This window comes from Rhodococcus sp. Z13_19A, from assembly GCF_058133575.1.
The window spans coordinates 56,275-282,712 of sequence record NZ_JBYUNN010000003.1 but is presented as its reverse complement, the minus strand read 5'-3'; the positions used below and the strand labels follow the sequence as shown (position 1 = coordinate 282,712).

The window sequence follows — 226,438 nt, the reverse complement described above, 5'->3', positions numbered from 1 at the left end:
GTCACCAGCGCGGCCAGGGTGCCCGGCCGGTCCACCAGCTGGGCCCGCAGGCGCCACGTCTGACCGGCCGCGTGCAGCTCATCCCATTCCATGCGGCCAGTGTCGGCGGCAGAGGTTGCCCCTGCGTCACCCTGATATTTCGGGCAGGTTAGAGGGCGCGCAGACAGCGACGAGACCAGTGGAGGGAGCCGGCATGGCCGCACCGGAGGAGCGCCCGCCCCGGTCGGGGGTGCAGACCGTGGAGCTGCTCCTCGACGCGGGCCTGGACGACGGGGTGCGCCAGCTCTGGGACCGGCTGATCGCCGCCGGGCAGCACAGCCAGGGGGTGCGCACGGACAGCTCCAACCGCCCGCACGTCACCCTGGCCGTCGCCCGCCACCTCGACTCCGCGCTGGAGCCGGCGATCACCGCGGCAGTGGCCGCCGCGCTGCCGCTGCCGCTGACGCTGGGCGGGCTGCTGGTGTTTCCGGCGGGGCGGGCGACGACCCTGGCGTGTGCGGTGGTGCCCTCGGCGGCGCTGCTGGCCCTGCACGCCGCGGTGAGCGCGGTGGTGGGGGTGCACCTGCCGCACACCGCTCCCGGCGCGTGGTCCCCGCACGTCACGCTGGCTCGGCGGGTGCGCCCCGAGCAGCTGGGGCCAGCGGTGCAGGTGCTCGGCCGGGCCGAGCTGGCTGGTACCGCCGCGGCGGCCCGCCGCTGGGACGGCACCGCGCGCCGCGAGTGGCTGCTGCAGGAGCCGTGCCGCCCGCCCGCCTGAGGCGCGAGCGATCAAGGCGCACGCCAGGCACACTGGGGCCACATGAGCTGTCGCGGGCGACGCCCCGGACCGCCGGCGGGTCGGACCGCGAGGTCACGGACGTGCGGTGGGTCCTCCCAGCGCGGTGACCAGCTCGACCAGCAGTGCTCGCAGGGCCTCGTGGTCGGAGACCGCGCCGGCCAGCACGGCGTCGGCGTGCTGCGCGGCCACCACCTGCTCGTGCACGGCACGACCAGCGTCGGTGAGACGCACCAGCTGACGCCGCTCGTCGGCGGGATCGAGGGTGCGGGTGAGCAGCTGGGCGCGCTCGAGGCGCTCCACCGTGCGGCTGATGGTCTGGTCGGTCACCCGGCAGGCCCGCGCCAGCTCGCGCTGGGACAACGGGCCGGAGCGCAGGCTGTGCAGCGCGATCATGCCGGCGTGGGTGAGCCCGTGCCGGGCCAGCTGGGCCTCCCACGAGTGCTCCACCAGCCGGGCCGCGGTGGAGAGCAGCCGTCCGGTGGGCCAGCCCCGCACGTCCTCAGCCACCTCCGCAGGCACGTCGTCCGGCATCGCCGCTCCCCCTTCCGATTGCGATGTTCAGCAGGCTGAACAATAATCCCGAGCACGACGACACCCGCACGAGGCGCCGCCCGCGACCGACCCTGGGAGCACACATGCACAGCAAGCCGGCCCGCTCGAGGCGGACCCTACGATGGCTGATCCCCGCACTGCTCCTGCTGGTGTGGATCGTGATCGGCGGCATCGGCGGTCCCTTCGCCGGCAAGCTGGGCGAGGTGCAGCAGAACGACAACACGTCGTTCCTGCCCGCCGAGGCCGAGTCCACCCAGGTGGCGGAGGCCCAGCGGGCCTTCAGCGACAACCAGCTGATCCCCGCGGTGGTCATCGCGGAGAACAACGCGGGCATCACCCCCGAGGACACCGCATACCTCACCCGGGTCACCGCCTCCCTGAGTGGCACCGAGGGCATCGTGCAGCCGCCGTCCCCGCCGATCCTCTCCCCCGACGGCAAGGCCGTCGAGGTGATCGTCGGAGTCGACTCCACCAAGGACCCGGCCGAGACGGTCACCTCCATCCGGGACGCCCTGGCCGTGGACACCCCACCCGGGCTGTCGGTGTACGTCACTGGTCCCGCCGGCCAGGCCGCCGACCTCACCGAGGCCTTCAGCGGCATCGACGGCACCCTGCTGATGGTCGCCGGGGCGGTGGTCATCGTGATCCTGCTGGTGGTCTACCGCAGCCCGCTGCTGCCGCTGATCGTGGTGGTCTCCGCGGTGCTCGCCCTCGCCCTGGCCAGCGCGCTGGTGTACCTGCTCGCCAAGAACGACGTCATCACCCTCAACGGCCAGAGCCAGGGCATCTTGTTCATCCTGGTCTTCGGCGCCGCGACCGACTACGCCCTGCTCCTGGTCGCGCGCTACCGCGAGGAGCTGCAGGGCGAGGGCAACCGGTTCGAGGCGATGGGCCGCGCCATGCGCGGGGTGATCGAGCCGATCCTGGCCTCCGGCGGCACCGTGATCCTCGGTGTGCTGTGCCTGCTGTTCTCCGAGCTCAACTCCAACCGCGGGCTGGGCCCGGTGGCCGCCATCGGCATCGCCACCTCGCTGCTGGCCTCGCTGACCTTCCTGCCCGCCGCCCTGGTGCTCGTCGGGCGCAGCGTCTTCTGGCCGGCCCGACCCAAGCAGGGGCCGCGCCAGGAGTCCGGCGCCTGGTGGCGCCTGGCCGACTACGTCAGCGCCCACCGCGTCACCGTCTCGGTGGCCACCGGGCTGCTCCTGCTGGTCTTCGCCGCGTTCCTGCCCCAGCTGAAGTCCAGCGGGGTGGCGCAGTCCGACGTCTTCCTGAACCAGGCGGAGTCGGTGGAGGGCGAGGACGTGCTCAGCGCCCACTTCCCGGCCGGGTCGGGCTCACCCACCATCATCATCGCCAAGGCCGACCGGGCCGCCGCCGTGATCGACGCGGTGCGCACCGTGCCGGGGGTGAGCCAGCAGGTCGCCGAGGTCGGCGAGTCCGGCCAGCCCGGTGGTCCGGCCAAGGTGGTGGACGGCACCGTGCAGATCCAGGTGACCCTGGCCGACGCGCCCGACTCCGAGGCGGCCACCGCGACGGTGGAGCGCATCCGGGCGGCCGTGCACCCGATCCCGGGCGCCGACGCGCTGGTCGGGGGCACCACCGCCACCCAGCTGGACACCCAGACCACCTCCGAGCGCGACCGCACGGTGATCATCCCGATCGTGCTGCTGGTGGTGTTCCTGGTGCTGGCCGTGCTGCTTCGGGCCATCGTGGCGCCGCTGCTGCTCATCGGCACGGTGGTGCTGTCCTTCGCCGCCACCCTGGGTGTCTCGGCCCTGCTGTTCAACCAAGTCTTCGACTTCCCCGGCTCCGACCCGGTGGTGCCGCTGTTCGGATTCGTCTTCCTGGTGGCGCTGGGGGTGGACTACAACATCTTCCTGATGACGCGGGTGCGGGAGGAGTCGCTGCGGGTGGGCACCCGGGACGGCATCCGCCGGGGGCTGGCGGTCACCGGCGGCGTGATCACCTCCGCCGGGATCGTGCTGGCGGCCACCTTCGGCTCGCTGGCGGTGCTGCCCATCCTGTTCCTGGCCCAGCTCGCCTTCATCGTGGCCTTCGGCGTGCTGCTGGACACCCTGATCGTCCGCTCGCTGCTGGTTCCCGCGCTGGCGGAGATCATCGGCCCCAAGGTGTGGTGGCCGTCCAAGCTGGCCAGCTCCCAGCCGCCGGCCGAGCCGGAGCCGGCGCTGGCCGAGCGGTCCCGCGGCTGAGCGAACCCGGGAGCGGCCCAGGTCGCCGAGGTGGCCGCAGGTACGGTCTGCGGCGTGCGCAGCAGCGGTTCCCCAGGTCCCGGCTCCCCCGCCGGGTGGTCCCGCGGCGCACTGCTGAGGCTCGCGCTGCTGGCGGTGCTGCTGCTGGTCGCGGTGGTGGTGGCGCTGACCATCTCCCTGCCCACCACCGACCAGGCCCGCCAGTGGGCGCACGACCTGGGCCCGTCGTTCCCGCTGCTGTTCGTGGTGGTCCACGCGCTCGTCACCGTCACCCCGGTTCCGCGCACGGTGTTCACCCTGGCCGCAGGTGTGCTGTTCGGGCCGTTCTCCGGGGTGGTGGTAGCCGTGCTGGCCACCACCGTCAGCGCGGCGCTGGCCCTGGTGCTGGTGCGCCACCTCGGCCGGGAAGCAGTGGCCGAGCGGCTGCGCCACGGCCGGCTGCACGCGGTGGACCAGCGGCTGGAGCAGCGGGGATGGCTGGCGGTGGCGTCGTTGCGGCTCATTCCGGTGGTGCCGTTCTCGGTGCTGAACTACTGCTGCGGGGTCTCCTCGGTGCGGATGCGCCCGTTCCTGCTGGCCACCCTGGTGGGCGTGGTGCCCGGGACCGTGGCGGCGGTGCTGCTCGGCGACGCCATGACCGGGCGCACCTCCCCGGCGCTGCTGGGGATCTCCGTGGCCTGCGGCGCGATCGGGGTGCTGGGGCTGCTGCTGGACCGGCGGACGCCCCTCGCGGCCGCCTCACCGGATTCGACAAGCCCGCATCCTTGATCTAGCTCGTTCCAGGTTGACGGCTTGACCCGCCGGCGTACTCGTCCTGGACGACAAGCCTGGGGACTGGAACTCTCATAATCAAGGCTGTACGCTTGCCCCCTGCGAGAGGGGCATCCATGTTCGTGCTGACCGTCGACCAGCGGCGCAGCCGCCGCGACGTCGACCGTGTGCCGGAGCTGTTGCGCGATCTCTCCGCCGCGCGCGTGGTGCGCCCCTTCGACCGCACCGCCGGCGACGAGGTGCAGGCCGTGCTGGACGACCCGGAGCAGGTGGTGACCCTGGCGCTGGACCTGGTGCGCCGCGAGCACTGGAGCGTGGGCATCGGCACCGGACCTGTCGAGCTGCCCCTGCCGGCCGCCACCCGCGCTGGCCGTGGGCCCGCCTTCGAGCACGCGCGCACCGCGGTGGAGCGGGCGAAGTCCGCCGTCACCCACCTTGCCGTGGACGGACCGGACGCGTCCGCCGCGGAGGCCGCCGCCACCGTCCTCGACCTGGTGGCCCTGCTGGTGCAGCGCCGCTCCCTCGAGGGCTGGGCCGCCGTGGAGCTGATCAGCACCGGCCACACCCAGAGCAGCGCCGCGGCGGTGCTCGGCGTGAGCAAGCAGGCCGTGTCGCAGCGCCTGCGGGCCACCGCCTGGCAGCAGGAGGAGGCCGGTCGCACCCTGGCGGCGTCGCTGCTGGCCGAGGCCGACCGATGAGCGTGGCGGTGCTCGTCCTGCTCGGCGTGCTGGCGCTGCTGCCCACCGCCGTGACACGGATGCCCGACCAGAGCTGGCTCCCACCGGCGCTGCAGCTGGCCGCGCTGACCGCCGCGGGCGTGCTGGCCCCCCTGGGCAGCACCCTCACCGGTGCGCCCCGTGCCTGCGCGCTGGTGCTGGGAGTCGCTGCCGCCGCGGGCGGCGCGAGCCCGGTGGTGCGCGCCGCCTTCCGCGTCGCTGGTCGCACGGACGAGGTCCCCGCACCGGACCCCGCGCCCGATCCCAACCCGGCACCGGTGCCGCAGCCCGACCCGGAGCCGGCGCCCACCCACGTGCTCCGCGGTGGCGGCATGATCGGCGTCCTGGAGCGCACCAGCGTGGCCGCCGCGGTGCTCACCGGCTGGCCCGCAGGCATCCCCATCGTGCTGGCGGTCAAGGGACTGGCCCGCTACCCCGAGCTGCGCGACCCCCGCGCCTCCGAGCTGTTCATCATCGGGACGTTCACCAGCGTGCTGTGGGCACTGGCGTGCAGCGGCGTGACGCACCTCTTGGTCACCTGACCGCTACTCCGGCGAACGAGGTCCCGGGGCAACCGGTTCCCCCGCCCTCCGGACAACCTCTAGCATTTGAGCCATGGCTGAAGACACGAAGCACGATGTAGTGATTGTCGGAGCGGGCTTCGCTGGGATCGCGGCCGCCGAGCGCCTCTCCCGCGCCGGGGTGCGGGTGCTGCTGCTCGACAAGAACAACTACCACCAGTTCCAGCCGCTGCTGTACCAGGTGGCGACGGCCCAGATCTCCGTCGCCGACGTGGCCCGACCGCTGCGCGGGATCTTCCGGGGCAACAAGCTGGTCGACGTCAAGACCGCCGAGGTCGCCAGCGTCAACCCCGCTGACCGCAGCGTCACCACCGTCGACGGGATGACCTACCGCGGCACCATCCTCGTGCTCGCCGCCGGTGCGGAGGCCAACTTCTTCAACACTCCTGGCGCCAAGGAGCACACCTTCCCGCTGTACTCCGTGGACGACGCCGCTCGGCTGGCGTCCCGGATGCTCGGTGCCCTCGACAGCGCCGACAGCCTGCCCCACATGGTCGACGAGGGCGGCCTCAACGTGGTGGTCGTCGGCGGCGGACCCACCGGGGTGGAGACCGCGGGAGCCATCGCCGAGAGCATCAAGTACGTGGTGTCGGAGTACTTCACCCCGGAGTTCGCCGACATCTGCTCCGTCTACCTGGTGGACATGATCCCCACGGTGCTCGCCCCGTTCACCGACAAGTCGCAGAAGTACACCAAGAAGAAGCTGGCCGAGATCGGCGTGAAGCTCCGGCTGGGCGTGGGGGTGGCCGAGGTGGCCCCCGACCGCGTCACCCTCGCCGACGGCACCGTCATCCCCTGCCGAGTGGTGGTGTGGGCCGGCGGGCTCAAGGCCGGCGAGCTGCTGACCAGCTCCGGGCTGCCGCAGGGCAAGGGCGGGCGCATCGACGTCAACCCCGACCTCACCGCGCCTGGGTTCGACGGTGTCTACGTGCTCGGCGACGCCGCGAACATCACCGACGCCAAGGGCAACCACCTCCCCCAGCTCGGGTCGGTGGCACAGCAGGCCGGCAAGTGGGCCGCCAAGAACATCCTCGCCGACCTCGCCGGCCGTCCGCGCGAGCCGTTCCACTACCTGGACAAGGGCATCATGGCGATGGTCGGCCGGGGCGCGGCCGTGGCCGAGGTCGGGGTCAAGCGGCGCCAGCTGCAGGGCCCCATCGCCTTCGCCGCCTGGCTCGGGGTGCACGCGGTGCTGCTCTCCGGCGCCCGCGAGCGGCTCGGCGCCTTCCTCTCCTGGGGCTGGGACTACTTCACCCACAGCCGCCCGCAGATCGTCGTCTACCGCCCGGACGCTTACGCCAGTGGCTGGAACGAGACCGTGCAGCGCCCTGCGCCGCGCGGTCCCGGCGGCGGCGACGCCGCCACCAGCGACGCCCCGTCCGGGGACACCCCCAGCAAGGCCGCGGCCAGCGGCGGGGACAGCCGCAGCGCCCAGGCCTAGCGGCCGCGGCCTGGTGCGCTACTGCACCGGGCCGCCAGGCAGCGGGCGTGGCTCGTCAGGGTCGTCCTCGCCGGCAGCGCCCAGCGAGGCCTGCTCCTGCCGGGTGGCGCGGTGCAGCCCCTCGGCGGCCTTCTCCGCCGCTGCGGCGCCGGTGCGTCGGGCCACCTCGTGCGGCGGCTCCACGTCGGTGCGCGCCACTGCCTCGGCCGCAGCCACGGCAGCCGCGATCTTGGGGTCGGTGGAGGTGTCGAACCAGTCCTTGACCTCCTCGGAGTCATCCTCCGGGCGGGTGCTCACCTCGTCGGCTGGGGCGGGCTCGTAGCGCAGCACCCCCTCGGCGTCGGGAGCACCCAGCATCTTGGCGAAGCCCTGCAGGGAAGAACCGAACTCGCTGGGCACCAACCACACCTTGTTGGCGTCGCCCTGGGCCATCTCCGGCAGCGTCTGCAGGTACTGGTAAGCCAACAGCTCGGGGGTGGGACGCCCGGCCTTGATGGCGGCGAACTCCTTCTCGATGGCCTTCGCCTTGCCCTGGGCGCGCAGGTACTGCGCCGCCCGCTCACCCTGGGCGCGCAGGATGCTGGACTGTCGCTCCGCCTCGGCGGAGAGGATGGCGGACTGCTTGGCACCCTCGGCCATGAGGATCTGGCTCTGCTTCTGGCCCTCGGCGGTCTTGATGGCCGACTCCCGCTGGCCCTCCGCGGTGAGGATGGTCGCCCGCTTCTCCCGGTCGGCCTTCATCTGCTTCTCCATCGACTCCTGGATGGACGGCGGCGGGTCGATGCTCTTGAGCTCGACCCGGGCCACCCGCAGGCCCCAGCGGCCGGTGGCGTCGTCCAGCACGCCGCGCAGCTGACCGTTGATGGAGTCCCGGGAGGTCAGCGTCTCCTCCAGCGTCATGCCGCCGACCACGTTGCGCAGGGTGGTGGTGGTCAGCTGCTCCACGCCGACGATGTAGTTGTTGATCTCGTACACCGCGGCCTGCGGGTTGGTGACCTGGAAGTACACGACCGTGTCGATGGAGACCGTGAGGTTGTCCTGGGTGATCACCGGCTGCGGCGGGAAGCTGACCACCCGCTCGCGCAGGTCGACCTTGGCGCGCACCCGGTCGACGAAGGGCACCAGGAAGGCCAGCTCCCCGCTGATGGTCTTGTGGTAGCGGCCCAGCCGCTCGACCACCGCCGCCTCGGCCTGCGGAATCAGCGCGATCGCCTTGGCGACCACGACCACCACCAGCACCACGATCACGGCGAGGACGATCAGTACTGCGTTCATCCTGTGCTCCTCCTGTGCGACCGAGGGCCGGCCACTCCTAGCTGCTTGCGAGACGGCTCTGGCAGTGCTGCGCCGGGACGACGCCGCGCGGGTCCGCGGAGCCGACGGGCTCGACGCTGGTCACCTCCGCCTGGTTGACGTGCAGACCCCACCGGCAGGCGGTCTGGCCGAGCACCACCCGCAGCTGCCCGTTGATGGAGTCGCGGGACGTCAGCGCCTCCTCCAGGGTGAGCCGACCAATCACGCTGCGCAGCGCGGTGATGAGGACGTGCTGCACGGAGGCCCGGTAGTCCGGGGTCTCGTAGACGGCGGCCTGGGGGTTGGCGACCTGCAGGTGCACCACCACGACCACCTCGACCACCGCGTGGTCCCGGGTGGTCACCGGCTGGGGCGCGGTGGTGACCACCTCCTCGTCCAGCCCCACCACCCCGCGCAGGCGGTCCACGCCCGGCACCAGCAGCGTCCACCGGTCGCGCACCGTGCGGTGGTGCTGACCGAGCCGCTGCACCACCGCGGCCTGGCGGGGCCCCACGTGCACCAGCGACCGGACCGCCAGCACCGCCACGAGTGCCACCAGCACCGACACCACCACAACCATGCTCATCAGGGTTCCTCCGCCACCACAGCCGTCGCTCCGTCAATCTCCAGCACCAGCACCGTCTGGCCCGGCTCCAGCACCTGGGAGCCGTCGGAGGTGCGCGCCGTCCAGGTGTCACCCGCCAGCTTGACCAACCCGCCGTGGGGGTCCACGCGCTCGAGCACCGTAGCGCGACTGCCCACCAGCGCATCCACGTTGGTGGTCAGCGCGGGCCCGCGGCGCACCCGGCGCAGCAGGGAGGGTCGCACCCCGGCCACCAGGCCGACCGACACCACGGCGAAGACGATGCCGTCCACCCACAGCGGGGCGTCGGTGACGGCCGTGACACCCGCCGCGGCCAAGGCGCCGCCGGCGAGCATGAGCAGGAAGAAGTCGCCCGTCGCCACCTCCGCGGCGGCGAGCGCGATCCCGGCGATCAACCAGATCACTGCTGCCACAGAACCATCGTCTCAGACATCGGTTTCGCTCGGTGTGAGGCGGGCCGCGCTCGCGGTCGAGCCACCATCAGCTCAGCGTCCCTCTGGAGCGCTCGGTCCCCGCCCGCACCGCTCAGCCCTGGGGGGCCTCGGTGACGAAGTCGACCAGGCGCTCCACCGCGCCGATCATCGGGGCCTCCAGGTCCCGGAAGGTGGAGACGGCGGCGTACACCCGCTGCCACCCCTCCCGTGGCGTCCCCCACCCCAGCCGCTCGCAGATGCCCGTCTTCCAGTCCTCGCCGCGCGGGACGGTGGGCCAGGCGGCTATCCCCACCGACGCGGGCTTCACCGCCTCCCACACGTCGATGTAGGGGTGACCGGTGACCAGCACGTGCGGGCCCAGCGAGCTGGTCAGCCGCGACTCCTTGGACCCGGTGACGAGGTGGTCCACCAGCACGCCGACTCGGCGGCCAGGCCCGGGCTGGAACTCCTGCAGCCGGTCGGCCAGGTTGTCGAGCCCCTCGAGGTGCTCCACGACCACCCCTTCCACCCGCAGGTCGTGGCCCCACACCCGCTCCACCAGGGCTGCGTCGTGCACACCCTCCACCCAGATCCGGCTGGGCAGCGCCGTCCTGGCGCGCAGGCCGGTCACCTCGGTGGAGCCGGACGCGCTGCGCCGGGGCTTGGCTGCGGCGGCCACCGGGCGCACCAGCGTGACCGGGCTGCCGTCGACGAGGAAGGCCGCCGGCCGCAGGCCGAACAGCCGGGTACGGCCCTTGGCGTCCTCCAGCCGGACGAAGTCGCCGTCGTAGGTCTTCTCGATGCCCACCACGGCGCCACAGAAGCCGGTGCCGGCGTCCTCCACCACCAGTCCCCGGTCGGCGGCGAGCTGGGGCACAGCGGGCTTGTGGCGGCGCTGGTGGCCGGCGTAGATGTCCCCGGCGTAGGGGTCGCGAGCGTGGGGTTCGCGCGGGCCGGCGGCACGAGAGGATCGGGTCACGGGCCATCAGGCTAGGTGGTCGTGGGCCGGCGGCGCCCGGCGCCACGCCGACCTATGCTGGGCGACTGTGTCGAACGCAAGTGCCACCCTCACCGTCTGGGCCTCTGCCTGGCTGGCGGGCGCTGCCGCCCCGGACGACGCCCTCGACGCGCTGACCGCGTGGGCACCCGTGCAGCGCGTGCACGCCGCCGATCCGGAGACCGCCGCGCAGACCGGGCTGCCCGGGCCGGGCGCCGGAACCGTGGGCGCTGCAGCGCTGTTCACCACCCTGCGGCGCAGCACCGCAGGCGGCCGGGCGGGGTCCGGCGCCGAGGTGCGGCTGGTGCTGCCGGTGGCCGGGGACGTGCGCGGCCTGCCTGCCGGGACCAGCTTCGCCCGCGCCGCGCTGGCCGCTGGGGAGGGGGTGCTGGTGCCCGACGCCGGGCTCGGCCTGGTGCCGGCCGCGGAGGGCGAGGAGGCGCTGCGCTGGGTGGTGCACTCCCTGCCCATGGACGTCCCCCCGGCCGAGCACGTCGGGCTGGCCGAGGCCGAGCACGCGCTGCGCAGCGCAGTCCGCGACAGCGCGCGGGCCCTGGACGAGCTGCAGGTCGCCCGGGAGGACGCCACCGTGCGCCAGCGCATCGCCGCAGCGCTGCGCGCGACCCCCCAGCCGGAGTGGCCCCGTGGCGTCCCGCCCCGAGCGCTGCGGGTGCTCGACCAGGCTGAGCACGTGGCCGCGATCCTCGAGGCGGCTGCGCAGGACACGCCCGGCGGCGCGTGGTCGGCCTCGGCCGCCGACGCCCGCGAGCAGCTGTTGCGTCCACTGTTGACCGACGTGCGCACCGCCCAGCTGGCTGCCGTGGCCGAGTCGGTGCGGGTGCTGGCCGCCCACCCCTCCCAGCACTAGCCGCCCTGGGGGCGCTGGCTCTCCTGGCGCGCTAGCTGGCCACCCGCTTGGCCGGTTCACAGCACCGCACCGCACACGGTGCGCCGTTGCGGGTGCAGCCGGCCGCACCCACGTCGCTGAGCCGCTGCGGGGACACCCCGTCGGTGTGCTCGCGCACCAGCTCCACCACCATCCGCGCGAAGCGGGGGTCCTCGCCCACGGTGGCCGCCCGCTCCAGCGCCATGCCCAGCTCGGCAGCCAGGTCCACCGCCTCGGTGTCCAGGTCCCAGACCACCTCCAGGTGGTCGGCGACGAAGCCGATGGGGCTGACCACCACCGCGGGCACCCCACGGGTGTGCAGGTCACGCAGGTGGTCGAGGATGTCGGGCTCCAGCCACGGCACCTGGGGCGGGCCGGACCGGGACTGCCACACCACGTCGTGCTCGGCCACCCCGGCCTCGGCCGCAGCCAGCCGAGCCGCCTCGACCACCTGGCGGGAGTAGCGGCGGCCACCCTCCTCGGGCGGGCCCGAGGCCAGGTCGGCCGAGTCGGGCACCGAGTGCGCGGTGAAGACCACGCGAGCCTGCGCGCGGTGCTCGGCGGGCAGTCGCTGCACGGCCGCGCGCACCGCGTCGGCCTCGGCGGCGACGAACAGCGGGTGGTCGAAGAACTGCCGGAGCCGGGTGAGCTGGGGGGCGCCGGCGCCCACCGCGTCGCGGGCGCGGGCGATGTCCTCCTGGTACTGGCGGCACCCGGAGTACCCGCCCCAGGCCGAGGTGGCGAGCACCAGCGCGTTGCGCACCCCGGCGGCTGCCATCTCCGCGACGGTGTCCTCGGCCATGGGGTGCCAGTTGCGGTTGCCGAAGTACACCGGCAGGTTCAGGCCCTGCTCGGCCAGCTCGGCCTCCACCTCACCGATCAGCTTGCGGTTGAGCGCGTTGATGGGCGAGACCCCGCCGAAGTGCCGGTAGTGCTCGGCCACCTCCGCCAGCCGCTCCGGCGGGATCCCCCTGCCTCGAGTGACGTTCTCCAGGAACGGGATGACGTCCTCGGGGCCCTCCGGACCGCCGAAGGACAGCACCAACAGCGCGTCGTAGCTCTGGGATTCGCTCACGCTGCCATTGTGGCCGCCCGGTGCGGAGCGCGCTCAGACACCCATCGCGTGGAAGCCGCCGTCGGCCATGATCATCGAGCCGGTGGTGGTGGGGAACCAGTCCGAGAGCACGCCGCACACGGTCTTGGCCACCGGGAGCACGTCGTTCTTGTCCCATCCCAGCGGGGCGCGCTCCTCCCACGGCTGCTGGAACTGCTCGAAGCCGGGGATGGAGCGAGCCGCCATCGTGGCCAGCGGACCGGCCGCCACCAGGTTCACCCGGATGCCCTTGGGGCCGAGCTCGCGGGCCAGGTAGCGGCTGGTGGACTCCAGCGCCGCCTTGGCCACACCCATCCAGTCGTAGCCGGGCCAGGCCTGCCGGGCGTCGAAGTCCATGCCCACCACGGAGCCACCCGGGCCCATCAGCGGCAGGCAGGCCACCGCCAGGGACTTCAGCGAGTAGGCGGAGATCTGCACGGCGGTGGCCACGTCCTCCCACGGCGCGTCCAGGAACCCCCCGCCCAGGCAGGACGGCGGTGCGAAGCCCACCGAGTGCACCACGCCGTCCAGGCCGTCCACGTGCTCCCCGACGCGGGCAGCCAGGGAGCCCAGCTGCTCGGTGTTGGCCACGTCCAGCTCCACCACCGGCGCCGGCTCGGGCAGGCGCTTGGCGATGCGCTCCACCAGGCTCATCCGGCCGAACCCGGTGAGCACCACGGTCGCGCCCTGCTCCTGCGCCACCCGGGCGGTGTGGAACGCGATGGATGCATCGGTGATCACTCCGGTGATCAGCAGCCGCTTGCCCTCGAGCAGTCCGCTCACGTCGGTTTCCTCCTGTGCTTGGTGAAGCTTGGGGTGTCTGGGGAAGTGCTCTAGTGGCCCATGCCGATGCCGCCGTCGACCGGGATGACCGCGCCGGTGACGTAGCCGGCCTCGTCGGAGGCGAGCCACCGCACGGCGCTGGCCACCTCCTCGGGGCGGGCCTGCCGGCCCAGCGGGATGGCGTCGGTGATGGCCTTGCGGCGTGCCTCGGTGAGGTCAGCGGTCATGTCGGTGTCCACGTAGCCCGGTGCCACCACGTTGGCGGTGATCGACCGGGAGCCCAGCTCGCGGGCGATGGACCGGGACAGGCCCACCAGGCCGGACTTGGAGGCGGCGTAGTTCACCTGGCCGGGGGCACCAGACAGACCCACTACCGAGGAGATGAAGATCATCCGGCCCCAGCGCGCCTTGAGCATGCCCCGCGCGGCCCGCTTGGCCACCCGGTAGGCAGCGGTGAGGTTGGCGTCCACCACGGAGGTGAACTGGTCCTCGGTCATCCGCAGCAGCAGCGTGTCCTCGGTGATGCCGGCGTTGGAGACCAGCACCTCGACCGGCCCCTGGGCGGCCTCCACCTCGGCGAAGGCTGCGTCCACCGCCTCGGCGTCGGTGACGTCGCAGCGCACGCCCAGCAGCCCCTCGGGAGCGCCGGAGCCGCGGTGGGTGACGGCCACGCGGTGGCCCTCGGCGGCCAGGGTGCGGGCGATGGCGAGGCCGATGCCCCGGTTGCCGCCGGTGACGAGCACGGAGCGGGAGGGGGTCGGGGAGTCCGGTGCGGGCATGCCGGGAATCTATCGGCTACTCACGGGTAGACCGGCATTCCGCAGGGTGTGGCGGCTCCCGACCGGTCAGGCCAGCGCGAGCAGGCCCACCGCGAACGCCCCGTAGAAGGCCGCGGCACCGGCCAGCCGTCCGGCGGTGAGCCGACCGGTGCGGGTGAGCACCAGCAGGTAGCCCACCGACGCCATGGTGCACACCCCGGCCAGGACGAGCGGGGCGTCGAGCTGCCAGGAGGTGAACAGCAGACCCAGCCCGGACGGGACGGTCACCTGGATCATCATCGAGCCGGACAGGTTGGCCAGCGCCAGCTGGGGCTTGCCCTGGCGGCACCAGACGACCGCGTTCATGATCTCGGGCAGCTCGGTGGCCAGGGGCGCCAGCAGCAGGGCGCTGACGGTGGCCGGCACACCCAGGGCGGGCCCGGCCCACTCCAGCTCGTGCACGAAGAGCTGGGAGGCGCCGAAGACCAGGGCCAGCGTCACCACCGTCTGGGTGAGCACGGCGGCCGTGCTCGGGCTGGCCCGGCGCGGCTGCAGCTTGAGCGGGGCGAGGTCGGCGGTGCTGGCCGCGGCGCCCCGGCTGCTGCGCACCTCGCGGGAGACGTACACCGCGTAGGCGGCGAAGAACAGCAGGCCCAGCCAGGGCTTGTAGGCGAAGACCACCAGCCCCAGCCCCAGCTTGACCGCGTAGATGGCCAGGAACCAGCCCTGGTCGCGGGCCAGGCGCGGAGTGGTCGCGGCCAGGTCGGTAGCGGGAGCCCGGTCGTCGCGCGCCGCCAGCCGGGCGGGGCCGGGCCCGGCGCCCACCAGCACCGGCAGCCGGGCACCGCGGGCCCGGGCCAGCAGCACCACCCCGGCGACTGCGTAGGCCACGGTGCCCACCACCAGGGGCCCGCCGATGGCCGCCCCCATCCCGATGTCGGCGCCGTGCTCGTCGCTGCCCAGCAGCACCGCCACCAGCGTGACCACGCTCTCCGGAAGGGCGGTGCCCACGGCCGCCAGCACGGTGCCGACGGCGAGCCCACCCATCCGCAGGCGCGCGCCGAGCCACTCCACGGCGTTCACGAACCACTCGGAGGCGAGGTAGATCACCAGGATGCAGCCCACCAGCGACAGCACGTGCGTCATCGCTGTCCCTTCGCCGCCGGTGGGAGCGCGGCCGTCAGCGGCCGTCGTCCCGGTTACCGCAGCGAAGTTAGCCGTGTTCGGGCCCAGGAAAAACGCGACCACGAGAACAACCGAGTGGGGCGCGGCCAAGTCCGGAGTAAGGCGCGCCTAACTCTGCTGGCTGGAGCCGGAGACGGAGTGCTCGGCACGGATGGTGTCCAGGTGCTGGCAACCGACGTAGGGGCACCCGGCGCCGGGCTCCTCCGCACCGGTCGGGTGCGGCCGGTGCTGGGCCACGCACAGCGCCAGCACCGCCTGCATCCCCAGCTCCACCCGCCGCGGCTCACCGCCGGTGTGCACCGCCACCACCAGCGGTCCGCCGAAGGGCTTCTGCTCGACCACCTCGACCTCGGTGTCCAGGCCGACGCCCAGCCCGGCGAACCACCGCAGCAGCTCCGGGTCGTGGTCGATGAACCGCGCCACGAAGCCGCGGGAGCCCGGGGACAGCGTCGCCACCGGGCTGGTGGGCGGCTGGTGCAGCACGCCGTCGGGGGTGGGGATGGGATCGCCGTGCGGGTCCCGCCACGGTCGGCCCAGCGCGTGGTCCATCCGCTCCACCATCCGGGGCGACACCGCGTGCTCGAGCACCTCGGCCTCGTCGTGCACCTCGTCCCAGGAGTAGCCCAGCCGCTCCACCAGGTAGGTCTCCACCAGCCGGTGCCTGCGCACCATCTCCACCGCACGGGTGCGCCCGGCCGCGGTGAGCTCGATGCCGCCGTAGGGCTCGTGGCTGACCAGGCCCTGCGCGGTGAGCTTGCGGATCATCTCCGACACCGACGACGTGGAGACGCCCAGCCGGGCCGCGAGGTTGGCGTTGGAGCGCTCGTCGGGGTCCCACTCCCCCAGGTTGAACAGAACCTTGAGGTAGTCCTCGATCACCGTTCGGCTCCGGGAGTCCACCACGCGTCCGAGGATACCGGGCCGCGGCTAGGGCAGCCGCTGGGTGAGCACCAGGCCGGTGCCCGCCGAGAGCAGCGCCAGCACCGTGCCCAGGATCAGCCACGGCCGGCTGGCGTCACCCAGCAGCGTCTCGTAGCCGATCTGCTTCTCCAGGGTGTCGTAGACGGCGTTGAGGTCGGCCAGGCTGGAGGCGGTGTAGAAGTCCCCGCCAGCCAGCCGGGCGATCTGGCGCATCGAGGCGTCGTCCACCGGCACCGGCTGGCGGCGACCCTCGATGTCCACGGTGCCGTAGCGGGTGCCGAAGGAGATGGTGGACACCGGGATCTTCTTCTTCGCCGCCTCCCCCGCCGCGGTGAACGAGCCACGGGGATCGTCGGTGAACTCCGGGACGGTCTGCGCGCCGTCGGAGAGCAGCACGATGCGGGCCGGGGGCGGCTCGGCGCCCGGAACCACCGCAGCCATGGTGTCGATGGCCTGCAACGAGGTGAAGATCGCCTCGCCGGTGGCGGTCCGCTCGGCCAGCTTCAGGTTGTCGATGGCCGCCTTGGGCGCCGATCGGTCGACGGTGGGCGAGACCAGCACGGTGGCGGTGCCGGCGAACGCGACCACACCCAGGTTCACCCCGGGGGTGAGGCCGTCCACGAACTGCTTGGCCGCGGTCTGCGCCGCCTTCAGCCGGGAGGGCTCGACGTCGGTGGACTCCATGGACAGCGACACGTCCACGGCCAGGATGACGGTGGCCCGGTTGCGGGGCACCTTCTGCTCGGAGGTGGGCCCGGCCAGGGCGATGGTGAGGCAGGTCAGCGCCACCAGGAACAGGGCCGTGGGGACGTGCCTGGCCAGGCCCTGCCGACGGGGCGCCACCTTCTCCAGCAGGGCCAGGTTGGTGAAGCGCATGGTGTTGCGCCGACGCATCCGCTGCACCACCAGGTAGCCGGCGAGCAGCACCACCACCGCGAGCAGCAGCAGGAACCACAGCGGGGAGGTGAAGCCGGTGAGGCTCATCGCAGCCCACCCGACCAGCCGCGCTTGCGGCCGATGACGAAGCGCACGATGTCGGCGATCCAGTCGGAGTCGGTGCGCAGCGTCAGCCGCGGTGCGCCACACCGACGCAGCGTGCGCGCCACCTCCTGGCGGTGGGCCTCGGCGGCGGCGGCGAAGTCCGTGCGCAGCCGGGGCGTGGTGCTCACCTCGCGGACGCGCCCGGACTCCGGGTCGCTGAGCACCACCCGGCCCACGTCGGGCAGCTCCAGGTCGCGGGGATCGAGCACCTCCACGGCCAGCAGGTCGTGCCGGGCGGCCAGCCCGCGCAGCGAGCGCTCCCAGGTGACGTCACCGAGGAAGTCGCTGACCACCACCGCCAGGCCGCGGCGCTTGGGTGGGCGGCGCAGCAGTTCCAGCGCCGCCCCCAGGTCGCCGCGGGTGCCGTCCGGGGCGCGCGGGGTGGTGGCGAGGGAGCGCAGCATGCTCTGCGCCGCCGCCGAGCCACCGCGGGGCGGGATGCGGGTGGTGTGTGCACCGGTGGCCACGATCGCCCCGATGCGGTTGCCGCCGCCGCTGGTGAGGTGGGCGATCGCGGACACCGCCGCCACCGCCAGGTCGCGCTTCTCGCAGGCGGCGGTGCCGAAGTCCAGGCTGGGCGACAGGTCGCACACCACCCAGGTCTCCAGCTCGCGGTCGGCCACGGTCTGGCGGATGTGCGGCTCGGTGGTGCGGGCGGTCACCGACCAGTCCATCCGCCGCACGTCGTCGCCAGGCTGGTAGGTGCGGGCCTCGCCGGGCTCGCTGCCGGGACCGGGCACCAGCCCCAGGTGGTTGCCCTGCAGCAGCCCGTCCAGCCGGTGGCGCACCGTCAGCTCCAGGGTGCGCAACGCCGCCGCCAGCTTGGGGTCCTCCAGGTGGCCGGACTCCAGCGAGGGTGGTGCCCAGGCAGGCCGGTCGGCGGGGCGGGGGGCCACCGGGGCAGCAGCGCCGTCCCCGGACAGGGACGCTGCGCGGCGCAGGACGCTCACCGCTGCTGGGGGCCGATCGGCTGGAAGGGCTGCGGCACCGGTCCCTGCGGGCCACCAGGGGGCGGGCCGCCCGGCGTGACCAGCGGCACCGGCTGCGAGCTCACCTGCGGCAGGCTCACCGACTGCAGCACCCGGTTGATGACGTGCTCCACCGGGATCTCGTCGGCCAGCGCGTCGTAGGACAGCACCAGACGGTGGCGGAGCACGTCGGGCAGCACGTCCACCACGTCCTGGGGCAGCACGTAGTCGCGGCCGCGCACCAGGGCCAGCGCACGGGCAGCCGCAATGGCGCCCAGCGTGGCACGGGGTGATGCGCCGTAGCCGATCCAGCCCGCGACGTCGGTCAGCCCGAGGTCGGCCGGGGTGCGCGTGGCGGCCACGACGCGGACCACGTAGTCGACCAGGGCGTGGTGCACGAACACCTGGGCAGCGACGTCCTGCAGCCGCACCAGCTCGTCCGGGGTGAGCACCTGCTGCGGCTCGGGGGCACGCACGCCCATCCGGTAGACGACCTCGCGCTCCTCCTCGATGGAGGGGTACTCCACCAGGATCTTGAACAGGAACCGGTCGCGCTGGGCCTCCGGGAGCGGGTAGACACCCTCGTTCTCGATCGGGTTCTGGGTGGCCAGCACCAGGAAGGGCTTGGGCATGGGGAAGGTCTTGCCGCCGATGGTGACCTGGTGCTCGGCCATCACCTCCAGCAGTGCCGACTGCACCTTGGCGGGGGCCCGGTTGATCTCGTCGGCGAGCACGAAGTTGGCCACCACCGGCCCGGGCTCCACGTCGAACTCCTCGCGGCCCTGGCGGTAGATGCGCGTGCCGATGAGGTCAGCGGGCACCAGGTCGGGGGTGAACTGGATGCGGGAGAAGTGGCCGCCCACCACCGTGCAGAGGGTCTCCACCGCGAGGGTCTTGGCCACCCCGGGCACACCCTCCAGCAGCAGGTGGCCCTTGGCGAGCAGGCCCACCAGCATCCGCTCGACCATCCGGTCCTGGCCGACGATGACTCGCTTGACCTCGAAGACGGTGCGCTCCAGCAGCTGGGCGTCACGCTGCATGCTGCTCGCCGTCGGCACGCCGCCCTGCGGCACCGCACCGCGGGGCCCGGCGTTGCCTGCCGGGGCTTGCTGTCCGTGATCCTGAGCCCCTGAGCTCACCGCTGCTCCTCCGTCTTCGGCGCACACCTGTGTGGTGCACAGCAAACAGTCTGCACCGTGTGGGGACTGTGAGCACCCGACCCGCCCGTGCGTCCGGGCCGCCCGTGCATCCGAACGGCTCAGAGCATCCGAACGGCGTAGGGCATGATGCCGCCGTAGCGCACCGGGGAGATCTTCACGTACGACCCGGACTGCGGGGCCTCGATCATCTTGCCGTCGCCCAGGTACAGCGCGACGTGGTGGATGTCGTAGGGGCCCCAGAAGATCATGTCGCCCGGCCGCATCTGCGAGATCGGGACCTTGGTGCCTGACTCGTACTGGTAGCCGGTGTAGTGCCGCAGCGAGATGCCCACCCCGGCGAAGGCGTAGACCATCAGGCCGGAGCAGTCGAAGCCCACCTTGGCGTAGTCGCCGAAGCTGTCGGCGACGCCGCCGTCCCGGATGCCGACCGTGGCGCCGTAGGCGTTGCCACCACCCCAGGAGTAGGGCACGCCCAGCTGCGACATCGCCCGGTTGATCACCGTCTGCACCGATCCGGTGCTGGAGCCACCGTTGCCGCGCGGCGGCGTGCGCACGGGCGCCGGCGCCGGCTTGGGCGGCGCCACGTAGACGGGTGCGGCCACCGGTGCCGGCGCGACGTACACCGGAGCGGCGACCGGGGCGGCGACCGGCGCTGGAGCGGGCACGGCCTGCGGGGCGCTGGGGCGGGGGGCGCTGGGACGGGGGGCGGCGGCCTGGACGGTGGCCGTCTGGGCTGCGGCCGCCTGGGCTGCTGCCCGCTGCCGGGCCGCAGAGGCGTCCGCCGCCTGCTGCGCGTTCACGGCGTCGGCGGCGGCCTGGGCCTGCGCGGCGGCCTCGGCGGCGGCCCGCTGGCGCGCGGCCTCCTCGGCCGCACGCTGGGCGGCGGCGGCCTCCTCGGCGCGGCGCTGGGTGTCCCACTGCTCGAAGGCCTGGCGCTGGCCCTGCAGGCCGGACACCGCGGTGCGGGCCTGGTCCAGCGCGTACTGGGCCTGGTCGCGGTTGGCCTGCAGCTGGGCGGTCTGCGCGGCCTGGGCCTGCTGCGCGCTCATCGCGTTCTGGGTGGCCTGGTCGGCCGCGCCCTTGGCCGCGTCGGCCTGGGCCCGGGCGCTGTCCGCCTGGGTCTTGGCGGCGCGGGCCGCCGACTCGGCGTTGGCGCTCTGCGCTCGAGCGCGCTGCAGGGTCTCCATGACGCCGAGCTGGCTGGTGGTCACGGCGTTGAGCAGCTGTGCCCTGGCCAGCACGTCCTCCGGGCTCTCCGAGCCCAGGTAGGCGCTGAAGGAGCCGACCGTGCTCCCCTGCTGGTAGCTGCCGGCGGCGAGCTGGTCGACCTGGCGGCGTGCGCTCTCGATGGAGTCCTGGGAGAGCAGCACCTGGTGCTGGGCGTTGACCACCGCCTGGTCGGCGGCGTCGGCGCCGGCGCGGGCCTCCTCGAGGTCCACCCTCGCCTTGTTCGCCAGCTCGCGCTGGACCCCCACGTTGACGGCGAGCTGGTCCAGCTCGGCCTGTGCGGTGGTCAGGTTCTTGATCAGCTGGCCGACCTGGGCGGCCTGGCCGTCGGCGGCACTGGTGGCCTCGGTGAGCTGGGTGTCGCTGGGGTTGGGTGGGGGCGGTGGCACGGCCATCGCGGCCGGCGGGAGCGAGGCCGTCAGCACGGTGACCACGGCGGCGCCGAGCACCACCCGGATCATGCGTCTCGGCGCGGGTCCCCGCGCGTGACTGTCTAGGCCAGACACCAAACTTCTCCCTCATGCCACACATGCGCACTGCTGAGCACCCTGGACGCCCGAACGCTGCCGTCGCCGATCAAAATCACTGCGCGTCACAGAATTCAGTGAACATGTGACAAGTCGTCACACTGTGACACTTTTTCCCCAGCAGCGCCAGGGGTTACTCAGTTCACATCCTCAACAATCGTCACACCAACCACAGACCTGAGCCACTCAGGCCCACACGCACGGCTGCGCCGCCCCCGGAGAGGGGCGGCGCAGCTGTGCGTGCGTCGGGCGGGCCGGCGCGGGCTAGTTCACCTGGCGATCACCGTCGGCCCAGAACTGCTTGCGCAGCTTGAACTTCTGGATCTTGCCGGTGGCGGTGCGCGGGATCTCCTCGCGGAACTCGATCGAGGTGGGCGCCTTGTAGCCGGCCAGCTTTGACTTGCAGTGCGCGATGAGGTCGGCCTCGGTGACCTGCGCTCCGTCGACGAGCACCACCAGGGCCTTGATGGTCTCGCCCCACTTCTCGCTGGGCACCCCGATGACCGCAGCCTCGGCCACCGACGGGTGGCTGAACAGCGTGTCCTCCACCTCGATGGAGGACACGTTCTCCCCGCCGGTGATGATCACGTCCTTCTTGCGGTCGGAGATGATCACCTCGCCGCCGTCCGGGTCGATCGTCCCGCCGTCTCCGGTGTGGAACCACCCGTCGGCCAGTGCCTTGGCCGACTCCTCCGGGTTCTCCCAGTACCCGGCCAGCACGGTGTTGGAGCGCACCAGCACCTCGCCGGAGTCGGAGATGCTGAACCGGGTGCCCAGCGTGGGCGAGCCGGCTCGGCTGAGCCGCTTGGCCCGGTCGGCCACCGGCAGGTGCAGGTCCTCCGGCCGGGTGCGGTTGAAGGTGGTCAGCGGCGAGGTCTCGGTGAGGCCGTAGATCTGCAGGAACTCCCAGCCCAGCTCGTCGATGATCCGCTCGATGGTGCGGCTGGGCGGCGGGGCGCCGGCGCAGACCACGCGGACGCGGTCGCGACCGGGGATCTCGCCGTCCCAGTCCGCCGCGGCGTCGAGCACCGCGCTGTAGACGGCGGGGGCGGCGCACATCAGGGTGACGCCGTGCTCCTGCACGCGGCGCAGGATCTCCCCGCCGTCGATCTTGCGGATCACCACCTGCGGCACTCCCATGCCGGCCATGGTGAAGGGCATCCCCCAGCCGTTGCAGTGGAACATCGGCAGCGTGTGCAGGAAGGTGTCGCGCTCCCAGGTGCGGGTGTGCAGGCCGAACGTCGTGGAGTTCACCCAGATGTTGCGGTGGGTGATCTGCACGCCCTTGGGGCGCGCCGTGGTGCCGGAGGTGTAGTTGATGGTGGCGGTGGCGTCCTCGTCGGGCGCCGACCACGGCCGCGGCTGCACGTCGAAGCGCATCAGCTCGTGCTCGGTCTGCGCGCCCAGGACGAAGGTGTGGCGCACCGGCAGGTCCATCAGCGGCTCGGCGATCTCCGGGTCCAGCAGCAGCACGTCCGCCCCGCTGTTGTCCACGATGTAGGCGATCTCGTCGCGGCTGAGCCGAAAGTTGATGGGCACGCAGACGCGGCCGCTGGCGGTGACGGCGTACAGCAGCTCGAGCAGGCGGGCGGAGTTGTGGCTCACCACCGCCACCCGGTCGCCCTCGGCCACGCCGAGGGCGTCCAGACCGGCCTGCCAGGCGCGAACCCGCCGAGCCAGCTCGCCGTAGGTGGTGGTGGGCACCGGGTCGGCCGGCTGGTTGGGCTCGTCGATGACGGCCGTGCGGTTGGCCCAGACCACCTCGGCACGCTCGAGAAAGTCCTGTGTGGTCAAGGGAACGCGCATGGGGGCGACCTCCAGGTCGGGGAATGAGGAACCGGCCTCATCGTAGTGACCTGCACCACCGGGGACCGCTCGGTCCCCACCGCGCTGACGGCACGTTGGCGAGGCCGTTGCCGGTAACCCGGGCCGACCAGGCACGATCACCTCCCATGAGCAGATTGCGACGTCGGGTGCTGGGCACCGCCAGCCAGCTGGCCACCGCGGACCACGCCCTGATCGGTCGCAGCGCCCGGCTGCGTCCCTCGCCGATGGACCGCACCCTGCTCGGGCTGAGCCGCTCGGCCAACCACAGCGTGCTGTGGTGCGGCCTTGCCGCGGGCATGCTCGTCGTCGGCGGTCGCCCCCGCCGCGGGGCGGTGCGGGGGCTGCTGGCGGTGGCCGGCGCCAGCGCCGTGGCCAACGGGATGCTCAAGCCGGTGTTCCCCCGCCGGCGACCGCCCGCCCAGACCGTGCCCGCGCTGCGCCGGTTGGTGCACCCCCCGACGTCCTCGTCGTTCCCCTCCGGCCACTCCGCCTCCGCCGCAGCCTTCGTCACCGCGGTGGCCCTGGAGTCGCCGGCGTCCGGTGCGCTGCTGGCGCCGCTGGCCGGTGCGGTCGCCTACTCCCGGGTGCACGTCGGTGTGCACTGGCCCTCGGACGTGCTGGTGGGTGCTGGCGTCGGTGCAGCGGTGGCGCTGGCGACCCGACGCTGGTGGGCGGTGCGGCCGGAGGAGCCGGCGGTGCTGGGCGCCCGGGTGCAGGCCCCCGCCCTGGCCGACGGCGAGGGGCTGCTGGTGCTGACCAACCCCGCCTCCGGCAACGGCCACGACCCGGCCACCGAGCTGGTCGAGCTGCTGCCCCGGGTGCGGCTGCTGGAGACCGACCCCGACCGCGACGCCGGTGAGCAGCTGCAGGAGGCGGTGGACGCCGGCGGGGTGCGCGCGCTGGCGGTCTCCGGCGGGGACGGCACCGTGCAGGCGGTGGCCGGCGTGGCGGTGGCCAACGGCCTGCCCATGGCGGTGCTGCCCGGTGGCACCCTCAACCACTTCGCCCGCGACGTCGACGCGGTGGACGTGGCGGCGACGGCCTCGGCGATCGCTGCGGGCCGTGCGGAGCGGGTGGACAGCGCCGAGGTGTGCGTGGACGCCGGCCCCGGTCGGCTCTTCGTGAACACCGCCAGCATCGGCGGCTACCCGGACGCGGTGCAGCTGCGCGAGCAGCTCGAGCACCGGATCGGCAAGTGGCCGGCCGCGGCGGTGGCCATGGTGCGGGTGCTGCAGCGGGCCGCGCCGCTGGAGGTGGAGCTGGACGGGCGGCGTGCCGCGCTGTGGATGCTCTTCGTGGGCAACGGCCGCTACGCCCCCACCGACCAGGTGCCCATGTCGCGGCCCACCCTCAGCTCCGCCACCCTGGACGTGCGCTACCTGCGGGCCGACACCTACGCCTCCCGGACCCGGCTGCTGCTGGCGGCGGCCACCGGGACGCTGGCGGGCAGCCCCACCTACGTCCACAGCAACGTCGAGCAGCTCCGCGTCCAGGTGCTGGGCCCGCCGACGTCGCTGGCCACCGACGGCGAGGTGGCCGGGCACGGACGCACGTTCACCTTCCGCAGCCGGCCGCAGTCGCTGGTGCTCTACCGCGCCTGAGCGGGCTCGCCCGGGTGCAGCCCGGCGCGCAGCGCGGCCAGGCACTCGTCCACGGCGGCGGTGGTGGACGGGGTGACACCGTCCAGCGACGCGAAGCCGTGCACCAGCGGCTCGAAGCGCCGCACCGTCACCGGCACTCCGTCGCGACGCAGCAGCTCGCCGTAGGCCTCGCCGTCGTCGCGCAACGGGTCGTGCCCGGCGGTGGCCACGAAGGCCGGCGGCAGCCCGGCGAAGCTCTCCGCAGTGGCCGGCGCCGAGCGCACCGAGACCTCGCCCGCCGCCCCGGCGTACTGGGCAGCGAAGTACGCGATGGCCTTGCGGTTGAGCAGCGGCGCCTCGGCGTTCTCGATCATGCTGGGCCAGTCCTGGTGCCCGCTGGTGACCGGGTAGAGCAGCAGCTGGAACGCCAGCGCGGGCCCGCCGCTGTCACGGGCCAGGTGGGTGAGCACCGCCGCCAGGTTGCCGCCGGCGCTGTCCCCGGCCACGGCCAGCCGCTCGGGGTCCCCGCCGAGCTCGGCGGCGTGCGCGGCCGCCCACTGCAGGGCCGTCCAGCAGTCCTCCACCGCGGCGGGGAAGGGGTGCTCAGGGGCCAGGCGGTAGTCCACCGACACCACCACGGCCCCGCAGTCGCGCACGATCCGGCGGGCCAGCGCGTCGTGGGTGCGCACGCTGCCCAGCACGAAGCCCCCGCCGTGCAGGAACAGCACCACCGGCAGCGGGTGCTCCGCCGCTGGCCGGTAGACCCGCACCGGCACGCCGTCGGCGTCGGTGTCCTCGACGTGGTCCACCTCGATGCTCACCGGCACCATGGCGCTGACCTGCTCCATCATCTCCCGCAGGCGCCTCGGGTCGGCGCCGTCGCCACCGATCTCGGGCAGGGTCAGGGCGGCGAAGATCTCGGCCAGCTGGGGGTCCATCGACATGCCGGGCGACGTTACCCCGCAACAAACAGGACGCGCGTACTGTGAAGGTTGACGCCGGGCGGAAGGGCGCCAAGTAGGCCAGAATCCGGGTGGGCAACAATCAGGGCAGGACTGTCGCGGCGCAGATCGACGCGCCCAGCGGCAGCGAGGAAGAACTCATCGACGAGTGGAGCAGAACGTGAGCAGCAGCAAGGACTCCTTTGGGGCGCGAGGAACACTGGAGGTCGGTGACGACTCCTACGAGATCTACCGGCTCTCCGCGGTGCCCGGCACGGAGAAGCTGCCCTACAGCCTGAAGATCCTGGCCGAGAACCTCCTGCGCACGGAGGACGGCAGCAACATCACCGAGGACCACGTCACGGCGCTCGCCGAGTGGGACCCGTCGGCGGAGCCGAACACCGAGATCCAGTTCACCCCGGCCCGCGTGATCATGCAGGACTTCACCGGCGTGCCGTGCATCGTCGACCTGGCCACCATGCGCGAGGCCTTCACCGACCTGGGCGGCGACCCGGACAAGGTGAACCCGCTGGCGCCGGCCGAGCTGGTCATCGACCACTCCGTCATCACCGACGTCTTCGGCACCCCCGACGCCTTCGAGCGCAACGTGGACTTCGAGTACCAGCGCAACGGCGAGCGCTACCAGTTCCTGCGCTGGGGCCAGGGTGCGTTCAACGACTTCAAGGTGGTCCCCCCGGGCACCGGCATCGTGCACCAGGTCAACATCGAGCACCTCGCCCGCGTGGTGTTCGACCGTGACGGCGTCGCCTACCCCGACACCTGCGTGGGCACCGACTCCCACACCACCATGGTCAACGGCCTCGGCGTGCTCGGCTGGGGCGTCGGCGGCATCGAGGCCGAGGCGGCCATGCTCGGCCAGCCCGTCTCCATGCTCATCCCCCGCGTCGTCGGCTTCAAGCTCACCGGCGAGATCCCGGCCGGCGCCACCGCCACCGACGTGGTGCTCACCATCACCCAGCAGCTGCGCAAGCACGGCGTGGTCGGCAAGTTCGTGGAGTTCTACGGCGAGGGCGTCGGCGCGGTGCCGCTGGCCAACCGCGCCACCATCGGCAACATGAGCCCGGAGTTCGGCTCCACGGCCGCGATCTTCCCGATCGACGACGAGACCATCCGCTACCTCAAGCTCACCGGCCGCAGCGCCAAGCAGCTGGCCCTGGTGGAGGCCTACGCCAAGGAGCAGGGCCTCTGGCACGACCCGTCCCGCGAGCCGACCTTCTCCGAGTACCTCGAGCTGGACCTGTCCACCGTGGTGCCCTCCATCGCCGGCCCGAAGCGTCCGCAGGACCGCATCGCGCTGTCGGAGAGCAAGGAGAGCTTCCGCGGCACCATCACCGACTACGTCATCCCGGACAACTGCGAGGACGAGCTGGAGTCCTTCCCGGGCAGCGACGCCCCTGGCTCGCGCGTCGGCGACGCCCAGCCCAACGGCCAGGAGCCGGTCGACGCCCCGGAGTCTGACGAGCGTCCGCACAAGCGGGTGCCGGTCACCATGTCCAACGGCACCGAGACCGAGCTGGACCACGGCGCCGTGGTGATCGCCTCGATCACCTCCTGCACCAACACCTCCAACCCCTCGGTGATGCTGGGCGCGGCGCTGCTGGCCCGCAACGCGGTGGACAAGGGCCTGCGCACCAAGCCGTGGGTCAAGACCTCCATGGCCCCCGGTTCCAAGGTCGTCACCGACTACTACGAGAAGGCCGAGCTCTGGCCCTACCTCAACGAGCTGGGCTACAACCTGGTCGGCTACGGCTGCACCACCTGCATCGGCAACTCGGGCCCGCTGCCCGAGGAGGTCTCCAAGGCGGTCAACGACCACGACCTCTCCGTGGTGAGCGTGCTGTCGGGCAACCGCAACTTCGAGGGTCGCATCAACCCCGACGTGAAGATGAACTACCTGGCCTCCCCGCCGCTGGTCATCGCCTACGCCCTGGCCGGCACCATGGACTTCGACTTCGACGCCGAGCCGCTGGGCCAGGACAGCCAGGGCAACGACGTCTTCCTCAAGGACATCTGGCCCTCCTCGCAGGAGATCCAGGAGGTCATGGACGCCTCCATCACCGAGGAGATGTTCACCAAGGACTACGCCGACGTCTTCGCCGGTGACCACCGCTGGACGTCGCTGCCCACCCCGGAGGGCCAGACCTTCGAGTGGGACGCCGAGTCCACCTACGTCCGCAAGCCCCCATACTTCGACGGCATGCAGATGGACCCGGAGCCGGTCAGCGACATCACCGGCGCGCGTGTGCTGGCCCTGCTGGGCGACTCGGTCACCACCGACCACATCTCCCCCGCCGGTGCCATCAAGCCGGGCACCCCGGCGGCGCAGTACCTGGACGAGCACGGCATCGAGCGCAAGGACTACAACTCCTTCGGCTCCCGCCGCGGCAACCACGAGGTGATGATTCGCGGCACCTTCGCCAACATCCGGCTGCGCAACCAGCTGCTGGACGACGTCAGCGGCGGCTACACCCGCGACTTCACCGCCGACGGCGAGCAGGCGTTCATCTACGACGCCGCGCAGCACTACGCCGAGCAGGGCACTCCCCTGGTGGTGCTGGCGGGCAAGGAGTACGGCTCCGGCTCCTCCCGCGACTGGGCGGCCAAGGGCACCGCGCTGCTGGGCGTCAAGGCCGTCATCGTGGAGAGCTTCGAGCGCATCCACCGCTCCAACCTGATTGGCATGGGCGTCGTCCCGCTGCAGTTCCCCGAGGGCGAGAACGCCGAGTCGCTGGGCCTGGACGGCACGGAGACCTTCGACATCAGCGGCATCACTGAGCTGAACGAGGGTCGCACCCCGCGCACCGTCAAGGTGACCGCCACCAAGACCGACGGCGGCACCGTGGAGTTCGACGCGGTCGTGCGCATCGACACCCCGGGCGAGGCCGAGTACTACCGCAACGGCGGCATCCTGCAGTACGTGCTGCGGTCCATGGCCCGCAGCTGAGCACCACCCGGGCTGCCACCAGCTGAGCCCGACCCCCGCACCACCAGCACCGCCCGCCGGGTCCACGCCCGGCGGGCGGTGCTGTGCGTCGGGGGGGCTGCCGCCCCGGCGGACTCCGCACCCTGGCCTACGCTTTCCGTTGTCCGCCAAGCAGTTGCGTGCGGGCACCCGTCTGTCTTCCGTACTCGAAGGAGCGCCCGTGACCTACCCCCAGCAGCACGCACCCCAGCCCGGTGGCACGCCCTACCCCGCCCCCGGGACGCCCCAGGCGCCCCGTCGGCGCACCGGCCTGCTCGCGGGCATCGCTGCGGCAGTGGTGGTGGTGATCGCGCTGGTGGTCGTGCTGGTGGTCACCCTCGGTGGCGACGACGAGAGCTCCGCCAGCGCGGCTGCCGCACCGAGCGCCACGGCGAGCCCCTCCGCGAGCCCCCGTGCCGTCGGCGACGCCTTCATGGACGGGGTGGCCACCCAGGACATCCCCAAGGTCCGCAGCGTGGCGTGCGAGAAGAACCGCGACGAGCTGGCCGGCGAGCAGGGCGCCAAGCTGCCCGCCGAGTACAAGATCGACAAGTTCGCGACCAGCTTCGTCAGCGAGAAGGAGACCAGCGCGACCGAGCACGAGCTGAGCTACACGGCGGAGATCGCGCTGACCTACCAGGGTGAGCAGCGCTCCAGCACCGTGCCCTTCACGCTCTCCGTGGTCAAGGAAGCCGACGCCTGGAAGGTGTGCGCCCTGAAGTCCTGACCCCGGGGCTCACAGGACGCGCCCAGGCACCTGCCCTAGCCTGGCTGCGGACGTGCCGCCCCCGGCCGTCCGTTCGCCCACCAGGAGAGGACTCCATGAGCCACCCACAGGACCGCGGAGACAGCGGCCCCGGAGCAGTTCCCCACCAGGCCCCGCCGGGGCCCGCCGGTCCGCGCAAGGGGGTGGTGGCCGGGATCCTCGGCGGCGTCGTGGTGCTCATCGCGGTGGCTGCGCTGCTGTTCGTCACCCTCACCAGCTCCGACGGAGCCGAGGCCTCACCGCGGGAGGTGGCCGACACCTTCATGCGGGGCGTGCAGACGCAGAACCTCGACCTGGTTCGGGACATGTCCTGCGCGGAGAACGCCGACACCCTCGCCGGTGAGGACGGCGCCAAGCTGCCCGAGGACTACACGCTGGACAAGTTCGACGCGAAGTTCGTCGACGACGTGGAGAAGAGCGACACCGAGCGCGAGATCGGCTACTCCGCCGACGTGTCGATGAGCCACCAGGGCGAGCAGCGGTCGGACACCATGACCTTCTCGCTCACCGTGGTCAAGCAGGGCGACGCCTGGAAGGTCTGCGGCCTGCAGTCCTGACCCCCTGTTTCCTGGCAGCGGCCGGTGCACCCGCCACGGGTGCACCGGCCGGGTCGGTCTCCTGGTCGCGCCGGCTGCCAGGTCGCGCCGGTTCTCAGGTCGCGCGGGCCAGCAGCAGGGCGAAGCGCTGGTCAGGGTCGGTCCACGTGCCCGCCGCCTCCAGACCCACCGCCGCCAGCTCGGCCTGGACGCCCTCGAGGCGGAACTTGGCCGAGACCTCGGTGCGCAGCTGCTCCCCCGCGGCGAAGCTCACGTCCAGGTCCAGCTCGGCCACGTGCACCCGCATGGCGCGGGTGGCCTGCAGCCGCATCTCGATCCACTCCTGCTCGGCGTCCCACACCGCCACGTGCTCGAAGGCGTCCACGTCGAAGTTCGCACCGAGCTCGCGGTTGAGCACGTGCAGCACGTTGCGGTTGAACTCCGCCGTCACCCCCGCCGCGTCGTCGTAGGCCGGCACCAGCACCTGGGGGTCGGTCACCAGCCCCACCCCGAGCAGCAGGTGCTCCCCGTCGACCAGGGCGGCACGCACCGCGGCCAGGAAGGCGGTGCGCTCGGCCGGCACCAGGTTGCCCAGCGTCCCGCCGAGGAAGGCGATCATCCGCCGGTTGCCGCGCGGCAGCGCCTCCAGGTCGGCGGTGAAGTCCCCCACCACCCCCTGCACCTGCACGCCGGGGTACTCCGCGGCCACCTCGGCCGCCGCGGCCGCCAGCGCCGAGCGAGAGACGTCCTGGGGCACGTAGCGGCGCAGCGTGCCCTGCTCCTGCATGGCGTCCAGCAGCAGCCGGGTCTTCTCCGACGAGCCCGACCCCAGCTCCACCAGCGTGTCGGCCCCGGTGGCGGCGGCGACCGCCCCGGCGTGCTCGGCGAGCAGGGCGCGCTCGGTGCGGGTGGGGTAGTACTCCGGCAGCGCGGTGATCTCCTCGAACAGCTCGCTGCCGCGGTCGTCGTAGAACCACTTGGGCGGCAGCCACTTGGGCTCCGCGGTGAGCCCCACGAGGGCGTCGCGGCGCAGGGCCTGCTCCGCGGCGTCGGGTGAGAGGTGCACGTCCAGGTGCGGAGCCGTCATGGGTCCTCCAGGGTGGTCACGTTGCGGGCATCAGGGGTGTCACGGTGACCGAGCCGGCCTTGGCACGCACCAGGGAGCGGTCCGGAACCGACTGCCACGCCGGGTCGTCGTCCCAGGGCTCGGAGGCCAGCACCACGGCGTCGTCGGCCACCCGGTAGGACAGCGCGTGCTCCCAGGTGGTGGCCACCAGCTGCTCGCCGTCACCCAGCAGCAGGTTCAGCCGGGAGCCCGGCGCTGCCGCGGCCACCTCCAGCACCAGCCCGGCCACCGCGTCGGCGGCGTCGGCGTGCGCCAGCCGGTGGCGCAGCGCCGCCCACAGCAGCGCCGAGTCGGTGGGGGCGTCCAGGGTGAGCAGGTCGGTGACCGGCAGCGTCTGCGCCAGCGGGGCCATGCTGCGCGGCCAGCCCCGCACCACACCGTTGTGGCTGAACGCCCAGTGCCCGTCGGTGAACGGGGCGGCCGCGGTGGCCACCACCGGCATGCCCACGGTGGCGGAGCGGACGGCGGCGAGCACCGCCGTGGAGCGCACGGCGGACAGCGTCTGCAGGCCGGCGCTGTCGGTCCACATCGGGGCGGCGCTGCGGTAGCGGGCCGCACCTGCCTCTGCCCACCAGGCGGCGCCGTAGCCGTCGGCGTTGAGGGTGCCGCCGCCGCGCATGTCCCGCGGGGCGAAGGACTGCGTCTGCAGGGAGTGCGGTCCGTGGGTGAGCAGCTCTCCCACCGCGCAGGCCGGTCCCAGGTACCCGAGGTGTCGGCACATCGCCGGGGTCAGCCGAGCTCGTCGGCGGTGAGGTCGCGCGCGCAGCGGAAGCCGGCGAAGATCTGCCGGCGGATCGGGTGGTCCCAGTTGCGGAACGTGCTGCGGGCCACCACCTCGTCGGTCCCGAAGGAGCCACCGCGCAGGATGCGGTAGTCACCGCCGAAGAACACCTGCGAGTACTCGGCGTAGGGGAACACGGCGAAGCCCGGGTAGGGGTCGAAGCCGGAGCTGCACCACTCCCACACGTCGCCGATGAGCTGCTGCACGCCCAGCGGGGAGGCGCCCGCCGGGTAGGCGCCGACCGGGGCCGGCTGCAGGTGCCGCTGACCGAGGTTGGCGTGCTCGGCGGTGGGCGCGGCGTCGCCCCAGGGGTAGCGGCGGGTGCGCCCGGTGGCCGGGTCGAAGCGGGCCGCCTTCTCCCACTCCGCCTCCGTGGGCAGCCGCTTGCCCGCCCAGCTGGCGTAGGCCTGTGCCTCGAAGAAGCACACGTGCACCACCGGCTCCTGGATCGGGACCGGCTCGTGCACGCCGAAGCGCCGGCGCCACCAGCTGCCGTCGGCACCGCGCTCCCAGAACTGCGGGGCGGTGAGCCCGGCCTGCACCCGGTGCTCCCAGCCGCGTGCGCTCCACAGCTCGGGGCGGTCGTAGCCGCCGTCGGCGAGGAACTGCTGGTACTGGCCGTTGGTGACCGGGGTGGTGTCGATGGCGAAGGCGGGCAGGTGCACCGGGTGCGGGGTGCGCTCGTTGTCCAGCGCCCACGGCTCGGTGGCAGTGCCCATGGTGAAGGTGCCGGCGGGCACCACCGCCTCCCCGGGGGGCAGGACAGCGGCGGCAGCAGGCGGAGGTGGGGCGCTGAGCACCGGGGCACCCAGGCGCAGCTGGTGGGTGGCCAGCATGGTCTCGGCGTGCTGCTGCTCGTGCTGGGCGACCATCCCGAAGGCGAAGCCGCCCTCGCGCAGCGGGTGCCCGCCGAACGTGGTGCGGTCGAGCACGTCGAGCACCTTGGCGCGCACCGTGCCCACGTAGCCGCGGGCCTCGGCCGGGGTGAGCAGCGGCAGCGACGGGCGGCTGGCCCGGGAGTGCTTGAACGCGTCGTAGAGCTCGTCGATGTCCTGGCGCACCGGCTCGCGCCCACCGACGTCGCGCACCAGCCAGAGCTCCTCCTGGTTGCCGATGTGCGCCAGGTCCCACACCAGCGGGCTCATCAGCGGGGAGTGCTGGGCGGTGAGGTCGCCCTCGTCCCCCGCCGTGAGGCCGGTTGTGCGGTCACGGCTGCGCTGCAGGGTGCTGGCCACGTGGGCACGCAGCGCCTCGTCGGACAAGGCGCTCGTGGGGTGTGCGGTGGTCATCGTCGGACCTGCTCCAGACAGTCGGCGGGTGCTCGCTCGGTCGCCGCGGCGACCCGGCGGGCCAGGGACGGGTCGGAGACGTGCTGTGCGCCCAGCTCCAGCAGCGCGGTCGCCGCCCGGCGCAGCTCGGTGTCGGACCGGCCGTGCTGGGCCGCGTCGCGCCAGCGACCGGCGGTGGCCGCGGCCAGGTCGCGCGCGGTGTCCACGGTGGCGGCGTCGCCGAGCAGACCGTCGATCAGCGCCACCGGAACCTGCCAGGCGTCACCCGGCTGCGCGTCGAGGTAGCGCACCTCGAAGTGGCCCTTGGCCCGCACCGGGGGAAACAGCGTGCTCAGGTGCAGGTCGAGGTCGACGGTGGTGGGCGCCCGCCCGATGCTGGTCCGACCGTCCACCCAGTCGGCGAAGGTGACCCCCGGAGGCGCTGTCCAGCGCTGCTGGGTCGCGTCCTGCACGCACAGCAGCGGCACGTCCAGGGCCCACCGGACGTAGGCCGACACCGGGTCGGTGGTGTCGGTGGGCGGGCCCACCGTGCGCTGGGGGTCCAGCTCCAGCCAGGTGCGCATCCGCTGAGAGGCCCAGTCGCCGTCCGGGGCCCCGCACAGCCGCGGCGAGCAGGCGAACGCGGCCACCAGGGCTGGGCCCACCTCGTGCAGCATGGCCCAGCGCGCGGCCATCTCCGCGCCCTCGCCGGCGTCCACGCTGACCTGCACCGCCGCGGTGCTGCACATCATCAGCCGCCCGAACGGCCCGACGCGGTCGAAGAGCTCCTCCATGGCGCAGTAGCGCGGGGAGAACAGCTGGCGCTCCGGGAGGCGGTGCTCCTGCGCTGCGCCGGGCTGCAGCACGATCGCTGCCGAGCCGAGCAGGCCGCGGAGGTGCTCGACGTCGGAGCGGAGGGCTGAGCAGAGGGACTGAGCGTCGGGATAGGGAGCTGAGGAGAGCTCGACCTGTCCCCCGGGCTCGACGGTGACGATGCTGCCGCCGGGCAGTGGCCGGGCGGGTGAACCGGGGCGGAGGCTGCTCGGCGCGTGGTCACCGAGCGCAGTGGCGACGGTGGCGACCGCGGGGGCCGCCTCCGGATGGTCGGCGTGGGCGAGCAGCCACTCGAGCTCGGCGCCGAGCAACGTGGGCGGGCCCTGCTTGAAGCAGACCACGCCGACGTGTGCCTCAGCGTCGGTGCGTCCGCGCAGCACGGGCGCGGACTCGGTCGCCACCTCAGTCACGAGCACACCTCCTGCGTCGGTACCGACGCACACCGACGCTACACAGCCCGTCCGACAGTCGCGAGGCTGTGTGCCCCTGGCGGGGCCGTGCAACGAGCAGTACGTACGGCTTGGGTGCCTATGCTCAGTGTCGTGCCCAAGGTCAGCTCCGATCACCTCCAGGCCCGCCGGCGCCAGATCCTGGACGGCGCGCGGCTGTGCTTCGCCCGCTACGGCTACGAGGGAGCGACCGTGCGGCGGATGGAGGACGCGACGGGGCTGTCCCGCGGCGCGATCTTCCACCACTTCCGCGACAAGGACGCGCTCTTCCTGGCCCTGGCGCTGGAGGAGGCCGAGCGGATGGCCGACGTGGTGGCCGAGCAGGGCCTGGTGCAGGTGATGCGGGACCTGCTGGCCCACCCCGAGCAGCGGGACTGGCTGGGCACCCGGCTGGAGGTGGCCCGCCGGATGCGCACCGACGCGGAGTTCCGCGCGGGGTGGGCCGAGCGCTCGGCGGAGATCACCGCCGCCACCCGGGCCCGCCTGGACCGCCAGCGGGCCACCGGCAAGGTGCGCGGCGACGTGGACTCCACGGTGCTGGTGGCCTACCTCGAGCTGGTGCTGGACGGGTTGGTGGCGCACCTGGCCATGGGCCTGCCCGCGGAGAACCTGGAGCCGGTGCTGGACCTGGTCGAGGAGTCGGTGCGCCGGGCGCAGTGAGCTACCCGCCGATCTCGGTGCCGCTGGTGGTGGAGAACTTTCCCTCGTACAGCGCGGCGTAGCGCCCGCCCCTGGCCAGCAGCACGTCGTGGCTGCCGTGCTCCACGATCCGCCCGTCCTCCACCACCGCGATGGTGTCGGCGTTGCGGATGGTGCTCAGCCGGTGGGCGATGACGATGGCGGTGCGCCCGTGCAGCGCCTCGGTGAGAGCCGCCTGCACGGCGTGCTCGGACTCGGAGTCCAGGTGTGCGGTGGCCTCGTCCAGCACCACCACCCGCGGCTGGGCCAGCAGCAGCCGGGCGATGGTCAGCCGCTGGCGCTCGCCGCCGGAGAACCGGTACCCGCGCTCGCCCACCACGGTGCCCAGCCCGTCGGGCAGCGCGCGCACCAGCGGCTCCAGCCGGGCCCGGCGCACGGCGTGCCACAGCTGCTCGTCGGTGGCCTCGGGGTCGGCGTAGCGCAGGTTGGCGGCCAGCGTGTCGTGGAACAGGTGGCCGTCCTGGGTGACCACGCCGATGGCGCCGCGCAGGGAGGCGAAGGTGGTGTCGCGGACGTCCTGGTCGCCGATGAGCACCGCGCCGGAGTCCACGTCGTAGAGCCGGGCGATGAGCGAGGCAATGGTGGACTTGCCGGCACCGGAGGAGCCCACCAGGGCCACCAGCTGCCCGGCCTCGGCGCGGAGGGAGATGCCGTGCAGCACCTCCTGGCCCCCGCGGGCGTCGAGCACCGCCACGTCCTCCAGCGAGGCCAGCGACACCGCGCTGGCCGGGGGGTAGGAGAAGCGCACGTCGCGCAGCTCCACCGACAGCGGTCCGCTGGGCAGCGCGCGGGCGTTCGGCGACTCGGTGATGGTCAGCGGCAGGTCCAGCACCTCGAAGACCCGCTCGAAGCTGACCAGCGCCGACATCACGTCCACCTGGGCGTTGGCCAGCGCGGTGAGCGGCCCGTAGAGGCGGGTGAGCAGCAGGGCCAGGCTGACCACCGCACCGGCGTTGATCGCGCCGGTGTAGGCCAGGTAGCCGCCGAGGCCGTAGACCAGCGCCTGCGCCAGCGCGGAGACCAGCGTGAGCGAGGTGAGGAAGACCCGGCTGACCATGGCCGTGCGCACCCCGATGTCGCGCACGCGCGCGGCCCGGTCGCCGAACTCGGCGGCCTCGCGGTCCGGGCGGCCGAAGAGCTTGACCAAGGTGGCGCCGGGAGCGGAGAAGCGCTCCGTCATCTGGTTGGTCATGCCGGCGTTGAGGTCGGCTGCCTCCCGCTGCAGCCCAGCCATCTTCGACCCCATCCGCCGGGCGGGGACGACGAACACCGGCAGCAGCAGCAGGGCCAGCAGCGTCACCTGCCAGGACAGGGTGAGCATGACGGCCACCGTGAGCACCAGCTGCACCACGTTGGTGACCAGGCCGGACAGGGTGGAGGTGAAGGCCCGCTGGGCGCCGATCACGTCGTTGTTCAGCCGGGAGACCAGCGCCCCGGTGCGAGTGCGGGTGAAGAACGCCACCGGCATCCGCTGCACGTGGGTGAACACCGCTCGGCGCAGGTCCAGGATGAGGCCCTCACCGATGCGGGAGGCCTGCCAGCGCTCGGCCAGGCTCAGCCCCGCGTCGACCACGGCCAGCACCGCGATCACGATGGCGATCACCACGATGGTGGTCAGGCCCTCGCGCCCGACGATGACGTTGACCACCCGCCCGGCCAGCAGCGGCGTGAGCACGGCGATGATCGCCGAGGCCACCGTCACCACCAGCAGCCAGGACATGGCCCGCCGGTGCGGCTTGGCGAAGTCCCACACCCGCCGGACCGTGGCCCGCTCCACCTTCTTGCGGGGTTCGGCGGCCTGCATCGCGCCACGCATCAAGCTCCAGCTGTTCTCCACAACCAGCCAGTGTGCCCGCTCGGGCCGACAGGTCTCCTCGCGCCTGCGCGGGCCGTGCCCGCCGGTCTCAGGTGGTCACGCGGCGCGCGGCGCGCCCTCGCCCGCGCAGTGCGACCTCAGCCTCGTTGAGCACCTGGTGCACAAAGCCGTAGGAGCGGCCCGAGCTCTCCGCGATGGTACGGATGCTGGCGCCCTCCTCGTAGCGGCTCTTGAAGTCGCTCGCCAGCTGAGCCCGGTGCTCGCCCGCGATCCGCACACCCTTGGCCATCTCCATCACGTGCCTCCGTCTGGTGCTGTGTCACCTCTGTGTGGGCCGCTCTCGGCGGCTCTGGAGGTTGTTCGCACCACATCTCGGCACCGGTTCGATCTTCTTCCCGGCGGGACAAGTTCGAGCCGCGACAGCGCAAGCAGGCCAGAGTCGTGCCCGACGGGCGGTGCAGGCCGAGACGCGCGTCAGGCGAGCTGCACGAGCTCCAGGTACTCCTGTGACCAGTGGTCCTCGGAGCCGTCCGGCAGCAGGATGACCCGCTCCGGCTCCAGCGCCTCCACGGCACCCGGGTCGTGGGTGACCAGCACCACGGCACCGGTGTAGCTGCGCAGGGCGTCGAGCACCTGCTCGCGGGAGATCGGGTCGAGGTTGTTGGTGGGCTCGTCCAGCAGCAGCACGTTGGCCGCCGAGGACACCAGCCCGGCCAGCGCCAGGCGGGTCTTCTCACCACCGGAGAGCGTGCCGGCCGGCTGCTCCAGCTGGTCGCCGCTGAACAGGAAGGCGCCGAGCAGGCTGCGCAGCGAGGTCGCGTCGGTGTCCGGCGCGGCGTGGCGGATGTTCTCCCACACCGTGGCTTCGTGGTCGAGCGTCTCGTGCTCCTGGGCGAAGTAGCCCAGCTTGAGGCCGTGGCCCGGCTCGATCTCGCCGGCGTCGGGAGTCTCCGTGCCGGCCAGCATGCGCAGCAGGGTGGTCTTGCCTGCGCCGTTGAAGCCCAGCACCACCACTCGGCTGCCCTTGTCGATGGCCAGGTCCACGCCGGTGAAGATCTCCAGCGAGCCGTAGACCTTGGTCAGGTTCTTGGCCATCAGGGGCGTCTTGCCGCACGGGGCGGGCTCGGGGAAGCGGATCTTGGCCACCTTGTCGCTCACCCGCACGTCGTCCAGACCCGCGAGGAGCTTGTCGGCGCGCTTGGCCATGTTCTGCGCGGCGACGGCCTTGGTGGCCTTGGCCCCCATCTTGGCGGCCTGCACGCGCAGCGCGCCGGCCTTCTTCTCGGCGTTGGCGCGCTCGCGGCGGCGGCGCTGCTCGTCGGTGGCGCGCGCGTCGAGGTAGCGCTTCCACGTCATGTTGTAGATGTCGACCTCGCTGCGCACCGCGTCCAGGAACCAGACCCGGTTGACGACGTCGGCGAGCAGCTCCACGTCGTGGCTGATCACCACGAGCCCACCCTCGTGCTGCTGCAGGAAGCCGCGCAGCCAGGTGATGGAGTCGGCGTCGAGGTGGTTGGTGGGCTCGTCCAGCAGCAGCGTGGTGCCCGAGCGCCCGCCGCTGCCGTCGGAGGCGGCGAAGAGGATGCGGGCCAGCTCGACCCGGCGGCGCTGACCACCGGAGAGGGTGCTCAGCGGCTGGACCAGGATGCGGTCGGCCAGGCCGAGGTTGGCGCAGATCCGCGCGGCCTCGCTCTCCGCGGCATAGCCCCCGCGGGAGGAGAAGCTGTCCTCCAGCACGCCGTAGCGACGCACGGCAGCGTCGAGCTGCTTGCCGTCCACCAGCTCGGCCATGGTGGCCTGCTGCTTCTCCAGGTCGCGCAGCAGCTGGTCCAGCCCGCGGGCGGAGAGCACCCGGTCCTTGGCGGTGATCGACAGGTCACCCTCGCGGGGGTCCTGGGGCAGGTAGCCCATCTCCCCGGACCGGACCACGGTGCCCGCGTAGGGCTCGCCCTCGCCGGCCAGCACCCGCATGGTGGTGGTCTTGCCCGCACCGTTGCGGCCGACCAGGCCGATGCGGTCGCCGGGCTGGATGCGCAACCCCGAACCAGGCACGGACAGCAGTGTCCGCGCACCAGCGCGAATCTCAAGATCGGTTGCGGTGATCAACTAAGGCTCCCAGTGAACAGACGACAGCCTTCAAGTCTACGGGCGCGACGGCTCCTCCCCCGCCTACGCAGCGTCGTTGTGGTGGTTCCCACTGCAATCGGTAGCGTCAGGCAGCATGACCACTGCCTCTCTCCCGCCCCAGGACCTCGCCGGGCGCACCGCGCTCATCACCGGGGCCAGCCGCGGCATCGGCCTCGGCATCGCCGCCGAGCTGCTCTCCCGTGGCGCCAACGTCACCATCACCGCGCGCAAGGCCGACCAGCTCGAGGTGGCCGGCAAGCAGCTGGTGGAGGGCGGCAGCCCCGCGGTGGACCTGGGCCCGCGCGTGCTCACCGTGGCCGGCAACGCCGGCAGCGCCGACTCCCGTGCGGAGGCGGTGGCCCGCACCGTGGAGACCTTCGGGTCGCTGGACATCCTGGTGAACAACACTGGCATCAACCCCGTGTTCGGCGCGCTGATGGACGCCGACCTCGACGGCGTCCGCAAGATCTTCGACGTCAACGTGGTGGCCGCGCTCGGCTTCGTGCAGGAGGCCTACAAGGCGTGGATGGGTGAGCACGGCGGCAACGTGGTCAACATCGCCAGCGTCGCCGGTATTCGCTCCTCTGGGGTGATCTCCGCCTACGGCGCCTCCAAGGCGGCCCTGATCCGCCTCACCGAGGAGCTGGCCTGGCAGCTGGGCCCGTCGATCCGCGTCAACGCCGTTGCCCCGGCCGTGGTCAAGACCAAGTTCGCCGAGGCGCTCTACGCCGCCGGCGAGGAGGAAGCAGCGTCCGGCTACCCGATGAAGCGACTGGGTGAGCCCGAGGACGTGGCCAAGCTGGTCGGCTTCCTGGTCTCCGACGCTGCGTCCTGGATCACCGGCGACACCATCCGCGTGGACGGCGGCTCGCTGGCCACCGGCTGATCGTGACGCCCCCCACCGAGGCTGGCACCGCGGCGATCACTGCTGACGTGCTGGTGCTCGGCCTCGGTCCGGCGGGGCGGGCGGTGGCCAGCGCGTGTGCCGCGGCCGGCCTGGATGTCGCCGCGGTGGACCCGCACCCGGACGCACCCTGGTCCAGCACCTACGGCGCGTGGGCCGACGAGCTGGTCTCCCCGGTGCCCCGGGTGGCGACCATCGCCCGGCCCACCGCGTGGAGCACCCGGGCGCACCACCTGCACCGGGCGTACACGGTGCTCGACAGCCCCGGCCTGCAGCAGTCGTTGCACCTGACCGGCGTCCGGGTGCACCAGGGAGCCGCACGCCCGGACGCGCGGGCGCTCACCGACGGCACCGCCCTGCACGCCCGGGTGGTGCTGGACGCCCGTGGCGCTCCGGCAGCCGGACGCACGCAGCAGACCGCTTACGGGGTGGTGGTGGACGCCGCCGTTGCCGAGGCCGCCACCGGCGGGCTGGACGCGCTGTTCATGGACTGGCGCACCGACCACGGCGCGGACCCCGGCACGCACCCCACCTTCCTGTACGCGGTGCCGGTCGGCGGCGGGCGGGTGCTGCTGGAGGAGACCTCGCTGGCGGCGCGGCCCGGCCTGGGCATGGACGAGCTGGCCCGGCGCCTGCGGGCGCGGCTGGCCGCCCGCGGGGTGCGGCTGACCGGCGCCGAGCCGGTCGAGCGGGTGCGCTTCGCGCTGGACACCCCGCTGCCCGCCCGCGAGTGGGCCGGGCGTCCGCCGGGCGTGGTGCGCCTGGGTGCCGCCGCTCCCCTGGTGCACCCGGCCAGCGGCTACAGCGTGGCTGCCGCGCTGCGGCTGGGCACGGTGCTGGCCCAGGCCCTGGCCGCGGGGGCAGAGGCACCCCAGCTGCAGCAGCTGGTGTGGCCGGCGCGGGCCCGGGCCGTGCACGCGCTGCGGCTGCGGGGGCTGCGCACGCTGCTGTCGCTGGCACCGCCGCAGGTGCCGGAGTTCTTCGCGGCCTTCCTGGACCTGCCGCCTCACCACCAGCAGGCGTACCTGTCGGGGCGAGAGGACCTGGCGGGCACCGCCGCCGCCATGCGGGCCACCCTTGCTGCCCTGTCCCCGCCCATGCGCAAGGCCCTGCTGCGCGGGGCGCTCCTCGGATGAGGGCGCCCCGCAGCAACAGGGCCTTGCCGGTGAGACGGTACCGAGGCTGCTAGACGGTGAAGCCCAGGGCGCGCAGCTGCTCGCGGCCGTCCTCGTTGATCTTGTCCGGGCCCCACGGCGGCATCCAGACCCAGTTGATCTTCAGGTCGGAGCACATGCCGCCCTCGGTGAGCGCGGTGCGGGCCTGCGCCTCGATCACGTCGGTCAGCGGGCAGGCCGCCGAGGTCAGCGTCATGTCCACGGTGGCCACCCGGTCGGCGTCGACACGAATGTCGTACACCAGCCCGAGGTCCACCACGTTGATGCCGAGCTCGGGGTCGACCACGTCGCGCATGGCCTCCTCCAGGTCCTCCAGGGAGGGCAGGTCGGCACTGGACTCGGCCGCACTGGACTCCGCTGCGGCCGGAGCGGCCGCAGCATCCAGGTCGGCCGCGGTGCGGCCGGCCCGGGGGTCGGTCGCGCCGGCCGTCTCTGCCACGGTGTTGGTCTCCACCGCGGTGTCGGTCTCGCTCATCGGGTCACTCCTTCGTTCGAGCTCGCGTCCTCGGGCGCGGACTTGGCGTCCACCACCTGGGACACGGCGTCCTTGAAAGCCATCCAGCCCAGCAGCGCGCACTTCACCCGCGCCGGGTACTTCGACACTCCGGCGAAGGCCACGCCGTCGCCCAGCACGTCCTCGTCACCTGCCACGGTGCCACGGCTGCCCACCATCTCGCTGAACGCGCGGAGGGTGGACATGGCCTCGTCCACCCGCGTGCCGGTCACCAGGTCGGTGAGCACGGAGGTGGAGGCCTGGCTGATGGAGCAGCCCTCGCCGTCGTAGGAGATGTCCGCCACCACCTGCCCGTCCTCCGACAACGCCACCCGCAGGGTGATCTCGTCCCCGCAGGTGGGGTTCACGTGGTGAACCTCGGCGCCGTAGGGCTCCCGCAGACCGCGGCCGTGCGGGTGCTTGTAGTGGTCCAGGATGACCTGCTGGTACATCTGCTCCATCTGCACCGGGCTCAGCTCCCCACGCCGAAGAACGACTGCGCGCGGCGCACGGCGGCCACCAACGCGTCCACCTCGGCCTCGGTGTTGTACAGCGCGAACGACGCTCGCACGGTGGCGGTGACGCCGAGGTGCTTGTGCAGCGGCCACGCGCAGTGGTGTCCCACCCGCACGGCGACGCCCTCGTCGTCCAGGATCTGGCCGACGTCGTGGGCGTGCACGCCGTCCACCACGAACGACACCGCCCCGCCCCGCTGGTCGGTGGTGGTGGGCCCGACGACGCGGACTCCCGCCAGCTCACCCAGCCCGGCCAGCGCCGCCTCGGTGAGCCGGCGCTCGTGGGCGGCCACGGCGTCCATGCCCAGGGCGCTGAGGTAGTCCACCGCTGCCCCCAGCCCGATGGCCTGCGAGGTCATCGGCACCCCGGCCTCGAACCGCTGCGGGGCAGGCGCGTAGGTGGAGCCGGTCATCTCCACGGTCTCGATCATCGAGCCCCCGGTGATGAACGGGGGCATCTGCTCCAGCAGCGACGCCCGGCCGTAGAGCACGCCGACGCCGGAGGGGCCGAGCATCTTGTGGCCGGAGAACGCGGCGTAGTCCACGTCCAGGGCGTGCAGGTCCACCGGGCCGTGCGGCACCGACTGGCAGGCGTCGAGCACGGTGAGCGCACCCACCGCGCGAGCGCGGGCGACCAGCTCGGCCACCGGCGGCACCGTGCCCAGCACGTTGGACTGGTGGGTGAAGGCGACGACCTTGGTGCGCTCGGTGAGCTGCAGCGAGTCCAGGTCCAGGCGGCCCTCCGGCGTCACCTCGTACCAGCGCAGGGTGGCGCCGGTGCGTCGGCACAGCTCCTGCCAGGGCACCAGGTTGGCGTGGTGCTCCATCCGGGTGACGACCACCTCGTCGCCCGGACCCACGGTGCGACCGGTGAACCGGTCGTCGCCGAGGGTGTGGGCGACCAGGTTGAGCGACTCGGTGGCGTTCTTGGTGAACACCAGCTCGCCCGGGCCCGCCCCGACGAAGTCGGCGAGGCGGGCCCGGGCGGACTCGTAGGCGTCAGTGGCCTCCTCGGCCAGCTGGTGCGCACCGCGGTGCACCGCCGAGTTGCAGGTGAGCAGGAACTCCCGCTCGGCGTCGAGCACCTGCAGCGGGCGGTGCGCGGTGGCCCCGGAGTCCAGGTACACCAGCGGCTTACCGTCCCGGACGGTGCGGGCCAGGATCGGGAAGTCCTCCCGGATCCGGGCCACGTCGAGCGCGGGCGCGGCGTCGTTGCCGTGCGCCGCGACCGCCGTCATGCTCAGACCGTCACATCCTGCTGGTTCGCCGTCAGCACCGCAGCCGCCTCGGCCTTGTCGGCGTTGGTGAACCGCACGTAGCCGTTGGTCTCCAGCTCGTCGGCCAGCTCGGGACCGCCGGACTCCACCACGCGGCCACCGGAGAACACGTGCACGTAGTCGGGCGTGATGTGCTTGAGGATCCGGGTGTAGTGCGTGATGAGCAGCACGCCACCGTCGTTGTCGGCCTTGTAGCGGTTGACGCCGTCGCTGACGATGCGCAGCGCGTCCACGTCGAGGCCGGAGTCGGTCTCGTCCAGGATGGCGATCTTCGGCTTGAGCAGCGCCAGCTGCAGGATCTCGTGGCGCTTCTTCTCACCACCGGAGAAGCCCTCGTTGACGGAGCGCTCGGCGAACTCGGGCTGGATGTCCAGGTCGGCCATCGCGCTCTTGACCTCCTTGACCCAGTGGCGCAGCTTGGGGGCCTCGCCGCGGGTGGAGGTGACCGAGGTGCGCAGGAAGTTGGACATGGACACGCCGGGCACCTCGACGGGGTACTGCATGGCCAGGAACAGCCCGGCGCGGGCGCGCTCGTCCACGCTCATCGCCAGCACGTCCTCACCGTCGAGGGTGATGGAGCCGGAGGTCACCTCGTACTTGGGGTGGCCGGCGATGGCGTAGGACAGGGTCGACTTGCCGGAGCCGTTGGGCCCCATGATCGCGTGCGTCTCGCCGGAGCGGACGGTGAGGTTGACCCCGCGCAGGATCTGCTTGGTCGGCTCTGCGGCGTCACCGGTGTTCACGCTGACGTGCAGGTCGCGGATCTCCAGGGTGGACATCAGGTTGTGGTCTCCAGTTCAGGAAGGTCGGTGCGAGTGGGAGGGACGGACGCGCCGCCGGGGGCTGAGCGGGAGGCTCAGATGCCCACGGCGGAGAGCTCCGTCTCGATGGCGGCCTCGAGGCGCTCGCGCACCTCGGCGACGGTGATCTTGGCCAGCACCTCGTGGAAGAACCCACGAACCACGAGCCGACGCGCCTGCTCCTCGGTGATGCCCCGCGAGCGCAGGTAGAACAGCTGCTCGTCGTCGAAGCGGCCGGTGGCGCTGGCGTGCCCGGCGCTGACGATCTCGCCGGTCTCGATCTCCAGGTTGGGCACCGAGTCGGCGCGCGCGCCGTCGGTGAGCAGCAGGTTGCGGTTGAGCTCGAAGGTCTCGGTGCCCTCGGCAGCGGCGCGGATGAGCACGTCGCCGATCCAGACGGTGTGCGCGTCGCCGGCACCGCCGCTGTCCACGCCCTGCAGGGCGCCCTTGTACATCACGTCGGAGCGGCAGTGCGGCTGCGAGTGGTCCACGAAGAGCCGCTGCTCCAGGTGCTGGCCGGCGTCGGCGAAGTACACGCCGAGCATCTGCGCGTCACCGCCGGGCGCGGAGTACAGCACCGTGGGGGTGAGCCGGACCACGGAGCCGCCCAGGCTGATGGCGGTGTGCCGCAGCACCGAGTCGCGACCGAGCTTGGCGTGGTGCGACGCCACGTGCACGGCGTCGTCGGCCCAGTCCTGGACGGTGACCACGGTCAGGTGGGCGGAGTCGCCGACCACCAGCTCGAGGTTCTCCGCCAGGGTGCCGGAGCCGCGCTGGTCGACGACCACCACGGCGCGGGCGAAGGGCTCCAGCCGGATCTGGGTGTGCTCGTAGGCCACCTGGTCGACGCCGGGGCCGGTCACGGTGACCATGACGGGCTCGGCGACCTCGGTCTCCTTGGCCACGGTGACGACGGTGGCCTCGGTGAAGGAGCTCCACGCCTGGGCCGCGACGCGGTCGGCGGGAGTGCCGGCCGCGCCGATGCGCGGGTCGCTGCGGTCGGCCTTCTCCACGGTCACGCCGTCCGGGGCGGTGATCTCCACGGTGGTGCGACCGGTGGCCGGGGCCGACCCGTCGTGCAGTCCGCGCAGGCGCTTGAGCGGAGTGAACCGCCACGCCTCGTCACGGTGGGTGGGGACCTCGAATGCCTCGACGTCGTAGGACGTGAAGGCGGCGCCACGGCTGACCGCCGGGACGACCGGGGTCTGGGTGGGACGCTCTGGTGCTGTGTTGGGCGCGCTCATGCTCAGCCCACGGCCCCTTCCATCTGTAGCTCGATCAGTCGGTTCAGCTCGAGGGCGTACTCCATGGGCAGCTCCCGGGCGATCGGCTCGACGAAGCCGCGCACGATCATCGCCATCGCCTCGTCCTCGGTGAGCCCACGGCTCATCAGGTAGAAGAGCTGGTCGTCGCTGACCTTGGAGACGGTGGCCTCGTGGCCCATGGACACGTCGTCCTCACGGATGTCCACGTACGGGTAGGTGTCGCTGCGGCTGATCTGGTCGACCAGCAGCGCGTCACACTTCACCGTGGACTTGGAGCCGTGCGCTCCCTTGTTGATCTGCACCAGCCCGCGGTAGGAGCTGCGGCCACCGCCCCGGGCCACCGACTTGCTGACGATGGTGGAGGTGGTGTTGGGCGCCAGGTGCAGCATCTTGGCCCCGGCGTCGGTGTGCTGGCCCTCGCCGGCGAACGCCACGGAGAGCACCTCACCGTGGGCGTGCTCGCCCATCATCCACACGGCCGGGTACTTCATGGTGACCTTGGAGCCGATGTTGCCGTCGATCCACTCCATGGTGGCGCCGGCCTCGGCCTTGGCGCGCTTGGTCACCAGGTTGTAGACGTTGTTCGACCAGTTCTGGATGGTCGTGTAGCGGCAGCGGCCGCCCTTCTTCACGATGATCTCCACGACCGCGGAGTGCAGGGAGTCCGAGCTGTAGATCGGCGCGGTGCAGCCCTCGACGTAGTGCACGTAGGCGTCCTCGTCGACGATGATCAGCGTCCGCTCGAACTGGCCCATGTTCTCGGTGTTGATCCGGAAGTAGGCCTGCAGCGGGATCTCCACGTGCACGCCCTTGGGCACGTAGATGAACGACCCGCCGGACCACACCGCGGCGTTCAGCGCGGAGAACTTGTTGTCCCCGGCCGGGATCACCGAGCCGAAGTACTCCTCGAACAGCTCCGGGTGCTCGCGCAGCCCGGTGTCGGTGTCCATGAAGATGACACCCTGCTCCTCCAGGTCCTCGCGGATGGAGTGGTAGACGACCTCGGACTCGTACTGCGCGGCCACGCCGGAGACCAGGCGCTGCTTCTCCGCCTCGGGGATGCCGAGCTTGTCGTAGGTCGCCTTGATGTCGGCGGGCAGGTCGTCCCAGGTGGCCGCCTGCTTCTCGCTGGAGCGCACGAAGTACTTGATGTTGTCGAAGTCGATGCCCGACAGGTCCGCACCCCAGCTGGGCATGGGCTTGCGGTTGAAGATGTCGAGGGCCTTGAGGCGCTTCTCGAGCATCCAGCTGGTCTCGCTCTTCTTCTCCGAGATGTCGCGCACGACGGCCTCGGACAGGCCGCGCTTGGCGACGGAGCCCGCTTCGTCGGAGTCCGCCCAGCCGAACGCGTAGTGGCCCAGGGAGGCGATCGTCTCGTCCTGGGTCATGGTCGGCGCGGCGACGGGCGTGGCGGCCGTCGGGTCGACCTCGTTCTGGGTGACTGTCATGCGTGCTCCTTTCGGAGAGCGGTGCGGTTCGGCGCGGGCTGCGCGCCGGTTGGTACGTGGGTGGTGCACACCGGGTCGCCGTTGGCGATGGTGGCCAGGCGCTGCACGTGGGTGCCGAGCAGGTCCGCGAACACGGAACGCTCGGCCTCGCACAGCTCTGGGAACTCGGCAGCGACCTCTGCCACCGGGCAGTGGTGCTGGCACAGCTGGACGCCGTTGCCGACCTCGCGGGTCGATGCGGCGTAGCCCGCGTCAGTCAGTGCCTGGGCCAGGCTATCGGCCGTGGCTGCGGCACTCTGGTTCGGCTGGACCCGACTGGTGATGGCGGCGACGCGGCGGCGGGCGAACTCCCGGACCGCTGAGTCTCCCCCGAGCTCGCGCAGCTGGCGCAGCGCGGACGCCGCCAGCTCCGACAAGCCCTCCGAGCGGCCGAAGCGCGCCCGGCCGGTCGCGGTGAGCAGGTACTGCCGGGCGGGCCTGCCCCGACCCCGGCGCACCAGGGCGGGTGCACTGATGCTGGTGGCCTCGTCGCTGGCCACCAGCGCGTCCAGGTGTCGCCGGATCCCCGCGGGGCTCACCCCGAGGGTCTGCGCCACGTCGGACGCCGTGACCGGACCCTTCTCCAGCAGCTCGCGGGCCACGCACTCCCGGGTCTGCTGCTCCTGGGCACGGTGGGGCGCACCCAGGGACTTGGCCTGCTCGGTCCGTCCAGGCAGCGCCGCGGCGGCCCGCGGACGGGTCACCGGACTCTCCTGCGCAGATAGGACCTTTTTCACAACACTAGTGTGACGCAATTGCCGTGGCGCTGTCCACTCGTGGGCCGTGGCGGTGTGCCGTGTCACCACGCGTGACCCGACTAGGGTGTCGCTGTGACACCGGCGGGACGAACACGGCGTGGTGACGGTCCCAGGGTGGCGTCGTCCGCCTCCGCAGCGGCACCGCCCGCGGAGGCGGGACGTCCACCGGAGCACCGGCGCTCGGTGCTGAGCACCGGCATCGCCCGCCTGCACGACGTGGAGCCACCGGCCGCCGCGCTCTCCCGGGCCGAGCTGGCCCAGCTGCGCGCCGCCCGCCGCCTCGGCGCCACCGGCACCGTCCTGATGGCCCTGGGCTCGCTGGGCGCCGGGGCCAACCCGGTGCTGCAGAACCCGCTGCAGGGGGTGCGGCTGCTGGGCCTGCCCGCCCGGATGCCCGCCACCGCGCTGGCCATCACCATCACCGGGATGATCCTGGTGGTGCTGGCGTGGCTGGTGATCGGCCGCTTCGCCAGGGGCGGCGCCCCGCGGCGGATGTCCCGCTCCCAGCTCGACCGCACGCTGCTGCTGTGGGCGCTGCCGCTCACCGTGGCGCCGCCGATGTTCAGCAAGGACGTCTACTCCTACCTGGCGCAGAGCGAGATCGCCGCCCGCGGGCTGGACCCGTACGTGCTCGGGCCGGCGCAGGCCCTGGGGGTGAGCAACGTCCTCACCCGCACGGTCCCCACCATCTGGCGGGACACCCCCGCCCCCTACGGGCCGTTCTTCCTGTGGATCGGGCGCGGCATCTCCTCGATCTCCCGGGACTCCATCCTCACCGGCATCTTCCTGCACCGGTTGCTGGCCCTGGCCGGGGTCGCGCTGATCGTGTGGGCCCTGCCCCGGCTGGCCCGGCGCTGCGGGGTGGCCCCGGTGTCCGCGCTGTGGCTGGGTGCGCTCAACCCGCTGGTGCTGTTCCACCTGGTCTCCGGCATCCACAACGAGGCGCTCATGATCGGCCTGATGCTGGCCGGGGTCGAGCTGGCGCTGCGCGGGGTGGAGACGGCCGGGCCGCTGCGCGGGCGGGCCCTGCTGCTCCTGCTCGCCGGCTCCGCCCTGGTGGTGCTCTCCGCCGCGGTCAAGGTGCCCTCGTTGCTGGCGCTGGGGTTCGTGGGGATGGCGCTGGCCCGGCGGTGGGGGGCGAGCCTGCGTGCGGTGGTGGCGGCCGGGGCCCTGCTGCTCGGGGTGACCGCGGCGGTGTTCCTGCTCATCGGCGGGCTCAGCGGGCTGGGCTTCGGCTGGACCAAGACGCTGGGCACCGCCAACGCCGTGCGCTCCTGGATGTCGATGTCCACGCTGTCGGGCATGCTCACCGGCCTGGTCGGCAAGCTGCTGGGCCTGGGCGACCACACGTCGGCGATCCTCACCTACACCCGGCTCATCGGCTCGGCGCTGGCGACCTACGTGGGGGCCCGGATGCTCTTCGCGGTGCTGCGCGGGCGCCTGCACGCCGTGGGCGGGCTGGGCATCACCCTGGGAGCAGTGGTGCTGCTGTTCCCGGTGGTGCACCCCTGGTACCTGCTCTGGGCGGCGATCCCGCTCGCGGCGTGGGCGTCGGCGCCGGCCTACCGCCGGGTGGCGGTGGCGGTGTCCGCGGCCGTGGCGGTGCTGCTGATGCCCAACGGCGCGGAGTACCCGCCGTTCGTCATCGCGGAGGCCGCGGCGGCTGCCGTGGTCGTCGCCCTGGTCGCGATGTTCCTCACCCGCAAGGTGCTGCCGTGGCGGGAGTTCCTTCGGCCTGCCGCTCTGCCCGGTCGACCGGCCGCATACGCTGGCACCCCGTGACCTCTGCTTCCTCCGCGCCACCCGCTGCCGCCGTGCAGCTGCGCGACGTGGTCAAGTCCTTCGGTCCCACCACCGCGGTAGCCGGGCTCAGCCTCGAGGTGCAGCCCGCCCAGGTGCTGGCGCTGCTCGGCCCCAACGGCGCCGGCAAGACCACCACCGTCGAGATGTGCGAGGGCTTCTCCGCCCCCGACTCCGGCACCGTGCGCGTGCTCGGCCTCGACCCGGTGGGCCAGAGCGACGAGCTGCGTCCGCGGATCGGGGTGATGCTGCAGGGCGGTGGCGCCTACCCGGGTGCGAAGGCCGGGGAGATGCTCCGCCTCATCGCGGCCTACTCCGACCGCCCGCACGACCCGGACTGGCTGCTGCGCACGCTCGGGCTCACCGACGCGGTGCGCACGCCCTACCGGCGGCTCTCCGGCGGGCAGCAGCAGCGCCTGGCGCTGGCCTGCGCGCTGGTCAACCGCCCGGAGCTGGTGTTCCTGGACGAGCCGACTGCCGGTCTGGACGCCCAGGCCCGGCTGCTGGTCTGGGACCTGGTGGACGGGCTGCGCCGCGACGGGGTGAGCGTGGTGCTCACCACCCACCTCATCGACGAGGCCGAGGAGCTGGCCGACCACGTGGCGATCGTGGACGCCGGACGGATGGTCGCCGAGGGCACGCCCGCCGAGCTGACCACCGTCGGGGCCGAGCAGCAGCTGCGCTTCTCCGCGCCCAGCCGCCTGGACGTCGAGCTGTTGGCGCTGGCGCTGCCGGAGGGCTACATCACCTCGGAGCCACAGCCGGGGCGCTACCTGGTGGAGGGCGAGATCACCCCGCAGGTGCTGGCCACGGTCACCTCCTGGTGCGCGCGGATGGACGTGCTCGCCACCGACCTGCAGGTGGCACGACGCAGCCTGGAGGACGTGTTCCTCGAGCTGACCGGACGGGAGCTCAGACGATGACAGCGCAAGCCGATGCCCGCGGGCAGGCCGAGCCGCGCTTCCCCGCCGGGACCTTCGCACCGGACCCGCGCCCGGCCACCCCGGGGCGGATGCTGCTGGCCCAGGGCCGGCTGGAGCTGCTGCTGCTGCTGCGCAACGGCGAGCAGCTCCTGCTCACGATGCTCATCCCGATCACGCTGCTGGTGGGTCTGAGCCTGCTGCCGATCGTGGACCTGCCCGAGCCCCGGGTGGACTCGGTGGTGCCGGGTGTGATGGCTCTCGCCGTGATGTCCACCGCGTTCACCGGGCAGGCCATCGCGGTCGGCTTCGACCGCCGCTACGGCGCCCTCAAGCGGCTGGGCGCCACCCCGCTGCCGCGCTGGGGGATCCTCGGCGGCAAGGTGGCCGCGGTGCTCGTGGTGGTGGCGCTGCAGGCCTTGCTCCTCGGGGTGATCGGCCTGGCCATCGGCTGGCGGCCCAGCGTCGCTGGACTTGCCCTCGGCGTGATCGCCCTGGCAGTGGGCACTTTCGCCTTCGGCGCGCTGGGCCTGCTGATCGGCGGCTGGCTCAAGGCCGAGATCGTGCTGGCGCTGGCCAACATCATCTGGTTCGTGCTGCTGGGCCTCGGCGGCATCGTGGTTCCGCTGGACCGGCTGCCCGACGCCCTCGCCGAGATCGCCCGGCTGCTGCCCTCCGGGGCGCTCACCGAGGTGCTGCGCGAGGCGACCATGCACACGTCGGTGAACCTGACCGGGCTACTGGCGCTGCTCGTGTGGGGTGTGGTGGGAGCGCTCGCCGCGACCCGCACCTTCCGCTTCACCTGACTCCCCCTACCATCGTTCACGTGCACCTCCCCGGCCTCTCGGCACTCCCCCAGCTGTCCGTTCCCGCCCAGCGCAGGTTCACCTTCGTGGCCGCGCTGACCCAGGCCGGGATCGCGGTCACCGGGGCGGTCGTGCGGGTCACCGGGTCGGGCCTGGGCTGCCCCACCTGGCCGCAGTGCTTCCCCGGCAGCATGGTGCCGACCGGCGCCCACGACGTCCCCGCCTACGAGCAGGCCATCGAGTTCGGCAACCGCCTGCTCACCTACGTGGTGACCGCGGCGGCGGTGGCGGCGCTGCTGGTGGTGCTGCGCGCAGGACGGCGCACGTCGCTCAAGCGCTACGCGTGGTCGCTGCCCCTGGGCACCGTGGTGCAGGCCGTGCTCGGCGGCATCACCGTGCTCACCGGGCTGGAGTGGTGGACCGTCGCCCTGCACCTGCTGGTGTCCACCGTGCTGGTCTGGCTGGCGGTGCAGCTGCACGTCGGGGTGGGCCAGCCGGACACCGGGCAGCCGCACCTGACGGTGCCGCCGCCGCTGCGGACGCTGCTCGCCGTGGCCACCGCCGTGCTCGCCGCCCTGATGGTCGCCGGGACCATGGTCACCGGCGCAGGACCGCACGCCGGCAACTCCGAGACCCCCCGCCTGGACCTCGACATCCCGGCACTGGCCCAGCTGCACGCCGAGCTGCTGGTCGGCTACCTGGGCCTGCTCGTCGGTGCCTACTTCGCCTTCAAGGCGGTGGCCGCACCCCGCGCTGTCCTGCGGCAGTGGTGGATCCTCGCCGCGGTGGTGCTCGCTCAGGGCGGGATCGGGGTGGTGCAGTACTTCACCGGCGTCCCCGAGGCGCTGGTGGCCGCCCACGTCGCTGGTGCGTGTGCCACCACCTGGGCCATGGCCGCGCTCTGGGCCAGGACCCGCGTGCGGACGTCACTCACCGAGGACCTGACCGACCGCTCGCTCCGGCTGAGCCCGGCCGCTGCCCACTAGGCCGCAGCGGCGGCCGGGGCGGCCTGCTCGCTAGCAGCCACCGCCACCCCCGTCGCCGCCTCCACCGCCACCGCCGTCACCGCCTCCGCCGTCGAAGGACGAACCGCCGTGGGAGAAGGAACCGCCACCGTCGAAGCCGGACGTGGGGGACTCGCTGGTGGTCCGGCCCTGCGGGCCCGGTCGGTGCCGTCGCGCGACCAGGGTGGCGATGGCAACCACGACGAGCATGAGGCCCATGAAGACGAACGGGTTGTTCAGCGGCAGGTGGATCGCCCTGCGCACACCGTCGGGGACGAAGGCGAAGCGCACGTGCTCGTCGATCACCACGAGCGCAGGGATGCTCAGCAGCACGGCCAGCTGCAGGCCGGGGCCGGGACGACGACGACGCGCAGGCACGGGGGGCACAGCAGGACCCTAGTGCGGAGAAGGTGCGCGCGTGCGCCTTTCACGCACGCGCGCCGGGTGGGCTAGGCCAGGCGGGCCGAGCGCCGCACCCAGTCCGCCGGATCCCGGTCGACCACGCAGTACTCCCGACCGGCCGGGTCGCGCAGCACCGTCCAGTCCTCGGTGCGCCGCACCACCTCGGCGCCCAGACCCTCGTGCCTGCGCACCTCGGCGTCCCGGTCGGCCGCAGCGACGTCCAGGTGGGCCCGGGTGGGACCGCTCTCCTCGTCCAGCCGCTGCAGGAGCAGGTGCATCGGCAGCTCGTCGGGCGAGACGAGCCGCTCGAACACCATCGAGGTGATCCTCGGTTGCACCGGCCAGCCGGTCAGCTCGCGCCAGAACGCCGCCTCGGCGTCGTAGCGGTCCCGGGCGACGTCGATGCAGATCTGGTCGACCGCGGACGCGCCCTCCGGCCAGGATGCCGTTGCCGCGCGGCGCGACTCCCCGGCGTGCGCCACCAGGCAGAACGGCAGGCCGCCGGGCGAGGTGAGCACCACCAGCCCGTCCCTGGGTCGGCTGGTGACCGTCGCCCCCAGCGCGGTGGCCTCGGCCACCGCCTGGTCGAGGCCGGCGACGTAGAGGTCGACGTGCACCCGGGGCACGTCGTCGACCTCCTGCAGCCACAAGTGCGGATCTGCGTCCACCGGCTCCAGCGGCACCAGCTCGCCGTGCTCTCCCCGGGGCGTGGCGGACACCGCGTGCCCGCTCACCGAGCTCCAGAACCGCGCGAGCTGCTCGCCCTGGGACGCTGGGGTGTCCAGGAAGGCGTTGATCCACCGCACCGGCACGTTCATCGCGTCGAGGCGGAGCTACTTGTCGCGGGCCAGGTACCCGGCCATCCTCTTGGCCAGGCCCTTGGGGGTCTTCACCGCGCCGGCGAGCTCACGGTCCCACTCGGCCTGCGTGGCGGTGGAGCGGGCCACCAGCTGCTCGGCGGTCTCCATGTCCGGAACCACCACGTCGCCCAGCGTGCCGTCGGCACCGACCAGCGTCACCCGCACGGCGCTGCGGCCGACGTACTGCACCACCGCGGTGGCACCGTCGCCGTGCTCGGCGGCGAACTTGTCCACCGTGCTCACCGCGCCCTTGGGGGCGTCGGGGTCGACTGGTTTCAGCTCGTTCGGCTCGCTGTCGCTCATGCGAGCACCTTAACGGGTCAGCCGGGGAGCCCATCGGGTAGGACTTACCCCGTGCGCGCCATCCAGATCACCGCCACCGGCGGACCCGAGGTCCTCGTCCCCACCACCGTCGCCGAGCCCGTGCCGGGGCCGGGCGAGCTGCTGGTCAGCGTGGCCGCGGCGGGGGTCAACTACATCGACACCTACTACCGGACCGGCCAGTACCCGGTGGAGCTGCCGTCCGTGCCCGGCCTGGAGGGCGCCGGCGTGGTGCAGGCCCTCGGCGCGGACGTCACCGACTTCGCGGTGGGTGACCGGGTGGCCTGGTGCTCCGCACCGGGCAGCTACGCCGAGCAGGTTGTGGTGCCCGCCAGCGCCGCCGTGGCGGTACCGGCCGGCGTGCCGGACGACCAGGCGGCCTCGGCGCTGCTGCAGGGCATGACGGCGCACTACCTGCTCACCTCCACCTACCCGGCCCAGCCCGGCGACACGGTCCTGCTGCACGCCGGCGCGGGCGGGGTGGGGCTGATGCTGACCCAGCTGGCGGTGGCCGCGGGCGTCACCGTCATCACCACGGTGTCCACCGACGCCAAGGCCGAGCTCTCCCGCACGGCCGGCGCCGCGCACGTGCTGCGCTACGGCGACGACCTGGCTGCGCAGGTGCGCGAGCTGACGGCGGGCGAGGGGGTGGCGGCGGTCTACGACGGCGTGGGCGCGGCCACCTTCGACGCCAGCCTGGCCGCGCTGCGGGTGCGCGGGACCTTGGCGCTGTTCGGGGCCGCCAGCGGGCCGGTGCCACCGGTGGACCCCCAGCGGCTCAACGCGGCGGGGTCGCTCTACCTCACCCGCCCCACGCTGGCGCACTACACGCGCAACCGCCCGGAGCTCACCTGGCGGGCCGACGCCGTCTTCGGGGCCGTCGTTGACGGCACCCTGCGGGTGCGCGTGGGTGCCACCTACCCGCTGTCCGAGGCCGCCCAGGCGCACCGCGACCTGCAGGCGCGGTCCACCACGGGTTCGCTCGTGCTGCTGCCGGAGCCGAGCGGGAGGAACAGCTAGAGCAGGGTGGGCAGGTTCAGCACGGAGTCGACCGCGATGCCGATGAACAGCAGCGACAGGTACGTGTTGGACAGGTGGAAGAGCTTCATCGGGTTGGTCTGCCGACCGGCCTTGGTGGCCGCGTACAACCGGTGGGCCATCACCAGGAACCAGGCGCCGGTGAGCACGGCCACGGCGGCGTAGAGCCATCCGGTGGCCGGCAGCAGCAACAGGCTGACCGCCACCATCACCCAGCTGAAGAGCACGATCTTGCGCGTGACCTCCTGCGCGGTGGCCACCACCGGCAGCATCGGCACGCCGGCCGCGCGGTAGTCCTCCTTGTAGCGCATCGCCAGCGCCCAGGTGTGCGGCGGCGTCCAGAAGAAGATGATTCCGAACATGACCGCTGCCGGCCACTCCACCGTGCCGGTCACCGCGGCCCACCCGATGACCACCGGCATGCACCCGGCGGCACCGCCCCACACCACGTTCTGGGTGGTGCGGCGCTTGAGCACCAGGGTGTAGACGAGGACGTAGAAGAGGATGGTCGCCACGGCGAGGACGCCGGCGAACAAGTTGGTGGTGGCCCACAGCCAGAAGAAGGACAGCACGCCCAGCGCGAGCCCGAAGACCAGCGCGTGCCGGGTGGGCACGGTCTCTCGGGCGAGGGCGCGTCGAGCTGTGCGCTTCATCACCTTGTCGATGTCGGCGTCAGCCACGCAGTTGAGCGTGTTGGCGCTGGCCGCGGCGAGCATCCCACCGAACAGGGTGGTGAGCACCAGCAGCGGCAGGGGCAGCGGCAGCGGGTCGACACCGCGCTGCGCCAGCAGCATCGCCGGGATGGTGGTGACCAGCAGCAGCTCGATCACGCGGGGCTTGGTCAGCCCGACGTAGGCGCCCACCTTGGCGCGAAGGCGCTGACCAGCACCGTGGCCCGGCCCCGGCGTCGCCTGCGCTCGGCTGGTCCGTTCCGCTGTCCGCACCGCTTCTCCTCAAATAAGATTCGGCCGTCAGTACAGAACTGTGACCCTCTACCGCGAGCAATGGTAGACGGCCTGCGGGCCACCACCCGCCCCGCACCGAGGAGTGTGGCGAGAACGTCAGCCCCGGGGTGACGGGGGCATCGGCAGCCGGTGGCGCCCAAGATCATCGCCGACATCGTCATTGTGGTGCAGCCGCACTAGGCTTGGCCGCAGACAACGGGCAACCGGAGGCAGGACCCCGACGCCACCTTGTGCGCCGCACGGCGTTGACGTCGGGTCTCACCGCTGGTCCCACCCAGCAACAGTGTCAGGAGCCCCACGACGTGCCGGTGACCGCCGAGATCAGTGCCCTCACTCGACCCAACTACCCCGACGGCTGGTCGGAGCTGGACACCCGCGCCGTGGACACCGCGCGGGTGCTGGCCGCCGACGCCGTGCAGCACAAGGGCAACGGCCACCCCGGCACCGCGATGAGCCTGGCGCCGCTGGCCTACACCCTCTTCCAGCGGGTGATGCGCCACGACCCCACGGACGCGGACTGGATCGGTCGCGACCGCTTCGTGCTCTCCGCCGGGCACTCCAGCCTGACGCTGTACATCCAGCTGTACCTGGCCGGCTACGGGTTGGAGCTGCAGGACCTCAAGGAGCTGCGCACCTGGGGCTCGGCCACCCCCGGCCACCCCGAGCACCGGCACACCCCGGGCATCGAGATCACCACCGGCCCGCTGGGCCAGGGGCTGGCCTCGGCCGTGGGCATGGCGATGGCGGCCCGCCGTGAGCGCGGCCTGTTCGACCCGGAGCCGGAGCTGGGCGAGAGCCCGTTCGACCACCACGTCTACGTGATCGCCTCCGACGGTGACATCGAGGAGGGCATCACCTCCGAGGCGTCCTCGCTCGCCGGCACCCAACAGCTCGGCAACCTCGTGGTGATCTACGACGACAACAAGATCTCCATCGAGGACAACACCGACATCGCGCTGAGCGAGGACACCGCCAAGCGCTACGAGGCCTACGGCTGGCACGTGCAGGTGGTGGAGGGCGGCGAGGACGTCGTGGCCATCGAGCGGGCGCTGCTGGCAGCCCGGGACGAGACGAGCCGTCCCTCGATCATCGTGCTGCGCACCATCATCGGCTACCCCGCCCCGAAGAAGATGAACACCGGTGCCGCGCACGGTGCCGCCCTCGGCGACGAGGAGGTCGCCGCCGTCAAGAAGGAGCTGGGCTTCGACCCGGAGAAGTCCTTCGAGGTGAGCGACGAGGTCATCAAGCACACCCGGCAGGCCAAGGACCGCGGCACCACGGCGCACGAGGACTGGGAGCCCACCTTCCAGGCCTGGGCCGAGCGCGAGCCCGAGCGCAAGCAGCTGCTGGACCGGCTCCTGGGCCGCACGCTGCCCGACGGCTACGCCGAGAATCTCCCCACCTGGTCCACCGACGACAAGGCCGTGGCCACCCGCAAGGCGTCGGAGGCCGTGCTCAACGCCCTCGGCCCGGTGCTGCCCGAGCTGTGGGGCGGCTCGGCCGACCTGGCCGGCAGCAACAACACCACCATCAAGGGCTCGGACTCCTTCGGCCCCACGTCGATCTCCACCGACACCTGGACCGCCCAGCCCTACGGACGCACCCTGCACTTCGGGGTCCGCGAGCACGCCATGGCGGCGGCGCTCAACGGCATCGCGCTGCACGGGCCCACCCGCCCCTACGGCGGCACCTTCCTGGTGTTCAGCGACTACGAGCGTCCCGCGCTACGGCTGGCCGCGCTGATGAAGTCGGCCGTGATCCACGTCTGGACGCACGACTCCATCGGCCTCGGCGAGGACGGCCCCACCCACCAGCCGATCGAGCACCTGGCCACGCTGCGGGCCATCCCCGGCTTCAGCGTGGTGCGCCCTGGCGACGCCAACGAGACCGCCGCCGCCTGGAAGGCCGTGCTGGAGCGCCCCGAGGGCCCCGCTGGTCTGGCGCTCACCCGGCAGAACATCCCGATCCTGGCGGGCACCAGCACCGAGGGCGTCGCCCGCGGCGGCTACGTGCTGCAGGACGCCGAGGCGGGTCCGCTGCAGGTGATCCTCATCGGCACCGGCTCCGAGCTGCAGATCGCGGTGGCCACCCGGGAGACCCTGGAGGCACAGGGGATCGGTGCGCGCGTGGTCTCCATGCCCTGCGTGGAGTGGTTCGAGGAGCAGGACGCCGACTACCGGGAGTCCGTGCTCCCCGCCGCGGTCAAGGCCCGCGTGGCGGTGGAGGCGGCGTCGCCGCTGACCTGGTACCGCTACGTCGGGGACGCCGGCGAGATCGTCGGCCTCGACCACTTCGGTGCGTCCGCCGACTACGAGACGCTCTACCGAGAGTTCGGCATCACCGATGAGGCGGTGACGGCTGCCGCGCAGCGGTCCCTCGCCCGAGTGGAGGCATGACAACCATGACAGACGTGAACACCGCAGGCACCGGCCCTGCGACCGAGCAGAACCCGAACCTGGCCGCGCTGTCGGCGGCCGGGGTGAGCGTGTGGCTGGACGACCTCTCCCGGGAGCGGCTGCGCACCGGGAACCTGGCGCAGCTGGTGCAGACCCGCAGCGTCGTGGGCGTCACCACCAACCCGACGATCTTCGCCGGGGCGCTGTCCAAGGGCGACGCCTACGACGCCCAGCTGCGTGAGCTGGCCGCCCAGGGCGCTGACCTCGACACCACCGTGCGGGTGCTGACCACCGACGACGTCCGGGAGGCCTGCGACGTCCTGCGCCCGGCGTGGGAGGCCAGCAGCGGCCGCGACGGCCGGGTCTCCATCGAGGTCGACCCACGCCTGGCGCACGAGACCGACAAGACCGTCGAGCAGGCGGTCGAGCTGTGGAAGATCGTCGACCGGCCGAACGCGATGATCAAGATCCCCGCCACCGAGGAGGGGCTGTCGGCCATCACCCAGACCCTGGCCCAGGGAATCAGCGTCAACGTGACCCTGATCTTCTCCGTCGAGCGGCACCGTGCGGTGATCGACGCCTTCCTCGACGGGCTGGAGCAGGCCAGGACGGCCGGGCACGACCTCGCCACCATCGAGAGCGTGGCGTCGTTCTTCGTCTCCCGCGTGGACAGCGAGGTGGACAAGCGCCTGGAGGCCATCGGCACCCCGGAGGCGATGGAGCTGCGCGGCAAGGCTGCCCTGGCCAACGCCCGCCTGGCCTACGGCGCCTTCGAGGAGGTCTTCCAGGTCGGCTCCCGCTGGGCCGAGCTGGCCAAGGAGGGCGCCCGCCCGCAGCGCCCGCTGTGGGCCTCCACCGGAGTGAAGAACCCCGACTACTCCGACACCATGTACGTCAGCGAGCTCGTGGCGCCGAACACGGTGAACACCATGCCGGAGAAGACCCTGGAGGCCTTCGCCGACCACGGCGTGGTCACCGGCGACACCGTCAGCGACACCTCGGTGGCCGCCCAGGAGGTGTTCGACAGCCTGGAGCGCGTGGGCATCGACATCACCGAGGTCTTCCTCGCGCTGGAGAACGAGGGCGTGGAGAAGTTCATGGGCTCCTGGTCCGAGCTGTCCGAGACCGTGCAGGGCCAGCTGGACAGCGCCGCGAAGGCCTGAGCACGGCCGGCCCACCCGCCCCGAGCAACGAACGTCGAGCGACACCGAGGAGTACCTAGTGGCCCCTTCCGCCGGGTGGACCAACCCGCTGGCCGAGGGCTGGGTCAACCCGCTGCGTGACAGCAGGGACAAGCGGCTGCCGAGGATCGCCGGGCCTTGTGGCCTGGTGATCTTCGGCGTCACCGGTGACCTGGCCCGCAAGAAGCTGATGCCGGCCGTGTACGACCTGGCCAACCGAGGCCTGCTGCCGCCCGGCTTCGCGCTCGTCGGGTTCGCCCGGCGGGAGTGGGCCGACGAGGACTTCGGCAAGGTGGTGCACGACGCGGTGCGCGAGTACGCCCGCACGCCGTTCCGCGAGGACGTCTGGAACGCCCTCGCCGAGGGGTTCCGCTTCGTGCAGGGCAGCTTCGACGACGACGCGGCGTTCGACAGCCTGGCCGCCACCCTCGCCGAGCTCGACCGGGTGCGGGGCACCGGCGGCAACCACGCCTTCTACCTGTCGGTGCCGCCGGCGGCGTTCCCCACCGTCTGCGAGCAGCTGTCCCGCTCGGGCCTGGCCAAGCAGACCGACGGGGAGTGGCGGCGGGTGGTGATCGAGAAGCCCTTCGGCCACGACCTGCAGAGCGCCCGCGAGCTCAACGCGGTGGTCAACGAGGTGTTCCCCGAGGACTCGGTGTTCCGCATCGACCACTACCTCGGCAAGGAGACGGTGCAGAACATCCTGGCGCTGCGCTTCGCCAACCAGCTGTTCGACCCGATCTGGAACGCCCACTACGTCGACCACGTGCAGATCACCATGGCCGAGGACATCGGGCTCGGTGGCCGGGCCGGCTACTACGACGGCATCGGCGCCGCCCGCGACGTCATCCAGAACCACCTGCTGCAGCTGCTGGCGTTCATCGCCATGGAGGAGCCGATCAGCTTCGACCCGCACGAGCTGCAGGCCGAGAAGATCAAGGTGCTCTCCGCCACCCGGCTGGTGCAGCCGCTGGACGACACCACCGCCCGCGGGCAGTACACCGGCGGCTGGCAGGGCGGCCAGCAGGTGGTGGGGCTGCTGGAGGAGGAGGGCTTCGCCAAGGACTCCACCACCGAGACGTTCGCGGCGATCACCGTGGACGTGGACACCCGCCGCTGGGCGGGGGTGCCGTTCTACCTGCGCACCGGCAAGCGGCTGGGCCGGCGGGTCACCGAGATCGCGGTGGTGTTCAAGCGGGCGCCACACCTGCCCTTCGACAGCACCATGACCGAGGAGCTGGGCCAGAACGCACTGGTCATCCGGGTGCAGCCCGACGAGGGCATCACCATGCGCTTCGGCTCCAAGGTCCCCGGCAGCGGGATGGAGGTGCGCGACGTGAGCATGGACTTCAGCTACGGCCAGGCCTTCACCGAGTCCTCCCCCGAGGCCTACGAGCGGCTCATCCTGGACGTGCTGCTGGGCGAGCCGTCGCTGTTCCCGGTGAACGCCGAGGTGGAGCTGTCCTGGAAGATCCTCGACCCGGTCATCCGGCACTGGGCCGCGGAGGGGCGCCCCGAGCCCTACGTCTCGGGCACCTGGGGACCGGAGTCGGCGCACGAGATGATGGCCCGCAGCGGCCGCAGCTGGAGACGACCATGATCATCGACCTCCCGGCCACCACCACCGGCAAGGTGAACCGGCAGATCGTCGACCTCCGCAAGAGCGGCGGCGCGGTCACCCTCGGGCGGGTGCTCACCCTGGTGATCTCCACCGACGACAACGTGCAGACCGAGGCCATCATCGACGCGGCCAACGACGCCAGCCGGGAGCACCCCTGCCGGGTGATCGTGCTGGCTCGCGGTGCCCGCAAGGCCGCCACCCGCCTGGACGCACAGATCCGGGTGGGCGGTGACGCCGGCGCCTCGGAGGTGGTGGTGCTGCGGCTGTACGGCCCGCTCGCTGACCACGCCGCCAGCGCCGCGGTGCCCTTCCTCCTGCCGGACACCCCGGTGATGGCCTGGTGGCCCGGCGAGCCGCCGGCCAACCCCGCCGCCGACCCGGTGGGCCAGCTCGCCACCCGGCGGATCACCGACGCGTCCTCGTCCAAGAACCCCGGTCGTGCCCTGCTGCAGCGCGCGGCGAGCTACGCCCCCGGCGACACCGACCTGTCGTGGAGCCGGCTGACCACCTGGCGGGCCCTGCTGGCCAGCGCGCTGGACCAGCCGCCCTACGACCCGGTGCGCTCGGCGACGGTCACCGGTGGACCCGACTCCCCCTCCTCGGACCTGCTGGCCGGGTGGCTCGCGGCGTTCCTGGACGTGCCGGTCAAACGGGTGCGCAAGGGCGAGGGCCTGGGCTCGGTGGTGCTGGACCGGGTGTCCGGCCCGGTGGCGCTGGTGCGCCCGGCCGGCACCGCGGGGGTGCTCACCCAGCCCGGCCAGCCCGACCGGGCGGTGGCGCTGGGGCGCCGCCAGATCAAGGAGTGCCTGTCCGAGGAGATGCGGCGGCTGGACTCCGACGAGATCTACGCCCGCGCGCTGCAGGGGCTGACCATGGTGAAGCGATCCCGGTCGGCGACCTCCCGGTTCGCGGCGGACGACGGCTCGGCCAGCCACGAGGAGATGGTGTGAGCACGCCGCAGGTGGTGGTGCACAGCAACGCGGACGTGCTGGCTGCGGCCCTGGCGGCTCGGCTGGTGACCACGCTGGTGGACGCGCAGACGGCCAAGGGCAGCGCCTCGGTGGTGCTCACCGGCGGTGGGGTGGGCATCGCCCTGCTGGAGCAGCTGCGCAGCTCCCCCGCCTGCTACGCGGTGGACTGGTCCAGGGTGGACGTGTACTTCGGCGACGAGCGCTTCCTGCCCGCCGGCGACCCGGAGCGCAACGAGACGCAGGCGCGGCTCGCCCTGCTGGACCACGTCGGGGTCGATCCCGAGCGGGTGTTCGCCATGCCGGCCTCGGACGGACCCGACGGCGACGACCCGGAGGCGGCCGCCCGGCGGTACGCAGCGGTGCTCGCCGGGCAGGCCCAGCCGGAGGACCACGGCGCGGTACCTCGCTTCGACGTGCTGATGCTGGGCATGGGCGGCGAGGGCCACGTGGCGTCGATCTTTCCCGAGTCACCAGCGGTGCACGAGACCGAGCGCAGCGTTGTGGGGGTGCGCGGCTGCCCCAAGCCGCCGCCCACCCGCATCTCCCTGACCCTGCCCGCCATCCGGCAGGCCGCCCAGGTGTGGCTGTGCGTGGCCGGGGAGGCCAAGGCAGCCGCGGTGCAGCTGGCGCTGGAGGGCGCGGGCGAGGTGGCTCTGCCCGCCGCGGGGGCCACCGGCCAGCGACGCACCCTGTGGGCGCTGGACCGCTCCGCCGCGGCGCGCCTGCCCCGGGAGCTGCTGCCGCCGCTGAGCTAGCCGCGGACCGACACGACGCCGCCCGGCGGTCCCTCGCGGGACGGCCGGGCGGCGTCGTGAGATCAGCTGTGCTGGTCGATCAGTGGGCGGCGCTCAGACGTCGAGCTTGATCGCCAGGCCGATGCCGACGATGCAGACCACCCAGATCAGGCCGATGAAGATGGTGATCCGGTCGAGGTTCTTCTCCACCACGTTCGAGCCGGACAGGTTCGACTGCACGCCACCACCGAAGAGGGTGGACAGTCCGCCGCCCTTGCCGCGGTGCAGCAGGATGAGCAGGATCAGCGCCATGCTGGCGATGATGAGCACAATCTGCAGGAACAGCTTCATGTAAGTCCTAGCTCTTTGGTCGCTCGGTGGTCGGTCTCGGTCGTGCGCGCGCCCAGCCTAACGCCCTGGTCGCCGCCCCCTCTCGGGTGGCGGCGACCAGGACGTGTCCGGCTCAGGGCAGCGGTCCCCCAGCGGCGATCGCGCACAGGGTGGCGAACTCCTCGCCCTTGAGGCTCGCGCCGCCGACGAGGGCACCGTCGACGTCGTTCTCGGCGACGATCTCGCCGACGTTCTTGGAGGTCACCGAGCCGCCGTAGAGCACGCGGACCGCAGCCCCGGCGGCGGCGCCGCCGAGCTCCACGAGCTCCTTGCGCAGCGCACCGCACACCTCCTGGGCGTCGGCCGGAGTGGCCACCCGCCCGGTGCCGATGGCCCACACCGGCTCGTAGGCGACCACCACGGACGCCACCTGCTCCGGGGTGCAGCCCGCGAGCGAACCACGCAGCTGGTTGACCGAGTAGCTCACCTGGTCACCAGCCTCGCGGACCTCCAGGCCCTCCCCCACGCACACGATGGGCGTGAGGCCGTGCCGGAAGGCCGCAGCGACCTTGGCCGAGACCACGGCGTCGGTCTCCGCGTGCATGCTGCGGCGCTCGGAGTGTCCGACCACCACGTAGGTGCAGCCCAGCTTGGCCAGCATGGAGCCGCTGATCTCACCGGTGTAGGCACCCGAGTCGTGCGCCGAGACGTCCTGGGCCCCGTAGGTCAGCCGCAGCTTGTCCCCGTCGATCAGGGTCTGCACGCTGCGGATGTCGGTGAAGGGCGGCACGACCGCCACGTCCACCTTGTCGAAGTACTTGTCCGGCAGGGCGAACGCGATCTTCTGCACCAGGGCGATGGCCTCGAGGTGGTTGAGGTTCATCTTCCAGTTGCCCGCGATCAGCGGGGTGCGAGAGCTCTTTGCCGTCGTCATCACGCCTCCAGCACTGCGAGGCCGGGGAGCTCTTTGCCCTCGAGGTACTCCAGCGACGCCCCACCACCGGTGGAGATGTGCGAGAAGCCGTCCTCGGGCAGGTCCAGCAGGCGCACCGCCGCGGCGGAGTCACCGCCACCGACCACGCTGAACGCACCGTCGCGGGTGGCGGAGATGATGGCCTCGGCCACGCCTCGGGTACCACCGGCGAAGTTGGACATCTCGAACACGCCCATCGGGCCGTTCCAGAAGATCGTCCTCGCCTGCAGCAGACCACCGGTGAAGCGCTCCACCGTGGCCGGGCCGATGTCCAGACCCATGTGGCCCACCGGGATCTCGGTGGCGGGCACGGTCTGCACCGGCACGGTGCCGGAGAAGGCCTCCGCGACGACCAGGTCGACGGGCAGGTGGATCTTCTCGCCGAACCGCTCGAGCAGGTCGCGGCAGGTCTCGATCATCTCCGGCTGCAGCAGCGAGTCGCCGACCATGTGTCCCTGGGCGGCCAGGAAGGTGAAGCACATCCCGCCGCCGATGAACAGCGCGTCGACCTTCGGTGCGAGGGCCTCGATGACCGACAGCTTGTCGCTCACCTTGGACCCACCCAGCACCACCGCGTACGGCTTGGGCGAGTCGCCGGTGAGGGTGGCGAGCACCTTCACCTCCGCCTCGACCAGCAGCCCGGCGTGGTGCGGCAGGCGCTGGGCCACGTCGTATACCGACGCCTGCTTGCGGTGCACCACACCGAACCCGTCGGAGACGAACGCGCCGTTGGTGCCGGTGAGCGACACCAGCGCGTCCGCCAGCTCGCCGCGCTCCTCGTCGGACTTGGACGTCTCGCGCGGGTCGAACCGGATGTTCTCCAGCAGCAGCACGTCGCCGTCGGCCAGGTCGGCCGCGAGGCGCCGGGCCGAGGGGCCCACCACGTCGTCGGCCAGGGCCACCTGGCGGCCGAGCGCGTCGCCGAGCCGAGCCGCGACCGGGCCCAGCGACAGCGCGGGGTCGGGCTCGCCCTTGGGGCGACCCAGGTGCGCGGTGACGATCACCCGGGCGCCGGCCTCAGCCAGCGTGGTCAGCGTCGGGGCCGAGGCCTCGATGCGGCCGGCATCGGTGATGGTGCCGTCCTCGAGCGGGACGTTGAGGTCCGAGCGCACCAGGACGGTGCGTCCTGCGACGCCCGCGTCCAGGAGGTCCTGCAGAGTCTGCACAGCCCGGCTCAGAGCTTGGAGCCGACGAGACCGGTGAGGTCAACCAGGCGGTTGGAGTAGCCCCACTCGTTGTCGTACCAGCCGACGATCTTGACCTGGTTGTCGATCACCTTGGTGAGGCCGGAGTCGAAGATGCACGACGCCGGGTCGGTGACGATGTCGGAGGACACGATGGGCGCCTCGGTGTAGACCAGGATGCCCTTGAGCTCGCCGTCGGCGGCCGCGCGGAACGCCTCGTTGACCTGCTCCACCGTGACCGGCTTGGAGACGGTGACGGTGAGGTCGGTGGCGGAGCCGGTCGGCACGGGCACGCGCAGCGCGTAGCCGTCGAGCTTGCCCTTCAGCTGGGGCAGCACCAGGCTGATCGCCTTGGCGGCACCGGTGGAGGTGGGCACCACGTTGAGGGCGGCGGCGCGGGCGCGGCGCGGGTCCTTGTGCGGGCCGTCCTGCAGGTTCTGGTCGGCGGTGTAGGCGTGGATGGTGGTCATCAGGCCACGCTCGATGCCGAACGCCTCGTCCAGGACCTTGGCCATCGGGCCGAGGCAGTTGGTGGTGCAGGAGGCGTTGGAGATGATGTCCTGGCTGCCGTCGTAGTCGCCGTCGTTGACGCCCATGACCACGGTCAGGTCCTCACCCTTGGCGGGCGCGGAGACGATGACCTTCTTGGCGCCGGCGTCGAGGTGGCCGCGGGCCTTGTCGGCGTCGGTGAAGATGCCGGTGGACTCGATGACCACGTCGACGTTCAGCTCGCCCCAGGGCAGGGCCGAGGGGCCCTCCTTGATGGCGAGGGCCTTGATGCGCTGCTCGCCCACGACGATGTAGTCACCGTCGACGGAGACCTCCTGCGGCAGGCGGCCCAGGATGGAGTCGTACTTGAGCAGGTGCGCGAGGCTCTCCGGCGGAGTCAGGTCGTTCACCGCCACGATCTCGATGTCGGTGGAGCCGGCCGCGCGCTGCGCCTCCACCGCCCGGAAGAAGTTCCGACCAATACGACCGAAGCCGTTCACGCCTACCCGGACCGTCACAGTGCACTCCTCATCATCGGATGTCGCTGGAAACTCGGTGTTGCCAAAGCTCAGTACCGCGAGAAACTCGGTGCCACCAAGAGCAGCGGCGGTGAATCGTTGCTGGTCGCAAGTCCATTCCCACGAGCGGTGAAAATGGCCGTCTGACGGCGTCGATCACCCGTGCGGACCTGCTTGCGGCCTACCTTACCGGCCTGTGCGCGTGGGTTCTAACCCTCGTCCAGCATGTCTGCGGTGACCACGGACTCGGTGTCAGGAACACCGGTCTCCCTGGCTCGGCGGTCGGCCATGGACAGCAGCCGGCGAATACGTCCGGCCACCGCGTCCTTGGTCATCGGCGGGTCGGCCAGCTGCCCCAGCTCCTCCAGCGAGGCCTGCCGGTGCTGCACCCGCAGCGTGCCCGCCGCCGCGAGGTGCTCGGGCACGTCGTCACCCAGGATCTGCAGCGCGCGGTCCACCCGGGCCGCCGCCGCCACCGCCGCGCGGGCGGAGCGGCGCAGGTTCGCGTCGTCGAAGTTGGCCAGCCGGTTGGCGGTGGCCCGGACCTCGCGCCGCATCCGGCGCTCCTCCCAGGTCAGCCGCACGTCCTGGGCACCCATCTTGGTGAGCAGCGCACCGATGGCCTCCCCGTCGCGCACCACCACCCGGTCGGCACCGCGGACCTCACGCGCCTTGGCGGTGATGCCCAGCCGGCGGGCGGCCCCCACCAGCGCCATGGCCGCCTCAGGTCCCGGGCAGCCCACCTCCATGGCGGAGGAGCGGCCGGGCTCGGTGAGCGAGCCGTGGGCGAGGAACGCGCCCCGCCACGCGGCCTCGGCGTCGCAGAGCCCGCCGGCCACCACGGGCGCGGGCAGGCCGCGCACCGGACGGCCGCGGGGGTCGAGCAGCCCGGTCTGGCGGGCCAGGGCCTCACCGTCCTTGACCACCCGCACCATGTACCGGGTGCCCTTGCGCAGCCCGCCCGGGCTGAGCACGTGCACGTCGGAGGGGTAGCCGTACACCTCGTGGATGGCCTTGCGCAGCCGCCGGGCCACCGAGCCCGCGTCCACCTCGGCCTCCACCACGACCCGCCCGGCCACGATGTGCAGACCGCCCGAGAAGCGCAGGAGCGAAGCCACCTCGGCTCGGCGACAGCAGGTCTTGGTCGTCTCCAACCTGCTCAGCTCGTCCTTTACCGCTGCGGTCATCGCCACGCTGGCGCATCCTCTCCATCGATGGGGTCTGGGGTGACCGGGTGTGGGCTGCTCGGCCCTGGGGTGACCCGGTCTGCGGCGACGGTTCCCGCCGCCTCCGCCTCGGCGGAGCCGCCCTGGGCGAGGATGTCGGCCAGCACCTGGCCGAGCAGCGCCGGGTCGTGCGTCTCGGTGTCCTCCTTGGCCACGTCCGCGACCACCAGCCGTGCACCCAGCCGCTGGGCAACCCGGCTGACCTGCTCGGTCTCCTTGCCCGGGTGCACCGAGCGGCGGTCCACGACCACCGCGTCGAGGCGAAGCCCGGGAGCGTGCTGCGAGAGTACGTGCAGGTGTCGCTCGGTGCTGAACCCCGCCGTCTCCCCGGGCTGGGGGGCGAGGTTCAGCACCGCCACCCGCAGCGCCCTGGTGTTCAGCATCGCGGCCAGCAGCTCGGGCACCAGCACGTGCGGGATCACGCTGGAGAACCAGGAACCGGGGCCGAGCACCACCAGGTCGGCGGCGAGCACCGCGGCCACCGCCTCCGAGCACGCCGTCGGCTTGGGCGGCAGCAGCCGCACCCGGCGGACCTGCCCGGCGGTGGTGGCCACCGCGACCTGGCCGCGGATGGCGGTGGAGACGCGGGGGTCGTCCTGCAGCCCCGCCACGTCGGCCTCGATCTCCAGCGGGACCCGGCTCATCGGCAGCACCCGGCCCTGTATGCCGAGCAGCGAGCCCACCGTGTCCAGCGCGGCCACCGGGTCGCCCAGCACCTCGGCCAGGCCGGTGATGAGCAGGTTGCCCACCGGGTGCCCGGCGAGCGCGCCGTGCCCGCCGAAGCGGTGCTGCACCGCGGTCGACCACAGCCGGCCGTGCTCGCTGTCCGCCGCCAGGGCGGCCAGCGCCATCCGCAGGTCGCCGGGCGGCAGGGCACCGAGCTCGCGGCGCAGCCGCCCCGAGGAGCCGCCGTCGTCGGCCACGGTGACCACCGCGGTGACGTTCTCGCCCAGGTGGCGCGCGGCGCGGAGGGTGGCGTGCAGACCGTGTCCTCCGCCCAGCGCCACCACCGTCGGCGCGGGGGTGCTCACTCCCGTCCCAGGTCTCGGTGCACGACCTGCACGGTCAGGTTGTCGATCTCGCTGAGCCGCTGGGCCAGCTGCTCGCTGATGGCCACGCTGCGGTGCTTGCCGCCGGTGCAGCCCACGGCGAGGGTGAGGTAGCGCTTGCCCTCGCGCCGGTAGCCGGCGCTCATCAGCCGCAGCAGGTCGTGGTAGCGGTCCAGGAACTCCGCCGCACCCTCCTGGCCCAGCACGTAGTCGCGCACCGACGGGTCCTGCCCGGTGTTGTTGCGCAGCTCCGGCAGCCAGTGCGGGTTGGGCAGGAACCGCACGTCCACCACCAGGTCGGCGTCCATCGGCAGCCCGTACTTGTAGCCGAAGGACAGCACCATCACCTTGGTCTGCGTGGTCGCCTCGGTGCCGAAGGCGTCGTCGATCTTCTGGCGCAGGTCGTGCACCGACAGCGAGGTGGTGTCGATGACCAGGTCGGCCTCGGCGCGCAGCGGCGCGAGCAGCTCGCGCTCCTTGGCGATGCCGTCGGCCAGGCGGCCGTCGCCCTGCAGCGGGTGGCTGCGGCGGACCTGCTCGAAGCGCCGGATGAGCAGCGCGTCGGAGGCCTCCAGGAACAGCACCCGTGGGCGCAGCGTCTTGGCGTCGAGCTGGCGGATCACGTCGGCCAGGTCGGTGGTGAACCCACGGCTGCGCACGTCCATCACCACAGCGATCTTGGTGAGCCCCGCCCGGGACTGGGCCCCGAGGTCGACGACGGTGGAGATGAGCTCGGGTGGCAGGTTGTCCACCACGAACCAGCCCAGGTCCTCCAGCACCTTGGCCGCGGTGCTGCGCCCCGCCCCGGACAGGCCGGTGACGATGGCCACCTCGACACCGGTGGGTTCTGCACCCCCTGGGTCTGGGCTGGCCGGGTCTGGGCTGGCCGTCTCGGTCGCGACCTCCGGCTCGGTGCTCACGCGCGGTCCCCCTGCTCTGCAGTCACTGGTGCATCATCCTCTCCGCGCAGCGCGGTGAGAACCGCACGTGCCGTGGTCGCCCCCACACCGGGGACCTCGACGATCTGCTCGAGGCTGGCCTTGCGCAGGCGCGCAACGGATCCGAAGTGCGAGACCAGGGCGTTGCGACGACTTTCCCCCAGACCCGGCACCGAGTCCAGTGCCGAGGCCGTCATCCGCTTGCTGCGCTTGCTGCGGTGGAAGGTGATGGCGAAGCGGTGCGCCTCGTCGCGGATGCGCTGCAGCAGGTACAGCTCCTCGCTGCTGCGCGGCAGGATCACCGGGTCCTCCTCCCCCGGCACCCACACCTCCTCCAGGCGCTTGGCCAGCCCGACCACCGCCACGTCGCGCACCCCGAGCTCGTCGAGCACCGCGGCCGCGGCCGCCACCTGGGGCGCACCGCCGTCCACCACGTAGAGGTTGGGCGGGTAGGCGAAGCGCCGCGGACGGCCGGTGCTGGAGTCCAGCGGGGCCGCCTCCACCGGGGCAGCTGCGGGCTCGGTGCTGGCCGGGGCGGCGGCGTCGGTGGGCAGCGCCGGCTCGGGCGAGGCCCCCGACTCCGGTGGGGTGGTGCTGGTGTGGTGGCGCAGGAACCGGCGCCGGGTGACCTCGGCGATGCTGGCCACGTCGTCGGAGTGCCCGCCGCCGGCGGCCTCCTTGATGGCGTAGTGCCGGTAGTCGGACTTGCGGGGCAGGCCGTCCTCGAACACCACCAGCGACGCCACCACGTCGGTGCCCTGCACGTGGCTGACGTCCACGCACTCGATGCGCAGCGGCGCGGAGTCCAGCCCGAGGGAGCGCTGCAGCCCCTGCAGCGCCGCCGAGCGGGAGGTGAGGTCACCGGCGCGGCGCAGCTTGTGCTGGGCGAACGCCTCCTGGGCGTTGCGCGCCACCGTGGCGGCCAGGTCGCGCTTGTCTCCGCGCTGCGGCACCCGCAGGCGCACCTTGGAGCCGCGCAGCCCGCTGAGCCACTGCTCCAGCGCCTCGGAGTCCTCGGGCAGCTGGGGCAGCAGCACCTCGCGGGGCACCTGCTCGGCCGGGCTCGCGGTGCCGTCGGCCAGCGCGGCCTGCTCGCCGTAGAACTGGGTGAGGAACTGCTCCACCAGGTACGCGGTGGCGGCGGCGCTCAGCCCGTCACCCGCCGGGTTGTGGTCGGCGGAGTCGTCGTCGCCCGCCAGGTCGCCGGTGAGCTCCACCACCCAGCCGCGCTGGCCCCGCACCCGGCCGCCGCGCACGTGGAACACCTGCACCGCAGCCTCGAGGTCGTCCCCGGCGAAGGCCACCACGTCGGCGTCCGTGCCGTCGCCCAGCACCACCGCCTGCTTCTCCATGGCCCGCCGCAGCGCCCCCACGTCGTCGCGCAGCCGGGCCGCGCGCTCGAAGTCGAGCTCGTCCGACGCCGCCTGCATCTGCTTCTCCAGCTGGCGCACCAGCTTGTCGGTGCGCCCGGCGAGGAAGTCGCAGAAGTCCTCCACGATCTCCCGGTGCTCCTCGGCGCTGACCGCGCCGGTGCACGGGGCGGAGCACTTGTCGATGTAGCCCAGCAGACAGGGCCGGTCGATCTGCTTGTGGCGGTTGAACACCCCGGTGGAGCAGGTGCGAGCCGGGAACACCCGCAGCAGCAGGTCCAGGGTCTCGCGGATGGCCCAGGCGTGGGCGTACGGCCCGAAGTAGCGCACCCCCTTCTTCTTGGGGCCGCGGTAGACGAACAGCCGCGGGTACTTCTCGTTCAGCGTCACCGCGAGCACCGGGTAGGTCTTGTCGTCGCGGTAGCGGACGTTGAACCGCGGGTCGAACTCCTTGATCCAGTTGTACTCCAGCTGCAGCGCCTCGACCTCGGTGCCGACCACGGTCCACTCCACGCTGGCGGCGGTGGTGACCATCTGCCGGGTGCGCGGGTGCAGGCCGGACAGGTCGGCGAAGTAGGAGCTGAGCCGGCTGCGCAGGCTCTTGGCCTTGCCGACGTAGATGACGCGGCCGTGTGGGTCGCGGAACTTGTAGACCCCCGGCTGGTCCGGGATGGTGCCCGGAGCTGGACGGTAGGTGGACGGGTCAGGCACGGCTCAAGGCTAGGCCAGCACCACGTCAGGTCCGCTGACGGTCACCGCGACCGGCACCAGCGGCGTGCGGGCCGGGCCCTGCCGCACCGCGCCGTCGGCGGCGCTGAAGCGGCTGCCGTGCGCCGGGCACACCACCACCCCGTCCGATGGCGGGCTGACGATGCTGCCGGCGTGCGGGCACGCGGCCTGGTAGGCCTTGACGGTGCCGGCGGTGGGCTGGGTGAGCAGCACCTTGCCGTCCGGGCCGTTGACCACCGCGCCGCCGCCCACGGGGACCTCGGCCAGGGCGGCCAGCACCGTGCCTGGCTCCGAGCTGACCGGCGGGGTGCCGCCGCCCACCTTCCCGGCGGAGCAGGCAGCCAGCGCGCCGGGGGCGAGCAGGCCCAGGCCCAGGCCGCACAGCACGGTGCGGCGGGTGGTGCGCGGGGTCGAGCGGGTGTTCTGGTGGTCGGTGTCCTGGTGGTGCACGCTCATCGGTCTCGCTGGCTCCGGGTGGTGTCGCCGTAGGTGCGGTACATCTCGCGCAGCCGGTCCATCGCCGTCACCGCACGGTCCCCGTCGGTGGACTGCAGCGCCAGGATGGTGGCGTACTCGTCGTCGGGCAGCTCGATGCGGGCGAAGGACGAGCCCGGCGGGAAGCTGACGTCCTCCACCACCTCCCACGGGTACAGCTTCTCGCCGAGCACGTTGCGCACGGCGATGCCCGCGGCGCCCGCGCGCAGCCGGGGCCGGGCCAGCAGCAGCACGGCGCCGGCCATCAGCAGGCCGAACACCGCCATGGCCACCTGGTCGGCGGGACGGAAGTACACGCCGGTCCGGTCGCCGTGCAGCAGCAGGGCGATGGTCACCCAGAAGATGGCGATGGCCGCGGCGGCCACCACGGCCACCCGGCTGGTGCGTCGGGGGCGGGCCACCAGCACGACGAGCTCGTCGGGGGCAGGGGCGGCGCTGCGGTCGGCGGAGGGGGTGTCGGTCATGGCACTCATGCTTCTGTCTGGGTGCGTGCTTCTGCTTGCGTGCGCAGCTGGCGCAGGGTGAGCGCGGCGTCCAGGGCCGCCGCGGTGGCCTGTCCGCCCTTGTCCTCGGCGGAGTCGGGGAAGCCGGCCCGGTCGGTCGCCTGGTCCATGGTCTCGGTGGTGAGGACGCCGTTGCCGACCGGCGTGCCCTCGTCCAGGGCCACCCGGGTGAGCCCGGAGGTCACCGCGTCGCAGACGTACTCGAAGTGCGGGGTGCCGCCCCGCACCACCAGCCCGAGCGCCACCACCGCGTCGTGGGTGCGGGCCAGCTGCTGGGCGACGACGGGCAGCTCCACCGCACCGGCCACGCGGACGGTGGTGGGGCTGCGAACGCCGGCCTGCTCGGCCACCCGCAGCGCGCAGCCGACCAGCTGGTCGGTGATCTCGGCGTGCCAGCGGGTGGCCACCACGGCCAGGGTGAGCCCAGCCGCGTCGGCCGGGACCAGCTCCGGGTTTCCCTCGCCGCTCACGAGCGCCCGCTCGCCGGGACGTGCGGCAGGTCGAGACCGGCGGGCACGGTGTCACCGAGCTCGCCGTCGGGCACGTCGTCCAGGCCCTCCAGGTCGTGGCCCATCCGGTCGCGCTTGGTGCGCAGGTAGCGCAGGTTCTCCGGGTTGGCCCGCACCGGCATGGCCACCCGCTCGGTGATGCGCAGCCCGTAGCCGTCCAGCCCCACCCGCTTGGCGGGGTTGTTGGTGAGCAGCCGCATGGACTGCACGCCCAGGTTCACCAGGATCTGGGCGCCGATGCCGTAGTCACGGGCGTCGGCGGGCAGACCCAGCAGCAGGTTCGCGTCCACGGTGTCGGAGCCGGCGTCCTGCAGCTCGTAGGCCTGCAGCTTGTGCATCAGACCGATGCCGCGGCCCTCGTGGCCACGCATGTAGAGCACCACGCCGCGGTTCTCCGCAGCCACCGCGGCGAGCGCGGCGTCCAGCTGGGTGCCGCAGTCGCAGCGCAGCGAGCCGAACACGTCGCCGGTGAGGCACTCCGAGTGCACCCGCACCAGCAGGTCCTCGCCGTCGCCGATGGAGCCCCGGACCAGGGCCACGTGCTCCACGCCGTCGTAGAGGCTGCGAAAGCCCACCGCGACGAAGTCGCCGTAGACGGTGGGGATGCGGGCCTCGGCCACCCGCTCCACCTGCTGCTCGTTGCGGCGGCGCCAGGTGATCAGGTCGGCGATGGAGATCAGGGCCAGGTCGTGGGCGTCGGCGAACTCGCGCAGCTCGTCGGTGCGCGCCATCTCGCCGGGCTCCCGCTTGCTGACCACCTCGCAGATGACACCCGCGGGCTGCAGCCCCGCCAGCCGGGCCAGGTCGACCGCGGCCTCGGTGTGCCCGGGGCGGCGCAGCACGCCGCCCTCCTTGGCCCGCAGCGGCACCACGTGCCCGGGCCGGGTGAGCGAGTGGGCTCCCGCCGCCGGGTCGGCCAGCGTGCGGATGGTGGTGGAGCGGTCGGTGGCGGAGATGCCCGTGCCGATGCCCTCGCGGGCGTCCACGGTGACCGTGTAGGCGGTGCCGTGCTTGTCCTGGTTGGTGGAGTACATCGGCGGCAGCCCGAGGCGGTCGCAGTCCTCACCGAGCAGCGGCACGCACACGTAACCCGAGGTGTGCTCGACCATGAAGGCCACCAGCTCGGGGGTGGACTTCTCCGCGGCGAAGATCAGGTCGCCCTCGTTCTCGCGGTCCTCGTCGTCCACGACGACGACCGCCTTGCCCGCCGCGATGTCCGCGACGGCGCGCTCGATGCTGTCGAACCTGCTCACGTGCCTGCCTCCGTCTGTGTCACCGCATGATCCCACGCCTGGCCACCGGCACCGCCGGCCAGGTGCAGTCGCTCGACGTACTTGGCGATGACGTCAACCTCCAGGTTGACCACGGTGCCGGGCTGAGCCCGGCCCAGCGTGGTCAGCTCCAGCGTGGTGGGGATGAGCGAGACGGTGAACGAGCTGTCGTCCAGCGCGGCCACGGTGAGCGAGACTCCGTCGACGGTGATCGAGCCCTTCTCCACCACGTAGCGGGCGATGCTCTGCGGCAGGGAGATCCGCACCAGCTCCCAGTGCTCGGAGGGGGTGCGCTGCAGCACCTCGCCGGTGCCGTCCACGTGGCCCTGCACCAGGTGCCCGCCCAGGCGGCTGCTCAGCGAGGCGGCCCGCTCCAGGTTGACCACGCTGTCGGCGGTCAGCCCGCCCAGGCTGCTGCGCTGCAGGGTCTCGTGCATCACGTCCGCGGTGAAGGCGCCCTCGCCGAGCACGTCCACCACGGTCAGGCACACGCCGTTGACCGCGATGGAGTCGCCGTGCTTGGCGTCGGAGGTGACCACCGGTCCCTGCACGGTGAACCGGGCGGCGTCCGCGAGGTCCTCCTTGGCCACCACGTGGCCGAGCTCCTCGACAATTCCGGTGAACACGTCAGTCCGCCTCTCCTCGGCCACCCATCGGCCCCGCACTCACTCGTGGGACCGCACTCACTCGCACGTCGTTGCCCAGCAGCTGGACGTCTTCGGTCACCATCTGCAACGCATCGGTCATGGTGCGTACTCCAGCATCCCCCAGGGCCGCCACCCCGGACCCCAGCAGGGTGGGCGCGATGTAAGCAACGACACGGTCGACCAGCCCCGCGGCGACGAACGCCCCGGCCAGGGTGGCGCCGCCCTCGAGCAGCACGTCGTCGAGCCCGTCCAGCGCGGCCAGCACCTCGCGGGGGTCGTGGGTGCGCACCAGCAGGGTCTCCGCGGTGCCGTCGAGCACCTTGGCGTCGCGGGGCAGCTCCCGGGTGCCGACCACCACCCGCAGCGGCTGGTGCGCAGCCAGGCTGCCGTCCGGGCGCCGAGCGGTGAGCCACGGGTCGTCGGCCAGCACGGTGCCGGTGCCCACCACGATGGCGTCCAGGTGGGCCCGCTCGGCGTGCACCTGGGCGCGGGCCTGCTCGCCGGTCACCCAGCGGCTGGTGCCGTCGGCGGCGGCGGTGCGCCCGTCCAGGGTGGCGGCCAGCTTGTAGGTGACGTGCGGGCGTCCGGTGCGCTGCCGGTGCAGCCAGGCCCGCAGAGCACCGCGGGTGACCACCTGGTGCGGCGCGTGCACCGCGGTGACGCCGTGCTCGGCCAGGTGCGCAGCTCCCCCGGCGGCCGCGGGGTTGGGGTCGGCGACGGCGTAGTGCACGGCGGCGATGCCGGCCTCGACCAGCGCGGCGGTGCACGGCGGGGTGCGGCCGTGGTGGTTGCACGGCTCCAGGGTGACCACGGCGGTGCCGCCCCTGGCCGCCGCGCCGGCCTGGCGCAGCGCCTGCACCTCCGCGTGCGGACCGCCGGCGGGGGCGGTGCCGCCCGCTCCCACCACGATGCCGCCGGCGTTGAGGATGACGCAGCCCACCGGCGGGTTGGGGGCGGTGGTGCCGCGGACGCGCTCCCCCTGCGCGGCGGCCAGCTCCATGGCGGCGTCCACCGACACCGGGTGGGTGCCGCGGGGGTCCTGCTCCTCGCGCTGGTCCTCGTGCTTGCTCACCGGCGGCGCTCAGCCCAGCAGGTGGGCGGAGGACCCTGCCGCGCTCGCGCGCAGCGCCGCCACGGCCGCGGCGGGGTCCTCGGCGCCGTAGACCGCGGAGCCGGCCACGAAGCAGTCCACGCCGGCCTCCGCGGCAGCGTGCACGGTGTCGGCGTTGATACCGCCGTCGATCTCCACCAGCAGGGTGAGGTGCCCGGTGTCCACCAGGTTGCGCACCGTGCGGGCCTTGCCGAGCACCTCGGGCATGAACGACTGGCCGCCGAAGCCGGGCTCCACGCTCATCACCAGCAGGGTGTCGAACTCGCGCAGCACCTCGAGGTAGTCCTCGATGGGCGTGCCGGGCTTGACGCTCAGCCCGGCCTTGGCACCAGCGGCGCGGATGTCCCGGGCCACCGCCACCGGGTCGTCGGTGGCCTCGGCGTGGATGGTGACGTTGTGCGCACCGGCCTCGGCGTACCCGGGTGCCCAGCGACCGGGGTCGTCGATCATCAGGTGACAGTCCAGCGGGATGTCGGTGGCCTTGAGCAGGCTCTCCACCACCGGCAGGCCCAGGGTGAGGTTGGGCACGAAGTGCGCGTCCATCACGTCCACGTGCAGCCAGTCGGCCCCGTGCACGGCCGCGGCCTCCTCGGCGAGACGGGCGAAGTCGGCGGACAGGATGGACGGGGCGATCATCGGCGCAGCCACGGTGCAGCAGTCTAGGCGCCGCGCCGGGGTCACCCGTGTCCCCGTGCGCCTGTCCCCGTGCGCCCCTGCGCCTGTGTCCCGTGCCGCCTGTGCCCCTGGGTCCCGGGCCCGCGGCGGCCCGCCCGGCTCAGCTGCGGGTGAGTGCGGCCAGGAACATGGCGTCGGTGCCCTGGCGGTGCGGCCACAGCTGCGCGTGCGGGCCGTCCCCGAGGCGGTCCACGCCGGGCAGCAGCTCGCGGACGTCCAGCTGGGTGGCACCGCTGCGGCGCACCGCGTCGGCCACCACCGAGGTGGTCTCGGACAGGTGCGGCGAGCAGGTGGCGTAGAGCACCACGCCGCCCGGGCGGACCAGGCGCAGCGCTGAGGCCAGCAGCTGGCGCTGCAGCGCGGCCAGCTCGGGCACGTCGCTGGACTGGCGGCGCCAGCGCGCCTCGGGACGGCGGCGCAGGGCACCCAGGCCGGTACAGGGGGCGTCCACCAGGACGCGGTCGTAGCCGGGCGTCAGGCCGGGGTCGCGGCCGTCCACCACGTGCACGTCCACCGGCAGGTCGCGGGTGGTCTTGCGCACCAGCTCGGCGCGGTGCGGGGTGGGCTCCACCGCGTCCACCCGAGCGCCGTCGATGGCCGCGATGGACGCCAGCAGCGCGGCCTTGCCGCCGGGGCCGGCGCACAGGTCCAGCCAGCGCCCGCCGTCCGGGCCGTCCAGCGGGGCCAGGGTGAGCGCACGGGCCACCAGCTGGCTGCCCTCGTCCTGCACCCCGGCCAGGCCCTCGCGCACCGCCTCGAGGTCGCCGGGGTCGCCACCGGCGTCGAGGTACACCGCGTAGGGCGAGTAGCGGCCCGGCTCGCCGCCGGTGACCGCGGCCAGCTCCTCGGCGCTCATCTCCCCCGGCCGCGCCACCAGGTGGACGGTGGGACGGGTGTCGTCGGCGGCCAGCGCCTCGGGCAGCTCGGCGGCCTCGGCGCCCAGGGAGTCGGCGAAGGCCTGGGCGATCCAGCGCGGGTGGGCGTGGGTGAACGCCAGCCGGCCCACCGGGTCCTCGGCGGCGTCCGGCGCCAGCTGCGCCACCCAGCCCGCCTCGTCCTGCTTGCTCACCTTGCGCAGCACCGCGTTGACGAAGCCGGCCCGGGCAGTGCCCTTCTCGGCGCGGGCCAGGTCCACGGCGGTGGACACCGCGGCGTGCATGGGCACCCGGGTGCGCAGCAGCTGGTAGGCGCCCAGTCGGAGGATGTCCAGCAGCACGCCGTCCACCTCCTCCAACGGGCGGTCCACGCACTCGCCGAGGACCGCGTCCAGCAGCCCCTGCGCGCGGCAGGTGCCGTAGGCCAGCTCGGTGGCCAGCGCGGCGTCGCGGCCGCTGATCTTGCGGTCGCGCAGCATCTTCGGCAGCACCAGGTTGGCGTAGGCGTCGCGCTCGCGCACCGCGGTGAGCACCTCGCGCACGGCGCCGCGCACGGGATCGACGTCCACCGGTCCCGCGGCGGGCCTGGGCCGGCGGCTGCCGCCGGTGCGCTTGGCCGGGCGGCGTGACTCAGTCATCGTGCGGTGGTCCTGTCCGTGGGGGTGTGCTGGGTGGTCTCGTGCTGGGTGGTCTCGGGCTGGGTGGTCTCGTGGTGCGGGCTGTCGAGGCGGGCGGTGTCGTCCAGGCGGGCGCCGCGGGCCCAGTCGCCGGCGCTCATCATCTTCTTGCCCGGCGGCTGCACCTGGCTGAGCCGGACCGGCTGCGTGGCGGTTCCCACGAGCACACCGTCCTTGCCCACCTGCAGCTGCCCGGGCGGCAGGGCCGGCTCGTCCACCGGGAGCACCGGACCGAGCTTCAGCCGGACCTCGCCCATGGTGGTCCACGCGCCGGGCGCCGGGGTCACCGAGCGCACCACGCGGTCCACCGCCAGCGCGGGCAGCGTCCAGTCCACCCGCGCGTCGGCCGCAGTCACCTTGGGCGCCAGGGACACCCCGTCGGTGGGCTGCTCCACCGCCGTCAGGATGCCGTCCTCGATCCCGTCCATGGTGGAGCTCATCAGGGCCGCGCCGGAGTCGGCCAGCCGCGCCAGCAGCGCTCCCGCGGTGTCGTTGGGGCGGATGGTCTCGGTGACGATGCCGAACACCGGGCCGGTGTCCAGGCCCTCCTCGATGCGGAAGGTGCTGGCGCCGGTGACCGCGTCACCCGCACGGATCGCCGACTGCACGGGCGCGGCCCCGCGCCAGGCGGGCAGCAGCGAGAAGTGCAGGTTCACCCAGCCGTGCCGCGGGATGGCCAGGGCCGCCGGGCGCAGCAGGGCGCCGTAGGCGACCACCGGGCAGCAGTCCGGCTCCAACGCCCGCAGCTGGTCCAGGAAGTCCGGGTCCGAGGGCGACGTCGGGGTGAGCACCGGGACACCGTGGGCGTCGGCGAGCTGGCCGATCGGCGAGCGCACCACCTTGCGGCCGCGCCCGGCGGCGGCGTCGGGCCGGGTGATCACCGCGACCACCTCGTGGCGGGCGGAGTCGAGCAGGCGCTGCAGGGTGGGCACGGCGGGCTCGGGGGTGCCGGCAAAGACCAGCCGCACGTCAGCGCACCCCGCCGTGCAGGCCGAGCGGATTGAGCTTGACGGTGGGCTGCTGCTCGCCGAACCACGGGGCGCTGCGGATCTCCCGCATGGCGGCCTTGCGGGCCTCGGCGTCCAGCCGGTCCAGGAAGAGCACGCCGTCGAGGTGGTCCACCTCGTGCTGGATGGCCCGGGCGAGCAGGCCGCTGCCCTCGATCTCCACCGGGTCGCCGTGCATGTTCCACCCGCGGGCCACCACCTGCAGGGCGCGGCGGCAGTCGTAGCGCAGGCCGGGGATGGACAGGCAACCTTCGGGGCCGTCCTGCTCCTCCTCCCCCACCACGTCGAAGGTGGGGTTGACCAGGTGGCCGGCGAAGCCGTCACAGTCGTAGGTGAACACGCGCAGCCCCACGCCCAGCTGCGGAGCGGCGATGCCCGCGCCGCCGTGCTCGGTCATGGTGTCGGTGAGGTCCTGCACCAGGGCGCGCAGCTCGGCGTCGAAGTCCACCACCTCGTCCGCGCGGGTGCGCAGCACCGGGTCACCGAAGAGTCGGACAGGCACGACGGACACGCAGGAGCTCCTCAGCGACGGGGTTGGTAGGTCAATTCTAGGGGGCGGTGGCGGCCCGGCTCAGCCGATGCGGTGCGGGTCCACCTGCACCCGCACCGACTCGGCGTCCTTGCGGGCGCTGCGTGCGGCCTGCGCCGCCGACAGCGCCGCGGACAGCGCCTTGCCCTGCTCGCGGGGCACCCGCAGCAGCATCCGCTCCCCGCCGTCGTCGATGTCCACCGGGCCGAGCAGCTGGGTTCCCTCGGGCTGCTCCACCGCCTCCACCAGGGCGGCCACCGCCTTCGGGGGCCCCTCCACCGCGGCCAGGTGCACCGCCGGTGGGAAGCCCACCTCCGCGCGGGAGTGCAGCTCGGTGGCGGCGTGGCCGACCGGGTCCCAGCGGACCAGGGCCTGCACGGTGGGCAGCTCCGACTCCGCGCCCACCACCACCTGCCCGCCCTGGCCGATCGGGCGCACCAGGGCGGCGGCGGCCATCCAGCGGCGCAGGGTCTCCTCCGCGGCGCGCAGGTCGGCCCGGCCCAGCAGCGCCCAGCCGTCCAGCAGCAGGGCGGCGCCGTAGCCACCCGGCACCACCGGCTCCGCGCCCGGCGTGGCCACCACGACCGCGGGGCCACGGGGCACCTCGGTGAGCACCGACGACCCGCCGGAGGTGCGCACCGGCACCCCGGGGAACGCCCGACCGAGCTCCTCGGCGGTGCGCCCGGCGCCCACCACCCGCGCCCGCAGCGCCCGCGACCCGCAGGCCGCGCAGCGGAACGCGGCGTCAGCCACCCCGCACCAGCGGCACACCGGGGTGGCCGCGCCGTCCGGGCCGGCGGCGGCCGGCAGCGACAGCGGTCCTGCGCAGCGCCGGCACCGGGCGGGCTCCCGGCAGCGGGCACAGCCCAGCGAGGGCACGTAGCCGCGGCGGGGCACCTGCACCAGCACCGGGGCGTCGGCGGCCAGGGCGGCGCGGGCGGCGGCGAAGGCCACCGCGGGCAGCCGGGAGGCGCGGGCGCCGGGGTCGCGCTCGAGCTGGACGTCGGTGTCGGCCACGGCGGTGATGCGGGGGCTGCGCTCGCGGAGCACCTCGCGGGGGGCGAGCAGGTCGTGCGCCCAGCCGGTCTCCACCAGCAGCTGCCCCTCGGCGGTGCGGGAGAAGCCACCCAGCAGCACCCCGGCGTGGTCGGCGTGGGCCCGCAGCAGCGCCACCTCGCGGGCGTGCGGGTACGGCGCGCGCAGCTCGGCGTGAGTGTCGTCGCCGTCGTCCCACACCACCACCAGCCCGAGGTTGCGCAGCGGGGCGAACACCGCCGCGCGGGTGCCCACCACCACCCGTGCGGTGCCCCGCAGGGCGGCGAGCCAGCGCCGGTAGCGCGCCGACGGCCCCAGCGCGGCGGTCAGCTCCACCACGGTGTCGGCATCCAGGGCGCCCACGCACGCGGCGTGCACCCGGTCCACGTCGCCCTGGTCGGGCACGATCACCAGCGCCGTGCGGCCGGCGCTCACCGCCCAGGCCACCGCCTCGGCGATGCGGGCGGGCCAGTCCTCGCCGGGCAGCGCCTGCCACACCGCACGCGGGGAGCGCTCCTGGCCCAGCGCCACCAGGTAGCGCTCGCCGTGGGTGTAGGCGGCCCACGCGGGCGCCTCCGGCGGCGCCGGAGGGCAGCCCTGCACGGGCGGGGCGGCGTCGGTCTCCACCCGGGCGTGGCGGGCCGGGACGGCCAGGCGCAGCACGTCGGAGCGGGTGCCGGCGTAGCGGCCGGCCACGGTGCGGGCCAGCGCGGCGATCTCGGGGGTGAGCACCTGCTCCGGGGAGACCACCTTCTCCAGCCAGCCCAGCTTGCCGGTGTGCGCCGACGACGCGGCGCGCTCCAGGACGAAGCCGTCCACCAGGCGGCCGGCGAAGCGGACGCGCACGCGCACCCCGGGCTGGGCGTCGTCGGACTGGGCTGCGTCGACGAGGTAGTCGAAGTCACGGTCGAGGTGAGCCAGCGGCACCATCAGCGCCACGCGGGCGACGGGCAGCTCGGGGGCGGCCGTGTGCTCGCTCTTCACCCGCACAGGTCTACCCACCATGTCCGACAGTGCACCCGGCGGGGCAGCTCACGTCAGGGCCGGGGCGGCCTGCTTGGTAGCGGGTGCAGACGCCGGTGGCGGCTCTGGGTGGTACTTGCAGACCACCCAAGAGCCGCCACGGGAGCGTCGGTAGGAGCGTGTCGGTCAGAATCCCGCCAGTGCGCGCAGGGCGTCGGCGCGGTCGGTGCGCTCCCAGGGCAGGTCCACGTCGGTGCGGCCGAAGTGCCCGTAGGCCGCGGTGGGCGCGTAGATGGGACGCATCAGGTCCAGGTCACGGATGATCGCGCCCGGGCGCAGGTCGAACACCTCGGAGATGGCCTGCTGGATCTTGGCCGGGTCGCCGTTCTCGGTGCCGAAGGTCTCCACGAACAGGCCCACCGGCTTCGCCTTGCCGATGGCGTAAGCCACCTGCACCTCGATGCGCTGGGCCAGCCCGGCGGCGATGGCGTTCTTGGCCACCCAGCGCATGGCGTAGGCCGCCGAGCGGTCCACCTTGGACGGGTCCTTGCCGGAGAAGGCACCACCACCGTGGCGGGCCATGCCGCCGTAGGTGTCCACGATGATCTTGCGGCCGGTCAGGCCGGCGTCACCCATGGGGCCACCGAGCACGAAGCGACCGGTGGGGTTGACCAGCAGCCGGTAGGAGGAGGTGTCCAGGCCGGGCAGGTCCATCTCGGCCACCACGGCCTCGACCACCTTCTCCTGCACGTCCGGGGTGAGCAGTCCCTCGATGCTCACGTCCGCGGCGTGCTGGGTGGACAGCACCACGGTGTCCAGGCGGACGGGCTGGTCACCGGCGTACTCGATGGTCACCTGGGTCTTGCCGTCCGGGCGCAGGTAGGGCAGCAGGCCCTCCTTGCGCACCTCGGTGAGCCGACGTGCCAGCCGGTGCGCCATGGCGATCGGCAGCGGCATCAGCTCGGGGGTGTCCTGGCAGGCGTAGCCGAACATCAGGCCCTGGTCGCCGGCGCCCTGGCGGTCGATCTCGTCCTCGGCGTCGCCCTCCACCCGCGCCTCGTAGGCGGTGTCCACGCCCTGGGCGATCTCCGGGCTCTGCTGGCCGATGGAGATGCTCACCCCGCAGGACTCGCCGTCGAAGCCCTTGGTGGAGGAGTCGTAGCCGATGTCCAGGATGCGGTTGCGCACGATGTCGGCGATCGGCACGTAGGAGTTGGTGGTCACCTCGCCGGCGACGTGCACCTGACCGGTGGTCACCATCGTCTCCACGGCCACCCGGCTGCGGGGGTCCTCAGCCAGCATCGCGTCCAGGATCGAGTCACTGATGGCGTCACAGATCTTGTCTGGGTGCCCCTCGGTGACTGACTCGCTGGTGAACAGACGGCGGCCGGACTGGGTCACGAGGTGTCCTCTCGGGGGTTGGTCAGCAACTCGGGGGGCGAGCCTAGCCGGGGTGGGTCAGGCCGGCTTGAGCAAGTCGGCCACGACGTCGAGGACTCGGCTGGCCAGCAACGCCTTCGACCCCGGCTCCAGCACCCGCTCGGTGCCGTCGGAGGCCAGCAGCCACCCGTCGTTGCTGTCCACCTCGAACGCCTTGCCGTCGCCGACGGCGTTGACCACGAGCAGGTCACAGCCCTTGCGCCCGAGCTTGGCCCTGGCGTGGTGCAGCACGTCGCCGTGCGCGTCACCGGTCTCCGCGGCGAAGCCGACGATGACCTGCTCGCGCGGCACCCGGCCCTCCTCACGGGCCTGCACCAGCTCGCGCAGGATGTCGGCGTTGCGGGTCAGCGCGATGGTGTCGGGCTCGTCGGCGCCCTTCTTGATCTTGCTGGTGGCCACGGTGGTGGGCCGGAAGTCGGCGACGGCCGCAGCCATCACCACCACGTCGGCGTCGGCGGAGCTGGCGTGCATCGCCGCGCGCATCTGCTCGGCGGTCACCACGTCCACCACCTGCACCGCGGCGGGAGCGACCAGCCCGGCGGTGTTGCCGGCCACCAGGGTGACGCGGGCCCCGCGCTGCACGGCGAGCCGGGCGAGGGCGTAGCCCTGCTTGCCCGAGCTGCGGTTGCCGAGGAAGCGCACAGGGTCCAGCGGCTCGCGGGTGCCCCCGGCGGAGACCACCACGTGGCGGCCGGTGAGGTCACGGGGCAGGGCGTCGCCGCGCTCCAGCAGCAGCGCGGCCACCGCGGCGATCTCGGCGGCCTCGGGCATCCGGCCGGCACCGGTGTCGGCACCGGTCAGGCGACCGGAGGCGGGCTCCAGCACCACCACGCCGCGGGAGCGCAGCAGCGCCACGTTGTGCACGGTGGCGGGGTGCTCCCACATCTCGGTGTGCATGGCCGGGGCCAGCAGGACCGGACAGCGCGCGGTGAGCAGGGTCGCGGTCAGCAGGTCGTCCGCCCGGCCGTGGGCCAGCCGCGCCATCAGGTCGGCGGTGGCGGGCGCGACCACCACCAGCTCGGCCTCCTGGCCCAGCCGCACGTGCGGCACCTCCGGGACGTCGGTGAACACCCCGGTGCGCACCGGCTGGCCGGACAGCGCCTCGAAGGTGGCCGCACCGACGAACTGCAGCGCGGCCTCGGTCGGGATCACCCGGACCCGGTTGCCGCTCTCGGTGAGCCGACGCAGCAGCTCGCAGGCCTTGTAGGCCGCAATACCCCCGCCGACGCCGAGCACCACTGCTGGGCGGTCGGCGGGCGTGCGGCTGTCGCTCACTCGCCTTCGGTGTGCTCGAGCAGGTCGGCGTGGATCTCGCGCATGGCGATGGAGAGCGGCTTCTCCTGCGCGCCGGGCTCCACCAGCGGGCCGACGTACTCCAGCATCCCGTCACCGAGCTGGGAGTAGTAGTCGTTGATCTGGCGAGCCCGCTTGGCCGCGTAGATCACCAGCGCGTACTTCGACGAGGTGCGGGCGAGCAGCTCGTCGATGGGCGGGTTGGTGATTCCCAGGGGCGTGTCGTACGCCGGTGCGGGGCTGGACTCGGTCTGGGGGTTGCTCACTCAATGGCTCCTGGGCTTGTGTCGTGGGGTGGAGCTGGTCGGACCTGTTCGGGCCGGTCCGGGTGCTGGTCGAGGTCGTTCTCGGCTCGCGCGTCATCCTGACCGGAAGGGCCGACCAACAAGGATACCAACTCCGCCGCAGCGTGCTGGACGTTGTCGTTGACGACGACGTGATCGAACTCGCCCTGGGCGGCCAGCTCCTCGCGGGCGGTCTCCAGGCGGCGGGCGATCACGTCCTCGGGCTCGGTGCCGCGGCCGGTGAGCCGGCCCACCAGCACCTCCCAGCTGGGGGGCGCCAGGAAGACCAGGACGGCCTCGGGCATGGACTCCCGGATGGCGCGGGCGCCGGCGAGGTCCACCTCCACCAGCGCGGGCCTGCCGTGCTCCAGGGCCTCGCGAACCGGTGCTGCCGGGGTGCCGGAGCGGTGCAGGCCGCGGTGGATCTCCGCCCACTCGAGCAGGTCGCCGTCGGCCACCATGCGGTCGAACTCCGCCGGCGACACGAAGCGGTAGTCGCGCCCGTCAACCTCGCCAGGGCGGGGAGCCCGGGTGGTCGCCGAGACGCTGAAGAAGAGGTCAGGGACGTCGGCACGCAGCAGCCGGACGACGCTGGTCTTGCCCACGGCAGAGGGGCCGGCCAGTACCACCAGCCGGCCCCTCGCCGAGTCAGCCACGATCGCGCTCAGGCCTGGTCGAACTTCGCGAGCAGCGCCTTGCGCTGCCGGTCACCCAGACCGCGCAGGCGGCGGGTGGGGGCGATGTCCAGCTCGGTCATGAGCTCGGCAGCCTTGACCTTGCCCACCTTGGGCAGGGCCTCCAGCAGTGCGGAGACCTTCATCTTGCCCAGGATCTCGTTCTCGTCGGCGTCCTGGAGGACCTGCTTGAGGTCGGTGCCACCTCGCTTGAGGCGCTCCTTGAGCTCAGCCCGGACGCGGCGGGCCACAGCTGCCTTCTCCAAAGCAGCCGCTCGCTGCTCATCCGTCAGCTGGGGAAGGGCCACGGGTTCCTCCGTCTTGTGTTTGTTCTCGGGAAGCTGCTGGTGTGCCAGCAGCAGCGACGACCGTACCGACGTCGCCACACTTGTTCTTACCCGCCCCCGCGACAAGGACTCCCCGGTCACGCTGTAGAGGCGGTTACGCAGCGTGTCTTTCTGCCACCACTCTCGGTAGTGGCAGCCGCGTCAGGAAGGCAGCGCGGCGGCTACCTCGTCGCGGGTCCTGGCGGCGGCGCCGCGCAGGGCTGCGACGTCCGGCCCGCGCCCCAGGACGTCCCGAGAAGTGCTGGGCAGCACCAGCTCTGCGACGCCGGCGAAGATCGCCGCCAGGTCTGCCGCAGTGGCCCCCTGGGCACCCAGGCCCGGCGCCAGCACCGGCCCGTTCAGCCCGCCCAGCGCCAGCCCGTGGTCCCGGGTGGCCCCCACGACCACCCCCACCGAGCCCGGTGCGCTCCCCGCGTTGCGTGCCGCCGCGGCGTCCACCACGTGCTGCGCCACGGTGCCACCGTCGGGTGCGGTGGCCAGCTGCACCGGCGCACCCTCCGGGTTGGAGGTCCGCGCGAGCACGAACACGCCCCGTCCGGTGGCCTCGGCCAGCTGCAGGGCCGGCTCCAGCGAGCCGGTGCCCAGGTAGGGCGAGAGCGTCACCGCGTCGGCCGCCAGCGACGAGCCCTCCCCCAGGTAGGCCCGGGCGTAGGCGGCCATGGTGGAGCCGATGTCACCCCGCTTGACGTCGAGCAGCACCAGTGCCCCGGCGGCGTGGGCGGCCGCGATGGTGTCCTCCAGCACCCGCACCCCCGCGGAGCCGTGCGCCTCGAAGAAGGCCACCTGTGGCTTGAGCACGGCCACCTCGCCCGCCAGCGCCCGCACGCAGGTGTCGGCGAAGCGGGCCAGGCCCAGGGCGTTGTCGTCCAGCCCCCAGGCCTGCAGCAGGGCCGGGTGCGGGTCGATGCCCACGCAGAGCCGGCCCCGCTGGGCCACGGCCTCAGCCAGCCGGTGGCCGAACGGGAGCCGGACTGCGCTCACCGGCCGGCCCGCAGCGCCTTGTGCAGGTCCTGCAGAGGTCGCACCCCGATGTCGCCGCGGATGACGGCCTCCACGCCCTGCACGGCGGCCGCAGCGCCCTGCACGGTGGTGATGCACGGGATGCCCATCTTCACCGCGGCGCTGCGAATCTCGTAGCCGTCCACCCGGGGCCCGGAGTTGCCGTAGGGGGTGTTGACCACCATGTCCACCTCGCCGGCCAGGATCCGGGTGACGATGGTCGGCCCGTCCAGCTGCTTGCCGTTCTCGGTGTGCTTGCGCACCTCGGTGCAGAGGATGCCATTGCGACGCAGCATCTCGGCGGTGCCCTCGGTGGCCAGCACCTCGAAGCCCAGGTCGGCCAGGCGCTTGACCGGGAACACCATGGACCGCTTGTCCCGGTTGGCCACCGAGACGAACACGGTGCCCGCGACCGGCAGCGAGCCGTAGGCGGCGGCCTGGCTCTTGGCGAACGCGCGACCGAAGTCGACGTCGATGCCCATCACCTCGCCGGTGGACTTCATCTCCGGGCTGAGCAGGTTGTCGATGCCGCTGCCGTCGGGGTTGCGGAACCGGTTGAACGGCAGCACCGCCTCCTTCACCGACACCGGGGCGTCCATCGGCACCGAGCCGCCGTCGCCGGTCTGCGGCAGCATGCCCTCGTCGCGAAGCTCGGCGATGGTGGCGCCCATCATGATCCGCGCCGCGGCCTTGGCCAGCTGCACCGCAGTCGCCTTGGAGACGAAGGGCACGGTGCGGCTGGCCCGCGGGTTGGCCTCCAGCACGTAGAGCGTGTCGTCCTTGAGCGCGTACTGCACGTTCATCAGCCCGCGCACCCCGATGCCGTGGGCCAGCGCCTCGGTGGAGCGCCGCACGGCATCCACGTCGGTGCGGCCCAGGGTGATCGGCGGCAGCGCACAGGCGGAGTCACCGGAGTGGATGCCGGCCTCCTCGATGTGCTCCATCACGCCGGCGAGGTACACCTCGGTGCCGTCGCACAGCGCGTCCACGTCGATCTCGATGGCGTCGTCCAGGAAGCGGTCGACCAGCACCGGGTGCTCCGGGGTGATCTCGGTGGCGCGGGAGATGTAGTCCGACAGCGCCGCCTCGTCGTAGACGATCTCCATGCCGCGCCCACCGAGCACGTAGGAGGGGCGCACCAGCACCGGGTAGCCGATCTCGTCGGCGATCTTCTTGGCCTGCACGAAGCTGGTGGCGGTGCCGTACTTGGGCGCGGGCAGCCCGGCCCGGGTCAGCACCTCGCCGAACTCACCGCGGTCCTCGGCCAGGTCGATGGCGGCGGCGCTGGTGCCCACCACCGGGACGCCGGCCTGGGTGAGCCGCTCGGCCAGGCTCAGCGGCGTCTGGCCACCGAGCTGGACGATGACGCCGGCGACCGTGCCGGAGAGCTGCTCGGCGTGGAACACCTCCATGACGTCCTCGAAGGTGAGCGGCTCGAAGTACAGCCGGTCGGCGGTGTCGTAGTCGGTGGAGACGGTCTCCGGGTTGCAGTTGACCATCACCGTCTCGTACCCGGCGGCCGACAGCGCCTGTGCGGCGTGCACGCAGGAGTAGTCGAACTCGATGCCCTGGCCGATGCGGTTGGGCCCGGAGCCCAGGATGAGCACCTTCTCCCGCTCGGTCTGCGGCTCCACCTCGCTCTCCGCGAAGGGGTCGGACTCGTAGGCGCTGTAGTGGTACGGCGTGGAGGCGCGGAACTCGGCGGCGCAGGTGTCCACCGTCTTGTACACCGGCCGGATGCCCATCCGGTGGCGCAGGGTGCGCACGCCGTCCTCGCCGGCCAGCTCCGGGCGCAGGGCGGCGAGCTGGCGGTCGGAGAGCCCGGACCGCTTGGCCTTGCGCAGCAGGGTGGCGTCCAGCACCTCCGCCTCCAGCAGCTCCGCGCGCAGCTCGACCAGGCCCAGCACCTCGTCCACGAACCACGGGTCGATGCCGGAGGCCGCGGCGACCTCGGCCACCGTGCCGCCCTGGCGCAGCGCCAGCTCCACGTCGTAGATGCGCCCCTCGGTGGGGGTGCGCAGCCGGGTGAGGGTGCTCTCCAGGTCGGCCTCGGCCGGGTCCGGCCCGGTCCAGAAGCTGTGCCGCTTGGTCTCCAGCGAGCGCAGCACCTTGCCCAGCGCCTCGGAGAAGTTGCGGCCGATGCTCATGGCCTCGCCCACGGACTTCATGGTCGTGGTCAGCGTGGGGTCGGCGCCGGGGAACTTCTCGAACGCGAACCGCGGCGCCTTGACCACCACGTAGTCCAGGGTGGGCTCGAAGCTCGCCGGGGTCTCGCCGGTGATGTCGTTGACGATCTCGTCCAGGGTGTAGCCGATGGCCAGCTTGGCGGCGATCTTGGCGATGGGGAAGCCGGTGGCCTTGGACGCCAGGGCGCTGGAGCGCGAGACCCGTGGGTTCATCTCGATGACCACGAGGCGGCCGTCGGCGGGGTCGACGGCGAACTGGATGTTGCAGCCGCCGGTGTCCACGCCGACCTCGCGCAGGATGGCGATGCCCAGGTCGCGCATCTTCTGGTACTCGCGGTCGGTGAGGGTCATCGCCGGCGCCACGGTGACGGAGTCACCGGTGTGCACGCCCATCGGGTCGACGTTCTCGATGGAGCAGACGATCACCACGTTGTCGCGGCTGTCGCGCATCAGCTCCAGCTCGAACTCCTTCCACCCGAGGATGGACTCCTCGATGAGGACGTTGGCCGTGGGCGAGGCGGCGAGCCCGCCGCCGGCGATGCGCTCGAGGTCCTCGGTGGTGTAGGCCATGCCGGAGCCGAGCCCACCCATGGTGAAGCTGGGGCGCACGACCACCGGCAGACCGAGCTCGGCGACGGTCTCGTGGACCTCCGCCATGGTGTGGCACACCGCGGAGCGGGCCGACTCGCCGCCCACCTTGGCCACGATGTCCTTGAACTTCTGCCGGTCCTCACCCCGCTGGATGGCCTCGATGTCGGCGCCGATGAGCTCCACGTCGTACTTCTCCAGCACGCCGGCGAAGTGCAGGTCCATCGCGCAGTTCAGCGCGGTCTGCCCACCCAGGGTGGCCAGCACGGCGTCGATCGGCGTGCCCTTGGCCTGCTCCGCCGCGATCACCTTCTCCACGAACTCCGCGGTGATCGGCTCGACGTAGGTGGCGTCGGCGTACTCCGGGTCGGTCATGATCGTCGCGGGGTTGGAGTTGACCAGGCTGACCCGGATGCCCTCCTCGCGCAGCACGCGGCAGGCCTGGGTGCCGGAGTAGTCGAACTCGCAGGCCTGCCCGATGACGATGGGGCCGGAGCCGATGACGAGAACGTGGTCGAGATCTGTGCGCCGCGGCATCAGTGCGCGCCTTCCATGAGGTCGGTGAAGCGGTCGAAGAGGTAGGCGGCGTCGTGTGGGCCGGCGGCCGCCTCGGGGTGGTACTGCACCGAGAAGGCGGGGCCGTCGAGCAGAGCGACGCCCTCCACGGTGTCGTCGTTGGGGCAGGTGTGGCTGATCACGGCGCGGCCGTAGGGAGTGTCGAACTCCTCCCCCGCCTCCCCCGCCAGGGCGAAGCCGTGGTTCTGCGCGGTGATGGCCACCCGGCCGGTGGCGTGCTCCACGACCGGGATGTTCATCCCGCGGTGGCCGTAGCGCATCTTGTAGGTGTCCCGGCCCAGCGCGCGGCCGAGGATCTGGTTGCCGAAGCAGATGCCGAACAGCGGCACCTCGCGCTCCAGGACCTTCTGCGTCAGGGCCACCACGTCGTCGGCGGTGGCCGGGTCGCCGGGCCCGTTGGAGAGGAACACCCCGTCCGGGCTGACGGCGAGGATGTCCTCCAGCGTCGCGGTGCTGGGCAGCACGTGCACCTCCACGCCGCGCGCAGCGAGCATCCGCGGGGTGTTGGACTTGATGCCCAGGTCGAGCGCGGCGACGGTGAAGCGCTTGTCGCCCTGTGCGGAGACCACGTAGGGCTCGGCGGTGGTCACCTCGCCGGCGAGGTCAGCTCCCACCATGCTGGGCTGCTCGCGCACCTGGTCGACCAGCGCGTCGTGATCGGCCAGCGCGTCGCCGGAGAAGATCCCGGCCCGCATGGCACCGCGCTCGCGCAGGTGGCGCACCACCGCGCGGGTGTCGATGCCGGCGATGCCCACCACGCCCTGCTTGACCAGCTCCTCGGGCAGGGTGCGGTTGGCGCGCCAGCTGGACGAGGTGCGGGAGGGGTCGCGCACCGCGTAGCCGGCCACCCAGATGCGCGTGGCCTCGTCGTCCTCGTCGTTCCAGCCGGTGTTGCCGATCTGCGGCGCGGTGGCCACCACGATCTGGCGGTGGTAGCTGGGGTCGGTGAGCGTCTCCTGGTAGCCGGTCATCCCGGTGGAGAAGACCGCTTCACCAAAAGTGGCGCCCGTGGCGCCGAACGCCTCGCCCCGGAAGGTCCGGCCGTCCTCGAGCACCAGCACTGCCTCGCTCACGCGATGTCTCCATTCTTGTCCTTATCCGAACCCGAGCTGGCCTCGTGGGCCAGGGCGTGCAGCCACTCGGGGTAAGTCGTCTTGTCGTCGGCGCGAAACCCGCTGTCGACCTCTTCTGACGCCACCCACCAGCGCAGCACCAGCAGGCCGTCCCTGGTCATCACCTTGCCGGCGAGCTTGTTGTCCGTGCGCACCTCGACCAGGGCGTTGCGGGGCACCCACAGGTCGCTGCAGCCCTGGCGGGCGAGCAGCACGCCGGCCTCGTGCAGGCTCAGCTCGGCGGTGGCGCGGTGGCCGATGTCGCCCACCGTCACCCGGTCCTGCCAGTTCCCCGCCATGGTGGTGCCGATGTAGAAGCCGGTGGTGGGGCCCAGCAGGGCCGGACCCACCTCCGCCGGCGGCGCCGGCCAGCCACGCAGCCCCTCGGCCTGGCGCTGGGCACGCCTGGTCCAGCCTCGGTACATGGCCCACACCGCCAGCACCAGCACGGCGATGGTCAGCAGGGTCAGCAGAATTCTCACGCGGCACGGACCTTTCCCTCGTGCGCGGTGACCCGTCCGCGCAGCACTGTGGTAACGATCTTCCCAGGCAGGGTCATTCCCTCGTACGGGGTGTTCCCCGCGATGCTGGCCAGCTCAGCGCCGCGCACCGTCCACTCCGCCTCGGGATCGACCAGCACCAAGGTGGCGGGCTCACCCACCTCCAGCGGCCGGCCCTGGTCGCCCAGCCCGGCGATCTCGGCGGGACGCTCGCTCATCACCCGGGCGACGCCGCGCCAGTCCAGCAGGCCGGTGCGCACCATGGTGAGCACCACCACCGACAGCGCGGTCTGCAGACCCAGCATGCCCGGGCGGGCGGCGGAGAACTCGCAGTCCTTGTCCTGCGGGGCGTGCGGGGCGTGGTCGGTGGCCACGCAGTCGATAGTGCCGTCGGCCAGCGCGTGCCGCAGCGCCGCGAGGTCGGCCGGCTCGCGCAGCGGCGGGTTCACCTTGTTCACCGGGTCGTAGGTCGCCAGCCGGGAGTCGTCCAGCAGCAGGTGGTGCGGGGTGACCTCGGCGCTGACCCGGATGCCGGAGTCCTTGGCCCAGCGCAGGATGCTGGCCGTGCCCTCGGTGGAGACGTGGCACACGTGCAGCCGGGCACCGGCGTCCCGGGCCAGCAGGCAGTCCCGGGCCACGATGGACTCCTCCGCGGCGCGGGGCCAGCCGGCCAGGCCCAGCCGAGCGGCGGTGGGGCCCTCGTGGGCCTGCGCGCCGCCTGGCGTGCCGAAGCCGGTCAGCCGCGGCTCCTCGGCGTGCTGGGCCACGAGCACGTCCAGCGAGCTGGAGTACTCCAGGGCGCGACGCATCACCAGCGGGTCGGACACGCAGTGGCCGTCGTCGGAGAACACCAGCACCCCCGCGGCGGCCATGGTGCCCAGCTCGGCGAGCTGCTCCCCGCGCAGGCCCGCGGTGACCGCACCCACCGGGTGCACGTCCACCAGCCCGGCGCGGCGGCCGAGGGTGCGGACGTGCTCGGTGACCACCACCGAGTCGGCGACCGGGTCGGTGTTGGCCATCGCGAACACTGCGGTGAACCCCCCGAGGGCGGCCGCCGCGGAGCCGGTGGCGATGGTCTCGGTGTCCTCCCGGCCGGGCTCGCGCAGGTGCGTGTGCAGGTCCACCAGCCCGGGCAGCACCACCAGGCCGGCGCCGTCGATCACCTCGACGTCGTCGGCCTCGGTGAGCGTCGCGGCCAGGCCGCTGCCCATCTCGGCGATGACGCCGTCGCGCAGCAGCAGGTCGGTGGGCGCACCCTCCGCGTAGGGCCGCGCTCCCGTGATGAGCACGCTCATTCGTTGACTCCCTGGTCTGATCCGGTGCGGCTGTCGCCGGCGAGCAGCTGGTAGAGCACCGCCATGCGCACGTGGACGCCGTTGCGCACCTGGTTCAGCACGGCGGCACGCGGTGAGTCGGCCACCGACGAGGGGATCTCCATGCCGCGGTTCATCGGGCCGGGGTGCAGCACCACGGCGTGCTCGGCCAGCAGCGCCGCCCGGCGCTCGGAGAGGCCGTAGCGCACCGCGTACTCCCGGGTAGAGGGCAGGTACCCGCCCTGCATGCGCTCGGCCTGCACCCGCAGCATGAGGACCGCGTCGGCCGCGGGCAGCTCGGCATCGAGGTGGTGCGACACCGTCACCGCGGCGTCGGGCCCGCCCCAGTGCGCCACCCCGGGGGGCAGCAGCGTCGGCGGAGCGACCACCACCACCTCCGCGCCCAGCGTGCTGAGCAGGCTGACGTTGCTGCGAGCCACCCGGCTGTGCAGCACGTCGCCGACGATGGCGACGCGCCGCCCGGCCAGCCCGCCGAGGCGCTGGCGCAGGGTGAGGGCGTCCAGCAGCGCCTGGGTGGGGTGCTCGTGGGTGCCGTCGCCGGCGTTGACCACGGCGGGGCCCGCGGCGTCGGGCCCGGCACCGTCGGCGGTCCAGGCCGCGATGCGGTGCGCGGCGCCGGAGGCGGAGTGGCGCACCACCAGGCAGTCGGCACCGGCCGCGCGCAGGGTGAGCGCGGTGTCGCGCAGCGACTCACCCTTGGAGGCCGAGGAGCCCTTGGCGCTGACGTTGACCACGTCCGCGCTCATCCACTTGCCGGCCACCTCGAAGGACACCCGGGTGCGGGTGGAGTCCTCGAAGAAGACCGTCATCACGGTGCGCCCGCGCAGGGTGGGCAGCTTGCGGACCTCCCGACCCAGCAGCGCCTGCTCGAAGGCCTCGGCGTCGTCGAGGAGGGCAGTGGCGGCATCGGCGGAGAGGTCGGCTGCGGAGAGCAGGTGCCTCATGCGCCGGCCACCGCGCCTCCGCCTGGCGTGCGCAGCAGCACGGCGTCCCGGCCGTCGTGCTCGGTGAGCAGCACCGCCACTCCCTCGCTGCGGGAGGTGGGCACGTTCTTGCCCACGTAGTCCGCCCGCACGGGCAGCTCCCGGTGGCCGCGGTCCACCAGGACCGCCAGCTGGACGGCCCGGGGACGACCCAGGTCACGCAGCGCGTCCAGGGCGGCGCGCACGGTGCGGCCGGAGAACAGCACGTCGTCCACCAGGACCACCAGCGCGTCGTCCACGCCGCCGGGCGGGACGGAGGTCTCCCCCAGTGCACGGGAGGGCTGACGACGCAGGTCGTCGCGGTAGAGGGTGGTGTCCAGGGTCCCCAGGTCGGGGCGGATCCCGGAGAACTCGGCCACCCGGTCGGCGAGGCGCGCGGCGAGGGTGCCGCCACGGGTGGGGATGCCGAGGAGCACGACGCGTGGTGCGTCCGGTGCATCCAGAGCAGTCTTCTCGATCAGCTGGTGGGCGATGCGGGCCACGGTGCGCGCGACGTCGGCGGAGCTGAGCAGCTCACGCTCGATGACGTCGGTACGCCCCTGCGATCCGTTCGCCCCGGGTGCCTGTGGCATCCAGGACCTCCTTGCCTGCCTCACTGGACAGGTTGTTAAAGGATGTCGAACATTTCTCCGTAGGTTACCAGTCGCCTCCAATCAGTTAGATTGATGCCAGCCGCATCGAGTGACGTCGCGCTGACGGCCCGTGCGGGGACTCATGCTAGGAGGGGGAGAGATGGCCGAGTACGCGAAAGCCCTGGGGGCGCGTCTTCGTGATGTTCGCCAGCGGGAGGGCTTGTCCCTCCAGCGGGTGGAGGAGAAGTCGCGGGGCCGCTGGAAGGCGGTCGTCGTCGGCTCCTACGAGCGCGGTGACCGTGCGGTCACCGTGAACAAGCTGGCCGAGCTGGCCCGCTTCTACGGCGTGCCGATGAGCGAGCTGCTCCCGCCGGACGACTTCGGTGCCGCTGACGGCGTCGCGGCGCCCATCGTGCTCAACCTCGAGCGCCTGCACGAGGTTCCGGAGAGCGACACCGAGGTGCTCTCCCGCTACATCGCCGACATCGCCCAGCGTCGGGGGGCGCACGAGACGTTGTTGCAGATCCGTTCGGCCGACCTCGACGCGCTCGCCGAGCTGTACACGATCCCCACCGACGAGCTGGTCGGCCGGCTCGTCTCGTGGGGCGTGCTGGCACCAGGCGTCGCCTGACCTGCTGATCGGTCCGAGGCGGGCTCCCAGCGCTGCTGGGAGCCCGGCCCTCGGAGCACACCGCAGCAGGTCAGTCCCGCGGTGAGTCGTCCCGCTCCGAGCTGAGCTCTGCGCTCGCCGGCTCGGTACCTTCTGTCGCCGCCGGCTCGGTAGCTTCTGCGCTCGCCGGCTCGGTGGCTTCTGTCGCCACCGGCTCCGTGGCTTCTGCGCTCGCTGGCTCGGTGGCTTCTGTCGCCGCCGGCTCCGTGGCCCGGCTGGAGACCGCCGCCGCGGCAGCCCGCACCTGCGGCGCCACCAGCACCACCTGGCCGAGCACCCCGTTGATGAACGTCGGCGAGTCGTCGGTGGAGAGCTGCTTGGCCAGCTCCACCGCCTCGTCCACCGCCACCACGGGCGGGACGTCGCTGGCGTGGAACAGCTCCCACACCGCCACCCGGAGCACTGCCCGGTCCACCGCGGGCAGCCGGTTCAGCGTCCACCCCTGCAGGTGGGAGGACACCACCTCGTCGATGCGGTCGAGGTTGCGGGCCACGCCGCTGACCAGGGTCAGCGTGTAGTCGTTCACGGCCGGGACGCTCTGGTCGTCCTTGGCCATCCGGCGTCGCTCGATGGCGATGCCGACCGGGTCCACGTCACGGGCCTCGGCCTCGAACAGGAAGTCCACGGCCCGCTTGCGCGCCTTGCGGCGGGCACCGCCGGGCTTGCGCTCCCGCTGGGGCGCCGCACCCGGTGCGGGTGCGGCGTGCTCCAGCAGCTCGTGCTCAGCAGGCGGCTCGACGTGCTCGTCGTGCCGCGGGTCGTTCTCGTGCGCGTAAACCACTCAGGAGTTCACTCGTCCCAGGTAGCGGCTGTCGCGGGTGTCGACCTTGAGCTTGTCGCCGGTGTTGATGAACAGCGGCACCGCGATCTCGTAGCCGGTCTCCAGCGTGGCCGGCTTGGTGCCACCAGTGGAGCGGTCACCCTGCAGACCCGGGTCGGTGTGCTGCACCACGAGCTCGACCGCGACGGGCAGCTCCACGTACAGCGGGACGCCCTCGTTGAAGGCGATCTGCACGGTCATGTTCTCCAGCATGAAGTTGGCGTTGTCGCCGACGATGGCTGCGGGCAGGTAGTGCTGCTCGTAGTCCTGGGAGTCCATGAACACGTAGTCCTCACCGTCGCGGTAGAGGTACGTCATGTCGCGCCGGTCGACCGTGGCGGTCTCGACCTTCACGCCGGCGTTGAACGTCTTGTCGTTGACCTTGCCGGTCAGCACGTTCTTCAGGGTGGAACGGACGAAGGCCGGCCCCTTGCCCGGCTTCACGTGCTGGAAGTCGGTGATGGTCCACAGCTGGCCATCGATCTTCAGGACCAGCCCGTTCTTGAAGTCGCTCGTGGATGCCACGTGCCCTTGCCTCTCTGTCTTCTCGCTGCTCGCACTGCGCCGCCTGGTGGCTGCACTGTCGGTCTCGCCCCCGCTGGGCCGACACCGACCACGGGGCGGCTCAGACCACGAGGAGCTCCTTGGTCGTCAGCGTCAGCAGCTCCGGCATGGCGCCGGTGACCACGAGAGTGTCCTCGATGCGGACGCCGCCGCGTCCTTGCAGGTACACGCCGGGTTCGACCGTGACTGCCGCGCCAGCGGGAAGCATACCGGTGCTGCGGGGACCGATTCCCGGCGCTTCGTGGATCTCCAGCCCGACGCCGTGCCCGAGCCCGTGGGAGAAGTACTCGCCGTAGCCGGCGTCGACGATGATGCTGCGGGCCGCGGCGTCCACGGCGGCGGCCTCAGCGCCGACGCGCACGGCCTCGCACCCCGCGGCCTGGGCGGTGTGCACCAGGTCGTAGATCTCCCGCTGCCAGGCAGCCGGCTCGCCCAGCACCATGGTGCGGGTCATGTCCGAGTGGTAGCCGCCCACCAGGGCACCGAAGTCGATCTTGACGAAGTCTCCGGGCGCCAGCACGTTGGCGGTGGGTCGGTGGTGGGGCACGGCGGAGCTGGCGCCAGCGGCGACGATCGTCTCGAAGGAGGGACCGTCCGCGCCCGCGTCGCGCATCCGCTGCTCGAGGTCCCTGGCCACCTCCACCTCGGTGCGGCCCACCCGCACTCCCCCGTCCGCCAACAGCTCGGCCAGCGCGCGGTCACCAGCTCGGCAGGCCGCGCGCAGCAGCTCGAGCTCGCCCTCGTCCTTGACCAGCCGCAGCTGCTCCACCAGCCCCGGCGCGCGGACCAGCTGCACACCCTCGGCGGCGGCCGCCACCTCGGCGTGCAGGTCCACCGTCAGCACGTGGCTCTCGAAGCCGAGCGTGCCCACTCCGGTCGTCGCCGCCAGCCGGCCGAGGTGCTGGGCGCACGGCGGGTCGATGTCGCGACGGAGGTCGGGCACCTGCTGGGCGGACTGGCTGCGGTAGCGGCCGTCGGTGCAGAAGACGGTGCGCTCCTCGTCGGTCGCGCTCACCAGCAGCGCACCCGCCGAGCCGGTGAAGCCGGTGAGGTACCGGACATTCAGCAGGTCAGTGACCAGCAGGGCGTCACAACCGTCGGCGCGGAGCAGCGTGCGCAGCGCCGCGCGCCGCTGGCTGTGGTTGCTCGTCATGCTCACCACGGTAGCGACCCGCCTCGGGCGGGCCCGCACGTACCGCGCGAGCCGGTGAGGGGCCCGTTACCCTGCACCTGTGAGGCAGTGGCTGACGCGAGCAGCGGTGATGGTGGTGCTGCACGTGACTGTCGCTGCCGCGCTCGGTCTGGCCGCGGTGGAGTGGCCGACGTCCGGAGCCCTGCAGCGAGCGGCGGCCTTCGTGGTGCTGGTGGTCCCGCCGCTGGTGTGGGCGGGGCTCGACTCGCTGCGCGACGACGCCCTGGACGACGACCCCGACGAGCGCTCGACGCTGAACCTGGGCTGGCTCAAGGCAGCCCTGGCGGCCGGACCGGTCGCGGGCCTGCTCAGCTGGGCCGTGCAGGCGGTCTTCATCGACAAGATGGGCGCCTCGGAGCTGCTGGGCTCCATCATCGGTGGCGGTGCGTTCACCGCGCTGCTCATCTACCTGCCCGCCACCGTCGGCCTGGTGCTCGGGCGCCTCGCCCGCGGCAGGTCGCTGGGCAGGACCGCCACCGCCGACCAGTAGCGGCCGCACCGGCGAGCTGCACCGTGCGCGTTGGTCCCCGTTGCGCGCCAAGCGTTGCTACGGTCGCGCAGCACGCGCCACGCCGTCCGTCGAGGGGAAGTCGACAGTGCCTGCAGAGACACGCTGGGGCGCTGTCCTCGTGGCTGTTGCCGTGCTTGCGGTGACCCTGAACGTCGTGGCAGGACAGGCGTTTCCGGCGAAGTGGGGTGGCCCAAACTTTCTGGCCGGGCTGATCCAGCTGGTCGCCTACCTCGTTGCCCTGACCGGTGTCGTGCTGGTGCTCGTGGGGATCCGGCGGCGATAGGCAGCACTGAGCGCCGCTGGTTCGAACGAGGGTGGACTCATTCGCCCTGGCCACCTCGCTCGCCCACGCTTCGCTGGGCACGGAGGGTAGTGGTGTCGCTAGCGTCAGACCCATGGAATCGGATATCACCCTGCACGTCGACGGGCACGAGCGCACGCTCACCGTCGACAACCGGACCACGGTCCTCGACGCCCTCCGTGACCACCTGGGTGTCACCTCCCCCAAGAAGGGCTGCGACCACGGCCAGTGCGGCTCCTGCACCGTGCTGCTCGACGGCCGCCGGGCCACCACCTGCCTCACCTTCGCCGTCGCCAACGACGGCGCGGAGATCACCACCGCCGAGGGCCTGGCCGCCGACGGCGAGCTGCACACCATGCAGCAGGCCTTCCAGGACCAGGACGGCTTTCAGTGTGGCTACTGCACTCCCGGTCAGATCTGCTCCGCGGTGGGGATGCTGGACGAGGCCAAGGCCGGCCACCCCTCGCACGTCACCGAGGACGACGGGCCCGTCGAGCTGACCGACGCGGAGATTCGGGAGCGCATGAGCGGGAACCTCTGTCGCTGCGGCGCCTACGTCAACATCGTCGCCGCCATCCGGCAGGCCGCCTCGTGATCCCCTTCGACTACCAGCGCGCCGACGACGCCGCCAGCGCGGTGGCCACCGTCGCAGCCCGTGCGGACGCCGCCTTCCTCGGTGGCGGCACCAACCTCGTCGACCGGATGAAGCTCGGCGTGGACAACCCGACGCTGCTCGTCGACATCAGCCGCCTGCCGCTGAACGCCGTGGACGTGCAGCCCGACGGCAGCGTCCACGTCGGCACCAACGTCCGCAACAGCGACCTGGCCGCCCACCCGGTGATCCGCGCGCACTACCCGGCGCTGTCCCAGGCCCTGCTCGCCGGCGCCTCCGGGCAGCTGCGCAACCTGGCCACCACCGGCGGCAACCTGCTGCAGCGCACCCGGTGCGTGTACTTCCAGGACGTCACCACCCCGTGCAACAAGCGCGAGCCCGGCTCCGGCTGCTCGGCCATCGGTGGCTACACCCGCTACCACGCCATCCTCGGCTCCTCGCCGGAGTGCATCGCCGTGCACCCCTCGGACATGGCGGTGGCGCTGGCGGCCCTGGATGCCACGGTCGTGGTGGTCGGGCCCGACGGAGAGCGCCACGTCCCGGTGACCGAGCTGCACCGCCTGCCCGGTGCGCACCCCGAGCGCGACACCGTGCTCGCCCACGGCGAGCTGATCACCGCGGTGCACCTCTCCCCCACCGGCGCCTCACGGTCGGCCTACCGCAAGGTCCGTGACCGCGCCTCGTTCGCGTTCGCGCTGGTCTCCGTCGCGGCCACCCTGGAGGTCACCGACGGCACCGTCACCCGCGCCCGCATCGCGCTGGGCGGAGTGGCCCACAAGCCGTGGCGGGCCAGCCGCGCCGAGGAGCTCCTGCGGGGCGCACCGGCCACCGAGGACAGCTACCGACGCGCCGCGGAGGCCGAGCTGGCCGACGCCGTGCCGCAGGGCGAGAACGCCTTCAAGATCCCCATGGTCCGCAACACCCTCGTGTCCGTGCTGCGCGAGCTCACCCCCACCGAGGAGCAGCGATGACCGCGCCCGTGCAGCCCCACGCCATCGGCACCGACCAGCCGCGGGTGGACGGCGTCGCCAAGGTCACCGGCAGCGCCACCTACGCCTACGAGCACCCCGTCGAGCGCCCCGTGCACCTGCACCCGCTGCACTCCACCATCGCCCGCGGCCGCATCACCGCCGCGGACACGTCGCAGGCCGAGGCGCTGCCGGGCGTGCTCACCGTGCTCACCCACCTCAACGCTCCCCGGCTGGCCGACACCAGCGACGCCGAGCTGGCGGTGCTGCAGACCGCCGACATCGCCTACCGGGGGCAGCTGGTGGGTGCGGTGATCGCCGAGACCCCCGAGATCGCCCGGCACGCGGCGAGCCTGGTGCACCTGACCTACCACCAGCAGCCGCACGACACCGTGCTGCACGCCGACCGCGACGACTTCTACACCCCGGAGTCGGTCAACGGCGGCTTCGAGACCGACACCGACAGCGGAGACGTGGAGTCTGCGCTGCGCGAGGCCGCGGTCACCGTGGACGCCACCTACTCCACCCCCACCGAGCACAACAACCCGATGGAGCCGCACACCACCGTGGCGCTCTGGGACGGGCAGGTGCTCACCCTGTTCGACTCCACCCAGGGCGTGCACACCGTCCGCACCACGCTCGCCCCGATCCTGGGCCTCGACCCGGAGCAGCTGCGGGTGGTCGCGCCCAACGTGGGCGGAGGCTTCGGCTCCAAGGGCATGCCGCACCCGCACAACGTGCTGGCGGCCATGGGTGCCCAGGTCACGCCCGGGCGGGCCGTGAAGATGGCGCTGACCCGCCAGGAGATGTTCACCGTGGTCGGCTACCGCACCCCCACCATCCAGCGGGTGCGCTACGGCGCCGACGCCGACGGACACCTCACCGCCATCGTGCACGAGGTCCTCGAGCAGTCCTCCACGGTGAAGGAGTTCGCCGAGCAGACCGCGGTGCCCGCCCGGATGATGTACGCCTGCGCCAACCGGCGCACCAGCCACCGGGTGGCGGCGCTGGACGTGGCGGTGCCGTCCTGGATGCGTGCTCCCGGCGAGTGCCCGGGTATGTACGCCACCGAGGCCGCGATGGACGAGCTGGCGGCCGCGTGCGGGCTGGACCCCATCGAGCTGCGGGTGCGCAACGAGCCCGAGGTCGATCCAGAGACCGGAAAGCCGTGGTCGCAGCGACGCCTGCTCGAGTGCCTCTACGAGGGCGCCCGGCGCATCGGCTGGTCCGATCGCGCCCCGCAGCCCCGGGCGCGGCTGGAGGACGGCTGGTGGGTGGGGCTCGGCGTCTCGGCGTCGACGTACCCGCACAACGTGATGCCCGGCTCCCACGCCAAGATCTCCTACGCCGCCGGCCGCTACTCGGTGCAGATCGGCGCCGTGGACATCGGCACCGGCGCGTGGACGGCGCTCGCCCAGATCGCCGCTGACGCGCTGCGCTGCCCGCTGGACGCGGTGGACCTGCAGATCGGGGACTCCGCGCTGCCGATGGCCACCGTCGCGGGTGGCTCCTCCGGCACCACCTCCTGGGGCACCGCCATCACCGCCGCGGCTGAGCTGTTCCGCCACGACCACGGCGAGCACCCGGAGGACGGGGTGCACAGCGAGACCGTGATGCCCGAGCTGCCCGGGCCGCTGGAGACGGCGATCCACAGCTTCGGCGCCCAGCTGGTGGAGGTGCGCGTGCACGCCGACACCGGCGAGGTGCGGGTGCCGCGGATGGTGGGGGTGTTCTCCGTGGGCCGGGTGGTCAACCCCCGCACCGTGCGGTCCCAGCTGATCGGCGGCATGACCATGGGCCTGTCGATGGCCCTGCACGAGCAGAGCATCACCGACCCGCGGTTCGGCCACGTGGTCAACCACGACTTCGCCGAGTACCACATCGCCGCTCACGGCGACGTCGCGGACATCGACGTGAGCTGGTTGGACGAGCACGACCCGCACGCCAACCCGATGGGCACCCGTGGGGTGGGCGAGATCGGCATCGTGGGCACCGCGTCGGCCATCGTCAGCGCGGTCCACCACGCCACCGGCACCCGGGTGCGCGACCTGCCCGTCACCGCGGACAAGCTGCTGGAGTAGCGCACGCCCAGGCGGGTCCGCCCAGGTGGGCCCGCTCAGGTGGGCCGGTCAGGTGGGCGCGGTCTCCTCGCCGGAGGCGTCCGCGGGTGGTTCCACCGGAGCCACCCCGGGCGCCCCGGTGACGGTGGCCACGTACTGCAGCGCCAGCACGTAGCCGGTGATGCCGAGGCCCACGATGCTGCCGGTGGCCACCGCGCTCAGGTATGAGTGGTGGCGGAAGTCCTCGCGGGTGTGCACGTTGCTGATGTGCACCTCCACCAGCGGACCACGGAGCTCGGCGCAGGCGTCGCGCAGCGCCACCGAGGTGTGCGTCCATGCCCCTGCGTTGAGCACCACTGCGTCACCGGCGTCGGCGGCGGCGTGCACCCAGCCGAGCATCTCGCCCTCGTGGTCGGTCTGGCGCACCTGCACCTGCAGCCCCAGCGAGTCGCCGGTGCGCACGCACAGCGCGGCCAGCTCGTCGTGTGTGGTGGCGCCGTACACCTCGGGCTGGCGCTTGCCCAGCCGTCCGAGGTTGGGCCCGTTGAGCACCTGCACCTTCACAGCAGCACACCTCCGCTCTTGGGGCGCTCCTCGCGCGCCACCACGGAGTATGCCGCCGCCAGCAGCGCGGGGTCGGGACCCTCGAGCCGGCCGGGTCGGGCGAGCCCGTCGAGCACCACGAAGCGCAGCAGCCCGGAACGGTTCTTCTTGTCGGTGCGCATGCCCTCCATCAGCTGGCCCAGCGCGTCCGGGTCGTAGGTGGTGGGCAGCCCCACCGAGGCGAGCACCGAGGCGTGCCGGTCGGCGGTGGCGTCGTCCAGGCGTCCGGCCAGGCGGGCCAGCTCGGCGGCGAAGACCAGGCCCACCGCCACCGCGGCACCGTGGCGCCAGCGGTAGCGCTCGCGCCGCTCGATGGCGTGCCCCAGGGTGTGGCCGTAGTTGAGCACCTCCCGCAGGTCGGACTCGCGCAGGTCGGCGGAGACGATGTCGGCCTTCACCTGGATCTTGCGACGCACCAGCTCGCCCAGCACGTCCTGGGCGGGGTCCAGCGCGGCCTCGGGGTCGGCCTCGATGAGGTCCAGGATGGTCGGGTCGGCGATGAAGCCGCCCTTGATGATCTCAGCCATGCCGGAGATGATCTCGTTGCGCGGCAACGTCTCCAGGGTGGTCAGGTCCACCAGCACGGCGGCCGGCTCGTGGAAGGCACCCACCAGGTTCTTGCCGGCCTCGGTGTTGATCCCGGTCTTGCCGCCCACCGCGGCGTCCACCATGGCCAGCAGCGTGGTGGGGACGTGGAACACCCGCACCCCGCGCATCCAGGTGGCGGCGACGAAGCCGGCCAGGTCGGTGGCCGCGCCCCCGCCCAGGGAGATCACCGCGTCCCGGCGGGTCAGCCCGATGCGGCCGAGCACGTCCCAGCAGAAGCCGGCCACGGCCAGGTCCTTGCCGTCCTCGGCGTCGGGGATCTCCACCCGGTGGGCGTCCACCCCCACCTCGGCGAGGGCCTCGCGGATCGCCTCGGCGGTGGCGATCAGCGACGGCTGGTGGATGATCGCCGCGGTGGTGGTGCCGCGCAGCTCCTGGGTCAGCTCCCCGAGCAGGCCGCGGCCCACGATCACGTCGTAGGGGTTCTCGGCGTTGACCCGGATGCGGGTGGGTTCGCTCATGCCTGCTGGTCTCCCGTGTCGGTGGTGCTGGGGCTCGGGCCGGCCGGCGTGGCCACGGTGTCGAGCACCTCGGCCACGATGTCGGCGACGTCGCGGCTGTCGGTGGACACCTCCACGGTGGCCACCTCCCGGTACAGCGGCAGCCGGGCGTCGAGCAGGGCCTTGAAGGTGGCGCGCGGGTTGATGCCGGCCAGCAGCGGCCGGTTGCTGGCCAGGCCGGCGCGGCGCAGACCCTCGGCCAGGCCGACGTTGAGGAACACCACGGGGTGCCCGGCGAGCCGGGCGCGGGTGGCCGCGGACAGCACCGCTCCCCCGCCGAGGGCCACCACCCCGGTCTGCTCCTGCAGCGCCGCGGCGACGGCCGCCTCCTCCAGCGCGCGGAAGGCCTCCTCGCCGCTGTCGGTGAAGATGTCGGAGATCGACCGCCCGGCGGCGGCCTCGACCGCGTGGTCGGTGTCGTGCACCGGCACCGCCAGCGCCTGCGCCACCCGGCGGGCGACGGTGGTCTTGCCGGCTCCTGGCGGGCCGACCAGGACGACGACCGGACTCACCTGGCGATGTCCTGCAGGTAGCTGGTGACGTTGCGGGTGGTCTCGCGCACGGTGTCGCCACCGAACTTCTCCAGGGTGGCCTGGGCCAGCACCAGCGCCACCATGGCCTCGGCCACCACGCCGGCCGCGGGCACCGCGCAGACGTCGGAGCGCTGGTTGATGGCGACGGCCTCCTCGCCGGTGGACATGTCCACCGTGGCCAGCGCGCGGGGAACGGTGGAGATGGGCTTCATGGCGGCCTTGACCCGCAGCGGCTCACCGTTGGTCATGCCGCCCTCGATGCCGCCGGCGCGGTTGGTGGAGCGCAGCACGCCGTCGGGGCCGGGCCGCATCTCGTCGTGGGCGAGGCTGCCGCGGCGGCGGGCGGTGGCGAAGCCGTCGCCGACCTCCACCCCCTTGATGGCCTGGATGCCCATCAGCGCCTCGGCGAGCCGGGCGTCCAGGCGACGGTCGCCGGCCACGTAGGAGCCGAGGCCGATGGGCAGGCCGTGCACGACCACCTCGACGATGCCGCCGAGGGTGTCGCCCTCCTTCTTGGCCAGGTCGACCTCGGCCACCATGGCCTCGGAGGCGGCGGGGTCGAACACCCGCACCGGGCTGGCGTCGATGGCGGCGAGGTCGTCCGGGCCCGGAACCAGCCCCTCGGGGGCGTCCACCGAGCCCAGGGCGGTGACGTGGGAGAGCACGTGCACGCCGAGCACCTGCTGCAGCAGTGCCTTGGCCACGGTGCCCAGCGCCACCCGCGCCGCGGTCTCCCGGGCGCTGGCGCGCTCCAGGACCGGACGGGCGTCGTCGAAGCCGTACTTGAGCATGCCGGCGTAGTCGGCGTGGCCGGGCCGCGGACGGGTGAGCGGGGCGTTGCGGGCCTGGCTGGCCAGCACGTCGGGGTCCACCGGGTCCGCCGACATGACGGTCTCCCACTTGGGCCACTCGGTGTTGTTCACCCGGATGGCGATGGGCCCGCCCATGCTGACGCCGTGACGCACCCCGCCGAGGATGTCCACGGCGTCGGCCTCGAACTTCATCCGGGCGCCCCGCCCGTGGCCGAGGCGGCGACGAGCCAGCTCCCCGGCGATGTCGTTGGTGGTGACCTCGACCCCGGCGACCATCCCCTCGAGGACGGCGACCAGGGCAGGTCCGTGGGACTCTCCGGCAGTGATCCAGCGCAGCACGGCAGCCATCTTCCCATGCGGCTACCGGCGCCCGCGCACCGCGCTCAGTCCAGGGCGGCGGCCATGGCCGTGCGCGGGGCCGCGCGGCCGGTGAACAGCTGCACCTGCCCGAAGGCCTGGTGCAGCAACATGTCCAGCCCGCTGGCCAGCTGGCCGTCAGCGCGCTGCACGGCCTCGGCCAGCGGGGTGGGCCACGGGTCGTAGATGACGTCGAGCACGCTGGGCACCGTGGCCAGCGCCTCGGCCAACCCGGCGGCAGCGGCGGCGGGCACCGTGCTCACCGCCACGGCGGCCTGGGCGCAGGCGGCGGCGACCGCAGCCGGGTCGAACGGGACGATCGCGGTGTGCAGGCCGGCGGCCTCCGCGCACTCCACGGTGCCCACGGCCCGGGACGGCTCCCGCACCACCAGGTCGAGCTCGCGCACCCCGGCGGCGGCGAGGGCCACCACCACGGCGCGGGCGGTGCCCCCGGCGCCCACCACCACCGCGCGGGTGCCGGCCAGCTGGTCGTCGCCCGGGGTCACCCCCAGCGCGCCGAGCACGCCGTCCACGTCGGTGCAGTCGGCCAGCCAGCCGTCCCCGGTGCGCACCAGGGTGTTGGCCGCGCCCACCGCCTCGGCGCGCGCGGTGCGCACGTCCGCCACCGCCAGCGCGGCGAGCTTGGCCGGCATGGTCACCGACAGCCCCACCCACTCGGGGCCGAGCGAGGCCACCAGCGGCGCCACGCCGTCCGCGTCGCACTCGATGCGCTCGTAGGTCCACTCCGGCAGCCCGAGCGCCGCGTAGGCGGCCAGGTGCAGCTGCGGGGAGCGCGAGTGCGCGATCGGCGTGCCGATCACCGCGGCCCGGCGAGCGGTCACGGCGGCCCGCCCCCGCCGGCGATGATCGCCAGGTGCTGGTCGTAGGTGTCGGAGAAGCAGGTGGCGCCCTGGGTGCCACAGGTGACGAAGTAGTGCCAGGTGCCCTCCGCCGGGTTCATCGCCCCGGTGATGGCCTCCTCGCCCGGGGAGGCGATGGGGGTCAGCGGCAGGCCCGGGCTGGCGTAGGTGTTCCACGGCGTGACCGTGGCCCGGTCCTTGGGCGTGGTGGCGATGTACTGCAGGTCCAGGGGGTAGTTCACGGTGGAGTCGAACTCGAGCTTCTGGCTGATCTTGAGCCGGTTCAGGATCACTCGGGTGACCTTGTCGTACTCCCCGGGCTTGACCTCGCGCTCGTTGAGCGAGGCGACCACGAGCACCTGGTAGGGCGTCAGGCCGTCCACGTTCGCCTCCGGCAGGCCCGCCAGCTGCAGCGCCGTGGCCGAGCTGCTGATCATCCGCTGCAGCAGCGTGGTGGCCGGTGCCCCCGGCTCCACGTCGTAGCTGCCGGGCCGGATGAGGCCCTCGATGCGCTTCTCCTTCTCCGAGCTGGCGGCCTGCACCTCGGTCTTGGCCCAGTCGGGCACGCCGAGGTCGTCCAGGTCGGCGGTGGCCGCGGCCGTGCGCAGGTCGGCCTCGCTGGTGCAGCGCCGCTCCCCGTCGAGCTCCACGCAGGAGGCCTTGGCCAGGGTGGACAGGATGCCGGGAGTGACCGAGCCGTCCTTGCCGCGGACGTCGTCGAGCTGGCGGCCCTCGGGGATGACGAGGCCGCCGACGCGGGACTTGGGGTCGACCAGGCGGGACACGGCCGTGGCGGCGGGAATCTTGGTGCGCAGCTTGTAGAAGCCCGGCTGCACCGACGCCATCCGGGTGTCGTTGGCAGCCGCCTTGGTGAACAGCGACGCGCTGCTGACCACGTCGTCCCTGACCAGCGCGGCACCGATGGCGCCGGCGGTGTCGCCCTCCATCACGCGGAACACCACGTCGGACTCGCCCCCACCGGCGTAGTCCTCGGTCTCGGAGCTGGAGAACTGCCCGAAGAGCGCCTTGCCGCCGAGGTACACCACGCCGCCGAGCACCAGCAGCACCACGAGTGCCACGGCGACGCCCACCCGGCGTCGGGTGGCGTGCACCCGCGACGGGCCGGTGCGCCGCGAGCGCGCCGGGCCGGCGTCGTAGTCGTGCTCGTCGGCCCAGTCGGGCTCGCCCGCGTGGTCGGAGTCGTAGTAGCCGTCGGGGTCGAGCAGCGGGTCGTCCAGCAGGGAGTCCGGCTCCAGCACGGAGTCGCCGGTGGCGGCACCCGGTGGTGGGGCCACGAACCGCGGCCCGACCGAGCGGCGACCCCACTCCTCGCCACCATCGTCGTGGCCAGGCGTGCGGGGTGCTCCTGGCCTGTTGCGGCCACCGTCGAAGCTGTCACTCACCGGTTTTCCTCCGTGGTCGCGTTGTCTCCCCTGGTCCTGCTGGCCCGTTCATCGAGCCAGCCCTGCAAGATCGCCACGGCCGCAAGCTGGTCCACCAGCGAGCGCTGGCGCTTGCCTCTCACCCCCTGCTCGGCCAGCACCCGGCTGGCCGTCACCGTGGTCAACCGCTCGTCGCTGAGCCGCACCGGAACCGGGGCGAGCACCTGACGCAGTCGATCAGCGTACTCAGTGGCCAGTGCGGCGGCCTTGCCGTGCTCGCCGCGCATGGTCTGCGGCAGCCCCACCACGACCTCGACCGCTTCGTACTCCGCCACGATCTCACGAATGCGGCGCACGTCGGGGCTGTCGAGACCGGCGCGTCCCCCGGCCCTGGCCACCGTCTCCACCGGAGTGGCCATGATCCCGTCCGGATCGCAGGAGGCCACTCCGATGCGGACGCTGCCCACGTCGATGCCGATCCGCCGCCCCCGGCCGGGGTCGGTGTCGTCCGGCCGGTCGGGCCGGGCGCGCTCGGTCACGGCGCGAGCGCCCCGCGCAGGGCCGCGATGGCGGCCGGGATCCCGGCCGGGTCGGTGCCCCCGCCCTGCGCCATGTCCGGCTTGCCGCCGCCACGGCCGCCGATGGCGGCAGCGAAGCTGGGCACCAGGGCACCGGCCGACAGACCGGCGTCGCGGGCCGCCGCGGTGGTCGCCACCAGGAAGCTGACCTTGTCACCGTTGGTGCTGAACAGCGCCACCACGCCGGGCTGCTGGCCGAGCTTGCCGCGCACGTCGCCGGCCAGTGCCCGCAGGTCGTTGCCGCTGGTGCCGGCCGGGGCCTGGGTGGCGACGAGCAGGGTGTCGCCGACCCGCTCGGCGGACTCCGCCAGGGTGCCGGCCGAGGACAGCACGGCCGCCGCGCGGGTCTGCTCCAGCTCCTTCTCCGCCACCCGCAGGCGCTCGACCAGGTCCGCCACCCGGGCGGGCACGTCGGCGTCGGGCGTCTTCAGCGTGGCGGCCAGGCCCTGCACCAGCGCGCGCTCCTTGGCCAGGTAGCGGTAGGCGTCCATGCCGACGTAGGCCTCGATGCGGCGCACGCCCGAGCCCACCGAGGACTCCCCGAGCAGGGTGACCGGACCGACCTGCGAGGAGTGCAGCACGTGCGTGCCGCCGCAGAGCTCGCGCGACCAGGGGCCGCCGATTTCCACCACGCGGACCTCCTCGTCGTAGGTCTCGCCGAACAGCGCGAGCGCCCCCATCTCACGGGCGCCCGCCATGCTGGTGTGCAGCACGCGCACCGGCAGGTCCTCGAGCACCGCGCGGTTGGTGACCTCCTCCACCTCGCTGCGCGTGGCGGCGGACAGCCCGCCCTGCCAGGCGAAGTCCAGGCGCAGGTAGCCGGGCTTGTTGTAGGAGCCGCTCTGCAGCGCCGTCGGGCCGAGCACCTCGCGCAGCGCGGCGTGCACCAGGTGCGTGCCGGAGTGGCCCTGCCGGGCACCGGCTCGCCACACCGGGTCGACCTGGGCGAGCACCTGGGCACCCTCGGTGACCTCGCCACCGCGCACCCGCACCCGGTGCACCCACAGCCGCTTGGCCACCTTCTGGACGTCGAGGACCTCCAGGTCGAGGTCGGTGCCGGTGATGACGCCGGCGTCGCTCTCCTGGCCGCCGGACTCCGCGTAGAGCGGGCTGCGGTCCAGCACCACCTCCACCACCTCGCCCTCGCCGGCGGAGCGGACCCTGCCGTGGTCGGCGACGATGCCGATGACCCGAGCCTCGGTGGCGAGCTCGTCGTAGCCGGTGAACTGGGTGGGGCCGGCGTCGAGCAGCTCGCGGTACACCGAGAGGTCTCCGTGGGCGTGCTTGCGGCTGGCGGCGTCGGACTTGGCGCGCTGGCGCTGCTCGGTCATCAGCGCGCGGAAGCCCGGCTCGTCCACGGTGAGCCCAGCCTCGGAGGCCATCTCCAGGGTGAGGTCGATGGGGAAGCCGTAGGTGTCGTGCAGGGCGAAGGCCTTGTCACCGCCGATCACCGAGCCACCCCCGGCGCGGATCTCCGCCACGGCGTTGTCGAACAGCTTGGAGCCCGAGCTCAGCGTCTGCAGGAAGGTGGTCTCCTCCCCCACCGCGATGCGCTCGATGCGTGCGCCCTCGGTGACCAGCTCCGGGTAGCTCTGCCCCATGGTGTCCAGCACCACGGCCACCAGCTCGGCCATGCTGGGCTTGTCCACGCCCAGCAGCCGGGCGGAGCGCACGATGCGGCGCAGCAGGCGGCGCAGCACGTAGCCACGGCCGTCGTTGCCCGGGGTGACGCCGTCGGCGATGAGCATCACCGCGGTGCGGGCGTGGTCGGCGATCACCCGGAAGCGCACGTCGTCGGCCTCGTTGCCCACCGCGTAGCGACGCCCGGAGAGCTCCTCGGCCTTGGTGATCACCGGGCGCACCAGGTCGGTCTCGTAGACGTTGTCCACGCCCTGCAGCAGGAAGGCCACCCGCTCCACGCCGAGACCGGTGTCGATGTTGCGCCGCGGCAGCGGGCCGAGGATCTCGAAGTCGTCCTTGGACGTGCCCGCGCCCCGCTCGTTCTGCATGAACACGAGGTTCCAGATCTCGATGTAGCGGTCCTCGTCGGCGATGGGGCCGCCCTCGACGCCGTACTCCGGGCCGCGGTCGTAGTAGATCTCCGAGCAGGGCCCGCACGGGCCGGGGATGCCCATGGACCAGTAGTTGTCGGCCATCCCGCGGCGCTGGATGCGCTCGGCCGGCAGGCCGGCGATCTCCTGCCACAGCCCGAACGCCTCGTCGTCGTCGAGGTACACCGTCACCCACACCCGCTCGGGGTCCAGGCCGTAGCCGCCGTCAGCCACCGGCGCGGTGATCAGGGTCCAGGCGAAGGTGATCGCCTCGCGCTTGAAGTAGTCGCCGAAGGAGAAGTTCCCGGCCATCTGGAAGAAGGTGTTGTGCCGGGTGGTGATGCCCACGTTCTCGATGTCACCGGTGCGCACGCACTTCTGCACGCTCACCGCCCGCGGCCACGGCGCGGGGGCCTGACCCAGGAAGTACGGCACGAACTGCACCATGCCGGCGTTGATGAACAACAGGTTCGGGTCGTCCAGGATCAGCGACGCGCTGGGGACCAGGTTGTGGCCGTTGCGCACGAAGTGGTCGATGAATCGCTGGCGGATCTCGTGGGTCTGCACGGGGGTGTCCTCAATACGCGGGGAAGCGGCCTGTCGGCCCGGGTCTGTGGGAGGTGCCGGTCTCAGCCGGTGGCGGCGGGCTCGTCGTCAGGCAGCAGCTCGGCCGGCACCCGGGGCGGGCTGGTGGCCGAGGGTGCGGTGGGCCGCCGCAGCCACCGGGCGAGCAGCACCCCGACGGCGACGCCGGTTCCGGCCGTCAGCAGCAGCCGGGGCGCCGTCGCGCGCCCTGGTCGCGCTGCCCGGTCTCGCCGCACGTCCATCCTCGTTCCTCCCAGGCTCTGCTGGCACGGCGGTCAGGTTACCGGGCCGCCCGCAAGCTCCGGGACCCGCCGATCAGGGCCTGTCGGTCGGGGCGTGTCGATCAGCCTCGCCCGCGCACGATGGAGCGCAGCTTGGCCAGCCGCTCGCGCAGCGTGCGCTCCACCCCGTGGTTGGTGGGCCGGTAGTACTCCCGGCCCACCAGCTCCTCGGGCGGGTACTGCTGGGTGAGCACGCCGTCGGGGTGGTCGTGCGGGTAGCGGTAGCCCTGGGCGTTGCCCAGCTTGGCCGCCCCCGCGTAGTGCCCGTCGCGCAGGTGCGGCGGCACGGACCCGGCCTTGCCCGCGGACACGTCGGCCAGCGCGGCGGAGAGCCCGGCGAGCACCGCGTTGGACTTGGGCGCGGTGGCCAGGTGGATGGTGGCCTGGGCCAGCGCCAGGCGGGCCTCGGGCATCCCGATCAGCTGCACCGCCTGCGCGGCGGCGGTCGCGGTGAGCAGCGCCGTCGGGTCGGCCATGCCGACGTCCTCGCTGGCGTGCACCACCAGCCGGCGAGCGATGAAGCGCGGGTCCTCCCCGGCGGCGATCATCCTGGCCAGGTAGTGCAGGGCGGCGTCCACGTCGGAGCCGCGGATGGACTTGATGAACGCGCTGGTGACGTCGTAGTGCTGGTCACCGCTGCGGTCGTAGCGCACCGCCGCCTCGTCCACCGTCGCCTCCACGGCCGGCAGGTCGATCTCGCCGCGGCCCTCGCTGGACACCGCGTCGGCGGCGGCCTCCAGGGCGGTGAGCGCGCGGCGGGCGTCGCCGGAGGCCAGCCGCACCAGGTGGTCCTCGGCGTCGGCGCTGAGGGTCACCACGCCGGCGAGCCCGCGCGGGTCGGTGACGGCCCGGCGCAGCAGGGAGCGGACGTCCTCGGCGCCCAGCGGCCGCAGCTGCAGCACCAGCGAGCGCGACAGCAGCGGTGCGACCACGGAGAACGACGGGTTCTCGGTGGTGGCGCCCACCAGCAGCACGATGCGGTCCTCCACCGCCCCGAGCAGCGCGTCCTGCTGGGTCTTGGAGAAGCGGTGCACCTCGTCGATGAACAGCACCGTCTGCTCACCGTGCGCCAGCCGGCGGCGGGCCACGTCGATGACCGCGCGCACCTCCTTCACCCCGGCGGACAGCGCCGACAGCGCCTCGAAGCGGCGACCGGTGGCCTGCGACACCAGGGTGGCCAGGGTGGTCTTGCCGGTGCCGGGCGGGCCGTAGAGCAGCAGCGACGCGGGTGCGGCGCCCTCGATCAGGCGGCGCAGGGGCGCGCCCGGGCCCAGCAGGTGCTCCTGGCCGAGCACCTCCTCCAGCGAGCTGGGCCGCATCCGCACGGGCAGGGGGGCGTGGGGACGGGACGCGACGGGGCGAGCGGAGCCGGACGCCGCGGACGGCTGCTCGGCCTCGTCGCCGAACAGCCCCGGTTCTGGGTGGGACACTTCAGCCGGTGACCTGCAGCGCTGCGGCGACGGCCAGGGCGTGCTCGGCCACGTCGGCGTCCCCGCCCCGCTCGGCGGCGCGCGCCAGCTGCTGCCAGCGCACCCGCAGGGCGCCCTGGCGGGTGTAGGTCAGCGGGTGGTGCCCGCCCGGGTTGGCCCGGTGCGGGCTGGCCGGCAGGAACCAGTAGGTGCTCAGCCACACCCAGAGCAGCTGCGCGTCCAGCATCCGCGGCCAGAGCACGGCGTCGTCGGCCAGCTCGGGCCACACGCCGACCACCTCCGAGCGCCACGCCTGCACCAGCTTCTCGGCCTGGGACTCCCCCACCTCGTGGATGCACCAGCAGGACGGGAACGGCACCAGCGCGTACGCCGCGTCCAGGGTGACGTCGCGGAAGCCGCCCCACTCGAAGTCCAGGAACCGGACCCCGCCGTCGGTGATCATGGCGTTGTCCGGGCACAGGTCCGACGGGCTGAACGCGCGCAGCGCGTCCTGGCCCAGCAGTCGCTGCGCCCCGGTCGCGCGGGCGGCGACGGTGGGCGGCGTGCTGACGCCCAGCTGCGCGGAGAGCAGGTCGGGCAGGGTGTTCAGCGCCGTGGTGGCCACCTTGGCCATCGGGTCGGGCCAGGCCTGGCGGTTCGCCCGGCGCAGCAGGGTGCGGAAGTCGTCCTCGCCGTTGGCGGTGGCGGCGTGCATCCGGCCCAGCGCCTGCGCCCAGGCCATCAGCCCGTGCTGCACGCCGGAGCCGTCCCCGCGCAGCAGCACGTCGGCCAGGGTGGGCCCGTTGCCCAGGTCGGAGAGCACCAGCAGGCCGTCGTCCACGTCGTGGGCGAACATCTCCGCGCCGGGGCGGTGCTCCGGGCGCAGGGAGTTGCCGAACTGGTAGGACACGGCCTCGCGCAGGAAGGCGCCCCGGGCGTCGGCGCTCTGCGCGGAGTCACCGAGCGGACCCTCGAGCATCCGCTTCACGACCATGGTCTTGGGGAGGGAGAACGGGTTCTCCTCCGCGCGGACACGGAGCACCAGGGTCCGGTCGCTACCTCCCAGGTCGACCGGATCCACCAACGTCACGGGAGCGCCGGTACGCCGAGTGAGCAGGCGTTGCGCCGCCTGCACCACCTCGGTCACCGGGTCCGTCGCCACAGCTCGCATTGTTCCAAAGGGTACCTGGGTCAGCGGTCCAGCACCGCGCCGAGCCGCTGACCTGCACCGATGCCTCGTGTCGGCCCCCGCACCGGGGTCCGGGAGCCGACACGAGTGTCGGTTAGGACGCCTCCGGCTTGCGCTCCGGCTTGGCGTCGATGCCGGACTCCTTGCGCTGCTGGGGCGTGATGGGCGCCGGCGCGTCGGTGAGCGGGTCGATGCCGCCCCCGGACTTGGGGAAGGCGATGACCTCGCGGATGGAGTCGGAGTGGCTCAGCAGCGCCACGATGCGGTCCCAGCCGAAGGCGATGCCACCGTGCGGGGGCGCGCCGAAGGCGAACGCGTCGAGCAGGAAGCCGAACTTCTCCTGCGCCTCCTCCTGGCTGATCCCCATCACCGCGAAGACCCGCTCCTGCACGTCGCGGCGGTGGATGCGGATGCTGCCGCCGCCGATCTCGTTGCCGTTGCAGACGATGTCGTAGGCGTAGGCCAGCGCGGAGCCGGGGTCGGTGTCGAAGGTGTCCAGGTGCTCGGGCTTGGGCGAGGTGAACGCGTGGTGCACCGCCGTCCAGGCACCCGAGCCCACGGCCACGTCGCCGCTGGCCACGGCCTCCGACGCGGGCTCGAACATCGGAGCGTCCACCACCCAGGTGAACGCCCACTCGTCGGGGTCGATCAGCCCACCGCGGTTGGCGATCTCCACCCGGGCGGCACCCAGCAGGGCGCGGGTGGACTTGACCGCACCGGCGCCGAAGAAGATGCAGTCACCCGGCTGCGCACCCACGTGCGCCGCGAGGCCCTCCCGCTCGGCGTCGGTGAGGTTCTTGGCCACCGGACCGCCCAGGGTGCCGTCCGCGCCCACCAGCACGTAGGCCAGGCCCTTCGCACCGCGCTGCTTGGCCCACTCCTGCCAGGCGTCCAGCTGCTTGCGCGGCTGGCTCGCCCCACCTGGCATCACCACCGCGCCCACGTAGGGCGCCTGGAAGACCCGGAAGGTGGTGTCGGCGAAGTACTCGGTGCACTCCACCAGCTCCAGGCCGAAGCGCAGGTCCGGCTTGTCGGTGCCGAAGCGGCGCATGGCGTCGGCGTAGGTCATCCGCGGCAGGGGCAGGCTGAGGTCCACGCCGATGAGCGACCACAGCGCGCGCAGCACCTGCTCGGCCACGGCGATCACGTCGTCCTGCTCGACGAAGGCCATCTCCACGTCCAGCTGGGTGAACTCGGGCTGGCGGTCGGCGCGGAAGTCCTCGTCGCGGTAGCAGCGGGCGATCTGGTAGTACTTCTCCACCCCGGCGACCATGAGCAGCTGCTTGAACAGCTGCGGGCTCTGCGGCAGGGCGTAGAAGCTGCCCGGCTGCAGGCGGGCCGGCACCAGGAAGTCGCGGGCGCCCTCCGGCGTGGAGCGGGTGAGCGTGGGGGTCTCCACCTCCACGAAGCCCTGCTCGTCCAGCACGCCGCGCGCGGCCCGGCTGACCCGGCTGCGCAGCCGCAGCGCGGCGGCCGGGGCCTCGCGCCGCAGGTCCAGGTAGCGGTAGCGCAGCCGCGCCTCCTCGCCCGGGGTGGAGTCGAGCTGGAACGGCAGCGGGGCGCTCTCGTTGAGCACGGTCAGCTCGGTGACCGTCACCTCGATGTCGCCGGAGGCGATCTCCGGGTTGGCGTTGCCCTCCGGGCGGCGCTCCACCGTGCCGGTGACCTGCACGACGAACTCCGCGCGCAGCCGGTGGGCGCGCTCGGCCATCTCGCCCTCGCGGAACACCACCTGGGCGACCCCGCTGTCGTCGCGCAGGTCGATGAAGATCACTCCGCCGTGGTCGCGCCGGCGGGCCACCCAGCCGGAGAGCGTGACGGTCTGTCCGGCGTGCTCGGCACGAAGCGAGCCGGCGGAGTGGGTGCGCAGCACGATGGTCCTCTCGTAGTGATCTTGGGATTCGCTGCTGATCCTACGGAGCGGCCCGACGGCGCCCGAGCCGCGTCGCGCCCCGGTGCCGCGTCGTGACAGTGATCTCAGCTCGAGCGTGCGGGAACACTGGGCGCCGGTCGGTAGTTTGTACGACTGGCGGTGCTCGATCCATGCCCCGGGCCCCAAAAATAGTCGCTACGAGCGACCCCGTGCCGAGAGGCGCACTGGCGGGCACCGCCCCGTTGGCCGTCCGGCTGTGATCCAGCCGGACGGCCAACACTCATCTCGGGAGGAGCTGGGCTCAGCCCGCGCTGATCTCCCGCTTGAGGATCTTGCCGGTGGCTCCCTTGGGCAGCTCGTCCACGATGAGCACCTTGCGCGGGTACTTGTAGGCCGCCACCAGGGGCTTGACGTGGGCGATGAGCTCCTCGGGCGTGGCCTCGGCCCCTGCCTTGAGCGCCACCACCGCGCAGATCTCCTCGCCCAGGTCGTCGTGCGGCATGCCGATGACCGCAGCCTCGGCCACCGCCGGGTGCTCGTAGAGCACCTCCTCGATCTCGCGGGGGTAGACGTTGAACCCGCCCCGGATGATGAGGTCCTTCTTGCGGTCGACGATGTAGTAGTAGCCCTCGTCGTCCACGCGGGCGAGGTCACCGCTGTGGAACCAGCCGTCGACGATCGCGGCGGCGGTCGCCTCGGGGTTGTTCCAGTAGCCCTTCATGATGTTCTCGCCGCGGATGCAGATCTCGCCGACCTCGTCCTTGCCGACCTCGTTGCCGTCCTCGTCGAGCAGCGTGACCTCGACACCCTTGACGGCCACGCCGATGGAGCCGGCCTTGCGCTCCCGGTCGGGCAGGTTGAACGTGGCCACCGGGCTGGTCTCGGACAGGCCGTAGCCCTCCAGCACCGTGCAGCCGAACTTCTCCTCGAACCCGCGCATGACCTCCACCGGCATGGCCGACCCGCCGGAGACGCACACCCGCAGGTTCGACAGGTCGTAGGAGTCGCCCTCGGGGTGGTGCAGCATCGCCGCGTACATCGTGGGCACGCCGGCGAAGGCGGTCACCTTGTCGCGCTGCAGCACCTCCAGCGCCTTGGTGGCGTCGAAGCGCGGGATGAGGGTGAGGGTGGCGCCGGCCCGGATGACGGTGTTCAGCGCACAGGTCTGGCCGAACGCGTGGAACAGCGGCAGGGCGCCGAGCATCACGTCGTCGGGACCGAGGTTGAGCAGCGTGGACGCGCTCAGCTCGCTGTTGCTGTTCAGGTTGTGGTGGGTCAGCTCGGCGCCCTTGGGCTTTCCGGTGGTGCCGGACGTGTAGAGGATGACGGCCGTGTCCTCGTCGGCCCGCTCCACCACCTCGGGGGCCGGCTCGGCCGCCCCGACCAGGGCGGTGAAGCCCTCCACGGTGACCACGATGCACTCGGCGTTCGCGTCCGCCGCACCCTTCTCGCCGGCCTCGGCGAAGTCCTGCCAGGCGAACAGCCACTTGGCCCCGGAGTCGGCCAGGTGGTAGGCGACCTCGCGCTGCTTGAGCAGCGGGTTGAGCGGGACGACGACACCGCCGGCGCGCAGCACGCCGTAGTAGACGATCGGGAAGTGCGGCACGTTGGGCAGCGAGACACCCACGGCGTCACCGGGCTTGAGTCCCTTGGCCTTGAGCAACCCGGCCAGGTGGGCGGTCGCACCGTCGAGCGCGGCGTAGTCGAGCACCAGGTCGTCCAGCTTCACGGCCGGGTGCGACGGGTCGCGCTGCACGCTCCTGGCCAGGTTCTCCGCGATGTTCGTCAAGGCTTCTCCTCGCGTCTGCCTCGGGCGCGATCGCCGCAGACGGGCGATCCGCGCACACCTGCCCCGCTGGCACGTGTTTCCGCGCACGGTAGCAACGCGAGGTCAGGGCCAGTCCGGCGACGCCGAGCCCCGGTATGTCATCCTTCGGAGACATCACGCGTTGACTTCTGCTGAGGAGCGCCATGTCTGCCCGCCCCACCGCCGCCGCTCCGCAGGCGACCGAGGCCGCGCGACACCCCGGTCTCGTTCCCGCCCTTGTCTTTCTGGGGGCGCTAGTGGCGGTGGTCAGCAGCCTGGGCGCTCCCCTGGTACCGACGGTGGCGGTGGACTACGCGGTGTCACTGCCCAGTGCCCAGTGGTCGCTCACCATCACCCTGCTGGCCGGCGCGGTCTCCACCCCCGTCCTGGGCCGGCTCGGTGACGGCCCGCACCGCCGCGGCGTGATCATCGGTGCGCTCGCGCTGATCGTGCTCGGCTGCGTGCTGGCCGCCGTCCCCGGCAGCTACCCCCTGCTGCTGGTGGGGCGGGCCCTGCAGGGCGTGGGCCTAGGCCTCACGCCGCTGGCCATGGCGGTGGCCCGCGACCACCTCACCGGGGCGCGGGCCCGGTCGGCGGTGGCGACGCTGTCGGTGACCACCGCGGCCGGCGTGGGACTGGGGTACCCCCTCACCGCGCTCGCCGCGCAGCACCTGGGCTTCCACGCCGCCTTCTGGTGCGCCGCCGCCGCCACCTCGCTGGTGCTCGTCGCCGTGGTCGCCGTGGTGCCGCCCAGCACCACCCGCACCCGCCACCGCCTGGACGTCCTCGGCGCCACGCTGATGAGCCTGAGCCTGGCCGCGGTGCTGGTCGCCGTGAGCACCGGCGGGCAGTGGGGCTGGTTCTCCGGCCGCGTGCTCGGCCTGCTCGTGGTGGCGGTGGTCCTCGGCGCGGCGTGGGCGTGGTGGGAGCTGCGGGTGGCCCACCCGTTGGTCGACCTGCGCCTGCTGCGCAACCGCGCGGTGCTCACGGCCGACGTCAGCGCGGTCATCTCCGGGGTCGGCATGTACTTCCTGATGGCCACGATCATCCTGTTCGTGCAGTCCCCCACCTCCACCGGCTACGGGCTGGGCCAGTCGGTGGTGGTGGGGGCGCTGGTGCTGGTGCCGTTCTCGCTGTGCAGCGTGGCGGCGAGCCGGCTGGCCGTGCTGATCGGCCGCCGCGTCGGCGAGCGCCTGGTCATCCCCGTCGGGGCGGGGTTCTTCCTGCTGGCCATGCTGATGTTCCTGTTCCTGCGGCACAGCGTGTGGCAGGTGTGCGTGGTGATGGGACTGGCCGGCCTGGGCGTCGGCTGCACCTTCGCGGCCATGCCCGCGCTCATCGTGCGCTCGGTGCCGGTGCACGAGACCGGCAGCGCGCTCGGCGTCAACCAGGTGCTCAAGACGGTGGGTGGCTCGATGGGCAGCGCGCTGGCCTCGGGGGTGCTGGCCTCGCACACCCTGGCCGGCGCCCAGTACCCAGAGAACAGCGGCTACTCGGTGGGCGCGGTGCTGTGCATCGGCGTCTGGGTGCTGGTCGGGGTGCTCGGCTACGTCCTGCTCGGGCGGTCGCTGCGCACGCCGGCACCCGCCGACGCGCAAGCCCCCACCGACGCGGAGGCACCCGCGGCGAGGCTGGGGACACGATGAGCGAGGCACGCAAGCGCGACTCCGCCCGGAGCAGGCAGGAGCTGCTGCGGGCGGCGGCCGAGCTGTTCAGCGAGCGCGGCTACGACCGGACGACGCTGCGCGAGGTCGGCGAGCGCGCCGGGGTGGACCCGGCGCTGGTGGCGCGCTACTTCGGCGGGAAGGTGGCGCTGTACGTGGCCACCCTGAAGGCCTCGGCCCGGGACGGGGTGCCCGACCTGCTGCAGCCGGGGCGGGTGGCGGAGGTGCTGCGCGGCATCCGCCGGTCCGGCTCGGCGCCGTTGCTGCAGGCGGCGCTGCGCCCGCACGACGACCCGGACGTGCAGGAGGCGGCGCGGGAGACGCTGGCGCTGCGCCTGACCACCCCGCTGACCGAGCGCCTGGCCGAGGCCGGCCACACCGACGCCGCCCTGCGCGCCGAGGTGGCCATCGCGGCGCTCGCGGGCATCGGGCTGGGCCTGGGCTCCGGCGCCTTCCCAGCGCTCAGCGCCGCCTCGGACGACGAGCTGGCCGCCGTGACCACGGCCGTGCTCGCCGCCCTGCGCGACGGGTGAGCAGCCCGGCCACGCCCTCGGCCGCGAGCTGCTTGGCCGGGTCCATCACCTCCGACGCCAGCCGCGGGGCTGGCTAGGCGGTGGCTCCGCCGTCGACCACGAAGTCGGCGCCGGTGCAGTAGCTGCTGGCGTCGCTGGCCAGGAACGCCACCATCGCGGCGACCTCCCCGGTGGTGCCCGCCCGCGGTATCGGCAGGTGCGAGAGGTTCAGCACGGCCAGGTCCACCATCGGGGTGTCCACCGAGCCGGGGCACACGCAGTTCACCCGGACGTGCCGCGGTGCCAGCTCCTGTGCGGCCGAGCGACTGGCTCCGCGCAACCCCCACTTGGACGAGGCGTAGGCCAGCGCTCCGCCGTGCCCGCGCATCCCCGAGATGGAGGCGACGTTGACGATGGCGCCACCGCTGTCGGGCATGGCGTCCGCCACCTCGCGCATGCCCAGCACGGGACCGAGCAGGTTCACCTCCAGCAGCCTCTGCAGATCGGCGTCAGACCAGCTGGCCAGCGGCTGCTTTCGGTAGATCCCCGCGTTGTTCACCAGCACGTCCACCCGCCCGTGCTGCTGCACCGTCTCCCGCACCACCCGCTGCCAGGCGGCGCTGTCGGTCACGTCGTGGGCGAGGAAGGTGGCCGACGGTCCGAGGCGCTGCGCCACCTCGCGGCCGGCGGACTCGTTGACGTCGGTGAGCACCACGGTGGCCCCGAGCTCGACGAACAGCTCGGCCTCCGCCGCTCCCTGCCCCTGGGCCGCGCCCGTGATGACGGCGACCTTGTGCTCGAGTCGGACCAGTGGCGCTGCCGCGGTCACTGGGCGCGAGCGGCCGGGCCGGGCTGGGCCCCACGGATCAGCCGGCCGGGCAGCGGCCCCACCGCCTCGCCGTCGCGGTAGGTCTCCTGACCGCTGACCACGGTGTGCCGGTAGCCGTCCACGCGCTGCACCATCCGGCGCCCGCCCGCAGGCAGGTCGTGGCGGATCTCCGGCTTGTGCAGCCGGAGGCCGGCCATGTCGATGACGTTGACGTCGGCCTTGTAGCCGGGCTTGAGCAGGCCGCGGTCGAGCAGCCCCACCAGCTCGGCGGTGGCGCGGGACTGCCGAGCGACGATGTAGGGCAGCTCGAAGGTACCGTGGTCGCGGTCGCGCACCCAGTGCTGCAGCAGCGTGGTGGGGAAGCTGCCGTCGCAGATGGTGCCCACGTGGGCGCCGCCGTCGGAGAGCCCGGGCACGGTGTAGGGGTGCGCCATCATCTCCTGGACGGCGTCCAGCGAGCCTGCGTTGTAGTTGGCGAACGGGCTGTAGAGCAGCCCGCGGCCGTGGTCGGCCACCAGGAGGTCGTAGGCCAGCTCCTCCGGCGTGCAGCCGATGCGGGCGGCCCGGCGGGTGACGGTGTCCTCCGGGTCGGGCTCGTAGCTCGGCGGGTCGGCCAGCTCGAACATCAGGTCGAACTTGCCGATGATGCGACCGCCGATGCGGGTGAGGTTCTCCTCGCCGGACTGCGCGGCGAGCACCCGGGCCCGGAAGTCCGAGCTCGCCATCTGGGCCGCCTGCTCCGCCAGCGGCAGGTGGGACACGCTCTGCCACACCGGGTTGTACATGAAGGGGTTGAGGGTGCAGTCCAGGCCGAGGATGATCCCGATGCCGCGGGCAGCGACCTGCGCGCGCAACCGGTATCCGTCCTCGTTGACCTGCTCGATCAGCCGGAGGATCTCCCGGAACTTCTGCGGGTTGGTGGTGCTCTGCGCCAGGGACAGCGACATGGGGCGTCCGGAGGCCTCCATCATGGCGCGCACCAGGCGTGCGTCCGGGCCCAGGTCGTCGTCCCAGTCGGTGACCAGCTGCAGCACCCCCTTGCCGGTGCGCCCGATGGCGGCGGCGATCGCGGTGAGCTCCTCCAGGCCTGCGTCGTAGGTGGGGGTCAGCTCGCCGGAGATGCTCTTGTGGTTGAGCGTGCGCGAGGTGCTGAAGCCCAGGGCGCCGGCCTCGATGCCCTCCGCGGCCAGCTTGGCCATCAGGGCGATCTCCTCGCCGGTGGCCATCTCGTGCGCAGCGGCACGGGCACCCATGGCCCGCACCCGCACTGCGGCGTGCGGAACCTGCGCGGCGAGGTCGATGTCGTGCGGGCGGCGCTCCACCGCGTCGAGGTACTCCGGGAACGACTGCCAGTCCCAGGCCAGACCCTCGGCCAGCGCGACACCGGGGATGTCCTCCACGCCCTCCATCAGCTCGATCAGCCGGTCGTGGTCGGCGGGCACCACGGGGGCGAAGCCGACACCGCAGTTGCCCATCACGGCGGTGGTGACGCCGTGCCAGGAGGAGGGCTGCATCCGGTCGTCCCAGGTGGACTGGCCGTCGTAGTGGGTGTGCACGTCCACGAAGCCGGGCGCCACCACGGCGCCGTCGGCGTCGATCTCCTGCCGGCCGGTCCCCGAGACCGCGCCGACCTCCACCACGATGCCGTCGCGCACCGCAACGTCGGCGGTGAAGGCAGGCGCCCCGGTGCCGTCGACGACGCTGCCACCTCGGATGACGAGATCGTGCTCGGACACTGGCCTGCTCCTCTGATCAACTAGCTCGACTATGCCGGTTAGACATAGACAGCAGTGCAACAGACCGCCTGGTGCGCGTCAAGGGTGCCGGACGGCGGCGCGGCAGTGCTTGACCACTGGTGGAACTGGTGCGACTATGCCGAAATTGCATAGTTCGCCCCGTACCTGTGACCGGCTCGTGGCGACGGGACCCCACCCGAGAGGACCCACCCATGGCGCTGGACGCCGCGACCACCGACTTCATCGGCCTGATGGCCCAGGCCGGCGGCCCCCCGCTGCACGAGCTCTCCCCCGCCGAGGCCCGCACCAAGCTGGCCGGCCTCGTCCCGATGTTCGGCACCGGCCCGGACGTCGCCGAGGCTCGCACCGAGCAGGTGCCCGGCCCCGGCGGCGACCTCGCGGTCCGGGTGCTGGTCCCGCACGGACGCCCACGCGGCGTCCTCGTCTACTTCCACGGCGGTGGCTGGGTGCTGGGCAGCCTGCCCGAGTACGAGGTTCTCGGGCGTCAGCTCGCCGCCCGCACCGGGTGCACCGTGGCGGTGGTGGACTACCGCCTGGCCCCCGAGCACCCCTACCCGGCCGCGGTCGGTGACGCCTGGGCTGCGCTGCAGTGGGCTTCCGCCACGCTGGCCAGCGCGGGGTCGGGCCCGGCCGGCCTGCCGCTGGTGGTGGCCGGCGACAGCGCCGGGGGCAACCTCGCCGCCATCGTCAGCCGGCACGCCCGCGACGCCGGCGGACCGGACGTGGCGCTGCAGGTGCTGGTGTACCCGGTGACCGACTGCGACCTGGAGAGCGAGTCCTACGTGGACCCGGCCAACCAGGGGATGCTCAACCGCCACACCATGGCCTGGTTCTGGAACCACTACGTCACCGACGAGCAGCGCACCCACCCCGACGTCTCCCCGCTGCGCGCCGCCGACCTCGCCGGGCTCGCGCCGGCGGTGGTGGTCACCGCCGAGCACGACGTGCTGCGCACCGAGGGCGAGGCCTACGCGTCCGCGCTGGCCGAGGCCGGCGTGGACGTGACCCACCGCCGCTTCGACGGCCAGATGCACGGCTTCTTCACCATGGTGAACCTGCTGCCCGGCAGCGCCGCGGCCATCGACTTCGTGGCCGAGCAGGTCGGCGCGCACCTGGACCAGGCCGGCACCGCCCCCACCCCCGAGAGCACAGGAGCGCAGCACTGATGGCACCAGCAGAGGTCGACGCCGTGGTGGTGGGAGCGGGGTTCTCCGGGCTCTACATGGTGCACAAGCTGCGCGGGCTCGGGCTGTCGGTGCGTGGCTTCGAGGCCGGGGCCGACGTGGGCGGCACCTGGTACTGGAACCGCTACCCGGGCGCTCGCTGCGACGTGGAGAGCATGTACTACGCGTACTCCTTCGACCGCGAGCTGGTGCAGGAGTGGGAGTGGTCGGAGAAGTACTCGGCCCAGCCGGAGATCCTGCGCTACCTGCAGCACGTGGCCGACCGCCACGACCTGCGGCGCGACTTCACCTTCAACACCCAGGTCACCGCCGCCGCCTACGACGAGGCGTCGTCGCGGTGGACGGTGACCACCTCCGACGGCGACCAGGTCAGCGCCCGCTACTGCATCCTCGCGGTGGGCTGCCTGTCCTCGGCCAAGCTGCCGGAGATCCCCGGCCTGGAGCAGTTCCGCGGGCGCACCTTCCACACTGCCCACTGGCCGCACGAGGGGGTGGACTTCACCGGGCAGCGGGTAGGCGTCATCGGCACCGGCTCCTCCGGCATCCAGGTGATCCCGCTGGTGGCCGAGCAGGCTGAGCAGCTCACCGTCTTCCAGCGCACGGCCAACTTCGCCTTCGCGGCCTTCAACGGCCCCGCGGACCAGGACAAGGTCAGCACCATCAAGTCCGACTACCCCAGCGTGGTGGCGAACATCCGCTCCTCCTACGGCGGCATCCCGCCGACCAACCCGCCGACGTCGGCGCTGGAGGTCACCCCCGAGGAGCGGCAGCGTCGCTACGACGAGCGGTGGCGCCTGGGCCTGCTGAGCGGCCCGTTGCAGGCCTTCCACGACATCATGGTGGACCGGGCCGCCAACGAGACCGCGGCGGAGTACGTCCGCGAGCGGATCCGCGAGGCGGTCACCGACCCGGAGGTCGCGGAGGCGCTGTGCCCGCAGGGCTACGCCATCGGCACCAAGCGGCCGTGCCTGGGCACCCGCTACTACGAGACCTACAACCGGGACAACGTCACCCTGGTGAACCTGCGCGAGACACCGCTGGTGGCGATCACCGAGCGCGGCATCGCCACCACCGACGGCGAGCACGAGCTGGACTCGCTGGTCTTCGCCACCGGCTTCGACGCGATGACCGGCCCGCTGCTGGCCATCGACATCACCGGCCGCGACGGTGCCACGCTGCGGGAGGAGTGGGCGTCGGGCCCGATCACCTACCTGGGCCTGGCCACCGCCGGCTTCCCCAACATGTTCCACCTCACCGGCCCGGGCAGCCCCTCGGTGATCACCAACATGGCGGTCTCCATCGAGCAGCACGTGGAGTGGGTCGCCGACGCGGTGGCCTACCTGCGCGACCACGGCGTGGCGGCCATCGAGGCCGACCCGCAGGCCCAGCAGGAGTGGACCCAGCACGTGCAGGAGGTCGCCTCCTACACGCTGTACCCGGAGACCGACTCCTGGTACACCGGGTCCAACGTGCCGGGCAAGCCGCGGGTCTTCATGCCCTACCTCGGCGGCGTCGGGCTGTACCGGGACAAGTGCCAGCAGGTCGCCGACGACGGCTACCCGGGGTTCGTGCTCACCGCCTGACCGCGCTCGGAGTGGCGCCTCGGCCCAGCCTGACTACCCTCCAGGGGACGGCCCTGCTCCACGTGGAGCACGCGCCGTGCGGGTGCGGGAGGTGCTGATGACCACTGCGGATGCCGACGTGATCGACGAGGTGGTGGACACCGATCGGTACCCGTTGTCCGCCCCGGACTCCCCCGCCTGGGACCGGGCCGTGCTCGCCGCCCGCGAGCGGCTGCACGCCGACGGCTGCTGCGTGCTCACCGGCTTCGTCCGCCCGGAGCTGACTGCTCGGCTGCAGGCGGAGTCCGCGCTGGCGGCGCCGCTGGCCCACCACGACGTGGAGCTGGCCAACGTCTACAACACCCCGCCTGATCCCCACCTGCCCCCGGAGCACCCGGCGCAGGTGCTCCTGCCGCGCGGCAACGCCTTCGTCGCCCGCGACCAGCTGGACCCGGGGTTGCTCGTCCAGGGCCTCTACGCCAGCCCCCTGCTGCAACGGTTCCTCGCCGCGTGCTTCGAGCTGCCGGAGATCCACGAGCTGGCCGATCCGCTGGCCGGGCTGGTGCTCAACGTGCTCAGCGAGGGCCACTCGCACCCGTGGCACTTCGACACCAACGAGATCGCCATCAGCATGCTCACCCAGGCGCCCGAGGCCGGCGGCACCTTCGAGTACTGCCCGGACATCCGCACGGCCGAGGACGAGCACCTCGCCGACGTGGCCGCCGTGCTCGCCGGCGAGGGCGAGCACCGGGTGTCGCGGCTGCAGCCACGGGTGGGCGACCTGCAGCTGTTCCACGGCCGCTACTCCCTGCACCGGGTCACCGCGGTGCGGGGCGGCACCGAGCGGCACTCCGCGATCTTCGCGTACTCGGCCCGACCGGGCGTGGTGGGCTCGGTGGCGCGCACCCGCCAGCTGTTCGGCCGGGTGCTGCCCGAGCACCTCGCCGCCGAGGGCCGCGCGGTGCGGCTCGACCAGCTGATGGACTGACCGGTGGCCGCCACCACGACCTACGCCGCCGAGGAGGACCTGCCCCGGGCCCCGCTGCCCAGCCTGCAGGACAGCTGCGACCGCCTGCTGCAGTGGAGCGCCCCGCTGCTCGACGCCGAGCAGCTGGCCGAGACCCAGGCCGCGGTGGTGGCGTTCCTGCGGCCGGGCTCCCCCGCGCACCGGCTGCAGGCGGCGCTGCAGCGCGAGCAGGACGAGGGGGCCGGCTGGCTGGAGGGGTTCTGGGCGAGTCGCTACCTGGGTCGCCGGGACCGCATCGCCGTCAACGCCAACTACTTCTTTCTGCTGAGGGACTCCCCGCTGGGCCAGGTTGACCGGGCGGCGGCGCTCACTCGTGCCGCGGTGGACCACAAGCAGCGCCTGGACGCCGAGGCGGTGGCCCCGGTGCGCGAGCGTGACCAGGTGCAGTCGATGGAGCAGAACAAGTACCTGTTCTCCGCCACCCGCATCCCCGGCACGGAGCACGACACCGACCGCACCGCCTACAGCGCCACCGAGCCCGGCCCGTCCCGGCACCGCCACGTGCTGGTGCTCAGCCGCGGCCACGCGTTCCGGTTGGAGGTGCTCGACCACCACGACCGGCCCTACCCGGTGAACCAGCTGGCGGCCGGGCTGCAGCGCGTGTTGGCGCAGTCGCAGGACTGGGCGCCTCCGAGCCGGGCGCTGGGCCACCTCACCACCCAGGACCGGGCCCAGTGGGCCACCGACCGCGCCGAGCTGCTGGCGGGTGCACCGGAGAACGCCGCGTTCCTCGACCAGGTGGAGACGGCACTGTTCTGCCTGTGCCTGGACGACGTGGCGCCGGCCGACACCCGTGCGGCGTGCTGGCAGCTGCTGGCCGGCAGTGGCGCCAACCGCTGGTACGACAAGTCGTTCTCGCTGATCGTCGCGGCCGACGGCACGGCGGGACTCAACGGCGAGCACACCCACCTCGATGGCACCACCGTGGTCGGCCTCATCGACGCGCTGCTCGCGCCGGGCGGCACGGAGACAGCTCCGGCGACCGAGGGCGAGCCCGGCGTCGCCGCGCTGGACGTCCGGCTGACCACGTCGCTGGCCGAGCGGGTGGTGGCCGCGGCGGAGTCCTTCGCCGACTTCACCGCCGGCTGCGCCACCGAGCTGGTGAGCTTCGACCACCTCGGCTCGGCGCAGCTGAAGTCGCTGGGGGTCTCCCCCGACGCATTCGTGCAGATGGCCTTCCAGCTGGCCCACCAGCGCGCGCGTGGGCTGGTGGGATCGACCTACGAGTCGGTGGCCACCCGGCAGTTCTGGCACGGCCGCACCGAGGCCATGCGGGTGGTCACGCCGGAGGTGCTCACCTTCGTGGCGGCGATGGACGACCCCGCGGTCGACCCGGCCGAGCGGGTGGCGGCGCTGCGGGCAGCGCTGGCGGCGCACACCGCGCGGGCCCGGGAGTGCAAGCAGGGTCTCGCCCCGGAGCAGCACCTGTGGGAGCTGCAGCTGACCCAGCAGCGTCGCGGTGCGGAGCTGGGCGCCACCGAGCCGCTGGCGCTGTACAACTGCCCCGGCTGGGTGGTGCTGCGCCAGGACTACCTCAGCACCAGCTCGGCACCGTCGCAGTTCACCCAGTACTTCGGCTTCGGCTCCACCAGCGACCGGTGCATCGGCGTGGGCTACGTGCTGCTGCCCGAGCGCTTCCACCTGCACCTGAGCACTCCCCGGGCGGTGGACCAGCAGATGCAGGCCTTCGCCGCACAGCTGCGCTCCGTGGTGCCCGAGCTGCAGTCCCTGCTCGCGGGGGGCTAGCGCCGCCGGTCCAGCACCTGGGCCAGCTGCTCGCGGTCGTCGAACGGACGCACCTGCTCGCCGTAGACCTGGTGGCCGTCGGCGCCGCGGCCGGCCACCACCAGCACGTCGCCCGGCCTGGCGCGAGCCGCGGCCTGCTCCAGGGCCCCGCGGCGGTCGGGCTCCACCACGAGCTCGCCGCCACGCACCGAGCGGGCCCCGGCGGCCACCGCCTCCCGGACGCGGTCGGCAGGCTCGGAGCGCGGGCTCTCGTCGGTGACCACCACCACGTCGGCCAGCTCGGCGGCGGTGGCACCGAGGCGGAAGCGCTTGCCCGGGTCGCGGTCACCGGTGGCCCCCAGCACGACCAGCAGCCGGCCGGTGGTCAGCGAGCGCAGGAACGGCAGCAGCGAGCGCTGCCCGGCACTGTTGTGCATGTAGTCCACCAGGGCGAGGAACGGCTGCCCGACGTCGACGCGCTCCAGCCGCCCCGGGACGCGGGCCAGCTGTTCCATCCCGTGGACCGCGCCCCGCAGGTCCACCCCCGCCAGCGCCAGCGAGGTGAGCGCCGTGAGCGCGTTAGCCACCTGGTGCGGACCCAGCAGCGCCAGCGACACGGGCAGCCGCCCGGACGGGGTGTGCACGGTGAACCGGGTGCCCTCGGCGTCACAGGCGATGCCGTCGGCGTACACGTCGGCCGTGGGGTCGCGGGTCGAGTGGGTCCACACCGGCAGGTCGGTGCTGGCGCAGAGCCGGCGGCCGTACGGGTCGTCCACGTTGACCACGGCCGCGCCGGCCCGCTCGGGGGTGAACAGGGCGGCCTTGGCGGCGTAGTACTCCTCCATGGTCCGGTGGTAATCCAGGTGGTCGCGGCCCAGGTTGGTGAAGGCCACCACCCGGAAGCGGGTGCCGTCCACCCGCCGCTGGCTCACCGCGTGCGAGGAGACCTCCATGGCCGCCGCCAGCGCGCCCTCGTCCCGGAACCCGGCGAGCAGCCGCTGGAGCACCGCCGCCTCCGGGGTGGTGCGCTGGGCCGGCCAGGAGCCGGCGGGGCTGCGGATCGCGATGCCGGTGATCATCGCGCTGCGCACACCCGCACCGGACAGGCCCGCGTCAACCAGGTAGGTGGCACTGGTCTTGCCGTTGGTCCCGGTGACGCCGTAGACGTCCAGCCGGGCGGAGGGGTGGTCGTGGATCCAGGCGGCCAGCGGGCCGACGTGACGACGGGGATCGGCCACGACGAGGGAGGGCAGGGCCGTGGCGGGCCGGTCGCTGAGCACGGCCACCGCACCCCGGGCCGCCGCCTCGGCCTCGAAGGTGAGCCCGTGCTCCCGCTCGCCCGGCAGCGCCACGTAGAGGTCGCCGGCGGTGACCGTCCGGGAGTCGTCGCTGACGCCGGTGACCGACCGACCGAGCTCCCCGGTCGTCCCGGTGGCGGCGAGGCCCAGGTGGGCGGCGACGTCGCACACGGTGCGGCCCAGCGCAGCGGGGGCCGCAGGGGGGCACGTCATTGGCACCGACGCTGCCAGCCAGAGGTCCACTGCCAGCCAGAAGTCACGGTTTCATCGTGACACTCCCACGGGCACAACGCGCATCGTCGGCTGAGCTGGTCCCGGTCGGTGGGACGAGCACGAGCGAGCGCACACCGCCAGGTGAGAATTTCCGCCAGGGGGGTGGAACGTGGCGTGAGTTACTGTTACCGTCAATCTCACCAACGGTCATTGACACAATCTACGACGCGACCAACCAGACTCCCCAGGGGGAAGACATGACCACCGCACCGGCCATCACCGACCAGCGCACCACTGCCGACGAGGACGTGTCCCGCCGGCTCCTGGAGTCGGCTGCGGCCCTGTCCTACGACCCCGCCGAGGAGGTCGACTGGGAGTCCCCGCTGGACCCCACGCTGCACGGCCTCAACCCGGAGTGGAGCACCCTCTACGGGACAGCGCTGTGGGACGAGATGACCGAGGAGCAGCGCATCACGCTCACTCGCCACGAGGTGTGCTCGATCATGAGCACCGGCATCTGGTTCGAGATGATCCTGCAGCAGATGGTGCTGCGGGACATGTACGTCACCGACACCGCGCGCTCGGACTTCCAGTTCGCCCTCACCGAGATCGCCGACGAGTGCCGGCACTCCATCATGTTCGCCCGGGCCTGCGAGAAGATGGGCGCCTCGTCCTACTTCCCCACCCGCCTGAGCGTGGAGCTGGGCCGCGCCTTCAAGAGCGTGGCCAACGCCGAGGTCGCCTACGGCGGGATCCTGGTGGCCGAGGAGGTCCTCGACGTCATGCAGCGTGACTGGATGCGCGGGGAGAACGTGCTGCCGATGGTCCGGACGACGAGCAAGATCCACGTCGTCGAGGAGTCCCGGCACATGAAGTTCGCCCGCCAGGAGATCCGCGAGCAGATGGAGGGTGCGAGCGCCACGCGCCGCCGCACCAGCAGCCTGATCATCGCCATCGCCGCCTACGTCATCGTCTCCAACATGGTGAACAAGGGCGTCTACGCCGCGGCGGGGCTGGACACCGACCGTGCGGTGCGCGAGGCCAAGAACAACGAGCACCACAAGGCGATGATGCGGTCCAGCTGCGCCCACCTGATGGACTTCCTCGCCCAGTGCGGGCTGCTCAGCCGCCCGGCCATGCGCATCTACCAGCGCGCCAACATGCTCTGAGCCGAGCCACCCACCTTCCGTCTCTCCGGACCTCACACACAGGGACCTCCACCGGCCATGGCCTACGCGATCACCCAGACCTGCTGCAACGACGCCACCTGCGTGTCGGTGTGCCCGGTCAACTGCATCCACCCCACTCCCGAAGAGCCTGACTTCGGGACCACGGAGATGCTCTACGTCGACCCGCAGACCTGCATCGACTGCGGGGCCTGCGCCGACGCCTGCCCGGTGGACGCGATCTTCCCGGTCGACCGGCTCATGGGCCGCGACACGGTGTTCGCCGAGCTGAACCAGCAGTACTACGCCGACCGGCCGACCGACAACGAGTGGTCGGCGCCGCGGTTCCCCCGCTCGCTGCCACGCACCCCGGAGGGCCCCGCTCGGGTCGCCGTGGTGGGCACCGGACCGGCCGCCTGCTACGCCGCGGAGTCGCTGCTGCGCATCGGCGCCAGCGTCACCATGATCGACCGTCAGCCGGTGCCCGGCGGGCTCGTCCGCTTCGGCGTCGCACCCGACCACCCGTCCACCAAGAAGATCGGCGACAGCTTCGCCAGCCTATTCCAGCACCCGCGCCTGCAGATGCACCTCAACGTCGAGGTGGGTACGCACGTCAGCCACGAGGAGCTGGCGGCGCACCACCACGCCGTGGTCTACGGGGTGGGCGCCGCGGCCGACAACCCGCTGGGCGTGCCCGGCGAGGACCTGGCGGGCAGCATCTCCGCCACCGCGTTCGTGGCCTGGTACAACGCATACCCCGATGCGCACCCCACCGTGTCGAACACCCCGATCGACCTCTCCGCCGAGCGGGCCGTGATCGTCGGCAACGGCAACGTGGCGCTGGACGTGGCGCGGATCCTGGCGTCGGACCCCGAGGATCTGGCCCGCACCGACATCGCCGACCACGCGCTGGAGGCGCTGCGCGCCAGCAACATCCGCGAGGTGGTGCTCATCGCGCGCCGCGGTCCCGAGCAGGCGGCGTTCACCCGCCCCGAGCTGCTCGCGCTCAAGCACCTGCCCGGCGTGCGGCTGGTGCTCGACTCCACCACGGTCACCGCCGACGACGTGGCTACGGCCGCGCCGGGCAGCAAGACGGCGCTGTTCAGCGACGTCGACGCCGAGGAGGTCGACTGGCAGTCACCGCCGCCGGCAGGCAAGCGCATCGTGTTCCGCTTCCTGTCGTCGCCGCTGGAGCTCACCGGGGACGACCGCGTCGAGGGAATCGCGCTGAGCCGCAACATCCTGGAGGAGCGCGACGGCCAGGTGGCGGTGACGGCGACCGGCGACCGGGACGAGCTGCCCACCGGGCTGGTGCTGCGCTCCACCGGCTACCGCGGCCGCCCGCTGCCGGGCCTGCCGTTCGACTCCACGACCGCCACCGTGCCGCACGAGGCCGGGCGGGTGCTGGACTCCCCCGGGGGTGCTCGACTGGACGGCACCTACGTGGTGGGCTGGATCAAGCGCGGACCCTCCGGCGGCATCGGCGCCAACCGCACCTGTGCGGAGGAGACGGTCGACTCCATCATCGACGACGCTGCTGCCGGTGCGCTGCCGTCCCCGCGCAGCTCCGCCAGGGCGTTCGCCCGGCTGGTGCGCCAGCGGCAGCCGCAGGTGATCACCCGCCAGCAGGCGCTGGCCATCGACCAGGCTGAGCGCGAGCTCGGTGCCAAGGTGGGTCGGCCGCGGGTCAAGCTGGCCAGCACCGAGGAGCTGCTGGCTGCGGTCAAGAAGCCGCTGCGCCGCTAGTTCGGCCGGCTCCTCAGGTGGTGCTGGATCAGCTGGCACCAGCGCAGGCAGGATCAGCTGGGGCGTGGCGTCGTCCACCGGCACGGCGACACCCGCTGGGGTGCCCCGACGACGGTGGGTAGATGCGGGTGGCAAGGCCCCCTCCACGATGGTCCGATGCTCCAGAAACGCTGCGGTACAAGGCATTTGTCGTGTTCACTGGGTGGGTGAGGGTCACTGAGCGGTATGCCGGGCTGCCGCTGTGGGTGCGGGCACTGTGCTCGGTGGCTGGGGGCGCGGCGCTAGGTACGGGTTGCGGCCTCGCCACGGGTCCCGCGGACCGGGCTGTGCTGTGGATGGTGGTAGGTGCAGTGATCGGGGGCGCCGGGCAGCTCACGGCACACCGCAGACGGGCCAAGCTGGCCGACGCCATCGGCTTCGTCGGCGACCTCGACCAGCTCGACGTCGTGCGTCGCCAGGTAGAGGCCGGCCGAGCCCCCACCGACACCTACACCCAGCGGGAGCTGGCTCGTCGCTATGCGAGGTACCAGCACGGCTTCCGGAATCGTTTCCGCGTCCTCGCCGTGGTGTGGACCGCACTTCTCTGGGCGCAGCTGGGGGTGGTCGTCGGCGACTACACCAACTTTGACGTCCTGCTGGTGGCGGTGTGGTTGGGCAACGCAGTGGTCAACTGCCGCTCGGGCTGGCTGCAGCCGCGTCGTTACAGCAGGGTCCTCGAGGTTCTCGGGTACACCGACCGTGACTGGACAGCCCAGGCCGAAAGCCGGAGCTAGCCTCGTTTCTGCTTCTCCCCCGCTCCGTCTGGCGCTGACACTCTGCGCTCCGTGGACCGCGCCTGCACCGCGACCTCGACGCCGTCGAGGGCAGATCGGATCGTCGCGCCGTAGCCGTCGTCGGGCAGTGCGTCCAGCCGTTCGCGAGCCGCCATCAGCTCACGCTGGGCCGCGCCGAACGAGCCGAGCCGGCGGAAGTTGTCGGCGAGGTTGAGGTGCAGCGAGGGGTAGAAGCCGCGAACGTCGAGGGAGGCGTGGTGCTGCTGGGCACGGGCGTTGGTGAGGCTGTCGGCGGCGTCGAGGGCGCGGACGTCCCACACGAGCGCCTCGGCAGGGTCGTCGTGCAGGTCGGCCAGGTAGTGGGCCAGCGTGCACCGGTGCAGCGGGTCACCGCCCGGGCCCACTTCCGCCCAGATTGCGGCGAGAGCGGCGCGGGCAGCATCCGGATCGCCGGCGAACCCCAGCTGGACAGCATCGGTGATGGCGGCCATCGTCTGGTCGGCCGGGGCTGGCTCGTGGGTGGGGGTCACGGGTCACGTCCTTCGGGTGGGTGAGTCAAGTCGGGTGGGTGGTGGATCGCGTTGGTGCGTGGCACCTGCTGTGGATCAACGTGCCTGGGTGCGATCCACTCGATGCGGCCGCTGGTGCCCATGCGGACGGTGAAGCCTTCGTGGGTGATGAGGCGGTGGTCGAACGGGCAGACCAACGCCAAGTTGTGCAGGTCGGTGGGTCCGCCGTGTTGCCACTCGGTGAGGTGGTGGACTTGGGTCCACTGGGCGGGCATCTCACAGCCGGGCCGGGTGCAGCCGCGGTCGCGGGCGTACAGGGCTAGTCGCTGTGCCGGTGAGGCCAGGCGCTGCCCCTGACCGAGGTGCAGGACTTGTCCGGTGGAGTCGAGCACGCAGGGCAGCCACTTCGCGTCGGCGGCCATGCGGAGCACGTCACGCACCGGCACGGTGCCACCACAAGCCGTTGATGCGGTACCCGCCCGGCGCTCCAGATCGGCCAGTCCCATCGTCACCACCACCGTGGCCGGCAGACCGCGGTTGCTGGGCAGCTCCCCGCCCGCCAATGCGTTGCGGCACAGCGTGGCCAGCGCGTCGTGGTTTCGCTGGGCGGCACTGCGCGGATCCGGAGTCCCCTCTTCCGACACCGGCCGGGCGGCGGCGGAGAAGGCGGCGTCCACCAGGGCCCGGGTCATGGGGTCGAGCTCGCCGCTGATGCGGCTCATCCCGTCGAGGCGCTGGCGGCCGATGGTGAAGCCCCGCCGCCGGGCCTGATCGGCGTCGGAGGTTTGCCGGCCGTCGGGATTCAGGTAGGCCACCAGCCGCTCCGCGGCCTTGACCAGCTCCGACGGGCGCAACGCACACGCCTGCGCAGCCAGAGTCTGCTCCGCCAACCCGACAGTCTCGGTGTCCAGCGATGCGGGTAGGTCGTGCAGCGTCTTGGTGATGATGTCGGCGTGGCGCGGGGAGAGGGATCCTTCCGCCTCGGCTGCTGCTGTGGCGGGCTGCAGAGGACCGAGATCCTCACCGGTGAAGGACGCGCGCGGGCCGCGAAGTTCCGCAGCCCGCACCCGAGCACGGGCCTCCTGGATGTCCAGGTGCAGCACCTCCGACAACAACCCCGCGGTCCCTCGAGCGAGGAAAACCGTGGCCAGGGAACGGCACTCCATCTCCATGATGAGACGGTGATCGACGGTGGGCTTCATCCGGTGCACTCGCTCCACCTCACGGCACACCGTCACCACCCCGGCATCACTGAGCCCGGCCAGCGGCACCTGCTGCAACCGCGCCACCACTGAGGCGTGCTCAGCCAGCAGCGAGGCGACCTCGTCGGGGAGGTCCTCCACTGCCACCGCTGCACCTCTCGAACTCATGTTCGAATAGTACGAGCGACCCCCGACAACTTCCGGAGCTCGTGCGATCTCGCCCGACTGGGTTGACCAGCGACAGTGGCGCCCGCCGAGCTGGATCCGGCCGTGCACGTCCTGCCGGGCGGCCCACCGAGCCCGCCCCTACCTGCTCGCGGCCTGGTCCAGTCAGGCCTTGGTGTACTTGAGCAGCGTGATGCCCTCCGGCGCACCCGGACCAGGCGGGACGTCGCAGAACACCGGCTTCACCCGCATGCCCACGTGGATGTCCGCGGGGTCGACGTCCACCAGCTCGGTGCTGAGCCGCGGACCCTCGTCCCACTCCACCACCGCCAGCAGCTGCGGCAGCTCCCCCGCCCAGGGTGGCGCCGTCGGACGGTCGGCCACGGTGAAGGTGTAGAGCGTGCCCAGCCCGCTGATCTCCCGCCACTCCAGGTCGTCGGCGAGCGTGCCCGGCGCCAGCAGCCGCGGGTAGAACACGTAGCGCTGCGCCGACGGCGAGTACTGGATGCGAATGGTGCCCTGACGCAGGCTGTCCCAGAACGGCGCCGACACCGGGGTGGGCTCCGGCAGCGGCTTCACCGGTCCGTCGGGAACGCGGTCGCCCAGGGCGTCGGGAACGGCAGTGCTTGTCATGTCTCAGTCTCCCTGCAGCACGAGAGCGACCTGCTCGCTCATGATTCCGCCGTTGCCGGTGACGAACGCGGTGTTGCAGTCGTTCACCTGCGCGGCCGCGGCCCGGCCCATCACCTGCCGAGCACCGTCCACCACGTGGTGCATCCCGCCGGCCATGCCGGCCTGCCCGAAGGACAGCTGCCCACCGGCGGTGTTCACCGGGAAGTCGCCGCGGAAGGTCAGGTCGTGGTTGCGCACCCACTCCATCCCGGTGCCCTTGGGGCAGAACCCGGCGTCCTCCAGGCTCATCAGCACGGTGATGGTGTAGCAGTCGTAGATCGATGCCACGTCCACGGCAGAGCGGTCCAGCCCGGCCATGGTGAACGCCATGTCGGCGGCCTTGGCGATGGGCGTGCGGACCATGTCCTCGGCGTAGGTGGGCGTCTTGAACGACAGGTGCTCGCCGAAGCCCTTGATCCACACCGGACGGTTCTTGCTGCGGGCGGCGACGTCGGCGTTGGCCACGATCACCCCGCACCCGCCCTGCACCCGCATCACCACCTCGAGCATGTGGATGGGGTCGGCGATCATCGGGCTGGCCAGCACGTCGGCCACGGTGATGGGCTTGCCGTGGAACACCGCGTCCGGGTGGGCGCAGGCGTTGGTGCGCTGGTCCACCGCGATCTTGGCGGTGGCCTCGGCGTCGTAGCCGAACTCCGCGGCGTAGCGCTGCGCGATCTGGGCGTAGGGCGCGTTCTGCCCGAGGTTGCCGTAGGGGATCTCGAACTCCGCCTGGGGCGAGCCGAAGTTGTTGCTGGAGGCGCCGAAGTAGCCGGGGTCCTTGCCCGGCCGGGTGCTCGAGCGCGGCAGCATCAGCGACCCGGGCACGATCACCAGCACCGCCTCGCACAGGCCCAGCTCCACCGCCGCCGCCGCGCGCCACACCATGCCGGCCGAGGTGGCCCCACCCAGGTCGACGCGCTCACCGAAGTTCAGCGGCAGACCCAGGTACTCCGACAGCGTGGCCGGCACGAACATGTCCGACTCCGCCAGCCCGTGCGCCACGATGCCGTTGACCAGCGAGGCGTCGATGCCCGCGTCGTCCACCGCCATCTTGGCCAGCAGCGCGTACTGCTCCAGGGTGAACATCGCCGGCCGGGTCTGCTTCTTCTGCGCCGGCAGCTCGCAGATGCCGACGATGGCCGCCTCGCCGCGCAGCCCCGCCATCAGGAGCCCGTCCCGGCGCGCAGCGGCAGCGACACGGTGGCAGTGCCCGGCATGAGCACCTCGTCGCCGCGCAGCCCCTGGATGCTCAGCTCCACCACGCCGCGCCCGCCGGAGGACTCGCCCAGTGCAGTGACGGTGCCGGTGAACACCAGCTCCTCCCCCGGGAACGCCGACGCCCGGTTCTGCACCGCGTAGCTGACCAGCGTCCCGGCGCTGCCGATCCAGTCGGTGACCGCACGGGCCAGCAGCGCCGCCTGCAGCGGACCCTGCACCACGATGTCGGAGTAGCCCTCCTTGTCCACCGCCCAGCTGCGGTCGTAGTGGATGCGGTGGCCGTTGTAGGTGGCCGCGCTGAACAGGAACATCTGCAGCGGGTCGACGGTCACGGACAGCGGTGGCACCACGGTGCCCACCTCGACGTCCTCGAAGAAGAGCTGGGACGGGGCGTCTGCCATGGGGTTCACCTCTGCTGTGCTCACGGGCGCGCGATCATGGACGTGGTGGCCTCGGCCACCAGCTCGGCGCGCTGGTTGGTGTAGGTGGTCTTCCAGGTGACCAGGACGAAGCGACCCGAGCGCCCGGACTTCTCCACGATGGAGTCGATGGTGCGGACGCTGGTGATGACGTCGCCGTCGTAGCAGGGCCGCAGGAAGGTGGTGTTCTCCCCGCCGGCCATCCGCTTGGGGCACTTCGGAAAGGCCAGGTTGCCCGAGGCCGCTCCGGAGGAGCCGTCCACGCGCAGGGTCTCGATGGGCGTGACGCCGAGGATGGCGTACTGCACGTACAGCGGCGGGCAGATGACGTCGGCGTACCCGTTGGCGCGGGCGTGCTCAGCGTCGAAGTACAGCGGGTTGTGGTCCTTGACCGCCACGGCCCAGCGCTGCCAGTCGCGGCGCACCACGGCTCCGGTGGCGGTGGAGGCGACGGTGCCCACGCGGGCGGCCACCTCGTCGGGGATCAACGAATCGTGCTCTGACATGTGCTGCCCTTCAAGCGATCTGGTGGTCGGTGACGAGTCCGCGCCGCACCAGGTCGGCGTAGTCGTCGTCGGAGTAGCCCAGCAAGGTCTGGTAGACGTAGGCGTTGTCCTCGCCGAAGCCGGGCACCACCCGGCCGAAGGCCAGGTCGAGGCCCTCGGCGCGCCACGGGTGTCCGGGGTAGCGGTAGGTGCCCACCGAGGGGTGGCTGCGCTCCTGGAAGAAGCCGCGGGCCGCCAGGTGCTCGTCGACGAGCAGCCGGTCCTCGGCCATCACCTCACCGGCCGGCACCCCCACCGCCTGCAGCTCGTCCACGATGGACACCGCCGAGCGCGCCCGGGCCCACTCCGCGATCCGGTCGCGGATGGCTCGGGAGTGCTCCGTGCGCAGCGCCGCGGTGGACCCCAGCTCGGCGAGATCGTCCAGCTCGAGCACCCCCACCAGCGCGGCCCAGTCAGCGTCGTCGCGGACGCTGATGGCTACCCACCGGTCGTGGTCGGCGCTGACGAACACGTCCTGCAGCACGTGCGGGTCGGTGTTGCCCAGCACCTGCGGGTCGCGGCCGTTCACCTGCTGGTCCAGCACGTGCTCGCCGATCTCGGCCATCACGTTCTCCGCCTGGGCGAACTCGATGAGCCCGCCCTCGCCAGTGCTCTCCCGGTCCCACAGCGCGGCCATCACCGCGAACGCCAGCCCCGCAGGCGCGGCCTCGTCCATGTGGTAGTTCTCCCCGGCGGAGTCCGGCTCCTCGCCCTCGTAGCCGTCCATCGCGGCGATGCCCACCAGGGAGTTGAAGTTGGGCCCGTAGCCGAGGTAGCCGCTCATCGGACCGGTCATCCCCAGCGGGGGCATCCGGGCGACCACCAGCCGCGGGTTGAGCTCCAGCAGCTGCTCGTGGCCCAGCCCCAGCTTCTCCAGCGTGCCGTTGGTGTTGTTCTCCACCAGCACGTCGCTGATCTTCAGCAGCTCCAGCGCCGCCGCGTGCCCCTCGGGCGTCTCCAGGTTCATGCACGCGGAGAGCTTGTTGCGGGAGTGCCAGGTGAACAGCGCCGTGCGGTCGTAGGGACGCTCGCCGGGGTCCTTCTCCGGGTAGGTGCCGCCGTGGTAGCCGGTCTGGGCGATGAGCTCCTTGGTGGTGCGCGCGGAGACCTGTCGGCTGGTGCGGTTGTTGCCCTCCAGCCGGATCACCTCCGCGCCCAGGTCGCCCAGCAGCGCGGTGGCGCCGGGTCCGGACCACACCACCGTCAGGTCGATAACCCGGATGCCGTCCAACGGGCCGCTCATGCCTGCACCTGCTTCCTGATGTCGGCGCTCCTGATGTCAGCACCGTGCTGGTCCAGCAGCGGCGCGGTGGTGCGCAGCCGGAACCCGTGGCGCATCCGCCACGGCGCCCCGGTGTACTCCAGGCTCCCGGCCACCGGGTGCTCGGCGCGGACGAAGGCGTCCCGCCCGCGGAAGTGCTCGTGCTGCAGCAGCTCGGAGACCTGCAGGTAGGCGGTCACCGGGATGCGGGCGGCCTCGGCCCGCTCCATCACGTCCAGCTTGGTCCGCACGGCGCACCACGCGGCCACGTGGGCCAGGAAGTCCTCCCGGTCGGCACCCATCACGGTCTGGCGGCCGTGGAAGCGGGCGTGGAACTCCGGGGCGTCGGCGCCGATCAGGTCGACCAGACGGTTCCAGAAGGCCTGGTTGGTGACGTAGACCATCACGAAGCCGTCGCTGGTGCGGAACGGCCCGGTGAAGGTGGCGCCGTGGCGGTGCGGGCTGCGCACCCCCCGCGGGGCGACCATCCCGGAGTAGGCGGCGGAGACCAGGTAGGACGCGCGGCGGTCGGCGCCGGAGAGCAGCACCTCCTGGCCGGAGACGTCGATCACCGAGCCGGTGCCGGTGCGGCGGGCCTGGAAGATGCCCGCCATGGTGGCCTCCCCGGCGGTGCGGCCCACGGTGTAGTGCTCCAGCAGGCCGGGCTTGCGCAGCGGGGCGCGGTCGGCAGCGCCGGTGGCGTTCATCGGACCACCCGCGGCCTGCAGCACCAGGCCGGTGGCCTCGCGGTCGCGGTGGGGACCGGTCTGGCCGAAGGCGCTGATCCGAGTGAGCACCAGCTTGGGGTTGCGCGCCCGCAGCACGTCCGGACCCAGCCCGAGGCGCTCCAGGTGGCCGGGGCGGAAGGACTCCACCACCGCGTCGGAGCTGGCCACCAGCTCCAGCAGCAGCTCCCGGTCGCCGGCGTCGGTGAAGTCGAGCGCCAACGAGCGCTTGTTGGTGTTGAGGTGCAGGAACAGCGCGCTGCGCTCCGGGTCGGGCACGTCGTCGGGGAAGGGTCCCCAGTGCCGGGTGAGGCTGCCCTGGCCGGGCTTCTCCACCTTGACCACGTCGGCGCCGAAGTCGGCGAACAGCTTGGTGGCGTACTCCCCCGCCACCCAGCGGGACAGGTCGAGCACCCGCAGGTCCTGCAGGGCCTGGCGCGGACGGGTTCGGTCCTGGGTGGACTGATCGTCAGTGAGAGCTTCGTCAGTGGACAAGACCCAGCTCCTCCTGCAGCCACCGGGCCGCGACGTCGGCGGTGCCGCCCCAGACCTCGGTGGTCTTGGCGCGCTCGGACCACAGGTGCAGGTCGGTCTCCCGCACGTACCCCATGCCGCCGTGCAGCTGGTGGGCGTTGAGGGTGGCCCACTTGTAGGCCTCGTTGCACCGCATGGTGGCGATGGCCACCGGCCGGGTGGCGCACTCGCCGCGACCCAGCCACCACACGGCGCTGTGCGCGGCCAGGCGCGCGGCGTCCAGGGCGATGTGGATGTCGGCCACCAGGTGCTGAGCTGCCTGGAAGCTGCCGATGGGGCGGCCGAACTGCTCACGGGTGCTGATGTGGGCGACGGTCTGGTCCAGCACCGCTGCGGTGCCGCCCACCATCTCCATGCACTGCAGCGCGACCGCGGCGTTGGCCACCCAGCGCAGGTCGTCGGTGCTGAGGCCGCGACCGTCCTGGCCCGCCAGCACGGCGGTGGCGGGCACCAGCACGTCGGTGAGCACCACCCGGCTCACCCGCTCCCCCGACATGGTCTCCAGCGCCTGCGCCTGCCAGCCCGCCGCGGTCGGGTCCACCAGGAACCCGAGGGTGCGGGTGGGCTCGGCGTAGACCGTCGCCCTGGCCGTCACCAGAACCACCTCGGCGCCCTCGGCGTTGACCACGAACGGCAGGGTGCCGCTGAGCGCCCAGCCCCCGCCCTCGGCCGGCACCGCGGTCAGCACCGGGCGCACGTCACCGGCGTCGGCGGGGTTGCTGATCGCGGTGGTGGCCCGCAGCTCACCGGCGGCCAGCGCGGGCAGGTGGCGCTCCTGCTGCGCGGGGGTGCCCAGCCGCCCGAGCGCGACGCCCAGCAGCAGGCTGCTGTAGATGCTGCTGGGGCACAGCGCCCGGCCGGCCTCGGCGAAGAACAGCCCCAGCTCGTAGAGGCCGGCCCCGCTTCCGCCGTGCGCCTCGTCGGTGGCCAGGCCCAGTGCGCCGACGTCGGCCAGGGCAGCCACCAGCTGCTTGGGCCAGGCGTCGGCTGCGGGGTCGCGCAGCTCGCGGACGAGGGTGGTCGGGCAGTGCTTGGCCAGCACCGACCGCAGCGTGGCCTGCAGGTCCAGCTGGTCCTGGGTGGGAACGATCTTCATGGTTCTCCTCGCGCTGCAGGGCAGCGGCAGTGTCGGCGAGCGGGCTCGTCAGCGTCCGTAGCTGGGCAGGCGGTGGCCGCGCTGGGCGATCACGTCCCGCAGCACCTCGTTGGTGCCGGCGCCGAAGCGCAGCAGTGGCGCGGCCCGGTAGAGCCGCTCGAACTTGCCACCGGCGGGCGCGTGCTCGCTGCGGTGGGCCAGCACGCCGGCGGGGCCGAGCAGCCCGGTGGCGACGTCGGCGATGCGCTGGCGCAGCTCGCTGGAGAAGATCTTCTCCGAGCTGACCAGCACCGAGGGGATGGTGCCGCTGTCGAGCAGCGAGGAAGCCTCGAAGCCCATCAGCTGCGCCACCTCGACGTCAGCGTCCAGCTGGGCCAGCTGGCGGCGCACGTCGGCGTTCTCCACCGGCCGGGTGCCGTCCTCGCGGGGCAGCCGCGCCAGCTCGAGCAGGTCGTCCACCGCGCGCCGGAGGTCGCCGGCGTTGGTGAGCGCGCCACGCTCGAGGTCCAACGCGCCGGTGATGTACTGCCAGCCCCGGTTGACCTCGCCGATGAGGTTGGTCGCCGGCACCCGCACGTTGTCGAAGAAGGTCTCGTTGGTGCGGTAGTCCGACCAGGAGATGATCGGACGGATGGTGACGCCGGGGGCGTCGATCGGCACGATGATCACCGAGATGCCCTTGTGCTTGGGCACCTCCGTGTCGGTGCGCACGCACAGCCACTCGTGGGTGACCCGCTGGGCCATCGAGTTCCAGATCTTCGACCCGTTGATCACCCACTCGTCGCCGTCCAGGACCGCGCGGGTGCGCAGGCTGGCCAGGTCGGTGCCGGCGCCGGGCTCGGAGTAGCCGACCGCGCAGGTCATCTCGCCGCGGGCGATGGGCGGCAGGAACTCGGAGCGGTTGCGCTCGGTGCCGTGCCGCATGATCATCGGCGCCACCGAGGTGACCGTGAGGTCCGGACCCGGCACCCCCCAGTACTCGAACTCGCTGACCAGCAGGTGCTGGTAGACCGGCCCCAGGCCGAGCCCGCCCAGCTCCGCCGGCCAGTTCAGCCCGAACCAGCCCTTGTCCCCGATCTTCTTGCGGAAGCGGGTGACCTCGCCCTGTGGGGCCTCGAGGTCGTGCACGGCCATCTCGGCCCGCAGCTCGGGAGTGACGTTCTCGCGCAGGAAGGCTCGCACCTCCTCGCGCCAGGCTCGCTGGTCGGCGTCAAGCTCGAAGTCCATGCCCGTCCGTTCCGGAGAAGGTATGCCTATTAGGCACATTGCTAGAGAATCTAGCAGTTGCTGTGCCAGGGGTCACGCCCGGGCGATCAGCTCCTCCGACAACGACCACAGCCGGGCGGCGAGCTCGGGGTCGCTGGCGTGCGGGCGGGCGCGGCCCAGTGCGCAGTCGGCCAGGTACGCGCCGCCGTGCTGGTCCAGCTCGGGCGCGGTGGCCGCCCACACCGTGGTGGCGGCGCCGACCGGCACGGTGCCGTAGCGCATGCCGCTGCGCGCCGGCTGAGCCGAACCCGCGGCGGCGGGGTCCCGGGGCGGACGGTTGAGCTTGGTCAGCCGCACCATCTCGGCCAGGTCGGCCTCGTCCATGTAGCGCGCCAGCTCGGTGACGATGATGCCGGGGTGCACCGAGTAGGCCCGCACCCCGCTGGGCTCCAGGCGGCGGTTCAGCTCGAGGGCGAACAACGCGTTGGCCGTCTTGGCCTGCCCGTAGGCCTCGAACTTGTCGTAGGGCCGGCGCAGGTAGCAGGGGTCGTCGAAGTCCACGGCCCCGAGGCTGTGCCCGGCGGAGCTGAGCACCACCACCCGAGAAGGGGCACCCGCCACCAGCGCGGGGGTGAGCAGCTCGGTGAGCAGGAAGTGACCCAGGTGGTTGGTGCCCAGCTGCAGCTCGAAGCCGTCCGCGGTGCGCTCGAACGGGGTGAACATCACTCCCGCGTTGTTCACCAGCACGTGGATCTCGCGGTGCCGGGCGAGGATCTGCTGGGCAGCGGCACGCACGCTGGCCAGCGACGTCAGGTCCAGCTCGACGTGCTCCAGGTCGGCCGCGGGGTGGCGGTCCAGGATGCTCTGCAGCGCGGCGGCGGACTTCTCCGGGTTGCGCGAGGCCAGCACCACTCGGGCACCGGCCGCGGCGAGGGCGCGGGCGGTCTCCAGGCCCAGCCCCGCGCTGGCCCCGGTGACCACCACCGTCCGGCCGGTGAGGTCCACACCGGACAGCACGTCGTCGGTGGTACGGGCGGTGTCGGTGGTGCGGGCGGTGTCGGTGGCGCGGGCGGTGCTGTCCTGGCTCATCGCGGCTCCTGCTGTCCAAGGGGGCGGGCTCCGCCGACAGACGCCGCGGTGGCGAAGCGCACCACGGCGAGGGCCGCGGGCTCGGCGCCGGCCCGCAGCGTGGCCAGCTCGGCGCCGTCGGCAAACGGCACCAGCGTGCGCGGTGGCAGCTCACGGCCGTCCTGGGTGAGCGCACCGGAGAGCACCACCACGTAGCCCCGTCCGGTCAGCGCGACCAGCTCCGGCGCCAGGGACTGGCCCGGACCCAGCCGAGCCGCCCAGGCCTGCGCGCCGCGCGAGGTCTGGGCCAGCAGTGACGCCGCCGCACCCTCCGGGGTGGCCAGCGCGGTGAAGTGCTCGCCGCCGCGGACGGTCCGCTCCCGCGACTCCGGCATGTAGTTCAGCCCGGTGGCCGCGTCCAGGCGCAGGGTGAAGTACGCGAGCCCGTCCGGGTCGTCGGTGGTGATCGGCCCGTAGGGGGTGTGCCCGTCGCTGTAGTGGACGACGCCGACACCCACCTCGTCGCGGCCCAGCCGGCCGCGACCGCCCACCACCACCTGGAACTGGTCCACCTCGTGGAAGTGCGGGCGCAGCAGCGGCGCCTGCTGGGTGACCAGGTAGGCCTGGTAGCCTTCCTCGCCGTCCAGCCGGTCGTGGCGGCCGAGGAAGTCGCTCATCAGGAACTGCCCCTCCGCGGTCTCTCGGCGCACGGTGCGGGCCTGGTCCGGCGTCACGGCTGGCGACACGGGGGTTCTCCTAGCTGCTCAGCGACGGGCTCGGGACGGCTTCGGCGGCCAGCCGGGCGGCGCGGGGCACCGGCACCGGGATGGCCTCGAGCAGGGCGCGGGTGTACTCCTGCTGCGGGTCGGTGAAGATCTGCTGCACGTCGCCGGTCTCCACCACCTTGCCGCCGGCCATCACCATCACCCGGTCGGCGATCACCTCGATCAGGGCAAGGTCGTGGCAGACGAACAGGTACGCCACCCCCAGCTCCTCCTGCAGGTCGCGCAGCAGGTTGAGCACCTGGGCGCGCACCGAGACGTCGAGCGCGGCCACCGGCTCGTCGCACACGATCATCTTCGGGTCCAGGGTCAGCGCCCGGGCGATCGCCACGCGCTGCAGCTGCCCGCCGGAGAGCTCGGCGGGGTAGCGGCTGAGGTAGCGCGAGCCGATGCCCACGCGGTCGAGCATGGCGCTGACCTTCTTGGTCCGCGCGGCGCGGTCCAGGTCGGTGTGCACCACCAGCGCCTCGGCGACCGCCTCGCCCACGGTCATCCGCGGGTCCAGCGAGCTGTGCGGGTCCTGGAAGATCATCTGCATGCCGCGGCGCATCCGGCGCAGCTCGCCGGCCTTGGCCGCTCGCACGTCAGCACCGTCGAAGGTGATGCTGCCGGTGTCGGGCTCGATGAGGCGCAGCACGATGCGCCCGACGGTGGACTTTCCCGCGCCGGACTCCCCCACCACAGCCAGGCACTCCCCGCGCTCCAGGCTGAAGCTGACGTCCTGCACGGCGTGCGACCAGCGGGACTTGCGGCCCAGCAGGTCGCGGCCGGAGGAGAAGGACTTGGAGACGTTGCGGACCTCGAGCAGGCTCATCAGATCGTCACTCCCTGCAGGGCGAGCTCACCCAGGCGCACGCACCGGGCCTGGTCGGTGGGTCCCGCGCTGATCAGCGGGGGGTGCTCGCTGTCGCAGCGCCCGGGCTGGGCGTGCGGGCAGCGGGCGGCGAAGCGGCAGCCGGTGGGCCACTCACCGGCGGCGGGGATGCCACCGGGGATGGCGACGAGGCGCCGGTCGGTCATGGTGCCCGGCTGCGGGATGGCCGCGAGCAGGCCGGAGGTGTACGGGTGCTGCGGGCGGAAGAAGATGTCGTCGACGTCGCCGTCCTCGATCACCTCGCCGGCGTACATCACCACGACCCGCTGGCACAGCTCGGCCACCACCGCGAGGTCGTGGCTGACGAACAGCAGCGACACCCCGGTCTGCTCCTGCAGCTCGCGCAGCAGCTGCAGGATCTTGGCCTGCACGGTGACGTCCAGGGCGGTGGTCGGCTCGTCGGCGATGAGCAGCTTGGGGTTGCAGGCCATCACCATCGCGATCATCACGCGCTGGCACATGCCGCCGCTGAAGGCGTGCGGGTACTCGTCCACCCGCTGGGCGGCGCGTGGGATCTGCACCAGCTCGAGCATCTCCACGGCGCGGGCCCGTGCCTGCTTGCGGTTGAGCCCCATGTGGCGGCGCACCGACTCCGCGATCTGGTCCCCCACCGTGTAGGCCGGGTTCAGGCTGCGGATGGGCTGCTGGAAGATCATGCCCATCCCGGCGCCGCGGAGCTTGCGCCACTCGCGCTCGGGCAGCGCAGTCAGGTCACGACCCTCGAACTCCACCGACCCGGCGGAGATGCGTCCGCCGGTGGCCCCGGTCAGGCCCATCACGGCCAGCGAGGACACCGTCTTGCCGGAGCCGGACTCGCCCACCAGGGCCACCGACTCCCCGGGCCGCACGTCGAAGGACGCGCCGTCCACGGCGGTGACCCAGCTGCGGCCGGCCGCCGGGAACTGCACGGTCAGGTCGCGCACCCGCAGCAGCGGCTGCTCCGCCGCCGCCACGGTCGCGGTCTTGGTCGTCTCGAGCGGGCTCTCAGGCACTGTCGCCTCCACTGCGGCTGCGGACCATGGCACGGCGCACCCCGTCACCGAGGTAGGTGAACGCCAGGACGGTCAGGAAGATCATCACTCCGGGGGGCCACACCAGGTGCGGTGCGCCCTGCATGTTCGAGGCGGCGGTGCTCAGCATCGAGCCCCAGCTGGCGGCCGGCGGCTTCGCGCCCAGGCCCAGGAAGCTCAGGCTGGCCTCGGCGGCCACCGCCGAACCCAGCGACACCGAGATCACCAGCACGATGGGCGGCAGCACGTTGGGCAGGATGTGCCGGCCGATGGTGCGCAGCGGGCGGCAGCCCAGGGCGATGGCCGCCTCGATGTAGGTCTCGTGGCGGACGTCCATGGTGGACGCCCGGGCCACGCGGAAGAACCGCGGTGCCATCACCAGGCCGACGGCGAACATGGCGTTGGTGATGCTGGCACCGAGCACGGCGACGATGGTGATGGCCAGCACCAGCGACGGGGCGCTCATCAGCGCGTCCATCACCTTGGTGGTCACCGCACTCACCCAGCCGCCGAGGTAGCCGGCGAGCACGCCGAGCGGGAAGCCGAGCAGCATCGCCACCGCCACCGCCTGCAGCGACGCCGACAACGAGATGCGGGCGCCGTGGATGATCCGGCTGAGCACGTCACGGCCGTAGTCGTCGGTGCCCAGCAGGTGCGCCCCGCTCGGGGACTTGAGCCGGTTGACCACCTCCTGCGCGAGCGGGTCGTGCGGGGCGAGCAGCGGGGCGAAGATCGCCATCACCACGACGGCGAGGACGAACAGTCCTGCCACCACGGTGACCGGCCGCCGCACGATGGAGCGCAGCGCACCGCCGCGGAGCGCCACCGGGGTGTCGGTCGGGTCGGTCTCGGACGGGGAGACAGGTCCCTTGGCCAGAGACGTCGTGTCGCTCATGCGCGCACCTTGGGGTTGAAGTAGCCGTAGGAGATGTCCACGACCAGGTTGACCAGCACCACCACCACGGTGGTGAACAGGACGAAGCCGAGCAGCACGGGGATGTCCCGGTTCTGCACGGCCTCCACCGCCATGCTGCCCAGGCCGGGCATGTTGTAGATGATCTCGATGGTGACGGCGCCACCGAGCACCTCCGACACCCGGATGCCCAGCACGGTGGCCACCGGGATGAGCGCGTTCTTCATCCCGTGCTTGATCACCACGCTGACCGGGCTGAGCCCCTTGGCCCGGGCGTTGAGCACGTAGTCGCTCTTGAGCACCTGCACCAGCGACGCGCGCAGCTGCAGGGTGACCTCGGCGGCCGGCAGCAGCCCCAGGGCGATGCCGGGAAGCACCAGGTGCCGGATCCAGGGGGTGAACCCCTCCGACAGCGGGCTGAAGCCCGATGCCGGCAGTGCCCGCAGGCTCACCGCGAAGATGGCCACCAGCACCAGCCCGAACCAGAACGCCGGGATGGCGATGGCGATGGAGGCGATGACGTTGACCGCGCGGTCGACGATGCCGCCGGGCCGCAGCGAGGCGACGGTGCCGAGGATGGCGCCGACGAGCACGGCCACCACCATGGCGAAGAGCACCAGCGACATGGTGGTGCCCATGCGCCGGAACAGCAGGTCGGACACCGTCTGGTTGGAGATGTAGGACATGCCCAGGTCGCCCTGCAGCACCCCACCCACCCAGTCCAGGTAGCGGATGAACACGTTGTGGTCGAGCTGCAACGACTCTCGGATGGCGGCCAGCCGCTCCGGTGTCGGGTTCTCCCCGGCCAGGATGACCGCGGGATCACCCGGGGACAGGTCGATCAGAAAGAAGATCAGCAGCGGGACGACGAGCAACAGCGGTATCGCTGTCAGCAGCCGCTTGCCGGAGTAGCGCAGCATCACAACCCCTTACCAGGTGCGCACGAGAGCGGTGCCCACACGGCCCGGCGCAGGCCGGGCCGTGTGGGTGAGTGGTGAGTCAGACCGGTGACTCAGGAGGTCATGGCCACGTAGCGGAGGTCGAAGATGCCGGTGTTGACCCAGGGCATGTTGTCAGCGCCGATGACCTTGGGGCTGGCGACCGTCGCGTTGGTCTGGTGGCAGATGGGGATGACCAGCGCCTCGTCCAGGGTCAGCGACCAGATCTTCTTGTACAGCGCGCCGCGCTCGTCCTGGGACTTCGTCGGGTCGGATGCCTCGGCGGCGAGCTTGAGGATCTCCGGGTTGTCGTTGCCCATCTTGTAGGCACCGGTCACGAAGGTCTTCACCGTCTCCGCCGGGTCGACCTTGGGGCTGTAGCTGTTGGTGACCATGGCCTCGAAGTCGCCGGCGATGTAGCGAGGCTCGTTGACCGTGTTGGGCACCGGGTTCAGCTCGGCGTTGAAGCCCACCTTGCTGAGCTCGGACTGGATGACGTTGGCCGGCTGCTCGGTGTTGGTGCCCGCACCGAAGGTCAGCGCGATCTTCGCCGGACCGTTGGCCGCCACCAGCTCCTTGGCCTTGGCCTCGTCGTAGGCGTACGGGTACTGGTAGCCCTGGTCGGTGGCCCAGCTGGAGGAGGGCTCCAGCTGGCGGTAGGGCGAGCAGGTGTCGGAGAACAGCGCGCTGATGGCCTGGGGGTTGACCGCCCGGGCCACCGCCTCGCGAATCTCCGGCTTGGCCAGGTCACCGCGGGCACGCAGCATCACGCTGAGCACGTTGCGGAACTCCACGGTGTTCACCACCAGGCCGCCCTGCTTGGCCAGGTCCTTGGCCTGCACGAGCTCGTTGGCCGAGCTGACCCAGGTCAGGTCGGTGGCGCCGGTGCGCGTGCCGTTGAGGCGGGTGGAGGCGTCGGCGGTCCACTGCAGCTCGATGCCGCCCAGTCGGCCGGCCTTGGGGTCCCAGTAGGTGCCCGGGGCCTTCTTCAGCGACAGCTTCTCGCCGGGGGTGTAGCTAGACACCAGGTAGGGGCCCGAGCCGGCGTTGCCCGGCTGGTTCTGGATGTCGGTGCCGGCCTCGATCACCTTGGGGCTGATCATCATGCCCACGTTGGTGCTGAACAGACCCGGCAGGTCCACGCCGGTGCCCTTGGCCAGGTTCAGCCGAGCGGTGGTGGGGTTGACGACGTCGACGGAGGTGACGTCCTTCAGCGCAGCCACCACGGTGCTGCCCTTCAGGGTCTGCCCGCGCTTGATGTTGGCGGCGACTGCGGCGGCGTCGAACGGGGTGCCGTCGTGGAACTTCACGTCGTCGCGCAGCTTCAGCTCCAGCGAGGACCCGTCCTTGGCGAACTCCCAGGAGGTGGCCACGCCGGGGACGAGCTTGTCCTTGTCGTCCACCAGCACCAGGCGGTCGTAGATGGCGGAGATGTAGCCCCAGCCGCCGTAGCTGGTCTGCAGGTAGGGATCGAGGTTGCGCGTGGGCGCCGAGGCGGCGACCTTGAGCACCGCGTTGGGGTCGACCTGCGCGTCAGCAGCGGGCGCGGTGGCGGAGGTCTCCTCGCCCGCGCCACAGCCTGCGGCCAGCAGCGTCGCCGCCAGCGAGACGGCCACCACTCCCGTTCCTCTACGGATCCAACCGGCTCTCAATGGTCTTCCTCTCGACGATCTGCGGGATCTGCGTCCTGCCCGGAGCTCGCACGCGTGCGCCGGACCAGGTTGCACTGCAACATGTTTCAACTACACATAGTTCTATTAGGAACTATCGATAAGTGTGGCATGCCTGGATGGATGCAGTGTGTCTCGGGGCACACGCGCGCACGCCGCTAGATTCCGCTGGGCGGGACAGAACTAGAGACCGTAACCAAAACGCCTGGTGGGCAACGCCTCTCACGCGCCCCAGCGCGGCACCCCGCTGGGGCGCCACGCTGCCGCACGGGGCTGGTGGCGCTAGGCCCGAGGCAGCCCCAGCACCCGCTGCGCGAGGATGTTCAGCTGGATCTCCACCGTGCCGCCACCGAAGAGGATGGCCGGCAGACCCAGGTGGTCGACATTGGTGTTGCCCGGGCTGGTGGCCAGCGCGCCGGCCGGGCCGAGCAGCGCCAGGGTGGCCTCGGACCCGGATCGCTGGGCGAGGGCTCCGGACACCTTGGTCACGCTGTTGTTGGCGTCGGCGCTGCGGCCCAGCAGCTGCAGGAACATCCCGCGCAGGTTCAGCGCCCCGAGGGTGATCTCGGCGGCCGTGAGCCGGCCCAGCACCCGCAGCACCTCCTCCTCCGGCGCGGCCAGCGCCCCGCTGCCGATGGCCTCGCGCAGGTGCGCCGACGTGCCGTGGCCCAGCCGGGTGGTGGCCATGTTCAGCCGCTCGGTGGCCAGCGTGGTGAGGGTGATCTTCCAGCCGCCACCGGACTCGCCCACCAGGTTGGCGTCGGGCACGAAGACCTCGTCCAGGAACACCTCGTTGAACTCCGCCCTGCCGGTGGCCTGCTTCAGCGGCCGGACGGTGATCCCGGGTGAGGTCATGTCCACCAGGAAGTAGGAGATGCCCTTGTGCTTGGGGGCGTCGGGGTCGGTGCGCGCCAGCAAGATGCCCCAGTCAGCCTGGTGCGCCATGGTGTTCCACACCTTCTGGCCCTGGATCTTCCAGCCCCCCTCGACCTTGGTGGCCCTGGTGCTCAGGCCGGCGAGGTCGGAGCCCGCGCCGGGCTCGCTGAAGAGCTGGCACCACACCAGGTCGCCCCGCAGGGTGGCGTGCACGAAGCGGTCCTTCTGCTCCTGCGTGCCGTGCTTGACCAGCGCCGCCATCGCGTACTCGCCGATGATGAGGTCCGGCGCCTGGATGCTGCGAGCGCGCAGCTCCTCGGTGAGCACCAGCTGCTGGGTGGTGCTGGCGCCGATGCCGTAGGGCTGCGGCCAGTGCGCGCCGAGGTAGCCGAGCTCGGCCAGCCGCTGCCGGCGCGGACCCACCCGGTGCTGGCTGTCCGCCACCGCGGGGACGTCGGCAGGCAGTGCGGCGACCTCGTCCAGCGCGGCAGACACCTGCGCGCGGAAGTCGCTGCTGTCGGTGTCGTGCTCGATGCTGAAGTCTCGGGCTGCCTGCTGCGCGGCCACGCCCAGACGCTGCTGCCACACCGCGTCGGCCCCGGCGATCGCCCGGATGCTCATGGCCCGGCGCCAGTACAGGTGCACGTCGTGCTCCCAGGTGAAGCCGACGGCGCCCAGCAGGGTCACGCACTCCACCGCGGCCTCGACGGCCGCGGGCAGCGCGGTGACAGCGGCCTGGGCCGCGGCGAGGCGCTGCTGGGCGGGCTCGTGCTCCAGCGCGCGGGCGGCGTCCCACGCCGAGGCGCTGGCCTTCTCCGCGCGCAGCAGCAGGTGGGCGGCCTTGTGCTGCACGGCCTGGAACGTGCCCAGCGCCTGGCCGAACTGGTGGCGCACCTTCACGTGCTCCACCGCGGTGTCCAGGCACCAGCGGGCGATGCCGCTGGCCTCGGCGGCGAGCAGGGCCAGCACCACCACGTCCACCGCCTCGGCGGTGAGCCCCTCGAGCACGGCGGAACCGGGCACGGTGAGCCCGTCCAGCTCCAGGTGGCCCAGCGAGCGGGTGAGGTCCACCCCGGCGTCGGTGTGCACCGCCGCGCCCAGCTGTTCCGCCCGCAGCACGAACCAGCGGGGCTGCTGGTCGGCGGTGTCCCGGGCCGCCACCACCACCACGTCGGCGCCGGGCAGCCCGAGCACCGGCACCGACCGTCCGCGCAGGACCCACCCGCTCGGGTCGGCGGTGGCGGTGAGCCCCGTCGCGTCGTGCACCAGCGCCGCCACGGCCCCCTCGGCCAGGCTGCGCAGGGCCGTGCTGACCGCCTCGGTGGCGGTGGCCTGGGTGAGCACCGCACTGGTCAGCAGGGTGGGCAGGTACCCGCCCGGAACCAGCGCCTGGCCCAGCTGCTCCACGATGATGGCCAGCTCCAGCAGACCGGCGCCGTCCCCACCGACCTCCTCCGGCAGGTGCACCGCGTGCAAGCCCTGCGACACCAGCGGCGCCCAGCAGCTGGGCGTGGCGCCCTTGGCCAGCTCGTCGGCTCCAGCGCGGGTGGTGTCGATGGGTGCGTGGCGCTGCGCGAACGCGGCGACCGACTGCGCGAGGTCCTCGTGGTCCTGGGTGAGGGAGATGGCCACTGTGCACGGCTCCAAAAGATGGTGGGTGGAAAGGGATCAGGACTTTGGGGAACGAGCCGACCGGCTCAGGGCAGGTACCCGGTGCGCTGGACCGGGCCCACCGGGGCGCTGCGGCGTCCCTGGGCCAGTCGCAGCCCGGCCAGCAGCGCGTTGCGCAGCTGGCGCGGGTCGATCACGTCGTCGTAGGTGACGGTGCTCGCCAGCCGCCACGGACCGGCGGCCTCGTTGTCCACCAGCGCCTGCTGGGTGCCGGCGTCCTCCTTGGCGGTGGCACCGCCCACGGCGGCCGGGATCCCGCCGAGCATGGCGTCGGGGAAGGCCAGCGACACGGTCTGGGCGTCGAAGGCGTTCTGCCCCATCACCGAGCTGCCGAACCCGAAGGCCTTGCGCACGGTGACGTGCAGCTTGGGCACCCCGGCCCGGTGCTGCGCGGCGAACATCCGCGCGGCGGCCCGGAGGATGCCGGCCCGCTCGGAGGCGCTGCCGGCCAGCACGCCGGGGTTGTCGGCCAGCTGCACCAGCGGCAGGTGGAACGCGCTGGTGCACTCGATGAAGCGGGCGGCCTTGCTCGCCGCCGCCACGTCCAGGGCGCCGGCCAGCACCAGCGGCTGGTTGGCCACGATGGCCACGGCGGTCCCGCCCAGCCGCGCCAGCGCGGTGATCATGGAGGGCCCGTGCTGGGGCTGCACCTCGAACAGGCTGTCCTCGTCCACCAGCTCGGCCAGCACCGCGTGCATGTCGTAGGGCCGGCGAGGGTTGGGCGGAACCAGGTCGAGCAGCTCCTCCAGCACCCGCTCCCCCACGTCGTCGTTGCCCTCCGCGGGTCCGGCGTCGGGGGTGCGGCTCCAGGCGTTGGTCGGGAAGTACGAGAGGTAGGTGCGGGTCAGCTCGAGGGCCTCCTCGACGTCCGCGGCGACGGCGTGCGCCAGCCCGCTGGCCACGGCGTGCACGGCGGGACCACCGAGCTCCTCCTTGCTGACCTGCTCGCCCAGCGAGGCGGCCACCAGGGGTGGGCCGGCGGTGAACAGCGACGCGTCACCGTCCACCATCACCACGTAGTCCGACATCGGGGCGGCCAGCGCGCCGTGCCCGGCCGACGGGCCGGTGACCACCGCGACGGTGGGCACCAGACCGGCCAGCTCGCTCAGCGCCTGCAGGTCGTTGGGGGCAGGCCGGTGCGGGTGCAGCGCGTTGGTGGCCCGGTGCCCGGCGCCCTCCAGCATCATCACCAGCGGCACCCGCTCCTGCTGGGCCAGCGCGGCGATGCGGGCCCGCTTGGTGGCGGCGGCGGTGCCGATGGACCCGCCGGCGACGGTGAAGTCCTCCGAGCCCACCAGCACCGGGCGCCCGTCCACCAGCCCGGACCCGGCCACGAAGGCGTCGGCGGGCACGGGCTTGTCGGCGGACGCGGTGCCGTCGCCGGCCAGCGCGCCGAGCTCGACGAAGGTGTCGGTGTCCAGCAGGGCCTGCACGCGGGCGCGGGCGTCCACCCGGCCGGTGGCGCGGTAGCGGGCCAGCTTCTCCGGCCCACCCATCACCCGGGCGGCGGCCTGGCGGCGGGCGAGGGTGTCCAGCAGCGGACCCCAGGCCGCGCGGTTCTCCCCCACCGTCACTGGGCGGTGCCGACGGCGGTGGGCAGAGCCTTGCGCATCACCTTGCCGGTGGCGTTGCGGGGCAGCTCCTCGTCGGTGATCAGCCACCGCGCGGGGACCTTGTAGCGGGCGATGCGCTCAGCCACGAACGCGGTGAGGTCCTCGGCGGTGACCGACAGGTCGGGCACCACCACGATGGCGGCCACCTCCTGGCCGAGGTCCTCGCTGGGCGCGCCCACCACGATGCACTCACGCACGGCGGGGTGCTCGATGATCGCGGCCTCCACCTCGGCCGGGTAGATGTTCTCCCCGCCGCGGATGATGAGGTCCGACCGCCGGCTGCTCATCTGCAGCTCCCCGTCGCGCAGCGTGCCCAGGTCGCCGGTACGCATCCAGCCCTGCTCGTCGATGGTCGCGGCGGTGGCCTCGGGGTTGTTCCAGTAGCCGAGCATCACCTGCGGGCCGCGCAGGTAGATCTCGCCCTCGGTGCCGTCGGGCACCGCCTGGCCCAGCGCGTCGCGGACCTCCACCTGCACGGTGACGATGGCGCGGCCCACCGACTCGGGGTTGCGCACCAGGTCGGCGGCGGTGGCCAGGGTGGCGGCGGTGCTGGACTCGGTGAGCCCGTAGGTGGTGCCCAGCGCCTTCCCGGCCACGGGCAGCAGCTCCCGCAGGCCGGCCTTGAGCGCCGGCGAGGACGGGGCGGAGCCGAGCGAGAAGCTCTTCAGCGACGACAGGTCGTACCCGTCCACGCCGTGCTCGAGCAGCCGGCTGGCCATGGTGGGCACCGCGCCCCACTGGTTGATGCGCTCGCGCTCGATGAGGCCCAGGATGCGGTCGGGGTCGAAGCGGCCGGTGTAGATCACCGCGGCGTCACCGAACGCCAGCCGCGGCACCACCAGGTTGTGCAGCGACATGATGTGGAACAGCGGACCGGTGAGCAGGAACCGACGCGGACCCTGCGGCACGCCCAGCTCGGCGGCCACCGCGTCGTTGATGCGGAAGTAGTCCACGGCGCAGATGAGGTTGCGGTGCGAGTGCGTGGCGCCCTTGGCCCGGCCGGTGGTGCCGCTGGTGTACAGGATCACCGCGGGGTCGTCCTCCACCACCACGCACGGCGGCAGCTCCGCGTCGGGGTGGGCCAGCGACAGGTCGCGCACCGCCTCGATGCTCAGCACCGGGACGTCCACCTCGCCCAGCAGCTCGCGGCGGGGAGCGTCGGCGACCACCAGCGACGGCGTGGAGTGCTCCATCCCGTAGGCGATCTCCCGCGCCGACCACAGCGAGTTCATCCCCACCACGATGGCGCCGAGGGAGGTGGCGGCCCAGAAGGTGATGACCCACTCGGCGTTGTTGGCCGACAGCACGGCCACCCGGTCGCCCTTGCCGATGCCGTGCTCGTCCCGCAGCACCGCGCTGAGGGAGGCCACCCGGCGCAGGTGCTCGGTGTAGGTCAGGCGCAGGTCGTCGCACACCAGGTACTCGCGGTCGCCGTAGCCGGCCGACTCCGTCAACAGCTCGTGCAGGCTGCGGTGACGCTGGGCGAAGACCTGCATCTGGTTGCCGCGCACGTCCTCCTCGATGAGCTCGAAGCGCTGACCGGGAGCGGTCAGGCGGGCCATCGCCTCGGCGCGGGGGTCCGACGCCGTGGTCTGGTCAGTCATCGTGGTTCCTCTCGTGCAGGTCTGCAGTGTCGGTCTAGGAGCTGGAGCAACGAACGGGGCCGAATCAACGAACGGTGAGCTGGCCGCCGTCGACGTTCCAGGACTGTCCGCTCACCCAGGCGGCCTGCTCGCTGGCCAGGAACACCGCGGTGAACGCGACCTCCTGGGCGGTGCCGGCCCGACCCAGCGGGATGTTGGCCGCCACGTAGGACTGCCAGACGTCCGGAGCCAGGTCGTCGAGCCGGCTGGTGGCGGTGACGCCGGGGCAGATGGCGTTCACCCGGATGCCGTGGCCGCCGAGCTCCTTGGCCATGGACGAGGTGAGCGACTGGATGCCGGCCTTGGAGGCGGCGTACGCAGCGGTGGCCGCGCCGCCGGTCTTGCCGCCGATGGAGGAGATGTTGATGATCGCGCCGCCCTCGCCCTGCTCCACCAGGCAGCGCCCGAAGGCGCGGCTGACCAGGAAGGTCCCGCGCAGGTTCACCCGCATCACCGTGTCCCACACCTGCGGGTCCAGCTCGAGCACGGGCACCCGGTCGGCCCCGCGCGCAGCGGCGGCGTTGTTGACCACCACGTCCACCCGGCCGTGCTCGGCGAGCACCTGCTCGACCAGCGCCTGCACCGACGCCTCGTCGGAGACGTCGGTGACCACGGCGGTGGCCTGGCGTCCCAGCGCCCGCACCTCCTCGGCCACGGAGTGGATGTCGCGCCAGCCGGCGGCCTTCTCCTCCTCCGGGTAGTGCTCGGGCGAGCGCCCGGTCCCGGTGACCACCACCTCACAGCCCGCCCGGGCCAGCTCGACGGCCACCGCGCGGCCGATGGAGCGCATCCGGCCGGCCCCGGTCACCACGGCGACCTTGCCGGCCAGACCCGTGAGCTCGAGGGCCACTACCCCGCCACCTCGATGAAGAGTCCGGTGGCCTCCACGCAGCGACGGCCGTCGTGGTCGATCCAGCCGCGCACGGTGAGCTTGCGGCCGTCGTGCTTGACCAGCTCCGCGCCCAGGTTCAGCTCCTGGTCCAGCGGGGTGCGGGCCAGGTAGCGCATGGTCAGCGTGCCGGTGACGGCGCGGCAGCCCTCGCCGCGCACCACCGCGCCCAGCAGCATGTCCATCAGCCACGCGCTGATACCGCCGTGCACCGACTCGGGCGGGCCCTCCAGCAGCGCACCGGCCACCAGCGTGGCGCTGACGCTGCCCTCGCCGTAGGTGATCTCCACCGGCACCGACTGCGGGTTGTAGACGTCCATGGTGGCCTGGTGACCCACCGCGATGCGGCCACGGGGCAGGTCACGGTGCGGGCGGTAGCACCGCTCGCGCTGGCGGGTGCTCAGCAGCGCGGAGGCCTGCTCGAGCAGCCGGGCCGCCTCGGTCATCGTGGCAGCGTCGACGTCGGCGAGCCCAACGTCGGTCATCAGGGCGCGGGTGGTCCCGACCAGCTCGGCGTACGCCGCTTGGTCGAGGGACGTGGCGGAGCCCGCGTGACCCGCGGGTGCGGTCACAGCCGCTCGATCACGGCGCCGGTGGCCAGCGCGCCGCCGGCGCAGATGGCGACCACGCCGAGCTGCTTGTCGCGGCGCTCGAGCTCGTCGATGATCGTGGCGATCAGGCGGATACCGGTGGAGCCCACCGGGTGGCCGAGCGCGATGGCGCCGCCGTTGACGTTGAGCTTGTCCGGGTCGACCCCGTGCACGGAGGCCATGGACATGGGCACCGCGGCGAAAGCCTCGTTCACCTCGAACAGGTCGATGTCGCTGACGCTCATCTTGGCCTTCTCCAGCGCGATGCGGGTGGCCTGGACCGGCCCGTCCAGCAGGAAGCTGGTCTCGCCACCGATGAGGCACTGGCTGCGCAGTCGGGCGCGGGGCGTGAGGCCCAGCGCGGCGGCGCGGTCGGAGTCCATCAGGATGGCGGCGGTGGCGCCGTCGGAGATCTGCGACGCGGTGCCCGCGGTGTGCAGCCCGCCCTCGCGGATCGTCTTGAGCGCACCCAGCGCCTCCAGGCTGGTCTCGCGCAGCCCCTGGTCACGGGCGACCACCTCAGGTGCGCCCTCGGCGGGGTTCGGCACGGTGATCGGGATGATCTGACGGTCCAGGCGGCCCTCGGCCCAGGCGTCGGCGGCGCGCTGCTGGGAGCGCAGGCCGAACTCGTCCAGGTCGGCGCGGGTGAAGCTGCGTCGCTCGGCGATGCGGTCGGCGGCCTCGAACTGGGCGGGCAGGTCCACCTTCCAGCCGGGCGGACGGGGCACGCCGAAGCCCTCGGGGATGTTGGACAGCAGCGGCACCCGCGACATCATCTCCACGCCACAGGCCATGCCCACGTCGATGACGCCGGCGGCGATCTGCGCGGCGATGAGGTGCACCGACTGCTGGGCGGAGCCGCACTGGCAGTCGATGGTGGTGGCCGCGGTCTCCTCCGGGTGGCCGGCGTGCAGCCAGGCGAAGCGCGCGACGTTGGACGCCTGCTCGCCGGCCTGGGTGACGCAGCCACCGATGATCTGCTCGACCTGCGCGGGGTCGACGCCGGTGCGCTCCAGCAGACCGGTCTGCACCGCGCCGAGCAGCTCCACCGCGTGCATGCTGGACAGCCAGCCGTTGCGACGGCCGTACGGTGATCGGGCGGCATCAACGATGACGGGGAAACCCATGACAACTACTCCTTCAACGGACTCACGAGGTCGACGCCGACTCCGTCGCGTGAGCGGCACACGAACCAGGTGACCCGACCGTAGGCGGCGACGGTGCGCGACCCGTGCTCACGTCCCACCGACCGAGACCGCGCCGCCTCGCCCCGGCCCCGTCGCCCCGAGGGTCAGAGGCTGGGGCGGTCGGTCACTCCGCCCAGGTCCGGGTAGTTGGACTGCTCCCACCCGCCGTCCACCACCAGTGCGGCGCCGGTGACGTAGGCGGCGTCGGCGCTGGCCAGGTACAGGCAGGGACCGGCGATCTCCTCGGGGGTGCCGGCCCGGCGCTGCGGGATTCGGTCGGTGAAGGCGTCGAGCATGGGCTGGTAGCCCATCACCACGCCCACCAGCGGGGTGTCCACCAGGCCGGGCAGCACGCAGTTGACGCGGATGCCGTGCCGGGCCAGCTCCACGGCCGCGGTCCGGCTGAAGCTCTCCACGCCGGCCTTGCCGGTGTTGTACGGACTGCCGCCGGGCATGGGCACGTGGGCGTTGAGGGAGGCGACGTTGACGATGGCGCCGCCGTTGCCGCAGTCGCGCATGTGCCGCGCCTCGTGCTTGGTGCTGAGAAAGACACCCTTCTGCACCAGGTCCACCGTGAAGTCCCAGTCGGCCTCGTCCAGGTCCACGATGGCACCCATCCGGGCGGCGCCGGCCACGTTGAAGGCCAGGTCGAGCCGACCGTGGGTGCGCACCGCCACCGCCATCGCCTCGGCCACGTCCGCCTCCACGGTGACGTCGGCGACCACCGGGGAGAACGACTCCCCCAGCGTGCCGGCCACCGCGTCCAGCGCATCCTTGGCCACGTCCACGCCGATCACCGTCGCGCCCTCGGCCACCAGCCGGGCGGCGATGGCCCGACCGATCCCCGAGGCGGCTCCGGTGACCACCGCGTTCTTGCCCTGAAAACGTGCGCCCTGCTCCTGCTCAGCCATGTCCTACCTCCACCAACACCTTCATGGCGCGTCCTGCCGACGCGGCCTGGAAACCTTCGGTCACGGCCTCGACCATGGGGACCTGCTGCACCCACCCGTCGAGGTCGTACGCACCCTGCGCCATCAGCGCGATGACCTCGCGGAACTCCTCGGCGGAGTACACCATCGAGCACCGCAGCTGGGCCTCGGAGAACATCAGCGCGTAGGTGTAGAGCTCCACCGGCTGCGGGTAGGTGGCCAGCAGCACCACTCGGCCGCGGGCGCGGACGCTGCTCAGCGCGGTGTCGATGGCCGCCGGGGCACCGGCGCACTCCAGCACCAGGTCAGCACCGGCTCCGTCGCTGCGCTCCAGCACCTCGGCCCGGACGTCGCTGCTGGTCGGGTCCAGCACCTCCAGCCCGAGGGACTCCACCACCGCGCGGCGCTGCGGGGACGGCTCGCTGAGCAGGATGCGCTGCACCCCGGCCACCCGGAGGTTCAGGGCGGCGCAGATGCCGATGGGGCCGCCGCCGAGCACCAGCGCCAGCTCGTCGGCGGCCGGCTCGGCCAGGCGCACGCCGTGCAGGGCCACCGCCAGCGGCTCGACCACCGCGCCCTGGCGCAGGCTCACCGACTCCGGCAGCGGGTGCGCGTTGCGCGCGGGCACCACCGTCAGCTCGGAGAGCCCACCGCCGTGCGCGGAGAGGCCGTGGAAGGCGATCACCGCGCACAGGTGCGCCAGTCCGTCGCGGCAGCGCGGGCAGGTGCCGCAGGAGTAGTTCGGCTGCACCGCCACCCGGTCGCCCACCTGCAGCTGGGTGACCCCGGTGCCGAGCTGTTCCACGGTGCCGGAGAACTCGTGGCCGAGCACCTGCGGCCCGTGCGCCCCGGTGAGCGGGTGCGGCTCCGAGGCGAGGAAGCCCTTGCCCACCACGCTCAGGTCGGAGCCGCAGATGCCGTTGAAGGCCACCCGCACCAGCACCTCGCCGGCGCCGGGCACCGGTGGCTCGAGGTCTTCCAGGCGGAGGTCGTCGGCACCGTGCAGGACGAGCGCCCTCATGTCAGCGTCACGAGAACCGACACTATGGCGGCCAGCGTTCGGCCACAAGTAGTCCGACTCAGAATATTTCGATTCAGTGCAACCGGGCGTCGGCGTAGACGTTCATGGCGTCGCGGTAGTACTCCGCCAGCCCGGGCGCCACCGCCTCAGCCCGATGTCGTCGTCGTGCCGCAGCGTCCGCGAGCTCACGGATCGGCCGGTCTCTCCGGCCACCAGCGACGCTAGGGGTTGGCGCAGCGTCAAGGTCAAGGCCAGTCACTCGCGCCGGGGATGCTTATGATCGCGGTCACAGCCGCGCCTCAGCCGCCGGACCCACCCCTAGCCCCAGGATCGTGCCCATGCCCGTTCGTGCCGGCCTGACCGCCACCGACTACGAGCTGGTTCTCGACGTCTCCGCACACTGCGGGTCGGCGGACACCGTGCCGGAGTTCTCCGAGCGGCTGCTGGAGTCGCTCGCCGCAGCCTTCGGCGCCCGCTACACCACCTTCTTCCGCGGCCACAGCCTGCGCTCGGCCTTCGACGACCACGGCGCGGTGGTGCACGGGGGCGGACGGACCAGCCTGGCGCACTACCACGCGCACTGGCGGTCGGTGGACGTCTTCGCCAGCTCGCCGTCGCTGCAGCACCTCAACCGCAGCGGCGTGGTGTCGCTGCACGAGCTCGCCGACATCAGCCACTCCTTCCGCGACCGGGTGATGGCGCCGCGCGGGCTCACCGGCGCCGCGGCGCTGCGGCTGCCGCTGCCCGCGGGCACGGTCGGGGTGGTCGGGCTGTTCACCGTGGACCAGCCGCGGCTGGGCGTGCGGGACCGCCAGGTGCTGCAGCTGCTGGTGCGCCAGCTCTCCCTGGTCTCGCGCCTGCTGCCCGAGGCCGCGCCGGTGGACGCCCTCGCCGGGCTGCCCCGCCGCGAGGCCGAGGTGGCGCGGCTGGTGGGCGAGGGTCTGGGCAACGCCGACATCGCGCTGCGGCTGGGCCTGGCGGTGGACACGGTGAAGAAGTACGTCAGCCGCGCCCTGACCGCCACCGGCTGCCAGTCCCGCACCGAGCTGGCGGTGCTGCTGCACCGCAGGAGGTAGCGCCCCACCCGCAGGCCTTAGCCGACGCTGACCTGCTCCGCCCGCGGCGGCACCGGCAGCTGGTTGCCGGCCTGCGTCGCCCGCTTGCGCCCGGTCGCGATCTCCTTGACCAGGTCGCGCACGTAGCGGCCGAAGTCCACCTGGATGGTGTGCCGCGGGGTGTCGTAGTACTGCTCCAGGCTGGCCTTCTCGTCCTTGCGCATGATCAGCCGCATCTCGTTCACCGAGGGCAGCGCGTACTCGCCCGTGAGGTAGGCAGCGAGGAGCTTGCTCTGCTGCTCGGCGAAGTTGATGATCGTCGGCGACGCCTGGGCCAGGCCCATGAAGAACAGGTTGTCGACGCCCGGCTTCACCATCCGCTTGAACAGCGGGAACCGGTTGTCGGCGTCGGGCTGCAGCGCCGGGTCGGTGAAGAACGGGAACTCCATGTTGTAGCCGGTGGCGCACACCACCACGTCCGCTGTCACCGAGGTGCCGTCGGTGAAGTGCACCGTGTCGCCGTCGAGGCGGGTGATGGCCGGCTTGCAGGTGAGGTCGCCGGAGCCGGCCTTGGCCAGGAAGTCGATGCTCACCGACGGGTGCGCCGAGAGCGGCTCGTGGTCGGGCTTGGGCAGCCCGTAGTCCTCCATGTTGCCCACCGCCTTCTTGATCGCCTTGCGCGACAGGGCCAGCCCCAGCTTGCGCGGCATCCACGGCGGCTTGGCGGCCTTGTCGGCGGGCTTGCCGTTGCGGTACTTGCTCAGCACCCACACCCCGCGGCGACCCGACACCCACAGGTTCTTGGCGATGGAGCGGTGCGAGAGCTCGGAGGCGATGTCCATCGCCGAGTTGCCCATGCCGACCACCACCACGTTCTTGCCGCGCATCTCCACCGGCTCGAACGGGCTGCGGTAGGCGTGCGAGTGCAGCACCACCCCGTCGAAGGTGCCGGGGTACTCCGGCATCCGCGGGCTCCAGTGGTGCCCGTTGGCGACCACCAGCACGTCGTAGGTGCGCGCCTCACCGGTGTCCAGGGTGACCGTCCAGATGCCGTCGGATCCGCGCTCGGCCCGCTCCACGCTGGTGTTGAAGGTGATGGTCTCGCGCAGGCCGAACGTCGCCACGTAGTCGCGGAAGTACTGGTGCATCAGGGTGTGGTGCGGGAAGTCCGGCCACTCCTCCGGCACCGGGAAGTCCTGGAACTGCAGCCGGTACTTGGAGGTGTCGATGTGCAGGCTCTCGTAGCAGGCGGAGCGGCCGTTGGGGTTGTTGTAGTACCAGGTGCCGCCCACGTCGTCGGAGCTCTCGAAGCAGTCGTAGGGGATGCCGGCGTCCTTCAACCGCTTGGCGGTGCTGAACCCGCTGGGACCAGCTCCGATGATGCAGACCTTCGGCAGTGCGCTCATGTGCAGCAACGCTATGGCGTGGATCACGCCGCCACCAGTGCACCAAGGTGGACCCAGGGCGTCCACTGAGCGGACAGCCGTGCTGCGCCGGCACCTCTCCACCTGCGATCGTCTGCGACGTGAGCTTTCCCGCGGACAGCCCGATCATCGACACCTTCATCGGCTTCCGGGAGGCCGGGGGCGGCGAGTACGACTTCATCACCGCCCAGACCAAGGACCGGGAGAGCAAGGAGGAGTTCAGCTTCCCTGCCCAGTACATGTTCACGGACGTCCCGCACGACCTGCCCACCGACGACCCGGTGTCGGTGACGCTGCGGGAGATGGACGCCCACGGCATCAGCATCGGCATGGTGAGCGTGTCCACCGCCTCGGGGCGCCGGGCCGTGACCACGCACCCCGACCGGTTCGTGCCGCTGGGCAGCGCGGTGGACCCACACGACATCATGGGCACCCTGGCTCGGATGCGGCGCGAGCACGAGCAGTTCGGCATCCGCTCGGTCAGCTCCTTCGCCGCGGGCACCTTCCCGCAGGTGGCGCTGAACGCCCCGCAGATGTACCCGATCTACGCCACGTGCGTGGAGCTGGGCATCCCGATCTTCGCCTGCGTCGGCGTGCCCGGCCCGCGAGTGCGGATGGCCCCGCAGCACGTCGAGCTGATCGACGACGTGATGTTCGACTTCCCCGACCTGGTCTTCGTCACCCGCCACGGCGGCGAGCCCTGGCAGGACCTGCTGGTCAAGCTGATGCTCAAGTGGCCCAACCTCTACTTCTCCACGTCGGCCTTCGCGCCCAGGCACTACCCGCAGGCCATCGTGGACTACGCGAACACCCGCGGCGCAGACAAGATCCTCTACGCCGGCTACTTCCCGGCCGGGCTGTCCCTGGAGCGCATCGCCGCCGAGCTGCCGGGCGTCGGCTTCCGCGACGAGGTGTGGCCGAAGTTCTTGCACCTCAACGCCCGGAAGGTGCTGAAGCTCGACGCCTGAGCCGCTGGGTGCGGCCCGGGCACCCTGGTCGACCGCCACCGCCACCGTGTGGTGAGGTTCAGGTGAGATCACGCCCCAGCTGACCGACCTGCGACGACCCGAGGAGTCCCGTGCCCCCCATCGACGAGGTCCTCAAGGTCGACCAGCTCGCCGAGGACGTGTTCCAGGGCAAGTCCTTCGACACCAGCATGCAGCGCACCTTCGGCGGCCAGGTGGCGGCCCAGTCGCTGGTGGCGGCGGTGCGGACGGTGCGCGAGGACGTGCGGGTGCACTCCTTGCACGGCTACTTCCTGCGGCCGGGCGACCCCGACGCCCCCACCGAGCTGCACGTCGACCGGGTGCGGGACGGGCGGTCGTTCCTCACCCGCCGGGTCACCGCGATCCAGCACGACAAGGCCATCTTCTCCATGTCGGCGTCCTTCCACGCCCACGACGACGGCCCCGAGCACCAGGACGACATGCCCCGGGTGCCCGGCCCGGACAACCTCTCCGCGCTGGGCGGGGTGAACGAGGCGATCAACGACTGGTTCCGCCAGGAGTGGCCGGACTGGGACATCCGCATCGTGCCCGCGGTCGACATGTCCACCAGCCGAGGCCTGGCCGCGCAGCAGCGGGTGTGGATTCGCTACCGCCACCAGCTGCCGCCCGACCCGGTGTTCCACGTGTGCGTGCTGGCGTACATGAGCGACATGACGCTGCTGGGCTCCGCCCGGGTGCCGCACCCCGACGCACACACCCAGGGCGCGTCGCTGGACCACGCGCTGTGGTTCCTGCGCCCGTTCCGGGCCGACGAGTGGCTGCTCTACGACCAGACGTCGCCGTCGGCGGGCTTCGGGCGCGCGCTCACCCAGGGCCGCATCTTCGACCAGGCCGGCAACATGGTGGCGGCCGTGGTGCAGGAAGGGCTCATGCGCTACGCGCGCTAGCGCCTCTTGGGGGGCGTTCAGGGCCCTGATCGCCCTCCAGGGGCTCCCTGGGGGCGACAAGGGCCCTGAACGCCGTAGCGGAGCGGCTAGTACGAGCGCGGCAGTCCCAGGGTGTGGGTGCTGACGTAGTTGAGGATCATCTCCCGGCTCACCGGGGCGATCCGCATCACCCGCGAGGCGCCGAGCAGCGCGCCCAGCCCGTACTCCGCGGCCAGGCCGTTGCCGCCGTGCACCTGCACCGCCTGGTCGATCACCGCGCACGCGGCCTCGGCGGCGGCGTACTTGGCCATGTTTGCCGCCTCGCCCGCGCCCTTGGCCCCGGCGGTGTACATCGCGGCGGCCTTCTGCGTCATCACCCGGGCGAGCTCGAGGGAGATGGCGGCGTGGGCCAGCGGGTGGGCGATGCCCTGGTGCGCCCCGATCGGCGTGCCCCACACGTTGCGGGTGCGGGCGTAGTCGGTGGCCTTGTCCAGCGCGAAGCGTCCCAGCCCGGTGGCGAAGGACGCGGCCATGATCCGCTCCGGGTTCAGCCCGGCGAAGATCTGGCTGAGCCCGGCGTCGGGGTCACCGACGATGGCGTCGGCCGGCAGCCGCACGTCGTCGAAGAACAGGGTGAACTGCTTCTCCGGCGAGACGATGTCCATCTCGATCATCTGCGCGGTGAGGCCCGGGGCGTCGGTGGGCACGATGAACACCGAGGGCAGCCCGCGGTTGCCGGCGGCGTCGGTGTGCCGGGCCACCACCAGCACGTGCGAGGCCTCGTCCACCCCGGAGATGTAGTACTTGCCGCCGTTGAGGATCCAGTCGTCGCCGTCGCGGCGCACCGCGGTGCTCAGCTCGTGGCTGTTGGACCCGGCGTCGGGCTCGGTGATGCCGAAGGCCATCTTGGTGCTGCCGTCGGCAAAGCCGGGCAGCCAGTGCTGGCGCTGCTCCTGGGTGCCGAACTTCTCGATGATGGTGCCGCAGATGGCCGGCGAGACCACCATGAGCAGCATGGGCGAGCCCTGCGCGGCGAGCTCCTCGCACACTGCGGCCAGGTCACCGATGTCACCGCCACCGCCGCCGTAGGCCTCGCCGATGGCCACCCCGAGGTAGCCCAGCTGACCGGCGCGGTCCCACAGCTCGGTGGTCTTGCGGCCGTTGCGGGCGCAGTCCTGCAGGTAGTCCCCGCCGAACTCCGCGCCCAGCGCGGCCACGGCCTTGCGCAGCTCCTGGCGCTCGGCCGACTCGGTGAACGCCGTGGCGGCGCCGGCGCTCACTGCCAGCTCCACAGCTTGGCCGCGAGGTCCACCATGATCTCGCGGGCTCCGCCGCCGATGGGCAAGATGCGCACGTCCCGGTAGTGCCGTTCCACTTCAGACTCCCTCATGTAGCCCATCCCGCCGTGCAGCTGCACGGCTTCGTTGACGACGTAGTCGGCGGCGTCGCAGGCCATGTTCTTGGCGACGCACACCGCGGCGATGTCGGTCTCCCCCGCCGCGACCCGCGTGGCGAGGTCGCGGGTGTAGGTGCGGGCCAGCTCGATGCGCGAGCGCATCTCCACCAGCTTGTGCTGCACCACCTGGCGCCTGATCAGCGGCTTGCCGAAGGTCTCCCGGTCGCGCGCCCACTGCAGGGTCAGGTCCAGGCAGCGCTGCGCGGTGGCGTAGGCCTGCACGGCGATGGAGATGCGCTCGTGCTGGAACTGCATGGCGATCTGCAGGAAACCCTGGTTCTCCTCGCCCACCAGGTTGGCGGCGGGCACGCGGACGTCGTCGAAGGACAGCTCGCCGGTGTCCGAGCACAGCCAGCCCATCTTCTCCAGCCGCCGGGTGACGGTGAAGCCGGGGGTGTCGGTGGGAATCACCAGCAGGCTGACGCCACCTGCGCCCTTGCCGCCGGTGCGCACCGCGGTGGTGATGAAGTCGGCGCGGGTGCCGGAGGTGATGTAGGTCTTGGCCCCGTTGACGATGTAGTCGTCGCCGTCGCGCCTGGCGGTGGTGAGCAGGTTGGCCACGTCGGAGCCGCCGCTGGGCTCGGTGATGCCCAGCGCGCCGATCATCTCCCCGGCCAGGGTGGGCCGCACGAACCGGTCGACGAGGTCGGGGTTGCCGGCGGCGACGATGTGCGGCAGCGCGATGCCGTGGGTGAACAACCCCGCCGCGAGGCCCGAGCTGCCACCGGCCTGGATGAGCTCCTCGTTGAGGATGACCGCGTCGAGGAGGTCACCGCCGGAGCCGCCGACGGCCTCGTCGAAGGCCAGGCCCATCAGGCCCTGCGCCGCCGCCTTCCTGTGCAGCTCGCGCGGCAGCTCACCGGCACGCTCCCAGTCGTCCAGGTGCGGCAGGACCTCCCGCTGCACGAAGGTGCGGATGGTGGCCCGGAGCTCGGTGCGCTCGGGGGTCTCGAACAGGTCGTTGACGCTCACGGTCGGAGTGTCTCCTCGGGGTGTGGGCCGGTCGGGGGCAAGCACGGACGGGAGTCAGGAGCTGGGGACGGTGGCGGGCGCGCGTCCGGGGCCGGGTGGCCCGGCGAAGGCCTGGGCGATGCGCAGCCACTCCTCGGCTCCGGCGCCGGTGGTGCGCAGGGCGAGGTCGTCGAGGTGGCGGCGCTGGGTGACCCGCAGGCAGAAGTCCTCGGCCGGGCCCTGCACCACGTCGGTGTCGGACTCGCCCCAGCACCACAGCTCACCGTCCGGCGCAGTCAGCTCCACCCGCACGTCGCCGGTGGGCGGGGTCAGGCCGTTGACCAGGTAGGCGAAGCCGCGGGTGCGCACGCCGATGTGGCAGATGTGGCGCAACCGTGCGGTGGGCACCCGCCGCTGACCCAGGGCGTCGGCGACGTCCTGGCCGTGCGCCCAGGTCTCCATCAGGCGCGCGGTGGCCATCGAGGTGGGGCTCATGGGTGGTCCGAACCAGGGCAGCTTCTCCCCCGGCGTGGCGGCGGCCAGCGCCGCCAGCAGCTGCGCCCGCCCCTGGCGCCACCGCTGGAGGAGCTCCGGCGGTGGCTGCGTGGCGTCGCGCTCGGCGACGGCGTCCACAAAGCCCATGGGGTCGGCCGCGGCGCCGGTGAGCACCTCGGTGAAGCCGTCGAGGTCGGTGGCCGCCAGCACCGCCACCTGGTCGGTCCACGCCAGGTGCGCCACCTGGTGGGCCACGGTCCACCCGGCGGCCGGAGTCCCCCGCGCCCAGTCGGAGTCGGGCAGGTCGGCCACCCGGGCGTCGAGGTCGTCGTTCTCCTCGGCGAGGTCGGTCAGCAGCTGGTCCAGGGCACTCACGTCTTGCCTCCGAGCTGGTCGTCGAGCTGCCCGGCCCACTGCCGGACGATCTTGGCGCGCCGCACGCTGTCGTCGGCGAGCTGGTTGGCCAGGGCGAGCCCGCGGGCCAGGTCGAGGGTGGCCTGCACGGCCTCCCGCACACCGGGCACCGACTCGTCAGCCCCCAGCAGCTCCACCGCCATCCGGTGACACTCACGGCCGAGCTTGGCCTGCAGGCGCAGCACCATCGGCGTGAGCTCGGCGTCGGTGCGGGCGGCCACCCACAGCTCGAGCGCAGCGGCGAACACCGGGCTGATGAAGAAGTCCACGATCAGCTGGACCACCGCCTCGGTGCGCACGGCGGAGCGGGACCTGGACAGCGCCGTGGCGCTCTCCCGGAACTCCTGCACGCCGCGGGAGCCGACGTGCTCCACGGCGGCGGCCACTAGGGCGCCGCGGCTGGCGAAGTGGTGCAGCTGCGCTCCGCGGGAGACCCCAGCACGCTGGGAGACCAGAGCCGTGGTGGTTCCCGCCCAGCCGTGCTCGGCCAGGCACTCCACCACCGCGTTCATCAGCTTCAGCCGGGTCTCCCGGCTGCGCTCACCCTGAGTCTGTCGACCCGCCGGGGCGGTGACGCTGGGCGTCACCGCCGGTGTGGTCATGGTCACCAGTGTGCGGGGTCAACGAACAAACAGTCAAGTCTGCTTGTTTGTTCTTCTCCTTGGTTGTCCCTCGGGAGCGGCGGGGGTCGAGGTGCGACAGCGGGCCCGGACGGAAGGATCCGTCCGGGCCCGCTGTCAGTGTCGGTGCTGGTGCGTCGGCGTCGGTGCTGGTGCCGCGGGAAGGTCAGGCCAGGGAGAGGAAGAGCTTCTCCAGGTCTGCCTCGGTCATCGGCTGCTGCTCGGCACTGTCCCCGTTGAGGCACTCGCGCAGGCCGGAGGCCACGATCTTGAACCCGGCCCGGTCGAGGGCCTTGGACACCGCCGCGAGCTGGGTGACGACGTCCTTGCAGTCCCGGCCGTCCTCGATCATCGAGATCACCCCGGCCAGCTGGCCGTGCGCACGTCGCAGCCGGTTGAGCACCAGGTTGATGCTCTCCTCGTCACCTGTCATCAGACTTCCCTTCCGTGAACCGTCCACCGACGATACGCCGATACCACCGGGGGCATCATCGGTGGTGAAGGGAAGCTGGCGCGGGGGCCGCTCGCGGACTGCCCAGCGCGGGTCTAGCTGATGAACCGCCAGGTGAACGGGTACCGATAGTCCTCACCCTTGCTGGCCGCGACGCCGGCCAGCACGCTGAGGACGACATCGGCGACGTAGAGCACCGGCAGCAGCAGGAAGCCGATGAGCAGGACCATCAACAGCGCGGAGATGACGTAGGCGATCACCAGGGTGATCTGGAAGTTCAGTGCTTCCACCGCGTTCCTGCGGGTGTACGGCGACTCGTTGCCCTTGATCAGCATCACCAGCAGCGGGCCGAGGAAGCCGAGCACGATCCCGCTGAGGTGCGCCAGCAGGCTCCAGGTGGTCTCGTCCGGCGAGAGCTGGCGGCCGGCCACGTCGGAGTACGGGCGCGGAGCGACACCGGGTTGGCCCTGCTGCCCGTACCCCGGCTGGCCGTACCCCGACGGCGGGGAGCCCGGCTCGCCGTAGCGCTGGGCGCCGGGCGGAGGACCGGGTTGGGACGGGCCGGGCGGCGGACCCGGCTGCGTCGGCCCTGGCTGCGTCGGACCCGGCTGCTTCGGCCCCGGCTGCGACGGACCGGGTTGGGCCGGGCCCGGTTCGGCTGGGCCCGAGAGAGGTTCCCCGGGCTCGGCCGGTGCCGACCCCTGGGCTGGGCGGTCATCAGACGGCTCAGACGGAAATGGCTGCGTCATGACCACACACTAGGGCGGGACGGCGACCGGGAACAGGTACTCACGCCTGCCTAACTAGGCAGCCGAACAAGTCCCTGCCAGGGCCGGAGCCGGCCGGCTCAGCCCAGCGCGGCCTGCACCGCCGCGAGCACCTCGGCCGCCGGGACCTCCGCCTGGGAGCCCGTGCTGAGGTCCTTCACGCCCACCCGTCCCGCCTCCAGGTCGCGGTCCCCCACCACCAGCGCGAGCCGGGCACCGGAGCGGTCGGCCGCCTTCATCGCGCCCTTCATCCCGCGCCCGCCGTAGGACATGTCGGCCCGGATGCCCGCCGCGCGCAGGGTGGCCACCAGCTGCACCACCGCGTCCTTGGCCGCCTCGCCCAGGGCAACCCCGAACACCTCGCACCGGGCGACGTCGCCCACGGTGACTCCCTCGGCCTGCAGTGCCAGCAGGGTGCGGTCCACCCCCAGTCCGAAGCCGATGCCGGACAACGCCTGGCCGCCCAGCTGGGCCATCAGGCCGTCGTAGCGCCCTCCCCCGCCGATGCCCGACTGGGCGCCCAGCCCGTCGTGCACGAACTCGAAGGTGGTCTTGGTGTAGTAGTCCAGCCCGCGGACCATGCGGGGGTTGATCACGTAGGGCACTCCGAGAGCGTCGAGGTGGCGACGCACGGCGGCGAAGTGCTCGGCAGTCTCGGCGGAGAGGTGGTCGAGCATGAGCGGGGCGTCGGCGGTCAGCTCGCGGACCTCCGGACGCTTGTCGTCGAGCACTCGCAGCGGGTTGATCTCCGCCCGAGCCCGCGTGGCCTCGTCCAGGGGCAGCGAGAACAGGAACTCCCGCAGCAGCTCGCGGTACTGCGGCCGGCAGGTGTCGTCGCCCAGGGAGGTGATCTCCAGGCGGAAGCCGGTGAGGCCGAGGCCCCGGAACCCAGCGTCGGCGATGGCGATGACCTCAGCGTCCAGCGCAGGGTCGTCCACGCCGATGGCCTCCACGCCGACCTGCTGGAGCTGGCGGTACCGACCGGCCTGCGGGCGCTCGTAGCGGAAGAACGGGCCGGAGTAGCTGAGCTTGGTGGGCAGCTGGCCGCGGTCCAGGCTGTGCTCGATGACCGCCCGCATCACGCCGGCGGTGCCCTCCGGGCGCAGCGTGACCGAGCGGCCGCCGCGGTCGTCGAAGGAGTACATCTCCTTGCTCACCACGTCGGTGGACTCGCCGACGCCGCGGGCGAAGAGCGCGGTGTCCTCGAAGATCGGCAGCTCGATGTGGCCGTAGCCGGCGAGCCGCGCCGGACGGGTGAGGCCCTCGCGCACGGCGAGGAACGCCGAGGAGTCAGCCGCACCAGCGCCGGGGTAGTAGTCGGGAACGCCCTTGGGGGCGGAGAAGGTGGCCACGTCACATGCCCTTGCGAGGAGGCTGCTGGAGACCCAGCAGGTAGGGGTTGCTGGCGCGCTCGCGCCCGATGGTGGTGGTGGGTCCGTGCCCGGGCAGCACGACGGTGGAGTCGTCCAGCGGCAGCAGCTTCTTCTGCAGCGACTCGAGCATCGTCGCGTGGTCGCCACCAGGCAGGTCGGTGCGCCCGATGGAGCCGGCGAAGAGCGTGTCGCCGGCCAGCAGCACCTGGGTGGGTCCGTCCTCGGTGTCCACCGTGGAGCGGAACACCACCGACCCGCGGGTGTGGCCCGGGGTGTGGTCGACCGTCATCGTCACGCCGGCGAGGTCGAGCCCGTCACCGTCGCCGAGGGCGCGCACCTCGCGGGGCTCGCGGAAGACGAGGTCACCGAGCATCGCCTGCATCTGCGGGCTGACGCCCTTGCCGGGGTCGGCCAGCATCTCCTCGTCCAGCGGGTGGATGTAGGCGGGGATGTCGTTGCCGTCGCACACGGGAAACACCGACCAGGTGTGGTCGAGGTGTCCGTGCGTGAGCAGGACGGCTGCGGGAGTCAGCCGGTGCCGAGCCAGCAGCGCCGTGAGTGGCTCGACTGCGTCCTGGCCGGGGTCGACCACGACGCAGGGGCCGCCCTCCTCGGGAGCGATCACGTAGCAGTTGGTCTGGAACGACCCGGCGGGAAACCCGGCGACAAGCACGGTGAGGGCTCCTGGTGTGGAGACGGCGGTGGACTCGGTCAGCCTATCGGCGCCGCCCCTCACGCTCCCGACACCCGGGGGCTGGCACACTCGGTGGGTCTGACCCTCGCCCCGCCCGGACCGTTCTGGGCGCCCACGACCTGGAGGACCACCCGGTGCCGACCAACGAGCAGCGACGCCAAGCCGCCAAGCGCAAGCTCGAGCGCCAGCTGGAGCGGCGGGCGGTCCGGGCCAAGCGGCGCCGCCAGCTGACCGTGGCGTTCACCGCCATCGGCGTGGTGCTGGCCATCGGCGTGGTGGCCCTCGTGGTGGTGCTCACCCGCGGCGGCGAGGACGACAACACCACTGCTGCCCCGCCCACCACCGAGGAGGCGCCGGCCGAGGGTGCGCCGCTGCCCGCCGCCCGCAGCGCGGCGCTGCCTGCCACTGTGGACTGCAGCTACCCCGCCTCCGGCGAGGCGTCCAAGCCGAACACCCCGCCGCAGAGCACCGGGGTGTCCACCCAGGGGGTGGCCGCGGTGAAGATGGCCACCACCCAGGGTGACCTCGGGCTGTCGCTGGACCGGGCCCTGTCTCCGTGCACGGTGAACAGCTTCGTCAGCCTGGCCAACCAGCAGTACTTCAACGACACCCCGTGCCACCGCCTGGTGACCTCCGGCATCTACGTCCTGCAGTGCGGCGACCCCACCGGGCAGGGCACCGGCGGCCCGGGCTACGGCTTCGGCAACGAGTTCCCCACCGACCAGTACGCCGCGGACGACGCCGCTGCCCAGGCGGCCGCGATCTACCCGCGCGGCACGATCGCGATGGCCAACAGCGGTCAGCCCAACAGCAACGGCAGCCAGTTCTTCCTGCTCTACAAGGATTCCCCGCTGCCGCCGCAGTACACCGTCTTCGGCACCGTGGACGAACCCGGCCTGGCCGTGCTGGAGAAGATCGCGGCCGGTGGTGACGACGGCTCCATCAGCGCCGGCGGCGGGGCGCCCGCCACTCCCGTCACCATCACCTCGATGACGGTGCAGGCATGAGGCGGGCCACCGCGCTCGCGGCGGTCGCGCTGGCCGCGGCGCTGAGCCTCGCGGGCTGCAGCAGCGACTCCGACGACGGCGCTGCTCCGGCATCACTGCCGGTGTCCACCACCGGCGCACCGAGCACGTCCCCCACCAGCGCGCCGCTGGCCGGCCAGTTCGCCCGGCCCACCCCGCTCCCGCCGACGGTCACCTGCGCCTACCCGCCGTCCGCGCAAGCGGTGCGGCCGGTGAGCCCCCCGCCGACCGCCAACATCTCCACCCAGGGGATCGCCACCGTCACCCTGGACACGTCCGTCGGTGACATCGGGCTGAACCTCGACCGGGCGCTCGCACCGTGCACGGTCAACAGCATGGTGAGCCTGTCGACGCAGGGCTACTTCGACGACACCCCGTGCCACCGCCTGGTGACCTCCGGCATCTACGTCCTGCAGTGCGGCGACCCGACCGGCAAGGGCAACGGTGGTCCCGGGTACGTCTACGCCAACGAGTACCCCACCGACCTGTACCAGGCGAATGATCCCGCGCTGTCCACGTCGGTGAACTACCCACGCGGCACCGTCGCCATGGCCAACACCGGCAAGCCGTCCAGCAACGGGAGCCAGTTCTTCCTGGTGTACCAGGACTCGCCGCTGCCGCCGACCTACACAGTGGTGGGCTCCATCAGCGAGGCCGGGCTGGCCACCCTCGACAAGGTGGCGGCGGGCGGCGACGACGGCTCCATCAGTGCTGGCGGCGGCGCACCCAAGACCGCGGTCACCATCGAGAAGGCCACGGCCAGCTAGCTCTCTGGTGTTCTCGAACGGGCCGCTCCTTGCCGGGGGCGGCCCGTTCGCTGTCGGTGCTGGTCACAGGGCCGAAAATGTCGGGACGGGGCCCTATGCTTCGAACATGCGTTCGAGTGTTGCGGCAGTGGCAGTGGAGGACCTCCCCGACGAGGTCGCCTCCCTGCTGGCCGAGCACGCTGCGGTGATGGGGCGACTGCAGCAGGTGCCGCTGGCCGGGCTGTCGGATGCTGGGGTGCTCACGGTGGTGCGCGAGGCGGAGCGGGTGCACCGGATGAAGCCCACCGTCGATCACCGTCTCATCATGGAGATGGAGTGCCGTTCCCTGGCCACGGTGTTCCTGGCTCGCGGTACTGCGGGGTTGTTGTCGGAGCTGCTGCACCTGGCCATCCAGGAGGCGCGGGCCCGGGTGCGGGCTGCGCAGCTTCGTGGTCCGCGCACGTCGTTCACTGGTGAGGATCTCGGGCCGGCCCATCCTGCGTGCGCGGCTGCTGAAGCAGAGGGCGGGATCTCGCCGCGGCACGCCGAGATCGTCGCCAAGACGATGCACGACCTACCCGCATCGCTGGACACCGAGACTGTCGGGTTGGCCGAGCAGACTCTGGCCGCGCAGGCGTGTGCGTTGCGCCCGTCGGAGCTGGCCAAGGCGGCGGAGCGGCTGGTGGCCTACCTCGACCCCGACGGCCGTGAGACCTCTGACGTGGACCGGGCGCGGCGGCGGGGCTTCACCATCGGCCGCCAGCGCCCGGACGGGATGAGCCGCATCAGCGGTGAGCTCGACCCCATGACCCGCGCCCTGGTGGACGCGGCGTTCTCCGCCGCCGCGCGGCCCGTCACCGAGGACGGGCGTTCGGATCCGCGGAGCGCCGCCCAGCGCAACCACGACGCGCTGGCCACCCTCTGCCGCAACGCCCTCGCCTCCGGCGAGCTGCCCAGCAACCGCGGATTACCGGCGACGGTGGTGGTGACGATGGGACTGGCGGACCTGGAGCGCCGGGCGGGTACGGCCAGCACCGCCTCAGGCGGGACCGTGCCGGTGCGTGACGTGCTCCGTATGGCCGCCGACGCGAAGTGGCTGCCCTGCGTGCTGGACTCCGCCGGCCAGGTCCTGCACCTGGGCACCGGGCAACGTCTGGCCTCACCGGCACAACGCCTGGCCCTGTATGCACGAGACCGCGGCTGCACCAGGCCGGGCTGCGAGATGCCCGCCCAGTGGACCCAGGTCCACCACCTCACCGAGTGGCAACACGGCGGACCAACAGATCTGCACAACTTGGCGCTCGTCTGCCCGTTCGACCACCGGCTCATCACCCACGAAGGCTTCACCGTCCGCATGGGCACTCACGGCAGAGTGGATTGGATCGCGCCCAGACACGTTGACCCACAACAGGTTCCACGCACCAACCCGATCCACCACCCGCCGGACCTGAGCGACTCCGACCCGCCCTAGCTGGCTGAGGTCACTCGGTACACGTCGTAGACACCCTCGACGTTGCGCACCACGTTGAGCACGTTGCCGAGGTGCTTGGGCTCGCCCATCTCAAAGGTGAACTTGCTGACCGCCACGCGGTCGTGCGAGGTGGTGACCGACGCGGACAGGATGTTGACCTTCTCGTCGGCCAACGTCTTGGTGATGTCAGACAGCAGGCGGTGCCGGTCCAGCGCCTCCACCTGGATGGCCACCAGGAACACCGACGACGAGGTCGGCGCCCACTGCACCTCCACGTGTCGCTCCGCCTGCGCGTTCAACGAGGTGGCGTTGGTGCAGTCGGTGCGGTGCACGCTCACCCCGCCGCCCCGGGTGACGAAGCCCAGGATCGCGTCGCCAGGCACCGGCGTGCAGCACTTCGCCAGCTTGGTGAGCACGCCGGTGGCGCCGGTGACCAGCACGCCGACGTCGGTGGAGCGTCGCGAATGTCCCGTGGTGGTCGACGGCGTCGCGCGTGCAGCCAGCTCTTCCTCGGCGTCCTCCACACCGCCCAGCTGCGCCACCAGCCGCTGCACCAGGTGCTGCGCCGACACGTGACCCTCGCCCACCGCGGTGTACAGCGCCGAGACGTCGGCGTAGCGCAGCTCGCGGGCCAGCGCGGAGATGGTCTCCCCGCTCACCAACCGGTGCAGCGGCAACCCGCCGCGCCGCACCTCCTTGGTGATGGCAAGCTTGCCCGCCTCCAGCGACTCCTCGCGGCGCTCCTTGGCGAACCACTGCCGGATCTTGCTCTTGGCCCGCGGCGACACCACGAAGCTCTGCCAGTCACGGCTGGGCCCGGCGTTGGCGGCCTTGGAGGTGAACACCTCCACCACCTCGCCGTTCTCCAGCGGCCGCTCCAGCGCCACGAGGCGCCCGTTCACCCGCGCACCGATGCAGCGGTTGCCCACCTCGGTGTGCACGGCGTAGGCGAAGTCCACCGGCGTCGAGCCGGCCGGCAGCGTGATCACGTCCCCCTTGGGGGTGAACACGAAGATCTCCTTGACCGCCAGGTCGTAGCGCAGCGACTCCAGGAACTCCCCCGGGTCGGCCGACTCCCGCTGCCACGCCAGCAGCTGACGCATCCACGCCATCTCGTCCACGTCGGCGCCGGGGGAGGCCGCGTTCTTGCCGCGGGACTCCTTGTACCGCCAGTGCGCGGCGATGCCGAACTCCGCGGTGCGGTGCATCTCGCGGGTGCGCACCTGCACCTCCAGCGGCTTGCCCTCCGGGCCCACCACCGTGGTGTGCAGCGACTGGTACACCCCGTAGCGCGGCTGGGCGATGTAGTCCTTGAACCGCCCCGCCATCGGCTGCCACAGCGAGTGCACCACGCCCACGGCGGCGTAGCAGTCCTTGACCTCCTCGCACAGCACCCGCAGACCCACCAGGTCGTGGATGTCGTCGAAGTCGCGTCCCTTGACGATCATCTTCTGGTAGATCGACCAGTAGTGCTTAGGCCGGCCCTCCACCGTGGCGTCGACGCGACCCGCGGTGAGCGTCTGCTGGATCTGCTGCTGAACGGTGGCCAGGTAGGTCTCCCGCGAGGGCGCGCGGCCGGCCACCAGCCGCACGATCTCGTCGTACTTCTTGGGGTGCAGGATGGCGAACGCCAGGTCCTCCAGCTCCCACTTGACCGTCGCCATTCCCAGCCGGTGCGCCAGCGGGGCGATGACCTCGAGGGTCTCGCGCGCCTTGCGCACCTGCTTCTCCGGCGGCAGGAACCGCATGGTGCGCATGTTGTGCAGCCGGTCGGCCACCTTGATCACCAGCACGCGGGGGTCGCGGGCCATCGCGATGATCATCTTGCGGATGGTCTCTGCCTCAGCGGCGCTGCCCAGCGCCACCTTGTCCAGCTTGGTGACCCCGTCGACCAGGTGCGCCACCTCGTCGCCGAAGTCGCGGCGCAGCTCGTCCAGCGAGTAGCCGGTGTCCTCCACGGTGTCGTGCAGCAGGGCGGCGATCAGCGTGGTGGTGTCCATGCCCAGCTCGGCCAGGATGGTCGCCACCGCCAGCGGGTGGGTGATGTAGTGATCGCCAGACTTGCGCATCTGGCCCTCGTGGTGGGCCTCCGCGGCGTCGTAGGCGCGCTGCAGGGTGACCAGGTCCGCCTTGGGGTGCAGCGACCGGTGCAGCGTCGCCAGCGGCTCGAGCACCGGCTTGACGGCACCCCCACGCTGCGCGGTGATGCGCCGGGCCAGGCGGGCACGCACGCGCCGCGAGGCCGACGAGGTGCTGGACGGGGGCGGGGTCTCCGCAACAGCTCCCGCGCCATCAGCACTCTCGGTGGACACCGGTTGCACGTCGTGGCTCACCACTTCCACCTCCTGCCCAATGCCTGGAACGGCATGCCGTCATCACGCAACGGTCACACCGTCACGGTGTCGAGAGTAAACCTCAGGCAGGGACGACACAGACGAGCGGGGCACGTCCCTCTTCGGGACCGTCGGTGAGCAGCTCGCGCCCACCCAGACCGGGAACCTCCAGGACGGCCGCAGCCGTGGTGACCTCGGCTCCGCACCGCCGCAGCAGGCGCACCGACGCGGCCAGGGTCCCGCCGGTGGCCAGCACGTCGTCCACCACCAGCACCCGGCGACCGTGCAGGTCCACCGCCGCGGCCGGCACCTCGAGGGTCGCCTTGCCGTACTCGAGGTCGTAGCTCTGCGAGTGCACCGGCGGCGGGAGCTTGCCGGCCTTGCGCACCGGCAGCACCCCGACGCCCAGCGCCAGGGCCACCCCGGAGCCGAGCAGGAAGCCACGTGCGTCGATGCCCGCCACCAGGTCCACACCCTGGGCGTCCTCGGCCAGCGCGGCGATGACCGCGGCCAGCGCGGGACCGTCGGCGAACACCGGGGTGAGGTCGGAGAACAGCACGCCGGGGACGGGAAAGTCCGCGACCACCCGGGTGAGTCGCCGGACGTGCTCCGCCGCGCTGCGCCGCACGTCGAGGTCGTTGGTGAGGCTCATCGCTTCCGCTTTCCAGTGGGACGCGCACCCGTGCTGGGCGCGCTCCCCCGCTTCTGGTTGGGCTTGGTCGGGCGAGTGGGGCGCACCGGGGTGCGCGGGGTCGTGGTGGCCGTGGTGGCACGCACGGCAGCGACGTCAGCACCGCCGACCACGGCGGCCTCCGGCGCACCCGCCTGCTTGGCCGCCAGCGCCTTGCGCCGGGCCAGCACCTTCTTGGTGTGCACCGCCACCTCGCCCTTGCGCTCGCGCAGCGTCACCACCAGCGGCGTGGCCAGGAAGATCGAGGAGAAGGTGCCCACGACCAGGCCGGTGAGCTGCACCAGTGCCAGGTCCTTGAGCGTGCCGACACCAAGCAGCCACACGCCGATCACCAGCAGCCCGAGCACCGGCAGCACCGCGATCACCGTGGTGTTCACCGACCGGACGATGGTCTGGTTGACCGCCAGGTTGGCCTGCTCGGCGTAGGTGCGCCGGGTCAGGTGCAGCACCCCGCGGGTGGTCTCGTGCACCTTGTCGAACACCACGACGGTGTCGTAGAGCGAGAAGCCGAGAATGGTCAGCAGACCGATCACCGTGCCCGGGGTGACCTCGAAGCCGATGAGGGAGTACACGCCTGCGGTGACGATGAGGTCCTGGGCCAGAGCGGCGAGCGCCGCGATGGCCATGTCCCGCTCGAAGACGATGCCGATGAAGATGCCGACCAGCACCAGGAACACGATGAGCGCGACGATCGCCTTCTGGGTGATCTCGCTGCCCCAGGTGTCGCTCACCGCCGTGTCGCTGATGGCGGCCAGGCTCGGCTCACCACCGGCCGGCGCGGGGCGGAAGGCGTCGAAGAGCGCCTGCCGCAGCCCGTCCACCTGGTTAGCGTCGAGGGTCTCGGAACGGATCTGGATGGTGCTGGAACCGCCGGAGCCCACCGTCTGCACGGTCACCGGGTCGGTGCCGATGACCGCCGAGTACACCTCCTCGACCTCGGAGACCGTGGCACCGCCGGCGGGGAACTGGATCTGGGTGCCGCCCTCGAAGTCGATGCCGAGGTTGAAGCCCCGGAAGATGATGGAGCCGAGGCAGACCAGCACCAGGACTGCGGTGATGACGTACCAGCGACGCCGGTTGCCGATGATGTCGAACGCGCCCGTGCCGGAGTAGAGCCGGGTCATGACGTTCTTGCGCGTCAGCGGGTCACGGGTCTCGACTCCGCCGTTCAGGGAGCCACCGTTCTCGTCGCCGTTGAGGCTCTCACCGCTCTGGGTGGTGCTGCCCTGGGGGTCTGGGGTCTCGGACATGCTCAGGCCTCCTTCGGGCGTGCGCCGGCGGCGGCGAGCTGCTTGCGTTGCTTGGCCTGCGCCTGCACCGAGCCCAGCCCGGTGAGCTCGGGCCGGGACAGGAAGGCGTTCTTGGACGCCATCGCCACCAGCGGGTGGGTGACCAGGAAGACCACGATCAGGTCGAGCACGGTGGACATGCCGAGGGTGAACGCGAAGCCCTTGACCTGTCCGACGGCGAGCACGTACAGCACCGCCGCGGCCAGGAAGCTCACCGCGTCGGCGGAGAGGATGGTGCGCCGAGCACGCACCCAGCCGCGGGGAACCGCCGACCGGAAGCTGCGGCCCTCCCGGACCTCGTCCTTCAACCGTTCGAAGAACACCACGAAGGAGTCCGCGGTGATGCCGATGGCCACGATGAACCCGGCGATGCCGGCGAGGTCCAGGGTGAAGCCGATGTAGCGGCCGAGCAGGACCAGCACGGCGTAGATGACCACGCCGGACAGGATCAGCGACAGCGCGGTGAGCACGCCGAGCAGCCGGTAGTACAGCAGGCAGTAGATGAGCACCAGGATCAGGCCGATGCCACCGGCCAGCAGGCCCGCCTTGAGCGAGGCCAGGCCCAGGCTGGCCGAGACCGTCTGCGCCTCCGACTGGTTGAACGACAGCGGGAGCGAGCCGTACTTCAGGGTGTTGGCCAGCTCCTCGGCCTGCGGCTGGCTGAACTTGCCGGTGATCGAGGTGACGCCGCCGGTGATCGCGGAGTTGATCCGCGGGGCGCTGACCACCTCGCTGTCGAGCACGAACGCGGCCTGCTTGCCCACGTTCTGGGCGGTGTAGGCGGCCCAGATGTTGCCGCCCTCACCGGTGAAGGTCAGCTGCACCTCGAAGCCGACCCCGCCGGAGGCCACCGAGGACGTGGCGTCCTTGATGTCGCTGCCCTTGAGGAAGGCCGGGGTGAGGACGTACTTGGCCAGCCCGTCGGCGCCGCAGGTGACCAGCGGCAGCGCTGGGTCGTCGTTGCCGGCGAGGACGTCGGCCACGGAGCAGTCCAGCGTGGTCAGGGCCTGCTGCTGGACCGCCGCGTCGGTGCTCTGGCGCTGCGCCTTGGCAGCGGCGATCTCGCCGGCGACCCTGGCCGCCTCGCTGCCCGGCACCGGTGCGGGGGTGGCGGCCGACGGAGTGGTCGTGACGGCGGGCGCTTCCGGGGCGGGCGCGGGGGCAGCGGTGGTGGGTGCGGGGGCAGCGGTGGTCGGCGCAGGGGCGACCGTGGTGGGCTCGGGCGGGATGCTCGGATCCTGCGCGGGCACCGGACGGCCCTGCGGCGTCGGCGGCGGGGCGGTGGTGGGTGCGGGCGCCTCGGAAGTCACCGCGGGCGCAGGGGGCGTGGTCGCCGGGGCCGGAGCCGGAGTGGTCGGCGCGGTGGTGGCCGGCGGGGTCGCGGCCACCTCGGTCTGCACGCCACGGAAGTACAGCTGCGCGGTCTGCCCGAGCGCCTTGGCCTGGGCGCCGTCGTCTCCCGGCACGGTGATCACCAGGTTCGAACCGTCGATGATCACCTCGGAGCCGGACACCCCGATGCCGTTCACCCGGTTCTCGATGATCTCCCGGGCGGTGTTGAGGCTCTCCTGGCTGGGCGCCTCGCCGTTGGGGGTGCGCGCGGTCAACGTGACCCGGGTACCGCCCTGCAGGTCGATGCCGAGCTTCGGGGTGGGCTTGCGGTCGCCGGTGAAGAACACCAGACAGTAGAGCGCCGCCACGATCGCCACGAAGATGGCCAGGTAGCGAACGGGGCGGATCTGCCCTGCCGGTGGTGCCACGTTCGGTAACTCTCCTCAGGTTCGCTTCATCATGGGGTGCAGCCCGCCACGTCGTGCGCCCTGCGACCGCGAGCGCCGGCAGAGCGTACCTGTGTGCAGGTGAAGGCCCTGTTCACGTTGCGTGCACCGGGCCGGTGCGGGTCAGGCCGTGGTGTCGCGCTTGACCAGGTCCGGCCGGGACGCGTCGTGGCTCGCGTCGAGCTCGGCGGAGTAGTCGTACACGTCGGGGACGTCGGCGGCGGTGTCGGAGACACGCTCCCTGACGACCATGCGGTTCCAGGTGGTGACCACGCCGGGAGCGATCTCCAGCTCCACGGTCTCCTCGTCCAGGGCTACCACGGTGGCGTACAGGCCAGCGGTGGTCATGATCCGGTCACCGACGCTCAGGGAGTCCTGGAACTCCTGCGCCTCCTGCAGCACCTTCTGCTGGCGGCGGCGTCCCAGGAACATCGGCAGGACCAGCGCGACCAGCAGGAGCGGGAGGATCAAGTTTTCCATCAGAGTGGATCCTTAGGTTGACTGGATCGGGCAGTATCGCCCGACCAACACCCAAGTGTGCCATTAGCCGCCTGCGGCACCCCCGCGTCAGTCGAACAGCGGCGGTTCGGGCGTGCCGCCGCTGACCGCGTCCGGCGGCGGCACCAGACCCAGGTGCGCCCAGGCAGCGGCGGTGGCCACCCGGCCCCGCGGGGTGCGGGCGAGCATACCGGCGCGCACCAGGAACGGCTCGCAGACCGCTTCCACGGTGGCGGGCTCCTCACCCACGGCCACGGCCAGGGTGGCCACGCCGACCGGCCCCCCGCCGAAGCTGCGCACCAGCGCGCCCAGCACTGCCTTGTCCAGCCGGTCCAGGCCCAGCTCGTCCACGTCGTAGACGGCCAGCGCCGCCCGGGCGACCTCCCGGGTGACCACCCCGTCCGCGCGGACGTCGGCGAAGTCGCGCACCCGGCGCAGCAGCCGGTTGGCGATGCGCGGAGTACCCCGGGAGCGCCCGGCGATCTCCTTCGCCCCACCGGGGTCGAGCTGCACCCCGAGAATGCCCGCGGAGCGGCGGATGACCAGCTCGAGCTCGGCCGGCTCGTAGAACTCCATGTGCGCGGTGAAGCCGAAGCGGTCGCGCAGCGGACCGGTCAGCGCCCCGGAGCGGGTGGTGGCGCCCACCAGCGTGAACGGGGCGACCTCCAGCGGGATGGACGTGGCACCGGGGCCCTTGCCCACCACCACGTCCACCCGGAAGTCCTCCATCGCCAGGTACAGCATCTCCTCGGCGGGCCGCGCGATGCGGTGGATCTCGTCGATGAACAGCACGTCGCCCTCGAGCAGGTTGCTCAGCATGGCGGCGAGGTCACCGGCGCGCTCCAGCGCCGGACCCGAGGTGATCCGCAGCGCGGAGCCCAGCTCCTCGGCGATGATCATGGCCAGGCTGGTCTTGCCCAGCCCGGGCGGGCCGGACAGCAGCACGTGGTCGGGCGGCGTGCCGCGCAGCTGTGCCGCGGAGAGCACCAGCTCCAGCTGCTCGCGCACCCTCGCCTGCCCGATGAACTCGGTGAGGCTGCGGGGCCGCAGGCTGCGCTCGGCGTCACGGTCCTCCGGCAGCGCCTCCGGCGTGAGCTCCTCGCGCCCGGTCACCGCTTGCGGCCCAGCGCGTTGAGGGCGGTGCGCAGCGCCACCGGCGTGGTGAGGTCGGGGGCGTCGGCGAGGACGGCGTCCACCACCTGCTCGGCTTGCTTGGTCGGGAAGCCGAGGCCGACGAGGGCGTCGAGCACCTGCTCGCGGACGGCACCACCGAGGTGCTGCACCCCGGACCCGCCGGCCACCTTCTCCACCTTGTCCTTGAGCTCGACGATCATCCGCTCGGCGCCGCGCTTGCCGATCCCGGGCACCCGGGTGAGCGCGGTGACGTTCTCCTCGGCCAGCGCCGCGCGCAGCGCGTCCGGCTCGTGCACCGACAGCACCGCCATGGCCAGTCGCGGGCCCACCCCGGAGACGGTGAGCAGCAGCCCGAACAGCTCCCGGGACTCCGCGTCGCCGAAGCCGTACAGGGTGAGCGCGTCCTCGCGGACGATGAGCGTGGTGGACAACCGACCCTCGTCGCCGCGGCGCAGCCCCGCCAGGGTGGCCGGGGTGGCGTGCACGCGCAGGCCCACTCCGCCGACCTCGACCACCGCGTGGTCGAGCCCCAGGGACAACACCTCTCCGCGGATGGAGGAGATCACCGAGCGCCTGCCTTTCGTGCCTGGGCCAGTCGTTCCTGGTACCGGCGCTGCTGCTCGGCCGCCGCCTGCTCGGCAGCAGCCAACCGGGCCATCATCGGCGCTCGCCAGCAGTGGCAGATGGCCAGGGCGAGCGCGTCGGCGGCGTCGGCGGGTGCGGGCTTGACGTTGAGGCCCAGCAGCTTGGTCACCATCGTGGTCACCTGCGCCTTGTTCGCCGTGCCGCTGCCGGTGACGGCGGCCTTGACCTCGCTGGGGGTGTGGAAGCTGACGGGGATGCCGCGCCGGGCCGCCGAGAGGGCCACCACTCCGCCGGCCTGCGCGGTGCCCATGGCCGTGCGCACGTTGTGCTGGCTGAACACCCGCTCCACCGCGACGACGTCGGGTGAGTGCACGTCCAGCCAGTGCTCGGCCGCCTGGGAGATGAGCAGCAGCCGCTGGGCCAGGTCGAGGTCTGCGGGCGTGCGGACCACGTCCACGTCCAGCGCGAACACCTCGCGGCCACGGCCACCCTCCACCACGCCGAAGCCGCAGCGGGTCAGGCCGGGGTCGACACCGAGCACGCGCACTGGCTCATCCCCTTTGCTCCTGGTCAGCGCCCGCTCCGGTGCGAACAGACGTTCGAACTCTAGTGGGCGCGGTGCGGTGCACCGAGCAGCGACACGCTCGGCAGTGCGGGTCCGGAGTCGTCCGGCCCTGAGATAGGTTCGAACCGGAATAATCCGGCACGAACACTGGAGCCGCATGCCCCTGGTTGAGCTCGAGCGTCCCGCAGCCGGCCTGGCCGTGGTGACGCTCAACCGGCCGGAGCGACTCAACGCCCTGAGCTTCGCCCTGGCGGAAGAGCTGCACGCCACGCTCGCCCTGCTGGAGCAGGACAACGAGGCTCGGGTGGTGGTGCTCACCGGCGCCGGTCGAGGCTTCTGCGCCGGGCTCGACCTCAAGGACGAGACGCAGCGCTCCCCCACCGCCGCCGGGCTGAGCGGACCAGCGGCCGGGATGCGCTCCCAGGAGTACCTCGCCTCTTTGGTGCCCCGCCTGCAGCGGCTGCCGCAGACGGTGATCGCCGCGGTCAACGGCCCGGCCTTCGGTGGTGGACTGGCGCTCGCTGCCGCCTGCGACCTGCGGATCGCGGCGGCATCGGCCACCTTCGGCGTGCAGTTCATCAAGATCGGCGTGTCCGGGTGCGACATCGGCATCAGCTACACGCTGCCGCGGCTGGTCGGGCTCTCCCGCGCCACCGAGCTGATCACCACCGCGCGCACGTTCGACGCCGAGGAGGCGGAGCGCATCGGCCTGCTCACCCAGGTGGTGCCGGACGCGCAGCTGCTCGTCGCGGCACGCGAGCTGGCGGCCACCCTGCTGGCGCACAGCCCCTTCGCGCTGGCGATGACCAAGCAGGTGCTCACCGCGAACGCCGCGGCCACCAGCGTGGACGCAGCCATCGCGCTGGAGAACCGCACCCAGATCCTGGCGGGCAGCAGCAGCGACTTCCGCGAGGCCAGCGCGGCCTTCCGGGAGAAGCGCCCACCGCGGTGGGCATCACCGTCCCCCTCCACAGGAGAGTCATGAACCACGACCAGCTCAACCGGCTCTTCGACCTGGCTGGGCGCACCGCCATCGTCACCGGCGGCACCCGCGGCATCGGGCTGGCCATCGCCGAGGCCTACACCTGCGCCGGCGCCAACGTGGTGGTGGCCAGCCGCAAGGCCGAGGCCACCAAGGCCACGGCCCAGCACTTGCAGAGCCTGGGCGGCAACGCCATCGGGGTGCCCACCCACGCCGGCGACCTGGACGCGCTGGCGACGCTGGTGCAGCGCACCGTGGCCGAGTTCGGCGGGGTGGACATCGTGGTGAACGGCGCGGCCAACCCGGTGACCCAGCCGCTGGGGCAGATGACACCGCAGGCGTGGGCCAAGTCGCAGGACGTCAACGTCCGCGGCCCGCTGTTCCTGGTGCAGGAGGCGCTGCCGCACCTGACGGCGAGCAGCCACGCCGCGGTGCTGAACATCATCTCGGTAGGCGCGTTCATGTTCGCGCCCAAGGTGGCCATGTACGCCGCGGGCAAGGCGGCCCTGATGTCGCTCACCCGGTCGATGGCCGCCGAGTACGCGTCACGGGGCATCCGGGTGAACGCCCTGGCGCCCGGATCGGTGGACACCGACATGGTGCGCAACAACACCCCGGAGGCCGTCGAGGCCATGCGGGTGGGGTCGTTCCAGCAGCGGCTAGCCACGCCGGAGGAGATGGTGGGGCCGGCACTGCTGCTCACCTCCGACGCCGGCAGCTACGTCACCGGACAGGTGCTGATCGCCGACGGCGGGATGGTGGCGCACTAGCCCGTGGTCACCATGGCGAGCACGACCCCCACAAGGCCCACCGCACAGATCGTCCTGCCGCAGTGATGCGACTGCTGGGGCGCCTGGCGACGCGACGGGCCACGCCGATCGCCGTGCAGGTGCTGCTGACCTGCCTGGCCGGCGGAGTCCTGGTGCACGCATGGTGGTGGGGCACCCCACCGGTCTGGGTGCTGGCGCTCGCGCTGGCCGGCACCCTCGGACGGCTCGTCGTCGCTGTCGTGGCAGCGTGCCGCTGGGTTCTCTCGCACACCATGGACCTGTGGTGGGCCAGGGTGATGGGGCTGGTGCTGGGGCTCTGGATCTGTGCGGCGGTCGCCGTCGCCGTCCTGGCCGCCGAGCTGGTCGACGCCTGGTGGGCGGTTCTCGTCGGAGGTGTGCTGGCGGGGCTGTTGCTCACCGCCTGGCTGCAGCTCACCGCCCCCGTGCAGCTCAGCGACGTCGCGAGGGGTGACATCTGGTGGGCCCAGGTTCCCCTCGAGGAGGAGGGGCGGTCCCCGCACCGGCCCGTGCTGGTGGTGGAGGTCAAGCCCCGCACCGTTGACGTCCGCATGTTCACCAGCCAGGACAAGTCGGGCCATCCCAGCTACGTCCAGACCCCGCGCCTGGTGTTCTCGCCGGAACCCGCGCACTCCTACCTGCGCACCGACCGCATGATCGAGCTCGGCCCTGCCGACCTGCGCAAGAAGGTAGGCAGGGCGCCGAGATCGCTGCGACGCGCGGCCCGCTGACGAGGAGCTCGGCTGCCGCGGCCGGCAGCTGGCGGGCGGCGGAACCGACGCACCCGCGCCACCAGCAGGTATGTGGCCGCGAGCACCGGCAGCACCAGCAGGTCGGTGGCGTCGCGCACCACGACGATCGGCGGCCCCCCGCCGCGCAGCCACCCGACCGCCACCTCGTAGCAGTCGCCCACCGCGGGCACCGTCTTGACCGCGGCGAACCCCGTTCCCGTCACCGCCACCGCCCACGCCGTGCGGCCGGGGCCCGACGCCCATCCCGGGCGTCGAGCCACGACCAGCAACCCCTCGGTCAGCGCGAGCAGCAGCAGCGGCAGGAAGAACACCCCGGCCACGTCGGAGAGCTTGCCGGTGACCGTGCTGCCGTGCGCCCCCTTGAGGTGGTGGTCGTTGACCACCAGCACGACGACCGCCCCCACGGCCGCCGGGTGCAGCAGCAGGTCACCGGGGTGCCTCACGACAGCGTGATGGTCGCCGAGCCGGAGCTGAGCAGGTCGCACTTGAACTGCAGCCGCAGGCCGGTCGAGGTCGCCGGCACCTCGTAGGCCAGGGTGCCGCGCTTGGCGGCGCCGGGAGCCAGCTCGCCGTCCAGGCCGGCGGTGCTCTCGTCGGTGATCGTGAGGTTGTAGGACTTGTTCTGGCTGTCCTGCAGCTCGAAGCACATGATCGACGACACCGTCGCCGGCTTGGTGGACTGGTTGCGCACCTCGGTGTCCACCGTCAGCAACCGGTTGCCCGGCTTGGCCTGCAGGAACTGGTTGCTGCTGGTGTACGGGTCGGTCACGGCGTGCACCGTGGTCCGCCAGTCCCCCAGCTCGACCACGTCGCCGACCCTGAACTCCTGGGCCGCGGCCGGGGCTTCGCCGCCGCCGGCGTCGCCGTCGACCTTCGTAGCCTGGTTGGTCTCCCCGGACGCGGTGGTGGCGACCACGCCGCCGATCAGCGCAGTCACCGCCAGGACGTTCCTCAGGTTCTTCTTCGTGAGCGTGTTCATCGTGGGTGTCCCTCCTCGAGTGCCGCTGACGTTGCGGTACCCGAAGTCAACGGCGCCAACGCCATCCGTCGCCTCGGCCATCGGTAGGTCTGGCCTCCTCCTTTCGGTCGGGGTGCCGGCGCCGGTCCTCCTCCTGGTGGATGGGCAGTGTCAGTGCCAGTGCGTAGCGTCGCCTCCGTGCAGCGGACGGGGTGGCAGCAGGACCAGGGGCAACCGGGGTGGGCGCACGCCGGCGAGGGGCAACAAGGGTGGGCGAAGCCAGCCCGCACGAGCACCCTGCGGCGGCGGGCCTGGACCACTGCCGCCGTCACGATGTGCGTGCTCACCACCATCTCGACGATGGCGTTCTCCGACGAGTCCGGGGTCGCTCCGACCTGGAGCTGGGTGCTCGGCGGGGTGGTCAACCTGGCCGCCGCTGCCGCTCTGGTGTGGCGCCACCAGCACCCGTGGTGGGTGCTCGGCCTCGCGGTGGCCGCGCCGCTGTTCCTCTCCACCGACGCCACGGCCGCCCTGGTGGCCCTGGTGGCGGTGTCCCGGGTGGCGCAGGTGCGCCAGCTGGTGGCCGCCGCCGCGGTGGTGCTCGTGGCCTGCGGAGTCTCGCTGACCTACGACGCCTACCGGCTGCGCGAGTACTCGGTGCTCACCATGGGCACGCCCAAGGCGGAGGACGGCAGCGCCGTGCAGCAGTACGACGTGGCCCTGTGGATCCCCTGGGTGGTGGCCCTCGGGCTGGTCGCGGCCACCGTGGTGCTGGGCCAGCTGCTGCGCACCCGCACCGCGCTGAGCACCGCCGAGCACACCCGGGACCGGGCCACGGCGCAGCAGGAGGTGCTGCGCGACGAGGTGGTGCGCGCCGAGGAGCGCACCCGCATCGCCAGGGACATGCACGACACCCTGGCCGCCAGCCTCAGCCGCATCTCGCTGTTCGCCGGCGGGCTGCAGGTCAACGGCGCGGGCAACCCGGAGAAGGTGGCGAACACCGCGGCCCTGATCCGCACCACCGCCCACGAGGCGCTGGACGACCTCAAGCAGATCATCGGCGTGCTCCGCGGCAACGGCCGCAGCGGCGGGCACCAGCAGCAGGGCATCGACGCGATCTCCGCGCTGGTGCAGTCGGCCAGGGCAGCCGGGGTGCACGCCGTGCTCATCACCGACCTCGCCCCCGGCGACCTGGGCACCCTGGCCAGCCAGGTGGCCTACCGGGTGGTGCAGGAGTCGCTGACCAACGTGCAGAAGTACGCGGCCGACCAGACGGTGCACGTGTCGGTGGTCGGCAGCGAGCACGCCGGCATCCGGGTGGTGCTGCGCAACCGGTTGAGCGAGGCAGCGTCGAGCTTCACGCCCGGGTCGGGCAGCGGGCTGCGGGGCCTGGCCGAGCAGGCTCACCAGGTCGGCGGAACCTTCAGCGCCGCAAGCCAGCACGGGGAGTTCCTGGTGGAGTGCTGGCTCCCCTGGTCGGCCTGAGCACCCCGGCTGCCCTTGTCGGTGGCCCGGGGCATACTCGGTGCCGCCATGACCACTCCCCCGCGCCTCACGGTCCTCATCGCCGACGACGACCGTTACAACCGTCGCGGCATCAGCGAGATCTTCGCCGCCACCGACGACATCGTGGTGGTCGGCGAGATCGAGGACGGTGACCAGGCGGTCGACGCGGTCACCCGGTTGCGCCCGCACGTGGTGCTGATGGACCTGAAGATGCGCCGGACAGGTGGTCTGGACGCCACCCGGGAGCTGATGCGGCTGCCCGCCCCGCCCAAGGTGGTGGCGATGACCGCGCTGGACGTGGACGACCTGGTGGTGCAGGCGATGGCCGCCGGCGCGCACAGCTTCCTCAGCAAGGACGAGCCGCCGGAGATGTTCCAGCTCGCGGTGCGGGTTGCCGCAGCCGGCAACATGGTGTTCAGCCCGGAGTCGCTGCAGCGCATCATCGCCGCCGGTGGTGGGGGCTCGCAGCTGCCGTCCACCACTGACCTGGCCGTGCTGACCGATCGAGAGCGCGACGTGCTGGCGGCGCTGGCCGTCGGTGACTCCAACTCCGACATCGCCCGACGGCTCTACCTGGGCGAGACCACGGTGAAGAGCCACGTCTCGGCGGTGCTGGCCAAGCTGGGCGTGTCCAACCGGGTGGGTGCGGCCCTGGTCGCCTTCCGGGCGGGTCTGGTCAGCTGACGCCCGCGGAGCTCACCGCCGACGAGGTCCGCACGCTGCGGCTGCGGGCGCACCGGTTGTCGGGCCTGCGGTGGGGCACGGCGGTGGCGGCGGCGCGACACCTGCTGGCGGTGCAGGCGCAGAACCTGGGCGACGCCGGCTGGACGCTGGGTCTGCGCACCACCGGGCTCACCGAGCCAGCCGTGGCCGCCGCACTCGCCTCGGGTGAGCTGGTGCGCACCTGGACGATGCGCGGGACGCTGCACCTGTGCGCGCCGGAGGACGTGCGGTGGCTCCTCGCGCTGCTGGGGCCACGGGCCTACGGCGGCCGGTCCACGCTCTGGCGCAGCTGCGGGCTGGACGAGCAGCAGCTCACCCGGGCCCGCCAGGTCGCACGCGTCGAGCTCGCGGGCGACCGGTTGGTCGCTCGGCCCGCCCTGCTGGGGGCCCTCGCCGACGCCGGTGTCCCGACCGCTGGGCAGGCCGGCTCGCACGTGCTCCGCTACCTCGCCGAGAGCGCCACCCTGGTGCCCGGCCCGCCGAGCGGGCGCACTCCCACCTTCGCGCTGCTCGACGACTGGGTCTCCGCTGGTCCGGCAAGCTGCAGCCGGAGCTGGCCGCGCCGCTGGCGGCGGCCCGTGCCGCCCACGCGGCCTTCCTGGAGCGGGCCGAGACCGCCCCGCCCGGCTGAGCCCGGGGCTCAGTCCTCCTGGTCCAGCTCGGCCATGACCTCGTCGGTCAGCTCGACGTTGGAGAAGACGTTCTGCACGTCGTCGGAGTCCTCCAGGGCGTCCACCAGCTTGAAGATCTTGCGGGCGCCGTCGGCGTCCACGGCCACGCTCATCGAGGGCTGGAAGCTCGCCTCGGCGGAGTCGTAGTCGATGCCGGCGTCCTGCAGCGCGGTGCGCACGGCCACCAGGTCGGTGGGCTCGCTGACCACCTCGAACTTCTCGCCGAGGTCGTTGACCTCCTCGGCGCCGGCGTCCAGCACCGCCATGAGCAGGTCGTCCTCGTTCAGCTCACCCTTGTCCAGCTGCACCACGCCCTTGCGGCTGAACAGGTACGACACCGAGCCAGGGTCGGCCAGCGTGCCGCCGTTGCGGCTCATCGCGGTGCGGACCTCGCCGGCGGCGCGGTTGCGGTTGTCGGTGAGGCACTCCACCAGCAGGGCCACGCCGTTGGGGCCGTAGCCCTCGTACATGATCGTCTGGTAGTCAGCGCCGCCGGACTCCTCACCGGCGCCACGCTTGCGCGCGCGCTCGATGTTGTCGTTGGGCACCGACGTCTTCTTGGCCTTCTGGATGGCGTCGTAGAGCGTGGGGTTGCCGTCCGGGTCACCGCCACCGGTGCGGGCCGCCACCTCGATGTTCTTGACCAGCTTGGCGAAGGCCTTGCCGCGACGGGCGTCGATCACGGCCTTCTTGTGCTTGGTGGTAGCCCATTTGGAGTGACCGCTCATCGGTGCGCGAACCTTCCCCACTCTTCGGTGCAGCGTGTGCTTGCTTCAGTCCAGTCAACCGATCCTAGCGGGGCCTGCACCCCCGGCGCCGTCCCCGCGGGGGCTGTCCCACCCTCAGGCACGCGCGACGATCATCTGCACGAAGTGCTGGTGCACCCGGTGGTCGCCGGTCACCTCGGGGTGGAACGACGTGGCCAGCACGTTTCCCTGCCGCACCGCCACCACCCGGTCCACCGCCTCGGGCTCGGCCTCCGGGCTCGGCGGCACCGAGGCCAGCACCGTGACTCCGTCGCCGGTGCGCTCCACCCACGGGGCGCGGATGAACACCGCCCGCACCGGACCGTCGTCGATGCCGTCCACCGTCAGGTCGGTCTCGAAGGAGTGCACCTGCCGGCCGAAGGCGTTGCGCCGCACGGTGATGTCCAACCCGCCGAGCTGCACGGCGTCGGCGCGGGTGTCCAGCACCTCCGAGGCGAGCAGGATCATGCCGGCGCACGAGCCGTAGGCGGGCATGCCCTGGGCGAGGCGCTCGCGGATGGGCTCGAGCAGCTCGAACACCTGCAGCAGGCGGCTCATGGTGGTGGACTCCCCGCCGGGGATCACCAGAGCCTGGACACCGGCCAGCTCAGACTCACGACGGATCGTCACGGGGTCGGCGCCGGCGGACTCCAGCGCCGCGAGGTGCTCTCGCACGTCTCCCTGCAGGGCCAGCACACCGACGGAGGGGCGCACGTTCACGGGCCATATCGTAGAGAGCGTGACCGTGGGCCCCTCCGGCGCACCGCACTTCCGGGCGGTGAGCCCCGACGCGCTGGCGGCCGAGATCGTCGCGCTGTGCCTGCGGGTGGAGCAGCACGGCCCGGCGCTGCGGGTGCTGCTCGACGGCGCTGACGCTGCTCGCCCGGCGGAGCTGGCCGCGGCGGTGGCCGAGCTGCTGCGCGCCGCGGGCCGCCCCTGCGCGGTGGTCGACCTCCGGTGGTGGCTGCGCCCGGCGTCGCTGCGCCTGGAGCACGGGCGCACCGACGCCGACAGCTACCGCGACGAGTGGTTCGACCTGCCGGCGCTGCGCCGGGAGGTGCTCGACCCGCTGGGCCCGGGCGGCACCGGGCAGTGGCTGCCCACGCTGTGGGACCCGGCCACCGATCGCGCCACCCGCGCGGCCCGGCTCCGCAGCGGGGAGGGCCAGGTGGTGCTGGTGGCCGGGCCGATGCTGCTGGGCCGCGGCCTGCCCGCCGAGCTGGCGGTGCACCTGCACCTGAGCGAGGCGAGCCTGCGGCGACGGGTTACCGACGAGCTGGCGTGGACGGTGCCCGCACTGGTGGCCCACGAGCGCGACGCCGACAGCGACGCCGTGGCCGACGCGGTGGTGCGCACCGACCATCCCGACCGCCCGGCCCTGCTGGTCCGCTAGCGCGCCTGCGCCGAGCTCAGCAGGGACAGCTGGGCCACCAGCCCGCCCTCGACGTGCACCACCGGACCCAGCCGGCGCCCCGGCTGGTGCGGGTCCCACAGCTGGTAGCTGCCCGACACGAGCTCGGGGTACACCGCGGTGAGCCCGCGGGTGCCGTCCGGAGCCGCTCGCACGTGCACGCCGGTGTGCCCGACAGCCCGCGTGCTGCCCGCGTGTGAGATGTCGATCTCGGTGCCGGCGAAGCGATCGGGCAGGTGGACCACCAGCGCGCCGATGTCGCCACCGATGTCGAGCACCACCGATCCGCCCTGCACCTGCTGCTGTTCCACGTCGGTGCTCCTAGCTGCCTGGCGCGTAGGGGCGCGGCATGGTGGCGAACCCGCTGTTGGGGATGTTCAGGTACGGGAAGCTGCTCAGCAGCGGCCCGTTCTCCTGGCCCGCGTAGTCGCCGAGCAGCGCCACGGCGAGGTCGGGCACGTAGCCGGAGTCCACCACCGGGATCGTCGCCCCGGCGACAGCCCGCAGCTCGACGTCCGCGACGTCGTCGGGCACGCGACGGCCGTTCGGAAAGCCGGCCAGGTCGCCGACGAGCACGCCGTACTCGCGCAGCGCGGTGGCCGGCGGGATGGCCATGTTCAGCCGCACCAGGTCGGCGAGCACCGGGCCGGTGTAGTTCTGGAAGCCCGGCACGAGGCCCTCGGGGAAGCCGGTGAGGAAGATCCGGACCAGGTCGTTGCGGTCCTTGGTGTAGGCGCGCAGGTTGTTGAAGACCAGCGGGTACAGCTCGGGCAGCCGCCGGGCGAGCTCCGGCTGCAGCACCCGCTCCAGGAAGGCGGCGTCGTTGGTGGGCGAGCTGGCGTTCCACAGGTCCTTCTGCCCGATGCCGATGAGCAGCTCGTTGAACAGCGGGTTGGCCAACCGGGAGACCTGCTGCCAGGCGCCCATTCCCACCCGCCTGCCGTCCTCCTCCACGCTGGTCATCGCCTGGCGGCTGGCCGAGGCGTAGACCCCGATGACCGAGTTGGGCGCCATGACGTCGGTGGGGTTGCTGCCGTCGGCGGCCAGCAGCGTCTTGGGCAGCTGCAGCGCGATGGTGTGCACGTTGAGCCCGCGGAAGGAGTCCACACCCGGGGCGGGGAACAGTGGGCCGGTGTGCAGGAACTGCAGCGGCCTGATGTCGTCGAGGTCGAACACCGCACCAAGGTCGACGAAGAAGGCGTCGGCCCGCTGGCCGGCGAACACCGTGGCGCCGTCGCTGAGCTGGCGGATGGCCGGCGGGACGTACTGCGGGTAGCTCGGCGTGGAGTGCACCCCCACGTTGCAGGGCGGGGACGGGATGTCGTCGCCGACGACGGTGCTCGTGCCGTCCTTGAGCACCTTGGTGACCGTGTAGGTCTGGCGCCGGTTGAGGTTGGCGTAGGTGGTGGCTCCGGAACCGTTCGGGTCCACCGACACGGTTCCGAGGTTGTACATGAACGAGCCCGGGTCGGCGTAGGTCTCGGTGAAGCGGAACTGGTAGGTGATGTCCGGCCGTTGCCCCTCCGCGGTGATCGGCGTGTTGAAGACGTGGATCTCGTAGAGCACGTCGTCGCCGAAGACGAAGAAGTTGGGTCCGCCGTCGGGGTTCTGGAACGGGATGAAGTTGGCGAGCAGGGTGACGGTGTCCGGCCGGTCGGGGCTGACGAAGGCGTACACGTCGGTGTTGTCGGCGACGGGGTCCTGGGAGATCTCCGGGGCTTCGCGGTGCGAGGACATCTCTTACCTCTTCGGTCGTGGTCTGGTCACGCGGGAGCCCGCCGACAAGACGGTCGGCAGAGTGGGGAAGCTGCCCGGAGCTGGGCAGGAGGTTGGCTGAGCGGGGCGCGGCGTCAGAGCTGCGCGGTGGGCGCCTCGTGGGTCAGCCGGGCGGCCAGTGCCTTGTCGGTCAGCGTCGACGACTGCTCTCCGTGCATCACGGTGAACTCACCGGTGCTGGCGTCGCGCAGCAGCAGCACCACCGGCCCGTCGAGCTGCTTGGCCCGGGCTGCAGGCTCGGCGTGCGCCGTGCCCGCCAGCACCGCGCCCGGCACCGCGGAGGCGGCTCCCACCGCGACCGCGCCCAGCGAGGCCGTGCGCAGAAAGCTCCGACGATTGGTCTCAGCCATGTGAATGCCTCTCGATCAGTGCAGACGGGTGCCCGAGGAGTCGATAGGTGCACGCGTGCAGACGCTGTTCGGCGCACAGAAAACAATTCATCGACACTCGCCGGTAAAGATCATCTCCCGGCACCCGACTCATCCCCCGTGGCCTGGTCAAATGAACAACCCGGCACCCGCAAATAGTGACACTCGACACAGCATTCGGCAACAGAAAGAATGCCGGTTGGCAGCGCATTCGGCCGAATTCTCTGGGGCACCGGCGAATTGCGCCAGAAATTGCGCCGGCGCAGCGAGGATCAGGCCACGCCAGCCAGGCGCAGCAGCGCGGTGGTGCCCGCGGCCACCAGCACCACCACCACGAACGGGGCTCGCCGCCACAGCGCCAGCAGACCCGCACCCACGCCGAGCACGCGCGCCCAGCCGCCGAAGGAGGACCCGTCGAGCACGGCCGTGGTGACCGCCAGCGACAGCAGCAGCGCGGTCGCGGCCAGCCCCAGCAGCCGCACCACGCGCGGTGGCACGTGCACGCGCCGACGCAGCAGCCCGCCGGAGACCCGGATCAGGAAGGTGCCCGCGGCGAGCACGCCGATCACCCACCAGCTGACCGGGCTCATCCGCGCAGCTCCCGCCAGGCCAGGACCACGCCGCACAGCCCCGCGAGCACGCCCACGCCGGCCGGCAGCAACGGGGTGAGCACCAGGGCCACGGTGGCGCCGGCCACCGCCACCCGGCGGTCCAGGCGGTCGCGCAGCGCCGGGGCGACGAGGGCGAGCAGGGCCGCGGGGAAGGCGGCGTCCACCCCGAGCGCGTCCGGGTCGCCCAGCAGGTTGCCGCCGAGCGCGCCGATCACCGTGCCCAGGTTCCAGGCGAGGAACAGCAGCACCCCGGCGACGGCGAAAGCCAGCCGGGCGTGGGCGCGGTCGGGCTGGGCGCGGGTGAACGCGGTGGCCTCGTCGGTCATAAGGTGCGCACCCAGCAGGCGCCGCCACCCTGAACCGGAGAGCACGTCGGCCAGCACCAGGCCGTAGGGCAGGTGCCGGGCGTTGAGCACCAGGCCGCCGACGATCATCGCCACCGGGCCCGCGCCACCGGCCGCGGCGGCGAGCACCAGGAACTGCGCGCCCCCGGAGTACAGCAGCAGCGACATGGCCACCGTCTTGGCCACCGAGAGCCCGGTGGCCACCGCGACCGTGCCGAAGGACAGCCCCACCAGCGCGATGGCCAGCAGCAGCGGGGAGAGCCGCCTGGCGACCTGCCAGGGTGTCGGCAGGTCACCAGGGTGGTCGGGCGTCCTCGGCTGCTCGGGTGAGGCTGGTTCAGACAATCCGGAGGGGGCTACCAGCCGCGGGTGGACAGCCGGTGGTCCACCGGCAGCTGCTCCACGTTGATGCCGACCATCGCCTCGCCCAGGCCGCGGGAGACCTTGGCCAGGGTGTCGGGGTCGTCGTGGAAGGTGGTGGCCTTGACGATGGCCTCCGCGCGCTGCGCGGGGTTGCCGGACTTGAAGATGCCCGAGCCGACGAAGACGCCGTCGGCGCCCAGCTGCATCATCATGGCCGCGTCGGCCGGGGTGGCGATGCCACCGGCGGTGAACAGCGTGACGGGCAGCTTGCCCGCGGCGGCGACCTCGGCCACCAGCTCGTAGGGGGCCTGCAGCTCCTTGGCGGCGACGTAGAGCTCGTCGGCGCGCAGCGTGGACAGCCGGCGGATCTCCGCGGAGATGGTGCGCATGTGCATGGTGGCGTTGGAGACGTCCCCGGTGCCGGCCTCACCCTTGGAGCGGATCATGGCCGCGCCCTCGGTGATGCGGCGCAGGGCCTCGCCGAGGTTGGTGGCACCGCAGACGAAGGGCACGGTGAACTGCCACTTGTCGATGTGGTGGGCGTAGTCGGCCGGGGTGAGGACCTCGGACTCGTCCACGTAGTCCACGCCCAGGCTCTGCAGGATCTGCGCCTCGACGAAGTGACCGATGCGGGCCTTGGCCATCACCGGGATGCTGACCGAGGAGATGATGCTGTCGATCATGTCCGGGTCGCTCATCCGGGAGACGCCGCCCTCGGCGCGGATGTCGGCGGGGACGCGCTCCAGGGCCATCACGGCCACGGCGCCGGCGTCCTCGGCGATCTTGGCCTGCTCGGCGGTGACCACGTCCATGATGACGCCGCCCTTGAGCATCTCCGCCATGCCGCGCTTGACGCGGGCCGTGCCGGTTCCGCCTGCGGTGGACGGCTGAGGGGTGCTGGGCTGAGCGGTGCTCACGGTGTACTCCCGATCTCCTGCTGAGGCTTGGTGCCGGTCAGGCTCCATCGTAGGGGTTGGCGCCGACGTCCTCCGCCGGCGTCCGGCTCAGGGAATGCGCCTGAGCACCGGGCCCGGGGCGTCCGGTCCGGCCGTCGCCGCCGCGAGCGCCTCCGGCAGCAGCGCGGGCAGGCCCGGGGGGTACACCTGCTCCCCGCGGCCCTCCAGCTCGACCAGCTCCTCCGGCGTGCACCAGCGCGGCTGCGCGAACACCCGCTGCTCCAGCTCGGTGTAGCCGTCGGTGTGCGGCAGGAACGGCGGCACGCACGCCGCGAAGTACGTCTCGGCCGCCTCCACGGTGCGGCCCTCCAGCTCCAGCACGGTGCGCCGCCACCACAGCGGTCCGCGCAGCGCCGCGACGTCCAGCCGGTGACCGGTCTCCTCCGCCACCTCGCGCACCCCCGCCTCCACCAGCGACTCCCCCGGCTCCAGCCCTCCACCGGTGGTGATCCAGTAGTGGGTGTCCGGGGCGGTGGTGCTGGCTCCGCGCAGCATGAGCACCCGGCCGTCCGGGTCGAGCAGCAGCACCCGCGCGGCCGGGCGCTGGGGCGGGGCGGTCGCGTCGGCGACCTCGGCCTCGGCGATCTCGAAGTAGCGCGGTTGCGGCGCGGTGCCGCCCAGGCGGAACCAGCGCACCAGCCGTCGGCTGCGCAGCGCCTGGGTGTCGCGCACGGCGTCGTTGTAGAAGCGGCGGGCCAGCAGCACCCGGGTCTGGGCGTCGGCCAGCTCGGCGGCCAGCTGCGGCGAGAGCTGGTCCACCGGCACCTGGTCCAGCGCCACCGACAGCGCGTTCTCCACCGTCTCGCGGCGCTCGCGGTCGGTGCGCTCGGCCCCGGCGGCCAGGCTAGTGAGCCGGCGGCCGTCCACCCGGGCACCCGGGGGCACCGCGAGGGCCACCGAGCGGGCCACCACGGCGCGCCGGGACAGGGCCGCCTCCAGCGCGATCCACGCCGAGTCCAGGCGCACGTGCAGCCGGTCGAGGCGGTGGGCGGTGCCGTAGCTCCACAGGGCGGCCAGCGCCACCAGCACGACCAGCGCCACGACCAGCAGCAGGGTCCAGGTGCTCACTGGTCCACCTCGTGCACCCGGTCGCGGCCGGCGGTGACGGTCTCGTAGACCTGCATCACCCGCTGGGCCACCACCTGCCAGTCGTAGCTCTGCACCGCCTCGCGCCCGGCGGCGACCAGCCGGGCGCGGCCCGGGGCGTCGCCGAGCATCTCGTGCAGGTGCCGCGCCCAGGCGGCGGAGTCGCCGGTGGGCACCAGCCGTCCGGCGGCCCCGTCGTTGAGCACCCGCCGGAAGGCGTCCAGGTCGCTGGCGGCCACCGCGGTGCCCGCGGACATGGCTTCCACCAGCACGATGCCGAAGCTCTCGCCGCCGGTGTTGGGTGCGCAGTAGACGTCGGCGCTGCGCAGCGCCGAGGCCTTCTCCTCGTCGCTGACCCGCCCGAGCAGCACCATCCGGCGGGACACCGCGCGGCCGGCGGCCTTGCGCAGCGCCGCCTCGTCGCCACCGCCGACCACCAGCACCTGCAGGTCGGGGTGGGCGGCCACCAGCTGGGGCAGCGCACCCAGCAGCACGGGCATGCCCTTGCGCGGCTCGTCGTAGCGACCGACGAAGGCCAGCGTGCCGCCCTCGCGAGGGAAGCCCGGCAGCGGCTGCGCGTCGGCGAAGGCGCGCACGTGCACGCCGTTGGGGATGAGCACCGCGTCGGAGCCGAGCGACTCCACCTGCCAGCGCCGGGCCAGGTCGGACACCGCGATGCGGCCGCTGATCTTCTCCAGGAACGGCTGCAGCACCGGCTGGAAGGTGCTGAGCACCCGCGATCGGGTGGTGGAGGTGTGGAAGGTGGCGACGATGGGACCGTCGGCCACCGCCATCGCCCACATGGACAGGCTCGGCGCGTTGGGCTCGTGGATGTGCAGCACGTCGAAGGAGTTCTCCCCGATCCAGCGCCGCACCTTCGCCCAGTGGCTCGGCCCGAAGCTCAGCCGCGCCACCGACCCGTTGTAGGGCACGCCGATGGCCTTGCCGCCGTTGACCACGTACGACGGCAGCTGCGTGCCCTCCTCGGCCGGGGCCAGCACGCTGACCTCGTGGCCCTGGTCGATGAACACCGCGGCCAGCTCGGCGATGTGCGCCTGCACCCCGCCGGGCACGTCGAAGGAGTAGGGGCAGACCATCCCGATCTTCATCGCTGCCCCGCCGCCTGGTCGGCGTGCCACAGCGGTTGCAGCATGTGCCAGTCGGCCGGGTGGGCGGCGATGCCCTCGGCGAATCGGTCGGCCATGGCCTGCGTGGCGGCCTGCACGTCCAGGGCGGGGTCGACCGGCGGGTGCACCCGCATCCGCCACCCGTGCGGGGTGTACCAGCAGTGCGCCGGCAGCAGTGCCGCCCCGGTGCTGCGGGCCAGCCGCGCCGGACCCGCGGGCATGGTGGTCTTCTCGCCGAAGAAGCTGACGGTGATGCCCACGCCGCTGAGCTCGCGGTCGCCGAGCAGGCAGATGACGCCGCCGGAGCGCAGCCGGCGGACCAGCCCGCGCACCGGTGATTCCGTACCTCCGGTGAGCGGGAGGATCTCGAAGCCGAGGCTCTCCCGGTAGGCCACGAAGCGCTGGAACAGCCGCTCCGGCTTGAGCCGCTCCGCGACGGTGGTGAAGGTGCCGTGGGTGGCCGCCAGCCACACCCCGGCCACGTCCCAGTTCCCGCTGTGCGGCAGCGCGACGACGACGCCCTTGCCCCGGGCCAGGGCGGCGTCCAGGTGCTCCCGGCCCTCGATGTCGGCGGTGATGCTCGCGGCCAGCGCCGCCTTGTCCATGGCGGGCAGCCGGAACGCCTCCCGCCAGTAGCGGCCGTAGGAGCGCAGCGACTCGCGCACCAGCTGCTCGGGCACCTCCTCCGGGGTGACGCCCAGCACCCGGGCCAGGTTGCGGCGCAGCTGCTGGGTGCCCGGACCGCCCCGGCGCGCGGCCAGGCCCGCGCCGGCGTCGGCGAGGCGGGCGGCCACCGGCTCCGGCAGGGCGCGCACCACCCGCCATCCCGCCGCGTACCCCAGGTCGGCGGCGCGCTCAGCTGCCCGCACGGATCAGACCGGGATCTGGTCGCGGGCGCCGTCGGCGTTGCGCACCGCCAGCAGCCGCTGAACCACGGTGAGCACGCTGGCCGCGGCCAGGAACCACACCGCGACGTGCACGGCCCACGGCAGACCCATCCCGGTGAGCCCGGCGCCGGTGAGCACGATGATCAACCGCTCGGGGCGCTCGATGAAGCCGGCGTGCGCCGCGAAGCCGCTGGCCTCGGCCCGGGCCTTGACGTAGGAGGTGACCTGGGAGGTGATCAGGCACAGCAGCGCCGCGACGGCCAGCGGCCGGCTGTCCCCGGTGGTGAACGCCCACCAGGCCAGCGCGGCGAAGATGGCCCCGTCGGCGATGCGGTCGCAGGTGGCGTCCAGCACCGCCCCGAAGGGGGTGCCGCCGCCGCGCACCCGGGCCATCGCGCCGTCCAGCATGTCGAACATGACGAAGAACCAGATGACCAGCGCCGCAGCGAGCAGGTGGTCGGTGGGGAACAGCACCAGTGCGGCCACCACGCTGGCCACGGTGCCGATGATGGTGACCGCGTCCGGGGTGAGGCCGATGCGCACCAGCGACCGGGCCAGCGACATCGTGCCCTTGGACAGCGCCGACCTGGCGTACGTGCTGAACGCGCTCAACGTCTCATCTCCGCATCAGTGGATCCACCCGGGTTCTGCGGGGCGGCTGCGAGCAGGATAGTCGTTGACCTCACGCCAGTCGGCGCACCAGTGTTCGCTGCAGCACCTGCCGGCCCTGCTCGTCCACGGACGCGTGCTCCACCTCGACGCTGGCCTTGCGCCCCTTGAGCACCACCGTCATCACTCCGTTGTCGAACCACGGTCCGCCCTGCACGTCCCAGCGGATGGCGGGATCGCGCACCCCGGCGGCCCGGGCCAGCAGCCGCAGCGTCCCGGCCACGGCGGGGCGCTTGACCAGCTTGTTGACCACCTGGATGGGCTTGTTCAGCGGGTTGCGGAACGGCGACATGGTGAGCTGGTGCACCGCGGTGTCGCGCGGTTCCACGTCCTGCACCTGCGCCTCGGCCAGGTAGGAGCAGTGCACGTCGCCGGACAGCCACAGCACGCTCGCGGGGGGCTCCGGCAGGTGCGCGACGTCGGCGACGAGGGCCACCATGTCGTCGAAGGACTGCCGGAACGCCGCCCAGTGCTCCAGGTCCACCGCCAGCCGGATCTTCTCCCCCACCTTGGAACCCAGCTTGCCCCAGGCCCCCTGCGCGGTCGCCTCGTTCCAGCCCTCCAGGTGGTGCAGGCCCGGGAGCATGAGGAACGGCAGCGTGGACCCGATGAGCAGGTGCTGCACCGGCTTGCCCGACGGCAGCGGCTGCAGCGCCTGCTGCCGCGCCCACTCCCACTCGGCGGTGTCCATCATGGCGCGGTTGGCCGGGTCCAGCCGGCGTGAGCAGCGGGAGTCCAGCACCACCAGGCGGTTGCGCCCGAAGTCACGGTGATAGCTCCACTGCATCGACTGCGGCTCGGTGTCGGCGCGCCAGGCGAAGTCGGCCAGCAGCTGCACCCGCTCGGCGTCCCCGGAGGCCTCGCGCACCGCCTGGTAGAGCTTGTCCTCGGCCAGCTCGGTGGGCGAGAGGTTGCCCAGGTGCTGGTACACCCAGTACGAGGAGAAGGCGCCGATGACGCGGGAGCGCCACCACGGCTCGGTGATGATCTGCTGGCGCCACGACCACGAGCTGTTCCAGTCGTCCCGCAGGTCGTGGTCGTCCAGGATCATGCAGGTGGGCAGGGTGGAGAGCAGCCAGCGGACGTGCTCGGAGCCCCAGGACTCGTGGTAGAGCCAGGTGTACTCCTCGAAGTCGCAGATCTCGTCCACCACCTCCTCGCCACCGGCGTCCACCCCGGGCGGGCCCTCGCCGGCGGCGCGGCGGGCGTGCAGCTTCTCCAGGATCGCCTCGGAGGGGTCGTCGGCGTACACCTGGTCGCCCACCAGCAGCAGCGCGTCCGGCCACTGGGCGTGGTCGAGCTCCTGCATGCGCAGCGCCATGGCCACCAGGGCGTCCGCGCCCAGCGCCGCGAGCTGGTCGGGGGTGTGGCCCTCACCGCGCCGGCAGGACCCGAAGGCCAGGCGCACCGACTCCTCGTCGGAGGTGGTGCGCACCAGGCTCGCCGGCGCCCCGGGCAGCGGCCACACCTGCTGGTCGTCCAGCGAGACCGTGTAGGGCAGCTCGGCGTCTGCGGGCAGGCCGTCGAGCACCACCAGGGCGTAGTGGTGGCCGTGCAGGCTCCAGGTGGGCTCGGTGCGGCGGACGCCGTCGCACTCCACCGTCACCTGCACCGCGGTGTCGGTCTCCACCCACACGGTGGCCTGGTGGTCGTCGACGAACCGCAGCAGCGGCCCGAGCACGATGCCGGCCCGCTCGGCGGCGACGTCGGTGGTCTGCTCGTCGGTGTTCTGCTCGTCGTGGTTCACCAGGGTCACCCTAGCGACCGACGCTCGGGCGCTCAGTTCGGCGCGGGCCAGGCCTCGGCGAGCAGCTGCCGGGTCTCCCCCAGCAGCTGGGGCAGGACCTTGGTGCCGCCGAGCACCGTGATGAAGTTCGCGTCGCCGCCCCAGCGGGGCACCACGTGCTGGTGCAGGTGTGCGGCAAGCGATCCCCCCGCCACCGAGCCCAGGTTGAGCCCCACGTTGAAGCCGTGCGGGCGGGAGACCTGGCGGACCACCCGGATGGCGTCGCGGGTGAGCGCCATCAGCTCGGCCGACTCGGAGTCGGTGAGGTCCTCCAGCTCGGCCACGTGCCGGTAGGGCAGCACCATGAGGTGGCCGGGGTTGTACGGGTAGAGGTTGAGCACCGCGTACACGTGCTCACCGCGGGTCAGCACCAGCCCGTCCTCGTCGCTCATGGTCGGGATGACGCACAACGGGCACTCCGGCGCGGGAGCGCGCTCGCCCAGGTCGTCCTCCCCCACCGGGCTGGCGATGTAGGACATCCGGTGCGGGGTCCACAGGCGCTCCAGGCGATCGGGGGTCCCCACCCCGTGCTGGCGCAGCTCGGTCACTCCGCCTGCACCAGCTCGGTCTGTGCCTGCTCCCCCTGCGCCAGCTCGGCCTGCACCACCTCGGCAGTGGGCGAGGCGTTCTCCCGCCGCGCCACCCAGTCGGTGATCAGCGCCACGGCCCGCTCCACCGGCACGCCGTTGACCTGGGTGCCGTCGCGGAACCGGAAGCTCACCGCGCCGGCCTCCACGTCGCGCTCGCCGGCCAGCAGCATGAACGGCACCTTCTGGGTGGTGTGCGTGCGGATCTTCTTCTGCATCCGCTCGTCGCTGAGGTCCACGTCCACCCGGACGGCGTGGGTGCGCAGCTGCTTGGCCACGTCCAGCAGGTGGTCGGCGAAGGCCTCGGCCACCGGGATGCCCACCACCTGGACGGGGGCGAGCCACGCCGGGAAGGCGCCGCCGTAGTGCTCGGTGAGCACCCCGAAGAAGCGCTCGATGGAGCCGAACAGGGCGCGGTGGATCATCACCGGACGCTTGCGGGAGCCGTCGTCGGAGGTGTACTCCAGCTCGAAGAGCTCGGGCAGGTTGAAGTCCACCTGGATGGTGGACATCTGCCAGGTGCGCCCGAGGGCGTCGCGCGCCTGCACGGACACCTTGGGGCCGTAGAAGGCCGCGCCGCCCGGGTCGGGCACCAGGTCCAGGCCGGAGCGCTCCGCGGCCACCCGCAGCGCCTCCGTGGCCTCCGCCCAGTTCTCGTCGGTGCCCACGTACTTGTCCTCGTTGCGGGTGGACAGCTCGAGGTAGAAGTCGTCCAGGCCGAAGTCGCGGAGCAGGCCGAGGACGAAGTCCAGCAGCGACGTCAGCTCCTCCTGCACCTGCTCGGGGGTGCAGAAGATGTGTGCGTCGTCCTGGGTGAAGCCGCGGGCGCGGGTGAGGCCGTGCACCACGCCGGACTTCTCGTTGCGGTAGACGGTGCCGAACTCGAACAGCCGCAGCGGCAGCTCGCGGTAGGAGCGCCCGCGCGACCGGAAGATCAGGTCGTGCATCGGGCAGTTCATCGGCTTGAGGTAGTAGTCCTGGCCCTGCTTGCGCAGGGTGCCGTCCTCGTTGTACTCCGCGTCCAGGTGCATCGGTGGGTACATGCCGTCGCGGTACCAGCTCAGGTGCCCAGAGACCTCGAACAGGCTGCCCTTGGTGATGTGCGGGGAGTAGACGAACTCGTAGCCCTCCTGCTCGTGCCGGATGCGGGAGTAGTCCTCCATGGCCCGGCGGATGATGCCGCCACGGGGGTGGAAGACGGCCAGGCCGGAGCCGATCTCGTCCGGGAAGCTGAACAGGTCCAGCTCGGTGCCCAGGCGGCGGTGGTCGCGGCGCTCGGCCTCGGCCAGCAGGGTGAGGTGCGCGTCCAGGGCCTCGCTGGACTCCCAGGCAGTGCCGTACACGCGCTGCAGGCCGGCGTTGTTCTGGTCGCCGCGCCAGTAGGCCGCGGAGCTGCGGGTGAGCTTGAAGGCGGGGATGTGCTTGGTGGTGGGGATGTGCGGGCCGCGGCACAGGTCGGTCCACACCAGGTCACCGCTGCGCGGATCGAGGTTGTCGTACATGGTCAGCTCGCCGGCGCCGACCTCCATGACCTCCGGGTCGTCGATGCCGGACTTGTCGCGGATCAGCTCGAGCTTGAACGGCTCGCCGGCCAGCTCCTGCTCGGCCTCGTCCACCTCGATCACGCGGCGGGAGAACCGCTGGGCGCCCTTGATGATCTGGCGCATCCGCTTCTCCAGCGCCGTCAGGTCCTCCGGGGTGAAGGGCCGCGGCATGGCGAAGTCGTAGTAGAAGCCGTCGGTGATGGGCGGGCCGACGCCCAGCCGCGCGTCCGGGAAGAGGTCCTGCACGGCCTGGGCCAGCACGTGGGCGCAGGAGTGCCGGATGACCATGCGGCCCTCGGGACTGCCTGCGGCGACGGCCGCCACCTCGGTGTCGGCGTCCGGGACCCAGGACAGGTCGCGCAGCCGGCCCTCGGCGTCCTTGACCACCACGATCGCCTCGGCACCCTTGCCCGGCAGTCCGGCCTCCCGCACCGTGGTCCCGGCCGTGGTGCCCGCCGCAACTGTCACGTGCTGCGGGGCGGACTCGACTGGATGTGCCACGGTGCTGGGCTCCTTGTGCTGAACGACGCGGGGACCGGCGACGGGGTGCGTCACCGTTGTGTGCCCCGATGCTATCGGTGCCCGTCCGGGCGCCCGGCAGCAGACGCACGGGAGGCGGGAGCGAAGGTGGTGCGGAGGTCGGCAGGAGCCTGCCGGAGAGGTGAGGGTGGTCCCGGCTGGGTTCGAACCAGCGACCTTCCCGGTGTGAACGGGACGCTCTTCCACTGAGCCACGGGACCGTGCCTGACCCGGGTGAACCCTGGTCGGTCGGTGCGGTTGGGAACATTAACACGTCCCGCGGAGGGCTCTTGCAAGGGCCCTCCGCGGACGCCCTTGGGGCGGTCGGCTGGTCGGGTTCCAGACCCCGCTACAGGGGTGACTGCACCCACCCGGCGTCATAGCCGACGAGGTCCGCCATGAGGGCCAGCGCGCCGATCAGCCACAGCGTGGTCAGCACGATTGCCGCAGTTCCCAGCCACGCCAGGGCCTGGATCCAGCGTGGCTGCGACGCCAGCCAGCGCGTCCAGCCGTAGTAGAACTTCTTGACCTGTGCCAGCACGCGCTGCGCCCAGGAGAACTCGCTGGCCAGGATGGCCAGCCCGGCGATGACGACGGCCCACCCCGGTCCGGGGTAGGGAATGAGGAGGATGCCCAGGCAGAGCACCAGCGTGCCCACCACGCCGGTGCTGATGCGGTACGCCAGGTTCGCCGTGCGCCGGTGCCGCAGCCGCTCGCGCCACCGTCGGTGCTTCTTCTGGGTGCGCACGAGCCAGCCGTCGTCGGGCTGCTCGACGCCCCGCTCCTCCCGCTCGTGCCGCGCACTCTCCTGCGCCGCAGTCTCCTGCCGCACATCCTTCTGCGGGGTCTCTGCTGGCACGGTCTGCTCGGTCATGGTCTCCTCTGGCAGGGCGTCCTGCCGCTCTGGTTGTCCGCTCACGCCGAGACCTGTCCGATCGCGACGATGGTGCCCGGGCTGGCCGGTTGGGCTCCTGCGGGCTCCACGGACACCGCGAACATCGGGAAGCTGGTGGGGTCGGACGTGGTCATCGGCGCCACCCCGAGGGCACCGGCGGGCGCCCCGGTAGTGGTCACTGGACCCAGCATCACCGGGCTGGTGTCACCGAGGCCGTTCATCCCCCACAACACGTACTGGCTGTTGGCGGCGGCGCCGGGCATGTTCATGGGCACCACCATGGTGCCGGAGTCTCCGGCCAGCAAGAGGGCCATCGGCGCACCGGTGAGGTCCTTCTCCCGCAGCGCCACCTTGCGCACCGACGGGTCGGACAGCGCGCTGACCACCTGGGGCTGGTCGAAGGCCGACACCGCGGGGGTGGTGCTGGTCGAGCCGTCGAAGACGTTCGCGCCGGCCCAGCCGGCCACCACGCCCACGCCGAGGACCAGCACGGCCGCCGCAGCGAGCAGCGCGCGCCGCGAACCACCGAGCCAGCGCCCCGGTCCACCCCGGGTGGCTCCCCGCCCGCGCAGCGGGCCGCCGACGGGGCGGTGCGCGCCCGGGCTGCCGGGCGTGGTGCTGCCGCTCGGGCCTGCACCAGGGACGCTCGTGGACGGCGCCGGCGAGGTCTGTCCGCCGCTGGTGCCCGACCCGCGCGCCAGCTCCAGCACCGAGGCCCGCAGGTGCTCGGGCGGATCAACCTGCTCCACGTCCGCGGCCAGCAGCAGCGCGATCTCCTCGGTCGCCTCGACCTCCTCCGCGCACTCCGCGCAGCCGGGCAGGTGGCGGGCGAAGAACGCCTCGTCCTCCGGCTCGAGGGCGTGCAGCGCCCAGCCGGTCGCCAGCTCGAGGTACTCGCAGCTGCCCTCTGCTTCGGTGCCCGTCCGGTCTGCGCCCATCCCGTGTGCGCCCATTCCCTCTGCGCCCATTCCCTCTGCGCTCACAGGCCCTGTCCTTCCACACGTGCTCCGCCGATGCCGAAGTCCAGCGCCATCGGGGCGAGCACCCCGCGGAGTCGTTGCGACGCCGCGAACATTCGTGACTTCACCGTGCCGAGCGGCACGCCGACGATCGAGGCGACCTCACGCTGGGTGTAGCCGCCGTAGTAGGCCAGCAGCATGGCGCGCGCCTGGTCCGGCGGGAGCGCCCCGATCGCTCGGCGCACGTCGTCGCCGAGCACGTTGTCGATCGCGCTGTGGTCGGCGCCGGGGTCGGCCAACCCCGTGGGCTCGGGGACCTCGTCGTCCATCACCACCTGGCGCCGACGGTGGACCCCCTCGCGACGGACCGCGTCCACCGCCTTGTGGTGCACCACCGTCAGCAGCCACGAGGCAAATGCCCCGCGGCCGGGCACGTAGCTGCCGGGCTCGCGCCACACCGAGAGGAACACCTCCTGCACGACATCCTCAGCCAGCACCTCGTCCACGCAGATGCGTCGAGCCAGGGAGTAGGCCGGCTTGGCGTAGCGGTCGTAGAGCTCGGCCAGCGCAGACTCGTCGCCGGCGCCGATGCGCTCCACGATCCGCACGTCCTGGCGGGCCCGCTCCGGGTCCGGTGCCACTCGAGGTCGGCGAGGCGCAGCCGTGCGTGGGGGCTCCGGATCGTCTCCGTGCCCACCACGGGGGCTGCTCTCCACCACAGGCATGTTCCTCACGTCATGTCTTCGCACACAGGCAGTCCGATGGTTCACCCGCCGCGAGCGCGCCGGGTCTCCCCGGTTTGATCACCAGGGTACGGGGATCCGCCAGAACCACGACAAATGCACCAGCGGCGCGCAGGACCCGCCCCTGACCAGCACCAACTCGCGGGGGCCGGTCGTCGTCCATCCGCACGCCCACCAGGCCCGCAACACGGAGTGGCGCAGGCCATAATCGCGCCGTCGCGGCTGGTCAGCGGGGCGTCGGACCCGGCCGACGAACCGTGCGCCCCGGGAGGGGGCACCCCCGGTTTGGATATCGCTGGACCCCTCAGTTACTGTTCCTCTCGCACCGCCAAGCAGGGCCAACGCCCCGCAGGACGGAGCGAGTGCGGATGTAGCGCAGCTGGTAGCGCACAACCTTGCCAAGGTTGGGGTCGCGGGTTCGAATCCCGTCATCCGCTCGAGAGGCTGTAACTCGGGCTCTCCCGGCGGAGTGGCCGAGTGGCTTAGGCAAGGGCCTGCAAAGCCCTGTACACGGGTTCGATTCCCGTCTCCGCCTCGATCGAACGTTTACCTTAGGGCGATTAGCTCAGTGGGAGAGCGCTTCCCTGACACGGAAGAGGTCACTGGTTCAATCCCAGTATCGCCCACCACCAAGAAGACCCCCCGAGCTGCAGCAATGCGGTCGGGGGATTTTTTTGTGCCGGTGGCGTGCCTGGTAGGTGTCTCAGCGGAAGCGCAGCCTGTCTGATCGCGTGCTCCGACCACGGGCACCACAATCCAACCAGCCCCTGGCAGCGTCGCGATGTCGACAGCGCCAAGGTGAATCTGGATGTACGCGCCGAGAGCCCCGGTCGCGCCGTGCTGACCGCCGGGTCACGGCACGCCCAGGGCTCTGTGACACTGCGCCGCAACGGGACCATGCCCCCGCCAGAAGCGCTCCACCCCACGCCCTGCACCCGGTCCCGCGCAGCCCGGTGCAGGTCGCGCTGGGTGTGTGGCTGCTGGTAGGCCTCCTGTCGCTGATCGCCGCCTGGGCGTGCATCGCGACACCGCTGGGAGTGGTCGAGGTAGCCGGCTCGGGCGACCGCTGGCAGTTCTTGGCCATCTTTCGCGACGACTCGCTCGTCCGCGGCCTCCACGGCGGCGTCGGCCAACGTCTCTCGGGTGACGGTGCCGTGGGTGCGGGTGCGCCCGTGCTGGACGACGTCGGAGCCGACGGTCAAACTGCGGTAGGGCTAGTCGCTGGCGCCCCGGCGAGGGACGGCCCCGGACAAGGGACAGCTCGCGGACGGCGGCCTCGGCCTGTGCGCTCATGCCCTCGTGTGGGCGGCATTCCCTGCCCATTGTCCCGCTCAGCTCCATCAGACACCGCAGGCCCGAACAATTCTCGCCAGGCGTGCACGAGCGCCGACACTTCGACACAGTGTGCGCCCACGAGGTTCGTCCACGAGACCCTGAAGAATGCTCCGCAGAACACCCCTTGCGATTCTCACATCATCGCGTAGAGTACTGAACAGCAGCACGCCACTGTGCCGCCGAATCCGACCTGAAAGGCTTTCCTGATGTTCGCGACCACCACGCAGTCGAAGCGCCTCGAGCGCTCCTTCGGCGTGGTTGTGTGCTCAGCGAAAGCCCGCGTCACCCCGTTGAGCATGGGCGAGCTCGGCATCCGCCAGAACGAGACCATTCCGCACGCGGGGCGGCAGCACAGCGGCTGGCTGGAGGCAACCTGAATGCGAACCTGAGTGAGAAACCCAGGGTCACGTTCAGGACCGCCCCCAGCCGGGGGCGGTCCTTTTGCGTTGGGCAGAACCGACAGTCGGTAGACCCAGCGAAGGCCCCACGGGTGCACATAGTCCCAGGTCAGACCCCCACCCAGGCCATACCACCTGCTCCCCCCGGGAATCCCTCCCGGCCACGACGACGAAAGGAGCCGCTCTCGGACACCGCAGGACATGACCGCCCCCGGCCACACCGAGGAAATGCATCGGTCGCATGACGCGCAGGGCTGCGTGAGGCCCCGAACATAGCTGCTTTGCTGCTGGGGAACATTGGTCGGAACGACTGCGAAAGAATCGTCCACGATCATCGGCAGGCCACATGAACGTCACCCCGTGAGACCAGTCATCGGTGCTGACGGGTACGCATTACCCTAGGGCGTGGTCCCTGGGGGAAGAAGGCACACCACGTGCCATTCTTTAGGGCAAGAACAACGTACAGACCGAATTGATTACTGCCATTGTTCAGCACGCCCTGCAGCGCCTCGGCATTGCGGGGTCAGGGGTTCAGCTCCCCTCCTCTCCACTCCCTGCCGTCCGCACCCGCGGTGGCACGGGCAGCGCCGTTGCCGGCGCTGCATTGCATCTCCGTCGTCCAGAGGTCAGGGCGCCGCACTTCACTGCGGAGACACGGGTTCGAGTCCCGTCGGAGATACCGACCGGCGTCCGTAGGGCGTCCGGTACTGGCGCGTAGCTCAGATGGATAGAGCGCTTCCTTGTTGAGGAAGAGGTCGGCGGTTCAAGTCCGTCCGCGTCAGCGTCGCCCGGGGGTGGCTGCACCCAGCAGCCACCCCCGGGCGCAACACGCCGCACTGTCACTGCGGAGAGGCGGGGTTCAGCACCCGTCGAGGTACCCCGGGGCGGCCGGGGACCGCAGCCACTCGTGCACACCAGTACCGCTCGCCGCCAAGAAGACCCTCGAGCTGCAGGAATGCGGCCGGGCGTTTTGTCGTCTCCGGCGGCGTGTCTCGCCGTTGCCGACCACCCCAGCCGGGGCACCCGCTGGACGGAGTCCCCTCGCCTGAAGGCATCGAGGTGCGCCGCACCGCGCCACCACGCTGCGGTCCGGGCCGCTCGAGTCCGTACACTCCCCCGCCGAGTGCATCGGCGCCCGCAGCAGTGCACTGCAGTCGCCGAGCAGAGCGGCCTGCGGCGCCGCAACGAGCAGGGCCCGCCCTGCACCCCCACGGAGAACCGACATGACCCACGACGACCGCCTCCTCAGCAGGGTCCGCGCGATGCTCGCCCAGGCTGAGCACCCGAACACCGGCCCGCAGGAGGCTGAGGCCTTCACTGCCCGCGCCATGGAGCTCATCGGCAAGTACGGCATCGACCAGGCCCTGCTCACCGCCGCCGACTGGGGACGCGAGCGGGTCGAGAGCCGCACGATCGGCCTCGCGGCGCCCTACGCCAGGCAGAAGGGCATGTTGCTCACCGTCGTCGCCAGCGCCCTGGGCGGCCGGGCAGGGTTCCGCAAGGCCCAGCGCGGACGCGAGGCCAGTGCGGTGGTCTACGCGATGACCGCGGACATGGAGCGCATCGAGCTGCTGTACACCTCGCTGCTGCTGCAGTCCGCGCGAGGGATGGCTCGCCTGCAGGTGCCGGCCGAGGAGAACCCGATCCCCTACCGGCGAGCCTGGCTGACCGGCTACGCCTCCACGGTCCTCACTCGCCTGGTGCAGGCGGAGAAGACCTCCCGGGAAGAGGCCAAGTCCGGCGGCGCCACGGGTGTCGAGCTGGTCCTGGCCGACCGGTCCGCGCTGGTGGAGCAGGCGATGAACGAGGCGCACCCGCAGCGGGAGACCACACGGCAGCCACGCCTGAGTGCCGCCGGCCTCAAGGCGGGCCGGCGAGCGGGTGCACGCGCCAACCTCGGCGGGCACGCCGTGCTCGACGACCCCCGCTCGACGCCGAGCGCTCGCTGACACCGAATCCTGATCAGCAGCACAGGGATTGGCGAGCCAGCGCACCTGCCCCCGACCGGGGGAAGTGTGAGCTGACGCCTGTAAAGTTCCCGGCGAACCACCGGACAACCGCAGCGCCGGCCGCCCTCAGCGTCACCGCGCACCCGCGACGTCTGCGTCGCAGCGCGAGCCTCGCCGTCGGTCGCACTCGTCTCTGTCCCACCTGCGGGGAACAGCTGGCTCCTTGCCGCACGCCCGGTGGTTCGTCCACGTCCGACGAACCCGCCAGGAGACCTCCACGTGTGCATGGGCCGAACCCACGTGCTCAGCTCGACGGCCATCGGGCTGGCGTGCGCCGCACCACTGGCCCGCCACGTCGGGGAACACCCGATGCCGGTGGCCACCCTGCTCGCGTTCGCCGCCATCGTCGGCGGCTTCGGCGTGCTGCCCGACCTCGACCACCCCCACGCCACCCTGGCTCGCACCCTCGGGCCGGTCACCAAGGCACTCTCCCGGGTCGTCAACAACCTCTCCGGCGGTCACCGCAGGGGCACCCACACCGTGTGGATGGCCCTGCTCATGGTCGGACTGGTCACGACGCTCGCCACCCGCTTCGGGCGGGACGCGCTGGTCCCCGTGGTGTTCGTCGGCTACTACCTGTTCGCGATGATCCTGCGCCTGTCCCCGAACCACCGCTCGGGCAAGGCCGAGCTGCTGTACGTGGTGGAGGCGGCCGCGGCGACCGCCGCGACGTACCAGCTGATCGAGGACTGGTGGTGGGTGCCCTACGCCGTGGGGTTCGGGGTGATCGGCCACATCGTCGGTGACATCCTCACCGTGGACGGCGTCCCGATCCTGTACCCGCTGCTGCCAAAGCTGGTGGTGCGCCTGCCGCTGCTGGGGCGCACCGACTCCGCCCTGGAGCGCAGCTTCGCGACGCTGCTGGTGCCGGCCATCGCGTGGATGGCGTTCGCCCTGTTCTTCGGCCAGCAGTGGTGGGACCTCGACTGGCTGAAGTCCCCACCGCAGACCTGGCAGGTCGCAGCCCTGCACTGATCGCGGCCGCACACCGCGGCATCCCGGTGACCCTCGCGGCCATCAAGGACGTCGCCGAACAGGGTGCTGGCGAAGGGGCCTGAACCACGGGTTCAATCACGCGCGGGCGCGCATCCCCTACTGTGCCTGCATGGCAGCCGATGAGCAGGTTCTCGCGTCCTACATCCCGGCGTGGCGCAGCAGCGCTGACGACGTGCTGGAGCTGCTGCGCTCCCTGGACGCTGACGACTGGAGCCGGCCCACCGACCTGGCCGGCTGGGACGTGCACGCCGTCGCCGCGCACCTGGCCCACATCGAGGCCGAGCTGGCCGGTGTGCCGCAGCCGCGGGTGGACGTGCCCGACCTGCCGCACCTCACCGGGAAGATGTCGCGCTACACCGAGTCCGGCTGCATCGCGCGCGCCGACTGGACGCCGGCGCAAATCATCGACGAGCTCGACTCCTCGGTGCAGGCGCGCGCCAAGAGCCTCGCCGCCAACCCGCCCAGCGATGCCGCCTCGCCCGCAGCGGTGACCCCGGGCGGGACCCCGTGGAGCTGGGAGGTGCTGCTGAGCAACCGCGTGGTGGACATGTGGATGCACGAGCAGGACATCCGGCGCGCCGTGGGCCGGCCGGGCCACCTGGACACCGCTGGTGCCGCGCACTGCGTCGGGGTGTTCTCCCGCGCCCTGCCCGTCGTGGTCGGCAAGCGGGTGGCTCCCCCCGCCGGCACCGTCGTGGCGCTGGAGGTGTCCGGTCCGCACGGGTTCACCGCCGCGGTGGAGGTCGGCGAGGACGGCCGCGCCCGCACTCCGCAGCAGCCGCCCAGCTCGCCCACCGTCAGCCTGGCCATGGACACCGAGACCTTCACGATGCTCGGCGGTGGGCGCCGCAGCCCGGACGCGATGTCCGACCGCCTCACCATCGGCGGCGACCAGACCCTCGCCCTGCAGGTGCTCACCGCGCTGGCCGTGACTCCCTGACGGCAGGCTTTCGAGACGCTGACCAGCAGGAACACAGAAAACCGGATCTTCGGACACCTTCCGCGCAGGGGTCGCCATTCGTGTGGGCAACCGCTGCGAGCCTCCGTAGCCTCGACCGCATGCAGCGACCCAGGGCAGTCGGGGCCGGCCTCGTCGGCTGTGCACTTCTCACCGCGGGCCTTCTCGCAGCGGCACTGCTCGCCGCGATCCTGCCGCAGGCACGCTCGGCCGCCCCCGCGGATCCCGCCCCGCCCCGGGCCGGATCCAACCCCGTGACCGCTGCCGCTGCCGGTCCCCTGGCGGGCAAGCTCGTGGTGCTCGACCCCGGACACAACGGGGGCAACGCGGACAACCCCGACCCCCTCGACGAGCGGGTACCCAACGGACGCGGCGGCACAGCCGGGTGCAACAGCACCGGGACGTCCACCGACGACAACTACGCCGAGCACGCCTTCAACTGGTCGGTGGCGCAGCACGCCCGGTCCCTGCTGGAGGACCAGGGGGCGTCCGTGCGGCTCACCCGGGGCGACAACGACGGCGTGGGCCCCTGCGTGGACCGCCGGGCCGCGATCGGCAACACCGCCGGCGCCGACGTGGTGGTGAGCATCCACGCCGACGGTGCCGACTCCGACGAGCACGGCTTCCACGTGATCTACAACGACCCGCCGCTCAACGACGCCCAGGCCGGACCCGCGGTGCGGCTGGCCTCCGTGCTGCGCGACGCCATGGTGGAGCAGGGCCACCAGCCGGCCACCTACCTGGCCGGTGCGGGCATCGCCACCCGCGACGACCTGGCCAACCTCAACCTCTCCACCCGACCCACCGTCCTCATCGAGTGCATCAACATGCGCAACCCGGTGGAGGCCGAACGGGCGGCCAGCGAGGAGGGTCGCGCCGACTACGCCCGCGGCATCGCCGAGGGGATCCGGCAGTACCTGGCCGGGGGCTGAGGCGTCGACCCGTAGTGTCCCCCGCGTGCTGACCAGGCGCGGGGCGGGCGGGCTCGTGCTGGCGGCCGTCCTGCTCACGGGCTGCCAGGGCGCGCAGACCCCCGCACCCGCCGAGGCACCGGCTCCGCTGACGACGGAGCTGTCCGTCCCCGCACCCAGCCCGCCGCCGGCCCCTGCCGCCGGCTCCGCCGCGCCGGCCGTGCGTCCGCTCACCGGAAAGCTGGTGGTGCTGGACCCGGGGCACAACGGCCGCACCGACCCCGCCGCCCTCAACGCGCAGGTGCCCAACGGTCGCGGCGGCACCAAGGCCTGCAACACCACCGGCACCTCCACCGCCGAGGGTTACGCCGAGCACGCGTTCACCTGGGCGCTGGCCCAGCAGGTGCAGCAGCTGCTGACCGCCCAGGGCGCGACGGTGCGCCTCACCCGCGACAGCGACAGCGGGCTGGGCCCGTGCGTGGACCAGCGCGCCGCCGCCGGTGCCGGTGCGGACGTGGTGGTGAGCCTGCACGGCGACGGGGCACCGCCCAGTGGCCGCGGGTTCCACGTGGCGTACTCCGCCCCGCCCCTGAGCGCCGCGCAGAGTGGCCCGTCGGTCCGGCTGGCCACCACGATGCGCGACGCGATGGTGGCCGGTGGGCTCACCCCGTCCACCTACCTGGGCAGCGACGGGCTCAACCCGCGGTCCGACCTGGCCGGGCTGAACCTCGCCACCGGCCCCGCCGTGCTGGTGGAGTGCGCCAACCTGCGCAACCCCGCCGAGGCTGCCGCGGTGTCCACCCCTGCTGGTCGCACGCCCTACGCGCGGGCCATCGCCGACGGCATCACCCGCTTCCTGACCACCGGCTGACCCCCTGAGCGCGAGGAAGCCCCCCGCCGCGTTCGGCAGGGGGCTTCCTCGTGCAGTGCTCAGACCAGAGTGGTCAGCTCACGGCGACCGAGGGCGGGAAGCGGTCCCACACGCGGTGCGCGGAGAGCAGCTCCAGCACCCCGGCCAGCACGGCCTCGGCGTTGTCACCGACCACGACGCCGGGCGTGCCCGGGACGCAGCCGGCCAGCGCCAGCGCCTGCTCGGCCTGGCCCCAGCCACCGATCGCCTTGGCGTGGCGGAAGGCCTCGCCCAGCATCAGCGTGACCCGGGGGTCGACGGTGTCGCTGAGGTGCGCCGGGTCACCGGCCTTGGCGTCCAGGTTGTCCGTCGCGTCCGGAGCCACCGCGGGAGCACCCGCCAGCAGGATCGCGTCGAACTCGACGGAGCGGGCGGTGAGGAAGGTGCGCTGCGGCACGATCGTGTCCTTGCCCGTGCCCACCGCCCCGCCACGCGGGCCGATGACCAGCGGGACCATGCCGGCCTGCTGGATGGCGTCGCGCACCGTGGCGACCGCACCGAGGTCGCTGCTGTCGTCGGCGATGATGCCGATGATCCGGCCGTCAGACGGCCAGGTCTGGCCGATCTGGCTCAGCGCCGGGCTGGCCACCACGTCCGGCAGGTCCGCCGTCGGCGACGGCACGGGCATGCCGAGGCCGGTGGCTACGCCGGCGCACAGCACCGGGTCGACGTTGGCCAGCACCTGCAGGGTGCGCTCACGGACCGGGGTCTCGTAGCACTTGCCCAGCTCGAAGGTGAAGGACTGGATGATGTGCTCCTGCTCCACCGCGCTCATGCTCTTCCAGAACAGCCGAGGCTGGGTGAAGTGGTCGTCGAAGGACACCGGCAGCGCCCGGACCTTGGTGGCGTCGGGGGCCATCGGCTGCGGCACCTCGATGAAGGCGCCGCTGGCTGCGTCCGCCTCGGCGGGGTTGCCGCCGTCGAGGGAGTTGGGCCGGTAGGGCGCCACGCCACGGTGCACGGCGTGCTGGTGGAAGCCCTCCCGGAACATGTCGTTGACCGGCACGTGCGGCCGGTTCACCGGGATCTGGTTGAAGTTCGGTCCCCCCAGCCGGGTCAGCTGCGTGTCCAGGTAGGAGAAGTTGCGGCCCTGCAGCAGCGGGTCGTCGGTGCCGTCGATGCCGGGCACCAGGTGACCGGTGTGGAAGGCGATCTGCTCGGTCTCGGCGAAGAAGTTCGTGGTGTTGCCGTTGAGGGTCAGCTTGCCGATCGGCTGAACCGGGGCGAGCTCCTCGGGCACGATCTTCGTCGGGTCGAGCAGGTCGATGCCCTCGAAGGTCTGCTCCGGGGTGTCCGGGAAGACCTGCACGCCGAGCTCCCACTCGGGGAACGCGCCGCTCTCGATGGCGTCGGCCAGGTCGCGACGGTGGAAGTCGGGGTCGACACCGGCCGTCAGCTGCGCCTCCTCCCACAGCTGGGAGTGCACGCCCAGCTTGGGCTTCCAGTGGAACTTCACCAGCGTGGTCTCACCCTCGCCGTTGAGCAGGCGGAAGGTGTGGACGCCGAAGCCCTCCATGGTCCGGTAGGAGCGCGGGATGGCGCGGTCGGACATCTGCCACATGACGTGGTGGGTGGCCTCGGTGTGCAGCGAGACGAAGTCCCAGAACGTGTCGTGCGCGCTCTGGGCCTGCGGGATCTCGCGGTCCGGGTGGGGCTTGGCCGCGTGGATGATGTCCGGGAACTTGATCGCGTCCTGGATGAAGAACACCGGGATGTTGTTCGCGACCAGGTCGAAGTTGCCTTCCTGGGTGTAGAACTTCGTCGCGAAGCCTCGGGTGTCGCGCACCGTGTCGGCGGAGCCGCGGTTGCCGACGACCGTGGAGAAGCGGACGAAGACCGGGGTCTCCACGTCCTTGGCCAGGAAGCCGGCCTTGGTCAGGTTGGTGGCGGTGCCGTAGGACTGGAAGACGCCGTGCGCTCCCGTGCCGCGGGCGTGGACCACGCGCTCCGGGATGCGCTCGTGGTCGAAGTGCATGATCTTCTCGCGGAAGTGGTGGTCCTGCATGAGCAGGGGCCCACGCGGCCCGGCCTTGAGCGAGTGATCGGTGTCGGGCAGCCGGACGCCGGTGGCGGTGGTGAGGTACTCCCCGCCCTGCCCGCGCGCGTCGGCGGGGCCGTCGAGCGGCTTGCCGGTGGGCGAGCCCAGCGCGGGCTCGGTCTGGTCAGGCTTGGTGGGAAGCGGCGGCACCGGAGCGGTGGGCTCCTCGACCGTCGGCACTCCGCTGCCCGGCGCGCCGGGAATCGGCTCCGGGGGTACTGCCTTGGACTTGTCGAACATCAAGACCTCCAGCTCTCAGGCATGTCAGGGACATCTCTGGGGACAGTCAATGAGCGTTAGTCCGCACGTCCGATGACGGACGCGGCAAACGTGGGGACGCTGTGTGCTCAACGTCGGCTCTGATCAGATCACAGATCGACCGGGCGGACCCAGCGAAGCCCGACCGGAAGTGTTGCGCCACACGCGTGAAGTCGAGTCAGCGCCGGCCGGCGAGCTCGGGGTAGCGGGGACCGGGAGGGGGCTGGATCCCGGCGGCCGGACGCCCGGGAAGGCACGCCACGGCAGCCAGCGCCACCGAGGCGACGTCCTCCACCAGCGCGGCCTGCCAGTCCGGCATCCGCCCCGCCGCCCAGCTGCGCCAGGCCGCACCGGCGTGCGAGCCGGCAAGGGCGCCGAGCGCTCCCACCGTCGCCGGCACCAGCGGTTGCGCGTGCTCCCGCCGGGACAGGGCGACCGCACCCGCGCCGCCGCTGGCCACTCGGCCGCCCAGCGCGGGAGGCGCCAGCCGGCTCGGAGTGGTGGGCAGCTTGTCCATCACCATCTCCCCGGCCACGCCCAGCACGGCACCCCCGCGAGCCAGCCGCCCGGTGCGACGGCTGGACAGGGCCGGTCCGGCCAGCCCGAGCGAGCTGCGCCCCCCTGCCGCCACACCCAGCAGGGCCGAGCGGGTGAGCAGGCCGGCGGAGGCCCTGGTGGGCGCAGCGCTGACGCGCTCGGCAGGGGTGGGCTGGGCGTGGATCACCGAGCGCACCGCCAGCCCGTAGGCCAGGTGTGGCACCACGTCGCTCGCCCAGTCTCGGCCGCTCCAGGTGCGCGGGTCGCTCACCCGCAGCGCCGCCATGCCCAGGTCGCTCACCGCCATCGCCGCCGCGCCGGTGGCCACCGCACCCAGCGGAGCCGGGGGCGCGAAGCCGGCTGCCCGCGCCACGCTGGCCGCCACACCCACCGCCACGCCGGTGGCGATGCCGCTGAGCGCCCCGAGGGCGGTGCGGCGGTTGTCCCTGGTGGGCGCGTCCCCGGGGATGACCAGCCCTGCCTTGTCGGTGAGCGTGTCCACCGTGCGCTCGGGCGTGCTGCTGGCCGGCCGCCCGCGCACCGCCATGTCCAGGTAGGTCACCGCGTTGAGCGCGGCCACGCCGGCGCCTCCGGCCAGCAGCCCGCGCTTGATCACTGTGGCACCCATGGACGTGCTCCTTCTCCTCGGCGGGGGCCAGGCCCGGTGGAGACCGGACCCGGTGGTGCCCCACACCTTGCCCGGCGCCCTCGGTGCGCGCACGCCGACACGGTCGCCACCCACAGGATCCACAAAGGACTGACGCGGCATGGACCGAGGCGGGCGCGGGTGCCTCACCCGGCGCTGCGGCACAGGGCGTCGGCGGCGTCCAGGGCTGCGCCCAGCCGCTGCGGCTGCAGCTGCACCAGGGTGGTCGAGCCATCGGCGCCGCTGGGCAGCCGCGCGACGGCCTGGGCGTCGAGGTCGTCCACGGCCGCCACCACCTCACTGAACACCGGCGCCGCCGAGGGGGCCGCGGCCGCGGCGTCGGTGGCGCCCTGGCGCACGCCGAGCAGCACGAACGCCGGAGCCGACGCCAGCACGGGCTCGGCCGCCGAGGTGACCACCTGCCGAGCGATCGTCGACGCCGCTCCGTAGCGGGCACAGGCCTGGGGCAGGCCCGGAGCGGCGGCTGGGCTGGTGGTGGGTGCAGCACTCGCGGGGGCGGGTTGGCTCGTCTCCGAGCCGCCGCTGCCACAGGCCGACAGCACCACGAGCCCAGCCACCACCGGCAGGAGCACTCGTCCGTCCATGATCCTCGATCGCCGCATGATCATTGTTCGCGGCGAGGACCCGCAGCGGTTCGGCGAGCGGGTCGCTCGCCGCAGGCTGGGGCCTGGACGGCGGCGCCCAAATCCCCAGCGCCTAGACCCCAGCGCCTAGACCCCAGCGCCTAGACCGCGGCCTCGAGGCGGGACAGCGCCACCAGCCGCGACGTCGCCCGCAGGTACTTCTTGCGGTAGCCGCCGTTGAGCATCTCCTCGGTGAAGATCTTGTCCAGCGGGGCACCGGAGACGGTGACCGGGATGTCGGCGTCGTAGAGCCGGTCGGCGAACACCACCAGCCGCAGCGCCATCGCCTGGTCGGCAGCGGCGTGCACGCCGGAGAGGTGCACAGCCGGCAGGTCGCGGACCAGCGCGCCGTAGCGGGAGGGGTGCAGCGTGGCCAGGTGGGCGCACAGGTCGTCGAAGGAGTCCAGCGTGGCGCCGGGGATGGCCTCCGCGGCGGCCACCAGCTCCTCCTCGGAGACCGGGTCGGGCGCCGGCGGCAGGTCGCGGTGGCGGTAGTCGGGCCCGTCCACGCGCAGCACCGTGAAGCGGTCGGACATCGTCTTGATCTCGCGCAGGAAGTCCTGCGCGGCGAAGCGGCCCTCACCGAGCTGGCCGGGCAGCGTGTTGGAGGTGGCCGCGACGTTGACGCCGGCGGCGCTCAGCTCGGAGAGCAGGCGCGTGATGACCATCGTGTCGCCCGGGTCGTCCAGCTCGAACTCGTCGATCGCCAGCAGGCGGTGGGTGGACAGCCGCTCCACGGTGGCCGCGAAGCCGAGCGCCCCCACCAGGTGGGTCAGCTCGACAAAGGTCCCGAAGGTCTTCGGGCTGGGCACCTCGTGCCACAGCGAGGCGAGGAGGTGGGTCTTGCCCACGCCGAAACCGCCGTCGAAGTACAGACCCGCACCGGTGACAGTCTTGGCCTTGCGGCCGAACAGACCCCGCTTGCCGGTCTGCTGCTCGTTGATCTGCCGGGCGAAGGCCTGGGCGGCCTCCACGGCCGCCGTCTGGCTCGGCTCGTCCGGGTCGGGGCGGTAGGTCTCGAAGCGCACGTCACCGAAGCGTCCCGGGGGCACCATGGCGGCGACCAGCTCGTCCTGGTTCAGGTGCGGACGGCGGTCGACGAGGTGGTCAGGCATCCACCCAGAATATCGGCGTGGTGTGATCTGGGACGTGCGAAAAATGCTGTCCGCCGGTGAGTCGTTGACCACACCAGGCGCTGCCGACTCAAACCAGGCCGACCTGTCCGACGCTGAGCTGCGGGCGCTCTACGCCTACCCGCCGGAGCTGGTGCGGCCCTGGGTGCGGGTGAACTTCGTGAGCAGCGTGGACGGCGCGGTGAGCGTGGACGGTCGCACCGCCGGGCTGGCCACCCCGTCGGACCAGAAGGTGTTTGCGCTGCTGCGCGAGCTGGCCGACGTCATCGTGGTGGGTGCGGGCACCGCGCGGGCGGAGGGCTACCGCGGGGCCCGGACCAACCCGGAGCTGCGCCGCGCCCGGGAGGCCCGCGGCCAGGCGCCCGTGCCGCCGATCGCCGTGGTCACCGCCAGCGGGAACCTGGCCGCCGATGCCCCGCTGTTCACCGACACCACCGTGGCGCCGCTGGTCATCACCACCACCCGCGGCGCCGAGGCTCACGGCGACGCGCTGCGGGCCGCCGGTGCCCAGGTGCACACCGCCGGGGTGGAGCGGGTGGAGCCGGCCACCCTGCTGGCCGTGCTGGCCGAGCAGGGCCTGTACCGGGTGCTCTGCGAGGGCGGACCAACCCTGTTCGGCGACCTGGTGACCTCCGACCTGGTGGACGAGGTGTGCCTGACCACCGCACCGCTGCTCGCCCTGGGCGGCGCCGGGCGCATCGCCACCGGCCCCGCCGGCGAGCCGCGCGGCCTGTCGCTGGGGCACGTGCTCTGCGACGACGACGCCACCATGCTGCTGCGCTGGGTGCGCCGGCGCTAGTCTCGGCCCGGTGATGGACGAGCCCACCGGCGACCAGCGCCGCCGCAGCCTGCGGGCCCAGCTGCGCGCGCTGCACCCGGACGTCGGTGGTGATCCCGACCGCTTCGCCGAGGTGCTCGCCACCTACCGCCGCCTGTACGGCCCGGCCGCCGCCGAGCACGACCAGCGGGACTTCCGCGGCGACGTCCAGTTCACCTCCCGCCGCCGGGGTGCCCGGGCGGTGCTGGACGCCTGCGCCCACCCCGTGCGCACCCTGCACCGCCGGCGCCACGCCCCGCCCCGCGTGCGCTGAGCGCTCACCGCGGGCACACCCACGTTCTGGCATGCTGCCGGCGTGAGACGCGTCCCCGTGATCGTGCTGGCGGCAGCGCTGGTGACCGCCGCCGTCGCCGGGTGCAGCGCCGGCCCCTCCGACCGTCCCACCATCGCCGTCCGCAGCGATGCGCCGGCCTCCCCGAGCCCCAGCCCGAGCCCCGCCGCCGTCCCGCCGCTGCAGGCCCCGGTGACCGACCTCACCTGGCGCAGCTGCTCCAGCACCTGGCTGCAGCAGACCTCCCCCGCGCCGCTGCCCGCCGGGGTGACGCTGGAGTGCGCCACGCTCACGGCGCCGGTGGACGACCAGCTGCCGGACAGCCTCAGCCTGGGCCTGGTGCGGGCCCGCACCGCCGACACCCCCCGCGAGGCGGCGCCGGTCGTGCTCACCACCGGCGCGGACGAGCCCTCCGGCACCGCCCTGGCGCGGTGGGCCCGGGCTGACGGAGCCGCGCTGCTGGCCCAGCACCCGGTGGTGGCGCTGGATCGTCGCGGCCTGGGCACCTCCGACCCGGTGTCCTGCCTGTCCGCCGCCCAGCGCACCGACATCACCACCGTGGACGCCTCCGGCCCCGACCCTTCCGCGCTGGACACCATCCAGCAGCTGGGTCGCACCAGCACCCAGTCCTGCACCGACGTGCTGAGCCCGGCGGAGCTGGGGTACGACGCCGCCCACGCCGCCGGCGACCTGGAGGTGCTGCGGACGGCATGGAAGGTGGACCGGCTGGCGCTGCTGGGCCTGGGCGACGGCGCCGCCGTGGCGCTGCGCTACAGCATCGCCCACCCCGACCACGTGTCGCGGCTGGTGCTGGACTCCCCCGCCTCCTACGGAGCCGACGCCGCCACAATGGCCAAGGAGCAGGCCACCGGCGCTGAGGCGGCGCTGCGGGCGTTCAGCACCCAGTGCGCGGCCACCCAGTGCCCCGCCGGGCCGGACGCCACCGCCACCGTGCTGGACGTGCTCAACCAGGCGCGCGCCCGCAACGGCCTGCCGGCGGCCGGGGGCAGCCTCGCCGCCGGGGCCATCCCCGGCCTCCTCGCTCGGGCGCTGTCCAGCCCCGACGGCGCGCGGGCCCTGCCGGCGGCGCTGGAGCGGGCCCGGGCCGGCGACGGCACCGCGCTGGCACAGCTGGGCTCCACCGGCGCGCCGCCGGGGCAGGTGGACGCCGAGCTCGTCGCCCGGTGCAGCGACGTGGCGCTGCGGCCCTCCGCCGAGCAGGTCTCCACCCTGCTGGCCCAGTGGCGCACCGAGATGCCGGTGTTCGGCGCCGACGCAGCGGCCCGGCTGCTGCTGTGCCTGTCCTGGCCCACCCCCGCCACCGCCCCACAGGTGCGTGAGCTCGGCGCCGTCCCGCCGGTGCTGGTGCTGGCACCCGCCGCCGACCCCGTCGCCGGGCCCAGCGGCGCCCCGGCCGCGGTGACCAGCGTGCAGCAGGCCGGCAGCGACGCCACCCTGGTGCGCTGGCAGGGCTACGGCCACCCGGTGCTGCCGGCGTCGGCCTGCGCACGCACTGCCGTGGCGGCCTACCTGGCTGACGGCACCCGCCCGCAGGCAGGCACCATCTGCCCGGCGTAGCGCTACGGTGGACCGCATGAGCGTCACCGGCCCCGACCCCGGCCGGGACGAGGACTGCCCGCTGGACCCACCGCTGCCGCCCGGCCGGTTCGCCGACGACCTGGTGGGCCTGGATCCCGACGACCCGGACGCGCAGGCCTTCGCCGCCCACCTCGACCGCATCGAGCGCTCCCGCCCCAGCTTCACCGTGGAGGGCTACCTCGCGGGGGTCGGCGACTTCGCCACCTCAGCCAACCGGGCGGGTGGGCTGCGGCGGCTGGTGGCCGTGACGGTGGTGGCGCTGGTGCTGCTGGGCGTGCTCTACGCGGTGTGGAACGCCCTCGTCGCGATCTCAGGGATGCTCTAGCGGCCCTTTGCCGTTCGCGCGGCCATCGATCGGCCCGGTTGCGCCCAGAGTGAAGCGCCCACCTCCCCGGTGCGCGCACCGCGACGGCCGGACTAGCGTGGTCGCCATGAAAGACACGCACGCCACCCCTTCCGTCGTGCTCTCCGAGCAGGAGTGGAAGGAGAAGCTGACCCCCGCCGAGTACGAGGTGCTGCGCAAGGCGGGCACCGAGCGCCCGGGGGTGGGCGAGTACACCGACACCACCACCACCGGCGTCTACGAGTGCCGCGCCTGCGGCGCCGAGATCTTCCGCAGCGACACCAAGTTCGAGTCGCACTGCGGCTGGCCGTCCTTCTTCGCGCCCTCGGGCACCGACGCGGTGATCCTGCGCGACGACAGCACGCTGGGCATGAAGCGGACCGAGGTGATCTGCGCGTCCTGCCACAGCCACCTGGGCCACGTCTTCGAGGGTGAGGGCTACGCCACCCCCACCGACCAGCGCTACTGCATCAACAGCATCTCCATGCGCCTGGTGCCCAAGGAGAACGCCCAGCAGACCCCGGAGGCCTAGCCGGTACTCCCCAGAAAGACACAGCACCGCGCGGCAGGCCCGCGCGGTGCTGTGTTGTCTGGAGGCTGGCGGCGAGTGGCGCCGCTCAGGGCAGGTGCGAGACCAGCTCCGCCACCGGCACGCGCGGTCCGGTGAAGAACGGGACCTCCTCGCGCACGTGGCGCCGGGCGTCGGTGGCGCGCAGGTCACGCATGAGGTCCACGATGCGGTGCAGCTCGGGAGCCTCGAAGGCGAGCAGCCACTCGTAGTCGCCCAGTGCGAAGGAGGGCACGGTGTTGGCGCGGACGTCGGCGTAGCCGCGGGCGGCCTTGCCGTGGTCGGCCAGCATCTGGCGGCGCTCGGCGTCGGGCAGCAGGTACCACTCGTAGGAGCGGACGAACGGGTACAGGCACAGGTACTTGCCCGGCTCCTCCCCGGCGATGAAGGCCGGCAGGTGGCCCTTGTTGAACTCGGCAGGGCGGTGCAGGGCCGCGTTGGACCACACCGGGTCGCTCGCCCGGCCCAGCGCGGTGTCCCGACGCAGCCCGGAGTAGGCCTCCTGCAGCTGCTCGATGGTCTCGGCGTGGGTCCAGATCAGCCAGTCGGCGTCGGCCCGCATGCCGGCGACGTCGTAGATCCCGCGGACCACGACGCCCTTGCCCTCCAGGGAGTCCAGGAACTCCTGCGCCTCCTGCGCCACGGCGGCGCGGTCGTCCCCGAGAGCGCCGGGGCGCGTCTTGAAGACCGAGAACATGGTGTAGCGGATCTGCGAGTTCAGCGCTGCGTAGTCGAGGTGTGCCATGGCACCTATCGTGCCACCGCGGTCGAGCCCTCGGCACAGGTGGTGACGTGCTGCACGACACGCTCGGCGGCCGCCCGACCGGTGGCGATGCAGGCGGGCACCCCCACCCCGTGCAGCATCGATCCCGCGACGGCCAGCCCGGCCACCGCCGCCACGGCGTCCTCGATCTCCGCCACGCGGTCCAGGTGGCCGGGGCCGTACTGGGGCAGGCCCCCGCCCCAGCGCTGCACCACGGCGCCCAGCGGGGCCGCGGTGATGCCGTGCACCTGCTCGAGGTCGGCCCGCACCTGGGCCAGCAGCGTGGCGTCGTCCACCTGCAGCGCCGCGGCGTCGCCGTAGCGACCCAGCGACGCCCGCAGCCGCAGCACCCCGTCGCCACCCAGGTGCGGCCACTTGCGGCTGGAGTGGGTGAAGGCCTTGGCGTGCAGCGCCTCCCCGGTGGCCACCAGCAGCCCCGACGTCTGCGGCAGCTGGGCGTCCACCTGCTCCCCGTCGTAGGCCAGCCCCACCACCACGCAGGAGGCGAGGGGGATGCCGGCGGCCGCGTGGGCCGCGCGCGGCGCCACGTCGGTGAGCAGCCGGCGGGCGGCGGGGGCGGGCACGGCCAGCACCACGGCGTCGAAGCGCTCGCGGCCGGCGTCCGCGGTGTCCACCCACCAGCCGGTGGCGTCGGTACCGACCGCGGTGACGGTGCAGCCGGTGCGCAGCCGGGCGGCGGCGGCCTCGCGCAGCGCCTCGAGCAGGCTCGTGTAGCCCTCGCGCAGCGCCCCGAACACCGGAACCCCGGGCTGGGGCTGCGGTGCCGCCTGCGCGGCCGCGGCGGTGAGGCTGGGGGCACCGGCGTCCAGGGCCGCGGCCACCGCGGGCACGGCGGCGCGCAGGCCGAGGGAGTCGGCGCTGCCGGAGTACACCCCGCCCAGCAGCGGGTCCACCGAGCGGGCCACCACCTCCGCACCCAGGCGCTCGCGGACCAGCTGCCCGACGGCGACGTCGCTGCCGGGCTCCCAGCGCAGCGGACGCTCGGGCTCGGCGGCCACCTGGCGCAGCGCGTCGTCGCTGAGCAGCCCGCGCACGGAGTCCACGCTGGAGGGGATGCCCATGACGCTGCGCGGGGGCAGGCCGTGCGGGCGGCCCCCGGCAAGCACGCTGGCCGGCACCGCTGCCGGGTGCACCAGCTGCTCAGCCAGGCCGAGCTCGGCCAGCAGCGCCGGCACCTCGGGGCGGCGGGTGAGGAACGCCTCCGCCCCCACGTCGAAGCCACGTCCAGCCAGCTCCACGGTGCGCAGCACCCCGCCGATCCGCGCGGACTGCTCCAGCACGGTGATCTGCGCCCGCGGTCCCAGCAGGGTGCGCAGCCGCTGCGCCGCGGCCAGGCCGGAGATCCCAGCACCCACCACGGCGACCGAGGCTGAGCCGTCGGTGCGGGGCGCAGACGGGGTGGTCATGCCCCGTGCACCAGCTCCACCACCCGGGTGAGCACGTCGGGGTCGGTGCTGGGCAGCACGCCGTGCCCCAAGTTCATGATGTGGCCGGTGGCCCCGGCAGCGAGCGCGGCGTCGGCGTCGGCCAGCACCCGCGCGACCTCCCGCTGCACGGCCTCGGGACCGGCGAAGAGCACGGCGGGGTCGAGGTTGCCCTGCAGCGCCTTGCCCGGCCCCACCCGGTCGACGGCGGTGCGCAGCGGCACCCGCCAGTCCACGCCCACCACGTCAGCGCCGGCCTCA

214 protein-coding genes, 6 tRNA genes and 3 pseudogenes (2 of these 223 running past the window's edge) are annotated in these 226,438 nt (G+C 72.5%); 68 read left to right on the top strand and 155 right to left on the bottom strand.

Going from position 1 to position 226,438, the window contains the following annotated elements; all coding sequences use genetic code 11:
• On the bottom strand, positions 1–92 hold the start of the coding sequence (locus AC3YNX_RS12440; RefSeq protein WP_489995652.1) for a WS/DGAT/MGAT family O-acyltransferase. It extends 2,095 nt beyond the left edge of the window; 92 of the gene's 2,187 nt are visible here — the first part of the coding sequence; its start codon is at positions 90–92; its stop codon lies off the left edge, out of view.
• Between the two features lie 101 nt (positions 93–193).
• On the opposite strand from AC3YNX_RS12440, the gene AC3YNX_RS12435 reads away from it, so the two are divergent.
• Positions 194–757, top strand: coding sequence for a 2'-5' RNA ligase family protein (locus tag AC3YNX_RS12435; protein WP_127783067.1), 564 nt, complete (start codon positions 194–196; stop codon positions 755–757).
• Between the two features lie 93 nt (positions 758–850).
• Here the strand turns inward: AC3YNX_RS12435 and AC3YNX_RS12430 are convergent, their stop codons facing one another.
• A complete protein-coding gene (locus AC3YNX_RS12430; RefSeq protein ID WP_489995651.1) occupies positions 851–1,309 on the bottom strand; it encodes a MarR family winged helix-turn-helix transcriptional regulator in 459 nt (152 codons plus the stop codon).
• A gap of 104 nt (positions 1,310–1,413) precedes the next feature.
• Here AC3YNX_RS12430 and AC3YNX_RS12425 point away from each other — a divergent pair, with 104 nt between their 5' ends.
• From AC3YNX_RS12425 to AC3YNX_RS12405, 5 genes are all read left to right on the top strand, one after another.
• Positions 1,414–3,540, top strand: coding sequence for an MMPL family transporter (locus AC3YNX_RS12425; RefSeq protein ID WP_489995650.1), 2,127 nt, complete (start codon positions 1,414–1,416; stop codon positions 3,538–3,540).
• Between the two features lie 54 nt (positions 3,541–3,594).
• Entirely contained in the window at positions 3,595–4,308 is a 714-nt protein-coding gene (locus tag AC3YNX_RS12420) for a TVP38/TMEM64 family protein (protein WP_489995649.1), read from the top strand.
• Positions 4,309–4,427: 119 nt separating this feature from the next.
• Positions 4,428–5,009, top strand: a complete 582-nt coding sequence (locus AC3YNX_RS12415; RefSeq protein ID WP_489995648.1) for a hypothetical protein — start codon at positions 4,428–4,430, stop codon at positions 5,007–5,009.
• Entirely contained in the window at positions 5,006–5,569 is a 564-nt protein-coding gene (locus tag AC3YNX_RS12410; RefSeq protein WP_489995647.1) for a hypothetical protein, read from the top strand. The genes AC3YNX_RS12415 and AC3YNX_RS12410 overlap by 4 nt, the downstream gene beginning before the upstream one ends.
• 73 nt (positions 5,570–5,642) lie before the next feature.
• Positions 5,643–7,049 carry an NAD(P)/FAD-dependent oxidoreductase gene (locus tag AC3YNX_RS12405; RefSeq protein ID WP_489995646.1) on the top strand — a complete coding sequence of 469 codons (1,407 nt, stop codon included), beginning with the start codon at positions 5,643–5,645 and terminating at the stop codon, positions 7,047–7,049.
• A gap of 18 nt (positions 7,050–7,067) precedes the next feature.
• Here AC3YNX_RS12405 and AC3YNX_RS12400 read toward each other — a convergent pair whose 3' ends face one another.
• The 4 genes from AC3YNX_RS12400 to AC3YNX_RS12385 form a co-directional block, all read right to left on the bottom strand.
• Positions 7,068–8,324: an SPFH domain-containing protein gene (locus AC3YNX_RS12400; RefSeq protein ID WP_489995645.1), complete on the bottom strand. Its 1,257-nt coding sequence runs from the start codon at positions 8,322–8,324 to the stop codon at positions 7,068–7,070.
• A 37-nt stretch (positions 8,325–8,361) separates the two neighbouring features.
• Entirely contained in the window at positions 8,362–8,928 is a 567-nt protein-coding gene (locus AC3YNX_RS12395; protein WP_489995644.1) for an SPFH domain-containing protein, read from the bottom strand.
• Positions 8,928–9,359, bottom strand: a complete 432-nt coding sequence (locus tag AC3YNX_RS12390) for an NfeD family protein (protein ID WP_127783075.1) — start codon at positions 9,357–9,359, stop codon at positions 8,928–8,930. The genes AC3YNX_RS12395 and AC3YNX_RS12390 overlap by 1 nt, the downstream gene beginning before the upstream one ends.
• Positions 9,360–9,471: 112 nt before the next feature.
• Positions 9,472–10,338 (bottom strand): DUF3097 domain-containing protein, encoded by an 867-nt coding sequence (locus AC3YNX_RS12385; RefSeq protein WP_489983081.1) that lies wholly within the window; start codon positions 10,336–10,338, stop codon positions 9,472–9,474.
• Positions 10,339–10,405: 67 nt separating this feature from the next.
• Between AC3YNX_RS12385 and AC3YNX_RS12380 the strand changes: the two genes are divergently transcribed.
• Positions 10,406–11,224 carry an Rv1486c family protein gene (locus AC3YNX_RS12380; protein ID WP_489995643.1) on the top strand — a complete coding sequence of 273 codons (819 nt, stop codon included), beginning with the start codon at positions 10,406–10,408 and terminating at the stop codon, positions 11,222–11,224.
• A 31-nt stretch (positions 11,225–11,255) separates the two neighbouring features.
• Here the strand turns inward: AC3YNX_RS12380 and AC3YNX_RS12375 are convergent, their stop codons facing one another.
• From AC3YNX_RS12375 to AC3YNX_RS12330, 10 genes are all read right to left on the bottom strand, one after another.
• Positions 11,256–12,317, bottom strand: a complete 1,062-nt coding sequence (locus AC3YNX_RS12375) for a ferrochelatase (protein WP_489995642.1) — start codon at positions 12,315–12,317, stop codon at positions 11,256–11,258.
• A 33-nt stretch (positions 12,318–12,350) separates the two neighbouring features.
• Positions 12,351–13,118 (bottom strand): enoyl-ACP reductase FabI, encoded by a 768-nt coding sequence (gene fabI / locus AC3YNX_RS12370; protein WP_489983078.1) that lies wholly within the window; start codon positions 13,116–13,118, stop codon positions 12,351–12,353.
• A 50-nt stretch (positions 13,119–13,168) separates the two neighbouring features.
• Entirely contained in the window at positions 13,169–13,897 is a 729-nt protein-coding gene (fabG, locus tag AC3YNX_RS12365) for a beta-ketoacyl-ACP reductase (RefSeq protein WP_127783080.1), read from the bottom strand.
• A gap of 66 nt (positions 13,898–13,963) precedes the next feature.
• Positions 13,964–15,022, bottom strand: a complete 1,059-nt coding sequence (locus AC3YNX_RS12360) for a sodium:calcium antiporter (RefSeq protein WP_489995641.1) — start codon at positions 15,020–15,022, stop codon at positions 13,964–13,966.
• Between the two features lie 147 nt (positions 15,023–15,169).
• Positions 15,170–15,964: a metal-dependent transcriptional regulator gene (locus AC3YNX_RS12355; protein ID WP_489995640.1), complete on the bottom strand. Its 795-nt coding sequence runs from the start codon at positions 15,962–15,964 to the stop codon at positions 15,170–15,172.
• A 24-nt stretch (positions 15,965–15,988) separates the two neighbouring features.
• Positions 15,989–16,966 carry a VWA domain-containing protein gene (locus AC3YNX_RS12350; RefSeq protein ID WP_127783083.1) on the bottom strand — a complete coding sequence of 326 codons (978 nt, stop codon included), beginning with the start codon at positions 16,964–16,966 and terminating at the stop codon, positions 15,989–15,991.
• Positions 16,963–17,919 (bottom strand): DUF58 domain-containing protein, encoded by a 957-nt coding sequence (locus AC3YNX_RS12345; protein WP_489995939.1) that lies wholly within the window; start codon positions 17,917–17,919, stop codon positions 16,963–16,965. The genes AC3YNX_RS12350 and AC3YNX_RS12345 overlap by 4 nt, the downstream gene beginning before the upstream one ends.
• 50 nt (positions 17,920–17,969) lie before the next feature.
• Positions 17,970–19,157 carry an AAA family ATPase gene (locus tag AC3YNX_RS12340; protein ID WP_489995639.1) on the bottom strand — a complete coding sequence of 396 codons (1,188 nt, stop codon included), beginning with the start codon at positions 19,155–19,157 and terminating at the stop codon, positions 17,970–17,972.
• Between the two features lie 92 nt (positions 19,158–19,249).
• Positions 19,250–20,839 (bottom strand): NlpC/P60 family protein, encoded by a 1,590-nt coding sequence (locus AC3YNX_RS12335; protein ID WP_489995638.1) that lies wholly within the window; start codon positions 20,837–20,839, stop codon positions 19,250–19,252.
• A gap of 330 nt (positions 20,840–21,169) precedes the next feature.
• Positions 21,170–22,711 carry a class I adenylate-forming enzyme family protein gene (locus tag AC3YNX_RS12330; protein ID WP_489995637.1) on the bottom strand — a complete coding sequence of 514 codons (1,542 nt, stop codon included), beginning with the start codon at positions 22,709–22,711 and terminating at the stop codon, positions 21,170–21,172.
• Between the two features lie 146 nt (positions 22,712–22,857).
• On the opposite strand from AC3YNX_RS12330, the gene AC3YNX_RS12325 reads away from it, so the two are divergent.
• Entirely contained in the window at positions 22,858–24,333 is a 1,476-nt protein-coding gene (locus AC3YNX_RS12325) for a bifunctional phosphatase PAP2/diacylglycerol kinase family protein (protein WP_489995636.1), read from the top strand.
• On the opposite strand, the gene AC3YNX_RS12320 is transcribed toward AC3YNX_RS12325, so the two are convergent.
• The gene (locus AC3YNX_RS12320) at positions 24,321–25,250 is read right to left on the bottom strand and encodes an alpha/beta hydrolase (RefSeq protein WP_489995938.1); all 930 of its coding nucleotides are present in this window, start codon (positions 25,248–25,250) and stop codon (positions 24,321–24,323) included. The two genes, AC3YNX_RS12325 and AC3YNX_RS12320, sit on opposite strands and share 13 nt — an antisense overlap.
• Before the next feature lie 172 nt (positions 25,251–25,422).
• On the opposite strand from AC3YNX_RS12320, the gene acnA reads away from it, so the two are divergent.
• The 3 genes from acnA (at position 25,423) to AC3YNX_RS12305 (ending at position 29,559) form a co-directional block, all read left to right on the top strand.
• Positions 25,423–28,218 carry an aconitate hydratase AcnA gene (acnA, locus tag AC3YNX_RS12315; RefSeq protein ID WP_489995635.1) on the top strand — a complete coding sequence of 932 codons (2,796 nt, stop codon included), beginning with the start codon at positions 25,423–25,425 and terminating at the stop codon, positions 28,216–28,218.
• Between the two features lie 199 nt (positions 28,219–28,417).
• Positions 28,418–28,963, top strand: a complete 546-nt coding sequence (locus AC3YNX_RS12310; protein ID WP_127783089.1) for an Rv0361 family membrane protein — start codon at positions 28,418–28,420, stop codon at positions 28,961–28,963.
• A gap of 95 nt (positions 28,964–29,058) precedes the next feature.
• A complete protein-coding gene (locus tag AC3YNX_RS12305; RefSeq protein ID WP_489983068.1) occupies positions 29,059–29,559 on the top strand; it encodes an Rv0361 family membrane protein in 501 nt (166 codons plus the stop codon).
• A 94-nt stretch (positions 29,560–29,653) separates the two neighbouring features.
• Here AC3YNX_RS12305 and egtD read toward each other — a convergent pair whose 3' ends face one another.
• The 4 genes from egtD to egtA are packed head-to-tail and all read right to left on the bottom strand — an operon-like array spanning position 29,654 to position 33,963.
• A complete protein-coding gene (gene egtD / locus AC3YNX_RS12300; protein WP_489995634.1) occupies positions 29,654–30,625 on the bottom strand; it encodes an L-histidine N(alpha)-methyltransferase in 972 nt (323 codons plus the stop codon).
• 16 nt (positions 30,626–30,641) lie between these two features.
• Positions 30,642–31,385 (bottom strand): ergothioneine biosynthesis protein EgtC, encoded by a 744-nt coding sequence (gene egtC / locus AC3YNX_RS12295; RefSeq protein WP_489995633.1) that lies wholly within the window; start codon positions 31,383–31,385, stop codon positions 30,642–30,644.
• A gap of 8 nt (positions 31,386–31,393) precedes the next feature.
• The gene (egtB, locus tag AC3YNX_RS12290) at positions 31,394–32,734 is read right to left on the bottom strand and encodes an ergothioneine biosynthesis protein EgtB (RefSeq protein ID WP_489995632.1); all 1,341 of its coding nucleotides are present in this window, start codon (positions 32,732–32,734) and stop codon (positions 31,394–31,396) included.
• On the bottom strand, positions 32,731–33,963 hold the full coding sequence (egtA, locus tag AC3YNX_RS12285) for an ergothioneine biosynthesis glutamate--cysteine ligase EgtA (RefSeq protein WP_489995631.1): 1,233 nt from the start codon (positions 33,961–33,963) through the stop codon (positions 32,731–32,733). Before egtA ends, egtB begins: the two co-directional genes overlap by 4 nt.
• 126 nt (positions 33,964–34,089) lie before the next feature.
• Between egtA and AC3YNX_RS12280 the strand changes: the two genes are divergently transcribed.
• The gene (locus AC3YNX_RS12280; RefSeq protein WP_127783094.1) at positions 34,090–34,656 is read left to right on the top strand and encodes a TetR/AcrR family transcriptional regulator; all 567 of its coding nucleotides are present in this window, start codon (positions 34,090–34,092) and stop codon (positions 34,654–34,656) included.
• 1 nt (position 34,657) lies between these two features.
• Here the strand turns inward: AC3YNX_RS12280 and AC3YNX_RS12275 are convergent, their stop codons facing one another.
• The 3 genes from AC3YNX_RS12275 to AC3YNX_RS12265 form a co-directional block, all read right to left on the bottom strand.
• Entirely contained in the window at positions 34,658–36,511 is a 1,854-nt protein-coding gene (locus AC3YNX_RS12275; RefSeq protein ID WP_489995630.1) for an ABC transporter ATP-binding protein, read from the bottom strand.
• An 88-nt stretch (positions 36,512–36,599) separates the two neighbouring features.
• Entirely contained in the window at positions 36,600–36,806 is a 207-nt protein-coding gene (locus AC3YNX_RS12270; protein ID WP_206517981.1) for a helix-turn-helix domain-containing protein, read from the bottom strand.
• Between the two features lie 179 nt (positions 36,807–36,985).
• Complete coding sequence (locus AC3YNX_RS12265; RefSeq protein ID WP_489995629.1) at positions 36,986–38,617, bottom strand: ABC-F family ATP-binding cassette domain-containing protein; 1,632 nt, start codon at positions 38,615–38,617, stop codon at positions 36,986–36,988.
• Positions 38,618–38,732: 115 nt separating this feature from the next.
• Here AC3YNX_RS12265 and AC3YNX_RS12260 point away from each other — a divergent pair, with 115 nt between their 5' ends.
• Entirely contained in the window at positions 38,733–39,524 is a 792-nt protein-coding gene (locus AC3YNX_RS12260) for an SDR family oxidoreductase (RefSeq protein WP_127783098.1), read from the top strand.
• 2 nt (positions 39,525–39,526) lie between these two features.
• Positions 39,527–40,678 carry a lycopene cyclase family protein gene (locus AC3YNX_RS12255; RefSeq protein ID WP_489995628.1) on the top strand — a complete coding sequence of 384 codons (1,152 nt, stop codon included), beginning with the start codon at positions 39,527–39,529 and terminating at the stop codon, positions 40,676–40,678.
• Between the two features lie 49 nt (positions 40,679–40,727).
• Here AC3YNX_RS12255 and AC3YNX_RS12250 read toward each other — a convergent pair whose 3' ends face one another.
• The 7 genes from AC3YNX_RS12250 to AC3YNX_RS12220 form a co-directional block, all read right to left on the bottom strand.
• Positions 40,728–41,192, bottom strand: a complete 465-nt coding sequence (locus AC3YNX_RS12250; protein ID WP_489995627.1) for a metal-sulfur cluster assembly factor — start codon at positions 41,190–41,192, stop codon at positions 40,728–40,730.
• Positions 41,189–41,677, bottom strand: coding sequence for a Fe-S cluster assembly sulfur transfer protein SufU (sufU, locus tag AC3YNX_RS12245; RefSeq protein ID WP_127783101.1), 489 nt, complete (start codon positions 41,675–41,677; stop codon positions 41,189–41,191). Before sufU ends, AC3YNX_RS12250 begins: the two co-directional genes overlap by 4 nt.
• 5 nt (positions 41,678–41,682) lie before the next feature.
• On the bottom strand, positions 41,683–42,963 hold the full coding sequence (locus AC3YNX_RS12240; protein WP_489995626.1) for a cysteine desulfurase: 1,281 nt from the start codon (positions 42,961–42,963) through the stop codon (positions 41,683–41,685).
• Between the two features lie 2 nt (positions 42,964–42,965).
• The gene (gene sufC, locus AC3YNX_RS12235) at positions 42,966–43,781 is read right to left on the bottom strand and encodes a Fe-S cluster assembly ATPase SufC (RefSeq protein WP_127783103.1); all 816 of its coding nucleotides are present in this window, start codon (positions 43,779–43,781) and stop codon (positions 42,966–42,968) included.
• 77 nt (positions 43,782–43,858) lie between these two features.
• Positions 43,859–45,046 carry a Fe-S cluster assembly protein SufD gene (sufD, locus tag AC3YNX_RS12230; protein WP_127783104.1) on the bottom strand — a complete coding sequence of 396 codons (1,188 nt, stop codon included), beginning with the start codon at positions 45,044–45,046 and terminating at the stop codon, positions 43,859–43,861.
• A gap of 2 nt (positions 45,047–45,048) precedes the next feature.
• Entirely contained in the window at positions 45,049–46,455 is a 1,407-nt protein-coding gene (gene sufB / locus AC3YNX_RS12225) for a Fe-S cluster assembly protein SufB (protein WP_489983461.1), read from the bottom strand.
• A 56-nt stretch (positions 46,456–46,511) separates the two neighbouring features.
• Positions 46,512–47,258: a helix-turn-helix transcriptional regulator gene (locus AC3YNX_RS12220; protein WP_489983057.1), complete on the bottom strand. Its 747-nt coding sequence runs from the start codon at positions 47,256–47,258 to the stop codon at positions 46,512–46,514.
• A gap of 237 nt (positions 47,259–47,495) precedes the next feature.
• On the opposite strand from AC3YNX_RS12220, the gene mptB reads away from it, so the two are divergent.
• Genes mptB through AC3YNX_RS12200 form a run of 4 tightly spaced genes read left to right on the top strand, consistent with a single transcriptional unit; the run spans position 47,496 to position 51,824 of the window.
• Positions 47,496–49,094 (top strand): polyprenol phosphomannose-dependent alpha 1,6 mannosyltransferase MptB, encoded by a 1,599-nt coding sequence (mptB, locus tag AC3YNX_RS12215; protein ID WP_489995937.1) that lies wholly within the window; start codon positions 47,496–47,498, stop codon positions 49,092–49,094.
• Positions 49,091–50,035: an ABC transporter ATP-binding protein gene (locus AC3YNX_RS12210; RefSeq protein ID WP_241248872.1), complete on the top strand. Its 945-nt coding sequence runs from the start codon at positions 49,091–49,093 to the stop codon at positions 50,033–50,035. Before mptB ends, AC3YNX_RS12210 begins: the two co-directional genes overlap by 4 nt.
• Positions 50,032–50,838 (top strand): ABC transporter permease, encoded by an 807-nt coding sequence (locus AC3YNX_RS12205; RefSeq protein WP_127783106.1) that lies wholly within the window; start codon positions 50,032–50,034, stop codon positions 50,836–50,838. Before AC3YNX_RS12210 ends, AC3YNX_RS12205 begins: the two co-directional genes overlap by 4 nt.
• Positions 50,839–50,849: 11 nt before the next feature.
• Complete coding sequence (locus AC3YNX_RS12200; RefSeq protein WP_489995936.1) at positions 50,850–51,824, top strand: COX15/CtaA family protein; 975 nt, start codon at positions 50,850–50,852, stop codon at positions 51,822–51,824.
• Positions 51,825–51,854: 30 nt separating this feature from the next.
• Here AC3YNX_RS12200 and AC3YNX_RS12195 read toward each other — a convergent pair whose 3' ends face one another.
• The 3 genes from AC3YNX_RS12195 to AC3YNX_RS12185 all read right to left on the bottom strand — a co-directional run bounded on the left by AC3YNX_RS12195 (position 51,855) and on the right by AC3YNX_RS12185 (position 53,407).
• Positions 51,855–52,229: a hypothetical protein gene (locus AC3YNX_RS12195; protein WP_489995625.1), complete on the bottom strand. Its 375-nt coding sequence runs from the start codon at positions 52,227–52,229 to the stop codon at positions 51,855–51,857.
• 62 nt (positions 52,230–52,291) lie between these two features.
• Positions 52,292–53,062, bottom strand: coding sequence for a VOC family protein (locus AC3YNX_RS12190; RefSeq protein ID WP_489995624.1), 771 nt, complete (start codon positions 53,060–53,062; stop codon positions 52,292–52,294).
• Positions 53,063–53,077: 15 nt separating this feature from the next.
• Positions 53,078–53,407 (bottom strand): hypothetical protein, encoded by a 330-nt coding sequence (locus tag AC3YNX_RS12185; RefSeq protein ID WP_127783109.1) that lies wholly within the window; start codon positions 53,405–53,407, stop codon positions 53,078–53,080.
• A 51-nt stretch (positions 53,408–53,458) separates the two neighbouring features.
• On the opposite strand from AC3YNX_RS12185, the gene AC3YNX_RS12180 reads away from it, so the two are divergent.
• Positions 53,459–54,445, top strand: a complete 987-nt coding sequence (locus AC3YNX_RS12180; RefSeq protein ID WP_489995623.1) for a quinone oxidoreductase family protein — start codon at positions 53,459–53,461, stop codon at positions 54,443–54,445.
• Here AC3YNX_RS12180 and AC3YNX_RS12175 read toward each other — a convergent pair.
• Positions 54,442–55,407, bottom strand: a complete 966-nt coding sequence (locus tag AC3YNX_RS12175; protein WP_127783111.1) for a heme o synthase — start codon at positions 55,405–55,407, stop codon at positions 54,442–54,444. The two genes, AC3YNX_RS12180 and AC3YNX_RS12175, sit on opposite strands and share 4 nt — an antisense overlap.
• 323 nt (positions 55,408–55,730) lie before the next feature.
• Here AC3YNX_RS12175 and tkt point away from each other — a divergent pair, with 323 nt between their 5' ends.
• Genes tkt through pgl form a run of 5 tightly spaced genes read left to right on the top strand, consistent with a single transcriptional unit; the run spans position 55,731 to position 62,352 of the window.
• A complete protein-coding gene (gene tkt / locus AC3YNX_RS12170) occupies positions 55,731–57,824 on the top strand; it encodes a transketolase (protein ID WP_489995622.1) in 2,094 nt (697 codons plus the stop codon).
• A complete protein-coding gene (gene tal / locus AC3YNX_RS12165; protein ID WP_489995621.1) occupies positions 57,821–58,987 on the top strand; it encodes a transaldolase in 1,167 nt (388 codons plus the stop codon). Before tkt ends, tal begins: the two co-directional genes overlap by 4 nt.
• A 58-nt stretch (positions 58,988–59,045) precedes the next feature.
• Complete coding sequence (gene zwf, locus AC3YNX_RS12160; protein WP_241248874.1) at positions 59,046–60,605, top strand: glucose-6-phosphate dehydrogenase; 1,560 nt, start codon at positions 59,046–59,048, stop codon at positions 60,603–60,605.
• Positions 60,602–61,576, top strand: a complete 975-nt coding sequence (opcA, locus tag AC3YNX_RS12155) for a glucose-6-phosphate dehydrogenase assembly protein OpcA (protein WP_489983053.1) — start codon at positions 60,602–60,604, stop codon at positions 61,574–61,576. The genes zwf and opcA overlap by 4 nt, the downstream gene beginning before the upstream one ends.
• Complete coding sequence (gene pgl, locus AC3YNX_RS12150) at positions 61,573–62,352, top strand: 6-phosphogluconolactonase (RefSeq protein WP_489995620.1); 780 nt, start codon at positions 61,573–61,575, stop codon at positions 62,350–62,352. Before opcA ends, pgl begins: the two co-directional genes overlap by 4 nt.
• Before the next feature lie 93 nt (positions 62,353–62,445).
• Here pgl and secG read toward each other — a convergent pair whose 3' ends face one another.
• The 31 genes and pseudogenes from secG to pyrR all read right to left on the bottom strand — a co-directional run bounded on the left by secG (position 62,446) and on the right by pyrR (position 94,322).
• Complete coding sequence (gene secG / locus AC3YNX_RS12145) at positions 62,446–62,682, bottom strand: preprotein translocase subunit SecG (RefSeq protein WP_127783115.1); 237 nt, start codon at positions 62,680–62,682, stop codon at positions 62,446–62,448.
• Between the two features lie 112 nt (positions 62,683–62,794).
• Positions 62,795–63,595, bottom strand: coding sequence for a triose-phosphate isomerase (gene tpiA / locus AC3YNX_RS12140; RefSeq protein WP_489983051.1), 801 nt, complete (start codon positions 63,593–63,595; stop codon positions 62,795–62,797).
• The gene (locus AC3YNX_RS12135) at positions 63,595–64,800 is read right to left on the bottom strand and encodes a phosphoglycerate kinase (protein ID WP_489995619.1); all 1,206 of its coding nucleotides are present in this window, start codon (positions 64,798–64,800) and stop codon (positions 63,595–63,597) included. Before AC3YNX_RS12135 ends, tpiA begins: the two co-directional genes overlap by 1 nt.
• 8 nt (positions 64,801–64,808) lie before the next feature.
• Complete coding sequence (gap, locus tag AC3YNX_RS12130) at positions 64,809–65,825, bottom strand: type I glyceraldehyde-3-phosphate dehydrogenase (protein WP_127783118.1); 1,017 nt, start codon at positions 65,823–65,825, stop codon at positions 64,809–64,811.
• Positions 65,826–66,034: 209 nt separating this feature from the next.
• Positions 66,035–67,018, bottom strand: a complete 984-nt coding sequence (gene whiA, locus AC3YNX_RS12125) for a DNA-binding protein WhiA (protein WP_127783119.1) — start codon at positions 67,016–67,018, stop codon at positions 66,035–66,037.
• Positions 67,009–68,082, bottom strand: a complete 1,074-nt coding sequence (locus tag AC3YNX_RS12120) for a gluconeogenesis factor YvcK family protein (RefSeq protein WP_489995618.1) — start codon at positions 68,080–68,082, stop codon at positions 67,009–67,011. Before AC3YNX_RS12120 ends, whiA begins: the two co-directional genes overlap by 10 nt.
• The gene (gene rapZ / locus AC3YNX_RS12115) at positions 68,079–68,930 is read right to left on the bottom strand and encodes an RNase adapter RapZ (RefSeq protein WP_241249893.1); all 852 of its coding nucleotides are present in this window, start codon (positions 68,928–68,930) and stop codon (positions 68,079–68,081) included. Before rapZ ends, AC3YNX_RS12120 begins: the two co-directional genes overlap by 4 nt.
• Before the next feature lie 86 nt (positions 68,931–69,016).
• On the bottom strand, positions 69,017–71,119 hold the full coding sequence (uvrC, locus tag AC3YNX_RS12110; RefSeq protein WP_489995617.1) for an excinuclease ABC subunit UvrC: 2,103 nt from the start codon (positions 71,117–71,119) through the stop codon (positions 69,017–69,019).
• A gap of 9 nt (positions 71,120–71,128) precedes the next feature.
• Complete coding sequence (locus tag AC3YNX_RS12105) at positions 71,129–71,593, bottom strand: Rieske (2Fe-2S) protein (protein WP_489995616.1); 465 nt, start codon at positions 71,591–71,593, stop codon at positions 71,129–71,131.
• Entirely contained in the window at positions 71,590–72,096 is a 507-nt protein-coding gene (locus tag AC3YNX_RS12100; RefSeq protein WP_489983049.1) for a PH domain-containing protein, read from the bottom strand. Before AC3YNX_RS12100 ends, AC3YNX_RS12105 begins: the two co-directional genes overlap by 4 nt.
• 5 nt (positions 72,097–72,101) lie before the next feature.
• On the bottom strand, positions 72,102–72,605 hold the full coding sequence (gene ribH, locus AC3YNX_RS12095; RefSeq protein ID WP_489983048.1) for a 6,7-dimethyl-8-ribityllumazine synthase: 504 nt from the start codon (positions 72,603–72,605) through the stop codon (positions 72,102–72,104).
• A complete protein-coding gene (locus AC3YNX_RS12090) occupies positions 72,602–73,897 on the bottom strand; it encodes a bifunctional 3,4-dihydroxy-2-butanone-4-phosphate synthase/GTP cyclohydrolase II (RefSeq protein ID WP_127783126.1) in 1,296 nt (431 codons plus the stop codon). Before AC3YNX_RS12090 ends, ribH begins: the two co-directional genes overlap by 4 nt.
• Complete coding sequence (locus AC3YNX_RS12085; protein WP_127783127.1) at positions 73,894–74,541, bottom strand: riboflavin synthase; 648 nt, start codon at positions 74,539–74,541, stop codon at positions 73,894–73,896. Before AC3YNX_RS12085 ends, AC3YNX_RS12090 begins: the two co-directional genes overlap by 4 nt.
• 1 nt (position 74,542) lies before the next feature.
• Entirely contained in the window at positions 74,543–75,562 is a 1,020-nt protein-coding gene (gene ribD, locus AC3YNX_RS12080; RefSeq protein ID WP_489995935.1) for a bifunctional diaminohydroxyphosphoribosylaminopyrimidine deaminase/5-amino-6-(5-phosphoribosylamino)uracil reductase RibD, read from the bottom strand.
• Positions 75,563–75,643: 81 nt separating this feature from the next.
• A complete protein-coding gene (gene rpe / locus AC3YNX_RS12075) occupies positions 75,644–76,321 on the bottom strand; it encodes a ribulose-phosphate 3-epimerase (protein WP_489995615.1) in 678 nt (225 codons plus the stop codon).
• 127 nt (positions 76,322–76,448) lie between these two features.
• A complete protein-coding gene (locus AC3YNX_RS12070; RefSeq protein ID WP_127783129.1) occupies positions 76,449–77,861 on the bottom strand; it encodes an RsmB/NOP family class I SAM-dependent RNA methyltransferase in 1,413 nt (470 codons plus the stop codon).
• Positions 77,858–78,868 carry a methionyl-tRNA formyltransferase gene (fmt, locus tag AC3YNX_RS12065; protein ID WP_489995614.1) on the bottom strand — a complete coding sequence of 337 codons (1,011 nt, stop codon included), beginning with the start codon at positions 78,866–78,868 and terminating at the stop codon, positions 77,858–77,860. The genes AC3YNX_RS12070 and fmt overlap by 4 nt, the downstream gene beginning before the upstream one ends.
• A gap of 1 nt (position 78,869) precedes the next feature.
• The gene (gene def, locus AC3YNX_RS12060) at positions 78,870–79,418 is read right to left on the bottom strand and encodes a peptide deformylase (protein ID WP_127783131.1); all 549 of its coding nucleotides are present in this window, start codon (positions 79,416–79,418) and stop codon (positions 78,870–78,872) included.
• A 60-nt stretch (positions 79,419–79,478) separates the two neighbouring features.
• On the bottom strand, positions 79,479–81,455 hold the full coding sequence (locus AC3YNX_RS12055) for a primosomal protein N' (RefSeq protein ID WP_489995934.1): 1,977 nt from the start codon (positions 81,453–81,455) through the stop codon (positions 79,479–79,481).
• Between the two features lie 165 nt (positions 81,456–81,620).
• Positions 81,621–82,835, bottom strand: coding sequence for a methionine adenosyltransferase (gene metK / locus AC3YNX_RS12050; protein WP_127783133.1), 1,215 nt, complete (start codon positions 82,833–82,835; stop codon positions 81,621–81,623).
• Positions 82,836–82,892: 57 nt separating this feature from the next.
• Positions 82,893–84,149 carry a bifunctional phosphopantothenoylcysteine decarboxylase/phosphopantothenate--cysteine ligase CoaBC gene (gene coaBC / locus AC3YNX_RS12045; protein WP_489995613.1) on the bottom strand — a complete coding sequence of 419 codons (1,257 nt, stop codon included), beginning with the start codon at positions 84,147–84,149 and terminating at the stop codon, positions 82,893–82,895.
• Positions 84,146–84,433: a DNA-directed RNA polymerase subunit omega gene (gene rpoZ / locus AC3YNX_RS12040; RefSeq protein WP_127783135.1), complete on the bottom strand. Its 288-nt coding sequence runs from the start codon at positions 84,431–84,433 to the stop codon at positions 84,146–84,148. The genes coaBC and rpoZ overlap by 4 nt, the downstream gene beginning before the upstream one ends.
• A gap of 110 nt (positions 84,434–84,543) precedes the next feature.
• Positions 84,544–85,107, bottom strand: a pseudogene (gene gmk / locus AC3YNX_RS12035) (guanylate kinase); the annotation flags it as partial.
• 8 nt (positions 85,108–85,115) lie between these two features.
• Positions 85,116–85,433, bottom strand: a complete 318-nt coding sequence (mihF, locus tag AC3YNX_RS12030) for an integration host factor, actinobacterial type (protein ID WP_127783137.1) — start codon at positions 85,431–85,433, stop codon at positions 85,116–85,118.
• Between the two features lie 180 nt (positions 85,434–85,613).
• Positions 85,614–86,453, bottom strand: coding sequence for an orotidine-5'-phosphate decarboxylase (pyrF, locus tag AC3YNX_RS12025; protein WP_489995612.1), 840 nt, complete (start codon positions 86,451–86,453; stop codon positions 85,614–85,616).
• A complete protein-coding gene (carB, locus tag AC3YNX_RS12020) occupies positions 86,450–89,782 on the bottom strand; it encodes a carbamoyl-phosphate synthase large subunit (protein ID WP_127783139.1) in 3,333 nt (1,110 codons plus the stop codon). The genes pyrF and carB overlap by 4 nt, the downstream gene beginning before the upstream one ends.
• Entirely contained in the window at positions 89,782–90,894 is a 1,113-nt protein-coding gene (gene carA, locus AC3YNX_RS12015) for a glutamine-hydrolyzing carbamoyl-phosphate synthase small subunit (protein ID WP_127783140.1), read from the bottom strand. Before carA ends, carB begins: the two co-directional genes overlap by 1 nt.
• Positions 90,891–91,415 (bottom strand): PH-like domain-containing protein, encoded by a 525-nt coding sequence (locus AC3YNX_RS12010; RefSeq protein ID WP_489995611.1) that lies wholly within the window; start codon positions 91,413–91,415, stop codon positions 90,891–90,893. The genes carA and AC3YNX_RS12010 overlap by 4 nt, the downstream gene beginning before the upstream one ends.
• Entirely contained in the window at positions 91,412–92,728 is a 1,317-nt protein-coding gene (locus tag AC3YNX_RS12005; protein WP_489995610.1) for a dihydroorotase, read from the bottom strand. Before AC3YNX_RS12005 ends, AC3YNX_RS12010 begins: the two co-directional genes overlap by 4 nt.
• Complete coding sequence (locus tag AC3YNX_RS12000; protein WP_489995609.1) at positions 92,725–93,711, bottom strand: aspartate carbamoyltransferase catalytic subunit; 987 nt, start codon at positions 93,709–93,711, stop codon at positions 92,725–92,727. Before AC3YNX_RS12000 ends, AC3YNX_RS12005 begins: the two co-directional genes overlap by 4 nt.
• Positions 93,708–94,322, bottom strand: a complete 615-nt coding sequence (gene pyrR, locus AC3YNX_RS11995; protein WP_127783143.1) for a bifunctional pyr operon transcriptional regulator/uracil phosphoribosyltransferase PyrR — start codon at positions 94,320–94,322, stop codon at positions 93,708–93,710. Before pyrR ends, AC3YNX_RS12000 begins: the two co-directional genes overlap by 4 nt.
• 160 nt (positions 94,323–94,482) lie before the next feature.
• Here pyrR and AC3YNX_RS11990 point away from each other — a divergent pair, with 160 nt between their 5' ends.
• Entirely contained in the window at positions 94,483–94,953 is a 471-nt protein-coding gene (locus tag AC3YNX_RS11990) for a helix-turn-helix domain-containing protein (protein WP_127783144.1), read from the top strand.
• A 241-nt stretch (positions 94,954–95,194) separates the two neighbouring features.
• Here AC3YNX_RS11990 and nusB read toward each other — a convergent pair.
• From nusB to AC3YNX_RS11975, 3 genes and pseudogenes are all read right to left on the bottom strand, one after another.
• Positions 95,195–95,704 (bottom strand): annotated as a pseudogene (nusB, locus tag AC3YNX_RS11985) (transcription antitermination factor NusB); the annotation flags it as partial.
• A gap of 69 nt (positions 95,705–95,773) precedes the next feature.
• Positions 95,774–96,337, bottom strand: coding sequence for an elongation factor P (gene efp / locus AC3YNX_RS11980; RefSeq protein WP_127783145.1), 564 nt, complete (start codon positions 96,335–96,337; stop codon positions 95,774–95,776).
• Between the two features lie 100 nt (positions 96,338–96,437).
• Entirely contained in the window at positions 96,438–97,529 is a 1,092-nt protein-coding gene (locus tag AC3YNX_RS11975; protein ID WP_489995608.1) for a M24 family metallopeptidase, read from the bottom strand.
• A 79-nt stretch (positions 97,530–97,608) separates the two neighbouring features.
• Between AC3YNX_RS11975 and AC3YNX_RS11970 the strand changes: the two genes are divergently transcribed.
• From AC3YNX_RS11970 to AC3YNX_RS11950, 5 genes are all read left to right on the top strand, one after another.
• Positions 97,609–98,058, top strand: coding sequence for a B-4DMT family transporter (locus tag AC3YNX_RS11970; RefSeq protein WP_127783147.1), 450 nt, complete (start codon positions 97,609–97,611; stop codon positions 98,056–98,058).
• A gap of 160 nt (positions 98,059–98,218) precedes the next feature.
• Complete coding sequence (locus AC3YNX_RS11965; protein WP_164860625.1) at positions 98,219–98,362, top strand: hypothetical protein; 144 nt, start codon at positions 98,219–98,221, stop codon at positions 98,360–98,362.
• A 112-nt stretch (positions 98,363–98,474) separates the two neighbouring features.
• The gene (locus AC3YNX_RS11960; RefSeq protein ID WP_127783148.1) at positions 98,475–98,975 is read left to right on the top strand and encodes a 2Fe-2S iron-sulfur cluster-binding protein; all 501 of its coding nucleotides are present in this window, start codon (positions 98,475–98,477) and stop codon (positions 98,973–98,975) included.
• Positions 98,972–99,964, top strand: coding sequence for an FAD binding domain-containing protein (locus AC3YNX_RS11955; protein WP_127783149.1), 993 nt, complete (start codon positions 98,972–98,974; stop codon positions 99,962–99,964). Before AC3YNX_RS11960 ends, AC3YNX_RS11955 begins: the two co-directional genes overlap by 4 nt.
• Complete coding sequence (locus AC3YNX_RS11950) at positions 99,961–102,042, top strand: xanthine dehydrogenase family protein molybdopterin-binding subunit (protein ID WP_489995607.1); 2,082 nt, start codon at positions 99,961–99,963, stop codon at positions 102,040–102,042. The genes AC3YNX_RS11955 and AC3YNX_RS11950 overlap by 4 nt, the downstream gene beginning before the upstream one ends.
• A 48-nt stretch (positions 102,043–102,090) precedes the next feature.
• Here AC3YNX_RS11950 and aroQ read toward each other — a convergent pair whose 3' ends face one another.
• The 13 genes from aroQ to AC3YNX_RS11885 form a co-directional block, all read right to left on the bottom strand.
• On the bottom strand, positions 102,091–102,585 hold the full coding sequence (gene aroQ / locus AC3YNX_RS11945; protein WP_127783151.1) for a type II 3-dehydroquinate dehydratase: 495 nt from the start codon (positions 102,583–102,585) through the stop codon (positions 102,091–102,093).
• Positions 102,582–103,691, bottom strand: a complete 1,110-nt coding sequence (gene aroB / locus AC3YNX_RS11940; protein WP_127783152.1) for a 3-dehydroquinate synthase — start codon at positions 103,689–103,691, stop codon at positions 102,582–102,584. The genes aroQ and aroB overlap by 4 nt, the downstream gene beginning before the upstream one ends.
• Positions 103,688–104,242 carry a shikimate kinase gene (locus AC3YNX_RS11935; protein WP_489995606.1) on the bottom strand — a complete coding sequence of 185 codons (555 nt, stop codon included), beginning with the start codon at positions 104,240–104,242 and terminating at the stop codon, positions 103,688–103,690. Before AC3YNX_RS11935 ends, aroB begins: the two co-directional genes overlap by 4 nt.
• Complete coding sequence (gene aroC / locus AC3YNX_RS11930) at positions 104,239–105,423, bottom strand: chorismate synthase (RefSeq protein WP_206517984.1); 1,185 nt, start codon at positions 105,421–105,423, stop codon at positions 104,239–104,241. Before aroC ends, AC3YNX_RS11935 begins: the two co-directional genes overlap by 4 nt.
• Before the next feature lie 35 nt (positions 105,424–105,458).
• Complete coding sequence (locus AC3YNX_RS11925) at positions 105,459–106,274, bottom strand: shikimate dehydrogenase (RefSeq protein ID WP_489995605.1); 816 nt, start codon at positions 106,272–106,274, stop codon at positions 105,459–105,461.
• On the bottom strand, positions 106,271–107,695 hold the full coding sequence (locus AC3YNX_RS11920; protein ID WP_489995604.1) for an endolytic transglycosylase MltG: 1,425 nt from the start codon (positions 107,693–107,695) through the stop codon (positions 106,271–106,273). Before AC3YNX_RS11920 ends, AC3YNX_RS11925 begins: the two co-directional genes overlap by 4 nt.
• Positions 107,692–108,213: a Holliday junction resolvase RuvX gene (ruvX, locus tag AC3YNX_RS11915; protein ID WP_127783155.1), complete on the bottom strand. Its 522-nt coding sequence runs from the start codon at positions 108,211–108,213 to the stop codon at positions 107,692–107,694. Before ruvX ends, AC3YNX_RS11920 begins: the two co-directional genes overlap by 4 nt.
• Complete coding sequence (gene alaS / locus AC3YNX_RS11910; protein ID WP_489995603.1) at positions 108,210–110,870, bottom strand: alanine--tRNA ligase; 2,661 nt, start codon at positions 110,868–110,870, stop codon at positions 108,210–108,212. Before alaS ends, ruvX begins: the two co-directional genes overlap by 4 nt.
• Positions 110,871–110,932: 62 nt before the next feature.
• The gene (locus AC3YNX_RS11905; RefSeq protein ID WP_489995602.1) at positions 110,933–111,130 is read right to left on the bottom strand and encodes a hypothetical protein; all 198 of its coding nucleotides are present in this window, start codon (positions 111,128–111,130) and stop codon (positions 110,933–110,935) included.
• 101 nt (positions 111,131–111,231) lie between these two features.
• On the bottom strand, positions 111,232–112,599 hold the full coding sequence (locus AC3YNX_RS11900; RefSeq protein WP_489995601.1) for a replication-associated recombination protein A: 1,368 nt from the start codon (positions 112,597–112,599) through the stop codon (positions 111,232–111,234).
• Position 112,600: 1 nt separating this feature from the next.
• Positions 112,601–113,749 carry a protein kinase family protein gene (locus AC3YNX_RS11895; RefSeq protein ID WP_489995600.1) on the bottom strand — a complete coding sequence of 383 codons (1,149 nt, stop codon included), beginning with the start codon at positions 113,747–113,749 and terminating at the stop codon, positions 112,601–112,603.
• Positions 113,750–113,861: 112 nt separating this feature from the next.
• Positions 113,862–115,640 (bottom strand): aspartate--tRNA ligase, encoded by a 1,779-nt coding sequence (gene aspS, locus AC3YNX_RS11890; protein WP_489983027.1) that lies wholly within the window; start codon positions 115,638–115,640, stop codon positions 113,862–113,864.
• 301 nt (positions 115,641–115,941) lie between these two features.
• Positions 115,942–117,429, bottom strand: coding sequence for a long-chain-fatty-acid--CoA ligase (locus AC3YNX_RS11885; RefSeq protein WP_489983026.1), 1,488 nt, complete (start codon positions 117,427–117,429; stop codon positions 115,942–115,944).
• Positions 117,430–117,611: 182 nt separating this feature from the next.
• Between AC3YNX_RS11885 and AC3YNX_RS11880 the strand changes: the two genes are divergently transcribed.
• Complete coding sequence (locus tag AC3YNX_RS11880) at positions 117,612–119,093, top strand: MFS transporter (RefSeq protein ID WP_489995599.1); 1,482 nt, start codon at positions 117,612–117,614, stop codon at positions 119,091–119,093.
• A complete protein-coding gene (locus tag AC3YNX_RS11875; RefSeq protein ID WP_127783162.1) occupies positions 119,090–119,644 on the top strand; it encodes a TetR/AcrR family transcriptional regulator in 555 nt (184 codons plus the stop codon). The genes AC3YNX_RS11880 and AC3YNX_RS11875 overlap by 4 nt, the downstream gene beginning before the upstream one ends.
• 73 nt (positions 119,645–119,717) lie before the next feature.
• Here the strand turns inward: AC3YNX_RS11875 and AC3YNX_RS11870 are convergent, their stop codons facing one another.
• Positions 119,718–120,452 carry an SDR family NAD(P)-dependent oxidoreductase gene (locus tag AC3YNX_RS11870; RefSeq protein ID WP_489995598.1) on the bottom strand — a complete coding sequence of 245 codons (735 nt, stop codon included), beginning with the start codon at positions 120,450–120,452 and terminating at the stop codon, positions 119,718–119,720.
• A complete protein-coding gene (locus AC3YNX_RS11865) occupies positions 120,449–122,188 on the bottom strand; it encodes an N-acyl-D-amino-acid deacylase family protein (RefSeq protein WP_489995597.1) in 1,740 nt (579 codons plus the stop codon). Before AC3YNX_RS11865 ends, AC3YNX_RS11870 begins: the two co-directional genes overlap by 4 nt.
• 212 nt (positions 122,189–122,400) lie before the next feature.
• On the opposite strand from AC3YNX_RS11865, the gene AC3YNX_RS11860 reads away from it, so the two are divergent.
• From AC3YNX_RS11860 to AC3YNX_RS11845, 4 genes are all read left to right on the top strand, one after another.
• Positions 122,401–123,375: an alpha/beta hydrolase gene (locus tag AC3YNX_RS11860; protein WP_489983021.1), complete on the top strand. Its 975-nt coding sequence runs from the start codon at positions 122,401–122,403 to the stop codon at positions 123,373–123,375.
• A complete protein-coding gene (locus AC3YNX_RS11855; RefSeq protein ID WP_489995596.1) occupies positions 123,375–124,976 on the top strand; it encodes a flavin-containing monooxygenase in 1,602 nt (533 codons plus the stop codon). Before AC3YNX_RS11860 ends, AC3YNX_RS11855 begins: the two co-directional genes overlap by 1 nt.
• Positions 124,977–125,073: 97 nt before the next feature.
• A complete protein-coding gene (locus AC3YNX_RS11850; protein WP_489995595.1) occupies positions 125,074–125,943 on the top strand; it encodes a HalD/BesD family halogenase in 870 nt (289 codons plus the stop codon).
• A gap of 3 nt (positions 125,944–125,946) precedes the next feature.
• On the top strand, positions 125,947–127,728 hold the full coding sequence (locus AC3YNX_RS11845; protein WP_489995594.1) for a choline/carnitine O-acyltransferase: 1,782 nt from the start codon (positions 125,947–125,949) through the stop codon (positions 127,726–127,728).
• Here AC3YNX_RS11845 and AC3YNX_RS11840 read toward each other — a convergent pair.
• A complete protein-coding gene (locus AC3YNX_RS11840; protein WP_489995593.1) occupies positions 127,725–129,218 on the bottom strand; it encodes a UDP-N-acetylmuramoyl-L-alanyl-D-glutamate--2,6-diaminopimelate ligase in 1,494 nt (497 codons plus the stop codon). The two genes, AC3YNX_RS11845 and AC3YNX_RS11840, sit on opposite strands and share 4 nt — an antisense overlap.
• 257 nt (positions 129,219–129,475) lie before the next feature.
• Between AC3YNX_RS11840 and AC3YNX_RS11835 the strand changes: the two genes are divergently transcribed.
• The 3 genes from AC3YNX_RS11835 (at position 129,476) to AC3YNX_RS11825 (ending at position 132,903) form a co-directional block, all read left to right on the top strand.
• Entirely contained in the window at positions 129,476–130,387 is a 912-nt protein-coding gene (locus tag AC3YNX_RS11835) for an AurF N-oxygenase family protein (protein ID WP_489995592.1), read from the top strand.
• A 57-nt stretch (positions 130,388–130,444) separates the two neighbouring features.
• Positions 130,445–132,130, top strand: coding sequence for an FAD-dependent oxidoreductase (locus AC3YNX_RS11830; RefSeq protein WP_489995591.1), 1,686 nt, complete (start codon positions 130,445–130,447; stop codon positions 132,128–132,130).
• A 326-nt stretch (positions 132,131–132,456) separates the two neighbouring features.
• Positions 132,457–132,903, top strand: a complete 447-nt coding sequence (locus AC3YNX_RS11825; protein WP_489995590.1) for a hypothetical protein — start codon at positions 132,457–132,459, stop codon at positions 132,901–132,903.
• Here AC3YNX_RS11825 and AC3YNX_RS11820 read toward each other — a convergent pair.
• From AC3YNX_RS11820 to AC3YNX_RS11700, 25 genes are all read right to left on the bottom strand, one after another.
• Positions 132,900–133,394, bottom strand: coding sequence for a hypothetical protein (locus tag AC3YNX_RS11820; protein ID WP_489995933.1), 495 nt, complete (start codon positions 133,392–133,394; stop codon positions 132,900–132,902). The two genes, AC3YNX_RS11825 and AC3YNX_RS11820, sit on opposite strands and share 4 nt — an antisense overlap.
• A gap of 35 nt (positions 133,395–133,429) precedes the next feature.
• Positions 133,430–134,782 carry an HNH endonuclease signature motif containing protein gene (locus tag AC3YNX_RS11815; protein ID WP_489995589.1) on the bottom strand — a complete coding sequence of 451 codons (1,353 nt, stop codon included), beginning with the start codon at positions 134,780–134,782 and terminating at the stop codon, positions 133,430–133,432.
• Between the two features lie 162 nt (positions 134,783–134,944).
• The gene (locus AC3YNX_RS11810) at positions 134,945–135,412 is read right to left on the bottom strand and encodes a Zn-ribbon domain-containing OB-fold protein (RefSeq protein ID WP_489995588.1); all 468 of its coding nucleotides are present in this window, start codon (positions 135,410–135,412) and stop codon (positions 134,945–134,947) included.
• A 3-nt stretch (positions 135,413–135,415) separates the two neighbouring features.
• On the bottom strand, positions 135,416–136,618 hold the full coding sequence (locus tag AC3YNX_RS11805; RefSeq protein ID WP_127783173.1) for a thiolase family protein: 1,203 nt from the start codon (positions 136,616–136,618) through the stop codon (positions 135,416–135,418).
• The gene (locus AC3YNX_RS11800; protein ID WP_489995587.1) at positions 136,618–137,073 is read right to left on the bottom strand and encodes a hotdog family protein; all 456 of its coding nucleotides are present in this window, start codon (positions 137,071–137,073) and stop codon (positions 136,618–136,620) included. The genes AC3YNX_RS11805 and AC3YNX_RS11800 overlap by 1 nt, the downstream gene beginning before the upstream one ends.
• 20 nt (positions 137,074–137,093) lie before the next feature.
• Complete coding sequence (locus AC3YNX_RS11795; protein WP_489995586.1) at positions 137,094–137,597, bottom strand: MaoC family dehydratase; 504 nt, start codon at positions 137,595–137,597, stop codon at positions 137,094–137,096.
• A 10-nt stretch (positions 137,598–137,607) separates the two neighbouring features.
• Entirely contained in the window at positions 137,608–138,879 is a 1,272-nt protein-coding gene (locus AC3YNX_RS11790; protein ID WP_489995585.1) for a CaiB/BaiF CoA transferase family protein, read from the bottom strand.
• Positions 138,876–140,117 (bottom strand): CaiB/BaiF CoA transferase family protein, encoded by a 1,242-nt coding sequence (locus AC3YNX_RS11785; RefSeq protein WP_489995584.1) that lies wholly within the window; start codon positions 140,115–140,117, stop codon positions 138,876–138,878. The genes AC3YNX_RS11790 and AC3YNX_RS11785 overlap by 4 nt, the downstream gene beginning before the upstream one ends.
• Positions 140,107–141,252: an acyl-CoA dehydrogenase family protein gene (locus AC3YNX_RS11780; RefSeq protein ID WP_489995583.1), complete on the bottom strand. Its 1,146-nt coding sequence runs from the start codon at positions 141,250–141,252 to the stop codon at positions 140,107–140,109. The genes AC3YNX_RS11785 and AC3YNX_RS11780 overlap by 11 nt, the downstream gene beginning before the upstream one ends.
• Positions 141,253–141,300: 48 nt before the next feature.
• Positions 141,301–142,479 carry an acyl-CoA dehydrogenase family protein gene (locus tag AC3YNX_RS11775; RefSeq protein ID WP_489995582.1) on the bottom strand — a complete coding sequence of 393 codons (1,179 nt, stop codon included), beginning with the start codon at positions 142,477–142,479 and terminating at the stop codon, positions 141,301–141,303.
• 72 nt (positions 142,480–142,551) lie between these two features.
• Positions 142,552–143,547 carry an SDR family NAD(P)-dependent oxidoreductase gene (locus AC3YNX_RS11770; protein WP_489995581.1) on the bottom strand — a complete coding sequence of 332 codons (996 nt, stop codon included), beginning with the start codon at positions 143,545–143,547 and terminating at the stop codon, positions 142,552–142,554.
• A complete protein-coding gene (locus tag AC3YNX_RS11765; protein ID WP_489995580.1) occupies positions 143,544–144,272 on the bottom strand; it encodes a hypothetical protein in 729 nt (242 codons plus the stop codon). The genes AC3YNX_RS11770 and AC3YNX_RS11765 overlap by 4 nt, the downstream gene beginning before the upstream one ends.
• A gap of 10 nt (positions 144,273–144,282) precedes the next feature.
• Complete coding sequence (locus AC3YNX_RS11760) at positions 144,283–145,122, bottom strand: ATP-binding cassette domain-containing protein (RefSeq protein ID WP_489983006.1); 840 nt, start codon at positions 145,120–145,122, stop codon at positions 144,283–144,285.
• Positions 145,122–146,174 (bottom strand): ABC transporter ATP-binding protein, encoded by a 1,053-nt coding sequence (locus AC3YNX_RS11755; protein ID WP_127783183.1) that lies wholly within the window; start codon positions 146,172–146,174, stop codon positions 145,122–145,124. The genes AC3YNX_RS11760 and AC3YNX_RS11755 overlap by 1 nt, the downstream gene beginning before the upstream one ends.
• The gene (locus AC3YNX_RS11750; protein WP_127783184.1) at positions 146,167–147,087 is read right to left on the bottom strand and encodes an ABC transporter permease; all 921 of its coding nucleotides are present in this window, start codon (positions 147,085–147,087) and stop codon (positions 146,167–146,169) included. The genes AC3YNX_RS11755 and AC3YNX_RS11750 overlap by 8 nt, the downstream gene beginning before the upstream one ends.
• Entirely contained in the window at positions 147,084–148,025 is a 942-nt protein-coding gene (locus tag AC3YNX_RS11745) for an ABC transporter permease (RefSeq protein ID WP_127783185.1), read from the bottom strand. Before AC3YNX_RS11745 ends, AC3YNX_RS11750 begins: the two co-directional genes overlap by 4 nt.
• 92 nt (positions 148,026–148,117) lie before the next feature.
• Entirely contained in the window at positions 148,118–149,659 is a 1,542-nt protein-coding gene (locus AC3YNX_RS11740; protein ID WP_489995579.1) for an ABC transporter substrate-binding protein, read from the bottom strand.
• A 336-nt stretch (positions 149,660–149,995) separates the two neighbouring features.
• Positions 149,996–152,221: an acyl-CoA dehydrogenase family protein gene (locus AC3YNX_RS11735; protein WP_489995578.1), complete on the bottom strand. Its 2,226-nt coding sequence runs from the start codon at positions 152,219–152,221 to the stop codon at positions 149,996–149,998.
• Between the two features lie 65 nt (positions 152,222–152,286).
• Positions 152,287–153,834: an acyl-CoA carboxylase subunit beta gene (locus AC3YNX_RS11730; protein WP_127783188.1), complete on the bottom strand. Its 1,548-nt coding sequence runs from the start codon at positions 153,832–153,834 to the stop codon at positions 152,287–152,289.
• Positions 153,831–155,477 carry a steroid-24-oyl-CoA synthetase gene (gene casG / locus AC3YNX_RS11725; RefSeq protein ID WP_489995577.1) on the bottom strand — a complete coding sequence of 549 codons (1,647 nt, stop codon included), beginning with the start codon at positions 155,475–155,477 and terminating at the stop codon, positions 153,831–153,833. Before casG ends, AC3YNX_RS11730 begins: the two co-directional genes overlap by 4 nt.
• A 64-nt stretch (positions 155,478–155,541) precedes the next feature.
• Positions 155,542–156,366 carry an SDR family NAD(P)-dependent oxidoreductase gene (locus AC3YNX_RS11720; RefSeq protein WP_489995576.1) on the bottom strand — a complete coding sequence of 275 codons (825 nt, stop codon included), beginning with the start codon at positions 156,364–156,366 and terminating at the stop codon, positions 155,542–155,544.
• The gene (locus AC3YNX_RS11715; RefSeq protein WP_127783191.1) at positions 156,366–156,977 is read right to left on the bottom strand and encodes a PaaI family thioesterase; all 612 of its coding nucleotides are present in this window, start codon (positions 156,975–156,977) and stop codon (positions 156,366–156,368) included. Before AC3YNX_RS11715 ends, AC3YNX_RS11720 begins: the two co-directional genes overlap by 1 nt.
• Positions 156,974–158,122, bottom strand: coding sequence for a steroid 3-ketoacyl-CoA thiolase (locus AC3YNX_RS11710; protein WP_489983001.1), 1,149 nt, complete (start codon positions 158,120–158,122; stop codon positions 156,974–156,976). Before AC3YNX_RS11710 ends, AC3YNX_RS11715 begins: the two co-directional genes overlap by 4 nt.
• A 164-nt stretch (positions 158,123–158,286) precedes the next feature.
• A complete protein-coding gene (locus AC3YNX_RS11705; RefSeq protein WP_127783193.1) occupies positions 158,287–159,093 on the bottom strand; it encodes an SDR family NAD(P)-dependent oxidoreductase in 807 nt (268 codons plus the stop codon).
• The gene (locus tag AC3YNX_RS11700; RefSeq protein ID WP_489995575.1) at positions 159,086–160,132 is read right to left on the bottom strand and encodes a 2,3-butanediol dehydrogenase; all 1,047 of its coding nucleotides are present in this window, start codon (positions 160,130–160,132) and stop codon (positions 159,086–159,088) included. The genes AC3YNX_RS11705 and AC3YNX_RS11700 overlap by 8 nt, the downstream gene beginning before the upstream one ends.
• Positions 160,133–160,470: 338 nt before the next feature.
• Between AC3YNX_RS11700 and AC3YNX_RS11695 the strand changes: the two genes are divergently transcribed.
• A complete protein-coding gene (locus AC3YNX_RS11695) occupies positions 160,471–161,208 on the top strand; it encodes a helix-turn-helix transcriptional regulator (protein ID WP_489995574.1) in 738 nt (245 codons plus the stop codon).
• A 17-nt stretch (positions 161,209–161,225) separates the two neighbouring features.
• Here the strand turns inward: AC3YNX_RS11695 and AC3YNX_RS11690 are convergent, their stop codons facing one another.
• Positions 161,226–162,593, bottom strand: coding sequence for a flavin-containing monooxygenase (locus AC3YNX_RS11690; RefSeq protein ID WP_489982998.1), 1,368 nt, complete (start codon positions 162,591–162,593; stop codon positions 161,226–161,228).
• A gap of 119 nt (positions 162,594–162,712) precedes the next feature.
• Here AC3YNX_RS11690 and AC3YNX_RS11685 point away from each other — a divergent pair, with 119 nt between their 5' ends.
• Both AC3YNX_RS11685 and AC3YNX_RS11680 read left to right on the top strand, forming a co-directional pair.
• Positions 162,713–163,579: an amidohydrolase family protein gene (locus AC3YNX_RS11685; protein ID WP_489995573.1), complete on the top strand. Its 867-nt coding sequence runs from the start codon at positions 162,713–162,715 to the stop codon at positions 163,577–163,579.
• Positions 163,580–163,689: 110 nt separating this feature from the next.
• Positions 163,690–164,505, top strand: a complete 816-nt coding sequence (locus tag AC3YNX_RS11680) for an acyl-CoA thioesterase (protein ID WP_489982996.1) — start codon at positions 163,690–163,692, stop codon at positions 164,503–164,505.
• 86 nt (positions 164,506–164,591) lie between these two features.
• On the opposite strand, the gene AC3YNX_RS11675 is transcribed toward AC3YNX_RS11680, so the two are convergent.
• The 8 genes from AC3YNX_RS11675 to AC3YNX_RS11640 form a co-directional block, all read right to left on the bottom strand.
• The gene (locus AC3YNX_RS11675) at positions 164,592–165,764 is read right to left on the bottom strand and encodes an acyl-CoA dehydrogenase family protein (RefSeq protein WP_489995572.1); all 1,173 of its coding nucleotides are present in this window, start codon (positions 165,762–165,764) and stop codon (positions 164,592–164,594) included.
• On the bottom strand, positions 165,761–166,912 hold the full coding sequence (locus tag AC3YNX_RS11670; protein WP_489995571.1) for an acyl-CoA dehydrogenase family protein: 1,152 nt from the start codon (positions 166,910–166,912) through the stop codon (positions 165,761–165,763). Before AC3YNX_RS11670 ends, AC3YNX_RS11675 begins: the two co-directional genes overlap by 4 nt.
• Before the next feature lie 54 nt (positions 166,913–166,966).
• The gene (locus tag AC3YNX_RS11665) at positions 166,967–167,761 is read right to left on the bottom strand and encodes a TIGR03084 family metal-binding protein (RefSeq protein ID WP_489982994.1); all 795 of its coding nucleotides are present in this window, start codon (positions 167,759–167,761) and stop codon (positions 166,967–166,969) included.
• Positions 167,758–168,402: a TetR/AcrR family transcriptional regulator gene (locus tag AC3YNX_RS11660; RefSeq protein ID WP_489995570.1), complete on the bottom strand. Its 645-nt coding sequence runs from the start codon at positions 168,400–168,402 to the stop codon at positions 167,758–167,760. Before AC3YNX_RS11660 ends, AC3YNX_RS11665 begins: the two co-directional genes overlap by 4 nt.
• Before the next feature lie 184 nt (positions 168,403–168,586).
• Positions 168,587–168,853, bottom strand: a complete 267-nt coding sequence (locus tag AC3YNX_RS11655; protein WP_127783203.1) for a metal-sensitive transcriptional regulator — start codon at positions 168,851–168,853, stop codon at positions 168,587–168,589.
• 113 nt (positions 168,854–168,966) lie between these two features.
• The gene (locus tag AC3YNX_RS11650) at positions 168,967–169,302 is read right to left on the bottom strand and encodes a DUF4870 domain-containing protein (RefSeq protein WP_489995569.1); all 336 of its coding nucleotides are present in this window, start codon (positions 169,300–169,302) and stop codon (positions 168,967–168,969) included.
• A gap of 416 nt (positions 169,303–169,718) precedes the next feature.
• Entirely contained in the window at positions 169,719–170,990 is a 1,272-nt protein-coding gene (gene hisS, locus AC3YNX_RS11645) for a histidine--tRNA ligase (protein ID WP_489995568.1), read from the bottom strand.
• A 1-nt stretch (position 170,991) separates the two neighbouring features.
• A complete protein-coding gene (locus tag AC3YNX_RS11640; protein ID WP_489982992.1) occupies positions 170,992–171,684 on the bottom strand; it encodes an MBL fold metallo-hydrolase in 693 nt (230 codons plus the stop codon).
• Positions 171,685–171,839: 155 nt separating this feature from the next.
• On the opposite strand from AC3YNX_RS11640, the gene AC3YNX_RS11635 reads away from it, so the two are divergent.
• From AC3YNX_RS11635 to AC3YNX_RS11625, 3 genes are all read left to right on the top strand, one after another.
• Positions 171,840–172,712 (top strand): peptidylprolyl isomerase, encoded by an 873-nt coding sequence (locus tag AC3YNX_RS11635; RefSeq protein ID WP_489982991.1) that lies wholly within the window; start codon positions 171,840–171,842, stop codon positions 172,710–172,712.
• Positions 172,709–173,497 (top strand): peptidylprolyl isomerase, encoded by a 789-nt coding sequence (locus AC3YNX_RS11630; RefSeq protein ID WP_489982990.1) that lies wholly within the window; start codon positions 172,709–172,711, stop codon positions 173,495–173,497. The genes AC3YNX_RS11635 and AC3YNX_RS11630 overlap by 4 nt, the downstream gene beginning before the upstream one ends.
• Positions 173,498–173,603: 106 nt before the next feature.
• The gene (locus AC3YNX_RS11625) at positions 173,604–174,947 is read left to right on the top strand and encodes an HNH endonuclease signature motif containing protein (protein ID WP_489995567.1); all 1,344 of its coding nucleotides are present in this window, start codon (positions 173,604–173,606) and stop codon (positions 174,945–174,947) included.
• Here the strand turns inward: AC3YNX_RS11625 and AC3YNX_RS11620 are convergent.
• From AC3YNX_RS11620 to ruvC, 8 genes are all read right to left on the bottom strand, one after another.
• On the bottom strand, positions 174,944–177,259 hold the full coding sequence (locus tag AC3YNX_RS11620; protein WP_489995932.1) for a RelA/SpoT family protein: 2,316 nt from the start codon (positions 177,257–177,259) through the stop codon (positions 174,944–174,946). The two genes, AC3YNX_RS11625 and AC3YNX_RS11620, sit on opposite strands and share 4 nt — an antisense overlap.
• 103 nt (positions 177,260–177,362) lie before the next feature.
• Positions 177,363–177,932, bottom strand: a complete 570-nt coding sequence (locus AC3YNX_RS11615) for an adenine phosphoribosyltransferase (protein WP_127783211.1) — start codon at positions 177,930–177,932, stop codon at positions 177,363–177,365.
• A complete protein-coding gene (secF, locus tag AC3YNX_RS11610) occupies positions 177,929–179,221 on the bottom strand; it encodes a protein translocase subunit SecF (RefSeq protein ID WP_489995566.1) in 1,293 nt (430 codons plus the stop codon). The genes AC3YNX_RS11615 and secF overlap by 4 nt, the downstream gene beginning before the upstream one ends.
• A 2-nt stretch (positions 179,222–179,223) precedes the next feature.
• Entirely contained in the window at positions 179,224–181,020 is a 1,797-nt protein-coding gene (gene secD, locus AC3YNX_RS11605) for a protein translocase subunit SecD (protein WP_489995565.1), read from the bottom strand.
• A 141-nt stretch (positions 181,021–181,161) separates the two neighbouring features.
• Positions 181,162–181,518, bottom strand: a complete 357-nt coding sequence (yajC, locus tag AC3YNX_RS11600) for a preprotein translocase subunit YajC (RefSeq protein ID WP_489995564.1) — start codon at positions 181,516–181,518, stop codon at positions 181,162–181,164.
• Positions 181,519–181,605: 87 nt separating this feature from the next.
• The gene (ruvB, locus tag AC3YNX_RS11595; RefSeq protein ID WP_127783215.1) at positions 181,606–182,649 is read right to left on the bottom strand and encodes a Holliday junction branch migration DNA helicase RuvB; all 1,044 of its coding nucleotides are present in this window, start codon (positions 182,647–182,649) and stop codon (positions 181,606–181,608) included.
• A complete protein-coding gene (ruvA, locus tag AC3YNX_RS11590; RefSeq protein WP_127783216.1) occupies positions 182,646–183,236 on the bottom strand; it encodes a Holliday junction branch migration protein RuvA in 591 nt (196 codons plus the stop codon). Before ruvA ends, ruvB begins: the two co-directional genes overlap by 4 nt.
• Positions 183,233–183,802, bottom strand: coding sequence for a crossover junction endodeoxyribonuclease RuvC (gene ruvC / locus AC3YNX_RS11585; RefSeq protein WP_489995563.1), 570 nt, complete (start codon positions 183,800–183,802; stop codon positions 183,233–183,235). The genes ruvA and ruvC overlap by 4 nt, the downstream gene beginning before the upstream one ends.
• Before the next feature lie 175 nt (positions 183,803–183,977).
• Between ruvC and AC3YNX_RS11580 the strand changes: the two genes are divergently transcribed.
• The 3 genes from AC3YNX_RS11580 (at position 183,978) to AC3YNX_RS11570 (ending at position 186,321) form a co-directional block, all read left to right on the top strand.
• Positions 183,978–184,805 (top strand): enoyl-CoA hydratase/isomerase family protein, encoded by an 828-nt coding sequence (locus tag AC3YNX_RS11580; protein ID WP_489995562.1) that lies wholly within the window; start codon positions 183,978–183,980, stop codon positions 184,803–184,805.
• Positions 184,802–185,572: an SDR family NAD(P)-dependent oxidoreductase gene (locus tag AC3YNX_RS11575; protein ID WP_127783219.1), complete on the top strand. Its 771-nt coding sequence runs from the start codon at positions 184,802–184,804 to the stop codon at positions 185,570–185,572. The genes AC3YNX_RS11580 and AC3YNX_RS11575 overlap by 4 nt, the downstream gene beginning before the upstream one ends.
• A gap of 65 nt (positions 185,573–185,637) precedes the next feature.
• The gene (locus AC3YNX_RS11570) at positions 185,638–186,321 is read left to right on the top strand and encodes a type II toxin-antitoxin system PemK/MazF family toxin (RefSeq protein ID WP_489995931.1); all 684 of its coding nucleotides are present in this window, start codon (positions 185,638–185,640) and stop codon (positions 186,319–186,321) included.
• Here AC3YNX_RS11570 and AC3YNX_RS11565 read toward each other — a convergent pair.
• Together AC3YNX_RS11565 and AC3YNX_RS11560 are read right to left on the bottom strand one after the other, a co-directional pair.
• Positions 186,225–186,785 carry a hypothetical protein gene (locus tag AC3YNX_RS11565; RefSeq protein WP_489995561.1) on the bottom strand — a complete coding sequence of 187 codons (561 nt, stop codon included), beginning with the start codon at positions 186,783–186,785 and terminating at the stop codon, positions 186,225–186,227. The two genes, AC3YNX_RS11570 and AC3YNX_RS11565, sit on opposite strands and share 97 nt — an antisense overlap.
• On the bottom strand, positions 186,782–187,321 hold the full coding sequence (locus tag AC3YNX_RS11560) for a DUF4352 domain-containing protein (protein ID WP_489995560.1): 540 nt from the start codon (positions 187,319–187,321) through the stop codon (positions 186,782–186,784). The genes AC3YNX_RS11565 and AC3YNX_RS11560 overlap by 4 nt, the downstream gene beginning before the upstream one ends.
• 177 nt (positions 187,322–187,498) lie before the next feature.
• Between AC3YNX_RS11560 and AC3YNX_RS11555 the strand changes: the two genes are divergently transcribed.
• The 3 genes and pseudogenes from AC3YNX_RS11555 to AC3YNX_RS11545 all read left to right on the top strand — a co-directional run.
• Positions 187,499–188,785: a sensor histidine kinase gene (locus tag AC3YNX_RS11555; RefSeq protein ID WP_241248881.1), complete on the top strand. Its 1,287-nt coding sequence runs from the start codon at positions 187,499–187,501 to the stop codon at positions 188,783–188,785.
• Between the two features lie 48 nt (positions 188,786–188,833).
• A complete protein-coding gene (locus AC3YNX_RS11550; RefSeq protein ID WP_489995559.1) occupies positions 188,834–189,490 on the top strand; it encodes a response regulator in 657 nt (218 codons plus the stop codon).
• Positions 189,491–189,573: 83 nt separating this feature from the next.
• Positions 189,574–190,053: pseudogene (locus AC3YNX_RS11545) on the top strand (DNA glycosylase AlkZ-like family protein); the annotation flags it as partial.
• Positions 190,054–190,169: 116 nt separating this feature from the next.
• Here AC3YNX_RS11545 and AC3YNX_RS11540 read toward each other — a convergent pair.
• Entirely contained in the window at positions 190,170–190,928 is a 759-nt protein-coding gene (locus AC3YNX_RS11540; protein WP_489982979.1) for a YebC/PmpR family DNA-binding transcriptional regulator, read from the bottom strand.
• Positions 190,929–191,042: 114 nt separating this feature from the next.
• Positions 191,043–191,660 (bottom strand): pyridoxal 5'-phosphate synthase glutaminase subunit PdxT, encoded by a 618-nt coding sequence (gene pdxT, locus AC3YNX_RS11535; RefSeq protein WP_489995930.1) that lies wholly within the window; start codon positions 191,658–191,660, stop codon positions 191,043–191,045.
• 25 nt (positions 191,661–191,685) lie between these two features.
• Here pdxT and AC3YNX_RS11530 point away from each other — a divergent pair, with 25 nt between their 5' ends.
• Positions 191,686–192,339, top strand: a complete 654-nt coding sequence (locus tag AC3YNX_RS11530) for a nucleoside/nucleotide kinase family protein (protein WP_489995558.1) — start codon at positions 191,686–191,688, stop codon at positions 192,337–192,339.
• On the opposite strand, the gene AC3YNX_RS11525 is transcribed toward AC3YNX_RS11530, so the two are convergent.
• From AC3YNX_RS11525 to AC3YNX_RS11445, 17 genes are all read right to left on the bottom strand, one after another.
• Positions 192,336–192,668: a hypothetical protein gene (locus tag AC3YNX_RS11525; RefSeq protein WP_489995557.1), complete on the bottom strand. Its 333-nt coding sequence runs from the start codon at positions 192,666–192,668 to the stop codon at positions 192,336–192,338. The two genes, AC3YNX_RS11530 and AC3YNX_RS11525, sit on opposite strands and share 4 nt — an antisense overlap.
• A gap of 10 nt (positions 192,669–192,678) precedes the next feature.
• A complete protein-coding gene (locus tag AC3YNX_RS11520) occupies positions 192,679–194,094 on the bottom strand; it encodes a DUF4331 domain-containing protein (RefSeq protein WP_489995556.1) in 1,416 nt (471 codons plus the stop codon).
• Between the two features lie 113 nt (positions 194,095–194,207).
• The gene (locus AC3YNX_RS11515; RefSeq protein WP_127783236.1) at positions 194,208–194,483 is read right to left on the bottom strand and encodes a twin-arginine translocation signal domain-containing protein; all 276 of its coding nucleotides are present in this window, start codon (positions 194,481–194,483) and stop codon (positions 194,208–194,210) included.
• Positions 194,484–194,773: 290 nt separating this feature from the next.
• Positions 194,774–195,091 carry an AzlD domain-containing protein gene (locus AC3YNX_RS11510; RefSeq protein WP_127783238.1) on the bottom strand — a complete coding sequence of 106 codons (318 nt, stop codon included), beginning with the start codon at positions 195,089–195,091 and terminating at the stop codon, positions 194,774–194,776.
• Entirely contained in the window at positions 195,088–195,801 is a 714-nt protein-coding gene (locus AC3YNX_RS11505; RefSeq protein WP_489995555.1) for an AzlC family ABC transporter permease, read from the bottom strand. The genes AC3YNX_RS11510 and AC3YNX_RS11505 overlap by 4 nt, the downstream gene beginning before the upstream one ends.
• Positions 195,802–195,812: 11 nt before the next feature.
• Positions 195,813–196,784: a pyridoxal 5'-phosphate synthase lyase subunit PdxS gene (gene pdxS / locus AC3YNX_RS11500; RefSeq protein ID WP_489982974.1), complete on the bottom strand. Its 972-nt coding sequence runs from the start codon at positions 196,782–196,784 to the stop codon at positions 195,813–195,815.
• A gap of 39 nt (positions 196,785–196,823) precedes the next feature.
• A complete protein-coding gene (locus AC3YNX_RS11495; RefSeq protein ID WP_489982973.1) occupies positions 196,824–197,843 on the bottom strand; it encodes an NUDIX hydrolase in 1,020 nt (339 codons plus the stop codon).
• Positions 197,840–198,970, bottom strand: a complete 1,131-nt coding sequence (locus tag AC3YNX_RS11490; RefSeq protein WP_127783244.1) for a glycosyltransferase family 4 protein — start codon at positions 198,968–198,970, stop codon at positions 197,840–197,842. The genes AC3YNX_RS11495 and AC3YNX_RS11490 overlap by 4 nt, the downstream gene beginning before the upstream one ends.
• Positions 198,967–199,857, bottom strand: a complete 891-nt coding sequence (locus AC3YNX_RS11485) for a phosphatidylinositol mannoside acyltransferase (RefSeq protein WP_489995554.1) — start codon at positions 199,855–199,857, stop codon at positions 198,967–198,969. Before AC3YNX_RS11485 ends, AC3YNX_RS11490 begins: the two co-directional genes overlap by 4 nt.
• 3 nt (positions 199,858–199,860) lie before the next feature.
• Positions 199,861–200,487, bottom strand: a complete 627-nt coding sequence (gene pgsA / locus AC3YNX_RS11480) for a phosphatidylinositol phosphate synthase (RefSeq protein ID WP_346773845.1) — start codon at positions 200,485–200,487, stop codon at positions 199,861–199,863.
• Between the two features lie 70 nt (positions 200,488–200,557).
• Positions 200,558–202,291: an alkaline phosphatase D family protein gene (locus AC3YNX_RS11475; RefSeq protein WP_489995553.1), complete on the bottom strand. Its 1,734-nt coding sequence runs from the start codon at positions 202,289–202,291 to the stop codon at positions 200,558–200,560.
• 32 nt (positions 202,292–202,323) lie between these two features.
• Positions 202,324–202,878, bottom strand: coding sequence for an ATP adenylyltransferase (locus AC3YNX_RS11470; protein WP_489982970.1), 555 nt, complete (start codon positions 202,876–202,878; stop codon positions 202,324–202,326).
• A complete protein-coding gene (gene thrS, locus AC3YNX_RS11465) occupies positions 202,875–204,962 on the bottom strand; it encodes a threonine--tRNA ligase (RefSeq protein ID WP_489995552.1) in 2,088 nt (695 codons plus the stop codon). The genes AC3YNX_RS11470 and thrS overlap by 4 nt, the downstream gene beginning before the upstream one ends.
• Before the next feature lie 167 nt (positions 204,963–205,129).
• A tRNA-Val gene (locus AC3YNX_RS11460) sits at positions 205,130–205,201 on the bottom strand.
• A 128-nt stretch (positions 205,202–205,329) separates the two neighbouring features.
• Positions 205,330–205,899, bottom strand: a complete 570-nt coding sequence (locus AC3YNX_RS11455; protein ID WP_489995551.1) for a TIGR02611 family protein — start codon at positions 205,897–205,899, stop codon at positions 205,330–205,332.
• Positions 205,896–206,858 carry a hypothetical protein gene (locus tag AC3YNX_RS11450; protein ID WP_489995550.1) on the bottom strand — a complete coding sequence of 321 codons (963 nt, stop codon included), beginning with the start codon at positions 206,856–206,858 and terminating at the stop codon, positions 205,896–205,898. Before AC3YNX_RS11450 ends, AC3YNX_RS11455 begins: the two co-directional genes overlap by 4 nt.
• Entirely contained in the window at positions 206,855–207,475 is a 621-nt protein-coding gene (locus AC3YNX_RS11445) for an RNA polymerase sigma factor (RefSeq protein ID WP_206517988.1), read from the bottom strand. Before AC3YNX_RS11445 ends, AC3YNX_RS11450 begins: the two co-directional genes overlap by 4 nt.
• Before the next feature lie 466 nt (positions 207,476–207,941).
• Here AC3YNX_RS11445 and AC3YNX_RS11440 point away from each other — a divergent pair.
• The 11 genes from AC3YNX_RS11440 (at position 207,942) to AC3YNX_RS11390 (ending at position 215,055) form a co-directional block, all read left to right on the top strand.
• Positions 207,942–208,014, top strand: a tRNA-Gly gene (locus AC3YNX_RS11440).
• A gap of 26 nt (positions 208,015–208,040) precedes the next feature.
• Positions 208,041–208,112: transfer RNA gene (locus tag AC3YNX_RS11435), tRNA-Cys, on the top strand.
• A gap of 19 nt (positions 208,113–208,131) precedes the next feature.
• Positions 208,132–208,206: transfer RNA gene (locus AC3YNX_RS11430), tRNA-Val, on the top strand.
• 912 nt (positions 208,207–209,118) lie between these two features.
• Entirely contained in the window at positions 209,119–209,289 is a 171-nt protein-coding gene (locus tag AC3YNX_RS11425) for a hypothetical protein (protein ID WP_489995549.1), read from the top strand.
• Positions 209,290–209,918: 629 nt separating this feature from the next.
• A tRNA-OTHER gene (locus AC3YNX_RS11420) sits at positions 209,919–209,989 on the top strand.
• A gap of 29 nt (positions 209,990–210,018) precedes the next feature.
• Positions 210,019–210,092: transfer RNA gene (locus AC3YNX_RS11415), tRNA-Asn, on the top strand.
• A gap of 441 nt (positions 210,093–210,533) precedes the next feature.
• Positions 210,534–211,259 carry a DUF2786 domain-containing protein gene (locus tag AC3YNX_RS11410; protein ID WP_489995548.1) on the top strand — a complete coding sequence of 242 codons (726 nt, stop codon included), beginning with the start codon at positions 210,534–210,536 and terminating at the stop codon, positions 211,257–211,259.
• 285 nt (positions 211,260–211,544) lie between these two features.
• Positions 211,545–212,294 carry a metal-dependent hydrolase gene (locus AC3YNX_RS11405; protein WP_489995547.1) on the top strand — a complete coding sequence of 250 codons (750 nt, stop codon included), beginning with the start codon at positions 211,545–211,547 and terminating at the stop codon, positions 212,292–212,294.
• 130 nt (positions 212,295–212,424) lie between these two features.
• Positions 212,425–213,255, top strand: a complete 831-nt coding sequence (locus AC3YNX_RS11400) for a maleylpyruvate isomerase family mycothiol-dependent enzyme (RefSeq protein WP_489995546.1) — start codon at positions 212,425–212,427, stop codon at positions 213,253–213,255.
• 272 nt (positions 213,256–213,527) lie between these two features.
• The gene (locus AC3YNX_RS11395; RefSeq protein WP_241248884.1) at positions 213,528–214,205 is read left to right on the top strand and encodes an N-acetylmuramoyl-L-alanine amidase; all 678 of its coding nucleotides are present in this window, start codon (positions 213,528–213,530) and stop codon (positions 214,203–214,205) included.
• A gap of 25 nt (positions 214,206–214,230) precedes the next feature.
• Positions 214,231–215,055 carry an N-acetylmuramoyl-L-alanine amidase gene (locus AC3YNX_RS11390; protein ID WP_489995545.1) on the top strand — a complete coding sequence of 275 codons (825 nt, stop codon included), beginning with the start codon at positions 214,231–214,233 and terminating at the stop codon, positions 215,053–215,055.
• A 73-nt stretch (positions 215,056–215,128) separates the two neighbouring features.
• On the opposite strand, the gene AC3YNX_RS11385 is transcribed toward AC3YNX_RS11390, so the two are convergent.
• From AC3YNX_RS11385 to zapE, 4 genes are all read right to left on the bottom strand, one after another.
• Positions 215,129–217,372 carry a catalase gene (locus AC3YNX_RS11385; protein ID WP_127783281.1) on the bottom strand — a complete coding sequence of 748 codons (2,244 nt, stop codon included), beginning with the start codon at positions 217,370–217,372 and terminating at the stop codon, positions 215,129–215,131.
• 196 nt (positions 217,373–217,568) lie between these two features.
• A complete protein-coding gene (locus tag AC3YNX_RS11380; RefSeq protein ID WP_489995544.1) occupies positions 217,569–218,555 on the bottom strand; it encodes a hypothetical protein in 987 nt (328 codons plus the stop codon).
• 164 nt (positions 218,556–218,719) lie between these two features.
• Positions 218,720–219,178, bottom strand: coding sequence for a hypothetical protein (locus tag AC3YNX_RS11375; RefSeq protein ID WP_489995543.1), 459 nt, complete (start codon positions 219,176–219,178; stop codon positions 218,720–218,722).
• A 140-nt stretch (positions 219,179–219,318) separates the two neighbouring features.
• Positions 219,319–220,332, bottom strand: coding sequence for a cell division protein ZapE (zapE, locus tag AC3YNX_RS11370; protein ID WP_489995542.1), 1,014 nt, complete (start codon positions 220,330–220,332; stop codon positions 219,319–219,321).
• A 43-nt stretch (positions 220,333–220,375) separates the two neighbouring features.
• Between zapE and AC3YNX_RS11365 the strand changes: the two genes are divergently transcribed.
• The 5 genes from AC3YNX_RS11365 (at position 220,376) to msrB (ending at position 223,933) form a co-directional block, all read left to right on the top strand.
• Complete coding sequence (locus AC3YNX_RS11365; RefSeq protein WP_489995929.1) at positions 220,376–221,149, top strand: pyrimidine reductase family protein; 774 nt, start codon at positions 220,376–220,378, stop codon at positions 221,147–221,149.
• 10 nt (positions 221,150–221,159) lie between these two features.
• Entirely contained in the window at positions 221,160–221,441 is a 282-nt protein-coding gene (locus AC3YNX_RS11360; protein WP_489995541.1) for a hypothetical protein, read from the top strand.
• Between the two features lie 42 nt (positions 221,442–221,483).
• Entirely contained in the window at positions 221,484–223,037 is a 1,554-nt protein-coding gene (locus AC3YNX_RS11355) for an alpha/beta hydrolase (protein ID WP_127783289.1), read from the top strand.
• Between the two features lie 16 nt (positions 223,038–223,053).
• A complete protein-coding gene (locus AC3YNX_RS11350; RefSeq protein WP_206517990.1) occupies positions 223,054–223,383 on the top strand; it encodes a hypothetical protein in 330 nt (109 codons plus the stop codon).
• A 106-nt stretch (positions 223,384–223,489) separates the two neighbouring features.
• Positions 223,490–223,933, top strand: coding sequence for a peptide-methionine (R)-S-oxide reductase MsrB (gene msrB / locus AC3YNX_RS11345; RefSeq protein WP_127783290.1), 444 nt, complete (start codon positions 223,490–223,492; stop codon positions 223,931–223,933).
• Positions 223,934–224,018: 85 nt separating this feature from the next.
• Here the strand turns inward: msrB and hemQ are convergent, their stop codons facing one another.
• The 3 genes in view from hemQ to hemE are tightly spaced (at most 5 nt apart) and all read right to left on the bottom strand, a layout consistent with a single transcriptional unit that may run on beyond the window.
• Complete coding sequence (gene hemQ / locus AC3YNX_RS11340) at positions 224,019–224,714, bottom strand: hydrogen peroxide-dependent heme synthase (protein ID WP_127783293.1); 696 nt, start codon at positions 224,712–224,714, stop codon at positions 224,019–224,021.
• Positions 224,715–224,719: 5 nt separating this feature from the next.
• Positions 224,720–226,159 (bottom strand): protoporphyrinogen oxidase, encoded by a 1,440-nt coding sequence (locus AC3YNX_RS11335; RefSeq protein WP_489995540.1) that lies wholly within the window; start codon positions 226,157–226,159, stop codon positions 224,720–224,722.
• Positions 226,156–226,438: the 3' end of a uroporphyrinogen decarboxylase gene (hemE, locus tag AC3YNX_RS11330; RefSeq protein WP_241248887.1), read on the bottom strand. 815 nt of this gene lie beyond the right edge of the window; 283 of the gene's 1,098 nt are visible here — the last part of the coding sequence; the start codon falls outside the window, past its right edge — the gene reads right to left on this strand; it ends in the stop codon at positions 226,156–226,158. The genes AC3YNX_RS11335 and hemE overlap by 4 nt, the downstream gene beginning before the upstream one ends.

Excerpts from the sequence above, each read along its gene's own strand:
- AC3YNX_RS12395 (WP_489995644.1), bottom strand. The coding sequence starts at position 8,928 with ATGAGCATGGTTGTGGTGGTGTCGGTGCTGGTGGCACTCGTGGCGGTG.
- AC3YNX_RS11400 (WP_489995546.1), top strand. The coding sequence starts at position 212,425 with ATGGCAGCCGATGAGCAGGTTCTCGCGTCCTACATCCCGGCGTGGCGC.
- AC3YNX_RS11655 (WP_127783203.1), bottom strand. The coding sequence starts at position 168,853 with ATGACAGGTGACGAGGAGAGCATCAACCTGGTGCTCAACCGGCTGCGA.
- AC3YNX_RS11750 (WP_127783184.1), bottom strand. The coding sequence starts at position 147,087 with ATGAGCGACACGACGTCTCTGGCCAAGGGACCTGTCTCCCCGTCCGAG.
- AC3YNX_RS12360 (WP_489995641.1), bottom strand. The coding sequence starts at position 15,022 with ATGACGCACGTGCTGTCGCTGGTGGGCTGCATCCTGGTGATCTACCTC.
- ribD (WP_489995935.1), bottom strand. The coding sequence starts at position 75,562 with ATGGAGCTGGCCGCCGCGCAGGGGGAGCGCGTCCGCGGCACCACCGCC.
- AC3YNX_RS12435 (WP_127783067.1), top strand. The coding sequence starts at position 194 with ATGGCCGCACCGGAGGAGCGCCCGCCCCGGTCGGGGGTGCAGACCGTG.
- AC3YNX_RS11860 (WP_489983021.1), top strand. The coding sequence starts at position 122,401 with ATGGCGCTGGACGCCGCGACCACCGACTTCATCGGCCTGATGGCCCAG.
- AC3YNX_RS11515 (WP_127783236.1), bottom strand. The coding sequence starts at position 194,483 with ATGGCTGAGACCAATCGTCGGAGCTTTCTGCGCACGGCCTCGCTGGGC.
- AC3YNX_RS12000 (WP_489995609.1), bottom strand. The coding sequence starts at position 93,711 with ATGAGGCACCTGCTCTCCGCAGCCGACCTCTCCGCCGATGCCGCCACT.
- AC3YNX_RS11780 (WP_489995583.1), bottom strand. The coding sequence starts at position 141,252 with ATGAAGATCGTTCCCACCCAGGACCAGCTGGACCTGCAGGCCACGCTG.
- AC3YNX_RS11745 (WP_127783185.1), bottom strand. The coding sequence starts at position 148,025 with ATGCTGCGCTACTCCGGCAAGCGGCTGCTGACAGCGATACCGCTGTTG.
- AC3YNX_RS11850 (WP_489995595.1), top strand. The coding sequence starts at position 125,074 with ATGACCACTGCGGATGCCGACGTGATCGACGAGGTGGTGGACACCGAT.
- AC3YNX_RS11770 (WP_489995581.1), bottom strand. The coding sequence starts at position 143,547 with ATGAGCCAGGACAGCACCGCCCGCGCCACCGACACCGCCCGCACCACC.
- AC3YNX_RS11700 (WP_489995575.1), bottom strand. The coding sequence starts at position 160,132 with ATGAGGGCGCTCGTCCTGCACGGTGCCGACGACCTCCGCCTGGAAGAC.
- AC3YNX_RS11800 (WP_489995587.1), bottom strand. The coding sequence starts at position 137,073 with ATGGCAGACGCCCCGTCCCAGCTCTTCTTCGAGGACGTCGAGGTGGGC.
- AC3YNX_RS12275 (WP_489995630.1), bottom strand. The coding sequence starts at position 36,511 with ATGCGTGGCGCGATGCAGGCCGCCGAACCCCGCAAGAAGGTGGAGCGG.
- AC3YNX_RS12205 (WP_127783106.1), top strand. The coding sequence starts at position 50,032 with ATGACAGCGCAAGCCGATGCCCGCGGGCAGGCCGAGCCGCGCTTCCCC.
- AC3YNX_RS12430 (WP_489995651.1), bottom strand. The coding sequence starts at position 1,309 with ATGCCGGACGACGTGCCTGCGGAGGTGGCTGAGGACGTGCGGGGCTGG.
- AC3YNX_RS11705 (WP_127783193.1), bottom strand. The coding sequence starts at position 159,093 with ATGGCTGAGCAGGAGCAGGGCGCACGTTTTCAGGGCAAGAACGCGGTG.
- AC3YNX_RS11815 (WP_489995589.1), bottom strand. The coding sequence starts at position 134,782 with ATGAGTTCGAGAGGTGCAGCGGTGGCAGTGGAGGACCTCCCCGACGAG.
- AC3YNX_RS11895 (WP_489995600.1), bottom strand. The coding sequence starts at position 113,749 with ATGCGAGCTGTGGCGACGGACCCGGTGACCGAGGTGGTGCAGGCGGCG.
- AC3YNX_RS12250 (WP_489995627.1), bottom strand. The coding sequence starts at position 41,192 with ATGAGCGAGACCGACACCGCGGTGGAGACCAACACCGTGGCAGAGACG.
- casG (WP_489995577.1), bottom strand. The coding sequence starts at position 155,477 with ATGACTGACCAGACCACGGCGTCGGACCCCCGCGCCGAGGCGATGGCC.
- AC3YNX_RS12350 (WP_127783083.1), bottom strand. The coding sequence starts at position 16,966 with ATGAGCCTCACCGGCTTCACCTCCCCGCTGTGGTTCCTGCTGCTGCTC.
- AC3YNX_RS11855 (WP_489995596.1), top strand. The coding sequence starts at position 123,375 with ATGGCACCAGCAGAGGTCGACGCCGTGGTGGTGGGAGCGGGGTTCTCC.
- AC3YNX_RS11805 (WP_127783173.1), bottom strand. The coding sequence starts at position 136,618 with ATGGCGGGGCTGCGCGGCGAGGCGGCCATCGTCGGCATCTGCGAGCTG.
- AC3YNX_RS11775 (WP_489995582.1), bottom strand. The coding sequence starts at position 142,479 with ATGGACTTCGAGCTTGACGCCGACCAGCGAGCCTGGCGCGAGGAGGTG.
- AC3YNX_RS11990 (WP_127783144.1), top strand. The coding sequence starts at position 94,483 with ATGGCCGAGTACGCGAAAGCCCTGGGGGCGCGTCTTCGTGATGTTCGC.
- secG (WP_127783115.1), bottom strand. The coding sequence starts at position 62,682 with ATGAAGCTGTTCCTGCAGATTGTGCTCATCATCGCCAGCATGGCGCTG.
- AC3YNX_RS11975 (WP_489995608.1), bottom strand. The coding sequence starts at position 97,529 with ATGACGAGCAACCACAGCCAGCGGCGCGCGGCGCTGCGCACGCTGCTC.
- AC3YNX_RS12330 (WP_489995637.1), bottom strand. The coding sequence starts at position 22,711 with ATGCGCGTTCCCTTGACCACACAGGACTTTCTCGAGCGTGCCGAGGTG.
- AC3YNX_RS11490 (WP_127783244.1), bottom strand. The coding sequence starts at position 198,970 with ATGAAGATCGGGATGGTCTGCCCCTACTCCTTCGACGTGCCCGGCGGG.
- pdxS (WP_489982974.1), bottom strand. The coding sequence starts at position 196,784 with ATGGAGCCTGACCGGCACCAAGCCTCAGCAGGAGATCGGGAGTACACC.
- AC3YNX_RS11550 (WP_489995559.1), top strand. The coding sequence starts at position 188,834 with ATGACCACTCCCCCGCGCCTCACGGTCCTCATCGCCGACGACGACCGT.
- pyrR (WP_127783143.1), bottom strand. The coding sequence starts at position 94,322 with ATGCCACAGGCACCCGGGGCGAACGGATCGCAGGGGCGTACCGACGTC.
- secF (WP_489995566.1), bottom strand. The coding sequence starts at position 179,221 with ATGTCCGAGACCCCAGACCCCCAGGGCAGCACCACCCAGAGCGGTGAG.
- AC3YNX_RS11410 (WP_489995548.1), top strand. The coding sequence starts at position 210,534 with ATGACCCACGACGACCGCCTCCTCAGCAGGGTCCGCGCGATGCTCGCC.
- AC3YNX_RS11830 (WP_489995591.1), top strand. The coding sequence starts at position 130,445 with ATGGCCTACGCGATCACCCAGACCTGCTGCAACGACGCCACCTGCGTG.
- AC3YNX_RS11335 (WP_489995540.1), bottom strand. The coding sequence starts at position 226,159 with ATGACCACCCCGTCTGCGCCCCGCACCGACGGCTCAGCCTCGGTCGCC.
- yajC (WP_489995564.1), bottom strand. The coding sequence starts at position 181,518 with ATGGAAAACTTGATCCTCCCGCTCCTGCTGGTCGCGCTGGTCCTGCCG.
- AC3YNX_RS11560 (WP_489995560.1), bottom strand. The coding sequence starts at position 187,321 with ATGAACACGCTCACGAAGAAGAACCTGAGGAACGTCCTGGCGGTGACT.
- AC3YNX_RS11950 (WP_489995607.1), top strand. The coding sequence starts at position 99,961 with ATGACCGCGCCCGTGCAGCCCCACGCCATCGGCACCGACCAGCCGCGG.
- AC3YNX_RS11365 (WP_489995929.1), top strand. The coding sequence starts at position 220,376 with ATGCTGTCCGCCGGTGAGTCGTTGACCACACCAGGCGCTGCCGACTCA.
- AC3YNX_RS11630 (WP_489982990.1), top strand. The coding sequence starts at position 172,709 with ATGAGGCGGGCCACCGCGCTCGCGGCGGTCGCGCTGGCCGCGGCGCTG.
- AC3YNX_RS11380 (WP_489995544.1), bottom strand. The coding sequence starts at position 218,555 with ATGGGTGCCACAGTGATCAAGCGCGGGCTGCTGGCCGGAGGCGCCGGC.
- egtD (WP_489995634.1), bottom strand. The coding sequence starts at position 30,625 with ATGACGGCTCCGCACCTGGACGTGCACCTCTCACCCGACGCCGCGGAG.
- AC3YNX_RS11570 (WP_489995931.1), top strand. The coding sequence starts at position 185,638 with ATGCGACTGCTGGGGCGCCTGGCGACGCGACGGGCCACGCCGATCGCC.
- AC3YNX_RS11905 (WP_489995602.1), bottom strand. The coding sequence starts at position 111,130 with ATGGACGTGCGGCGAGACCGGGCAGCGCGACCAGGGCGCGCGACGGCG.
- egtB (WP_489995632.1), bottom strand. The coding sequence starts at position 32,734 with ATGACCACCGCACACCCCACGAGCGCCTTGTCCGACGAGGCGCTGCGT.
- AC3YNX_RS12305 (WP_489983068.1), top strand. The coding sequence starts at position 29,059 with ATGAGCCACCCACAGGACCGCGGAGACAGCGGCCCCGGAGCAGTTCCC.
- AC3YNX_RS11835 (WP_489995592.1), top strand. The coding sequence starts at position 129,476 with ATGACCACCGCACCGGCCATCACCGACCAGCGCACCACTGCCGACGAG.
- AC3YNX_RS11375 (WP_489995543.1), bottom strand. The coding sequence starts at position 219,178 with ATGGACGGACGAGTGCTCCTGCCGGTGGTGGCTGGGCTCGTGGTGCTG.
- AC3YNX_RS11810 (WP_489995588.1), bottom strand. The coding sequence starts at position 135,412 with ATGACAAGCACTGCCGTTCCCGACGCCCTGGGCGACCGCGTTCCCGAC.
- AC3YNX_RS12410 (WP_489995647.1), top strand. The coding sequence starts at position 5,006 with ATGAGCGTGGCGGTGCTCGTCCTGCTCGGCGTGCTGGCGCTGCTGCCC.
- fabG (WP_127783080.1), bottom strand. The coding sequence starts at position 13,897 with ATGCCCGCACCGGACTCCCCGACCCCCTCCCGCTCCGTGCTCGTCACC.
- AC3YNX_RS12070 (WP_127783129.1), bottom strand. The coding sequence starts at position 77,861 with ATGACTGAGTCACGCCGCCCGGCCAAGCGCACCGGCGGCAGCCGCCGG.
- zapE (WP_489995542.1), bottom strand. The coding sequence starts at position 220,332 with ATGCCTGACCACCTCGTCGACCGCCGTCCGCACCTGAACCAGGACGAG.
- AC3YNX_RS12325 (WP_489995636.1), top strand. The coding sequence starts at position 22,858 with ATGAGCAGATTGCGACGTCGGGTGCTGGGCACCGCCAGCCAGCTGGCC.
- AC3YNX_RS11710 (WP_489983001.1), bottom strand. The coding sequence starts at position 158,122 with ATGGGTTTCCCCGTCATCGTTGATGCCGCCCGATCACCGTACGGCCGT.
- AC3YNX_RS12335 (WP_489995638.1), bottom strand. The coding sequence starts at position 20,839 with ATGATCCGGGTGGTGCTCGGCGCCGCCGTGGTCACCGTGCTGACGGCC.
- sufB (WP_489983461.1), bottom strand. The coding sequence starts at position 46,455 with ATGACCCAGGACGAGACGATCGCCTCCCTGGGCCACTACGCGTTCGGC.
- AC3YNX_RS11695 (WP_489995574.1), top strand. The coding sequence starts at position 160,471 with ATGCCCGTTCGTGCCGGCCTGACCGCCACCGACTACGAGCTGGTTCTC.
- sufD (WP_127783104.1), bottom strand. The coding sequence starts at position 45,046 with ATGAGCGCGCCCAACACAGCACCAGAGCGTCCCACCCAGACCCCGGTC.
- tpiA (WP_489983051.1), bottom strand. The coding sequence starts at position 63,595 with ATGACGACGGCAAAGAGCTCTCGCACCCCGCTGATCGCGGGCAACTGG.
- AC3YNX_RS11425 (WP_489995549.1), top strand. The coding sequence starts at position 209,119 with ATGTTCGCGACCACCACGCAGTCGAAGCGCCTCGAGCGCTCCTTCGGC.
- AC3YNX_RS12400 (WP_489995645.1), bottom strand. The coding sequence starts at position 8,324 with ATGAACGCAGTACTGATCGTCCTCGCCGTGATCGTGGTGCTGGTGGTG.
- AC3YNX_RS12320 (WP_489995938.1), bottom strand. The coding sequence starts at position 25,250 with ATGGACCCCCAGCTGGCCGAGATCTTCGCCGCCCTGACCCTGCCCGAG.
- AC3YNX_RS12425 (WP_489995650.1), top strand. The coding sequence starts at position 1,414 with ATGCACAGCAAGCCGGCCCGCTCGAGGCGGACCCTACGATGGCTGATC.
- AC3YNX_RS11960 (WP_127783148.1), top strand. The coding sequence starts at position 98,475 with ATGGAATCGGATATCACCCTGCACGTCGACGGGCACGAGCGCACGCTC.
- AC3YNX_RS12260 (WP_127783098.1), top strand. The coding sequence starts at position 38,733 with ATGACCACTGCCTCTCTCCCGCCCCAGGACCTCGCCGGGCGCACCGCG.
- opcA (WP_489983053.1), top strand. The coding sequence starts at position 60,602 with ATGATCATCGACCTCCCGGCCACCACCACCGGCAAGGTGAACCGGCAG.
- AC3YNX_RS11540 (WP_489982979.1), bottom strand. The coding sequence starts at position 190,928 with ATGAGCGGTCACTCCAAATGGGCTACCACCAAGCACAAGAAGGCCGTG.
- AC3YNX_RS11405 (WP_489995547.1), top strand. The coding sequence starts at position 211,545 with ATGGGCCGAACCCACGTGCTCAGCTCGACGGCCATCGGGCTGGCGTGC.
- hemQ (WP_127783293.1), bottom strand. The coding sequence starts at position 224,714 with ATGGCACACCTCGACTACGCAGCGCTGAACTCGCAGATCCGCTACACC.
- AC3YNX_RS12405 (WP_489995646.1), top strand. The coding sequence starts at position 5,643 with ATGGCTGAAGACACGAAGCACGATGTAGTGATTGTCGGAGCGGGCTTC.
- AC3YNX_RS12185 (WP_127783109.1), bottom strand. The coding sequence starts at position 53,407 with ATGAGCGACAGCGAGCCGAACGAGCTGAAACCAGTCGACCCCGACGCC.
- AC3YNX_RS12105 (WP_489995616.1), bottom strand. The coding sequence starts at position 71,593 with ATGAGCGTGCACCACCAGGACACCGACCACCAGAACACCCGCTCGACC.
- aroB (WP_127783152.1), bottom strand. The coding sequence starts at position 103,691 with ATGAGCGAACCCACCCGCATCCGGGTCAACGCCGAGAACCCCTACGAC.
- carB (WP_127783139.1), bottom strand. The coding sequence starts at position 89,782 with ATGCCGCGGCGCACAGATCTCGACCACGTTCTCGTCATCGGCTCCGGC.
- AC3YNX_RS11385 (WP_127783281.1), bottom strand. The coding sequence starts at position 217,372 with ATGTTCGACAAGTCCAAGGCAGTACCCCCGGAGCCGATTCCCGGCGCG.
- aroC (WP_206517984.1), bottom strand. The coding sequence starts at position 105,423 with ATGGCTGCCGTGCTGCGCTGGATCACTGCCGGAGAGTCCCACGGACCT.
- AC3YNX_RS11625 (WP_489995567.1), top strand. The coding sequence starts at position 173,604 with ATGCGTTCGAGTGTTGCGGCAGTGGCAGTGGAGGACCTCCCCGACGAG.
- AC3YNX_RS11660 (WP_489995570.1), bottom strand. The coding sequence starts at position 168,402 with ATGACCACACCGGCGGTGACGCCCAGCGTCACCGCCCCGGCGGGTCGA.
- AC3YNX_RS11580 (WP_489995562.1), top strand. The coding sequence starts at position 183,978 with ATGCCCCTGGTTGAGCTCGAGCGTCCCGCAGCCGGCCTGGCCGTGGTG.
- AC3YNX_RS11615 (WP_127783211.1), bottom strand. The coding sequence starts at position 177,932 with ATGAGCCTCACCAACGACCTCGACGTGCGGCGCAGCGCGGCGGAGCAC.
- AC3YNX_RS11350 (WP_206517990.1), top strand. The coding sequence starts at position 223,054 with ATGAGCGTCACCGGCCCCGACCCCGGCCGGGACGAGGACTGCCCGCTG.
- AC3YNX_RS12270 (WP_206517981.1), bottom strand. The coding sequence starts at position 36,806 with ATGGAGATGGCCAAGGGTGTGCGGATCGCGGGCGAGCACCGGGCTCAG.
- tal (WP_489995621.1), top strand. The coding sequence starts at position 57,821 with ATGACAACCATGACAGACGTGAACACCGCAGGCACCGGCCCTGCGACC.
- AC3YNX_RS11690 (WP_489982998.1), bottom strand. The coding sequence starts at position 162,593 with ATGAGCGCACTGCCGAAGGTCTGCATCATCGGAGCTGGTCCCAGCGGG.
- egtC (WP_489995633.1), bottom strand. The coding sequence starts at position 31,385 with ATGTGCCGACACCTCGGGTACCTGGGACCGGCCTGCGCGGTGGGAGAG.
- AC3YNX_RS11520 (WP_489995556.1), bottom strand. The coding sequence starts at position 194,094 with ATGTCCTCGCACCGCGAAGCCCCGGAGATCTCCCAGGACCCCGTCGCC.
- AC3YNX_RS12415 (WP_489995648.1), top strand. The coding sequence starts at position 4,428 with ATGTTCGTGCTGACCGTCGACCAGCGGCGCAGCCGCCGCGACGTCGAC.
- AC3YNX_RS11575 (WP_127783219.1), top strand. The coding sequence starts at position 184,802 with ATGAACCACGACCAGCTCAACCGGCTCTTCGACCTGGCTGGGCGCACC.
- AC3YNX_RS11880 (WP_489995599.1), top strand. The coding sequence starts at position 117,612 with ATGTCTGCCCGCCCCACCGCCGCCGCTCCGCAGGCGACCGAGGCCGCG.
- AC3YNX_RS12240 (WP_489995626.1), bottom strand. The coding sequence starts at position 42,963 with ATGACGGCGGTCGCGGCGCACGGCAACGACGCCGCGCCCGCGCTCGAC.
- AC3YNX_RS11790 (WP_489995585.1), bottom strand. The coding sequence starts at position 138,879 with ATGAGCGGCCCGTTGGACGGCATCCGGGTTATCGACCTGACGGTGGTG.
- AC3YNX_RS12005 (WP_489995610.1), bottom strand. The coding sequence starts at position 92,728 with ATGAGCGTGCTCATCACGGGAGCGCGGCCCTACGCGGAGGGTGCGCCC.
- AC3YNX_RS11760 (WP_489983006.1), bottom strand. The coding sequence starts at position 145,122 with ATGAGCCTGCTCGAGGTCCGCAACGTCTCCAAGTCCTTCTCCTCCGGC.
- AC3YNX_RS11510 (WP_127783238.1), bottom strand. The coding sequence starts at position 195,091 with ATGAGCCCGGTCAGCTGGTGGGTGATCGGCGTGCTCGCCGCGGGCACC.
- AC3YNX_RS12100 (WP_489983049.1), bottom strand. The coding sequence starts at position 72,096 with ATGACCGACACCCCCTCCGCCGACCGCAGCGCCGCCCCTGCCCCCGAC.
- msrB (WP_127783290.1), top strand. The coding sequence starts at position 223,490 with ATGAAAGACACGCACGCCACCCCTTCCGTCGTGCTCTCCGAGCAGGAG.
- AC3YNX_RS12190 (WP_489995624.1), bottom strand. The coding sequence starts at position 53,062 with ATGAACGTGCCGGTGCGGTGGATCAACGCCTTCCTGGACACCCCAGCG.
- AC3YNX_RS11840 (WP_489995593.1), bottom strand. The coding sequence starts at position 129,218 with ATGACGTGCCCCCCTGCGGCCCCCGCTGCGCTGGGCCGCACCGTGTGC.
- sufC (WP_127783103.1), bottom strand. The coding sequence starts at position 43,781 with ATGTCCACCCTGGAGATCCGCGACCTGCACGTCAGCGTGAACACCGGT.
- AC3YNX_RS11820 (WP_489995933.1), bottom strand. The coding sequence starts at position 133,394 with ATGGCCGCCATCACCGATGCTGTCCAGCTGGGGTTCGCCGGCGATCCG.
- AC3YNX_RS11795 (WP_489995586.1), bottom strand. The coding sequence starts at position 137,597 with ATGTCAGAGCACGATTCGTTGATCCCCGACGAGGTGGCCGCCCGCGTG.
- AC3YNX_RS11875 (WP_127783162.1), top strand. The coding sequence starts at position 119,090 with ATGAGCGAGGCACGCAAGCGCGACTCCGCCCGGAGCAGGCAGGAGCTG.